Source organism: Mycobacterium conspicuum (assembly GCF_010730195.1).
Classification (GTDB): domain Bacteria; phylum Actinomycetota; class Actinomycetes; order Mycobacteriales; family Mycobacteriaceae; genus Mycobacterium; species Mycobacterium conspicuum.
Genome location: NZ_AP022613.1, coordinates 4,224,682 through 4,455,367, shown reverse-complemented (window position 1 = coordinate 4,455,367; position 230,686 = coordinate 4,224,682). Strand labels below are relative to the sequence as shown.

Genomic DNA, 230,686 nt, shown 5'->3' with positions numbered 1-230,686 from the left:
CGGTTCGCCATATCGGGTCTTGCGCTGCCACAATCACCGACGTGCCATTCCGTAATGTCGCCATCGTCGCGCACGTCGACCACGGCAAGACAACCCTGGTCGACGCGATGCTGCGGCAATCCGGCGCGCTGCATGAACGCGGTGACCTGCAGGAACGCGTGATGGACACCGGCGACCTGGAACGCGAAAAGGGCATCACCATCCTGGCCAAGAACACCGCCGTCCATCGCCACGACAGGGACGGGTCGGTGACTGTGATCAACGTCATCGACACCCCGGGCCACGCCGACTTCGGCGGCGAGGTGGAGCGCGGCCTGTCGATGGTGGACGGGGTGCTGCTGCTCGTCGACGCGTCGGAGGGCCCGCTGCCGCAGACCCGGTTCGTGCTGCGCAAGGCGCTGGCCGCGCACCTGCCGGTGATCCTCGTCGTCAACAAGACCGACCGGCCCGACGCCCGGATCGCCGAGGTCGTCGAGGCCAGCCACGACCTGCTGCTCGACGTCGCGTCCGACCTCGACGACGAGGCCGCCAAGGCCGCCGAGCACGCGCTGGGCCTGCCGACGCTGTACGCGTCCGGCCGCGCCGGCGTGGCCAGCACCACGGCGCCCGCCGACGGCGAGATCCCCGACGGCACCAACCTGGACCCGCTGTTCGAGGTCCTAGAGAAATACGTGCCGCCGCCGCAGGGCGACCCGGAGGCGCCGCTGCAGGCGCTGGTCACCAACCTGGATGCGTCGACGTTTTTGGGCCGGCTGGCGCTGATCCGGATCTACAACGGACGCATCCGCAAGGGCCAGCAGGTCGCGTGGATGCGCGAGGTCGACGGGCTGCCCGTGATCACCAACGCCAAGATCACCGAGCTGCTGGCGACCGAGGGCGTCGAGCGCAGCCCCACCGACGAGGCCATCGCCGGCGACATCGTCGCCGTGGCCGGGCTGCCCGAGATCATGATCGGCGACACGCTGGCCGACCCCGAGCATGCCCACGCGCTGCCGCGCATCACCGTCGACGAGCCGGCGATCTCGGTCACCATCGGCACCAACACCTCGCCGCTGGCGGGCAAGGTGCCCGGACACAAGCTGACCGCACGCATGGTCCGCAACCGGCTGGACGCCGAACTGGTCGGCAACGTGTCGATCCGGGTGGTCGACATCGGCCGCCCGGACGCCTGGGAGGTGCAGGGCCGCGGCGAGCTGGCGCTGGCCGTGCTGGTCGAACAGATGCGTCGGGAAGGGTTCGAGCTGACCGTCGGCAAGCCGCAGGTCGTCACCCGCACCATCGACGGCAAGCTGCACGAGCCGTTCGAGGCGATGACGATCGACTGTCCCGAGGAGTTCGTCGGCGCGATCACCCAACTGATGGCCGGGCGCAAGGGCCGCATGGAGGAGATGAAAAACCATGCGGCGGGATGGGTTCGGATGGATTTCATCGTGCCCAGCCGCGGCCTGATCGGCTTTCGCACCGACTTCCTCACGCTCACCCGCGGCACCGGGATCGCCAACGCCGTGTTCGACGGCTACCGCCCGTGGGCCGGCGAGATCCGGGCCCGGCACACCGGGTCGCTGGTGTCCGACCGGTCCGGCACCATCACGCCGTTCGCACTGCTCGGGCTCGCCGACCGGGGCCAGTTCTTCGTCGAGCCGGGCCAGGACACCTACGAGGGCATGGTCGTCGGGATCAATCCGCGCGCCGAGGACCTCGACGTTAACGTCACCCGGGAGAAGAAGCTGACCAACATGCGGTCCTCGACCGCGGACGTGATGGAGACGCTGGCCAAGGCGCTCGAACTCGACCTGGAGCAGGCCATGGAGTTCTGCGCGTCCGACGAGTGCGTCGAGGTGACCCCCGAGGTGGTGCGCGTCCGCAAGGTCGAGTTGGATGCCACGTCGCGGGCACGCAGCCGCGCGCGGGCGAAGGCCCGAGGCTAGCTTGATGCGCTGGGTGCGCCAGCGTAACCACACTGCGAAATGCGGACCACGTTTTCGCGGCCCCGTTACGCTCGCGGCGCATCCGGCTCCGGCGCACCCCCTCGTTACCCTGAGGGGCGTGCCGCAGCGAATCCGCCGCGTTGTCCTCACCGTCGGCGTGCTGACCTCGTTGGTCGGCCTGGCGTTGGCCGCGTGTACGGTCAACCCGCCGCCCGCCCCGCAAAGCACCGACACCCCGCACAACTCGCCCCCGCCGCCGCAGCGGGTCACCCAGATCATCATGGGCATCGACTCGATCGGTGCCGGGTTCAACCCGCATCTGCTGTCGGACCTGTCGCCGGTGAACGCGGCGATCAGCGCGCTGGTATTACCGAGCGCGTTCCGTCCGGTCCCCGATCCCGCCTCGCCGACGGGTTCGCGCTGGGAAATGGACCCCACCCTGTTGGTGTCGGCGGACGTGACCAACCAGAACCCGTTCACGGTCACCTACAAGATCCGGCCCGAGGCGCAGTGGACCGACAACGCGCCGATCGGCGCCGACGACTTCTGGTACCTGTGGCGACAGATGGCCAGTCAGCCCGGGGTGGTCGACCCGGCCGGCTACGACCTGATCACCGGGGTCCAGTCGCTCGAAGGCGGCAAGCAGGCCGTCGTCACCTTCGCGCAGCCGTATCCCGCGTGGAAGGAGCTGTTCAACAACCTGCTGCCGGCCCACATCGTCAAGGACGCGCCGGGCGGTTTCGCCGCCGGGCTGGCGCGGGCGATGCCGGTCACCGGCGGGCAGTTCCGGGTGGAGAACATCGACCCGCAGCGCGACGAGCTGCTGATCGCCCGCAACGACCGCTACTGGGGGCCGCCCGCGAAACCCGCCCTGATCCTGTTTCGTCGCGCCGGCGCACCGGCCGCGCTGGCCGATTCGGTGCGCAACGGCGACACCCAGGTGGCCCAGGTGCACGGCGGGTCGACGTCGTTCGCCCAGCTGTCGGCGATCCCGGACGTGCGGACCGCGCGGATCGTGACACCGCGGGTCATGCAGCTCACGCTGCGCGCCAACGAGCCCAAGTTGGAGGACCCGCAGGTGCGCAAGGCGATCCTGGGGCTGCTCGACGTCGACCTGCTGGCCGCCGTGGGGGCGGGCAGCGACAACACCGTCACGCTGGACCAGGCGCAGATCCGATCGCCGAGCGACCCCGGCTATGAGCCGACCGCGCCGCCCGCCATCACCACACCGGCGGCCCTGGCATTGTTCACGGCCGCCGGTTTCCAGGTCGAGACCAGCACGGGGGCATCTTCGACGCCACCGACGACCACGTCGACGACCGCGCCGGTGAACCCCGGACCGCCCGAGGTCATCCGCGGCCGGATCAGCAAGGACGGCAAGCAGCTGTCGCTGGTGATCGGGGTGGCGGCGAACGATCCGACCTCGGTGGCGGTGGCCAACACGGCGGCCGACCAGTTGCGCAACGTCGGCATCGCCGCGACCGTCTTGGCCCTGGACCCGGTGACGCTGTATCGCGACGCGCTGACCAACCATCAGGTGGACGCCATCGTGGGCTGGCATCAGGCCGGCGGGAATCTGGCCACGCTGCTGGCCTCGCGGTACGGCTGCCCCGCGCTGCAGACGACCCCACCCGGGGTGGTGCCCGGCGCGCCGACGCCCGTCGCGTCGTCGTCGACCGGGCCGCCCACCCCCACGCCGCAGAGCTCGACCCCGCCCAGCCGCCCGCCCGAGCCCGGCGCGCTGGTGCTGGCGCCGTCGAACCTCACCGGGATCTGCGACCGCAGCATCCAGCCGAACATCGACGCCGCCCTCAACGGGACCAAGAACATCAACGAGGTGATCACCGCGGTCGAGCCGCGACTGTGGAACATGTCGACGGTGCTGCCGATCCTGCAGGACACCACGATCGTGGCCGCGGGCCCGAGCGTGCAGAATGTCAGCCTCTCGGGCGCGGTGCCGGTCGGCATCGTCGGCGACGCCGGTCAATGGATCAAGACCGGGCCGTGACGGCGATCAGTGCCGTCTGGGCGGGATGACGGTATCGACGATGAGCGCGAGCTCGCGCCGGTTCGGTGGTTCGCCCTTGAGCATGAAGTGCTGATTGATCAACGCCGGTCCGACCCGTCCGGTCAGCGGGGTGATGGTGGCCGGGTCGATGTCGCCGTCGGCGACGGCGGTTTGCAGGATCGACTCGAGGATTTTCAGCCGCGGCGCCACCACCGCGTCGGCGAAGATGGTGCGCATCTCGGGTTCGTGCAGCAGCTGGTGGATGACCTCCATGGCGGGAAACGCCGTCTTGCCGGCCAGCATGTCGCGGTGCGAGATGAACATCGCCAACAGGTTGTCCCGCGCCGACCGGCCCGGGCGCGGCTCGGGGACCGGCGGCAGCGCGAACACCAAAGCCGCGTGCACCAGCTCGCATTTGCTGGCCCAGCGCCGGTACAGCGCCGCCTTGCCGGTGCGGGCGCGCGCCGCGATCCCTTCCATGGTCAGCCCGCCGTACCCGACCTCGGTCAGTTCGGCCAGCGTGGCCTCGTAGAGCGCATGTTCGAGCACCGCACCCCGCCGGCGACTGCGGACGGTGTGGGTGCGGACTTGGCTGGGCTGCGCCATGCGTCGATAGTAGCCGCTGGCGTTCCTATTGCGGGGCTGGATAGCGGGTAGGGTGCGGGTATGGCCGAGACGGCGCGGCTGCTCTTTGTGCACGCGCACCCTGACGACGAGAGTCTAAACAACGGTGCCACCATCGCGCATTACGTCGCCGCGGGGGCGCAGGTCCGGGTCGTCACGTGCACGCTCGGCGAGGAGGGCGAGGTCATCGGGGAGCGGTGGGCCGCGCTCGCCGTCGATCACGCGGACCAACTCGGTGGCTACCGGGTCGGCGAGCTCACCGCGGCGCTGCGCGCGCTGGGCGTCGACGAACCCATCTACCTCGGCGGCGCGGGCCGCTGGCGCGACTCCGGGATGGAGGGCACCGAGCCGCGGGATCGGCAGCGATTCACCCGATTCGTCGACGCCGACGAACGCGAGGCGGTTGGTGCGCTCGTCGCGATCATCCGGGAGCAGCGTCCGCATGTCGTGGTCACCTACGACCCCAACGGCGGCTACGGCCATCCCGACCACGTGCGCGCCCACGCCGTCACGACGGCCGCGGTGGCCGCCGCCGGTTCGGCGAACGGCGACTATCCCGGCGAGCCTTGGACGGTGCCGAAGTTCTACTGGACGGTCCTGGCCCGGAGCGCGTTCAAGACCGCGTACGACGGGCTGGACGGTAGCGATGTGCTGCCCGAGTGGACGGTCCCGAAATTGGAAGACGTCCCGTTCGGATACGCCGACGAGGACATTGACGCCGTCGTCGAGGCCGGCCCGGATGCGCACGCCGCCAAGGTGGCCGCGCTGACCGCGCACGCCACGCAGGTCGCCGTCGGCCCGACGGGCCGGGTGTGCGCCGTGTCGAACAACTTCGCGATGCCGATCCTGGCCGACGAGCACTATGTCCTCGTCGGCGGCGCCCCGGGAGAACGCGACGAGCGCGGCTGGGAAACGGATCTGCTCGCCGGGCTGGGTTTGGATGGGGCCGCTTCGCGGTAGGCTCCAAACCATGGACCCCGACCTGGACCCGAACCTGCAGCACTGGCAGGACCGACTCGACAGCCTGCAGTGGGTCATCGGGTCGATACTCTCCAACATCGACAGCGTCCCAACCTGACCGAAACCAGATCGCGCCCGGCGTTGGTCGACGATGGCGGCACGTCGGATCCGGCGGACCCAGCTATTCGCGTCGTCGTGTTGGCGCTGTTGGCTGTCGACGGGATCCTGTCCGCCTTGGCCGGGACGCTGCTGCTGCCTTCCTATATTGGCGCCATTCCGTTTCCCGTCAGCGGGCTGATTAGTGGACTGGTCAACGCCGCCCTGGTCTGGGCCGCCGGGTGGTGGACCCGCTCGACGCGGGTCGCGGCGCTGCCCCTGTGGACCTGGCTGCTGACGATCGGGGTACTGAGCACGGGTGGTCCCGCCGACGCCGTCATCTTGGGGGGCCGCTGGCCGATCGAATTCTCGGCGCTGTGGCTGTTCCTGTCCGGGTTTGTGCCGCCGGCGTGGCTGTTGTTGCGGCGTTCGCGGTTGGGCTAGAACGGCCACCACGGTGGCAGCGGCGGCAGCGGCGGGAAGAAGCTGAGGAACCAGTTGATCTCGGTGTTGATGAACGCGTTGATCGAGGCGTTCGTTGCCGCGACGAAATTGGCCACCCCTTGGCTGAAGGTGATCGCCCCGGACAGCCAGTCAAGGATGTTGAACAACCCGCTCTGCACCATGGGCTCGAAGAGGTTGTAGAAGTACAGGATCTGATTCGCCAACCCGAAGGGGATCACGTAGTTCGCGGCGTAGACGACAAGCTCGAAGCCGTAGTACACCCACGGTTCGATGGCCAGGTAGGCGTTCTCGATCGCGGTGGCGATGTTGTTGCCCGCCGCCGGGTGCGCCGCCGAGTTGGTCAGGCCCGACAACAATTTGGGCAGCTGGCTTGCGCCGAGGGCACCGCCGGTTGGCGACAGGTGCAGTGCGCTGCGGGCGGCCTGGCCGAGGGGCCCGCCGCCGCTCGCGGCCAGGGCAGAGCCGCCGCCGGGGCCCGGGGCGCCGGAGACCGCGTTGCCGGCGAGCGGATGCCCGAGCACCGCCGTGGCGGGCGCGCTCACCGTGTTCCGCAGGGTCTGCGCGATGTTGGCTTCCGCGGCCGCATAGGCCTTGGCGCTGGCGCTCAGGGACCCGACGAACTGCTCGTGAAACGCGGCGACCTGCGCGCTCAACCGCTGAAACCCGTGCCCGTGCGCCGAGAACAACGAGGCGATCTCCGTCGATATCTCGTCGGCGGCGGCGGGCAGCAGCCCGGTCGTGGGGGCGGCGGCCTCCGCGTTGGCCGTTTTGATCGTCGAGCCGAGGCCGGCCAGGTCCGATGCGGCGTCGGCCAGCAATTGCGGTGCCGCGAGCAACGAGGACACCATGCACCTCCCCCGGTGATCAATAGGCCTGGCTGGGATCGTAGCTCGATCCCCGACGGTTATCGGCAAACTCGGCGAAAGTGTTAGCCAGGCGGTTGCCTTGATGGTCGAACGCGGGCCGGCGCCGACCGACGGCTACTGTGGTGACGCGCGGATGAAATTCGACTGTCGGGAAGTTACACCAACGTGCCTTTAACAGACGGGCGGCCGCCGGGCCCCTCGGGCCGGGAGCCCACCGCTCTGCCCAGCCCTGTCGCTCCGCCCGCTGCCGTCCCGAAGGTCAGCGCGTCGGCGCTGCGGCGGGTGTTGCGGCGGGCCCGCGATGGCGTTTCGCTGAACATCGACGAGGCGGCGGTCGCGATGACCGCGCGCGGCGAGGACCTGGCCGACCTGTGCGCCAGCGCGGCGCGCGTCCGGGATGCCGGCTTGCAGGCGGCGGGGCGGCGCGGCCCGCGGGGCGGGTTGCCGATCACCTATTCGCGCAAGGTGTTCATCCCGGTCACGCACCTGTGCCGCGACAGTTGCCATTACTGCACCTTCGTCACCGTCCCCGGCAAGCTGCGGGCCCGGGGCGCCGGCATGTATCTGGAACCCGACGAAATCCTCGACATCGCCCGTCGCGGCGGCGAACTCGGTTGCAAGGAAGCGCTTTTCACCCTGGGCGACCGGCCCGAAGACCGCTGGACCGAGGCGCGCGACTGGCTCGCCCAGCGTGGCTACGACTCCACGCTGTCGTATGTGCGGGCGATGGCGATTCGCGTGCTGGAGGAAACCGGGCTGTTGCCGCATCTGAACCCCGGCGTGATGAGCTGGTCGGAGCTCTCCCGGCTCAAGCCGGTGGCGCCCTCGATGGGCATGATGCTGGAGACGACGTCGCGGCGGCTGTTCGAGACCAAGGGACTGGCGCACTACGGCAGCCCGGACAAGGACCCGGCGGTGCGGCTGCGCACGTTGACCGATGCGGGCCGGTTGTCGATTCCGTTCACCACCGGGCTGCTGGTCGGGATCGGCGAGACGCTGCTTGAGCGCGCCGAGACCTTGCAGGCGATTCGTAAGTCGCACAAGGAGTTTGGGCACGTTCAGGAAGTGATCGTGCAGAATTTCCGTGCCAAGGAACACACCGCAATGGCCGCGGTGCCCGACGCCGGCATCGAGGATTATCTGGCGACGGTGGCGGTGGCGCGGTTGGTGCTCGGCCCGGCGATGCGCATTCAGGCACCGCCGAACCTGGTGTCGCGCGAGGAGTGCCTGGCGCTGGTCGGCGCCGGGGTCGACGACTGGGGCGGCGTGTCACCGCTGACGCCCGACCATGTCAACCCGGAACGGCCCTGGCCCGCGTTGGAGGAGTTGGCCGCCGTGACCGCGCAAGCCGGATTCGAGTTGGTGCAGCGGTTGACGGCGCAGCCCAAGTACGTGCAGGCGGGCGCCGCGTGGATCGATCCGCGGGTGCGCGGACACGTTGTGGCGCTGGCCGATCCGGCGACGGGACTGGCCCGCGACGTCAACCCGGTGGGCCTGCCCTGGCAGGAGCCCGACGACGTGGAGTCGTCCGGTCGGGTGGATCTGCACGCGGCCATCGACACCGAGGGCCGGGTCACCGAGGCGCGCAGCGATCTGGACAGTGCGTTCGGCGATTGGGAATCGATCCGTGCGCACGTGCAGGAGCTGGCTGTTAGTGCTCCCCAGCGGATCGACACCGACGTGCTGGCCGCGCTGCGGTCGGCCGAACGCGATCCCGCGCGCTGCACCGACGGCGAGTACCTGGCGCTGGCGACCGCCGACGGGCCCGCGCTGGAAGCGGTTGCCGCACTGGCTGATTCGTTGCGCCGCGACGCGGTCGGCGACGACGTGACCTACGTGGTGAACCGCAACATCAACTTCACCAACATCTGCTACACCGGCTGCCGGTTCTGTGCGTTCGCGCAGCGCAAGGGCGACGCCGACGCCTACTCGCTGTCCGCCGAGGAGGTTGCCGACCGAGCGTGGGAGGCCCACGTCGAAGGCGCCACCGAGGTGTGCATGCAGGGCGGCATCGACCCCGAGCTGCCGGTCACCGGCTATGCAGACCTGGTCCGCGCCGTCAAGGCCCGGGTGCCGTCGATGCATGTGCACGCGTTCTCCCCGATGGAGATCGCCAACGGGGTTACCAAGAGCGGCTTGAGCATTCGCGAATGGCTGATCAGCCTGCGCGAGGCCGGGCTGGACACCATCCCGGGCACCGCGGCCGAGATCCTGGACGACGAGGTGCGCTGGGTGCTGACCAAGGGCAAGTTGCCGACGTCGCTGTGGATCGAGATCGTGACCACCGCGCACGAGGTGGGCCTGCGCTCGTCGTCGACGATGATGTACGGCCACGTGGACAGCCCGCGGCACTGGGTGGCCCACCTCAACGTGTTGCGCGACATCCAGGACCGCACCGGCGGGTTCACCGAGTTCGTGCCGCTGCCGTTCGTGCACCAGAATTCGCCGCTGTATCTGGCCGGCGCGGCGCGCCCCGGGCCCAGCCATCGGGACAATCGGGCGGTGCACGCGCTGGCGCGAATCATGTTGCACGACAGGATTTCTCATATCCAGACCAGCTGGGTGAAGCTCGGCGAGGCGCGCACGCAGGTGATGCTCAAGGGCGGCGCCAACGACCTGGGCGGCACGCTGATGGAGGAGACCATCTCGCGGATGGCCGGTTCGGAAAACGGGTCGGCGAAGACCGTCGCCGAACTGGTCGCGATCGCCGAGGGCATCGGCCGTCCGGCGCGCCAGCGCACCACCACCTACGCTTCGGCGGCGGCTTAGGGGCGGCTTCGGCGCGGCTTCGGCGTTGGCCTCACGGCAACTTCAGCGTTGAGTGTGAAACGTTGGCGGGATTTCGGGCGAATTTCCGCCCAGGCTGCACAATCAAAGCCGACGTTTCACAGTCAATGCCTTACGCGCGGGTATACCGCCAACCATGGGGCGACAAATAGATCACGACCGATTTCCCGAATGGCAGCCTTTCGCGGATGCGGTGCAACGGCGCCGGCCCGATGCCGGCACCTGGTGCGAGGCCTGGACGGTGCGCGACATCGTCGTCCATCAAGCCGGTAACGCCGAGGAACTGGCCCGGGTGCTGGGCGCGCACCTGGCGGGCGAACCCGTCGGCACGCGCAACTTCGAGGAGCGCGAAGGCCCGCTGCGCGCGCTGAACGACGCGGACCTGTGGACCGCGCTGCAGGAGCGGATGGCGGCCCTGAACGAGGTCGCGGAGGCGGCCGACGAAATCCCCGCCGACACCGACGTCGCGTGGACCGGCCGCACCATGAAGGCGCCGTGGTTCGCCGAGCACATGCGTGAGGAACTCGTCCTGCACGGCTGGGACATCACCGGTGATGGCGATGGTCGAGTGGCCGCACCGCTGAGCGAGCCCTGGATGACGACGCACAGCGTCGTCGCGGTGGGACGCCCGCTGCTCGCGAAGGGCGCCAAAAACCTTGCGCCGGGCCAGCGTATCGATGCCCGACTGCGCGTCGACGGCGCCTCGCAACTCAATCAAGACGTCGTCGTCAGCGCGGACGTCGATCACACCGCCATTGCCCTGGCCGACCCCGAGGGCGCGGCCACCCTGGAAACCGACGCGGCGGCCCGGGTGTTACTGCTGTGGGGTCGCCGACCGGCCGACCCGGCGCGCATCTGCAGCCGCGTCGGGCCCGAAACTTTGGGCCGGGTGCGCGGCCTGCTCAGCGGTTACTGATGTGGTCAGTAGTTGTTACAGACCGCGGCGACCTGCTGGACGAGCCCAACGTATTGCGCGGCCTGCGGGTAAGCCTGGATCTGTTGGGCCATCTGCGCGCGCTTCGGCGGCGGGGCGGCGAGGAATGAGCGCAGGTAGCCCTGCGCCATCGCCGACTGGTTGAACTGGGCGGCGGCCCCCGGGTCGGTGGCGTTGAGCGCGGCCATGACCTGTCCGTAGTTGCAGGTGGTGTTGATGATCGCATCCATGGGATCCGCGGACGCGACTCCCGTTCCCGCGGTCAACGCCAATGTCAGACCGCCGACCGCGGCGGCAATTCTCGTCAACGACAGCCTCACCATGTGTGGACCCTTCCCCAAAATCTGCACCGCCGACAAAGACGGCGACGACAATTTTCTCAGCGGTTGTCGTCTGGACTCGAGGTTACCAGGCCCCCCAGACTTCCTCCCGCTACAGCGCATATCGCCGACGCGGACGCAAACATAACGGTGTGCAGGTCAGCGCCCCTGTGGCGCTGGTCACGATCGATGAAATTGCGGACAGTGCGGCCACGGTTTCGGCACCCTGTAGGCGAGGGGCGTGGCAGATGGTTGACGTGTATGTGCAACGTCTAGTATCAGTAACCCAAACGCTTTTGCCTACTGGCGCCGCAGGGCGTAGACGGGTGAAGCAACAGCAGCCCACCGATTAGCACACGAAGGAACGTTGAGGAGACGTCTGTGACGTACACGATCGCGGAACCCTGCGTCGACATCAAGGACAAGGCATGCATAGAGGAGTGCCCGGTCGACTGCATTTACGAGGGCGCTCGGATGCTCTACATCCACCCCGACGAATGCGTCGACTGCGGTGCGTGTGAACCGGTCTGCCCCGTCGAGGCGATCTACTACGAAGACGACGTGCCCGAGCAGTGGAGCCAATACACCCAGATCAACGCCGACTTCTTCGCCGAGCTGGGTTCGCCGGGCGGCGCGGCCAAGGTCGGGATGACCGAGAACGACCCGCAAGTGGTCAAGGACCTGCCGCCGCAAGGCGAAGGTGACTGAGCGCGCTGGTGCCTGATCAGGCCCGGAGGGGCCGGTCCGCCGTCGTGGCGTCGCTGCCGGTGTTCCCCTGGGACACCTTGGCCGACGCCAAGGCGCTGGCCGAGGCTCATCCGGACGGCATCGTCGACCTGTCGGTCGGCACCCCGGTCGACCCGGTCGCGCCCCTGATTCAAGAGGCGCTGGCCGCCGCGGCCGCCGCGCCGGGATACCCGGCCACCGCCGGCACCGCGCGGCTGCGTGAGGCCGCGGCCGCCGCGCTGGCCCGCCGCTACGGCGTCACCGGGCTGACCGAGGCGGCGATCCTGCCGGTGATCGGCACCAAGGAGCTGATCGCCTGGCTGCCGACGCTGCTGGGACTGGGCGGCGACGACGTCGTGGTGGTGCCCGAACTGGCCTACCCGACGTACGACGTGGGCGCCCGGCTGGCCGGGGCGCAGGTGCTGCGGGCGGATTCGCTGACCCAGCTGGGTCCGCGGTCACCGGGGCTCTACTACCTGAACTCGCCGAGCAATCCGACCGGGCGGGTGCTGGGCGTCGACCACCTCCGCAAGGTCGTCGGCTGGGCTCGCGAGCGCGGTGTCGTGCTGGCCTCCGACGAGTGCTACCTGGGATTGAGTTGGGATCCAGAGCCGTCTGTGGCGCTGTCGGTGCTGCACCCGTCGGTCTGCGGGGGCGACCACACCGGGCTGCTGGCGGTGCACTCGCTGTCGAAGACCTCGTCGCTGGCCGGCTACCGCGCCGGCTTCGTCGCGGGGGATCCGGAATTGGTCGCCGAGCTGCTGGCGGTGCGCAAACACGCCGGCATGATGGTGCCCACGCCGATCCAGGCCGCCATGGTGGCCGCGCTGGACGACGACGCCCACGAGCAGCAGCAACGCGGGCGCTACGCACGCCGGCGCGCCGCCCTGTTGCCGGCCATGCGCTCGGCGGGCTTCACGGTCGACCACTCCGAGGGAGGCCTCTATCTATGGGCCACCCGCGGCGAGGCCTGCCAGGACAGCGTCGGTTGGTTGGCCGCGCGCGGCATCCTGGTGGCGCCGGGCAATTTCTACGGCCCGCGCGGTGCACAACATGTGCGCGTGGCGCTGACCGCCAGCGACGAGCGCGTCGCGGCCGCGGTGCACCGGCTCACGGCGTAGCCGCATCATGGCCCCTGCCGGGGTAAACGGGCACAATGCATCTGCAGACAAGCCACGCTCAACCGCGGGTAAGGAATGTGGTCGTGACTAATTCGACTGGTAATTCGACCGGTGCCGGGGGTGGCGGGCCTCAGATCCCGGCGTCCGTCGGGGACATTGCCAAGCGCGTCTTTTTGGGAAGACCGCTGATTACCGAGAGCCTCAAATCCGAAAAGCTATCGAATGCTGTTGCCCTGGGCGCACTTTCGCCCGACGCGATTTCGTCGACCGCATACGGCACCGAGCAGATCCTGATCGAGTTGCTGCCCGCCGCCGGGCTGGCGGCGTTCACGTTGCTGATTCCCATCACCGGCGTGATCCTGCTGATTCTGGTGCTGGTGGCCGCGTCGTACGCGCAGGTCGTGATGGCCTACTCACGCGCCGGAGGTTCCTACATCGTCGCGCGGGAGAACTTCGGCCCGAAGGTGGCGCAGGTCGCCGCCGCGGCACTGTTGATCGATTACGTGGTCACCGTGGCCGTGCAGTCCGCCGCCGGGACCGTCGCGGTGGTGTCGGCCATCCCGGTGCTGGGGCCCTACAGCCTAGTCATCACGGTCGGGGTGGTGCTGTTCATCTGCTATGCCAACCTGCGCGGCTTGCGCGAGGCCGGAATCCAATTCGCGGTGGCGACCTATGCCTTCGTCATCATGGTCGGCCTGATGATTGTGGTCGGTATCTTCCGCGTGCTCTTCGGCGAGTTGCCGGTTTACGACCCGAGCCAGATACCCGGAACGATTCCGGTGCACCAGGGCAACGGCCTCGTCATGGGCGCGACCATCCTGGTGCTGCTGCGTGCGTTCGCCAACGGCGGTTCGTCGCTGACGGGCGTCGAGGCGATCTCCAACACCGTCGACCTTTTCCGAAAGCCGCAGGGGCTCAACGCACGTCGGGTGCTGATCGCGATGGCCTGCATCCTCGGGTTCCTGTTGGCCGGGGTCTCCTACCTCGCCCACGTCACCCACGCCATGCCGTATCAGGCTGGATATCCGTCGATGCTGTCGGAGGTGGCCAGGGCGGTTTTCGGGCACGGGATGATCGGCAAGGTGCTCTACATTCTCGTCCAGACCGCGACCGCCGCGATCTTGTTCACCGGAGCCAATACCAGCTTCAACGGCTTCCCCGCGTTGGCCAGTTTCGTTGCCGAAGACCGCTTTCTGCCGCGGCAGCTGATGAAGCGCGGCTATCGGCTGGTGTTCTCCAACGGCATCATCGTGCTCACCGCGCTTTCGGTGGCGTTGCTGGTGCTGACCGGCGGCTCGGTCACCGCGCTGGTCCCGTTCTATGCGATCGGCGTGTTCACCGGGTTTTCGATGGCCGGCTACGGGATGACGAAACACCATCTGACGCAACGGGAATCCGGTTGGCGGCATCGCCTGGTGATCAACCTGTCCGCGGGGATCCTGTCGACGGTGGTGGTGGGTATCTTCGCGGTGGCGAAGTTCACCGAGGGCGCGTGGCTGGTGGTCGTCGTCTTCCCCGTCCTGGTGTGGGTGCTGATCCGGCTCAACAAGGAATATCGGGCCGAGGCCGCCATTTTGGAGATGTTCCGCACGGACCGTCCCGACTTGGTGAAGTACGCGCGGCACCGAGTGCTGGTCCTGGTGAACTCGGTCGACCTCGCGACGATCGAGGCGCTGCGGTACGGCAGGGGATTGCGGGCCGACGAATTGACCGCGGTGCACTTCGTGGTCGACGCGGCGCACGCCACGCAGCTGCGGAAGCGTTGGGAGCACTTCGGATTGGACACTCCGCTGCGGGTGGTGGATTGTCCGGATCGACGGATCAACCGGGCGGCACAGCTGCTGGTGGTCAAGACCCGCGACGAACAACCCGACACCAATGTCACCGTGCTGTTGCCGCGGCGGACCTACGCGCCGCTGCTGGGGAGATTGCTGCACGACCGCACCGCGGACAAGATCTCCCAAGCCGTCAGCCTGATCCCGGACGCCGCGGCGACGATCGTGCCCTACGACGTGGAGTCACGGATCAAGGAGGCCTATCCCGACGTCCTCGAACACCGCGTCGCGCGCGAACTCGACAAGGTCGAAGCGTGGGTATCAAAGGACGACGATCAGAAGATCGAGTCCTATGAGCATCCGGCGCATCCGGCGCAGTCGGCGCACCCGGGGCGCCCGCCGTCGGTGATCACGGTCGCCGGCATGATCCCCGGGCAGCGTGCCACCTTCGAAGGGCGGGTCAGCGAGGTCGAGGACATCAACAAGGGCCGGCGCACCCTGCGGCAGGTCGTCGTCGGCGACAACAGCGGCGACATCACCCTGACGTTCCGCTCCGGACGTGGCGGCGCCGACATCCAACCCGGCCAGCTGTTGCGGATCACGGGCAAGCCCCGTCAGAGCGGCACCCGGCCCATGTGGATGGCCGACCCGGCCTACCACGTGGTCGAGGAGCCGGCCGAGACGGGCCAGGAGAGCAGCTAGATGAAGCGACTGGCCGCCGTCCTGGTATCGGTGTTGGGGCTCGCGTTCACCGCCAACGGATATCGTCCGCTGACCAAGCACGGCTACGGCTCGCTGTACGCGTTCGGCTACGGCGTGTTCGCCTCGGAACTCCCCATGCAGGTGCTGGGGGCACAGTTGATCGCGCAGGCGGCGGTGTTGCGGCGATTGCCGACGCGGATCCGCCGATTCAGCCTGGCGGTGTCCGCGTTGTCGTGGCTGGGGCTGCTGGGTCTGCGCCACAGCGGGCGCACGGCCGACCAGCCGCTGACGGCGGCGCTGGACGCCGGCCTGGGCATCGATCGGTGTCGTGAGTCGCGCGAGCTGTGGCAGCGGCCCGCGGCCTCGGGCGCGACCGCGAAGAAGCCCGGTGTGGTGCGCATGCTGCGGATCTACCGCGATTACGCGCACGACGGCGACATCAGTTACGGGGACGCCGGCTCGCGGAACCATTTGGACATCTGGCGGCGGCCCGATCTCGATCGCAACGGCCGCGCGCCGGTGCTGCTGCAGGTTCCCGGCGGCGCCTGGGTGACGGGAAACAAACGCGGACAAGCACATCCGCTGATGAGTCATCTGGCCGAGCTCGGTTGGGTGTGCGTCGCGATCAACTACCGGCTCAGCCCCCGCTCCACCTGGCCCGACCAGATCGTCGACGTCAAGCGCGCGCTTGCGTGGACCAAGGAGCACATCGCCGACTATGGCGGCGATCCGGACTGGATCGCGATCACCGGGGGCTCGGCCGGCGGGCATCTGTCCTCGCTTGCCGCGCTGACCCCCAACGATCCGCGGTTCCAGCCGGGCTTCGAGGACGCCGACACCCGGGTGCAGGCGGCCGTTCCGTTCTATGGCGTCTACGACTTCACCCGCACCGACAGTTCGATGCACCCGCTGATGGTGCCGATGGTGGCCAAGCAGGTGTTCAAGCTGAGCCGCACCGAGATCGCGGAGCCGTTTCGCAACGCCTCGCCGATCGCCCACATTTCGGCGGACGCGCCGCCGTTTTTCGTCTTGCACGGGCGCAACGATTCGCTGATTCCCGTCGAACAGGCCCGCAGCTTCACCGCGCGGTTGCGCGAAGTCAGCCGCCAGCCCGTCGTCTATGCCGAGTTGCCTTGCGCGCAGCACGCTTTCGAGATCTTCGGCTCGGCCCGCGCGGCGCATGCCGCGGTCGCCGTCGAGCGGTTCCTCGCCGAAATGTACGCGCGGCGCTGTTAGCTGGTGCCGTAGGCCCACCAGTCGTACGCACCGGGCACGGGGCACAGGTCCTGGTAGGCGGCGATGACGAATCGCTTCGCCTGTTCAGCGGTCAGCGGCGGATGGTCCCGCTGTACAGCCGCAGCCACCTGTTTCGCTGGGCTGTGCTGCCGCCAAAGCCGCCAGCACACGTCGTAGCCGTCCGCCAACATCGCCGGGTCGGTTCCGACGATGCCTGCCGCCCGCACCGCGGCGAAGAAATCCTGGACCGTGCGTCGTTGCGGTGCGGGGCCGATTTGAGCGCCGGCCGGCGTCGCTGACCCTACGGCTAGCACCGCCACGGCGATTAGGACCTTGGCAACGGGGTGGGCGGTTGGCATGGCGTGACCCGGGTCTGGCGCGGCCGACTAAACCGGCGGGAGCGCGAAGCTCGTCGACGGGTGGGGATTGCGACCGCCGGCCACCATTGCAGGCCCTGATGCCGAGCCCTGACATAGCACTGGGCATTCACGGTGGCATAAGTGTACGACCCGAAGCTTGGACGGTAGCTTCCAAAAAGCTGTGAGTATGGTTAAGGCCCGGGTGCATCCCGTTTGCTCACCCTAAGCTGATGCAGCAGAACAGATTTGGCCCGCCCATCCCCGCCCATCCCCGATCTGGACAGTTAATCGATAGGTGAACAACGATGCACAGCGCCTCGACGCCCTGGAATCGGGGCAGCCGTGGGGCCTAAAGCCGAATCGCCGAGTGCTGGCGCCGATGTGCCTAAGCGCATTTCAACTTCAGGGAGACCCCGAATGGCCAGGCGCCTGATAGTAGCCTTCGCCCTCACGTTGAGCGGCCTTCTATCGTCAGTCGCGACCGCACATGCCGACCCCGCCGACGAGCAATTCCTGGCAACGCTGCGGTCCGAGGGCATCACCGACCACGTGTCTCCCGCCCACGCGATCGAAGCGGCACACTACGTTTGCGTGAAGCTGGACAACGGTGCGACGCCGACGAGTGTGGTCACCGACGTCTTGAACAGCAGTAGCATGCCCGCCTACCACTCTGGCTTTTTCGTCGGCGCGAGCATCGACGCGTATTGCCCGCGGCATAAGGCCGAGATTTCCACGGGCTAGGCCGGGTTAGTCGCTGGCGAATTCATAGGAATCGGATTGAAAGCCAACCGATTTGCCGCATCGCTGTGCGTCTGCTCTACCATCGCGCTCGTGCTGTCGGCGTGCGACGGTGGCACCGACGCGAGCGCGCCCGGCGCGTCGCGTGCACCGTCGAGCGGGAATGTGGCTTGCGGCGGGCGCAAAAAGTTGAAGGCCAGCGGGTCGACGGCCCAGGCTAACGCGATGGCACGGTTCGCCAACGCGTTTGAGCGCGCCTGCCCGGGTCAGACGCTGAACTACACGGCCAACGGATCGGGCGCCGGCATCAGCGAATTTACTGGAAAACAAACCGATTTCGGCGGCTCCGACTCGCCGTTGACGCCGAGCGAGTACACGGCTGCGCACCAACGATGCGGCTCACCGGCGTGGAACCTGCCAGTGGTGTTCGGCCCCATCGCCATCACCTACAACGTCAACGGTGTGACGTCGCTGAATCTCGACGGTCCGACCGCGGCCAAGATATTCAACGGTGGCATCACGGCATGGAACGATCCCGCAATCCAGAAGCTCAACACTGGTGTCGCCCTGCCGGCCGAGCCGATTCATGTCGTGTTCCGCAGCGACCTGTCCGGCACCTCGGACAACTTTCAGAAGTATCTCGATACGGCATCTCGCGACGCGTGGGGCAAGGGCGCCGGTAGAACATTCAACGGCGGTGTCGGCGAGGGCGCCGTCGGCAATGACGGCACGTCGGCGGCCGTCCAGCGCACCGAGGGGGCGATCAGCTACAACGAATGGTCATTCGCCCAGGCCCAGCACCTGGCCATGGCTAACATCATCACGTCGGCCGGCCCGGACCCCGTCGCGATCACCGCGGAGTCGGTCGCGAAAACGATTGCCACCGCCGGGATCATCAACCAGGGCAACGACCTGGTTCTCGACACGATCTCGTTCTACCTGCCGGAACAGCCCGGGGCCTATCCGATCGTGTTGGCCACCTATGAGATCGTCTGCTCGAAGTATGCCGATCCGCGGCTCGGTGCGGCCGTCAAGGCCTTCCTGCAGAGCACCATCGGTGCCGGTCAGAATGGGTTGGCGGACAACGGATATGTTCCCATCCCGGATGCGTTCAAGTCGCGGTTGTCGACCGCGGTCAACGCGATCTCGTAGCGCGCCGGTGGTGGTGCCCGGCTTACTGACCCGCCACGCCGGCGATCAGCAGCACACAGCCGACCACGGCCAGCAGGGTGATTACCTCGACGCGGCGACGCGACCGGATCCAATCGTTCAGCGCGGCCATCGACGTGCGCGTCGCCGTGGGCGCCAAAAGGTAGGCCAGGAGCGGGATCTCGACCAGCATGAAGGCGACGACGTTGAACATCAGAAGCGCGCCGACTTGTGTCGTCGCCGCGGCGCCGGAGGCGAGAATGAGGGCCAGCGCGGCCAGATAGTCCACCGACGGCAATGCGATCCCGAGACCCGCGATCCCCGCGACCCACAGCGAAGGCCCGTTTAGCAGTTGCCGTGCCCGCATCGTCAGCCTTCCCGCGGACCGGTCGTTGGGCGTCCCCAGACGCGCCCGCACGGCCAGTACGGCAGCAACCGCTAGTGCCAGCACGCCGATCAGAATCTGAACCGTCGGCAACGTGAAGTAGGCGGATCCCAGCAACCTGCGCCGCAACACGAACAGCACAACCAGCCCGACGGTGATCCCCATCGTGAAACCGCCGCACAAAAACGCCAGCAGCTGAAGCATCGGTCTGGGTCTGTTCAGCATGAGGACCGTCATCCCGATGCGAAACGGCTCGACGCTCACCGCGAGCGCCATCACCAACAGGCTGATCAACATGGCAAGGCTCGATACTGCCCGATTGAGGTCCAACCTATTCGACAAAACACGCCGGAAGCCGCATTCCGCCGCAGGGGCCACCCGGACGTTTAGATGCTTTCCTTAGGGCAACCCTCACCCGCATGACTACTGAAACCAAAGCAAGGTCCTGGCTTCGGCTGTGCACCGGCGCGCTGGTGGGCGGCGGCATGGCGTTGTCCGCGCTGGGCTTGACCTCCGTCCTGCAACCGGGCACTGCGCAGGCCGCGCCCGCCCCGATGTACCACCACCACTGGTGCCCCGGCGACCAGTGGGACAACGGTTGGGGTCCTAACCCGAACTGGAACAACTGCCGTGACTGGGACGACAACTACGGTGGTCCGGCCGGCTACGGTCCGGGTGGTCCCGGCGGGCCCGGCGGTCCCGGCGCACCCGGCTATGGCGGACCCGGCTATGGCGCTCCGCCGTGGGCACCGCCGCCTCCGCCGCCCCCGCCGTGGGCGCCGTGGGCCCAGGTCACGTGGAACCCCTCTACCAACGGCTGGGGTTACTGGAACGGACCCGTCTGGATGCCGATCTAACCGACCGGCAACATCCGGTGCCGGCGGCTGCTAGGTCCGCTCCAGGACCCTAAGCCCGAGCGAAAAGACCAGCCGCACATCGGGATCGGCAAGCGAAGTCGACAACAGCTTCTCGATCCGCCGCACCCGATAGCGCACCGTGTTGGGGTGGATCTGCAACCAGTGCGCGGCGACACCGACGTCGCCGAAGCTGTCCAGGTAGGCCCTCAGTGTCTCGGCCAGCACCGGTTCCCGAGCGCGCAAGTCACGCACCCGCGGGTCGACCAGCCGGCCACCGACTTGCGTGACGATCTCGTCGAGCAAGACGGTGGTGCGTGCCTCGGCCAGGGACGTCACCTGGTCGATCGAATCCGGGTGCCGCGCAGCGCTGTCCAGCACGCGGTCCACCTCGACACGTGCACCCGCGACCCCGGCCAAACCCACGACCGGAGCGGCAATAGCGGCACGCAGCTGCACGCCGAGCTCGGCGCGCAGCGCGCCGATCGTGCCGCGCACCCACGAGGTGATTGACCGGCTGGTGGTGGTCTGGGGCAACAGCACATAAATTCGCGAGCCCTTAGACGCGACCTGCGCGTCACGACGAAAAGCGCTGGCGCTCAACGCCAACACGTCGGTCAGCCGCGCGGGGCGGGCGCCGGTGTCGGTGGCGCTCAGGAAGTCCCAACCGATCAACACGGCCGTGCCGTCGGCGGCCAGGCCGAGTTCGTCTGCGATGGCGGCGATTTCGGTCGGCGTCGTGGCGGCGTCCTGGTCGGTCAAACCCAGCAGTTGCTGCACGCGCCGCGCGTGCGTCGACGGCCGCGCCGCCAGCCGCGACATGATGCGCGCCGCCAGGACCGCCGCGCCCCGCAAAATCTGCTCGGCATCCTCGGCGAGGGGCTGTGCACCCTGCTGTACCCAAATGGTGCCCGCGAACACCGGCGCGCACCGCGCACTGGCCGGCGGCTGGTAAATGCCGATCGCCAACCGCGGGCGCAGCCCCAATTCGGGGCGCTCGGCGACCCGAACCACATCGTCGCCGGCGCGCAGTGCATCGAAGACGCCCCATTGATCAAGCCATTTCAGATGCTCGGGCGGGCCGGCGCGGCCCAGGATGGACAGCCGTCGCAGCTCGTCGGCTTCATCGTTGGAGGCCGAATAGGCCAGCACATGCGACTGCGCGTTCTCGATGCTGACCATGCCATGGATGCGGTCGGCCAGCGACTGCGCCAGGCCGAACAGGTCGGTATCCGAGTACTCCGTTGAGTCGGCGCGGTCGCGGTGATGTTCCAACACGTGATTGACCAACTGATACAGCCGCTCCCAGCGCGCCCGCGGCTCCACGGCCACCACCGCCGACCCGGCCGCGACCGCGGTGCTCACCAGGGCGTCCGACGGCTCTTTGGCGAAGATCGCCACCGGCACCCGCTCGCTCGCCTGCTTGGCCATCCAACCCAGCGCCTCGCCGTCGATGACCCCGAGCAGGAAGAACACGTCAGCCGAGCCCGCCGCCGCCGCCAGCCCCAGCCGCACGTCGTCGGAATCGATCAGGGCCGCCGAGCTTACCGGCAGATCCAGGCCGCGCGGGGCCTCCACCAGGCTGACCAGGGTGGCGTCCAGCGCGAGGAGCAGCTGACCCAGCCCGACCGCGGCCGATTGCATGTTGTCCGATTCTACTAGAACTGATCGTCGAGGTTGTCTGATCGGCCAACAGTTTGCGTCGTTGCGCCGAGGATCCTGGCGACATGGACGCGATCACTGGGATTTCTGAGGTTCCGACGCCGGCCAACGAGCCGGTCCACGACTACGCCCCGCACTCCCCGGAACGAACCAGGCTGCGCGCCGAACTGGCCGCGCTGGCTGACCACCCGATCGACCTTCCGCACGTCATCGGCGGCCGGCACCGGATGGGCGACGGTGAACGCATCGACGTCGTGCAGCCACACCGGCACGCCGCGACGCTGGGCACCCTGACCAACGCGGTGCACGCCGACGCCAGCGCCGCCATTGAGGCCGCCACCGCCGCGCGGGACGCCTGGGCGGGGATGCCGTTCGACGAGCGCGCCGCGGTGTTCCTGCGGGCCGCCGACCTGCTCGCCGGGCCGTGGCGGGAAAAGATCGCCGCCGCAACGATGCTCGGGCAATCGAAGTCGGCGTACCAGGCCGAGATCGACGCGCCCTGTGAGCTGATCGACTTCTGGCGGTTCAATGTCGCGTTCGCGCGGCAGATCCTGGCGCAGCAGCCGATCAGCGGGCCGGGGGAGTGGAATCGGTCCGATTACCGACCACTGGACGGATTCGTTTATGCGATAACGCCGTTCAACTTCACCTCGATCGCCGGCAACCTGCCGACCGCGCCGGCGTTGATGGGCAACACCGTGGTGTGGAAGCCGTCGATCACCCAGACGTTGTCGGCCTACCTGCTCATGCAACTGCTCGAGGCCGCCGGGCTGCCGCCCGGTGTGATCAACATGGTCACCGGCGACGGCTTCGCGGTCTCCGAGGTGGCGCTGGCCGATCCGCGGCTGGCCGGCATCCACTTCACCGGGTCGACCGCGACCTTCCAGCACCTGTGGCGACAGGTGGGCGCCAATATCGGCCGCTACCAATGCTATCCGCGGCTGGTCGGCGAGACCGGCGGCAAGGACTTCGTGGTGGCCCACGCCTCGGCGCGCCCGGAGGTGTTGACCACGGCGCTGATTCGCGGCGCGTTCGACTACCAGGGGCAGAAATGCTCGGCCGCGTCGCGCGCGTTCGTCGCGCACTCGGTGTGGCAGCGGATGGGCGACGACTTCCTCGGTGTTGCGGCCGACCTGTCCTATGGCGATGTCACCGACCTGTCCAACTACGGCGGCGCGCTGATCGACCAACGCGCCTTCGTCAAGAACGTCGACGCCATCGAGCGGGCCAAGGGCGCGGCGGGCGTGACCATCGCGGTCGGCGGCGAATACGACGACAGCGTAGGCTATTTCGTGCGCCCGACCGTCCTGCTGTCGGATGACGCGGGCGACGAGTCCTTCGCAACCGAGTACTTCGGCCCGCTGCTGTCGGTGTACGTCTACCCCGACGGCGACTACGAGCGCGTCCTCGACATCGTCGACACCGGTTCCCGCTACGCGCTGACCGGTGCCGTCATCGCCGACGACCGGCAGGCCGTGCTGACCGCGCAGAACCGGTTGCGGTTCGCCGCCGGCAACTTCTACGTCAACGACAAGCCCACCGGCGCCGTGGTGGGCCGCCAGCCGTTCGGCGGTTCGCGCGGCTCGGGCACCAACGACAAGGCCGGGTCGGCGCAGAATTTGTTGCGCTGGACGTCGGCGCGCACCATCAAGGAGACGTTCGTCCCAGCGACCTCGCACACCTACCCGCACATGGCGGCGGACTGATGGCCGGGTTGTTCGCCAAGACCGTTCGCCCGGTGATCCTGGCCGCCGGACGGTCCGACGGGTTGCGTCGGGTCGCCGAACGGATGCCGGTCACCCGCGAGGTGGTGGGCCGGTTCGTGCCGGGGGAGACGGTCGATTCCGTGCTGGATAGTGTTGCGCTGCTGCGGGATTCGGGACGCTACGTCAGCGTCGACTACCTGGGCGAGGATGTCACCGACGCCGACGACGCGGACGCCGCCGTGCAGGTCTACCTGGACCTCATCGACTCGATGAGCCGCCTCGGTGACCGCGTCGGGCCGCTGGAGGTGTCGGTGAAGCTCTCCGCGCTGGGGCAAGCGGTGGAACGCGACGGCGAGAAGATCGCGCGGGAGAACGCGTGGTCAATCTGCGCGGCCGCCGAGCGGGCGGGCGTGTGGGTGACCGTGGACGCCGAAGACCACACCACGACCGACTCGACCCTGTCGATCGTGCGCGACCTGCGGGCCGAGTTCCCTTGGCTGGGACTGGTTTTGCAGGCGTATCTGCGCCGGACGCTGGGCGATTGCGAGGAGTTCGCCGGGGCGCGCGTCCGGCTGTGCAAGGGCGCCTACGACGAGCCGGCGTCGGTGGCCTATCGGGACCGCGCCGCGGTGAACGAGTCCTACCTGCGCTGTCTTCGGGTGCTGATGGCCGGATCGGGCTACCCGATGGTGGCCTCGCACGATCCGTCGGTCATCGCCGCGGTGCCGTCGTTGGCCCGCGAATTCGGCCGTGCCAGCGCGGATTTCGAGTACCAGATGTTGTACGGCATTCGCGACGCCGAACAGCGGCGGCTGGCCGACGCGGGCAATCAGGTGCGGGTGTACGTGCCGTTCGGCACCCAGTGGTATGAGTATTTCCTGCGCCGGCTGGCCGAACGCCCGGCCAATTTGGGGTTTTTCCTGCGGGCACTGGCGGAGCGTTCACGGCGCTGAAGCTCGGCATAATCAGACCTCTTACCATGACGCAATGACCGAAGAGCGGGCGGCGAGCCCGTCGCGACGCTATGACGGGTCGGGCCGTCGCGCCGCCGCCGAAGGAACGGCCCAGCGGATCCTGGAAGCCGCGGCCGACCTGGCGCGGGACCTGCCCGACTGGGACTGGAGCGAGCTGACCATGACGGCCGTGGCCGAACGCGCCGGAGTGGGACGGCGAACGGTGTACCGCCACTTCGAATCTCAGGGCGAGTTGCATGCGGCGCTGGTCGCACATCTGCTCCGCAAGGCCGACGTCGACTATGACCGGCTGCGACTCGATGACCTGCCGACCGTCGCGGCCAAGCTGTACCAGCAGCTGACCACGTTCGCGGCCAGGCCGTGGGGCCTGCATCCCGTGGTGTTTCCCGAAGTTGACGCCGCCCGTCGGGAGGGGCTGCGCCGTGCCGTCGCCGAGGCGATGGGTGCCGAAGCGCAGGACCGCGAGATGGTCGCCGCGCTGCTGGACGTCATCTGGCAGGTGACGTCCTACGAGCTGCTCATCCGCGACTGGGGCTTCGACGAGAAGCAAGCCACCCAGGCGCTGCGGTGGCTGCACGGCCTCGTCGCCGACGCGTTGACAAACCCCGATATTCGAGGCACGCTTGTGCCGCCAATACAGTCACTGTCCCAGGGCAAGGCGAGGCGACGATCATGAAGAAACTGCTCATCGACGGGCGTCTCGTCGACCCGGGCCGCACGTTCGTTTCGGTCAATCCGGCGACCGGCGAGCCGGTCGGTGAGGCCGCCGACGCCACGGTCGGCGACGCCCGCGCCGCCGTCGCCGCCGCCCGCCGGGCCTTCGACGAGACGTCCTGGTCGACCGACCTGGAGCTGCGGGTGCGCTGCCTGCGGCAGCTGCACCCCGCGCTGGTGCGCCACCGCGAGGAGTTCGCCGAGCTGACCATCGCGGAGTGCGGGCACACGCCCGCGTTCGTGGCCGGGCCCGCCTTCGATGCGCCGGTCGCGCTGCTGCCCTACTACGCGGACCTCGCCGAAGGGTTCCGGTTCACCGAGGACCTTGGCGAACACACGGCGATGGGCATCACCAGCAAGCGCTTCGTGGAGCGCGAGCCGGTCGGCGTGGTCTCGGCGATCGTCGCCTACAACTTCCCGACGCAGCTCGCGCTGGTGAAGCTGGCGCCGGCGCTGGCCGCCGGCTGCACGGTGGTGCTCAAGGCTGCCCCCCAGACGCCGTTGATCACGCTCGCGCTGGGTGAGCTGATCGCCGCGGAAACCGACATCCCGGCCGGCGTCGTCAACGTGCTGGCCTCCTCCGAGGTCGAGGTGGGCGAAGTGCTCACCACCGACCCCGGCGTGGACATGATCTCGTTCACCGGCTCGACGCCGGTGGGCAGGCGGATCATGGCCGCGGCCAGCGAGACGGTCAAGAAGGTGTTCCTCGAGCTCGGCGGCAAGTCGGCCATGATCATGCTCGACGACGCCGACCGCCAGATGCCCCCGGTGATGGCCGCGATGACGGCCTGCTCCCACGCCGGCCAGGGCTGTGCGATCACATCGCGAATGCTGGTGCCCCGCACCATTCACGACGAGATAGTGGAGTCGATTGCCACGCACATGGAGCAGGTCACGGCGGGCAATCCCGCGGACCCGGCAACCTACATGGGCCCGCTGATCAGCGAGGCCCAGCGCGAGAAGGTGCACGCGATCGTCGAGCGGGCGGTGGCGGCCGGCGCCAAACTGATCACCGGCGGCCATCCGCTCGACGGGCCGGGATTCTTCTATGCGCCAACGCTTTTAGCCAACGTCGACCCGGACAGCGAAGTCGCCCAGGACGAGCTGTTTGGACCCGTCCTGGTCGTCATCCCGTTCGAGGATGACGACGACGCCGTGCGCATCGCCAACAACTCGATGTACGGATTGTCCGGCGCGGTGCTCAGTGCCGACCCGCAGCGCGCCCTCGCCGTCGCGCGCAAGATGCGGACCGGAACCGTTGGTGTCAACGGCGGCATGTGGTTTGCGCCGGACGCGCCGTTCGGCGGCTACAAGCAGTCCGGCATCGGCCGCGAGATGGGTGAGCCGGGATTGTCGGAGTTCCTCGAAACGAAGACCATCGCCGTCCGGGTGTAGTGGTGCACGCCGGCGAGGTTGCGTACGACCCGTTCCGCAAGGACCTCGACAGGGATCCGTATCCGGTCTGGCGGCGGCTGCGCGACGAGGCGCCGGTCTACCGGAACGACGAGCACGACTTCTATGCGCTGTCGCGCTTCGACGATGTGCTGGCGGCACTGACCGACCCGGACACGTTCCGCTCGGGTTACGGCAATCTGCTCGAGCTGATGAGTGATGAGCCGCTCGGTCTGCCCTATCTGGTCATGCTCGATGACCCCGGCCACCGGGCGCACCGGGCGCTGACCTCACGCGCGTTTACCCCGCGGCGGGTCGCCGCGTTGGAGGAGCACGTGCGGCGCTTGTGCGCCGAGTTGCTCGACGCCCAAATCGGCAGCGGCGGTTTCGACTTCATTCAGGACTTCGCCGCCCTGGTTCCCTCGCAGGTGATTTCGGAATTGATCGGGGTCGAGAAGGCGGACCGCGAGCGGGTGCGCCGGCTCATCGACCAGAGCCTGCACGTGGAGTCCGGTGCTGGCATCGTCAACGACGTTGCGGTGCAGGCCCAGTCCGAGCTGCGCCAGTGCTACATCCGGTTGATCGAGGCCCGCCGTGACGACCCCCGCGACGACCTCGCCACCGCCCTCAGTCAGGTCGGACTCGGCACCGAAGAGGCGGCATGTTTCGTCGCGGAGCTTGTCGGCGCCGGCACGGAGACGACGGCGAAGTTGCTCGGATGGGCGTGCCTGTTGCTCGACGAGCATCCGGACCAACGCGCCCGGCTGGCGGGCGACCCGGCGGCCATAGGCAACGCGGTCGAGGAGACGCTGCGCTTCCAGGCGCCTTCCCCGGTGCAGGGCAGGCGGGTCGCTACCGATGTTCGGCTGCACGGCACCGTCATACCGGCGATGTCAAAGGTGTTGCTGCTCAACGGTTCAGCCAATCGCGACGAACGCGAGTTCGCCGACGCCGACTGCTACGACGTGACCCGGCACATCGATCGTCACCTGGCGTTCGGATACGGCATCCATCATTGTCTGGGCGCGGCGCTCGCCCGTCTCGAGGCCCGGATCGCGTTGCAGGAGATGCTCGCCCGGTTTCCCGAATGGGAGGTCGACCGGCGGCAGGTGGTTCCCTCGCACACGAGCACCGTGCGGGGCCACCACCGGATTCCGATCGCGGTCTAACCGGGCTGACGATCGGCAATCTGCCGCTGGTTGCGGCTGGTCACTTCGCGGCGCTTGTCGCCAAGAGCCTCGGTGGAGAAGGCGACGCTGGAAGCGATTTCAAGTTCGACGGCGAGCGCGGCCTCGATCACCGGCGCGCAGCCGTCGACGTACATCCTCTTCAAACCGGACATCACCGCGGGTGGCACCTCGGCGATCTGGGTGGCCAGCTCGACGGCGCGGTCCAGCAGCGCGTCGTGATGTACGACTTCCGTCACCAGGCCAACCCGTTGCGCCTCAGCGGCATTGACGACTTCGCCGGTCATGGACATTCTTCGGGCCATGGCGCTTCCGACGACTTGGGGTAGCCGGGCGGTCATGCCGCCGCCCGGCAGAATGCCGACCCGGGCGTGGGTATCACCGAACACCGCACGCTCCGATGCGATGAGAAAGTCGCATCCCAACGCGATTTCCAGGCCGCCGGTGAACGCGGCGCCGTTGATCGCCCCGATGATCGGGGTGCGCATCTGCCCGACGCGCGTCACGCAGTTCTCGTGTTCGAAGCGGGCGAAGTAGGCCATGCCGTCACGGCTTGCTTCCTTGAGATCGACCCCTGCGCAGAACGCGGGGTCGGCTCCGGTGAGGACCACGGCTCTGACGCTGTCGTCGCTGTCCGCGGCGTCCAGCCCGGCGAACAGCGCACTGACCAGCTCGCCGCTGAGGGCGTTTCGCGCCCCGGGACGATTCAGGGTCAGGACCCTGACCCCGTCGCGGTTATCGCAGAGCAGCACTTCGGATGCGTCGTCCATCAATCGACTCTAGCGGCGTAGCGTCTCGCCCATGAGCCTGGTTATCGACCACATGCCGGACCTCGGCATCACCCGGGTGTCGCGGTGGATCTTCAACTGCTACGTCCTGCACGGCGACGGGGGTTCGGTGGTCGTCGACGCCGGGTTGCCGCACGTCGCCCGTGATCTGGCGGCCGTGTTCGAGCGGCTCGGTGGCGCCCCGCGCGCCGTGGTGGCCACGCACGGACACAGCGACCACGTCGCCGGTGCGGTGGAACTGGCCGCCCGCCACGGCGCCCCGATCTGGTTGCCCCTCACCACACTGAGCTATCTCGACGGGGCAAAGCCGCGCACCCCGACCCTGGCCGCGGCGGCGCGGATCTGGCCCACCTATTTCGACCAGCCCCTCGACCGGGTCGGGCTGGCCGGATTCGTCGGCGGTGCCTGGGTGGCGGGATACGGCACCCCGGCCGGCATGCGCTGGAGGGGAACGGCCCCCGAAGGTGGACTCGCCGACGGCGAGCCGCTGCCCGGCGCGCCGGAGTGGACGGTGCTCACCGCGAGCGGGCACACCGACGACAGCATCGCGCTGTGGAACCCGCTCACCCGCACGCTGTTGTCCGGCGATGCGGTGCTCACGACCCGTGGCAAGGTGTGGCACACACCCGAAATCGTCGATGCCGCAACCGCTGCCGCCACTCGCCGGCGCCTGGAAGAGCTGCCGGTTGCCCATCTGCTGCCCGGCCACGGCCGGCCGGTGCACACCGACGACACCGTCTGGCCCGAACAGCGGTCGAATTAGCGGCCCTTGCGCCCCGGCCGTTGATCGTGGCCGAAGCCGCGCACCACGTGCTCGGTCACGAACCGGGCCACCACGGCGGGATCGTCCATGTCCAGACCCGACGACGGGGTGCTGAACAGCGAGAACAAGATTCGCGCGAACCACTCGCCGGCCGCCTCGACGTCGAGGTCCTTGCGAACCTCGCCGGTGAGCTTGGCGGCCGACAGATGGGGGGCGAAGAAGTCGACGCATTCGCGCAGCAGCACACCGGCGTCCTTGGTCAGCAGCAGGCTGATCGCGTCTTCGTCGAAGTACTCCTCGCTGGCGATGGCCCGCCGCGCCTGGGTCACGAAAACCGCTGCCCTGCCCAGCTTTTCTTCGAGCGATCCGCCGCGGTCCATCGCCTTGGACATCTCGCGGTAGAACTGCTCGGAAGCGTGTTCGGCGCACGCCTCCAGGATGGCGCCCTTGTCGCTGAAATACTCATAGATCGTGCTGCGCGAGACATTGGCCCGCCGGGCGATGTCGACGATGGTCGTCTTCTGCAGGCCGTGCTTGGCGAAGCAGGCGTACGCCGCCTCGATGATGAGCTCGCGGGTGTCGGTCGCCTGGATCGCTTGCGAACTCATCAGGGCACCAGCGCCCCTCGGGGGACCAAACCCGCGTCGGCCGAGGCGAATGCGTCGTTGACGTCGGCGAGACGGAACGGCTTGGGCATCAGCCGATCGAACGGGAAACGCGTGTGCTGCAGGAAGGATAAGCCGATGGCCAGCGTGACCGGATCGTACAGCATGACACCGCGGATGGACTTGTTGCCGTAGACCAGCGCGCTGGGATCCATCTCGAAGGTGCGGCCCATGCCGATGTTGCCGACCTCGAGCAGGGTCCCGCCGTTGTTGAGGAAATCGACACCCTCGGGAATGACGCCGGGCACGCCGACGACCTCGAGCACCCAGTCGGCCCCGATACCGTCGGTGCGCCGGTGCACCCGCTCGGTGACCTCGGCGGTCGAGAGTGCGCTGGCGTCGATGCAGTGCGTCGCACCGAAATCGGCTGCCACGTCGAGCCGCTCGGCGATCTTGTCGATCACGATCACCTCGGCGGCGCCCGCGGTGCGCGCGACGGCCGCGGCGTTGATGCCCAGGCCGCCGGCGCCCTGGATGACGACGGTGTCGCCCAGCCGCACATCACGCAGCGCGAACAACACTTGAGCCAGTGCGCAATTCAACGGCGCGACGGCCTCGTCGGGCAGGTTCTCGGGCACCCGGTACAGCGGTTGCCGGCGGCTGGTGTAGTAGTACTCGCCGTGCGCGGCGACGAAGTGCGGCGCCTGGTCGTGGGTGCGGTACTCGCCGGCCATCAGGTTCTGACAGGCGTGCGGGCGGCCGCGGGCGCACGCGTGGCATTGACCGCAGAGCCAGAAATAGGGTGTCACCACCCGATCGCCGACGGCCAGCGGCGCACCGGTGGCGTCGGCGGTCAGGCCGTCACCGAGTTCGGCTATCTCGCCGACCATTTCGTGGCCCATGGCGAAGGGACACGGCAGCGGCAGCTCGCCGCGGAAGATGTGCAAGTCCGAACCGCAGATGCCGGCCATCCGCAGCTTGAGCGCCGCGGTCCCCGGCGCCGGTGTGGACAGCGGATACTCGGCCAGCTCGATCGGCCCGTTGATCGCGGTCAGCAGTGCGAGCTTGGGCATTTCGGTCCTCCCTAGCCGGCCGGTTCCAGAATCAGGCCGCTGGTGGGGACGCCGGTTCCCGAGGTGACCAGTACGTGCTCGACGTTGTCGACCTGGTTGTAGGAGGTGCCGCGGATCTGGCGCACGCCCTCGGTGATGCCGTTCATGCCGTGGATGTAGGCCTCGCCGAGCAGACCGCCGTTGGTGTTGATCGGGAACTCGCCGCCCAACGAGAGGCGCTCGATGGTGGCGAAGTCCTTGGCCTCGCCGCGCCCGCAGAACCCGAGCTCTTCGAGCTGGGTGAACACGAACGGCGTGAAATGGTCGTAGATGAATGCGGTTTGGATGTCTTGGGGTTTCAGACCCGAATCGCGCCACAGCCGCTGGGCCACCACCCCCATCTCGGGCAGGCCGGTGATGTCGTCGCGGTAGTAGCTGGTCATCATCTCGCCGTTGTCGGCCGCGCCTTGCGCCGCCGCGGTGATGATCGCCGGTGGTTGGCGCAGGTCGCGAGCGCGCTCGGCGCTGGTGACGACCAGCGCGACGCCGCCGTCGCTCTCCTGGCAGCAGTCCAGCAGGCGTAGCACCGGTTCGATGATCCAGCGCGAATTCTGGTGGTCTTCCAGCGTGATTGGGCGTTCGTAGAACCACGCCTCGGGGTTTGTGGCGGCGTGCGCGCGGTCGACGACGGCGATGCGGCCGAAGTCCTCGTTGGTGACGCCGTAGGTGGACATGTAGCGCTGGGCGTGCATTGCCACCCACGCCGCGGGAGTCAGCAGTCCGAACGGCGCGTAATGCGCCATGAACGGCGGGGTTTCGGCGCTGGTGCGTCCGCTGCCGCCGAACCGGAACCCGGAGCGTTCGTTGAACGCGCGCCAGCACACCACGACGTCGGCGACGCCGGTGGCGACGGCCATCGCCGCGTGCACCACGGTGCCGGCCGCCGCGCCGCCGCCGTGATGCACGCGGGAAAAGAAGCTCAGGTCGCCGATGCCCACGTTGCGGGCGATGTCGATCTCGTCGCTGGAATCCATGGTGAACGTGACCATGCCGTCGACGTCGCTGGGCGCCAGGCCCGCGTCGTCGAGCGCGGCGCTGACCGCCTCGCACGCCAATTGCAGTTCGCTGCGGCCGGATTCCTTCGAGAACTCCGTCTGGCCGATGCCCGCGATGGCGGTGGCGCCCGGCAGCGTGCTGGTCATGCTTGCCTCCCGTCGAGCAGGCTGAGGATCGCGGTGCCCGAGACGTGATCGCCGAGACTGTTGGAGCCCTTGAACGTCACCTCTATAAAGTTTTCACCATCCGAGCCTTCGGTTTTGCCGGCCACGCTGCCGGTGAAGCGCAGCGGGTCGTCCGGAAAGCACGGCACGCCAAGGCGAATCGAAAGGTTCTTGACCATGGCTTCCGGTCCCGCCCAGTCGGTGAGGAAACGCACGCAATAGCCGTTGGTGGTCAGGATGTTCATGAACAGGTTGGGCGAGCCCTGCTTGTTGGCGTAGTCGCGGTCGTGGTGGACCGGCATGAAATCGCGGGAGGCGATCGCGCCGGCGACGATCATCGTCGTGGTGATGGGGATGTCGAGCGGGGTTACCTCGTCGCCGACGTTGATGTCGGCCCATTTGAGGGTGGTGGTCGTTGTCATGGCTGTCCTCTCACGTATTTTCGTCGTGGGTCCGGATGTGGCTTGCGGCCCCGTCGGTCGCTGCTGTGAAGGCAATGGTTGTCGGTAATTGGTGACGACAGATCCTTCGGTTCGCCCGCGCTGAGCTGTCTTGCATCGACACGCGCGACGCTTCTGGCGATTGCAGTGGCTGGCGGGACATCAACGCGATCACGACCCGTAGCTCCCACCCAGGCGGGCCAATTGCGCCGTAGCCGAGCCGAGGGCGAGTTCGTTGTGCTTGGCCCACAGGAAATAGCGATGCAGGGGATAGGTGGTGTCGATGCCGATGCCGCCGTGTACCTGTTGTGCCGACGCTCCGACGCGTGCGCCGGCTTCGCCGGCCCAGAACTTCGCGATCCGGGCGGCGCGCTCGGCCGGTCGGTCGTGCGCGATCAGCCAGGCCGCGTGCCACGTGGTCCAGCGGATCGCCTCGACGTCGATGAAGGCGTCGGCCAGCCGCTGCTGCACCGCCTGGAAGCTGCCGATCGGGCGCCCGAATTGCTCACGCTGCGTGGTGTAGGCGGCGGCCAGCTTCAACGCCCGCTCGGCCACGCCGAGCTGGATCGCACACAGCCCGACCAAGGCGCGGGTGTGCAGGTCCTCGATCGACGCGCCGGGCAGTCGATCCGCTTCGGAAACCGTTGCACCATCGAGGAATACGTCGGCATGCGGTTCGTGGTTGGTGGTAGCGACCCGGCGGATCTCGACGCCGGGGGCATCCGCGGCGAGCAGAAACAGACCGACCCCGTCATCGGTGCTGGCCGGGATAAGGATGGTGTCGGCGAGCTGGGCGGCGGGCACCAACTCCTTGGCGCCGTCGAGCCGCCAACCCGCGCCGTCACGGCGCGCGCTGGTGACCGGCACCGTCGGGTCGGATCGGCCGGGCTCGGCCAGCCCGGCAGTCAGGATGCGCTGACCGGAGACGACGCCGGGCAGGATGCGCTGTTGCTGTTCCGGATTGCCGTGCCGCGCAATCGGATCGGCGCCCAGCACCAGCGTCGCGTACGCCGGCACCGGCGCCACGCTCCACCCCACCTCGGCCAGCAGCACCCCGAGTTCGACGAAGCCGCCGCCGTTCCCGCCCACCGACTCCGGCAACGCGGCGCCCAGCAGGTCGAGCGCGGCGAGCTCCTGCCACAGCGCCTCGTCGTAGCGGTTGTCGCCGGATTCCAGTTCGGTCAGGTGTTCCGGGGTGGCGCGACGCTCCAACAGATCGCGCGCGACCTTGGCGATCGCCTCTTGTTCTTCGGTGAACGTGAAGTCCATCAGTGGTTGCTCGGCCGGAACTGGTGCAGCACCAGGTCGTTCTCGAAGGTCTGAAAGTAGACCTGCACCGGCATGCCGACCGTGACGTCGGCCGGGTCGATGTCGGTGAGGTTGGACACGATCCGCACGCCCTCCTCGAGCTCGATCAGCGCGACCACGTAGGGGTAGTCGAAGAACGGCATCCGCGGCTCAAGTGGCATGACGTAGCTGTAGACGGTGCCGCGGCCCGACGACTCGATCGGCTCCCAATCCAGGGAGCGGCAGTTCGGGCACATGGGGCGGGGCGGGTGCCGAAGCTTCCCGCAGCCGCCGCAGCGCTGAATTAGCAGCTTGTTGTCCCGCAACCCATTCCAGAAGAACTCGGTGTCCGGCGTGATCGCCGGCGCCATTCGGGTCGCCATCAGTTCGCCGGCTTGAATCGCAGCACCCGGAAGCGTTGCCGCCCGAGGACTTCGCCGTCCTGGTTGGTGTACGTGGTCAGCCAGGTCAGGAAGAACCCGGTGCCCAGCGCCGTCTTCTTCTCCTCGGAGGCCGATTCGTACACCGCCGTCGCGCTGATGACGTCGCCGAGTCGGGGGTAGCGTTCGATCTCGAACTCCGAGTTGGTCGCCACCGTGCTGGTGTAGCCGGCCTCGTCGAGGAATGCCGTTGGGTTGCTCTTGATCTCGACGGGAGCGCCGCCGCGGTCACCGATGCCTTCGAGTTTGGGCGACGGCATCGTCCAGGTCTGCAGCATCACCGGCGGGGACACGATGCCGCCGAACCGCGACGCGGCCGCGAACTCCGGGTCGAGGTAGACCGGGTTCATGTCGGCGAGCGCGTACGCCCAGTGCCGGATCATCGGCTGATTCACCGGATCGGGTGCCACGGTGGGCTTTCCGGTGCCGCCGGTGGGCTGGCCGACGAGGGCCTGCACCTTGGCGCTCACGTCTTCTGTCACTTCAGTCGTCCTCCTAATTTGCCGTGCTGCGAAGGTCGCGCGGTGCTCGAGGCATGAGCAATCCGGCCATCGCGATGATGTCACGCTGAATCTCGTTGGCGCCGCCGCCGAAGGTGTTGATGACGGCCTGCCGGTAGGCCGATTCCAGGGCGCCGCGCAGGGGGGCGTCGGCACCGCGGCGAACGCCGTTGCCGTCCAACACTTCCAGCAGCTCGCGCGCGACCTGCTGGGTCAATTCGGTGCCGAACACCTTCGCCGCCGAAGCTTCTCCCATGTTGAGTACGCCCTTGCTCATCGCCGCGTTGATCCGCAGGTTGACGAGTTTGTAGGCGGCGACCTGGGCTTCGACGCGGGCCAGCGCCAGCTGCACCCACGGCTGGTCGATGACGCGGCCGCCGTCGAGCTCGGTGCTGGTGGCCCAGTCCAGCGTGCGCTCGAACAGCGGCTCGAGCGCGGCCAGGTTGCCCAGCGCGGCGCGTTCGAAGTTCAGCTGCGTGGTGATCAGCTGCCAACCCTGGTTCTCCTCGCCGACCAGCGCACTGGCCGGCACGCGCACGTCGTCGTAGAAGGTGTAGAAGGTGGAGATGCCGGGCATGGTGTGCAGCGGCTGGTAGGAGAACCCCGGCGAGCCGGTGGGCACGATGAGGATGGAAATGCCCTTGTGCTTCTTGGCATTCGGATCGGTGCGCGCGGCCAGCCAGATGTAGTCGGCATAGGCGGCGCCGCTGGTGAACATCTTCTGCCCGCTAATGACGTAGTCGTCCCCGTCGCGGACCGCGGTGGTGCGCAGCGACGCCAGGTCGCTGCCGGCGCCGGGCTCGGAGTAGCCGATCGCGAATTCCACGGTGCCGTCCAGGATCGCCGGCAGGAACTTCTGCTTCTGTTCCTCGGTGCCGCACTGCATCAGCGTCGGCCCGACGGTATTGAGCGTCACCAGCGGGACGGGCGCATTGGCGCGGCGCGCCTCCTCGGCGAAGATGAACTGCTCGATCGCCGTAAAGCCGCGTCCGCCATACTCTTTGGGCCAGCCGACCCCGAGCAGGTCGGCGGCGGCCAGGGCGCGGACGCAGTCGCGCACCGCGGGGCCACCCTCGATGTGTTCGCTGACCGCGGCGACGCGCTCCGGCGTCATGACTTTTTCCAGTGTGGCGCGGATTTCGGCGCGCAGGCGCTGCTGCTGGGGGGTGTACTCGAGATCCATCAGGCCCCCAGCCGAACCGGCATCCGCTTCACCCCGGGCACCATGGTGGCCCGCATCCGATCCACGGCGCCGGCCAGTTCGAGGCGGGGGAAGCGCCGCAGCAACTCGTCGAACAGCACCGTCGCCTCCAGGCGCGCCAATTGCGCACCGACGCAGGAATGTTCGCCGCACCCGAACGCGATGTGCGGGTTGGGGTGGCGGGTCACCTTGAACTCCTCGGAGTCGGGGCCGAAAATCTCCTCGTCGCGGTTGGCCGACTGGTAGAGCATCACCACCACGTCGCCGGCGCGGATCAGCTGACCGCGGATCTCGATGTCGGCCGTCGCGGCGCGGGCCATGTGCACCACCGGGCTGTTCCACCGCAGCATCTCCTCCACGGCGCCGGGGATCAGCGACCGGTCCTCGACGAGGAGGCGGCGCTGCTCGGGGTGCTCGATGAGCGCCAGGGTGCCCAGCGCGATGAGGTTGCGGGTGGTCTCGTTGCCGGCGACCAGCAACAGAAACGCGAAGTTGAGCAGGTCCTCGTCGGTGAGCCGGTCGCCGTCGATCTCGGCCTCGGCCAGCACCGACAGCATGTCGCTGCGTGGCTCGGCGCGGCGGGACGCGATCAGCTTCTGGAAGTACTCGAACAGCTGGCCCATCGCCACCAACGGGTCCAATTCGATCTCGGGGTCGGCGTTCCCGGTGGCCGCGTCCGACCAAGCGCGGAACTGTTCCCAGTCGTCGGGCGGGGCGCCGATCAGCTCGGCGATCATCCGGGTCGGCAGCGGCGCGGCGATCTGCTCGGCGAACTCGTGCACCGACCCGGGCTCGATGCCGTCGAGAATCCCGCGGACGATCTCGCGAATCTTCGGCTCCAGCACGGCGACGCGACGACGGGTGAAGCCGGAGTTGATCAGCTTGCGCAGCTGCCGGTGCCGCGGCGGGTCGGTGAAGATCAGGCTGCCCTCCTGGACCGGGCTCGGCATCGCCGGATCCGGGATGGTGATGCCCTTGGTCGAGGAGAACAGCGCCGGGTTGCTGGACACGAAGCGGATGTCCTCGTACTTCAACAGCGCCCAAAAGTTGGTCACGTCGTTCCAGCACACCGGCGCGGTGGTGCGCAGCTCACGGTAGGCGGGGTAGGGGTCGCCGGCGTAGAAGTCGGGCGAGTGCAGCGGGAATGTGGTCTGCACGGCTGCCCTCCTGGGGAATCCGACAGATTCGAGCAATCTGTCTTGCGAGATGTGTCTACCCTGAGGCGCATCTTGCTGTCAACGCCCGGAATTCACGGAGACGATCATTGACGCCGCTGCGCGACGGGTGTACACCAGACCATTAGATGACCGATCACGGTGAGGAATCGCATGGCTGAGTCACGACCCGCCCTTGTTGACACGTATCAGCTCTACATCGACGGGCGGTGGGTCGAGCCCGAAGACGGTCGCTACGACGACGTCTCCCCGGCCAGCGAGGCCGTCATCGCGTCGGCGCCCGACGCCAGCGTCGGCCAGGTCGGCGAGGCGATCGCGGCCGCGCGGCGCGCCTTCGACGACGGGCCGTGGGGCGCGATGAGCGGCGCGGACCGCGCCGGCTGCCTCAACCAGCTCAGCGACGCGTTGCTGAAGCACGCCGACGATTTCTACGCGCTGTCGCAGGTCGAATGGGGCTGCACCGGCAACGAGCGGATGATGCAGATCGACGGTGCGGCCTACATGACCATGCACGCCGCCCAACTCGCCACCCAACTGGGCGAGGAGGCGGTGAGCGGAATGAGCGCCGGCACCACGCTGCTGAGTCACCAGCCGCTCGGCGTGGTCTCGGTCCTGACGCCGTGGAACTTCCCGCATTGCCTCAACGTGATGAAGCTGAATCACGCACTGGCCGCGGGCAATACGGTCGTGCTCAAGCCGTCGCCGCTGACCCCGCTGGCCGGGTTGGCGTTGGCGCGCCTCATCGACGAGCACACCGACATCCCGCCGGGTGTGGTCAACGTCGTCACGCCGTCGAGCGTCGAGGCCGCTCGGCTACTGACCACCGACCCGCGGATCGACATGGTCAGCTTCACCGGCAGCTCGCTGGTCGGGCGGCAGGTCATGTCGGCGGCGGGCGACACCATGAAGCGGATCCTGCTGGAGCTGGGCGGCAAGTCGGCCAGCATCGTGCTGGACGACACGCAGGTCACCGACGAGATGCTGCAGCAGATGCTGTTCGACTCCTGCTCGCTGCACGCCGGGCAGGCCTGCATCCTGCACAGCCGGCTGCTGCTGCCCGACTCGCTGCACGACGACGTGGTGGACCGGCTGGTGGCGCTGGCCCGTGATGTCAAGGTCGGCGATCCCACCGATCCCGGCGTGCAGATGGGCCCGCTGATCAGCGCCGCGCAGCGCGACCGGGTGCAGGCGCACGTCGACGGCGCCGTGCACGACGGGGCCAAGCTGGCCACCGGCGGTGGCCGCCCCGCCGGCCTGGACGTCGGATTCTATTTCGAGCCAACGGTTCTCACCGGCGTCGAGCCGGATTCGACGATCGCGCAGGAGGAAGTGTTCGGGCCGGTGCTATCCGTGCTGCGCTACCGCGACGACGACGACGCCGTCGCGATCGCGAACAACTCGCAGTACGGGCTTTCCGGCGCGGTGTGGGGCGGCGACGTGGATCGCGCCGTCGGCGTGGCCCGCCGGATCCGCACCGGCCAGGTCGCGGTCAACGGCTGCGGTCCCGGCGGCGCGCCGTTCGGCGGCTTCAAGCTGAGCGGGTTGGGGCGCGAGGGCGGCGGCCTCGGTGGGCTGCACCAGTACATGGAGGCGATGGCCATCGGGGTCCCCGCGTGACCGGACCCCTCGCGGGGCTGTCCGTCGTCGAAATCACCGAAGAGATCTCAGGTCCTTACGCCGCAAAACTTTTCGTCGACCTCGGGGCCGAGGTCACCAAAATAGAGCCGCCGAACGGCGACCGCCTGCGCGACTGGGGCAGCGGCGGCTTGTTCGAGTACCTCAACGCCGGCAAGCGAATTGCGGCGCTGGAGGATGCCCGCGCGCTGATCGAGCGGGCGGATGTGGTGGTGGAGAATTTGGGCCCGGGGGCGCTGGAAGCGTTGGGGTTCGATGTCGAGGATCTCGACAGGCAGGTGCTGCTGCGCATCTCGCCCTTCGGGCAGTCCGGGCCGTGGCGGGACCGGCCGGCGACGTCGCTGACCCTGCAGGCCGCGTCGGGCTGGGTCAGCGCGCGCGATCCGGACCGCCCGCCGGTGCAGGTCGGCGCGCGGATCGCCGAGTACGTGGCGGGCGCCTACGGCGCGTTGGGCGCGCTGACGGCGCTGCGTTGTGCGTCCGATCAGGTTGTCCAGGTTGATGTTTCGTCGCTGGAGGCGTTGCTCGCGACGCTGCCGTATCCCATGCTGCTGGCGGAAAAGATGCACAGCCTCGGCTTGCCCACCAACGCTCGGGGAGCCCCCATGCTGGGGGTTATGCGCGCCGCCGACGGCTGGGTGGGGATCAACTGCCTGACGGGTCAGCACTGGCTGGACGTGTGCGAAATGCTGGGGCTACCCGAGTTCGCCGAGCAGCAAATCCCGATCATGATGGGCGGCCCGGAGCGCGCCGAGTTCTACGCGCGCGCCGAGCCGGTGCTGGCGGAGCAGACCGTCACCGAGATCGTCGAACTGGCGCAGGCGATGCGCATCCCGGCCTCCCCGGTCAACGACGGCGCCACGATTCTGGACTGTCCGCAATACGCCAAGCGCGGCTTCTTCGTCGAGCAGGCCGGCTTCCGGCGCCCGGGCAAGGCGTTTCGGTTCAGCAGTGCCGCGAACCGAACCACACTGCGAAATCGGGGCCCGGAAATCGCAGTGCCGTTCGGTTCACGAACCGAACGGCCCTTCGCGGGACTGAAAGTCCTTGACCTGAGCACCTTTTGGGCCGGGGCCTATCTGACCTGCTACCTGGGCGCGTTCGGCGCCGACATCGTCAAGGTCGAGTCCATCCAGCGGCCGGACGGGTTTCGCTACTCGGGCGCTTTTCCGTTCGAGGGCGACGACTGGTATGAGCGCAGCGGGCTGTGGCAGGCCACCAACCTCAACAAGCGCGACCTCACCCTCGACCTCACCTCGCAGCGGGGCCGCGAGATCGCGCGCCGACTGGCCGCGCAGGCCGACGTCGTCGTGGAGAACTTCTCGCCGCGCGTGGTGGAGCAGTTCGGTTTGGACTACGAGTCGCTGGTCGCGTTGAAGCCCGACGTGATCATGGTCCGCATGCCGGGTTTCGGGTTGCACGGACCCTGGCGAGACTACGTCGGCTGGGCGTTGAATTTCGAGCAGACCGCCGGGATGTCGGCGGTCACCGGCTATCCGGACGGGCCGCCGTGCAACCCGCAAGGGCCCGCGGATCCGATCGTCGGCGTGCACGCGGGCGTGGCTCTGCTGGCCGCACTCGAACACCGCCGTCACACCGGGGAGGGCCAGCTCATCGAGGTGGCTCAGATCGAGGTCGCGGCGTGTGTGACGGCCGAGCCGGTGATCGAGTATTCGATCAACGGGGTTGTGCCGCAACGGGAAGGCAACCGCCAGCGCGGGTTCCTGCAGGGGGTGTATCCGACCAACGAAGACGGGGTGTGGGTCGCGCTGTCGGTGCCCGGCGACGATGCCGTCAATCACGACGTGTTCGACGAGCTCGTCGCCGGCTGGACTCGAACGCAGTCTTGCGACGTGATCGGGAAAACCCTTCGGGCCCAGGGAATTCCAGCGGAGCGGGTGATCACCGGTGAGCACATGTACGGCATCCCCCAGCTCGACGCGCGGGGCTTCTACGAGGAATTCGAGCGTCCGATCACCGGCGCCCACCGCTATCCGGGCTGGCCGTTTCGCATCACCCCTGGGCCGCCGACGCATCACCGCGCGGCCGCGCCGACGCTGGGGCAGCACAACGACGAGATCTTGCGTGCCCTAGGGCTTTCCAACGACGAGCTGGCCAGCCTGCGCGATGAACGGGTCATCGGCGAGCGGGTGCTGAACGCCTGAGCGTCTCAACCGGTATCAGCCGTGGTTGCCGGTTGACCCGTTGGCCCCGGTGCTCCCGGTGTGTCCATTCTGAACGGTTCCGGTCCCCGGAGCGCCGCCGGCGGTCCCGCTGCCGCCCGATCCACCCGCGCCACCGCCACCGTTGCGGCCGCCATCGCCGCCCGCTCCGCCGGTGCCGCCGGGCCCGCCGTCACCGCCGAAGTCACCACCGTCGCCGCCATTGCCCGCGGTGCCGGCGTTGGCGCCTTTGCCCCCGTTGCCGGGCGTTCCGGCGGCGCCCGCGCTGCCCGGTCCGACGGCTGAGCCGCCCAAACCCGCGCCCCCGCCCAAGCCGCCGTTGCCGCCGGAACCTCCGGCCCCGCCGTTGCCGCCGCTGCCGGTGGCGCCGGAGGCGTTACCGCCGTTGCCGGCGTTGCCGCCGTGACCGCCGTTGCCGGCGTTGGTGCCGTTGCCGCCGGCGCCGCCGTTGCCGGTGCCGATGGCGTTGCCGCCGCTGCCGCCATTGCCGCCGGCGCCGCCGGCTCCGCCGGTGCCGCCGGTGCCGCCGTTGATGCCGTTGAACGTGCCGCTGGTGCCGTCGGGGCCGTTGCCGCCGGTCCCGCCGTCACCCGCGGTGCCGCCGTTGCCGCCGGTGCCGCCCTTGCCCGAGCCCAGGGAGATGCCGCCGGTGCCGCCATTGCCGGCGCCGCCGCCGTCACCGCCGCGGCCGCCGGCGCCGTTGCTGACCGCGCCGGCGCTGGCCGCGCCACCGTCGCCGCCGTTGCCGCCGTCGGTGCCGTTGCCGCCGGCGCCGCCGTTGCCGCCGTCGCCGGTGCCATTACCGGTGCCACCCGCCCCGCCCGCGCCGCCAAAGCCGCCGGTGCCGCCGTTTCCGCCGGTGCCGCCGTTCACACCGGAGGTGGTCGAGAAGCCCGAGCCGCCGTTGCCGGGTGTGCCGCCGTTGCCGCCGTCGCCGCCGTCGCCGGCGTCGCCCTGCCCACCGGCGATGCCGATGCCGCGCGCGGCGCCGCCGGCCCCGCCCGCGCCTCCGGTGCCGCCGGTGCCGCCGCCGCCGGCGCTGCCGCCATTGCCGCCGGTGCTGGCGCCGTTGGAGGTGCCGGCGGCACCGTTGACACCGTTGCCGCCGTTGCCGCCGTTACCGGCGGTGCCGCCGGTCCCGCCGTCGCCTCCGTTGCCGCTGGTGGCGCCGCCCGCTCCGCCGGTTCCGCCGTCGCCGCCGTTGCCGCCGGTGCCGCCCGCCGCGCCGCCGTCGCTGGCGTTGACGCCGTTGCCGCCGTTGCCGCCGGTCCCGCCGTCGCCGCCCTTGCCGCCGCCACCGCCATCGCCGAATTGGCCGCCGTCGCCGCCGTTGCCGCCGGTGCCGCCGGTGCCTCCGGTGCCGCCCACTTCGGCGGGGCTGCCCGGGGTGGAGCCGTTGGCGCCGAGCTTGCCGGGCCCGCCGGCGCCACCGTCGCCGCCGTCGCCGCCGTCGCCGAACTTGCCGCCGGTGCCGCCGTTACCTCCGCTGCCGCCGGTGGTGCCGGCGGCGGTGGCGTCGACACCGTCGCCGCCCTTGCCGCCGTCGCCGCCGTCGGTGACCGGGGTGCCGCCGGCGCCGGTGGCGCCGGGGGTCCCGCCGCGGCCGGGGGTGCTGCGCCGGCCGGCGGCCCGGGTCGGCGCCGTTACCGCCGTCGCCGCCGGCCCCGAGGTTGCCGCCGGAACCGGCGACGCCGGCCACGCCGTCGGCGCCGTCGCCGCCGTCGCCGCCCTTACCGGGGTCGCCGCCCTTGCCGCCGGCTCCGCCGTTGCCGTTGGCGCCCGCGGTGCCGTGCGCGGCCGTTCCGCCGTTGCCGCCGATCCCGCCGTTGCCGCCGGCTCCGCCGTCGCCTCCGTCGGCGCCGTCGCCGCCCGCCCCGTTGTTCACCCCGGGCAGGCCCGGGGTGCCGGCGCCGCCGTCCCCGCCGTCGCCGGCGTCGCCGCCCTTGCCGCCGACGCCGCCGGCGCCGCCGTTACCGGACGTCGAACCGCCGGTGCCGCCGCTGCCGCCGGCACCGCCGGCACCGGCGTCACCGCCCTTGCCGCCGTCGAGGCCGCTGCCGTCGAGGCCGCCGCCGGCTTTACCGCCGTCGCCGCCGTCGCCGCCGGCGCCGCCGGCGCCGCCAGCACCGACGGTTCCCGCGTTGCCGCCGGCCCCGCCCTTCCCGCCGGCCGCGCCGGCGCCGCCGTCGCCGCCCGCGCCGTCGTGGGCGTCGCCGCCCTTGCCGCCGGTGCCGCCGGCGCCGCCGGCGCCGCCGTTGCCTGACCCCACCGCGTTGCCGCCCGCGCCGCCGTTGCCCCCGGCGGTGCCGTCGCCGCCGGCGCCGCCGTCGCTGCCGTTGCCCCCGGCGCCGCCGTCGCCGCCGTTACCAGTACTTAGCGCGGTGCCGCCGGCTCCGCCGTTCCCGCCGGCCGTGCCGGCGCCGCCGCTGCCGGCGTTGCCGCCGTCCCCGCCGGCACCGCCACTCGTGCCGTTGCCACCGTTGCCCCCATTGCCGCCACTGCCGGCGAAGCCGGTGGCCGAGCCGCCGGCCCCGCCGGTGCCGCCGCTGCCGGCGGCCCCGCCGTTGCCGCCGGCACCACCGTTTCCGGCGGTCTGGCCCGCGGCGGTGACGGCAAAGCCGTCGCCGCCATTGCCGCCGTTGCCGCCGCCGACGACGACGCCCGCCGCGCCGGTGGCGCCGGCGTTGCCGCCGCTGCCGGTGCCGGCGGCGCCGCCAGCGCCGCCGGACGCCGCGGTGCCAGGTCGCCGCCGTTGCCGCCGGCGCCGCCGTTGGGTTGGCGGCGGTGCCCGCGGCGCCGTTGCCGCCGTTGCCGGCCGCGCCGGCGTTGCCGCCGTGGCCCCCGGCGCCGCCATCGCCGGCGCTGCCCGCGGCGCCGTTGGCGGCCGTGCCGGCGGCCCCGCCGTGTCCGCCGGCGCCGCCGGCGGCCCCGTTGCCACCGTTCCCGCCGTTGCCGCCCGCGCCGTTATTCACTCCGGCCACGCCGGCCGCGCCGACGACGCCATCGCCGCCGTTGCCGCCGTTGCCGCCGGCCCCACCGTCCCCGCCGTTGCCGCCGTGACCGGAGGACGAGCCGCCGGCCCCGCCGTCGCCGCCGTCGCCGCCGGCGGCACCGGCCGTCCCGTTGGTGCCGTTGCCGTCGTTGCCGGTGACGCCGTCGACTCCGGGCGTGCCGGCGCCGCCGGTCCCGCCGTTGCCGCCGTTGCCGGCCAGCACGGCATTGCCGCCGTTCCCGCCGTTGCCGGCGGTTGCGCCGTTGCCGCCGGTGCCGCCGTTGCCGCCGTTGCCCGAGGTGGCGCCGCCCGAACCGCCGGCGCCGCCCGTCCCGCCGACCACACCGGTGCCGCCGGTCCCGCCGTTGCCGCCGTTGCCCGTCGCCCCGCCGTTTCCGCCGGTTCCGCCGGTGCCGCCGTTGCCCGCGATCGAACCGCCGTCGCCGCCCGCCCCGCCGGTGCCGCCGGTGCCGCCGCCCGCGCCGTCGCCGCCGGCCCCGCCGGTGCCGCCCTGGCCGTACTGGCCGCCGTGACCGCCGGCCCCACCGGTGCCGCCGTCGCCGCTGCCGGTGGGGCTGAAGCCGGCGCCGCCGGTGCCGCCGTCGCCGCCGCTGGTCGCCGCGGCGCCGGTCGCCCCGGTGGTACCGGCGCTGGCTCCGCTGCCGCCGCGCGCCCCACCGGCCCCGCCCCCGCCCGCGCTGCCGGGGTCGCCGCCCGCGCCGCCCATCCCCCCGGTGGGTGTGGCGGCGTCGCCGGCGCCGCCGGTGCCGCCCTGGCCGCCAATCCCGGCCGCACCACCCGCCCCGCCATTGCCGCCGTCGCCGTTGGCGCCGGCGTGACCTCCGATGCCGCCCTTGCCGCCGGCCCCGCCCACGCCGCCGGTGCCGCCGGCGCCGCCGTTGCCCCCATTGCCGGCGTTGCCGCCGGTCGCCCCCGCGGTCGTGGCGTCGACGCCGGCGCCTCCGGTGCCCCCGGTGCCGCCCTGACCGCCGACCCCGCCCGCACCGCCGGCGCCGCCTTGGCCGAACAGCCCGCCGGATCCGCCCGCGCCCCCGGCCCCACCGGTACCGCCGCTGCCGCCGTTGCCGCCGATCGCGCCGGTGAGGCCGGTGCTGCCCGGGGTGCCCGCGGTGCCGACGCCGCCGGCGCCGCCGTTGCCGCCGCGGCCGAACAGCCCGGCATTGCCGCCCCGGCCGCCCGCCTGCCCCGGCGCACCGGCCGCGCCGTTACCGCCGTTGCCGAACAGGATCCCGCCGTCGCCGCCGTTGCCGCCCGGCGTCGTCGCGTTGGCGCCGTTGCCGATCAGCGGGCGCCCCGCCAGCACCTCGGTGGGCGCGTTGACCGCCGCCAGCGCCGCCTGCAGCGGGGAGGCGTTGGCCGCCTCGGCGGCCGCGAACGCGCCCCCCGCCGCGTGCAGCGCCCGGGCGAACTCGGCATGAAACGCCGCCGCCTGCGCGCCGACCGCCTGGTACTGCCGCGCATGACCGGAAAACAGGGACGCGATCGCCGCCGACACCTCGTCTTCGGCGGCGGCCACCACCGCGGTGGTGCGGGTCGCGGCGCTCGCATGGGCCGCGGTCAGTGACGAGCCGATGCCCGCCACATCCGCCGCTGTCGCCGCCACCAGCTCGGGCACTGCAATGAGATAGGACATCGCTGACCTCCGACCCGGTCATCGACCATTCACGAATCGGGCGCCCATAGCGTATGCACATCCGACTCAGGCATTTCGGCGTTTCACCAAACATTTGCGACCGCTTCCAGCTGCGTTGTCACCGCCGGAGCCCGCATGAAAAGCTTCGGACATGGTGCCTGCGATCGCCCGTCCGAAGCTCGAGGGAAACATCGCCGTGGCCGCCGACCGGCAGATCAGCTTCGCCGAGTTCGGCGCCCCGTGGGGCCGCGCGGTGTTCTGGTTGCACGGGACCCCCGGCGCGCGCCGGCAGATCCCGGTCGAGGCGCGCGTCTACGCCGAAGACCACGGCATCCGGCTGATCGGCATCGACCGGCCCGGCATCGGCTCGTCGACGCCGCATCGGTACCCCAACATTCGCGCGTTCGCCGACGACCTGGGGATCGTTGCCGACACCCTCGGCGTCGACAAGATGGCCGTGGTCGGCCTCTCCGGCGGCGGCCCGTACGCCCTGGCCTGCGCCGCGGCGCTGCCCGATCGCGTGGTGGCCGTCGCCGTGCTCGGCGGGGTGGCGCCAACGCAGGGGCCCGACGCGATCCGCGGTGGCGCGATGGAGCTCGGCATCCGGGTGGCGCCGCTGCTGAAATACGGGGGCAACCCGCTGCGCATCGGCGCGAGCCTGCTGGTCCAGTCGATTCGGCCGATCGCCTCCCCGGCGCTGTACGCCTACGCCGCGGTATCCCCCCAGGCCGACCGGCACCTGCTGACCCGCCCCGAATTCAAGGCGATGTTCCTCGACGACCTGCTCAACGGCAGCCGCAAGCAGCTGGCCGCGCCGTTCAACGACGTCATCCTGTTCGCCCGCGACTGGGGATTCCGGCTGCACGAGGTAAAGGTCCCGGTCCGCTGGTGGCACGGCGACCACGACCACATCATCCCGTTCGCCCACGGTGAGCACGCGGTGTCGCGGCTGCCCGACGCGGAGCTGTTCCACCTGCCCGAGGAGAGCCACCTCGCCGGGCTGGGCCGCGGCGAGGAGATCCTGAGCACGCTGCTAAAGCTGTGGGACGAGCGGGACTGACGTGCTGCTGACCTCGCTGAATCCGTCGGCGGCGACCGCCACGGACATCGCCGACGCGGTGCGCATCGACGGTGCAGTGCTCAGCCGCGGCGACCTCGTCGGCGCCGCGACCTCGGTGGCCGAGCGCGTCGGCGGCGCGCACCGCGTCGCCGTGCTGGCCACCCCGTCGGCCTCGACCGTGCTGGCGATCATCGGCTGCCTGATCGCCGGCGTGCCTGTCGTGCCGGTGCCCGCCGACGTCGGCGCGGCCGAGCGCCGGCACATGCTCACCGACTCCGGGGCGCAGGCCTGGCTGGGTCCGGTGCCGCCGGAGGCCTCTGACTCTGGGGGGCTGCCGCACATCCCGGTGCGACTGCACGCCCGCTCCTGGCACCGCTATCCCGAGCCGGCCCCGGACGCGACCGCGATGGTGATCTACACCTCGGGCACCACCGGGCTGCCCAAGGGGGTACAGCTGAGCCGGCGGGCGATCGCCGCGGACCTGGATGCGCTGGCCGCCGCGTGGCAGTGGACGGCCGACGACGTTCTGGTGCACGGGCTGCCGCTGTTTCACGTGCACGGGCTGGTGCTGGGGCTGCTGGGGTCGTTGCGGGTGGGGAACCGCTTCGTGCACACCGGTCGGCCGACGCCTGAGGCGTACGGATCCGCTTCTGGCACACTGTATTTCGGTGTTCCGACGGTGTGGTCGCGGGTGGTGGCCGACGCGGAGGCGGCGGCGGCGCTGCGCTCGGCGCGGCTGCTGGTGTCGGGCAGCGCGCCGCTGCCGGTGCCGGTGTTCGACCGGCTGGCGCAACTCACCGGGCATCAGCCCGTGGAGCGGTATGGCGCCACCGAATCGCTGATCACGCTGTCGACGCGGGCCGACGGCGAGCGGCGCGCCGGCTGGGTGGGCCTGCCGCTGGCCGGCGTGCAGACTCGGCTGGTCGACGATGGCGGCGGCGAGGTGCCGCACGACGGCGAAACCGTGGGGAAGTTGCTGGTGCGCGGGCCCACGCTGTTCGACGGGTACCTGAACCGGCCCGACGCCACCGCCGAGGCATTCGACGCCGACGGCTATTACCGCACCGGCGACGTCGCGGTCATCGACGGCGACGGGATGCACCGCATCGTGGGCCGCGAGTCGGTCGATCTGATCAAGTCGGGCGGCTACCGCATCGGCGCGGGCGAGATCGAGACCGTGCTGCTCGGGCACGACGGGGTGGACGAGGTGGCCGTCGTCGGGCTGCCCGACGAGGACCTGGGCCAGCGGATCGTCGCCTTCGTCGTCGGCGCGGCTGCGCCCGACGACTTGATTCAGTATGTGGCGGAACAACTTTCGGTGCACAAACGGCCGCGCGAGGTGCGCATCGTGGATGCGCTGCCGCGCAACGCGATGGGCAAGGTGCTCAAGAAGCAGCTGCTGTCCGAGGGCTAAGCGCGGCGCGAGCGTCCTCATTTGTACGCCGCTCTCGGCGTGTCGCCGTACAGATGGGGACGCTCGCGGCAGATGGGGACACAGCATGTTGCCAGCGATTCCACCGGGCGGTGGCGCGAACCTTCGCCTACTTTCGTGGTGTGGAAGTGACGGCTGAAGCCAGCCCCCGCAGCACGCCGATGCGCCGGGTGGCGACGGCCTGCCTGGTCGGCTCGGCGATCGAGTTCTACGACTTCCTTATCTACGGCACGGCGGCCGCGCTGGTGTTTCCCGCCGTGTTCTTCCCGCAGCTGAGCCCGACCGTGGCCACCATCGCTTCGATGGGAACGTTCGGCGCGGCGTTCCTGTCGCGGCCGGTCGGTGCGGCCGTCTTCGGCTACTTCGGCGACCACCTCGGCCGGAAGAAGAGCCTGGTTGCCACCCTGTTGATCATGGCGCTGTCGACGGTGACGGTCGGCCTGGTGCCCAGCACGTCGTCGATCGGGGTGGCGGCCCCGTTGCTGCTGGTGGCCTTGCGGCTGCTGCAGGGATTGGCCGTCGGCGGGCATTGGGCCGGGTCGGCGCTGCTGAGCGCCGAATACGCGCCGGCCGGTCAACGCGGCCGGTACGGCATGTTCACCCACCTCGGCGGCGGCACCGCCCTGGTGCTCAACGGCCTGACCTTCCTGGTGGTGAACTTCACCATCGGCGAGCAGAGCTCCGCCTTCATGCGATGGGGATGGCGGCTGCCGTTCTTGATCAGCGCGGGGCTGATCGTCATCGCCCTGTACGTGTGGCTCCGGATCGACGAAACGCCGATCTTCGCCGAGGAAAAGGCCCGCGACCTGGTGCCCAAGGCGCCGCTGTCCGAGGTGCTGCGCCTGCAGCGTCGGGAGATCGCGCTGGCCGGGGGCAGTGTGCTGGGGTCGTTTGCCTTCGTCTACATGGCCGGCACCTATCTGACCACCTACGCCCACTCGCTTCTGGGCTACACCCGCAACTTCATCTTGTTGGTCGGCGTGCTGGGCGGGCTGGCCAGCATCGCGGCCGTCGCGGTATCGGCCACGTTGTGCGATCGCGTCGGGCGTCGCCGGATGATGTTGCTGGGCTGGGCGGGGTGTCTGGCGTGGTCGTTCGTGGTGTTCCCGATGGTGGAGTCCGGCAACCCGGTGTTGTATGCGGTGGCCATCGTGGGCATGTACGCCGCGGCGGCGACCGGCTCGGCGCCCACCGCCGCCTTCGTGCCCGAGCTGTTCTCCACCCGCTACCGCTACACCGGCTCGGCGTTGGCGGTGAACATCGCCGGCGTGCTCGGCGGCGCCCTGCCGCCCCTGGTCGCCGGAACGCTTCGGGCAACGTACGGCAGCTGGTCGATCGGCCTCATGCTGACCGCGCTGGTGTTGACCAGCCTGGTGTGTACGTACCTACTGCCGGAGACCAACGGGACCAAGCTGCGCACCACGCCGGGTGTGCACGTGGGTTAGTTGGCGGTTAGCTCAGGCGAGCGTTGGGTCAATCACATACAGCGTGTTGTCGTCGAAGTTAACGACGTAGATGTCGCCGGCCTCGGGGCCGGTGGGGCTGACCGCCAACGCGAAGACCGGCGATCCGTGCTCCCCCACGTTGCCCAGGGGGATGCTGGCGGTTACTGCGTTGGTGGCGGGGTCGACCACCCACACCGCGCCGTTGGCGCCGTAGCTGATGGTGTAGATGTCGCCGGTTTGGGGACCGATTGGACTGACCGAAATTCCGGCCGGACTTGCGGGGGCGTCCAACGCGCCTTCGGAGTTGCCAGCGACCGGGATGGTGGCGGTGACGGTGCCGGTGGCGGGGTTGATCACGGACACCGTGCTGTCGGCCACGTTGGTGACGTAGATGTCGCCGGCCTGGGGGCCGGTGGGGCTGACCGCCACTCCGATCGGGTTGCCGCCGACGGAGATGGTGGCGGTGACGGTGTTGGTGGCGGGGTCGATAACCGACACCCCGTCTGGGCCGATGAAGTTGGTGACGTAGATGTCGCCGGCCTGGGGGCCGGTGGGGCTGACCGCCACGCCGACCGGGGTATTGCCAACGGGGATGGTCGCTACCACGCTGTTGGTGGCCGGGTTGATCACCGACACCGTGTTGGCGGATTCGTTCGTGACATAGACGTAGCCCGCTTCGGGGCCGGTGGGGCTGACCGCTACCCCTTGTGGGAGCTGACCGACGGGGATGGTCGCGACGACGGTGTTCGTGCTGGGATTGATGACCGACACCGTATTGCTGCCTTCGCTGGTGACGTAGACGTAGCCTGCCTCCGGCCCGGTTGGGCTGACCGCTACCCCAACGGGGTTTCCGGCGACGGGGATGGTGGCGGTGACGGTGTTGGTGGTGGGGTTGATCACCGACACTGTGTTGCCACTGTTGTTGGCAACATAGATGTCACCAGCCTCAGGGCCGGTGGGACTGACCGCCACGCCCCATGGTTCGGCGCCGACATTGATGGTGGCGGTGACGGCCCCGCCGCCAGTGCCACCTGAGCCGCCGTTGCTGCCGCTGCCGCTCGGGCCGCCCGCGCCGCCGGTGCCGCCGACGCCCCCGGTCCCGCCGGGGCCGGCGGGGGTACCGCTGGTGCCGGCGGTGCCAAAGGTGCCGGGTTGGCCGACGCCGCCGCCGCCGCTGCCTCCGCCGCCGCCGGTGCCACCGGTGCCACCAGTGCCGCCGTCCCCCGGATTGTAAGCATTGGTGCCGCCGCCGTTGCCGCCGTTGCCGGCGGCGCCGCCGTTACCGCCGGCTCCCGTCGGGCTGGACCCGCCGAAGCCCCCGTTGCCGCCGGCGCCGCCATTGCCGCCGTTTTCGCCGACACCGCCGTTGCCACCATCGCCTCCAATACCGCCGTAACCGCCGTTGCCGCCGCCGGTAGCGGTGCCGCCGTCGCCGGCGTTGCCGCCGAAGCCGCCGTTGCCGCCGTTGGCGGCGTTGCTGCCGAAGCCGCCGGCGCCGCCTTCGCCGCCAAAACCGCCGGCGCCGGCGTTGCCGCCGCCGGTAGCGCCGCCGATGCCGCCGTCCCCGCCGTTGCCGCCAGCGCCCGCCGTGGTGCCGGTTCCGCTGGCGCCGCCGAAGCCGCCTGCGCCGCCGAAGCCGCCTGCGCCGCCGGTGCCGCCGTTGGTAACGGTGCCGCCGAAGCCGCCGTCCCCGCCGGCCCCGCCTGCTGCGCCGATGCCGCCTACGCCGCCTGCGCCGCCGTCCCCGCCGGCCCCGCCGATGCCGCCGTTGCTAGCGGCGCCGCCGATGCCGCCGGCGCCGCCGTTGCCGCCTGCCTCGCTGGCCCCGCCGTTGCCGCCGAAGCCGCCGGCGCCGCCGTTGCCGCCATTGAGCCCCGGGACGATGGCGTTGGCGCCGTTGCCGCCATCGCCGCCCGCGCCGGCGCGGCTCGTCGCCGCGGTGCCGTCGGTGCCGTTGGTGGGGTTGCCCGAGCCGGTGCCCGCGATGCCGCCGCGGCCCACGTTGCCGCCGTTGCCGCCGTTGCCACCGTTGCCGCCGTTGCCGCCGTTGGGGCTGGTGGCGGTGCCGTTCGCGCCGGTGCCGCCATTTCCGGGCGTTCCGGCGCTGCCGCCATTGCCGCCCGAACCGGCAAAACCTGTGGTGCCCGCGCTGCCGTTGGTGGCGGCGCCGCCCTGGCCGCCGGTGCCGCCGTCGCCGCCGTCGCCGCCGTTGCCGCCGGCGCCGCCGTTTTGACCACCGCCGACGCCGGTGCCGTACGTGTTGGAGCCGGCGACGCCGTTGCCGCCGGCGACGCCGTTGCCGCCGTTGCCGCCGTTGGCGCCACTGCCGGCGTTGCCGCCATTGCCGCCGTTGCCCGAGATGGCGCCGCCGGCCCCGCCGGTACCGCCATTGCCGCCGGCGCCGCCGGATTGACCGCTGCTGCCGCTGGTGCCGGCGCCGGTCCCATTGGTGCCGGCGACGCCCGTCACGCCGTTGCCGCCGTTGCCGCCGTTCCCGCCGTTTCCGTACGTGCCACCGTCGCCGCCGTCCCCGCCGTTGCCGCCGTTGCTGCCCGCGGTGGTGGGGTTGTAGCCGTTGCCGCCGTTGCCGCCGTTGCCGACCGGGCCGGTCACTGCGGCGCCGTTGATGCCGCTGGTGGGGTTGCCCGAACCGGTCCCGGCGGCGCCGCCGGTGCCTGCGGTCGCGGTCCCCCCGTTGCCGCCGTTGCCGCCGTTGGGGTTGGCGGCGGTGCCGTTCGCGCCGTTGCCGCCGTTGCCGGGTGTTCCGGCGTGGCCGCCGTTGCCGCCCGAGCCGGCGGTTCCGGTGCTGCCCGCGATGCCGTTGGTTGCCGCTCCGCCGATGCCGCCATTGCCGCCGTTGCCGCCGTTGCCGCCGTCGGCCGAGCCGCCGTTTTGGCCGCCACCAGACCCGGTGCCGTAGAGGTTGGAGCCGGCGACGCCGTTGCTGCCGGCTGCACCGACTCCGGCGTTGCCGCCGGCCGCGCCGTTACCGGCGTTGCCGCCGTTGCCGCCATTGCCGGAGATGGCGCCGCCGGCGCCACCCACGCCGCCGTTGCCGCCGTTGCCGCCGGCCACACCGTTGCTGCTGGCGCCGTGAATGGTCCCGTTGATGCCGTTCGTGCCCGCCTTGCCGTTGCCGCCGTTGCCGCCGGCCCCGCCGTTGCCGAAATCGCCGCCGTTGCCGCCGGCCCCGCCGTTGCCGCCGTTGCCGCCTGCGGTGGTGGGGTTGTAGCCGTTGCCGCCGGCTCCGCCGTTTCCGGTCGGGCCGGCAACGGCGGCGCCGTTGGTGCCGGCCGCGCCGGGGGTCGATCCGAGGCCGCCGAAGCCGCCGGCGCCGGCCGTGCCAGGGTTGCCGCCGTTGCCGCCGTTGCCGCCGTTGGGGTTGGCAACGGTGCCGGTCGCGCCCGCTCCGCCGTTGCCGGCTGTGGCGGCGTTGCCGCCATTGCCGCCGGCCCCGCCGGCCCCGGTGGCGCCCGCGGTGCCGTTGGGGGCGGCGCCGCCGAACCCGCCGTCGCCGCCGAACCCGCCGTGGCCGCCGTTGCCGCCGTTGCCGCCGTTGCCGCCGGCTCCGCCGTTGACGGTGGCGATCCCGGTCGCGCCGGTCGCGCCGATGCCGCCGTTGCCGCCGTTGGCACCGGTTCCGCCGGCCCCGCCGGCCCCGCCGTTGCCGGATATCAAGCCGCCTTGACCGCCGTCGCCGCCGACGCCGCCGTTGCCGCCGATGCCCCCGTTGCCGCCGTTGGCGCCTGCGGTAGTGGCGTTGATGCCGTTGGCGCCGGCCTTGCCGTTGCCGCCGGCGCCGCCGGCGCCGGCGTTGCCGTATGTGCCGCCGTCGCCGCCGTTACCGCCGTCGCCGCCGTTGCTGCCGGCGGTGGCGGGGCTGTAGCCGGCCCCGCCGTTGCCGCCGTTGCCGGTCGGGCCCGCCACCGCAGCACCGTTCGCGCCGGTCGCACCGGCCGTCGATCCGCTGCCGCCGGTGCCGCCGCTGCCTGCGATTCCGGCGTTGCCGCCGTTGCCGCCGTGGCCGCCGTTGGGGTTGGCCGCGGTGCCGGCCGCGCCGTTGCCGCCGTTGCCGGCGACCGCGGCGTTGCCGCCCGCCCGCGCCGTGGTTCCCGCGACGCCGTTGTTGCCGCCCGACCCGCCGTTGCCGGTCCCGGCCGTTGCCGCCGTTGCCGCCGTTGCCGTTGTAATGCCGTCCGACGGCGCCCACCGTTGCCGCCGTTGGCGCCGGTACCGCCCTTGCCGCCGGCTCCGCCGTTGCCGGAGATTGCGCCACCTGCGCCGCCGTCCCCGCCGTTGCCGCCGCTCCGCCGGCCCCGCCGTTGCCGCCGCTGGCGCCCAGGGTGGCGCCGTTGGCGCCGGCCGCGCCGGCCCTGCCGTTGCCGCCGGCCCCGCCGGCGCCGCCGTTGCCGTATTGGCCGCCGTCGCCACCGGTGCCGCCGTCGCCGCCGTTGCCGCCGACGGTGGTGGCGGTGTAGCCGGCCCCGCCGTTGCCGCCGTTGCCGCCGCTGGTGATCGCCGCGCCGGCGTTGCCGTTGGTGCCGGCGGTCGAACCGGTGCCGCCGGCGCCGCCGGCGCCGGCCGTGCCGGGGTTACCGCCGGCGCCGCCCGCCCCGCCGTCCGGGTTGGCCGCGGTGCCGGCCGCGCCGGCCCCGCCGTTACCCGGCGTCCCCGCTCTACCACCGGCTCCGCCCGCCCCGCCGTTGCCGGTGGTGCCGGCGACGCCGTTGGTGACGGTTCCGCCGACCCCGCCGTTACCGCCGGTGCCGCCGGCCCCGCCATTGCCGCCGTTGCCGCCGTTGCCTCCAGCCCCGCTGTTGGTGGTGCCCACCCCGGGTGCCCCGACCAGGCCCGCCCGCCGTTACCGCCGGCGGCGCCGGTGCCACCCTTGCCGCCGGCTCCGCCGTTGCCGGAGATTGTGCCACCTGCGCCGCCGTCCCCGCCGTTGCCGCCGCTGCCTTGCCGCCGGTGCCGTTGCGCGCCGCCCTGCCGTTGCCGCCGGCGCCGTTGTTGTATTGGCCGCCGTCCCCGCCGGCGCCGCCGTTTCCGCCGTTGCCCCCGGCGGTGGTGGCGCTGTAGCCGGCCCCACCCTTGCCGCCGTTGCCGCCGGTCGTGACCGCCGCGCCAGCGCTGCCGTTGGCGCCCGCCGTCGAGCCGGTGCCGCCGGCGCCGCCGGCACCGGGCGTGCCGGGGTTGCCGCCGTTGCCCCCGGCCCCACCGTTGGGGTTGGCAGCAGTTCCGGCCGCGCCGGCCCCACCGTTATTGGGCGTCCCGGCTCTGCCGCCGACACCGCCTGCACCGCCGGCGCCGCTGGCGCCGGCATTGCCATTGCTGGCCGCCCCGCCGAGCCCGCCGTTGCCACCGGCGCCGCCGGCTCCGCCGTTACCGCCATTACCGCCGCTGCCGCCGGCACCGCTGTTGGTGCCGGCGACCCCGGCCGCGCCCGGTGCCCCGGTCCCGCCGGTGCCGCCGGCCGCACCGGCGCCGCCGTTGCCGCCGGCCCCGCCGTTGCCCGAGAGCGCGCCGCCTTGGCCGCCGGCCCCGCCGTTGCCGCCGGCCCCGCCTGCCTGACCATCGGCGCCGTTCACGGCCGCAGCGGTGCCGGTGGCGCCCACCGCGCCCAACCTGCCGGCGCCGCCCGTGCCGCCGGCGCCGCCGTTGCCGTACTCGCCCCCGTTGCCGCCGGCCCCGCCGTTGCCGCCGCTCGTACCGCCGGTAAGCGGGCTGTAGCCGGCCCCGCCCTTGCCGCCGTTGCCGCCGCTGGTGATCGCGATGCCGTGAGCGCCGGCGGCGCCCGCGGTGCCGCCGCTGGCCCCGGTGCCGGCCGCACCGCCCGCTCCGCCGATGCCCGCGGTGCCGGGGTCGCCGCCGTTGCCGCCGGCCCCACCGTTGGGTTGGCCCCGGCCGGTGCCGCCCCGGCACCGCTGCCGCCGTTGCCTGCCGTTTCCGCACCCTGGCCGCTGGTCCTGCCACCCGCCGCCGTTCCGTGCCTCCGCCGTTTGCTGGCCACCCCGGCCGCCGCCCTTTGCCGCCGCCGGCTGCCCTGCCGATCCCACCGTCGCCGCCGGCGCCACCGACCGCGCCGGCGGCCCCGGCGCCGGTGGCCGTCCTCCACGCCGCCGGCCTGCCGCCACCGCCCTGCCGCCGTGGCGCTGCTCACCAACGTTCCGCTGGCCCCCTGTCACCGCCGAACCTCGGCCCTGCCGGCCTGCTATTGCAGCCCCATTTCGCCGGCCGCGCCCAGGCCGCCGTTGCCGCCCACACCGCCGGCCCCGCCGCTGCCCGATTGGGTTCCGCCGTTGCCGCCGGCCCCGCCGAACCCACCGAATCCGCCGGCGCCGCCATTGCCGCCGCCCCACCTGCTCCGCCGGCTCCGCCCGCTCCACCGTTGCCGCCGTTGATCCAGACCCCCCTCCGACCCCGGCCCGGCCCGCCGGCCCACCTGGCCGCCCGGGCCCGTTAAGCAGGGTGGTGCCGTTCGCGTTCGCGCCGATCCCGCCCGCCCCGCCGTTACCACCGTTGCCGCCCAGGGAACCGGCGCCGCCGGCGCCGCCGGCGCCACCCGCGCCCAGCACGCCTTTGTAGCCGGCCACCCCAGCCACTCCCGCCGCGCCAGCCCCGCCGTTACCGCCATTGCCGCCCAACGCCCCGGCCGCCCCGCCGGCCCCACCCGCGCCGTCGTTGACGCCCGACACCCCGGCGGCCCCGTCCCCGCCGTTGCCGTACAAAAGCCCGCCCGCGGCACCCGCGGCCCCCGGCGACCGCGCATTGGCGCCGTTACCGATCAGCGGGCGGCCGATCACGTCCTTCACCGGCGAAAAGACCGCCAGCTCCTGGGCGCCGGACACCAGCGCCGAGAGCGGCGAAGCACCGGCCGCTTCCGCCTCGGCATACGCGCTGCCCGCGTTATTCAGCGCTTTCACAAACCCTGCATGAAACGTCCCCACCCGCGCACTGAGCGACTGAAACGCCTGACCGTGACCAGAAAACAGCGCCGCGATCGCCGTCGACACCTCGTCCTCAGCCGCGGGCACCAGCGCCGTTGTCGGGGCCGCAGCCAGGCCCTGAGCCGCGCTCAGCGACGAGCCGATACCCGCCACATCCGACGCTGCCGCAGCCAACAATTCTGGTACCGCGATGACATAGGACACTTTGTCCTCCTAATTGCGCCGATACGCGAAACTGGACGAGCGGCAGAGTAGGCGCGCTATTTGGATCTGTGTTGAATTTGGCAAAAATGTTCTTGTTGGGACACAAACGTTTCCGATGAGCCGCGTTGGAACTCATCAGGTGCGACATAGTGCCTCCACGCGGCGATCATCGGACTAGCCCAGTGCGTTGGCACGAGTAGTGCACTACTTCATCTTTTTGCGCTGGCGCGCGGTTTAAGCATTGACGGCGGGGCAATTTTTGCTGCCGGCCCCGACACGCGGCGTAGAGCCCTCGATTCGCGGCGACGGGCGATTTTCGATGGCACCAATTTTGAGCTGGAAGCAGTTGTGTGCATCAAAACGCACGAGCGCCCGGCGCTGAACTCCGGCTAGTTGGCGTGCAGGTCCTCGTTGAGCGCGATGCCCTGACCGTCGCGGGGGACCACCTCGACGGCGCCGGTCACCGAATTGCGCCGGAACAGTAGATTGTTGGCGCCGGAGAGTTCGCGGGCCCTGATCGAATTGCCTTCGGGCGTAAGCACTTTCGTGCCCGCCGTGACGTAAAGGCCGGCCTCGACGATGCAGTCGTCGCCCAGCGGGATGCCCAGCCCGGAGTTGGCGCCGAGCAGGCAGCGCTTCCCGATCGAAATCACTTGGGTGCCACCGCCGGACAGCGTGCCCATGATCGAGGCTCCGCCGCCGATGTCGGAGCCGTCGCCCACCACGACGCCCGCCGAGATGCGGCCCTCCACCATCGACGCGCCCAGGGTGCCGGCGTTGAAGTTGACGAATCCCTCGTGCATCACGGTGGTGCCGGGCGCCAGGTGCGCGCCCAGACGCACCCGGTCGGCGTCGGCGATGCGCACCCCGCTGGGCACGACGTAGTCGACCATCCGCGGGAACTTGTCGACGCCGTAGACGGTCACCGGGCCCTTGCGTTTCAGGCGTGCCCGGACGGCTTCGAAACCGTCGATCGCGCAGGGCCCGTGATTGGTCCACACCACATTGGTCAACACCCCGAACAAGCCGCCGGCGTTCAGCCCGTGCGGCGCCACCAGCCGGTGCGACAGCAGATGCAGGCGCAGGTAGGCGTCGTAGGCGTCGGCGGCCGCCTCGTCCAGCGAGCCGATCACGGTGCGCACGGCGATGGTCTCGGTGTTGCGGTCGTCGTCGCGGCCGACCAGCGCCGCCAGCTCGGCGGGCACGTCGGACTGTGCGAGTCGGGTGGTGGCGCTTTGGCTCGATTCCGTCAGTTCCGGTGCGGGAAACCAGGTGTCGAGGATCGATCCGTCGGAGGCCAGCGTCGCCAGCCCAGTTCCCGCAGCTCCAGTCACGGCGGTCAGGTTACTTGGGTCGACCGACAAACTAGGCTTGGGGGCGTGCTGGACCTACGTGGAGACCCGATCGCGCTGACCGCGGCGCTGGTCGACATCCCCAGCGAATCGCGCGCCGAGGCGTTGATCGCCGACGAGGTCGAGGCAGCGCTGCGCGCGCAGACGTCCGGCTACGAGATCATCCGCAACGGCGACGCGGTGCTGGCGCGCACATCGCTGGGGCGACCATCGCGGGTACTGCTGGCCGGGCATCTGGACACCGTGCCGGTGGCCGGGAATGTGCCCAGCTGTTTGGTGGGCGGCCAACTCTTTGGCTGCGGAACCGCGGACATGAAATCCGGGGACGCGGTCTTTTTGCATTTGGCGGCCACCGTGGCCGAGCCCGCGCACGATCTGACTTTGGTGTTCTACGACTGTGAGGAAATCGAAGCCGCCGCAAACGGTTTGGGCCGCATCGAGCGTGAGCTGCCGGAGTGGTTGCGCGCCGACGTGGCGATCCTGGGCGAGCCGACCGCGGGCTTTATCGAGGCGGGTTGTCAGGGCACGCTGCGGGTCGTGGTGAGCGCTCGTGGTGTTCGAGCTCATTCGGCCCGATCATGGTTGGGGGACAACGCAATTCACAAACTGGGTGCCGTGCTGGACCGGCTGGGGGCGTATCAGCCCAGGCGCGTCGAGATCGACGGGTGCGAGTACCGCGAGGGCTTGTCCGCGGTGCGGGTCGAGGGCGGCGTGGCGGGCAACGTGATTCCCGATGCGGCGTCGGTGACGGTCAACTTCCGGTTCGCCCCGGATCGCTCGGTGGACGCCGCGTTGCGGCATGTGCACGAGGTGCTCGACGGGCTGGACGTATCGATCGAGCTGACCGACTCCGCAGCCGGCGCGCTGCCGGGCTTATCTCAGCCCGCGGCAAAGGCTTTGGTCGAGGCCGCCGGGGGACAGGTGCGGGCCAAGTACGGCTGGACGGACGTGGCCCGGTTCGCCGCCCTGGGAATTCCGGCCGTGAATTTCGGGCCGGGCGACCCGAATTTGGCGCACACCCGCGACGAGCGGGTGGCGGTTAGTGCGATCACGGCGGCTGTGGAGATGCTGCGGCGGTACTTGAGCGGGTAGCCGGTGTGGATCGGCGTGTGCGGATGCCCCAAAAGCTGCCGTCGTAGAGCACCTTCCTCCTCCGTAGCGTTATGTAGCACTATTTGCTACACTTGCCCGGATGGCCCGGACGATCCCGCAGCGCGAATTGCGCAATGAGAACGCCAAGGTGATCGAGGCGGTCGCGGAGGGCGAGACCTTCGTGGTCACCCGTAACGGGGAACCCGTCGCCGAGCTTCGCCCGATCCGAGCCGGCCGTCGCACGTTCGTGAGCCGCGATGACGTCGCGGCGCTGGCGACGGCCGCGGTGCGCATCGACCATCGTCAATTCCGCGCCGACCTGGACCGGCTGATCGACCAGGGGCTCTAATGGTGTCGTCGGGTCTTCTCGACACCTCCGTCGTCGTCGACTGGCACGATCCGAGCGTGATCGGCGGCCTGCCCGACGAGCTGGCGGTATCGGCGATCACCGTCGCTGAATTGGCGGCCGGGCCGCTACTGGCCGCCGACCCGGTGGAAGCCGCCAAGCGGCAGGCTCGGCTGCAAGAGGTCGAATCGCTCCTCGAACCGCTGCCCTTCGATGGCGCCGCCGCACGCAGCTACGGGCTCGTCGTCGCCGCCGTGGTCCGCGAGGGACGTAAGCCGAGAAGCCGATTCGCCGACCTGCTGATAGCCGCGACCGCACACGCCAACCGGCTCGACCTTTACACCCGAAACGCCGAAGACTTCACCGGACTCGACGGCCTCGTCAGGGTGGTCGCTATCTGACTACGGGTGCGATGCAGGTCAGCCGTTGGTGCGTCTGTCGGTTGTGCCGGGACGCAATAGGCGTCGTGACCTAGCACGGTGCCGGCCCGACCCGCGGGTGGTTTCCCCGCGTTCAGGAAGGGCGCACCGCTATGCTGACCAGATGACCAGAATTATGACCGCCACCGAGGTTAAGGCGAAAATCCTTGCCTTGCTCGACGAAGTCGCCGAGGGTGAGGAGATCGAAATCACCAAGCACGGCCGCACCGTGGCCCGGCTTGTCTCGGCGCCTGGCGCCCGCGCCCTCAAGGGCCGGCTGGGCGGGGTCGCGATCACCGCCGTGGAGGAGGACAAGCTCTTTACCACCGGAGTGTCCTGGAATGCTTCATGACAACGGTGCTGCTGGACTCCCACGTCGTCCACTGGTGGTCAGCCGAGCCCGAGCGGCTGAGCAAGGCCGCGTGCCGGGCCGTCGAAGCAGCCGACGAGCTTGCGGTTGCGGGCATCACCTGGTTCGAACTGGCATGGCTTGCCGAACATGACCGCATTCGACTCGCGATCCCGGTTCGGTCCTGGCTGCAGCAGCTGGCTGAGGACGTTCGCACCGTTGGGATCACGCCTTCGGTGGCCGCTGCCGCGGTGTCGCTGCCGTCTACGTTCCCTGGCGATCCGGCCGACCGGTTGATCTATGCCACCGCCGTCGAACACGGGTGGCGCCTGGTGACCAAGGACCGACGGATGCGTAACCATAAGCACCCGCGCCCGGTCACCGTTTGGTAGCGCGCAGGATCAGGGCGTCACGACGACGTCGACGCTCGACGCGCCCGGGGCCGCCACCACTGTCAGCACGGGAGCGTTGGGCATCGAAACCGCCTGTCCGCCAGTAATAGTCACGTGATACCCGTTCGGATACTCCACGGGCGGCACCGAGATTAACGTCTGCGCGTCGGGACCAAAGACCCCCTGACCGTCGGCCCGAAGCGGCGAGTAGGACAGCCGGAAGGTGCCCGACCGGAACGACCACGACGTCGGGGTGCCCGCCACCACCTGCGGATAGGGCGCGGCCAGCACGGCCAGCTTAGGCTGATTGACGTTGGCGCCGACCGGCGGCAGCGCGGGGTTGAAGACCAGCGCCTGCTCGGTGGGCGACGAGCTGGTCTTGTCGTTGCCGGTGTACGCCCATTCCAGCCAGCCGACGCGGTCGGCGTCGGCGCGCTGCAAGACCCCGGCGAGATTTTGCAGGTTGTTGGTGGCGCCGAATTCCGTCAACAGCATCGGGATGCCGCGGGCGTTGGTGTAGCGGCGCGCGTTGTTGAACACCGCCTGGTCCTGCTGGCTACAGGTGACGTCGGTGCCCAGCTCGGTGTTGGCGGCGCAGTAGTCGTGGAAGGAGAACGCGGTGTTGGGGTCGCCGACGGTGCCGACGTCGGTGCGAATCACCTGACTGAACAACGTGTTTGGCTCGTAGTACACCATCGTGGTGGTGTCGGCGGTGCGAATCGCCGGCAGCACCCGGTTATAGAGCGTGCGCAACTTGGCGTCGTTTTGGATGCAGCCCAGCACCGGGTTCACGCACGGCGGCCACACCGGGCCCGGCCACGGCTCGTTCAAGATCTCGTAGCCGAAAACCCCGGGGTTGCGGCGGAAGTAGGTGGCGACGTGCGCCCACATCGCCGCGTAGTGGTCCTCCAGCCCGACCCCGTCCGGCGCGGGGGCGTTGCGCCAAAAGGCGCTCCAGGCAGCGTTTTCCGCGGGATTGGCGAAGTAGTTGCCCGGAAAGCCCAGCTGCGGGTTGGGCAGTCCCGCGTCCTTGACCGCCCACGACGGCGCGCCCTCGCCCTGGAAGATCTCGTTGTACAGGTCTTGATGCGAGTCGAGCAGGCTGATGATGCCGTGTGACTGCAGGATCTGCACGGTCTGCGCGACCGAGGCGAGATAGTTGTCGTCAAACTGGCCGGGCTGCGGCTCCACCCCCGCCCAGATGATGCCCACCCGCATCCCGTTAAACCCATTGGCGGCAAGGAAAGCCGCGTCGTCGTCACCGAATCCGTCGGCGGACGGGGTGTACGGCGGGACCTTGTACACCTGGTTGAGCCCGTGCAGCACCACCACGCGACCGGCGGCGTCGATCAGCCACCGCCCGGCATGGCCGAGCGGTGAGACCGCGGGCCCGGTGATCGGCGCCGCGTTCGGGAACGGCGCGGCGCGCGACGGGGCGTCGACCGTCAGCGCGGCGAGCAGCAGGCTGGCCGCGAGCAGAGCACCCGCGCGGGCACGACGAATACGCATCGTGCTGCAAACAGTGAGGGGTCATCGTCACCGCAGCGACACGACGGGGTCACGGTTGTCTATCGGTCGCGTCGTGCCTGTGCCGCGGCATCGGCCGCGGCCGCGTGCATCCCGGTCGCCGCGAAGTCCTCCGCCACCGCCGCCAGCGCGTCACGATCGCCGCCGGCCAGTGCGCGCGCATGCCTGACGACGAGGTTGCCCACGGCGCAGTCGATTTCGGCGGCCAACCTTGTCACCGCGTCCACCGCGCGGACGTCACCCAGGCGCACCGAGTCGTGATAGACCCGCAGCGCCACCGCCGACTGGCCGGCGCGCTCGGCCATCCGGGCGGCCTCGCGCGCCGCGCTGATCGCGCCGGTGGCGTCGCGCGCGGCCGCCCGGCACCAGGCGCGCGCCACACCGAGCTCCGGGATGAACAACGCCGACTTGGTCCCATGTCGGGTTTCGGCGCGCCGCAAGGCTTTTGCCGACCCGGGTATGTCGTTCTGCTGCGCCAGCGCGGAAGCGAGCAGCATCAGCGACAGCGGCCCCCACGAGTAGCCGGTGCGTTCCAACGCGGTGGCCGCGGGACCGAGAAGTGCTGTCGCATGGGCGAATTCGCCGCTGGCGAGCAGCACGTGGGCCAACAGCACCTCGCCAATGGCACGGCCCGGCTGCTGCAGCTCGGCGAAGTCGGTGAATTGCTGGGCGAGTTCGCGCGCCTCATCCAACCGGCCCGCCATCAGCAACGCGGTGACCTGGCTCAGCCCGATGGTGAAGCGCAGCACCCCGGGATGTTCGGCGGCCAGCGCGCGCTGCGCCAGCGGCTCGACGTCGCCGAGACGACCCTGCCGGGCCGCGCACAGCGCCGCCGCGCTGCCCGCCCAGGCCACCGCCTGGTCATCGGCCGACGGCGACGCCAGCACCCCATTGGCGATGTCGACGGCGCGCCCGACGTTGCCGGCGTTCATCGCGAAGGTCGCGCTCAGCGCGTCGAGGGTGACGCGCGGGCCCGCATCGGTGATCCGACCGCGAACGGTCCGCAGGAACGCCGTGGCCCGCTCCGGTTCGCCGAGCATGAAGAATTGGTTGGCCGCCCGCAGCAGCGTCCAGGCGATCAGATCCGGCTCGGTTGACGGCTCGGCGGAAGCCAGCAGCGCGTCGGCCTCGCGGCCGCGGCCCTGGAACGCCACCGACTGCGCCAGCGCCAGTCGCGCCGCCAACGAGCCGGCGCGCGCCAAAGCCGAGCGGGCCAACCGTTCGCCCAGCGCGAGGTCGCCCAACCGCAGCGCCTGCTGCGCGGCCTCGATCACCTCGGCCACCGGCTGCGGCGCGTCGCTGTCCACCGCCAGCGACGCCAGCCGCAGCCGGTCGCTGAGGTGCTCGGGCGGATGCTGCGCGCGCAGCGCGACCACGTCGGTGCGGCGCCGCCGGGCGCCGTCGTCGCCGAGGAAGGCCCGCGCCCGCTCGGCGAACAGCGGGTGCGCGGTGTACACGACGGGCGGGTCCCCGATGCTGCGGACCCGGGTCTCCGCCGCGCCCCATTCCACCGCCTCGTCCACCGCGCCGTCGCCGGCGAGAGTGGTGAGGTCGGCCAGCGACAGCGGCTCCTCGACGCACAGATAGTCCAGCACCGCCCGCGCCGGCGCGGGCAGCTCGGCGATGAACTCGTCGATGTCGGCCGGCCCCGATGACTCGCCCGCGACGTCGATGCGCTCCAACACGCCGTCGGTCCACAGCGCGGCGATGGCGTCCGGCGCCACCTCGGCGCGGGCCGTGACGATCATCCGGGCCGAACGGGCCAACGCCAGTTGGTAGACGAGCGTGGCCGACAGGATGTCCAGGTCGTGCGCGTCATCGACGATGAGCAGCAGATCACCGCCCAGCGACGCGCGCGCCGCCCGCAGCAACGCGGCCGGCTTGCCGAGCTCCGCGATCCCGATCAGATGACTGAACGCGCCGAACGGGACCACACGCTCGGTCGGGGTGCCGGTGACCCAGTGCACCGGCGTCGACGGGTGGGCGTCGACGAAGTGTTCGGCGGCCAGCCGGGCCAACGTGGATTTGCCGACGCCGTCTGGACCGAGGACGACCGCACCGGGCCCGGTGTCCAACGCGGCATCCAACTGCTCCAGGGCGGCCGCGTGCTGAGGGACGTCCCATCGAATCGGCACCGACGGATTTTACGGTGCGTGCCCGACGCCCGATAGCCTTTGGGCGTGCAGCGAGCGACGGACTGGGCAGTCTGTGTGTACTGCGCGTCCGGGCCGACGCACCCCGAATTGCTGGCCCTGGCCGCCGAACTCGGCGCGGCGATCGCCGACCGCGGCTGGACGCTGGTGTCGGGCGGGGGCAAGGTCTCGGCGATGGGTGCCGTCGCGTCGGCGGCGCGCGCCCGGGGCGGTCGCACCGTCGGCGTGATCCCGAAAACCCTGGTGCGCCCGGAGGTCGCCGACACCGATTCCGACGAGCTGATCGTCACCGATACCCTGCGTGAGCGGAAGCAAATCATGGAAGACCGCGCCGACGCGTTCATCGCGCTGCCCGGTGGTGTGGGCACACTCGACGAACTGCTGGAGGCATGGACCGAGGGGTATCTGGGTATGCACGGCAAACCCATCGTGATGCTTGATCCGTGGGGGCATTACGACGGCCTGCGGGCGTGGCTCTGTCGCCTGGTTGACTCCGAATACATCTCGCAGGCAGCGCTGGACCGGCTGCTGGTGGTGGATAGCGTCGGCGATGCGCTTGCGGCGTGCGCACCCTGACACGAGCGAAACGAGGGATCTCATGTCCGAGCACGACGGCGGCGCGCGCAAAGCTGTCAGCCTCAGCGAAATCGCCACCCGGGTGCCGGCCGTGCTGGCCGACCTCCCGGTGATCGCGCGCGGGGTGGTGACCGGGATGCTGCCCCAGCCGAACTCCAAGAGGTCGATCGGCACCGTGTTCCAAGACCGGGCCGCGCGCTACGGCGACCGGGTCTTCCTGCGATTCGGCGACCAGGAGCTGACCTACCGCGAGGCCAACGCGACCGCCAACCGGTATGCCGCCGTGCTCGCGTCGCGCGGTGTCGGCCAGGGTGACGTCGTCGCCATCATGCTGCGCAACTCGCCCAACGCCGTGCTGGCCATGCTCGCCACCGTCAAATGCGGCGCCGTCGCCGGCATGCTCAACTACCACCAGCGCGGCGACGTGCTCGCGCACAGCCTGGGCCTGCTGGACCCCAAGCTGCTGATCGCGGAGACCGACCTGATCAGCGCGGTCGCCGAATCCGGCGCCGCGCACACCTCCGACAACACCCTGACCATCGAGGACTTGGAGCGCTTCGCGGTGAGCGCGCCGGCCACCAACCCGGCGTCGGCCTCGGAGGTGCGCGCCAAGGACACCGCGTTCTACATCTTCACGTCGGGCACCACGGGCTATCCCAAGGCCAGCATCATGACGCACTATCGCTGGCTGAAGGCGCTGGGTGCGTTCGGCGGCCTGGGGCTGCGGCTGCGGCCGTCCGACACCCTGTACAGCTGCCTGCCGCTGTATCACAACAACGCGCTGACGGTCGCCGTGTCGTCGGTGATCACGTCCGGCGCGACGCTTGCGCTGGGCAAGTCGTTCTCGGCGTCGCGGTTCTGGGACGAGGTGATCGCCAACCGCGCCACGGCGTTCATCTATATCGGCGAGATCTGCCGATACCTGCTCAACCAGCCCGCCAAGCCGACCGACCGGGCGCACCAGGTGCGCCTGATCGCCGGCAACGGGCTGCGCCCGGAGATCTGGGAGGAATTCACCACCCGGTTCAACGTCGCCCGGGTGTGCGAGTTCTACGCCGCCAGCGAGGGCAACACCGCCTTCATCAACATCTTCAACGTGCCCCGCAGCACCGGCATCGCGCCGATGCCGCTGGCCTACGTGGAATACGACCCCGACACCGGCGCGCCGCGGCGCGACGAGAACGGACGGGTGCGCCGGGTGCCCCCCGGACAGCCGGGTCTGCTGATCAGCCCGGTCAACAGGTTTTCCCCGTTCGACGGCTACACCGACAAAGAGGCTTCCGAAAAGAAGTTGGTGCGCAACGCTTTTCGCGACGGCGACTGCTGGTTTAACACCGGCGACGTGATGAGTCCGCAGGGCAAGTTGCACGCCGCGTTCGTCGACCGGCTGGGCGACACCTTCCGCTGGAAGGGCGAGAACGTGGCCACCACGCAGGTCGAGGCCGCGGTGTCGTCGGACCCTTGCGTCGAGGAATGCACGGTCTACGGCGTCGAGGTGCCCGACACCGGCGGCCGGGCCGGGATGGCCGCGGTCAAGCTGCGCGACGGCACCGACTTCGACGGCAAGTCGTTGGCCGGCGCGGTCTACGACCAGTTGCCCGGGTACGCGTTGCCGTTGTTCGTGCGGGTCGCGGAGTCGCTGGAGCACACCTCGACGTTCAAGAGCCGCAAGGTGGAGCTGCGCGAGCAGGGCTACGGGTCTGGCGTCAAGGACCCGCTGTACGTGCTTTCGGGCCGGGACGAGGGGTATGTGCCATTCTACGACTCTTACCCGGAGGAAGTCGCGGCGGGTAAGCGCCCGGCGGGCTGACGGCGTCCGCTCCGCGAGCCGAACCTCACTGCGAAAATTCGGGTTCAATGTCGCAGTGCGGTTCGGCTCGCGGGCGGCCTGGCACCATAGACGCGTGCAGTCGACGCTTTGCGGTCGCCCGGTCGCCAGTGATCGCCCGCTGATCATGGCGATCATCAACCGCACCCCGGACTCGTTCTACGACCGGGGCGCGACGTTCAGCGACGACGCGGCCCGCGCCGCCGTCCACCAGGCGATCGCCGAGGGCGCCGACGTCATCGACGTCGGGGGCGTCAAGGCCGGCCCGGGCGAGACCGTCGACGCCGACACCGAGATCGCGCGGCTGGTGCCGTTCATCGAATGGCTGCGCGACGCCTACCCGAACCAGCTGATCAGCGCCGACACCTGGCGCTCCGAGGTGGCCAAGCTGGCCTGCGCGGCGGGCGCGGACCTGATCAACGACACCTGGGGCGGGATCGACCCCGCCCTGCCCGAGGTCGCCGCCGAGTTTGGCGCGGGCCTGGTGTGTTCGCACACCGGCGGCGCGCTGCCGCGCACACGTCCGTTCCGGGTGAGCTACGGTACGACTACCCGCGGTGTGGTCGACGACGTGATTCGCCAGGTCACCGCCGCCGCCGAGCGGGCGGTCGCGGCCGGAGTGGCCCGCGATCGGGTGCTGATCGACCCGGCCCACGATTTCGGCAAGAACACCTTCCACGGGCTGGTGCTGCTGCGCCACGTGGCCGATCTGGTCGAGACCGGGTGGCCCGTGCTCATGGCGTTGAGTAACAAGGACTTCGTCGGGGAGACTCTGGGCGTGGAATTGACCGAACGGCTCGAGGGCACACTGGCCGCCACCGCGCTGGCGGCGGCCGCCGGTGTGCGCATGTTTCGGGTGCACGAGGTCGCCGCCACGAGGCGCGTCCTGGAAATGGTGGCCTCGATCCAGGGCACGCGCCCGCCGGCGCGCACCGTGAGGGGATTGGCATGACAGCGTCGGACCTGGTCGCCGGTGACCTCACCAACCACAGGCTGCTGTGGAACCGCCCCAGCTGGACCATCGCCGAACTGGTGGCGGCCAAGGCCGGGCGGACCATCTCGGTGGTGCTGCCCGCCCTCGACGAGGAAGAGACCATCGAATCGGTGGTCGACAGCATCTCGCCGCTGACCGGCAGCCTGGTCGACGAGCTGATCGTGCTGGACTCGGGCTCCACCGACGAGACCGAGATCCGGGCCATCGCCGCCGGCGCCCGCGTCGTCAGCCGCGAGCAGGCGCTGCCGGAAATCCCGACCCGGCCCGGCAAGGGCGAGGCGCTGTGGCGCTCGCTGGCGGCCACCAGCGGCGACATCGTGGTGTTCGTCGACTCCGACCTGATCAACCCGCATCCGATGTTCGTGCCGTGGCTGGTCGGCCCGCTGCTCACCGGGGACGGCATCCACCTGGTCAAAAGCTTCTATCGACGGCCGCTCGACGCGGGGGCGACCGGCGGTGGGCGGGTCACCGAGCTGGTGGCGCGGCCCCTGTTGGCGGCGCTGCGGCCCGAGCTGGGCGGCGTGCTGCAGCCGCTGGGCGGCGAGTACGCGGCCACCCGCGAACTGCTGACGTCGCTGCCGTTCGCGCCGGGCTACGGGGTGGAGATCGGCCTGTTGGTCGACACCTTCGACCGGTTGGGCCTGGACGCGATCGCGCAGGTCAACCTGGGTGTGCGGGCGCACCGCAACCGGCCGCTGGCCGAGCTGGGCGTGATGAGCCGCCAGGTGATGGCGACCCTGTTATCGCGATGCGGCATCCCCGACTCGGGGATCGGGCTGACGCAATTCTTCCCCGACGGCGACGAGTTCACCGCGCGCACGTCGCCGGTGTCGCTGGTGGACCGGCCGCCGATGAACGGGTTGCGGCCCCGCTAGGGCAATATCGTTCCCGTGGCGTTGGTATTGCTCTACCTGGTGGTTCTCGTCCTGGTGGCGATCGTGCTGTTCGGCGCCGGCAGCCTGCTGTTCGGGCGCGGCGAGCAGTTGCCGCCGCTGCCGAAGGGCACGACGGCGACGGTGTTGCCGGCGTTCGGCGTGACCGGCGCCGACGTCGACGCCGTCAAGTTCACCCAGGTGCTGCGCGGCTACAAGACCAGCGAGGTGGACTGGGTGCTGGACCGGCTGGGCCGGGAGCTCGAGGCGCTGCGCGGTCAGCTGGCGGCGCTGCAGCCATCCCCAGAAACCCAGCCCGACGTGATGGAGATGGAACCAAACGACGCCGAAAAACGTCCGGACAAGTAATGGAGGACGACGGCCGGATCCGGTGCGGCTGGGCGGGACTGAGCTCCGGTCCGCACGCCGAGATGTACCGCAACTATCACGATCAGGAGTGGGGCCGCCCGCTGCACGACGGGACCGCGCTGTTCGAGCGGATGAGCCTGGAGGCCTTTCAGAGCGGGCTGTCATGGCTGATCATCCTGCGCAAACGCGAGAATTTCCGGCGCGCGTTCCGCGGGTTCGACGTCAAGAAGATCGCCCGCTTCAAAGACGCCGACGTGCAGCGGTTGCTGGCCGATGACGGGATCGTGCGCAATCGGGCCAAGATCGAGGCGACCATCGCCAACGCCCGCGCCGCCCTCGACCTGGGGTCGCCCGCCGACCTGTCCGAGCTGCTGTGGTCGTTCGCGCCGCCGCCGCGGCCGCGACCGGCCGACGGATCCGAAATCCCCTCAGCGAGCGCCGAATCGAAGGCCATGGCGCGCGAACTGAAGCGCCTCGGGTTCCGCTTCGTCGGCCCTACCACCGCCTATGCGCTGATGCAGGCGACGGGGATGGTCGACGACCATATTCGTGCGTGTTGGGTGCCCCCGCTAAGTCGGTAGGGGCCGACATTGCGGGTCTTTGTGCACCTATCGACATCGATAAGGAACAATGGGGGGGTGATTGGGCAGTTCAATGTCGGGTGTCGCCGGGATCCCACCGGCGAGTCATGCTCGGTGCCGACCAGGTCCGCGACCGCGGGTCAGCTCAAATCTGGAGGGAGTACTCGATGGCGGCGATGAAGCCCCGGACCGGAGACGGTCCTCTGGAAGCGACGAAGGAGGGGCGCGGCATCGTGATGCGGGTACCACTGGAAGGCGGCGGCCGGCTCGTCGTCGAGCTCACCCCCGACGAAGCCGCCGCGCTCGGCGACGAACTCAAGGGCGTCACCAGCTAGCCCCGGCGGGGGAGTTACGCGCACACCTTGCGGTAGATGTCCAACGTCTGCTCGGCCACTTGCGCCCAGGAGAATTCCTCGATGCAGCGCTGGCGTCCGGCGCGGCCGTAGCGCTCCGCCCGTTCGGGGTCGGCAATCAACTCATTGACCGCCTCGGCCAACCTGGCCCGGTAACCGACCGGGTCGTCGCGGTCGTAGTGCACCAGTGATCCGGTGACGCCGTCGGCGACCACTTCGGGTATCCCACCGACGTCGGAGGCCACCACCGCGGTGGCGCAGGCCATCGCCTCGAGGTTCACGATCCCCAACGGCTCATACACCGACGGACAGACGAAAACTGTTGCTGCCGAAAGGATTTCGCGTAGCTCCCCGATGGGAAGCATGTCGCGGATCCAGTACACCCCGGTGCGGCTGCCGGCCAGCCCGGCCACCGCGGTCCGCACTTCCTCGGCGATCTCCGGGGTGTCGGGCGCGCCGGCGCACAGCACCAACTGCGCCTCGGGGCTGAATTGGTGCGCGGCCGCAACCAAATGGGCGACGCCCTTCTGCCGGGTGATCCGCCCGACGAACGCCACGATCGGCCGGCTCATGTCGACGCCGAGCTCGGCCAGTACGGAGCCGGTGCGCACGGGCCCGGCCGGCTGCCACACGTCGGTGTCGATCCCGTTGCGGATGACGTGCACCAGGCTGGGGTCCAGGGCGGGGTAGACGCGCAGCATGTCTTCGCGCATGCCGTTGCTGACCGCGATGATCGCGTCGGCGCCCCGCACGGCGGTGTGCTCCACCCACGTCGAGATCCGGTAGCCGCCGCCGAGCTGCTCGGCCTTCCACGGCCGCAGCGGCTCAAGGGAATGCGCGGTCAACACGTGGGGAATGTCGTAGAGCATCGCGGCCAGATGCCCGGCCATGCCGGTGTACCAGGTGTGGGAATGCACGACCGTGGCCGCCGACGCCGCGTTTGCCATCACCAGGTCCGACGACAACGTGGACAGGGCCGCGTTGGCGCCCCGCAGCCTCGCGTCGGGTTGATGGGCGAACGCGCCGGGGCGGGGCTCGCCCATGCAGTGCACGTCGACCGCGCACAGGCGGCGCAGCTGCGCAACGAGTTCGGTGACGTGTACCCCCGCCCCGCCGTAGACCTCCGGAGGGTACTCCCGAGTCATCATCGCCACCCGCATACTCCGCACGGTAACGGCCCGACGAGGCGACTCGCCAGCCGAGTCGGACAGAAGCCGGCGGGGCGGGCGCGCTTTCCCCTGGCAGCGGCAAGCGGCTGCCGATAGGTTTGAGCCATGAGGGAAGCGCCACACGTGCTGGGCATCGTCCTGGCCGGCGGTGAGGGCAAGCGGTTGTATCCGCTCACCGCCGATCGGGCCAAGCCCGCGGTTCCCTTCGGCGGCGCCTACCGACTGATCGACTTCGTGCTGTCCAATCTCGTCAACGCCCGCTATCTAAGGATTTGCGTTCTCACGCAATACAAGTCGCATTCACTCGACCGTCACATTTCGCAGAACTGGCGGTTGTCCGGATTGGCTGGCGAGTACATCACCCCGGTGCCGGCGCAGCAGCGCCTGGGCCCGCGCTGGTATACCGGATCGGCCGACGCGATCTATCAGTCGCTGAACCTGATCTATGACGAAGACCCGGACTACATAGTCGTTTTCGGCGCCGACCACGTGTACCGGATGGACCCCGAGCAGATGGTCGCCTTTCATGTCGACAGCGGAGCGGGAGCGACGGTGGCCGGCATCCGGGTGCCGCGCAGCGAGGCGCACGCGTTCGGGTGCATCGACGCCGACGACTCGGGCCGCATCCGCAATTTCCTCGAGAAGCCCCTGGAGCCGCCCGGCACTCCCGACGATCCCGACAGCACCTTCGTCTCGATGGGCAACTACATCTTCACCACCAAGGTGCTCATCGACGCGATTCGCGCCGACGCCGACGACGACCATTCCGATCACGACATGGGCGGCGACATCATCCCGCGGCTGGTCGAGGACGGGATGGCCGCCGTGTACGACTTCAACGACAACGAGGTCCCCGGTGCCACCGACCGCGACCGCGCCTACTGGCGGGACGTCGGAACGCTGGACGCGTTCTACGACGCGCACATGGACCTGGTGTCGGTGCATCCGGTGTTCAACCTGTACAACAAGCGCTGGCCGATCCTGGGCGCCTCGGAGAACCTGGCGCCGGCGAAGTTCGTCAACGGCGGCTCGGCGCAAGAGTCGGTGGTGGGTGCCGGCAGCATCATCTCGGCGGCCTCGGTGCGCAACTCGGTGCTGTCGTCCAACGTCGTCGTCGACGACGGCGCGATCGTGGAGGGCAGCGTGCTCATGCCGGGCGCGCGGGTCGGGCGCGGCGCCGTGGTGCGGCACGCCATCCTGGACAAGAACGTCGTCGTCGGGCCCGGCGAGATGGTCGGTGTCGATCTGGAGAAGGACCGCGAACGGTTCGCGATCAGCTCCGGCGGCGTGGTCGCGGTGGGCAAGGGCGTCTGGATTTAGCCGCCGAACCGACGCAAGATCGCGTGTTTCGTGCCGCGACCGTACTTCTCGTTCTGGCTTGGGCGGCTTGGCCGCGGGCAGACGCCGGGGGTTCATGCCCAAGCCTGGCCTGCGTGGGGGTCCAGCACGGGCCGGCGGGTTCACCACGATCGGCGACCCGGGCTCGGATTGAGGCCAGCGCGACTGATCCATTTCCTCGGGTTACAAATCTCACCCGGAGGAGCATCAACGCAACTGCACTACCCTATATTTTCGCAATAGACAAATACATATATATGTAGCCGTCGGCAATAAATACAGATAGGCATCAATTCGTCCAGCCATACGGACTTCCATCTTGATGCGCATATGTCCATACATAAACGCATTAGACCAGCTCAGACAGGATTTTGATAGATAGCTACGCTACGAAAAGCTCGATTCCGACAAATGGTATGAAAACGTCAGACACACCGGTGCCCAATTTTCCAAAAACCTCTTGATAAACAATCAGCGCGCGGTAGTCTCTCGAAATCGGTTGTTTCGGGCACAGCCACTTTTCGACCCACGCAAGTTCCGGCGACAAGTGTTGAGGTGCCCATGAACTCCCCTTTGTATGTCTCACCGGCCGTCATCCAGTGGATGAGTGCAAATCTCGACAGCATCGGCGCGAACTTGGCCAGCGAGCACGCGGCGGCGGCGGGTCCGACCACCGGGCTCGTGGCCGCGGCGGCCGACGAAGTGTCGACGGAGATCGCTTCGCTGTTCTCCCAGCATGCGGCGGGATACCAGTCGCTGGCCGCGCAGGCAGCGGCGTTCCATCTCGACTTCACGCGCAGGCTGAACAGCGCTGCCGGCGCGTACTCCGCCGCCGAGGCGGCAGGCGCCACGCCGCTGGCGGCGGCCATGGACGCCGCGCAGAAGCTTGCGGTGTTTTCGCCTGTCGCGGCGGCGACGGGGCGCCCGTTGTTCGGCAACGGCGCCAACGGCGCCAACGCCCCGGCCGGTAGCGGCCAGGCTGGCGGTAACGGCGCGGACGGCGGATGGCTGGCCGGCAACGGCGGTAACGGCGGTAACGGCGGGTCGGGCCCGGCCGGTGGCGGCAGTGGTGGCGCCGGTGGTAAGGGCGGCGCCGGCGGGTTCTTTTTCGGCCATGGCGGTAACGGTGGTAACGGCGGGGCGGGCACGGCCAATGGCGCCAATGGTGGCGCCGGTGGTGCCGGTGGTACCGGCGGGTGGTTCATGGGCCACGGCGGTAACGGTGGTGTCGGCGGGGCGGGCGCCCTGGGTGCTGCAGCCACTCTTCCTGGCACGAATGGTGGTGCAGGTGGTAACGGCGGTGCCGGTGGTGCCGGTGGTACCGGCGGGTGGTTCATGGGCCACGGCGGTGACGGTGGTGCCGGCGGGCAAGCGGGCAACGGTGGTGCGGCCGCCGTCAATGGTGTCGGCGGTCCTGGCGGCGTAGGCGGTCAAGGCGGTGCCGCAGGTCACGGCGGCGCATTCTTCGGCCAAGACGGACACGATGGCCAAAACGGTCAGTCCGGTGGCGGTGGCGGTGGCGGTCACGGCGACACCGGTCCCATTGGGCCGACTGGCCCGGTCGGCCCGACCGGACCCATCGGACCGACTGGCGCGACTGGCCCGGCTGGCCACACCGGGGCGACGGGCCCCGCTGGCCACACCGGGGCGACGGGCCCGACTGGCGCGACGGGCGGTACCGGGGCGACTGGGGCTACCGGTGGTACCGGTGCGACGGGCCCGACCGGGGCTACGGGTGGTACCGGTGCGACGGGTCCGACTGGCCCGGCCGGCCACTCCGGCGCGACGGGCCCGACTGGGGCTACGGGCGGCACGGGGGCGACCGGCCCGACCGGGGCGACGGGTGGCACGGGGGCGACCGGTCCGACCGGGGCGACGGGCGGCACGGGGGCGACCGGCCCGACCGGGGCGACGGGCGGCACGGGGGCGACCGGCCCGACCGGGGCGACCGGTGGTACCGGGGCGACCGGCCCGACGGGTCCGACCGGGGCGACCGGTGGTACCGGGGCGACCGGCCCGACCGGGGCGACGGGTGGCACGGGGGCGACCGGCCCGACGGGTCCGACCGGGGCGACCGGTGGTACCGGGGCGACCGGCCCGACGGGTCCGACCGGGGCCACGGGTGGTACCGGGGCGACCGGCCCGACGGGTCCGACCGGGGCCACGGGTGGTACCGGGGCGACCGGCCCGACGGGTCCGACCGGGGCCACGGGTGGCACGGGGGCGACCGGCCCGACGGGTCCGACCGGGGCGACCGGTGGTACCGGGGCGACCGGCCCGACCGGGGCGACCGGTGGTACCGGGGCGACCGGCCCGACCGGGGCGACCGGTGGTACCGGGGCGACCGGCCCGACCGGGGCCACGGGTGGTACCGGGGCGACCGGCCCGACCGGCCCGACCGGGGCGACCGGCGGCACGGGAGCGACCGGCCCGACCGGGGCCACGGGTGGTACCGGGGCGACCGGCCCGACCGGCCCGACCGGGGCGACCGGCGGTACCGGGGCGACCGGCCCGACCGGCCCGACCGGGGCGACCGGCGGTACCGGGGCGACCGGCCCGACCGGCCCGACCGGGGCGACCGGCGGTACCGGGGCGACCGGCCCGACCGGCCCGACCGGGGCGACCGGCGGTACCGGGGCGACCGGCCCGACCGGCCCGACCGGGGCGACCGGCGGTACCGGAGCGACCGGCCCGACCGGGGCCACGGGTGGTACCGGGGCGACCGGCCCGACCGGCCCGACCGGGGCGACCGGCGGTACCGGAGCGACCGGCCCGACCGGGGCCACGGGTGGTACCGGGGCGACCGGCCCGACCGGCCCGACCGGGGCGACCGGCGGTACCGGAGCGACCGGCCCGACCGGGGCGACCGGCGGTACCGGAGCGACCGGCCCGACCGGCCCGACCGGGGCGACCGGCGGTACCGGAGCGACCGGCCCGACCGGCCCGACCGGCGGTACCGGGGCGACCGGCCCGACCGGGGCGACCGGTGGTACCGGGGCGACCGGCCCGACCGGCCCGACCGGGGCGACCGGCGGCACCGGAGCGACCGGCCCGACCGGGGCGACCGGCGGTACCGGAGCGACCGGCCCGACCGGGGCCACGGGTGGTACCGGGGCGACCGGCCCGACCGGCCCGACCGGCCCGACTGGACCGACGGGACCGACGGGACCGACCGGCCCGACCGGGGCTACCGGACCGTAGGCGAGAGGAAGGGGTGGCCAGAGGCCACCCCTTCCATCGACCGGGCCAAAGATCGACTTTCGACAATTTGTTATCGATGTCGTGACCGGATGAGGTTGAATCCTCGAGCGGTTAGGACGGTGCTGATGTCAGCACCGTCCTAACCGCATTTTGAGGCGAGATCGATTAGCCGATGCGCCTGCCTTGGGCCGGTCTCCCATTGCGCTGCAAGCTAATTCGGGATCGTTGTCACAACGTAGGACAGCAGGATAGGTGCCGTCCTTCGGCGGCCGCGGGTGGAGTTCCTCGGTGAGGTGATCGTCGGTAATGCTGCGCTCGACCCCGCCGCCGAGGCATTTGCGGGCGTCTGATCGATGATCGGCTTGATCTCTATCGGTCGAACGCCGGTGGTGACGCCGAAATCCGCAGGCCTTCCTCACGCCAAAAGCATTGATTTTTTGTGTGATTCATTTCCCGCCCCTTCGCCGCGGTGGTCATGACGACCGGTCGGAAACCGCGGCGAGGATGCCTCTTGACGCAGGTGCGCGGCCACTTCTGCAGGACGGAGTTCGGATCGGCGAATGCCGCTGACGGGCTCGCCCTAAGCCCGCCGAACTGGTTTTCCCACAGTCGATTTGGTGACACAGAGGGACCAGCTTGCGGCACATCCGCCGCGGTATTCCTTGCCTTCAGTCAATCAGTCGATCACCAACCGTCAGCGTGCGCACCAATCTGCTCGGGGCACTCGGCGCGCAAACCCCATCCGCTACACGCGATTGCTCTGTACACTCTGAGTAGTGTCCAAGCCAGTGACAACACGCTCCGCGATCTGCCTGAACATGATCGTGAAAAACGAGGCACACATCGTCGCGGAGACGCTCGATTCGGTCGCGCCCTACATCAGCTCGTGGGTGATCGTCGATACCGGTTCCACCGACGGAACCCAGGATGTGATCCGCAATCACATGGCCCGCTTGGGCATTCCGGGTGAGCTTCACGAACGACCCTGGCGGGATTTCGGCCACAACCGCACCGAGGCGCTGACCCTCGCGCAGGGCCACGGCGATTACATCTGGGTCGTTGACGCCGACGACATTATTGTCGGCACACCTGAGTTCAACCAGCTCGACGCTGACGTCTACTACATGAAGATCTCAGATGCCTCCATCACCTACCGGCGTGCGCAGTTGTTCCGTGACGGGGCGCGCGTGCACTACCAGGGTGTCGTGCACGAGGGCCCGGTGTGGGACGACTCGTGCGTCGTTGGGAGCTTGGAGGGCGACTGGCACATCGAATCTCGCCGCCTCGGTGCCCGTAGCCAGGATCCACAGAAGTATGCGCGCGATCGCGATCTGTTGCTGGCCGAAGTGGAACGCAACCCGAAGGACGCGCGGTCGGTGTTCTATCTGGCCCAGAGCTACTTCGATCTCGGTGATTTCGTCAACGCGCGCAAGTGGTATGAGCGCCGGGTCGAGATGGGGGGCTGGGACGAGGAGGTCTACTACTCGATGGTCCGGCTCGCGGAGTCGATGGCGCAACTCGATTGGCCGTGGCTGGTTGTCCAGGACGCCTACCTCAAGGCTTGGGAGTTTCGGCCGACCCGCGCCGAGGCGCTGCACGCGATCGCCCGGCGGTACCGCGAGGATCAGCGCTACGCGTCGGGGCACATGTTTGCCCAGCGCGCCGCGCAAATACCTCTTCCCGAAAACGACGTTTTGTTTGTCGGCGCGGATGTCTATGCCTGGCGCGCGATGGACGAGCAGGCGATCTGCGCATTCTGGATCGGCAAGCCTATAGAGGCATTCAGGCTGTGCCGGCGCCTGTTGGCCCTCCCTGGGATCCCCGATGGTGATCGGCAACGGATTGCGAGCAACCGTGACTTCAGCGTGCCCGCCCTGCTGGAGGCGGCGTCGTCGTATCCCGACACGCTGGCGCCTCCCGTCGCCCGTCCAGGCGGGGCCACGATCATCGTTAGCCTGGTCGCCGGACCGGACCGCGAGACCACCGAGCACGCCATTAACTCGTTTCTGAACTGCTGCCTCGATCTGCCACTGTGGCTTGGGCGCTTCCTGGTGGTCGACGCCGGCCTGTCAGCCTCGGACCGCGCGCTGCTGGGCGAGCGCTACGGATTCCTCGAGTTTGTCGAGTGCAGTCCCGACGACGGGCCCGGGGCCCAGCTGGCGGCGCTCCGTGCTCAGATCCAGGGACGGTTCTGGCTGCACCTCGGCCGGGGATGGCAGTTCTTCGCGCCGGAAAATTTCATCACCCGCTTGATCGCAGTGCTCGAGGCCGAACCACAGGTATTCCAGGTGGGAATCAACCTTGCCGATGCGGCCGCGCTGACCGGCGTTTGCGCGGCCGAGGCGGAGGCGCGCCGGGCACCCAATGCCGGCCGCTATGTCCTGGCCGACGTGGTGGCGGCGGGTCCGGCGATGTTCGATACCGCACGCCTGGACCGAGCCGGCGGGGTTAAGGGTAGCGAGTCCGATCCCGTCGCCGAACTCGGGCGACGGGCGGTCGCCGTCGGACTGCAGACCGCCAGTCTCGACGAGGTGCTCTGCATCGCCGCAGCCCCGCCGGCGCAGCAACCCACGGCCCCCGCGCGGGCCGCGAAGAAACCTCCGGCGAAGAAGGCGCCGGCGAAGAAGGGACGTCGGCCGAAGACGCCTCCTCGGTGATTGGATCGCGGCGCCGTTGAGGACCGCTCGAATTCACCGGTGCACGAACACTGGCTGAATGGGAAGAACTTCGAATACTGTTGCCGGCAGTCAAGATTGGGGAGGCGTGATGGCGGGCGTTGAGCCGATCATTGTCGTGCTCGGCCCGTTTGGCGGCGGTACGTCGGCCGTCGCCAATGTGCTGGACCAGCTTGGCGTATTTATGGGCAGCACCTTCTACTGGGCCTATCGCGCACCACACGAAACCTGGGAGGATTTGGGCCTGGGCCGATTGTGCGGCGCGGCCTTTACCGTGCCCGGCGGTCAGCTGCAAATGGATGCCGATTCTGCCAAGGCGAAATTTCGCAGTTGGGCCGACGATCATCGCCGCGCTGCCGCCAGCGCGGGACGCCGGCCCGGCGCCAAGCACCCGCTTCTTTGCGCTGCGGTGGATCTCATCCGTGACGCCTGGGGCCCGGTGGTACCGGTTGTGGTGGACCGACCGTTCGAGAAAGTGGTGGGGTCGCTGAATCGACTCGGATGGTGGACGGACGAGCAAGAGCGGAGCGAGTCGACGGCACATTTGATCGCAGCGCGCGACCGCGCGCTTCGCGACGACACCGCGACGGTCCGGGTGGATTTCGAGCAGCTTCGCTCCGCGCCGGCCGTGGTGATCCGCCGCCTCGCAGACGAGCTGCACCTGAACGCAACCGACGCCCAGATTGAGGCGGCCGTGCAAAGTATCGTGCAGGCAGACGATGTCCGCGACGCGGACCCATACGGAATCGACTTGCTACTGGCCAAGATTGAACGCAACCCCGAGGATCTGTGGGCGGTCGGTACGGTGGCCCATATCTACTTCGATACAGGCGATTTCGCCAACGCGCGCAAGTGGTATGCGCGACACGTCGAGCTGGGCGGGCTGCCCGAGGAGATCTACATCGCGATGTGGCGACTCGCGCAGGCGATGGTGAACCTGGGTGAGCCGTGGCCGGACATTCAAGACGCGCTCTTGCGGGCGTGGGCGTTTCGACCGACCCGCGCCGAGCCGCTTCATCAGATCGCCGTCCATTACCGGGCCGAGGGGCAGCATCAGCTCGGCTACCTGTTCGCCGAGCGCGCGGCGCAAATCCCGCTGCCCGACGAGGACATCAAATGTGATCGAGAGATCTACACCTGGCGCGCCATCGATGAGCAGGCGGTGTGTGCCGCGTGGATCGGCAAGCATGCCGAGGCGTTCGCGCTGTGTCGGCGGCTGCTGGCCAACCCCGAGGTCCCCGAGGAGCGTCGGCGCGCGATCGCGCTCAATCGCGACTTCTCGGCGCCGACGATGATCGAAGCGGCGGCTGCGTACCCAGATGCGTTGGCGGGCAGCCTGATTGCGGGCTCACGCGAAGCCGAGGTGACCGTCAGCCTGGTCGCCGGGCCGGATCCAGCCGCCACCGAACTGACCCTGAACTCGCTTCTACACTGCTGCACCGATCTGTCACGGGTCGGGCGCTTCCTGGTGGTCGACGCCGGCCTGTCCGCGCAGGATCGCGCCACCCTGCAGCAGCGTTACGGGTTTCTCGAATTCGTCGATCTCGGTGCTGATGACGAAGCGGCTGGCCAGCTCGCGCGGCTCCGCAACCAGATCGGTGGCCGGTTTTGGCTGCATCTGGGCCAGGGCTGGCGGTTTTTCGCTCCCGAAAACTACATCACCCGACTGTGCGCCGTGCTCGAGGCCGAACCGCGGGTGTTTCAGGTCGGCATCAACTATGGCGACGCGGTCAAGCTCACCCACGCCTGCGCTGCCGAGCAGCAGGTGCGCCGAGCACCCGACGCCGGCCGCTACGTCCTCACCGACGAGATGGCCAGCGGCCCAGCAATGTTCGACACCACACGACTAGATCAAGCCCACACGGTCGATAGCACCGAATCGGATCGACAACACACCGCCAGCCTCGACGAAGTGCTCTGCATCGCGGCGGTCTAACCACCGCCGTCGCCCACATGCGACTACACCGGCCCCAAATACGCAGCACTGCAGAAACATTCACACCTTGGCACTTGACCACAAACTATGAGCATGCCGGCTGGGTGCCGCGCGGGTTGCCGCATCCGAGGCGCGTCATTGGATACCGCGCCGGCGATGTTATGTTCATGTGCCCCAACAGATCCCGCGCTGTGCCGAAGCGTGTGCACCGTACGGTTTGAAGCGAGGCCCGCCCCGCGCCCCGCTCGCCCGCGCGCGGCTGCTCTGCGCCCGCTCCTTAGCCAGCAATTGCTGTCGCCCGGCTTGAGGACTCTGCTTCCGGAAACCCTTTAAGTTCCCCATCTTCTAGTCAACGAATAGCAGACCGTTCTTCTGCAGCCAGAGAATAATAGATTGTATCTCTGACTCCGCCTCGACTTGGGATAGTTCGAATTGCGCCATGGCGTCGTCCACTATGTCCGGCACTGCGCAATTGCCTTGCAGCTCTTGCAGAACCAGAATCCACAAGGGGTTAAGTGGAACGCGCTGGTCCGGATCAAACTCAAGAACTCCGTCGGGTTGTAGGCGCAAATGCTGCGTAATGTTAATTGCCCCCGGCATGGTGCTCAGACGCGGCCGCTTGTCAAATTTCCACTCTGCGTAAGGTCCCGTTTGGTCAACATAATGCAAGAACAGTTGAGCAGCAAACTCGCCGTCGAACGATTCGCGCCAATGAGGACATTCTATCCCCCGGTAAACCACCGCATCCCCGGGTTCCAATGCTGCGCTTCTTGCGCCCATAGGGCCTTCGACCCACAGCGGCCAGACAGCAGGGGCGCGGTATCCCAAATTGATGCTCACACTAAACTCGCAGGCTGGCCGATCGGTGTGCCGTTCAAGGCTATTTCCAGCCGTATAGACACGGAAGTAAGAATAGGTAGGAAAAAGAGGGCGTTGAGCGATTTGTTCGATCTCCGGAAGAAGGCCCTCGAGAAGGCCTTCCATGTAGAAATCGCCACACCTCGAAAATGGGCTGAGTGTCGGGTCTGGCGGCACTGTCTTAAACGCTTGGGAAAGATCGAGCGCGCGTTGGCACAGCCTTGTCCGGTCCTCCGAAGGCACCAGTTGTTTGACGAAAGTAAAACTGTGGGCGGCAAATTCCTTAAGGTTCTCGTCGGTAATCGGTGCCGCAGAAGACGTTTCGTTTTCGACGGCCGTCGCGGGTTTCTCGTCAGCCATTTACGCATCGTATCAGCGGATGCGCTGCGCCACGCCGCAGCAAACGCTACAGACCCACCGCAGGCGGCGCTCCGCGCCTCAGAGCGTGCCGATCGCCGACTCCGGGTGCAGGGCGAAACCCCAATCCAGCAGGTGGGCGGCCTGTTCCCAGTACCTTTGTGCGCTCTCGTCGTCGTACAGCATCGCGACCACTAGCCGGCGGTCACCACGGGAAGCTGCGCCGACGAAGGTTGTATGCGCGAGCGGCGTGTAACCGGTCTTACCGCCGATTGTGCCCGGGTATCGCTGCAGCATCTCATCGACGTTGGCGATCTTGCGCTGGCCGCCGTCGCCGGGAAACATCGCCGACCGCTCGCCGGTGATCTCGGCGAACACCGGATTGGCCATCGCTGCCCGAAAGATCACCGCCAGGTCGCGTGCCGTCGTCGCCCCCGGGTCGCGCGGGTCGCCCACGGCCAAACCCGACGGGCTGGGCGCGCGGGTGTTGACCGCTCCCAGCGACGAAGCCTTGGCGTTCATCTTGGCTACCGCGACCTGCTGGCCGCCGAGCATGTGAGCCAGTGTGTTGGCGGCGTCGTTGCCCGAGACCACCAGCAGCCCGTCTAGGAGTTGACGCGCGGTATAGGTACGGCCGACTCTGACGCCCACACAGCTGCACCCCACGTCGACGTCGGCCTCGTTGACGACCACGGAGGAATCCAGGCTCAGCTCGTCGAGCGCCACCAGCGCCAACAGCACCTTGATCGTGCTCGCCGGTGGGTAGGCCGCATCCTGGTAGCGGCTGGCCAGCACCTGACCACTGTCGAGGTCGGCGACGATCCAGGCTGGTGCTGCCACGTTGGGAATTGGCGCCGAGCCTGGCGGCTGTAGCACGCCAGTGTCGCCACCTGCTGGCCCGGTGGCGCCTGGCGCGGCCGTGGCAAGGATGGCAGGAAGGGCGGCCAACGCGACCAGGAGCTTCCGCACAACGGCCAGCTTAACAACGGTCGGCAGCACAGCCGGGTGCGGCATGAATGGCCTTGTCTAGCCTTGTGACTCGGTGTGGTCATCTACATGCAACGAATTCATCGAGCGGGAAACGGAACAACGCCGTAGGCACCGAAGAGCATGACGGTATCCAAGCCCGGAGCACCGGCGTGCGGTCGGTCGTTGAGCCGCAGTAAAGGCTCCGCCCGCCGGACATTCCATTCCGCAGCGAGCAGTGCAGCATCTCTGTGACAATATCGAGGGTGGTGGTGTACGCAGCAACTGATGATTCCCTCGTGCTGAGCATCTGCGTGCCTACCTTCAACCGGGCACGGTACCTCGACTGTCTGCTGCAGGACCTTGCCGCCCATATCGGCGAACTCGGGTTTTCCTACGAGCTGCTGATCGGTGACAACGCCTCGGAGGACGACACTGCGGACGTGGTGCACAAATATGAGGACCAGCTGGCCATCCGCTACGTTCGGCGGGCGGAAAATGTGGGCGCATACCAAAATCTGTCGCGATTGTTTGAGGCCGCTCAGGGGCGATATGTCCTCTACGTTGCCGATGACGATCTGATCATTCCGGGCGTGCTTGGCCGTTACATCGCTTACCTGGAAGCCCATCCCGACGTTGGCGCGGTGTTCGCGCCCTGGCTATTTCACGACCGGGTTGCCGGACAGGATTCTGGCCAGTTCTATGCCGTAGCGCAAGAGACGCGGGTCGAGGCAAAGGACCATGCTGCCCTGTTTGACCTGCTGACTAATGGTCACATTTTTCCCGAGGTCTACCTGGCCAGAACGTTGCTCGCGCGCGAGGTGACGGGTGCTGCCAACCCGTTCGCATACATCTTCTTTGCAAGGATCGCTGCAATGCTGGATCGGGCCGCGGTGACATTCAGCCCGGAACCCTTCTACCGCCAAGTTATTCAATACTTTGAGGATGAACCACACACCCATCTCGGGCACGAAGAGGTCAAGGTGGGCTGGGACCGCTACCGCGGTGGGCTGGAGTACATCCTCGCCCGATTCGCGTCGCTCCTGTCGCCCGACGACCTTGACGCGTGTCATCGCGCCATCGATCGCTTTGTGCGCATCCGGATGCATGTTGGCTTGCGGTTGCGCACCCATGAGGGCAAGGACTGGATTGACAACTACTACATCGCCAACCGCCTCCGCTGCGCGGGCGACGATTCACTGCTGCCGGCCCCCTACGAGACATATCGCGTCAACGCGGCGCTCGAGTACCTGCTCGGTCTGCAGCCGTTCTACCCCGAACGCGCCACAATTGCCTACTATCAGGACGATGCTCCGCGGGTACTCGCGCAAGCACGCGGCTTTGCCGCAGCGGGTCTGGTGGCGTTGACGGATCGGTCGCTGCCGTTGCCCGAAAATTTGATCCTGCTGGCGAGCCACGAACGAGTTCCAGCCGATAGCGCGGCGTTCGTCATTACTGAGGCCGAGCTCCTGGCGAGATTTCCGGGCGCGGCGCACGACCGCGACCCATTGCTGCCCGAGATCGCCGCCAACGCCGGGGATACGCGGGCGGTGTCCGACAAGGCGCGGAGCTATTTCGACGCGGGGGATTTTGTCAACGCGCGCAAGTGGTATGCGCGGCGGGCCGAGATGGGCGGCTCGGCCGAGGAGGTCTACCACTCGCTGTATCGAGTCGCGCAGGCAATGGCGAATCTGGGGGAGCCGTGGCCGGACACTCAAGACGCCTTCCTGCAGGCGTGGGCGTTTCGACCGACCCGCGCCGAGCCGCTTTATCAGATTGCTGTCCACTACCGGACCGAGCAGCAGTACCAGCTCGGCTACCTGTTCGCCGAACGCGCGGCCCAAATCCCGCTGCCCGACAAGGATGTCTTGTTTGTCGACGCGGCCGTCTACGCCTGGTGCACCGTCGATGAGCAGGCGGTGTGCGCCGCCTGGATCGGCAGACATGCCGAGGCCTTTGCGCTGTGTCGGCGGCTATTGGCCAGCCCCGAGGTCCCCGAGGAGCGGCGGCGCGCGATTGCACTCAATCGCGACTTCTCGGTGCCGACGATGATCGAGACGGCGGCTGAGTACCCAGATGTGTTGGCGGGCGGCCTTATTGCGGGTTCACGTGAGGCCGAGGTGACCGTCAGCCTGGTCGCCGGCCCGGACCGAGCCGCCACTGAACTGACCCTGAATTCGTTTCTACACTGCTGCACCGATCTGTCACGGGTCGGGCGCTTTCTGGTGGTCGACGCCGGCCTGTCCGCGCAGGATCGCGCGAGGCTGCGCAAGCGTTACGGGTTTCTCGAGTTTGCCCGTCGTAGATCCGGCGACGTGCCCGGGGCTCAGCTCGCGCGGCTCCGCGCGCAGATCGGTGGACGGTTTTGGCTGCATCTGGGCCAGGGCTGGCGGTTTTTCGCGCCCGAAAATTACATCACCCGACTCAGTGCCGTGCTCGAGGCCGAACCGCAGGTGTTTCAGGTTGGCGTCAACTATGGCGACGCGGTCAAGCTCACCCACGCCTGCGCCGCCGAGCAGGAGGTGCGCCGGGCGCCCGATGCCGGCCGCTACGTCCTCACCGATGAGATAGCCGGCGGCCCAGCAATGTTCGACACCACACGACTGGATCCGACCGGCGGTGTGCAAGGCAACGAGGCCGACTCGACCGCCGAACTCGGGCGGCGGGCGGTCGCCGTCGGACTACAGACCGCCAGCCTCGATGAGGTGCTCTGCATCGCCGCAGTCTAGTGCGGTCCCCCTTATTGTGTTGGTGTGCAATAGCCGACGGTCGACGTTTGCCGCGCCACACGCGTCGGGCTGGGGACCCCACGGCAACCGACACCCGGCCAACCCTCTGAACCTATGCGCGAAGACGCTGGGCTGGTGTAGTTTCCAGCGAGTGGAGTTTTGCGCAACGTCTCAGGCCACGGACCTTTCGCGGTTCGTGCGGACCTACCCAGGCGCCATTGATGACGCGCTCGCCGCGGACTTGATCGCGCTACCGGGTGCCCAAAAAATGGACACGGAACATCGCCGCTGTTCCCTTACGCCCATCGTTGGTGACGTCTTGGAACGCTTCCGCAGTGTCGTGCGTGAATGCTTCGCGGACTACCGGGGGATCTCGACAACGCTCTACTTCTGCACACGGCTCGAGGCGCCGAATGTCCTGCGATACGAACCGTCGAGCCCCGATCGACCAGAGTGGTTCCACGAGCATGCCGATGCCTTCAATTGCCCATCCGCGACGCGACAAGTAAGCGTGGTCGCCTATTTGAACGACGTTGCAGTCGGCGGCGAAACGGTGTTTACGGCCTTTGATTACGCACAGCGTTGCGAGAAGGGAACCCTCCTATTCTTCCCGTCGAATTATCTCTTTCATCATCTCGCTCGACCGCCGGAATCTGGTCCGAAGATCGTGGTGGTGACGTGGATCCACTTCGGAAATGACGGCAAGCCCACGTACCTGACGGTGCCGCTGGGCATGAAGCGCGATCGCGATTTTTTGCTGGCCGAGGTCGAACGCAATCCCACGGACGCCAAGACGGTGTTCGACCTGGCCCACAGCTACTTTGACTCGGACGACTTCGCCAACGCACGCAAGTGGTATGCGCGGCGGGCCGAGCTGGGAGGTTCGGCCGAGGAGGTGTACTACTCGCTGTACCGGCTCGCGCAGGCGATGGCGAATCTGGGGGAGCCGTGGCCGGACACTCAAGACGCCTTCCTGCAGGCGTGGGCGTTTCGACCGACCCGCGCCGAGCCGCTTTATCAGATTGCTGTCCACTACCGGACCGAGCAGCAGTACCAGCTCGGCTACCTGTTCGCCGAGCGCGCGGCCCAACTCCCGCTCCCCGACGACGACATCCACTATGACCGCGACATCTACACCTGGCGCGCCATCGATGAGCAGGCGGTGTGTGCCGCGTGGATCGGCAAGCATGCCGAGGCGTTCGCGCTGTGTCGGCGGCTGCTGGCCAGCCCCGAGGTCCCCGAGGAGCGCCGGCGCGCGATTGCACTCAATCGCGACTTCTCGGCGCCGACGATGATCGAGGCGGCGGCTGAGTATCCAGATGCGTTGTCGGGCAGCCTGATTGCGGGCTCACGCGAAGCCGAGGTGACCGTCAGCCTGGTCGCCGGCCCGGACCGAGCCGCCGCTGAACTGACCCTGAATTCGTTTCTACACTGCTGCACCGATCTGTCACGGGTCGGGCGCTTCCTGGTGGTCGACGCCGGCCTGTCCGCGCAGGATCGCGCCACCCTGCAGCAGCGTTACGGGTTTCTCGAATTCGTCGATCCCGGTGCTGATGACGAAGCGGCTGCCCGGCTCGGGAGGCTCCGCAACCAGATCGGTGGACGGTTTTGGCTGCATCTGGGCCAGGGCTGGCGGTTTTTCGCCCCCGAAAACTACATCACCCGACTGTGCGCCGTGCTCGAGGCCGAACCGCGGGTGTTTCAGGTCGGCATCAATTACGGCGACGCGGTCAAGATCACCCACGCCTGCGCCGCCGAGCAGCAGGTGCGCCGCGCGCCCGACGCGGGCCGCTACGTCCTTGCCGACGAGATGGCCAGCGGCCCAGCAATGTTCGACGCCGCACGACTAGATCAAGCGCACAATGTCGATAGCACCGAATCGGATCGCCTACAGACCGCCAGCCTCGACGAAGTGCTCTGCGTTATCGCAACCTGACGCCGCCTAGCACCTGAAGACAATGTCGGCCCCTCAGCCCACCCGTTTCAGATAGCCGTCTGGGGCTACGGTGATCGCCAGCTTGTGCTGGATGCCCTTGTCAACCTCAAACTCGGTGTGCGCCTTGAGGTATTCGCGCACTGCGGTCTTCGGGTTGTCGCCCGGGCCCCATGGGCGGTTGAGAGACAGATCGGCGGGCACGTCTTCGACGATGGTGTCGAAAACCACGCAGTAGCTGCCTAGCGAGGTCAGCGGCGCGTAGGCCTGCAACTCGGCGAGTACATGGGCGTGGGTGTGGTTGCTGTCCAGACACACCAGCACGCGCTGGTAGCCGGCAGTGACCTCACGCACCTGCGCAACGGTTTCAGGCGCGATGCTGGAGCCTTGGATCATCTGGATGCGGCTGGCCATGGGATGTGCCTCGATGGCCGCACGATTGTGCTCGCGGATATCGATGTCGATGCCCAGCACTTTTCGGTTGGACTTGGCCGGGTCAAGTGTGCGACCGGATTCGATGGCATCAGCCATGTCCAGCAGCGCCAGCATGGATGCGCTGAAGATAAGCGATCCGCCGTGAGCGATGCCTGTCTCGATGATCAGGTCAGGACGGACGCGCCAGATCAGCTCCTGCATCGCAACGATGTCTTGTGGGTACTGAATGATCGGCCGCGACATCCAGGCGAAGTTGTACGAGTACTGGGCTAGCAGTGACGTGCGCATGAATTCGCCGGCATCGGCGTGGAGACGCTTGTTGTGTGACATCGCATCAATCCGGCTTATCGTTTCCACTTCGAAATCAGTCATGCTCCACTCCCGTCAGGTTGAAACGGTCTCCTGTCATCTTGCGAATTTCCTCCAGGTAATTGGAATTCATCACGCAGATCTCGGAACCTGGTGGGAGAGTGGCCATCCCGTCTTCCGGGGACATGACGCGCAGACCGGTGGCCGGCACAAACTTGCCGCATTTGGCCGGGTTGATGTCGATCAGGACATCCACCGGGTTGCCGCAGCGTTCCCGCAACAGCGAGTAGATGACGCCTTTCGACGCCGCACCCCATACGGCTCTCGCTCTTTCCGCCCGGTCGGAAGGAGCGACGGATACCGTCGCCAGAAAATCCTCCGGGAAGTCGACACGGGCCGCCGGACTGGACATGGGTGGCCGCAAGGTAGCGAGATCGGCAACGACATAGAGGTATTGGCCCCCAAACAGGTGTCCGCCGTCGACGACGTGGCCGAACATCGTTGAAAAGTCGCCGAGCCTAAAGTAATTGACGTGCTCGTAGAAGATGTCGAACCAGGCTCTCGCGCGCAGGATCCAGTCAAAGCACGGCACTTCGATATAGATGAGTCCGCCGCCGTTCGCGTCGCGCAAGCCGTCGAGAAAGCCGACGGGGTTCTGCACATGTTCCAGTACGTGACGCAGGATGAGTCCTCTGCCCGACACTGTCACACCATCCCCGAAGTAACGACGCTGCACGGCGAGATTTTCGCCCTCGTAGGTTGGATCGAAGCCAGCGATGGAGCAGCCGCGCGACTGCAGCAACTCGAGGAAATACGCTTTGCCGCAACCGACTTCGACCAACGCCTCAGTTCCCAAATAGCGCTCGACGATGGTGGCGACCTGTTCCAGGTGGCTCTTGAACATCGGGCTATGCGCCTGCTCGTTTTGATACGCGGCGTCGTAGTTCATCAGCTCCGGTTGAAAGTCCGCGTTGTAGACGAGACCGCTGATATCGTCCTGCACCAACCGAATGTCGCCGCGTGGGCACGAGCGTGCCTCGTCGGCCGAGTCGTACATCCGGTTCTGGAAGATCGGAAACGCCGACTGCTCATAGAGCGTTGTCGCACCAGTCATATTGCGTCCTCCCGCACGCCGACGACCCGCGGAGGGTCGAAAAGGTTCTCTGGCGCTGCCCCGAAACGCAGCAAGTCACGCCGCCCGTATTCGTCGGCAACGCGTTCGGCGAGTTGCCGAACGGTCACCCCTTCGCCTGAGCAGATATTCACCGCGCCTTGCCGCTGGCCCAGTGCGACGTCGGCGACCATCCGAGCGGCGTCTTTCACGTCGGAGAAATCACGTACCTGATTGCCGCGAGTGAGGAGCACTTCTTGCCCCGCCTCTAGTTGCCTGCGAATGTAGGGCACCAGGCGCCGCTCGTTTTCCCCCTCCCCATACAGGTAGAAGAGCCGGCACCAGGCAAAGCTCACGGCTTGCGTACCCAGAAAGTATTTCAGCACCTGGAAGGCCGATGCTTTGCACGCGGCGTACAACGTGTTCGGCGCGAGCGGAGTCTCGGTAGTCATCAGGCCTTGGGAGGAGTCGTACTCGGCGCAGGTTCCGACACCGACGAATCGCGTCCCGCCGACGACCGCAAACGCGCGCGCCAGATCAAGCGTTCCGGTAAGGCACGCGAGGTTCGCCGGTGAGGTGAGGTATTCACCCGGCTCGGCGTACCACGCTGCGTGCACCAAGGTTTGCGAATCCCTAACCAGCTCTTCTAATCGGGCCGGCGCCTCCGCGAACAAGTCAGGTGTCTGCACAACCTCTAATGCGCCAGGCTCCCGGCCATCAGGCAGGCGCGCGGGATCTCGAACGAGCACCCGCACCGAGCAGCCCCGCTCCAGCAGGGCGCGCAGAATCTGCCGTCCGACGAATCCGGTCGCTCCCGTCAAGGTAACCGTCATTTCAGGCTCGGGACCCAGAGCCGCGTCCACGCGGCAGGATGACACCTTGCCGGCCCGTCATTGCCTTCTCCCACGCACCCCCCTCGCCGACGCATCCCGCGGCCGCCAGTTCCTGGGCCGTCCCGCGTCGAATTTGTGCTCTATCGCAACGTAGCCAAAACCCGGGGTCGCTGTAGGGTTTTAGAACTGTGGAAGTCAAAAAGTACGTGCTGCGCGGGGGCGCGGAGCCGGGCCGCGAATACCTGGCCAAGGCTACGCGGTAGCCCGTGCACTACTTAATCACCGGGCACACCGGCTTCAAAGGCTCCTGGCTCACGCTGCTGCTGGTCAGCCGCGGACACCGGGTGTCCGGGCTAGCGCTCGACCCGCTCGACGGGGCGTTGTTCAACCGGGCGGCGATTGCGGACCAACTTGTCAACGATTTTCGGGTTGACGTTCGCGATGCCGACGCCACCGCGGCGGCGGTGTCGGCGGCGGCTCCGGATGTTGTCGTGCACATGGCCGCACAGCCGTTGGTTCGCGAGTCGTATCGCCGGCCGCGAGATACCTACGAGATCAATGCCATCGGGACCCTCAACGTGCTGGAGGCCGTCGCGGCCACCGCTTCAGTGCGTGCGCACGTCGTGGTGACCTCCGACAAGGTCTATCGGAACATCAACCAGGAGGCCGGTTATGTTGAAACCGACCCTCTCGGTGGCGACGATCCCTACAGCGCGTCCAAGGCGATGGCCGATCTGCTGGCCCAGTCCTGGATTCGCAGCTTCCCCGGCGTCCCCACTGCGATTGCCCGCGCCGGCAACGTCATTGGCGGCGGCGACGTCAGTCGTGACCGACTGCTGCCGGACCTGACGGCCGCCTTTGCCTTCGGCCAGACGCCCCGGCTCCGGTTCCCGAGCGCAGTGCGGCCATGGCAGCATGTGCTCGACTGCCTCAACGGCTATCTGACCCTTGCCGACGCCCTCCTGGCTGGCTCCGGCCAAGGCGAATGGAACTTCGGGCCGGGCCGCGACAGCTTCGTCGAAGTCGGCGAGGTCGCGACGCTGGCGGCCGAGCTCTGGGGCGGCGGCTCGCACTGGGAACTTGACCGGGGGGAGCATCCCCACGAGGCGAACCTACTGGCCCTCGACCCGGCCAAGGCCGAGCGCGAGCTGGGCTGGCGCAATCGGCTCGGCTTTCACGACGCCCTGTCATGGACCGTCAGCTGGGCCCGGCGCGTGCACGACGGCGCCGACCCGCTGACGGTGACCCGGGAGCAAATCGACGCGTTCGCACACGTCCTCGATCCAGACGGGGCGGGGCTTCACAGGTAGCGCAATTCGGGAACCGCCGTCACCAGACGCGTGTCGCCCGGCAGAACATCGGCCAGCTGGGTCTGCACTTCGCGGGCGATGTTCCAGGGCAACACGACCACGTCGTCGGGCGGGTTCTCCCGCAATGCCTCAGGCGAATAGATCGGAATATGGCTTCCCGGCAGGAATTTGCCCTGTTTGGACCCCGCGGCATCGCACACGTACGGGAGTAAGTCCGGTTTGACGCCTGCGTAATTGAGCAATGTGTTGCCCTTTGCCGCAGCCCCGTAGGCTGCCACGCGGCGGCCAAGGTGCTTTTCCTCGATGAGGAAGGCCACGAAGTTATCTTTCACGCGGTCGGCGCGCGCCTGGAACGCCGTGTAGGTCTCGAGCCGGGCCAATCCGAACGTCTCCTCACGGGCCAGCAACGATCCGACGCGGTCCGTGGTGGGAATCGCCGCCTCGGCAAGGCAGCCATACACGCGCAGGCTGCCGCCGTGGGTCGACAGTTCCTCCACGTCCCAGACGCGCAAGCCGGCCGCGGAGAAGATTTGCCTCAGCGCGGTAAGCGACAGGTAAGAGAAATGCTCGTGATAGATGGTGTCGAACTGGGTCTGTTCGATTAACGGCATCAGGTGGGGAAATTCCAGGGTGACGGTACCTTCGGGCTTCAGCACGGCGGCCAGTCCCCGGGTGAAGTCGTTGATGTCGGGCACATGGGCGTACACATTGTTGCCCACAACAAGATCCGCACTCCGTTCCTCAGCTGCGAGTTCACGCCCCAGGGCTTCGCCAAAGAATTCTCGCCTAACCGGGATGCCCCCGGCCTCGGCAGCCGCGGCCGTGCTCGCCGTCGGCTCAACACCCAAGCACGGAATGCCCGCTGCCACAAAGTTTTTCAGCAGGTAGCCGTCGTTGGAGGCCACCTCGATAACGAAGCTGGCGGGCCCAAGTTGCAGGCGTTCGGTGACCATCCGCGCGTAGCGCGCCGCGTGGTCGAGCCACGTGGTGGAGGTGCTGGAGAAATACGCGTAGTCAACGTCGAAAAGTTCGTCGGCGCGGGCGTAATCCTCGGTCTGGACCAACCAGCAGTGGTGGCACACGTTCACGCGCAGCGGGTAGTGCAGTTCCGGGTCAGACAGCTGCTCGGCCTGCAGGTACGCGTTGGACGGGGGTGCAAAGCCGAGGTCAATGAAGCGATGCTCGAGCGGCGCACCGCAGTGCCGGCACTTCATAATTCGATCCCGCAGAATTCAGGACCCACTAGCGGGTGGGCAAGGTCACGAGATGAAAGGTCCTGCGGCGGTAACGGCCAGGTGATGGCGAGCCGCGGATCGTCGTAACGTAGTCCGCCCTCGGAAGGTGGGTGGTAGAACGCCGTGTGCAGATAAAGCAATTCGCTGTCAGGCTCCAACGCTTGAAAGCCGTGCGCGAATCCTTCTGGGATGACCAGCATTTGCGCGTCGTCTGGTGCAAGTTCCACGGCGTGCCACCGCAAGAACGTCGGTGAGCCGGCCCGCAGGTCCACCGCAACGTCCCAGACCCGGCCGCGAACGCAGCGGACCATCTTCATCTCCGCATGCGGCGGAAACTGGAAATGCATACCGCGCACCGCCCCGACGCTGGTGGTCCTGGATTGATTGATTTGCACGATCTGGCGGTGACCTAAAACGGGCTGAAGTTCCTGGGCGCAGAAGAGGCGCATGAATGCGCCGCGGTCATCGCGATGGGGGAAGGACTGCACGATCTTCAGATCGGCCAGCGGCGCGTCGAGAATCTTCACCAGGCCCAATCCAGGTTCAAAGCCAGCATTTCCACGGGGCGTCGCCGCTACTCCATAAGTGTTCGAGCTGGTTCTTGTCCCGAAGTGTGTCCATCGGTTGCCAGAAACCGGAATGGACGAAGGCCATCAGTTGGCCGTCGGCGGCCAGCTTGGCCAAGGGCTCACCTTCAAACGAGGTTTGGTCGCCTTCGACGTAGTCGAGTACGGCGGGGGACAGGACAAAAAATCCGCCGTTGATGAGGCCGCCGTCGCCGGGGGGCTTTTCGACAAAGCGCGTGACCCGGTCGCCGTCGCGCTCGATGGCCCCGTACCGCCCTGGCGGAAATACCGTGGTGACGGTGGCGAGGCGTTCATGGCGACGATGGAAATCAATGCTGGCGCCGATGTTCACGTCGCTAAGGCCATCACCGTAGGTGAAGCAGAAAGCTTCATCGTCACGGATGTGCGCTGCCACACGCTTGAGGCGGCCGCCCGTTAGGGTGTCGTCGCCGGTGTCCACCAGCGTCACTCGCCACGGTTCCGCGTGGTGCTCATGCACTTGCATCGTGTTGGTGGACATGTCAAAGGTCACGTCCGACATATGCAAGAAGTAGTTGGCGAAGTATTCCTTGATTACATAGCCTTTGTAGCCGCAGCAGACAATGAAATCATTGATTCCGTGGTGCGAATAGATCTTCATAATGTGCCACAGGATCGGTCTACCGCCAATTTCCACCATCGGTTTGGGGCGGATAACCGTCTCCTCGCGGAGGCGAGTGCCGAGGCCGCCGGCCAACAGCACGGCCTTCATGAGGCGTGCTCGATTCGTGGCGATATCAAACTCAACAGTTGCATGCTCAATCCCCGATAGCTGCGGCCTGGTTCCCGTCTTCGCGGCCACGAGCTGATCTAGAGCGCGTTGCTTTACGCACGGTCATACTCAGGCAGATTCCCCCTCACCGGCGCGGTCTTGGCCGGACACGGTTTTCAATCGTATCCGGCGATGGCGCGTCGCGGGGAGGGTTTAGCCCAAGACGTGAATCCGCTCAGTTCCGCCAGATTGCTGGGTTTGACGCCGTATAGTGAAACGATCCAGTTTGGCAACAACTCTCGCTCTGCCACAAAGACCAGCACCGCGGGGCGCAGCTACCACACATACGGCAGTAACCGATAGCGCACCCGCTGGGTGTATTCGCGGTACCCGCTCAATTCCTGGCTGAGCATTTTCTCTTCGTCCAGGATGCGGGAGACCAGCACCAGCACGCCGGGGATGACGAAAAGCAGCCCCCAGTAGGAGCCGAGCGCGAGCGGGATGCCGACCATCATGATCACGTTTCCGACGTACATGGGGTGCCGGACGAACTTGTAGACACCCCCGGACGCCAGTGACTGGCCCGCTTCTATCCGCACGGTGGCGGCCGCGTAGCTGTTCTGGACGATCACCAGCATCGCGAAGCCGATTCCGGCCGCTATCAGCACATCACCCACCAGGCACAGCCACCCGGGCACCGACGACCAGCCCATCCGGTAATCGACCACGCTGAACACCACCATGGCGAACAGATCCAGAAACGCGAAGACGATGACGACTTTTTGGATCAGCCTGCCCTCCGCAAGGGGACCGCCGCGCATGCGTCGCTGCAGCGCCGCGGGGTTCGTCCGGGCCAAGTAGATGCTTGGGATGATCGTCGCGGCCGTGAAGACGCCGATGAAAACCCATGCCTGCCAATAGTTCAGCGTCCCGGCCGGGACGAACAGCAGCAAGCCCAGTATGGCCAGGCCGAAAATCGATGACGCGGTGAGGCGGATCGTGGTTTTCATGATCGGATGTCCCGACGACGAAACGCTATGATTCCCAACGCGATCAGCGCCGCGTCGACGGCCAGCAACCACAGCAACGGCACCGCGGTGAAGTCGCCACCGCCGACCCGCGGGGTATGCGCGAACGGTTCCAGGTCGAGCACCCACTGCGGGAACCCGGCCAGCGAGCCGATCAGATACACGGCGATGAACGCCACCAGCACCCCCCACGCGACCGGCGTGAACCGCGGTGTGAGGCCGAACAACGCCAGCGTCACCGCGGACAGCAGCCACACGGCGGGCAGCTGCACGGCCGCCGTGCCGACGACGACGGCCAGCTTGCCGGCCACATCGTCGGCCGCGACGCCGTAGACAAGCCCGGCCGTCGCGCCGGCGGCCAGCATCGCCGCCGTCGAACCGGCCAGGGCAGCGACCAAATGGCTTGCCAGCCAACGGGTTCGGGCAACAGCGCCGGCCAGCGTGGTCTCGGCTCGCTGGGCGGCCTCCTCTTGATGCAGGCGCAGCGTGAGCGAGACGGCGAACGCGGCGGCCACCATGCCCAGCATGGCGAACGCCACCGCGAGGAAGGCCTGCTCGAGCGCGCTGGTGCCACCCATCCGCGCCACGATGTCACGCGCGGCGGTGCTGTCGCCCAGCTCGTCGCCGATGCCGTGCGCGACACTGCCCATCAGGACGCCATACAGGCACAGCCCGACGGACCACACCAGCACCGCGCCGCGGTCCAGCCGCCACGTCAGCCCGGCGATGCCGCGCAGTCCCGGCCCGGCCGTCCCGGGCCCGGCGCGCTCGGCGATGAGTCCGGCGCCCACGTCGCGCCCGGCGAGCAGGCGGTAGGCGACCAGCGTCAGCACCGCGGTCGTGGCCAAATGCAAAAGCAGCACCCACCACCGATCACCCGCGTACGGCCGGACCTGCAGCGACCACCCCAGCGGGGAAAGCCACGAAAGCGTGCCGGAGCCGGCGTCGCCGACCGCGCGCAACGTGAACGCGGTCCCCAGGACGGCGAACGCGAAACCGCGGGCGACCCGGGCGCTCGGCGACAGTTGCGCGGCCACGGCGGCCACGGCGGTGAACACCAGGCCGGAGCCCGCCAGCGCCGCACCGAAGGCCAGCGAGCCGGTGGCGGGGATAGCGGTGGTGAGCAATCCCGCCGCGCCGATCGTGCCGGTGGCGATCGACGCCCCGAAGCACAGCATCAGCGCCGCGGTCAGACTGGCGTAGCGGCCGATCGCCGTCGAGTCGATCAGCTCGGTGCGGCCCGTTTCCTCGTCGGCGCGGGTGTGGCGGATCACGGTGAGGATGACCGCGACCGCGATGAGCAGGTGGAACATCCCCGCTTTCCAAACGCCGACCGCACCGATGCTGGTGTTGTAGACCTGGCCGTACAGCGCGCGCTGGGCCGGGCTTGCCATGATGGAGGCGGCGAACCCGGCGCGCGCGGCCTCGTTGGGGTAGACCTTCAGGACGCTTCCGACGTACACGGTGGCCAGTGGCACCGAGAGCAGAAGCACCCACAGCGGCAACGTGATTCGGTCCCGCCGCAGGTAGAGCCGCAGGATCGACAGCGTTCCGGAGAAGGGCGACCCGGCGGAACGCGCGGGGCGGGACGGCCGCTGCAGCGTCGCGGTGCTCATGACGCCGCCACCTTGGCCTCTGCGGTGTCGTAGTGACGCAGGAACAGCTCTTCCAGCGTCGGCGGCTGGCTGACCAGGCTGCGCACGCCGGCGTCGCCGAGCGCCCGGATGACTTCCCCGAGGCTTTCGCTATCCACCTGCGCGCGCAGGGTGCTGCCGTCGACGCTGACGTCTTCGACGCCCTTGAATCGGGTGAGATCGCCTGGGTCACCCGTCATTTCGGCTCGGATCGAGGTGCGGCTGAGATGCCGCATGGAGTCCAGCGTCCCGCTCTCGACGGTCCTTCCGGCCCGGATGATGGTGACCCGCTCGCACAGCGCTTCGGTTTCGGCCAGGATGTGGCTGGACAGCAGCACCGTCGCGCCGCGGTCACGCGCTTCGGCGACACACTGCTGAAACACGTTCTCCATCAACGGGTCCAGACCGCTGCTCGGCTCGTCGAGCAACAGCAGCTCGGCCCGTGAGGAAAACGCGGAGATCAGCGAGACCTTCTGCCGATTGCCCTTGGAATAGGTGCGTGCCTTCTTGTGCGGGTCGAGGTCGAAACGTTCGATCAGTTCCGCCCGGCGTTTCTCGTCGAGCCCGCCGCGCATGCGGGCCAGCAGGTCGATGGTCTCGCCGCCCGTCAGTGACGGCCACAACGTGACATCGCCTGGCACGTAGGCGATGTGGCGGTGCAATTCGACGGCATCGGTCCACGGGTCGCCGCCGAGCAGTCGCACGCTGCCGCTGTCGGCCTGGACCAGGCCGAGCAGGATGCGGATGGTGGTGGACTTGCCGGCGCCGTTGGGCCCGAGGAAGCCGTGGACTTCGCCGGCGCGCACCGTCAGGTCCAGGCCGTCCAGCGCCTGGACTGTGCCGAAACGCTTTGTCAGGCCGTGTATTTCGATCGGCAGGTTAACTGTCACGGGATGCTCCTTGCTCTTCGGCTGCCAGGAATGCGTCGTACATCGTGCGGTCCGCCAGCAGGCCCTCGGTGTAGATCTCCAGGGAGGGCAGGATCATGTCGCGGGCGTAGTCGCGCAGGACCGCCCGGATATCGGTTGGGTTTTCGTGCATTTGGATGTAGAGCAACAGACCGCCGCCGCCGGTGATGGCCAGAAACCTGGCCCTGGCGTGCGGATCGCGGCTGGGCTTGATGGTTCCGGCCCGAACGCCCTCGGCCATGTAGTCCTCGGCGTTCTCAATCATCGTGTGCCACAACATGTTTGCTAAGTCGCCGCCGGTTTGCAAGCTGCGCACCAGGTAGGCGGTCACGGCCGCGTAGGACTCGATCTCGGCCAACTTCGTCAACCAGGTGGCCGGATCGTTGGACTGAATCGTCTCGGACTTCTGGCTGCGGACCTCCTCGGCGACGTAGTCGTCGCAGGCCTTGCGCAGGCCCTCCTTGGAACCGAAGTGGTGGATGACCAGCGCGGCGCTCACCCCCGCGGCTTCGGCGATGGCCCGCAGCCCCACCCCGAAGCCGTGCTGCCCGAACTGCTCGATGGCCGCGTCGCGGATTCGAGCAGCCGCCGTCAGATCGGCTGAACGCATGTTCAGTATGCTAAACGAACGTTCAGTCGAACGTCAAGGCGGGGTGAAGGGCCGCGCAATCAGGAACCGCTGGCTTGCCCAGAGCGACCGGTGCGGAACGGATTCTCGACCCGCAACCCGGCGTAGTCGGCGCCGTCGCTTAGGTCTTCGGACAGGACGACGTCACAACCGAGCGCGCGGCCGGCCTCGAGAATTGCGGCGTCCCGGTACGACACCCGGAACCGCTGACTTGTCGCCAGGGCGGCGAGCACTACCTCGGCCGTGATTGGCGCAACGGGAAACCGCATGAACGACTCCACCAGCGCGACAGCCTGCTCGTGGGTGATCGGATCGGGCCTGCTTGCGCGTGTTGCCTGAACATAGAATTCCTGAAGAACTTGAACAGACACGGCAAGGTCGCGGGCGGCCAGAATGTCGTTGGCACGTTTCGCCTTGTCCCGCTCTTCCGGATCGTGTGAGATCGCGTAAAGCAGGACGTTGGTGTCAATGAACCGCACGGTCGTGGACGTCGTCCCGGCTCAGGCGATCGCGGGCGGAAAACCGGCGGATTTCGTTTTGGACTGCTTGTTGCTTCGCCTCGAGTCGAGAGAACTCGGCCTCTCGCTCGGATAGCGAATTCAGGTACTCGGCAACGAGCGCGCTCAGGGACTTACCGAGTTCTGCAGCCCGAATCCGCGCCGTGCGGTAGGTGTCGTCCGAAACAGAGACGGTAATGTTCTTCACAGTCTCACAGTAACGCAGTTATTGTGGTAGGCCGGCGTCGCGATCGACGACACTCCAGGCCAGCAGGTGAACGATGGCGCGGAACTAGTCGCGCACGGCGGCCAGCACGCCGTCGCCGAGCGGCACCAGCGCGGGCGTCAGGCGCTCGTCCTCGGCGATGAGCCGGGCCGCTTCGCGCACCGCGACCACCTCGGCGTCGCGCGCGGCGGGATCGCCGGCCCGCCCGCCCAGCGCCGCCGCGTGCACCACGATGACCCCGCCGGAGCGCAGCAGCCGCACGCCCTCGACGACGTAATCCGGCTGGTCGATCGGGTCGGCGTCGATGAACACCAGGTCATAGGACTCGTCGGCGAGCCGGGTCAACACCTCCTGGGCGCGGCCGCTGATCAACCGGGTGCGCGACGGCCCGACGCCGGCCTCGGCGAACGCCTGCTTGGCCAGCCGCTGGTACTCGGGCTCGTTGTCGATCGTGGTCAACACGCCGTCCTCGGCCATGCCGGAAAGCAGCCACAGCCCGCTGACTCCGACGCCGGTGCCCACTTCGGCGACGGCCTTGCCGCCGCTGAGCTTGGCCAGCAGGCTGAGCAGCGCCCCGACCGCGGGCGTCACCGCCCCGGCGCCGAGGTCGGTGGCGCGCTCGCGGGCACCCGCCAAGATCGCGTCTTCGGAAATCGAGCCCTCGGCGTGCGCGGAGAGGGATTCGGCGCGGCTAAGGACCGGCTGGTCGAGCGTGAGCGAGGAGTTACCGTCCATGACCCGCAGCGTATGCCGGATTCTTCGCGCGATCGGTCAGGCGCGCCTGAGTAGGACGCGTCCGACACGCCCGGGAGGCGGGACGCGACCGATGTCACTCGGGACCCGGTTTGCCCTGCATAGCGAAGGTAACGAAATGGTTTCTCAGGCAAACCTCAGGTATCTCCTACCTCGCTTATACGCGTGTAGACGACGGTAACGGGTATGGATCACGGGGGCGGGCGCGGCAGGAATAGAGAAATGCAACTTCGCGTTGCCGACAAAGACGATCTGCCAGGGATTGGCAGGGAAAATCCGGAGGATCCAACCATCACCGCTCTAGGCACCACTTTGAGCCCGTCCACCATGTCGCACCCGCAGGAGTTCCGCGACGACGAATGGGTGGAACTGCCCGACGAGTTGCAGGGCACCGCGGTTTTCGACGCGACCGGGGACAAGGCCACCATGCCGTCCTGGGACGAGCTGGTGCGCCAGCATGCCGACCGGGTGTACCGGCTGGCCTATCGGCTTTCGGGCAATCAGCAAGACGCCGAGGACCTGACGCAGGAGACCTTCATCCGAGTTTTCCGTTCGGTGCAGAACTACCAGCCGGGCACCTTCGAGGGCTGGCTGCACCGCATCACCACCAACCTGTTCCTCGACATGGTCCGCCGCCGGGCCCGCATCCGGATGGAGGCGTTGCCCGAGGACTACGACCGGGTGCCCGCCGACGAGCCGGACCCGCAGCAGATCTACCACGACGCACGCCTGGGGCCTGACCTGCAGGCCGCGTTGGATTCGTTGCCGCCGGAGTTTCGTGCCGCGGTGGTCCTGTGCGACGTCGAGGGTCTGTCGTACGAGGAAATCGGGGCCACCCTGGGCGTGAAGCTGGGCACCGTGCGCAGCCGCATCCACCGCGGCCGGCAGGCGCTGCGCGACTATCTGGCGGCGCACGCGGCCCAGTCCGGGCTCGCCGAGTCGGCTTAACCGACCCGCTGAAGCCTGCCGCCGCGCTACATTCGAAGAGTGGCAGGTAGCGAAAGGAAGCACGTGTTCCGCCGCGCTTTTTCCTGGCTCCCCGCGCAATTCGCCTCCCAGAGCGATGCGCCGGTCGGCGCGCCGCGGCAGTTCGGCTCGACCGAGCACCTATCGATCGAGGCCATCGCGGCCTTCGTCGACGGCGAGCTGCGGATGACCGCACACCTGCGCGCCGCGCACCATCTCTCGCTGTGCAGTGAGTGCGCGGCCGAGGTGGACGGCCAAAGCCGGGCCCGCTCCGCGCTGCGCGACGACGACTCGCACCCCATCCGCATCCCCACCAACCTGCTCGGGCTGCTCTCCGAGATTCCGCACAGCCCAATCGACGACACGCCTGAACCATTCGCCCGCGACGAGCGCGACCCGCGTAAACGCCGCTAGCGCCGCAGCTAAGCGGCACGTCGGGAAACATGGATACTAGGGTGAACAGGTACCCGGCATCCAGAGGAAAAATTGACCTCCGATCAACGCGATAACAACGGCCCCGACGGCGGGCAACGCTTGGCGCCACGCCCCGTCTCCCGGCCACCGGTCGATCCGGCGTCAACTCAGACGTTCGGCCGGCCGCGCGGGATGATCGGGTCGTTCGTGGCCGAGCGCGTGCGCCCGCAAAAGTACCGTGACCAAGCCGAATTCAAGCCACACGACCAACCGAAAGACCCGGTCCTGGCCGAGGCGTTCAGCCGACCCGAGGGGAGCCCGGACTCGCTGCAGCGCCATCCCGTCGACGCGGGCGCGCTGGCCGCCGAGAAGGACGGCTTCGGTCCCGACGAACCCGACGACCCCTGGCGCGACCCCGGCGCCGCCGCGGCGCTGGGCACCCCGGCGATGGCCCCGGCCCCGCCGCGCGCCGCCCCGGGTTACACCGGCAAACTCGGCGTGCGCGACGTGCTGTTCGGCGGCAAGGTGTCCTACCTCGCGCTGGCGGTGCTGCTGCTGATCGCCCTGGTGATCGGCATGCTCGGCGGTGTGATCGGCCGCAAGACGGCCGAGGTCGTCGAGGCGTTCACCACCTCCAAGGTCACCCTGGCCACCCCGCACAACGCCGAACAGCCGGCCGGCCGGTTCGCCAAGGTGGCGACCGCGACCGCCGACTCCGTGGTCACCATCGAGTCCAAGAGCGACCAGGAGGGCATGCAGGGATCCGGCGTCGTCATCGACGGCAAGGGCTACATCGTCACCAACAATCACGTGATCTCCGAGGCCGCCAACAACCCCAGCCAATTCAAGACGACGGTGGTGTTCAACGACGGCAAGGAAGTGCCCGCCAACCTCGTCGGCCGTGACCCCAAGACCGACCTGGCCGTCCTCAAGGTCGACAACGTGGACAACCTGTCGGTGGCCCGGCTCGGAGATTCCGACAAGGTCCGCGTCGGCGACGAGGTGCTGGCCGCGGGTGCACCGCTGGGTCTGCGCAGCACCGTGACTCACGGCATCATCAGCGCGCTGCACCGCCCCGTTCCGTTGTCGGGGGAGGGCTCGGACACCGACACCGTCATCGACGCCATCCAGACCGACGCCTCGATCAACCACGGCAACTCCGGCGGTCCGCTGATCGACATGGATTCCCAGGTGATCGGCATCAACACCGCCGGTAAGTCGTTGTCGGACAGCGCAAGTGGGCTGGGCTTCGCGATTCCGGTCAACGAAATGAAGCAGGTCGCTCAGACGCTGATCAAGAACGGCAAGATCGTGCACCCGACGATCGGGATCAGCACCCGTTCGGTGAGCAACGCGATCGCGGCCGGCGCACAGGTCGCCAACGTGAAGGCCGGAAGCCCGGCGCAAAAGGGCGGCATCCTGGAGAACGACGTGATCGTCAAGATCGGCAACCGCAAGGTCGCCGACTCCGACGAATTCGTTGTCGCCGTGCGGCAGTTGACAATTGGTCAGGACGCGCCCGTCGAGGTGGTCCGCGACGGCCGGCACGTCACGCTGACGGTCAAGCCCGATCCCGACGGCAGCTAGATGCTCGGCAACCTGAGCTGGGAGCACATCCTGGTGCTTGTGGTGGTCGGGCTGGTTGTCCTTGGGCCGGAACGACTTCCGGGCGCCATCCGCTGGACGTCGAACGCGCTGCGGCAGGCCCGCGACTACTTGTCCGGCGTGACCACCCAGCTGCGTGAGGACATGGGACCCGAATTCGATGATCTGCGTGGGCATTTGGGCGAGCTGCAGAAGCTGCGGGGGATGACGCCGCGCGCGGCACTGACCAAGCACCTGCTCGACGGCGACGACTCCTTTTTCACCGGGAACTTCGACAAGCCGGTCAATGGAGGGCCGCCGGCGCCGGCGCCACAACCCGGGCCAGCGCAACGGCTCGCCGAGGGCCCGGCTCCCTTCGACACCGACGCGACCTAATATTCCCCGCTCCCGAGGCCGGTGTGGGGGCGCGGCCGCTGGCTTCTGACGACCCAGGCAACACCCGGGATTATCTGCCGGGCGGTTGCGGCTCACGTATGCTGTCCCTGCGCCTTCTAGACGTCGGGAGACTGCATCAAGTGATGAATGCTGACCGTTCCACCTCTGGGCCAAAGTCCTCCGCGTCCCGCCTTATTCTCGCAGGTGAGTCCCATCTCGCCGCCCTCGTCGGGGGCCAGATTTTTTCCGGGCCACTGGAGCTCATTACCGGCCCGCGCGGGGACGGCACGCTTTTTTTGGCGGGTGGCGCGTGGCCGCGGGACATGGCCTACTGGGATACCCTCGGCGATCTCGGGATCGGCGCGGATGTCGGCATCATCTGGGGCGGTAACGAGCACAACATTTTGTATTTCTTCGAGGCGGAAACGCCGTTCGACTTCCTTTCGGCGCATGTGCGCATCATGAATCCATCGGCGGAGATCATGTCCAGGGCCGCCATCCGGCACAGTTTCCAGGAGCTCAGTTTCAACGGTCTCGGCTCGGCGTTGAAGCGGCTGATGAGTCGCGGGTTGAACCGCATTGCTCTCGTCGGCACGCCGCCACCCAAGGACGACAATGAGGCGCTTCGCGCCCTACTGAAGACCGAAGAGTTCTTCGTTAGCAAGGCGGCGCTGCTTGGGCAGTCGGTGGAGACGATTCCCATCACCGATCCCTATGTGCGGCTTAAGCTTTGGTATCTGCTGCAGGACATGCTGGCCGAAGAAGCCCGCACTCGGGGGGCGATGTTCATTCCTGTTCCCGAGGAAGTTCAGGATGCCGACGGCTTCCTGAAGCGCGAGTTTTGGGCCTCGGATGTCAGCCATGCGAACGAAGCCTATGGCAACGTGGTGTACGAGACCATTTTACGGGCCTTCGAATAGGACGAACACATGGCGCGGCACCCCTACAACGATCAGCCAGACCGGGCTTTTTGGTCGCGGTCCGTCGCACGCAACTGGTCGCCGGTGGACCTGGTAACAGCCGATGAACCGATCCTGAGGGCCGACAGCCGGGTCATGTCGGCGGGGAGTTGCTTTGCCGCGAACATCGTGCCGCATTTGGAAGCCGCCGGCTATCGCTACGTCCGGACCGAGACGGCCCAGGCCAATGAGCGTTTCGGCTACGAACTCTATTCGGCGGCCTACGGAAACATCTATACGGCAAGGCAATGGCTTCAGCTCATCGACCGGGCCGAGGGGCGGTTCCAACCGCGCGAAGATCGCTGGGCGACGTCGGACGCCGTCATCGATCCGTTCCGACCAGGGTTGCCCTATCCGGCCGAATCACAGGAGGAATTCGAACTCCTGACCCGCTCCCACCTGGATCGGGTGCTGGCCGCGATCCTTGAATGCAACCTTTTCATCTTCACCCTGGGGTTGACGGAAAGCTGGGTCTCGACCCTCGACGGCGCGGTCTTTCCCTCCTGCCCCGGAACCATCGCCGGCAACTTCGATTCCCAGCGACACCAGTTCGTCAACTTCACCGTCGGCGAGGTCGTCGCCGACATCCTCGGCTTCATCGACCGAATGCGGGCCATCCAGCCCGGCTTGAAGATCGTGCTGACGGTGTCGCCAGTGCCGCTGGTGGCGACCGCCACCGCCCAACACGTCTACACCGCGACGGCGTACAGCAAGTCGGTGTTGCGTGCCGCGGCCGGCGAGGCGGTCGCCGCACGGCCGGATGTCCTTTATTTCCCCGCCTATGAAATCGTCACCGGCCCGGGGAGCGAAACCCATTTCGCTGATGACCGCCGCACCGTGACGGTTGAGGCTGTCACGACGGTAGTGGATGCAATTCTGAGCCGCAGCGAACCTGCCGCGCCTGGCGGCGCCGACGATCGGGACCGCAGCCGTGCGTTGAAGCAATTGGCACGTCAACTGGCCGAGCGCGAATGCGAGGAGGCCATGAATGAAGCGAAATAGCTGCGTTGTGCCTGGTCTTCACTCCAGTCCGCGGCACGGCCAAAGTGTCAGGAAAACCTGTTACAAACGGCAAAAAATAAACGCCTGATTCTCGAAATGCTCATTCAGCCTGCCACACCACTTCTTATATAGCAGCCTAAACCCGAGCCGAGCGGCGGTTGATTCCAGATCATCGTCGGTGATGCCCCACTGCCAAATGGAACTCACGTCGCGCCACGGCCTATCGGCATAGGGATGCTTCTGGTCAAGTTTTGCAAAGAGATTCTTGTATGGCTCTTCCGCCGGGTCGGCCGGGACCTTGCGGAAATATTCCTCTTCGCCGAGATCCAGCAGCCTGACCGTAGTCTCTGAACCCGTCCATTGCCGGTTGTAGATCGCGATCAGGCGCACATTCTTTGCGTACATCTCGAGGAGGTCGTCCCAATCGGGTGACACTTGGTGCAGCAACACGTCAAACAGAAAGATTGCGTCGACGCGATCGACCTGGTCAACAACGGCGCGGCTGCCGTAATCTCCATTGATCGCGCGCAGTTGGGGGTACTTCTCTGTGCGGTCCATGACGGTCGGGGTGATGTCCGTATCGACCAATACGGCGCGCTGGATCGGATACTTGTCCAGCGCATAAAACGTATACCCGGCCTCCGGTGGCGAAACGGCGCCCAGATCCGCGAACGACTGGGCGCCAAAAGACGAGAAGGCCTGATCCACGATGTCTACTTTGTCTCGGTCGATGCTCACGGTCTGGACGTTCACCGCCGCCGACCCCCTCGCCGGGCAGGGCCGGTGGGGCGGGTTCGCAACCAGATCGAGCCGCCAGGGTTGTTGAGGAACAGCGGGTTGGTCTCCTGAATCAAAGCGCGCTGTCGGTGTGCGAACAAACCATTCCAGAAGAGCACCTCGAAAGCCGAGTTGAACATTAGGAAGGCGCGCAGAGCATAGGTTTCGTTCCACGATCTATTGTCCTCGAATAGCCATTGCCGCGGATACTCGAACGGGTATTGAATGTCGTGGAAATGTACTAGCACGCCCTTGTTGAGGCTGGGCAAGATGGAAAACAGCTCGTAGTGCACATCGCTTGCGGTCTTGAGGACGTGGGTGGAGTCGATGAACAGGATGTCGTTCTCCTTGAGTGTGGAGAACGTCGAAACCGGCACATCCTGAACCAGCCCCTCGATGATATCGACGCGGGAATGGTCTTCCTCGCGAAGTCTGCTGCGCAGGCGATCGGCGTCGGGGTCGATGCAAGTCATCGTGAAGTCACTCAGACCGAGTTGATCAACGGTGTCGAGCATGCAGGCCGAGGAGAATCCGGATCCGACCTCGATGACGTTCTTGGGTTTGAAATGGGCAATCATCGTGCTCAGCATGATGGCGTCGCCGTACGGATACATGTCGTTGTAGTAGTAGCGGTTTTTGCCGTCGTCATGCTCGCTGAACGGCGTGTTCTTGATGAATTCTGCGTTTTCTTTCCAGAACCGCACCATGGCGGCTTCGTCGAACTGGATGCCTTTGATGTCGTCGGGTTCCTGCAGATACTGCTGGTCCATGTATTTGGCGATTGTCGATGGATCCACGACGGGTGAATAGCAGTGACCCGGCGGGAACATGGTCGGCACCGCCCTTTCGTGATGCCGAAGCCGATATTCCTTCGAGTTGACGAAGGCGAAATAGACTTGCTCGGGTGGCATGACGGTGGCGGTGCTCGCCCAGTGCACGAGCTCAGCCGGTGTGGGATCGCGTTGCAGGATTGTGGCGTAGAGGCTGGCGACGTATTCCTTGGCGGCGGCGGGGCTCATGCGCGCTGGTGTTTCGGATGCCTTCGGTGCGGGTGTAGCCGCGGGTGTAGCGCCAGGCTTGCCGCCCGTGCCCTGGGCGAAAGCGGTGTTTTGGTCCGACGGCGGGATGGGCGGATGCTTGCTCGACCGGTTGGGCCGCTCGGTCTCAGTCATACGCACTCCTTGGGCCAGACGATGCGTGCTCGCGCCCTTGACCGCGATCACGACGTCCTGCCAGCTCATGCCGTTCGCTCGACCGCACCACTTGCCGTAACGCAACGGTTCCTGAAGCTCGAGGCCGCATTCCCGGTACAGATCCCGGACGAAGGCTTCCGGGTACCGGATCGCCGTTTCAGGGTTTTCGACGTCGACCGTTCGTGGACCGTGCATCTCGTGCTTGAGCTTGATGGCTCCCTTTTCCTCTTTGCTGAGGGCTGACGACTCCTCATTGAGCAGGAAGAAGGTGGCCAGACTTCGCCCGCCGGGCTTGAGCACACGGACGATCTCCTGCATATAGTGCTTCACGTCCGATGCCAGCATCCGCGTGAATACCGAGGCAAGCAATACGACATCGAAGAAGTCGTCGGGATACGGCAGACGGACGTCTGACGGCGTGTCGTTCCCGTTCGACTTTTCTTTTTTGCTCCGAAGATCTGCGACTCTGGAATTGACGTTGGGGTAGATGTTCTGGGTGCACCATGCGATTGCTTCCCGTGCGACATCGAAGCGGGCGTAACGGCCCTCGCGGTTCAGGTAGCCGGTGAACGGCAGAGCCATCCGCCCTGAGCCGCAACCGATGTCGAGCACTGCGTCGCCTGGCTGCAACCCACACAGGTCAACCAAGTACCCCAGGAATTCCTCGCCGGTCGCCTCGTTCACAGGGGGACCGCCGGACCCAACGAGTTCCTGAAATGCCGCGGGCGGCAGTAGCTCACCAAGCGAGCCGCAGTTCGCTTTCGAAGTGCGATTCGAGCCATGCGTGATGCTCCCGGTCATGATGGCCCCCCACCGTAGTCAGCCGAACCTGTGCGCCGTCCCAACCCCACCTCACTATAAGGGCTGGGCTACCCCGAATGGGAATAGGCGATTTGCAAATTGAGCTTCGGTGGTCGGTCGTCAACGCTGAATCGCTCGATCATCCGAGCGGGACCCCGATGGTCCTACGGGTGCTGCGCTCACTGGACTGTGGCGACATCGGGCAAACATGGTCCCGCACCCGCGGACATGGGCTGCTCAGGCCGTGAGGACGATAGCTAGGCCGGGCAGGATTCGGGCGAGATAGGTTGCGCCGCTGCAAGTTTCGCAGAACACGAGTACCCCTTTCCCGGTGTCCGCGAATGCGCGGGCGCTGTTCTCAGCGACGGGCGCGGGTTTTCACGATTCCGCGCGGCAACGACCGCTGGATTGCCTCGGCCGCTACGTCGCGGCCCCTGAAACAGTGCGCGCACTTTTGCCGCATACTTGGCAGCGTGACATGGCGGCGGGGTATTTCTGAAGCGGTTCGAGGCGGTCAGGTCGACGGCTTGCTGACCCGGCGCGAGGTGATGCGGCCATTGGCGCTCGTCGCGGCGATTGCGACCCCTACCACGCTCATGGCGGGCTGTTCCAGCGGGCCGGACCGGCGACGGCGGGAGATCAACGTGCTGGACTACGGGGCCGATCCGACCGGAGCGCGCGATTCGACCGCGGCCTTCAGAGATGCGATCGCCGCGTTGCCGCCGGTAGGCGGCTCGGCGGCGGTGCCGACCGGTGGAGGCTGGGTATACGCGCCGACCGGCCACTACAAGATCACCAGCACGCTGAATTTCACCCAGTTTCAAAACCTGCGAGGGGACGGCAAATCCCTCACCATCTTCAATTACTCCGGGAAAGGGCCGTGCATTTTGGCGGCGAACAGTGCCGGTACCACCACTAGCGGCTGGCCCGCCCCTTGCCAGTTCGAGGGTTTCACCATCGACGGCACGGGTGCCGGTCCGGGCGCCATCGGAATACAAATCGGCAACCTGTTTCATTCTCGCGGCCATGATCTCGAGATACAGAGTTTCCTCGCGGCCGGCGCTACTGGCGTGTTGTTCAAAAACCATGGCAAGGTTCCGGTGGCTGACAGGATGCAGTGGAGCATCGACCTGATCGAGAACGCCAACCACGTGGTCTTCGACGGCAACTGCGCGGTCGGTGTGGGCTCCTTCAGCTACGCGGAGTACGAGTTCTCCGTCGTGGCCAACCAAGATCAAAAGATCCTGACGCTGCAAAACAACGCGGTGGTCCGCAGCAGCAGAATGTCCATCGTCGGGGGCGTCGCCACGAACAGCAGCAGCAACACCGGCTGGGTGATCGGCATGGACGTCGGTGCCCCCTCGAACCAAAGCACACTGAGAGACTGCGAATTCCTCATCTCGGTCGAAGCGGATGCCGGCGTGGGCCTTCGTACCCACCAGTCGATACGCATGGAAAGCAACAATCTCGGCGAACTCTCCGGCACGGGCGTGCTGAATTTCATCCCCGGCTTCACTGCGGGGATTCCCTACCCTTTCCAGCCGGCGTCGATAGCTGCCGGATCCATATTTGCGGTGTCTGGTCGTGTCTCCGAATCAGCCTTGGGCACAATGAGTTTCGAAGATTGTGCTAATTTCCAGGGCGGCACTCAGCGGAAAGCCTATGTCGTGGAGGCTGCCAGCATTTCTTCGCCCTTCCGCATTGTCCCGCAAAAGGGCGATGTGCAGGAGTTCATGCTGCCGAATACCAATGTCACCATCGCCGGTTTTCACGGCGCGCCCTACGTGATGTCGCGCAGCTTGGAACTCCTCTTTCACCAGCCCGCCTCGGGTGCCCCCTGTTCGGTCACGTGGCCGCCAAATATCAAGTGGGCCAACGGAAAAAGCGCCCTGTCCACCGTCAACGGGGCCGTCGACAAGGTGCGAATGGACTACTTCCCCCACACCGACATCTGGTTCGCCGAACTGCTGACGAGCTAGGTCACGAGCCAAACATGTTGGCTGGATACGCCGGCGCTACGCGTTCACGCCGGGTCGGCCAAAGATCAACACATCCTGATGGTTGTCCCAACCTCGCTCGACGTAGCCAAGCAGCCTCAGGTCGGTGCGGGGTTCCAACAGTCGCACCACCCAGTGCGGCCTTACCAGGGCGATCCCGTACCCCTCCTCCTTGTTGAAGATCCCGCTCAACACATCGTGGGTGTAGTCAACGTATCCAAACCCGGTTCGTCGTACGCCCTCGGCGGCTACCTCGTAATTTTGGTCCGGCAGGTAAAAATTCGGCATGGTCGCCTGAACGTGATCGGAGAATCGTCCCTGGAGGGTGACCACGGCGATGCCGGAATCGGATAATGAACGACCAAGCAGGTTGATCGTGTCCAAGAACGAAGTTTCTGGCAGATGCGACAGCAGCGAGCCGCAGAATATCAAGTCGAACTCCTCGCCGAAGTCGACCTCACTTAGGTTGACCAGCGAAGGCACACAGTCTATTTGAAAAGCCTCGCGACAGAAATCCAAATGGTCATCGTAGAGGTCTGACGCGACGATCCTCGCCTCGGGGAAAAACGCGCAGAGGTGGCGAGTCACGCGGCCCGAGCCGCTCGGAAAGTCCAGAATAGATTGCGGCGGTTGGCGAGAGTTGGTCAGAAGCGCATTGATGACGACGCGCATCGCGTCGGCCCCGACGCTGTAGTAACGCCCGATCGACTCGTCCGAACGGTCAATGAGTTCTTTGTCGTTCGGGTTCAGACTCCGACTGACGCCACGCTCGCGGTATGCCGCGAACAAATTCTGATATGCGGTTATGAGCGAAAAATGGGCGTCGAGTATTCCGGCCGGTTCCATGTTGATTTCCCTCGAGGTCGACGCCACGGATGGTTCTGCCGCAACGGGCGCAGCGGCAACGCTCTGGGCTGGTGTGCTGCCGCTAAATTCGTCGAGTATTCCGTCAAACGCCTCGTCGCAGATCTTTTGCAGCCGTGGTTCAAGGTCCCGCTTCCAGCGGCCGATCGACGACGAGACGTCAGGCGAGGTCCGATGCGCATTCACATCGGCGGTGGCTTCATTCCCAGCTTTTACCATTGCGTCGACGATATCGCCGGACGAGTCCAGCTCCAGGCTGTCGAGCATCGCGCGTACTTGCTCGGCGGGCGAACGAATGAGGTCCTCGTAACGGACAAGCGCGCTGTATTGCGATCTGCGCTTCCACAGTTCGACAAATGACAGCATGCTGGTGCGGATGACTTCGACGTATTCTTCATCCGTTTCGACCGCCTCGCGTCCGAAGCCGTCGAAGCCGGTCAACGCCGCCCCTCCGACCCGTTCTCGGACGCGAGCATTGAACGCCAGCACGGAGGCCAGGTAGTCCCTGGGATCCCGGACGAGGAATATCTGCCGCGCGCGGGGGTAGAGCTGTTGCATTGTCCAGTAGTGGCCCGCCGGGGCGACCTTCTCCGCGAAGAACGCCGGTGTTGTGCGTTTGTTTTCCCGGGCGCACGCGCGGTAGAACGACTCGACGGTAGCCTGCGCCACACGGGCGAATTCCTCAACCTGACCCGAATACCAGCGGTCGAGGGTTGCTTGCGCTCCCGTGGGCTTGGACATGTGGCTCGAGTCGACAAAGAAATAGGGGAACGGAGCTATCCGTCTGGTATCCCTCCAGAAGTGCAACGATTCCACCTGCGAGTTGTCTCCGGGCGCGGCCAGCACCTGGATGAAATGCATCCAGTAGCTGCAGGCAAACGTCTCGTAGGGAAATTGCTCATGGACGACGACGTCGGGATGCTGGGCGAGCATCCTCATCAGCCAGGTGCTGCCCGACCGGCCGGCACTGGTCACCATGATCGGCTGCATGGAGGGGGTGAACGCCGAAGTTAGCCGCTGCGTACCGCGTATTTCCGCGAGCTGGCAGCGGCGCCCGTCCTCGAAGAGCACCCACACCTCAAGGGTGAATGCCGGTGCCAGGCCGACCGTTCCGATTGCCCTCCAGAACCCCTTTGTTGACGAATCGGCAAATTTGCGGGCCACATCGGGCCGTGGACGATTTAGCCCGCAGCGCTCGACCACGATTCCCTCGTGGTGGAACTCCACCTCGGCTGCAGGCACCTTGCTTGCGACCCAGCCGATCACCTCGAACGCGTATCGGTCGACCGGACCCGCCTGCGGGTAGTCCAGATGAGCAGCGGTGATCAGGTCATCGCCAGGGCACAGGGTGACCCCGGATACCTCCACCGCCATGCTGCGATCCTGTCCCTCCCCGCCGAGGGTGCCGCCACATCCACGGCGATCCGCTCGTCGACAACCCCTTCGCCGGCGTCCCCCCGCCGCCGCGGCGCAGTCTGCCAAACTTGCCAGTGCCCAGGAGCTCTGACATTACCGGTTTCACGAGTCATGGTGTCAACAACTGCGCTTCGAGACACTTGCGTGAGGCACAGCCAGGTTGGGTATTTTGCACCCATGCGTTTCGCCGTCGCGGTTGTGTTGCCGCCCGACCACCATGACATCAGCGGCGGAGCTTTTCACGAGGTCGCCGAGGCGCTGCACCATGGCCTGCTGGCGCTTGGCCATGATTCGGTGCTGACCAACCGTCTCGACATCGATGACCGCCGCACCATCGTGCTGGGCTCAAACCTGCTCGTCCAGTACGCCTTGGACCCGCCCAAAAACCCCATCTTCTACAACCTCGAGCAGTTGGGCGATGACTTGCCGTGGATGACGATGCCTGAATTCGTCGACCTTTTCCGGCGCTACCCGCATTGGGACTATAGCCAGGCCAACGTCGAGTACCTCGCGGCCCGGGGGCTGCCCCGGCCCACCTACGTTCCGATCGGATACGTGCCCGAGCTGACCCGGATCGCCCCGGCCCAAGAGGACATCGACGTGTTGTTCTACGGCGCGCTCAACGGGCGCCGCTACGCCGTGCTCAGGGAACTGCACGAGCGAGGTCTTCGGGTCAAATGGCTACCCGGCACCTACGGTGCGAGCCGCGATGCCTGGATCGCACGCTCGAAGGTCGTCCTCAACCTGCACTACTTCGAAGCGAAAATCTTTGCCATCGTGCGTGTTTCGTATCTGCTCGCCAACAAACGCGCGGTGGTCTCCGAACATAGTGCCAATCCGACATTGGAGCGCGACCTGGCGTCGGGCATCGCCTTCGCGGACTACGACGAACTGGTCGATCGCTGTGTGGAGCTCGTCGGCGACGAGCGCGCGCGACGCGAGCTCGCCGAACGGGGCTACCGGGCCTTCGCCGCTCGCGACCAGGCCGCCATCCTGCAGCGCGCGCTCGCAGAAGGCCTCGACGATGTCACCCCCGGGACCGCCGCGGCCGACGGCCCGCGCACCGTCGAGCGCCGCGACGGCAAAGACCGCACCGCAACACTTCGCGAGCGGCAAGAGTTCACCCGCAGACTGTTCAAGCACAAGTCCGCGCAGGAGCGAGATTGGTTGCTGGCCAAGGTCAAACGCAATCCCGAGGATGCGCGGTCGGTGTTTTTCCTCGCCGAGACCTACTTCCGCATGGACGATCTCGACAACGCGCGGAAGTGGTATGCGCGGCGGGTGGAGATGGGCGGCTGCGACGAGGAGGCCTACTGGGCGATGTACCGGCTCGCGCAGTCGACACAGCAACTCGGTACGCCGTGGCCAGAATGTGAAGATGCGTACCTGCGCGCCTGGCACATTCGACCCTCCCGCGCCGAGCCGCTGTTTGCCGTCGCCGCCGCGTACCACGCCATGCAGCGCTACCGGGTGGGCTACCTGATCGCCCAGCGCGCCGCCCAAATCCCATTTCCCGAAGAGGATCTCTTTGTCCCCGGAGAGGTCGCACACGTCTACGCCTGGCGCGCAGCCGATGAGCACGCGGTGTGCGCGTCTCAGATCGGCAAGCACACCGAGGCGTTCACGCTGTGCCGGGATCTGCTGACCCATTCCGAACTCCCCGACCCTGACCGGCAACGGATCGCGACCAATCGCGACTTTTCGGTGCCGACCATGCTCGAGGCCGCCGCACCCTACCCCGAAGCCGTGGTGCAGTCCCTGACCGCAGGTCGCGGTCGAGCCGGTGAAGACGTAGTCACCGTCAGCCTGATCGCCGGGCCCGACCCGCAGACCACCGAGCAGACCATCAACTCGTTTCTGAACTGCTGCCTCGATGCGTCCCGAGCCGGGCGCTTTGTGGTGCTGGATGCCGGCCTGTCCGCCGCCGACCGCGCCGAGCTGCGCAGACGCTACGGGTTTCTCGAGTTCGCCCGTCGCAAATCGGGCAACGGGTCAGCTTCCCCGCTGGCGCAGCTGCGCGCTCAGGTCGACGGACGGTTCTGGCTGCACCTAGGCGAGGGTTGGCGGTTTTTCGCCCCCGAGAATTTCATCACCCGCCTGACCGCCGTGCTCGACGCCGAACCGCAAGTGTGTCAGGTGGGCATCAATTTCGAAGATGCGGTCAAGCTGACCGGCGCCTGCGCGGCGGAGGACGTGGTGCGCCGAGCCCCCGACGCCGGCCGCTACCTGCTCACCAATGTAATGGCAAGCGGCCCAGCGATGTTCGACACCGAACGCCTGGATCGGGTTGGCGGTGTACAGCTCGGCACCGGCCCCGATGTGACCGCCCAACATCGACGACCGGCAGCGGGCGCCGGGCCGCGGACCGCGAGCCTCGACGAAGTGCTCTGCATCTCAGGTCTGGCCCCCTAATGACGCGAGATTCGAAAGGTTCGGCCCGCGACGTCCGCTCGCGGATCATCGCGGCCGACGACGACGTCACACCGATCCATGACAGCGCGGGGAAACGGGGCTCGCAGTGACACCGAAACGAGAAACGAAGCAACCTGAGTTGAGCCCCAAGTTAAGTATCGTGACGACCACACACAACCAGGAAGCCTTCGTCCGCGATGCTTTCGACAGTTTTCTCGCCCAACAGATCGACTTCCCGATGGAGATCATCGTCGCCGACGATGCATCAACCGATTCGACGCGGGCGATCATCCAGGAGTATGTCGATCAGTACCCGCACCTGTTCCGGCCGATCCTCAGGCCCAAAAACCTTGGCCTCAACAGGAATTTGGTCGACGCCCTATCCAAGGCTCGCGGCACGTACATCGCGCTGTGTGAGGGCGACGACTACTGGATCGATCCGCTGAAGCTGAGCCGACAGGTCGCGTACCTTGACCAGCATCCCGAAACAACGGTGTGCTTCCATCCCGTGCGAACGATCTGGGAAGACGGCCGGGTCGAGGAAGAGGACTTCCCGCCGCTGGTTTGGCGCGATGACTTGAGCCTGGACACGTTGATCAGGCGCAACTTCATCCAGACCAATTCGGTGATGTACCGCCGCCTCCCGCACTACCGAGGTATCCCGGCCGACGTCATGCCTCTGGACCACTACCTCATGGTGCGCCATGCGTTCAGCGGCAAAATTGCAATGCTGCCAAAGACGATGGCCGTCTATCGCCGCCACTCGCAAGGTATGTGGAACAACCGGGTCGTCGATCCGCCAAAGTTCTGGCTGTCGTTCGGTGGCGGGCATGCCGCGTTGTACGACGCGATGATCGACCTCGCCGCGGGCGACCCCGAGCGCGAGGATGTCATCGCCGGGATGGCTGACTGGGTTTTCAGCGAGATCGCGAATGTGCCGGGCCCAGAGGGTCGCGCCGCGCTGCTGGACTCCATCGCGCAGCATCCCCGCTGCGCGATGCTGGCCTTGCAGCACCGATGGGCCAACGATCCCGATCTCTTGTTGGCCAGGGTCGAGAGCGACCCCGAAGATGGGGCGTCGGTCTTCCGCCTTGCCCAGCGTTATTTCGATCTGGGCAATTTCTCCAGGGCGTGCCAGTGGTATGCGCGCCGGGTTGAGATGGGTGGCGACGACGAGCAGGTCTACTACGCGATGTACCGGCTCGCGGAGTCGATGTTGCATCTCGGTGAGCCGTGGCCAGCCGTTGAGGATGCCTTTTTGCGTGCCTGGCAATTTCGACCGACCCGCGCCGAGCCACTGTTCGCCATCGCCTTTCGGTGTCGCGTCGAGCAACGTTACGGTTTCGCGTACCTGTTTGCCGAGAGCGCCACTAAAATCCCGCTCCCCGAAGAGGACAAAATAGCTGTCAGCGCGGACATCTACGCTTGGCGCGCAACCGATGAGCAGGCGGTGTGCGCGTCCTGGATCGGCAGGCACGCCGAGGCGTTCACGCTGTATCGGCGTTTGCTGGCCCGCCCCGACCTGCCCGGGCCTGATCGGCAACGGATTGCGGCCAACCGGGACTTGTTGGTGCCGGCGATGCTCGATGCGGCGGCACCGTACCCCGAAGCCGTGGTGCAGTCCCTGGGCGCCGGTCCGGGTGAGGCCGGTGCAGCCGGTGTCACCGTCAGCCTGGTCGCCGGGCCGGATCGCGAGACCACCGAGCAGACCGTGAACTCGTTTTTAAACTGCTGCCTGGATGTGTCGCGGATCGGGCGCTTTGTGGTGCTCGACACCGGCCTGTCCGCTTCCGACCGCGCGAAACTGCGGAAGCGCTACGGGTTCCTCGAGTTCGCGCGTCGCCGATCCGGCGACAAGCCCGCCCCCGTGTTGGCGCAGCTGCGCGCTCAGATCGAGGGACGGTTCTGGCTGCACCTGGGTGCGGGCTGGCGGTTTTTCGCCCCCGAGAACTTCATCACCCGCCTGACCGCCGTGCTGGACGCCGAACCGCAAGTGTTTCAGGTGGGCATCAACTTCGAAGATGCGGTCAAGCTGAGCGGCGCCAGCGCGGCGGAGGACGCGGTGCGCCGAGCCGCCGACGCCGGCCGCTACCTGCTCACCGAGGTGATGGCGACCGGCCCGGCGATGTTCGACACCGCACGCCTGGATCGGGCCAACGGTGCGCGAAGCAGCGACCCCGATGCGTCCGCCCGACGTGGCCGATCGTCCGCCGGCGCCGGGCTGCGCACCGCCAGCCTCGACGAAGTGCTCTGCATCTCGGGTATGTACCTTTAGCCCCGCCGGGGGCTCAACAGGCTTAAGTCGGGCGACAGCTCACCTACACCGACAATATGCGCACGGCAACTTGCATGTCGGCGGGGACCAGTCCCAAATATTCATATTTAATCTGACGATGGGCGACGTATTCTTGGAAGGCGGCATATTCGTGCCGCTGCCAAGTTGGATAATTGAAGTATTCGTCAAATACAATTATTGTTCCCGGCACGATTCGTTTATGTAGGTAGCTGAAGATCGTTTGTGTGGAAGAGTAGATATCACAGTCCACATGCAATAGCGCTATCTTGTCGAATTCATGCGTATCTAAAAACGGTGCGAGAACATGGTCGAACCAACCCACGACCAGCTCGACATTGTCCCGAACCTGCGGCAATTGCCCATTGACTGAAAACTGGCCGAATCCGTCCCCTTTGCCAAACCACGCCTCAGGCAACCCTTCGAATGAGTCAAAACCATACACCTTTGACAACGGTAATAGCGAGGCTATTAAATTGATCGTGTGGCCTGCCATGACACCAAATTCGAGCGCCGGACCATCGACGGTAATGCTTTGGCAAGCAAATCCCAGTAGGTGGTTTCGGTCCTGGAAGCGAGGAACGCCGACCATCTTCTGGGACGCGTAGTGGTGACTTTCGATAGCCGCAGCCAGACGGCCTATGTTGTCGATATTATATGCTCGATCGGTACTCCCGTGCTTCTCGAGGAAGGCCGCGTAGACCGCCTCGATGAACATTTTCCGGTCGTCGTTGTCATCCGGCGAGGCGGTTAATGTCTGAATACCGGCGGGTCCGAGAGCTGATTGATTCATGTGCCAGTCTCTTTCGTGTGTATTTGGTTTGCATGGATGATGCCGCGACTCGAGGCAAAAGCCCCGCGGAACTGCTGTTGGTCGTTTATCGAACCCCCCGAACTGCCGGTCGAGCAAACGTCAGGCACTCTCCGCCGGCTTCGCCTTGCGGATGAGCGCCACGAGGTCACCGACGTTTTCCAGGTCGTCGAGCTCCTTCGACCTCACCTTCATTCCAAATTGTCCTTCGACCGCCATGATGATTTCTATCATCTTAAACGAATTCCATCCGTCGACTTCGTCCGCGGTGAGATCGGGTCGCAGCACCAGATCGAAATTCATGAGCACGTCACGGATGATCTCCGTCAGCTGCTCGTAAATCTCCGCGTCGGTCATGTTTCAAGTCTTTCGATTGTGATGTGGGTCTTGATCGGAACAAAATCGTCAAGCATTAGGGCATATTTGCCATGGTCCGCAACGTCGCCGGCGATGGAGGCGAAGCCCAATTTCGGATAGAGATCCTTAACCATGCTGTTCTTTGGGGTCGGGTGGTACTCACCGATGATGCGACGCACGCCGAGCCGCCGAGCCTCCTCGCTGACCACATTGAGGGTTGCCTGTTCGACTTGGCGCCCAAGAACGCGACAGCTCATCAGCCAGGTATCGAGCAGTACCGCATCGGCGACGCGCTTGCCGATCACGATGCTGATAATGCCGTTGTCGCCGAAGCGGTCGAACAAGCGCAGGTAGATTCCGAAGGCTTCCGGGTCGTCCATTACCGCGAGCACTTCGTCTTCGGAATAGCGTTTGGTGGTCAAGTTGAACTGGTTCGTCTTGTTGATCAACTGAACCGTGCGCTGCAGGTTAACTTTGTCAAAGTTCCGCCACTGTAGGCGCATCTGCAGGCTCCGCAAATAGCCCTCCATGTCGGTGGCGCCACTTTGCAGCTCAGATCGTTCGCGGTTATCGAAGTACTGTTGGGTCCGTTCCCGGTCTTCCGGGGTGATGGCAAGGGATTCGAAATACCCGGCATCCGCGATGCACCGTGGGACCAGCGCGGGATCCTCGGGGAGCTCCGGGACGGCGACCATCGGCAGTTCCTGCCGGACCAAACCGCGCTCGAAGGGGTTGTCGTCGACGAATACCAGGGATTCGAGACCGATGTTGAGTTCCGCTGCGACGCGGCGCAAGTTGGTGACCTTGTCGTCCCAATTGGCGACAAAACTCGCCACCTGCTTGCGGGTCAGAACCATCTCCGGGTGGCGCTCAAAAGCATGCATAGCAACGTGCTCGTCATTCTTGGAACACACTGCAAGGATCACTCCGCGTTCGGAGAGTTCCACTGCGTAGCTTTGCAGGCTGACAAAGGCTTCCCCCAAGGCGCTGCCTTGGCCCAAAACAATCCCCTCCAATCCGTCGTCACCGACGACGCCGCCCCAGATCGTGTTATCGAGATCGAGTACCAAGCACTTCGAGGAAAGGCCCAGCTGTGCGCCAAGGACGCGCGCGACCGCTTCGCCGTAGCACGGGACCGCGGACAGTTTGATTTCCTGTTTGCTTCGATGCCAAAGCGCCACGTCATGCCAGACATCGAGACCGTCCTGCCGGGCGCGGCGGTCGACTGCGACAAGGTGCGCACCGCCGGCGTCGGCAGCGGCCTGCAAATGAAGATTCAACTGATCGAGGAAGTGGGCTCGGGAACCGGGCAGCCTGTGTTCGTTGCTGCCCATCAGGTCATGCCAGATGGGGAGCGCTGTTTGCTGAAGAACGGTGCAGCTGAAGGCCTTTTTTGCCAGGGCCCAGCATTCTTGGATGGACGCGAGAACCTGTTCTAACGCGCCCGCAGCCCGCGGTTCGTCGAGCCCGGGCCGCAGGCCCTGGGTGAGGTGGTAAGCATCGAGCGCGAAGAGAACGACGTGAGGGCGGAAGCGATGCAGATCCGACTCGCTATTAAGCAATTCTTGCCGGTATTGACCGTATTGCGCCTCATAGGTGAGCACGTGCAAGCCCCGGCGCAGGGCGGCCACGCGAAGACCCGCGTGTAAATGGGTGACGGTCGATGAGCCGAGTATGGCCACTCGCAAACTTTTGACCGGGGGAGGTGCTGCGCCGGCACCGTAATGCTTTACCAGAACCTGATCGAGCGTGTTGGTCTGGACGAAATCCAGATCATGCTTGGCGATTGCTACCAACTCCGCCCAGGCGGGCGGCACTTCGGCAACCAGCAGTGACCGCGCCCGTGCTCGAAAGTCCGTGCATTCAGGCAGCCAGTACAGCGTTGTGTCTCTCATCCAATAGAAACTCCTGACGCGATCCGCGAACCTTATCGGCCATCAGCTTTGTCAATCGTTCCTCCTACGCCCTTTGCTCGCGCCATTTTCGCTCGGGAGGGTTAATCGTCCGCGGCCTGACGCTCAAAACGAAGACCGCACTCGGGCACGTCCGCCACCCCCCACGGGGAGCATAGCGCTCGCTCCTCGGGTCCGCCGACGATTGCGACGAGTGGGCGATTGTCCCTCAGTTCGTTGCCCGAACCAGGACGGATCGCAACCACACCCCGCCTGAAAAGCGGCATCGCTTTGGGCCGTTCGGGCTCGCCCCCGGCCCGAAATAAATGTGGCTCCGCAATCCTGAACGGACACTTGCGGTTTGAGTCTCGCGGGCGGGCACTCGCACTGCCGGCTTGGGTTGCCAGGTGCATGCGTGCGGGTGAAGCGCCGGCTGCGGGACGCGGCCGCGGCGGCGCGCCCGTTCGCGTGCAGGAACGAATTATCCTGCGGTGAAACAAGACCCGGCGGTTAGCGCCGGGAGGACTACTTGCCAACGCGGGTCATTTACCGAGTCAGTCGACCGCGCGCCGCACGCTCAATCCGGAGTGGGCTGCTGCGGGAGCGGGAACGCTTGTCGGACAAAGATTCACCACGATGGGGAACGCGATCGTGGTCACCAACAAAGAGTTAGGACCCTGGGCGCAGGTCGTCCGTTACGATTCCACTGCACCCGCAAACAGCGAAGAGCCGCAAGACGTCGACTTCTACTCCGGGGGGAACGAGCGCTGAATGGACGTTCTCTATATCGATCTCCTCAAGAGGGTCCTCACGAACACGCTATTCCAGGAGGAACCCGACGTAAACGAGGAAGAGCACAGGTTCGTTGTGGCCTTCCTCCAGCACTACATTCGGTCGCCGGCGATAACGATGCTGCCCATGGCCAGGCTGCACAACATCGACGATTGCGTCAGGCAGGTCGTCACAGACGGGATCCCCGGCGACCTTATCGAAACCGGTGTGTGGCGCGGCGGCGCGACGATCCTTATGCGTGCGCTGCTAAAGGTCCTCGACGAGACAACCCGAAAGGTGTGGGTCGCCGACTCATTCGAGGGGCTGCCGGAGCCGTCCGCCGACGAATTCCCGATCGAGGCGAAGTCCCACGGTGGCCCAGTCATGAAGGCGTACGACCACTTCGCAGCGCCGCTTGAACTGGTCAAACGCAATTTTGCGGCGTTTGGGCTCCTCGACGACCAGGTCGAGTTTCTGCCCGGCTGGTTCAACGACACGTTGAGCACCGCCCCGATTGACCGTCTGGCCGTGATGCGGTTGGACGGGGACTACTATTCGTCGACGATGGACGCGCTGACCGCGCTTTATGACAAGCTGTCGGTCGGCGGATTCGTCATCATCGATGACTACGGCGAGGACAGGTGGACCTACTGCCGCAAGGCGGTTGACGAGTTCCGCGATAGCCGGGGCATTGCGGATCCCTTGGTCCAGGTCGATCTCCGATGCTCATTTTGGCGTCGCACAGGCTAAGTCGGCGACCCGCTCGACACCAACCACGGCTTCCGTACGACACGGCCTTGTGCGTCAAGCGTTTTCGGCGACAGTCCCCTTAGTAGCTCGGGCGGTCTCTTCGTTGGTGTTGCCCGCCCCTGCGTGCGGCAGGCGATCCCAATTTTCTTAAGGCTCTGAATCCGAGCGCCCCAAAAGACGCCAGCGTTAGTATCTGGCTCGGGGGATGCGAACCCGCATCTAGAGCGCTTCCTAGTCAGCAGGTTTGAGGATATAGATGGCGGAACCGGTACGGCTGGTCGTTTGGGATCTCGACGACACGTTCTGGCGCGGGACGCTGGTCGAAGGGGGCATCCGCGAGTACGTGCAGGCGCACCACGACATCGTCGTTGAGCTCGCCCGGCGCGGCATCCTCAGTTCGATCTGCTCGAAGAACGACAAGCAGAGCGTTGTCAAAATCCTCGAGGAGCAAAAGATCCTCGACTACTTCGTGTTTCCCGACATTTCCTGGGATCCGAAGGGCCCGAGGTTGGCGGCGCTGATCGAGGCGGTCCAGCTCAGGCCCGCCACCGTGATGTTCATCGACGACAATCCGCGCAATCGCGCCGAAGCCAAGGCGTTGATCCCCGACCTGCAAGTCGAGAGTGAGGAATTCATTCCGCAGCTGCTCGCTGATCCTCGCTTCGTCGGCAAGGACGACAGCGACCTGTCGAGGCTGAAGCAATATAAGTTGCTCGAAGCGCGACACCAGGCCCAGCGCTCAGCGGGCGGCGGGGGGCACCAGTTCCTGCGGGATTCGGACGTCCGAGTGTGCTTCGATCACGATCTGGAGGACGTTGCCAATCTCGATCGTGCGATTGAACTGATCAATCGGACCAATCAGTTGAACTACACGAAGCGCCGTTTGCCCGAGGATCTTAAAACGGCGCGCGAGATTCTGCGCCGGGACACCGCCCCGATGGAGGTGCAGGCGGGCCTGATTCGGGTGGTCGACAGGTACGGCGATTACGGATACGTCGGCTTTTTCATGATGCAGGTCAACATGCAGGCGCGCGAGTCGCAACATCGGGAGCTCATTCATTTCTGCTTCTCGTGCCGCACCTTGGGAATGCTGGTCGAGCGGTGGGTCTACGACTATCTCGAGCGCCCGAAGCTGGCGGTGGTCGGCGAGGTCGTCACCGACCTGTCCGGGCCGGATGCGGTGGATTGGGTTCGCCTGGTGTCGTCGTCCGAACTGTATTCCGATCGGAAGGTTGAGGCCGCAGCGATCGCTCCAGAACTACGGTTGTGGGGCGGTTGCGAGATGTACCCGATCGGGCTCTACCTGAAGCAATATGCGCCGGAAGTGAAGGTGCGAGGAAGCTTCGTCGCCGACAACAAATTCGTTGTTCTCAATAGCTGTGCGCTCGCCGTGTCAGCCTTCGAGCGAACGGAATCGGATTTTTGCGAGGAAGCAAAGGCGCTGGGTGTCCCGGCGGATGTGCTTGCCGGTGACTACTTCGCCGACGCGCCCGCGGGAACCGCGATCGTCTTCAGCGGCGCGCTGGATGCCGGCCGCTTTTGGCCGCACCTTTCCTACTATCAGCATGCGCACCGCGGGTGGGAATTGGCGTTCCAGATGGCGGGCCGCGCTGATGTGACGACTTTGCCGGAGGGGGAGTTCGAGCGCCTCGTCGAAGAGCAGGACGGGGCCGATGAGAGAACACGTCGGCATCTCATCGAGGTCGCTCGGCACGTCCGGAAAAACTATCGCAAGGCACGGCCGATGTCCGACGCGAGGAGGGCGGCGACGCTGTGGGCGTTGCTGGAACACGTTCCGGTCGGTGCCAAGCTCATCTTGCTGCTGGATCATGATCGCCATCGCGTGCAGGGTGTCGTTCAGTCCGAGCCGCGAACCGCGCGTTACAACGAATTGGTCAAAAGCATCGCGCGCGCGTACCCATACGTAGCGGTCGCCTGTTTCAGCGACTTCGTGGACGACGACGAGCAAATACAAGAACTCGGTAACCACTATCACCGCGTGGTGTACCTGAAATTGGCGGAACGATTGGCCGAGTTGATCGAGCGCCTGCCGCCGAAGCGCGCGTCAGACGTGCGGGGCACAGAGATTGTCGACGCCGAAGCAACCGTTCGCGGCGTTTACCGAGACCTGTTGGGTCTCGCGCCCCAGGAAAACGAACTGAAGGTCTGGTCTGCCTATGCGCGCGAAGGCGCGCGCGAGGGAATGACGGTGCCGGACCTGGTGGAACAGTTCGTGTCGTCGGAGGACTACAAAAGCCGGTCGCGAGTCGCTCCAGATGCGCAGACGACACCGCGCATGGGCCCCGCGGCCGCCGAGGAATATATCGCCAGCCTCTACGCCACCATCCTGAAGCGAGAACCGACACCGGCTGAGCTCGCGCACTGGGTGACCGCCGCCACCACCTTGCCGGCCGAGCAAATCTATTTCGCCTTCGTCAACTCGAAAGAGTACACGCAGTGGCAGAGGTATTCACCCATCGTGGATCCATCGACCATTGCCGGATACGTCGAGAAGCAGTACCTGCAGGAACCTAGCGACATCAAAGGCATTCATTTCGATGAATTCGCCATGGCGCGGTTCTGGATAGAAAATTCGGAACTCATCAAGAACACGCCTTTCGGCGAGCATGACGACGGCAAGAATCGCTTCTATTACGACGACGGCAGGTACCCGTACGGCGACGCCATGACGCTGCGCGCGATGATTGCCCACTTTAAACCGAAGAACGTCATCGAGGTCGGATCAGGATTCTCTTCGGCCTGCATCCTTGACGCCGTTGACCATGTCGGTCTCAGCGACTTCACGTTGACCTGCATCGACCCGAACGCCGATCGCCTTCGCAGCAGGCTTCGCGAAGAAGACCATTCCCGCGTTGATATCGTCGAGGCGCTGGTTCAGGATGTGCCGGTTTCGACGTTCTCCAAGCTCGACGAAAACGACATCCTGTTGATTGACTCGACCCACGTCCTCAAGACCGCCAGCGATGTGCACTTCGCGCTGTTTTCCATCCTGCCCAGCCTCAAAAAGGGCGTGCTGGTACATTTTCAGGCCATTTCCTACCCGTTCGAATATCCGCGGCACTGGCTGTTCGGGAACAGCAGGTCATGGAACGAAATCTACGCCCTGCGCGCGTTTTTGATGTATAACCCGGCGTTCGAGGTGGTGTTTTGGAATGGCTTGTTCGCCCACCGACAGCGGGTGTTGGTTCATGAGACCAACCCGCTGTTCCTGAAGAATCCCGGCGGCTCGATCTGGCTGCGGGCCCGGTCTTTAGACATGGTGCAAACGCAGCTGGCTCAGCTCGCTGCCACGGCCGGCCCGCAGGCGCGGACGCAATTTGGAGATTGGATTTCTCTTGGCGCAAGCGGCCACAGCAACGATGTAGTTGGCTCGGGCTGGTCCTTCCAAGAAAATTCTTGTCGCTGGCTGACCGGCACATATAGCGTGCTCGCCGTGCCGATGCCGCCGGAACGCGACGCCGCCGATTACATCCTGATGTTGCGGGTCACGCCGTACCTGGCAAATGGTCAGAATGACTGTCAGCGCTGCACCGTCGTTTGCGGGACTGAGACGGTTGCCGAAGTGACGCTCGTATTGTCTGGCTGGATCGGCTTTCGGGTCCCGGCGGAGGCGGTGGACTCGGAAAAGCTGGCGATCTCACTCGTGCATCCGGATGCGGGCAGCCAACAGAGGGTCGCGTCAGCTTCTCGCGAGCTGGCCATCGCGGTGCACGAGGCCGTTGTGCTGCCGGCGACGGAGGCCGATGAATCGGTGGGCTGGCGCGGTAAGACGGGCCACTTTGTGTCGAGCGATTGGCGCGCACAAGCCTTAGCTCCCGACTGGAAACGGGTCGCTGCCAAATTCCAAAGCCTGGGACAGGACTGTGAGTTTGGATTAGTCCAACGGCAGTGCGAAGCCGAGCCTCTGGGATTGTTCAGATGGTCTAATATCAGGCTGCATGGCGTGATTCAATGCCTGCGCAGCGAATTTTCGGAAATCGCCGGCGAAGAGAAACTGCACATTTACCCCTGCGCGACCGGAGAATATCACAGCGAGTACAAAAGCCTCGACATGATCACGCACACGCTTTTGCGGGCTGACCAGAATCCGGATGTCGATGCGGTGCGCCACAAGGAATCGGCGCGATTGAAAATGTTGGCGCGACTCCTCAGGGAAGATCTCGAGGACGGCGAAAAGGTGTTCGTTCTCCTCAGAAAGTACGCCCCGCTGGACGACTCCGAGGTTTTGCCGGTCATCAGCTTGATGCGCCGCTACAACCCGAATGCCGCGTTGCTCTGGGTCACCGTCGCCGGACCGGACGAGAGGCACTTAGTCGGGCAGTGCGAGATCGTCGGAAATAATCTGGTGAAGGGCTACCTCGACAAATTTTCGGGGTGGAACGACGACTGGAGCACCCTTTCGATCGGATGCTGGAAAGACATTCTGATTTCCGCGCTGCAGGCGCTCGGCCGACCCATTCCAACTCACGCGGAGGGCTTGCCGCCGGAGCAAAAGCAGCTTGAGTTGAGTTGAGAACTCAGGATCGGCATCGGTACAGCACAAGAATCGACATCTGACGATAAGGGGACGACGAAATGAATTTCAGCGTGTACGTCAAAGGGCTGACCGACGGGATGGCGTCCTACTGCCACCTTGGCGCCGTGGCGCCCACGAGGGAGCGCGAGCCCAACCCTCTCGAGACCTACTTCGAGGGTCACGTCGAGGGGGATGGCATCTGGAAGTGGCGCCACTACATGGACGCCTACCACCGGCACTTCGCCAAGTTCGTCGGCACGGAGGTGCACATCCTCGAGATCGGTGTCTTCAGCGGCGGCAGCCTGCAGATGTGGAAGGACTACTTCGGCCCCGACTGTCACGTGTATGGCGTCGACATCCGCGAGGACTGCAAGGCGTACGAGCAGGAGTCAATCCAAATCCTGGTCGGCGACCAGGGAGATGTGTGGTTCTGGAACGCGGTGCGCGAGCTGGTTCCCCAGCTCGACATCGTCATAGACGATGGGAGCCACATCCTCGCCCACCAGATCATCAGTCTCAAAGCCCTGTTGCCGCACCTGCGCCCGGGGGGCGTGTACATGGTCGAAGACAACTATTCGGTGCACAACGAGTTCCACGACTACGCGGCTGGCCTCTCCCGCAACATCCACGCGTGGGGCCAGCCCAAACCCGGCGTGCTGGACCCCCACGACGGACAGATCCCGGAGGCGTTCCAGCGATCGGTGGGATCGATGCACGTCTACCCCTACCTGACCGTCTTCGAGAAGGACGACGACCCTTCGCGCGAGTTCTCGGCACCTCGGATGGGAAACCGCTGGCTGCCCCTTCCCGGTGGGGAACACCTCTTCGGGACGTGAGGGACCACCGGGCAGGCTAGCTTTGGCCTGAGCGAAAGGTGCACTGCCCCAACGAGGAGGGACGGGTCGCGTATGGGAGTGGAGATCTCCGAGGTCACCCTGTGCCCCGGCGGTGACCTGATCAAAGCTGCATGGCTCGACGACCCGCGGACGGGTCCGGTCGACGGATTCGCGTTGGAGGTCACCGGGTGGGTGGTAACCACGGCGCCCGTAGCCTGGTTGGAGTTGGTCCACGAGCACAACGTGGTTGCGAGCTGCGAGCTAACTCTTGCGCGTCCCGATGTGGCCAAGATGTATGGCAGTTCGCCACAGGTGGGGTTCTCGAAGGCGATCGAAACGGCCGGACTCGCCAAGGCCTTCGCCCTTGCTGTGAGGGTTGTCTTCGAGGATGGACGCCGCGAGGTGATCGCCGAAATAAGCGGCCAGCAAACCTCGGCAGTTACGCCCTCCACGCAGTTTCAAGAGTCGGCGCACCAAGACTTGGGCCGAAGCAGATTGGTTCAGCGATATCTCAATCTTCTCGAGGCGTCGCTGACCGGCATGCTCTTCGAAGATGCGCCCTGCGACGATTGGTCGGACGGCAAGTTCGATCCCAACACCCGTCTTTTAGGGCGGGACTGGCCTTCGCTCTCGTTCTCGATGATCGGGGGTGTTCGCATGCGAAATCTGCGCTTCGCCTGCGAAACGGTGCTACTCGATGGCGTCGAGGGCGACTTTGCCGAGACCGGCGTGTGGCGCGGCGGCGCCTGCATTCTGATGAAAGGAATTTTAGAGGCATACGGCGATCGCAGCCGCCGTGTCTTCGTGGCAGACAGCTTCGCCGGACTTCCACCGCCAGACCCAGAAAATTTCCCCGCCGATGCGGGCGATCAGCACCATACCCGCACCCAACTCGAGGTCTCGCGGGCCGATGTCGAAAATAATTTCCGGCGTTTCGGGTTGCTGGACGAACGGGTCGTTTTCCTCGAGGGTTGGTTCAAGGACACGTTGCCGGACGCCCCCATCGATCGATTAGCTGTATTGCGGCTTGATGGCGACATGTATGAATCGACGATCGAAGCATTGGACGCGCTCTATCACAAGGTGCCGTATGGCGGCTTCGTAATAGTCGACGACTACATGCTGCCCGCCTGCGCGAAGGCTGTTGACGATTTCCGTGAACGCTACGAGATCACATCGCCCATACTGCCGATTGACGGATGGGGCACGTACTGGCGTGTCGATCACGCGCCGATCCGATAGCTGATGCAAAGCACTTCGTCGAGGCTGGCGGTGCGCAGCGCGGCGCCGCTGCTCGGCGCACCGCGGGATCGATCCAGGCGTGCGGTGTCGAACATCGCCGGGCCGCTCGCCAGCCTGTCGGTGAGCAGATAGCGGCCGGCGTCGGCGGCTCGGCGCACCGCGTCCTCCGCTGCGCAGGCGCCGGTCAGCGTGACCGCATCTTCGAAATTGATGCCCACCTGGAACACTTGCGGTTCGGCGTCCAGCACGGCGGTCAGGCGGGTGATGAAATTCTCGGGGGCGAAAAACCGCCAGCCCGCACCCAGGTGCAGCCAGAACCGTCCGTCGATCTGAGCGCGCAGCTGCGCCAACACGGGGGCGGGCTTGTCGCCGGATCGGCGACGTGCGAACTCGAGGAACCCGTAGCGCTTGCGCAGTTTCGCGCGGTCGGAAGCGGACAGGCCGGTGTCGAGCACCACAAAGCGCCCGATCCGCGACACATCGAGGCAGCAGTTCAGAAACGAGTTCACGGTCTGCTCGGTGGTCTCGCGGTCCGGCCCGGCGACCAGGCTGACGGTCACTCCGGCCTCACCCGGACCGGCGCCCAGGGACTGCGCCACGGCTTCGGGGTAGGGCGCGGCCGCCTCCAACATGGTCGGCACCGAAAAGTCGCGGTTGGTCGCAATCCGTTGCCGGTCAGGATCGGGGAGGTCGGGGCGGGCCAGCAAGCGCCGGCACAGCCCGAACGCCTCCACATGCTGGCCAAGCTGGGATGCGCATACCGCCTGCTCATCGATTGCGCGCCACGCGTAGATCTCCGCGTATCGGGGGACAAAGAGATCCTCGTCGGGAAAGGGGATTTCGGCGGCGCGCTGGGCAAACAAATAACCGGGCCAATAGCGCTGCTCGGCGCGACACCGATACGCGAGGGCATGCAACGCCTCGGCGCGGGTCGGTCGAAATTTCCACGCCTTGAGGTAGGCGTCCTGAACATCCGGCCACGGTTCACCGAGGTTCGACATCGAATCCGCGAGCCGGTACATCGCCCAGTAGACCTCCTCGTCGCAGCCGCCCATCTCGATCCGCCGCTCACACCACCGGCGCGCGTTGTCGAAATCCTCCATGCGGCAGTAGGTCTCGGCGAGGAAAAACACCGACCGGGCATCCTCGGGGTTGCGTTTGACCTTGGCCAGCAACCAATCTCGCTCCTGCGCGGACTTGTGTTTGAACAGGCCGAAGGTGAACTGTAGGCGGTCGCTTAACTGATCATCGGCACTGCGGCCGTTGCCGTCGAGGCGCACATCGACGCAAGGGACGTCCCGCGCAACGGGGCCCTCCGACAGGGCGCGGTCCAGGATCGCGGCCTGGTCGCGAGCGGCGAAAGCCTGGTAGCCCCGTTCGGCGAGCTCGCGGCGCGCGCGCTCGTCGCCGACGAGTTCCACACAGCGATCGACGAGTTCGTCGTAGTCGGCGAGCGCGATGCCTCCCTGAAATTCGCGCTCCAATGTCGGATCGGCGCCACGCTCGGACACCACGGCCCGCCGATTGGCGAGCAGATAGGAAACACGCGTGATTTCGAAGATCTTCGCTTCCCAGTAGTGGATGTTAAGGACGATCTTCGAGCGTGCGATCCAGGCATCGCGGCTCGCCCCGTAGGCGCCCGTCAGCCATTTGACCCGAAGGCCCCGGTCGTGCAGCTCCCGGAGCACGGCGTAGCGGCGCCCGTTGAGCGCGCCGTAGAACAACACGTCGATGTCCTCGGTGACGGGGGGGATCCGGGTCAGCTCGGGCACGTATCCGATCGGAACGTGGGTGGGCCGGGGCAGTCCCCGGGCCGCGAGGTACTCGATGTTGGCCTGGCTGTAGTCCCAGTGCGGGTAGCGCCGGAAAAGGTCGACGAACTCAGGCATCGTCATCCACGGCAGGTCGTTACCCAATTGCTCGAGGTTGTAGAAGATCGGGTTTTTGGGCGGCGCCATGGCGTACTGGACGAGCAAATTTCCGCCGAGCACGATGGTGCGGCGGTCGTCGAGGTCGAGGCGGTTGGTCAGCACCGAGTCGTGGCCAAGTGCCAGCAGGCCATGGTGCAATGCCTCGGCGACCTCGTTGAATGCTCCGCCGCTGATGTCATGGTGGTTGGGCGGTACCACAACCGCGACGGCGAAGCTCATAGGTGCAAATTACCGCAAGAGGTGCTGGGCCTGACCCCGTTTGGGGCGCGGCCGGCCCGGAGACGGCGCCGCCACCGGCCCACGGTGGCAGGTCGTGCCCGCAGGACCGGAAAGCCCTGCAGCACAGCCGATCCGCAACAGCCCGTCGCACGCCGCCCCCAGCCGTCACAGCAGGCTCAACCGCACGACGGTTCCCACGTACCCCACGAGATCTGTTAGACACCAGCCAAATATGACCTTCACGTCGACGCACCCCCGAGCCGTCCGAAGTCGGCGCATCCAGCCGCGGCGGTGGCGTCTCGTCGTCGTTTCGCCATCGGCCGCAACCAGTTTCAAGACGGGCCGAATTCACCGGGCGAGTCTCAGCCCTTGCAAGACAGGTGCTTTCGTGAACCAGGGTTGTGCGAGCGGGCAGGCGGTGCTGTCGTCGCGGCGGTTGCTTGCCGGACGGAACGCCCAATGATCCACAGCCGCCGTGACTTCTCGCGGGCAACCCGATCCGCGACGCGCGATTGCTCTGTAAACTCTGAGCAGTGTCCATGCCAGTGACCGCACGCTTCGCGATCTGTCTGAACATGATCGTGAAAGACGAGGCCGACGTCGTCGCGGAGACGCTCGATTCGGTCGCGCCCTACATCAGCTCGTGGGTGATCGTCGACACCGGTTCCACCGACGGGACCCAGGATCTGATCCGCAATCACATGGCCCGGCTGGGCATCCCCGGCGAGCTTCACGAACGACCCTGGCGGGATTTCGGACACAACCGCACCGAGGCGCTGAACCTCGCCCAAGGCCACGGCGACTACATCTGGGTCATCGACGCCGACGACATCGTCGTGGGCACACCCGACTTCACCGAACTCAGCGCCGACATCTACCGCATGCGCCTCGGCGATGCCTCCTTCATGTACTGGCGCCCGCAATTGTTTCGCGACGGGGTCCCCGTGCGCTACGAAGGCGTCGTCCACGAGACGGCCGTCTGGGAGCCTGACTGCATCGTTAAGCGCCTCGAGAGCGACTACTACGTCGAATCCCGTCGCCTCGGTGCCCGCAACCGAGATGCGCAGAAGTATGCGCATGACCGCGATCTGTTGCTGGCCGAGGTCGAACGCAACCCCGAGCATGCGCGATCGGTGTTCTATTTGGCCCAGAGCTACTTCGATCTGGAGGATTTCGCCAACGCGCGCAAGTGGTATGAGCGCCGCGTCGAGATGGAGGGCTCGGACGAGGAGGTCTATTACTCGATCGTCCGGCTCGCGGAGTCGATGGCGCACCTCGGGTGGCCATGGCAGGTTGTCCAGGATGTCTACATACAGGCCTGGGAGTTTCGACCGACCCGCGCCGAGGCGCTGTATGCCATCGCGCGGCGGTACCGCGAAGACGAGCGCTACCTGCCCGGCCACTTGTTCGCCCAGCGCGCGGCCCAAATCCCGTTTCCCGAAAACGACCTCTTGTTTATCGGCGCAGACGTCTATGCCTGGCGCGCGATGGACGAGCAGGCGGTGTGCGCCTCCCAGCTTGGCAAGCACGCGGAGGCGTTTGGGCTGTGCCGGCGCCTGCTGGCCAGCTCCGGCATCCCTGACGGTGATCGCCAACGCATTGCGGCCAACCGCGATTTCAGTGTGCCAGTCATGTTCGCGGCGGCGTCGGTTTATCCCGAGGCACTGGCGCATCGTCTGGTCGCCGGTCCGGGCGAGGCCAAGGTGGTCGTCAGCCTGGTCGCCGGACCCGACCGCGAGACCACTGAACAGGCCATTAACTCGTTTCTGAACTGCTGCCTCGATCTGTCACTGTGGTTCGGGCGGTTCCTCGTGGTCGATGCCGTCTTGTCGGCCTCCGACCGCGCGCTGCTGCGTGAGCGTTACGGGTTCCTCGAGTTTGTCGATTGCACCAGCGACGCGCCCGCCATACAGCTCGCGCAGCTTCGCGCTCAGATCCAGGGACGCTTCTGGCTACACCTGGCCCAAGGCTGGCAGTTCTTTGCGCCCGACAATTACATCACCCGCATGATCGCGGTGCTTGCCTCCGAACCACAGGTAGTCCAGGTGGGGATCAACTTCGCCGACGCGGACAAGCTGACCGGCGTCTGCGCGGCCGAACACGAGGTGCGCCGCTCACCCGACGCCGGCCGCTACGTCCTGGCCGAGGCGGTGGCCAGCGGCCCGGCGATGTTCGACATCGCACGCCTGGATCGGGCCGGCGGCATTGTGGCCAGCGACCCAGATCCCATCGCCGAACTAGGTTGGCGGGCGGCCGCTGTCGGCCTGCAGACCGCCAGCCTCGACGAGGTGCTCTGCGTCGCCGCGGTCCGACCCGTGCAACAACCCAAAGCCCCGGCACGGGCCGCGAAGAAGGCGCCGGCCAAGAAGGCACGTCGGCCGAAAACACCCCACTGACCGGATCGAGGCCCGGCGGTGGTCGTCGGACACCCTATATGAGATGGCCAGCGGCCCAACAATATTCGACACCGCACGTCCGAAGTTTCCTCGCGGCTATCGGCCGCAACGCTTTTGGGCCGATGTCAGCCCGCCGATCATCGGTGCCTCGCAAACGCAGTGCTACTCAAGCGATTTCGGTGAGCGAGCCCTAGGCGGTTGGCTCAGCGGTGGCTTTCGGAGTTGCCTTTGGTTTCTTGGTCATCGCGACGAAGTCCAGACGCCAGAGCGATTCGAATAGCTTGCGACCGAATTCCTCCAGCTCCGCCGCTCCGGCTCGTGGCAGCTCTTTGCTCTGCGCCAGGCGCCGAGCGATCTGTCGAATCGTTTGACGGCCATCGACCTGCTGCACAAAGCGCAACTGGGCCGGGGTCAGACCCGTACGCCAATTCGGCCGGTAAATCTCTTCGCTGTCCAGGCCGCAACGCATGCGCATCCGCGGGACGTAATCAAGGGCGTCGGCTGTCGAAAAATCGATCGTGTAGCTCTTTTTCGGTCGGTCCGGCCGGCAGGCGATGAAAAAATGACATGCGTTCAAGACGTGCAGGTCCTCGATCACGGACCACAGCTTGGCCTCCGGCAGGGCGCTCATGGCTTGATCGAGCGAGCCCCCCGGGCTGAACCAATCGTGTGGGTAATACGGCGCGTTAATGAGCCAGCCCTGGAACGCCAGTCCGGCTGAGTCGACGAGCTCCAGGGATTCATCGACGGTAAAACTGCGCTCGGGGCCCCGCAGAAACACACTGGCCAGGGCGGCGTCATACTGTGCCGAAACCGGAGCCATCTTGAAGTAGTTGTGGACGGGGTGCTCGGGCGGTAACGCCAAGAGAATTTCTTTGACCTTTTCGACCGACTCGGCGTCGGGACGCAAACCCATGTTGCTAAAGGCCAATTGCAGCATCTCGATCCCGATTCGGCCGTACTTCGCGTAGAGCATCACGCCGAGGGCGCCGTCGCGCCGCAAACAGGCGCCAAGCGCCTTCATGCCCGCCGCGGGGTCTGGCAGATGATGCAGGGCGCCGGTCGACACTATGAGGTCGAAGTCGCGTCCCAACGTCTGCACGTCTTGGAGCGGAAGCCGGCGCAACTCCAGGTTCCTCAGCCCGTATTTGTCTTTCAGGAATTGCTGATGGTCCAGTGAAGGTTGACAGGTGTCGACCGCTACTACGTTCGCGGCGCGATTCGTGTACGCAAAGATCGCGGCCTGGTTGGCACCGCAACCCGCAATCAAGATGTCGAGGTTGTCCCTGTATTCGCGGTCAGGCCACAAAATAGGGTGTGCGTGAACCGGATCGAACCATTCCCAATTGTTTTCGGTCCATGCCCTGAGGTCCTGTATCGGTTCCGGATACGTCCACGACTCGTATCGCGGGGATAAAATTTCGTCACGTTCGTCGCGCAGCGCCTCACTCATGTCGGCAGTGGCCCCTCCCGGTCGAATGGTGATCAAGGATCGCGGGTCGCGGATCGCGTGCCCCCCAAGAGCATCACAGTTTCGGCATCCTCCCAGGGGGATTATCGGTTACCCCCGTTTCTGCCGCAAGTAAACACAGCGATTGGCCGGAATCACTCGACACGATGCCGTCATACCGCAAACGATTGCGCGCCAGCAACTTTCATTCGCGTGGCATCCGCGATTTGCTGGATTGCCGGCGACCGGTTTCGTTCCACCTCGCCAACCAACCAAATGTACTTTCGAATGTCCGTTCTGCCGGGCGAAGGTTCCGGCCGCTTGGGTCCCTCTGGAGGCGTGCGGCGGATCGGCGGTCCTCGTCGCCTACCCTCGAACCGACATCGATTCACGCGGTGATGTTGACACCGCATCCGACCGCACGAACCCGGGACTTGGTCGGCGACCACACGCCGGTCGTGCGTCCGGATGCGCTGCTCGACGGCCCGGGGTGGTTGGTTGGTTGGGCGGGTGCGACGGGTTCGGTCGGTTGACTGCCCGCGCGCCGGGCCGAATCATCGATGCCGTTGCGAATCGGCTGTGCTGCAGGGCTTTTCGGTCATGCGGGCGCGCATTGCCACTCTTCGGCCGGGGCGGCGAGCATGGCAAAGGCTGCGGTGATCTTGGTGGTGCCGCGTCCTCGACGCCCCGCCATGCCGGCGCAGCATCAGCTGCCGATCTTGGTTCCCCTTTCGGGCGGGACGCCCGACGGTCGAGGCGGCAGCTGGGCAGCCTTACAGGTCGACGCTGACCTCGGTTGCCCCGCTGCATCGATGTGCGCAGGCGCCTTGTGGTGGTTCCACACCGCAACGAAATCCGGAAACCGCGATCACTCACTCGGCATGGTGGAGACAGTCCACGTCAGCCACTCAAGTCAGAGTTGCACCCAGATGATTGATTAGCTACCCGGTCGCGCCGTGGGCACCCGGCATACCCGATGCGCCCTGAGCGCCGTGGGCACCAATGATGGCGCCGGGACCACCGGTTCCGCCCGGTCCGCCCAAGCCGCCGGGGCCGCCGGGCGCGCCGGGACCGCCGTCACCGCCGTTACCGCCGTTACCGCCGGGACCGCCGTTACCGCCGTTGCCCACGAAGGCCGGGCCGTGGCCTCCGGCTCCGCCCTGACCGCCGTCGCCGCCGGCGCCGCCCGCAGAGAGCGCCCCACCGCCGTTGCCGCCGGCGCCGCCAACCCCGCCGGCGCCGCCGTCGCCGCCGCCGCCCACGAAGAACCCGGACCGGCCGCCGGCACCGCCGGCACCACCGGCACCACCGTCTTGACCGGGAATGACTGGGACAGTGCTTGAAGCACCCGGGGCGCCCGCGCCGCCAGCACCACCGTGACCGCCAAAGCCCCCGAAGAACCCGGCGTCGCCGCCGGCCCCGCCGGCACCACCGACACCACCTGGAGTGATGGCTGCGCCGCCGGCACCGCCGGCCCCGCCGCTGCCGTTGAGGAACCCACCGTCGCCACCGGCACCGCCGGCAGCGCCGGCACCGCCCATGCCGCCGGCTCCGCCCCTACCGATCAATCCCGCCGACCCACCGGCACCGCCCATCGCGCCGGACGCCGTGCTGTTGCCACCGGCGCCGCCGTTGCCGAACAACCAGCCGCCGTCCCCGCCGGCCGTCCCTTGCCCGTCGACGCCGGTGGTCCCATTGGCACCGTTGCCGATCAGCGGACGCCCGGTGGCCGCCGCGACTGCGCCGTTGATCGCCGCACCCGGCGCGCGGGCCACGCTCTGCAGCTCGTGCACCGCGGCCGCCTCGGCGGACTTGTACGAAGCCCCACTGGCCGCCAGGTTGCGGGTGAACTGGTCATGGAAGGCGGCTGCCTTCGCGGCCAGCGACTGATACCCCTCCGCGTGCCGGCCGAACAGCGATGCGATCGCCGTCGACACCTCGTCGGCCGCCGCCGGCACCACCCCGGTGGTCGGGCCCGCCGCGGCCGCGTGGCTGCTGGCCAGGTTCTCGCCAATGTTGTCGAGATTTTCGGTCACCCATTGGACGACGGACGGGTCAATGAAGAAAGGAGAGCTCATTGCAATTCCACCCCATGTTCAGCGCCAGCCCCCGCAAGGGCTTGATCCGAAAACTGCATTCGATCAACCAAGTCGGAACGCTACCGCAGGTCAGGGGGTCATTGATAGGGATTTCATGACACTGGAAAGGGTCGGATTTATAAACTGGAAATGGTCGGATTTATAAACTCAAACTGGATATGTTCGGCTTCTAATCTGGAATCGTTCGGGTTTATAAACTGGAATCTTTCGGGTTTGGCGCTCCGCGGCTTTGGCTCGCCCCGGCGCCGTCGTTGATGCAGTCGGTACCCGTATGTCAGGTCGTCCGGATGGCCGTCAGGTTGAACCGGTGTGGCCACCGGTCTTGGTAGCCGCCACCCTCCACGCGGTGCTAGAGGCGACCGCTGGCGCCAGCGCAGCCTCCGCGACATAGCTCGGTGCTGGCTGCCGCGATGGGTGGGTGTTCCCCGGGTATGGCAGCACGGCCTCGCGCGCTATTGCCGGCTCGAGATCGCCGGTGTGAACGCGATGCGTCGGGGCGGCAGCGGCCGGCGTGGCGACTTCGGCGCCACCCGAGCAGGCCTGGCAGAAGCCCCAATAGATGACCTCGGTCTCGTCGAGCAGGAACCCGCACTCTTCGGAGGGAAGCAGACAGGGCGTCTCGTCGCAGGTGCAGTCGACGTCGGCGATGGCGCCGCAGCCGCGGCAGACGAAATGATGGTGATTGTCGCCGACTCGGGTCTCGTAGCGCGCGGCCGATCCCGACGGCTGGAACCGTCGCACCAGCCCAGCCTCGGTCAGCGCATGCAGTACGTCGTACACGGTCTGCCGCGACACTTCGGGCAGGGCGGCGCGGACGATGCCGAAGATCGATTCCGTGTCGGCGTGCGGGTTTGCGTGCACGGCCCCCAAGATGCCGATCCGTGGGCGGGTCACCCGCAGGTCCGCCGAGCGCAATCGCTGCGCAAGGACGCCCATCGACGGCATACCACTAATAGGACACCCTTTTTCGGAATCGTTCAAGAGTTGCCGCGTCCTTTCCCCCTGAAAGCGCTGTCAACCGGTACCGACCGCCCCCGTCGCGGCAGTACGTGGAAACTAACGATTCACTTGCTTACGTTAGTTGCTGGTCGCCTCGGGTGAGTAGTTTTTCGCCGACGAAAATTTTTCGGCCGATGGCGAGGGGGCTCCTCGGCCACGCCATGGGCCGAAACCGCGGCGCCACAACAACATCCGATGCCGCGGACCGTAGCCCAGCGGGCGCGAGCGTCACGCTGGCGCGACGGTGGACGACCATCGCCACTCTGGCGTGACGCTCGGTGCTCTCCGGCACGTCGGGAGTGCTGCTGACTGCGCCTCGAGGCTCAACAAACATTTATTCAGAACTGTGCAGATCTGCTTTCGACTCCGATCCCAGGTAGGGTCGGCATATGACGACGTTGCCGTTGACCGAGGCGAAGACCAGGTTGAACGAGTTGATCGATAGCGCGATAAGCACTCACGAACGGGTGACGATCACTCGGCATGGCAAGCCGGCGGCGGTCCTGATCTCGGTGGATGACCTGGAGGCACTGGAAGAAACGCTGTACTGGCAGGCGCAGCCGGGCGTGCGCGACGATATCGCGCAGGCGCGAGGCGAAGCTGATGCCGGGACGCTGATGGCGGAGGCCGACGTGCGCCGCCGCTACGGCGTTGGGCGCGTGTGAGCTGGACGGTGGGCCTGGCCAGTACCGCCCGCCGCGACATCGACAAACTACCGCCACGGTTGGTATCCGCGGTGGTGGAGTTCATCTTTGGTGCGCTTGCGCGTGACCCGCGCCGGGTGGGCACGCCGTTGCGAGGGGATTTCGAGGGGCAGTGGTCTGCACGCCGCGGCGACTACCGCGTGCTGTACATGCTTGACGACCATCGGGGCCAGATCGTTGTCACCCGGGTGGGGCATCGCTCCCAGGTCTACCGGCCTCGGTAATCCCTTCGGCCGCACGGGCACTAGCGTCGGGTCGGGTCCAGCCCCAGCGACACACCGGCCAGCCCGCGCCGCCGCGACGACAACCCGTCGGCGATGCGTAGCAGTTCCTTGCCCACCGGGGAGTCCGGGCCGCTGAGCACGATCGGCACGCCCGCATCGCCGGCGGCCACCACGGCCGGGTCCAGCGGGATCTGGCCCAGCAGCGGCACGTCGGCGCCGACCGCGCGGGTCAGCCGCTCGGCGACCTGCGCGCCGCCGCCCTCGCCGAACACCTGCAGCGTCGATCCGTCCGGCAGCACGAGGCCGGACATGTTCTCCACCACGCCGACGATGCGCTGGCGGGTTTGGATCGCGATGCTGCCGGCCCGTTCGGCGACCTCGGCGGCGGCCAGCTGCGGCGTGGTCACCACCAGGATCTCGGCGTTGGGGATCAGCTGGGCCACCGAGATGGCGACGTCGCCGGTGCCCGGTGGCAGGTCCAGCAGCAGCACGTCCAGGTCGCCCCAGTAGACGTCGGCCAAGAACTGCTGCAGCGCCCGGTGCAGCATCGGGCCGCGCCACACTACCGGGGTGTTGCCCTGGGTGAACTGGGCGATCGAGATGACCTTCACGTCGTGCGCGATCGGCGGCAGGATCATCGACTCGACCTGAGTGGGCCGGTCGGTGGTGCCCATCATCCGGGGCACCGAATGGCCGTGGATGTCGGCGTCGAGCACGCCGACCGACAGGCCGCGCGCGGCCATCGCCGCGGCCAAATTGACTGTGACAGAAGACTTTCCGACGCCGCCCTTGCCGGACGCGACGGCGTACACCCGGGTCAGCGAGTTGGGCTGGGCGAACGGGATGACGGGCTCGGCCGCATCACCGCGCAGCTGCTTGCGCAACTCGGTGCGCTGCTCGTCGTTCATCACGTCCAGGCTGACCCGCACCGCGCCGGTGCCGGGCACGTCCGCGACGGCCTGGGTGACGCGCTCGCTGATTTCGGTCTTCTTCGGGCAGGCGGCGGTGGTCAGGTAGATGCCGACGTGCACGGCGCCGTCGGGCTCGACGTCGACGCTCTTGACCATCCCGAGTTCGGTGATGGGCCGGCGCAGTTCCGGGTCGATCACCTTGGCCAGCGCGGCGCGGACAGCTTCGGTCAGATCCGGGGTCACATCAGCAGACATCACCACCGAGTCTAGGCGGGCGCCGGTGGTGCCAGCTCAGCCGGGCGGGGGCGGTGGTGGCACGTTGAACGGCTGGCCCGCGCCGGGCTGCTGCGGCCCGGGCCCGCCGCTCGGCGCGCCGATGCAGATCAGCGTGCAGCCGGGCATCCGTGTCACCGGCGCCGGGCCCTGCGGGGCTTGCGGTTGCATCCAGGGGAACATCGGCGGGGTGTTGGCCAGCGTCGGTGGGCTCAGGTCGATGATCGGCTCCTGCGGGCCGAAGGCGTAGGTGGGCAGGCCGTTGATGTTCATCGGCAGGCTGGGGCCCAGGCCCTCGGGGTGCTCGTCGTGCGCGCTGCCCAGCGGGGGCGGCGGCCCGACGATCGGGGGCAGGTCGACCGGGACCACGCCGGTGGCGTACGCCGCGGCCCAGCCCAGCACGTTCTGCGCGTAGGGCATCGAGTTGTTGTAGCGCAGGATCGCGGCCATGACCCCGTTCGGGTCGCGCAGGTTCATCCCGCCGCTGCACAGGTAGCGGGCGGCCGCCAGGGTGGCGTCGAACAGGTTCTGCGGGTTGGGCGCGCCGTCGCCCTTGCCGTCGGCGGCGTAGCGCGCCCAGGTGCCGGGCAGGAACTGCATGGGCCCCATCGCGCGCGCATAGGTGACGGTGTTGCCGGTCGAACTCTGGACGATGACCTCGTTGCCGGGCAGCGTGCCGTCCAGTGCCGGGCCGTAGATCGGGTAGACGGCGGTGCCGTTCGCGTCGACGGCGCCGTTGTTCGCGTGGCCCGACTCGATGCGGCCGATGCCGGCCAGCAGGTTCCAGCTGACGCCGCAGCCGGGTGCCTCGACGGCCATCTTCATTTCGGCATTGCGGTAAGCCGACAGCGCGACCGACGGAATGCCAAGGGCGCCAGGCGTATTCACGATCATCGGGGGTGGCGGCGCCGAGATGGCGCCCTCGGCGACGTGGAAGGCGGTCGGCGCGTGCAGGGCCGCGATGACACTGGGGCCGGACGCACTGGGGCTGGACGGCGACACCGCGGCGACCGGCGCGATCGCGGCGCGCACGGCCGCGGGTGTCTCGGGGAACAGCGCGGGGGCTCCGCCGACCGCGCCGGCGAACACCAGGGGAGTGATCACCGCCATGCCAAACAAGGGCGAACGCGTCGTCCGACGCGCCCGCTGCTGCACTGTCTCCGCCCGCTGTCGCCGGCGTCCGCCAATGCGCACTCGACCGTCCTAGAGTTCGTGAGCCTTCGGAAAACCCTTGCGAAACCTGTTCGTGTTTGTTTCGAGTCTGTTTCGTTGCTTGGTGAACTAGATCACCATACATAACTCTTGTGACGGGAGTGGCGCAATGGTGGATCTGCGCCTCAGTCGCTCTTCTCCGGCTGCAGATCGGTCAACAGGGCACGCAGATCTTCCAGTTCGTCCCGCAGGTGCTCGCGCGTCGGGACCTCGCGCAGAACGAGCCGCAGCGCGGCCAACTCGCGCGCCAGGTACTCGGTGTCGGCCTTCGTCTGGGCGGCGCGACGCCGATCCTCCTCGAGGGCGACCCGGTCGCGGTTTTCCTGACGGTTCTGGGCCAGCAGGATCAGCGGCGCCGCGTAGGCCGCCTGGGTGGAGAACGCCAGGTTGAGCAGGATGAACGGGTACGGGTCCCAGCGCCATTCGATCGCGCTGACGTTGAGCGCGATCCACAGCAGCACCACGATCGTCTGGATCAGCAGGTAGCGCCCGGTCCCGAAGAAACGGGCGATGGACTCGGTGACCTTCCCGACGGCCTCGGGGTCCGGGCGCAGCGACGGCCGGCGCGAGGTCTTCGGGGTGTACAGGCGCGACAATCCGGGGTTGCTCACTGGCCGTCTCCGGCCGCGGACGTGGTGGCCGCGGTGATCGCCGCGGTGTTCACGGTGTCGAGCTCCTGGGCATCGGCGCGCCAGTCGTGCGGCAGCAGGTGATCCAGCAGGTCGTCGACGGTCACCGCGCCCAGCAGGTGGTGCTGGTCGTCGACCACCGGACCGCAGACGAGGTTGTAGGCGGCGAAGTAGCGGGTCACCGCGCCCAGGGCGGTCTGCGGGGTCAGGGTGAGCAGGTCGCTGTCGACGATCTCGCCGACCAGCGCGGCGGGCTCCTCGCGGAGCAGCCGCTGCAGCGGCACGTGGCCCAGGTAGCGCCCGGTCGGGGTGGCCGTCGGCGGCTCCGCCACGAACACCATCGACGACAGCGCCGGCGTGAGGTCGGGATCGCGGACCCGGGCCAGCGCCTCGGCGACCGCGGTGTCCGGGGTCAGCACCACCGGATCCGAGGTCATCAACCCGCCGGCGGTGTCGGGGGAGTACTTCAGCAGTCGGCGCACCGGATCGGAGTCGTCGGGATGCATTCGGGTGAGCAGCATTTCGGCATCGGTCGGGTTGAGCACGCCGAGCAGGTCGGCGGCGTCGTCGGGATCCATCTCCTCGAGCACGTCGGCCGAGCGTTCGGTGCCCAGCTGCGTCAGCACCTCGGCCTGTTCCGGCTCGGGCAGCTCCTGCAGGATGTCGGCCAGCCGGTCGTCGTCGAGGGCCTTGAACACCTCGGAGCGCCGCTTGGGCGGAAGCCCGCGGATCGCCTCGGCCACGTCGACCGCGCGTTGGCCGTCGAACTGCTCCAGCAGCTGCGCCACCCCCTGGCCCGGCATCGCCAACGTCGACGGCGTCAGGCCCTGGACCCGGTGCCAGTCCACCACGTGCACCGGGCCGCGCCGCCCCAGCCGACGCTGAGCGCGGACGGCGACCCGGGTCACCATCCAGTCCCGGGTCCGGGTCTGCTCGATGCCCAGGTCGGTGACCACGACGTCGGCGCCGGCCAGTCCGGGCGCGTTGACCTGGACCGGGGTGTCGAGCACTTGCCCCAGCGCAAGCACCTCGCCGGGCCGCTGCTCGAAGTGGCGCAACGAGACGGTACCGGTGCTCAGCGTCACCGCCTCGGGCGCGATCGCGGCGACCCGCAGGATCGGGATGAAGATTTTCCGCCGGGTCGCCAGGTCGACGACCAGGCCCAGGACGCGGGGTTGCTGGCGCACGATGCTGATGCTGATCACCACATCGCGTACGCGCCCGAAGGATTCGCCCATGGGGCCGAGCACCAACATCCGGTGCAGGCGCGCCACGTACACCTGGTTGACCGAGTCCATGATTAGGAAGCCTAGGCAGGGTCGCTGTGGACGGCAGCCCGCAGTGCGACTTGGCGGTGAATTAGCGGTACTGCGTGGCGAAGATCGCCACGACCAAGGCGACAACCAGGCCCGCCACCCCGAGCGCGATGCCGGCGACGGCCAGGCCGAAGCCCTCCTGGCGGGTCCGCTTGATCTGGTCGAGCGCGATGATGCCCAGCACGATGGCCGCGATCGAGCCGAGGCAGCACAACAGGCCGGTGAACGCCGTGATCAGCGAGGCGATCGCGAGCCCGTTGGTTCCCGTGTGCGGCATCGGTGGCGGGTAGTAGGGACCCGCGGGCAGGGGCGGGCCGAATTGCGGCCTTTGAAATGGCGGGTAGGGCGGGTAGGGCGGGTAGGGCGGGTAGGGCGGGTAGGGCGGATAGTCCGCCGGATAGTCCGCCGGGTAGTCGGCCGGCGGCGGTTCCCAGGGCGGCTGCCAGGGCGGCTGGTGCGGGCTGCGCCCGTCGTCGCCGGGGACTGTCATGCGGTCAACCGTAAATCAAGCCAGTGCGGTTGACGCCCAACCCTGGAATGATGGAGCCGCAATGACTAGCCCATTCCAGCCCGGACAGGTGCCCGGGGGCCCGACCGGTGGTGCCGCCGGTCGCCGCGGCGCGCCCGGGCTGCCGACTCCGCCCAAAGGCTGGCCCGTCGGGTCCTATCCCACCTACGCCGAGGCGCAGCGCGCCGTCGACTACCTGTCCGACCAGGAGTTCCCGGTGCAGCAGGTGACCATCGTCGGGGTGGACCTGATGCAGGTGGAGCGGGTCACCGGCCGGCTGACCTGGCCCAAGGTGCTCGGCGGCGGCGTGCTCAGCGGCGCCTGGCTCGGACTGTTCATCGGGCTGGTGCTCAGCATCTTCAGCAACACCTGGGCCGTGCTGCCCACCGGCGTGATCGCCGGGGTGTTCTTCGGGTTGATCACGTCGGCGGTGCCGTACTCGATGGCGCGCGGAACCAGGGACTTCAGCTCGACGATGCAGCTGGTCGCCGGCCGCTACGACGTGCTGTGCGATCCGCAAAACGCCGAAAAGGCACGGGATCTGCTGGCGCGCCTGGCGATCTGACGTGCGGCGCTTGGTTGCGGCGGCGCTGTTGGTCGCCTCGATGGTGTCGGCCTGCGGGTCGGGACCGTCGGGCCTGGTGCTCAAGTTCTACACGCCGGCCACCGACGCCGCGACGTTCACCGAGGTGGCCCGGCGCTGCAACGAGCGGTTCGCCGGCCGGTTCACCGTGGCGCACGTCAGCCTGCCCCGGTCCCCGGACGGGCAGCGCGTGCAATACGCGCGCCGGCTCACCGGCAACGACCACACGCTGGACGTGATGGCCGTCGACGTGATCTGGACCGCGGAGTTCGCCGAGGCCGGGTGGGTGCTGCCGCTGTCCGACGACCCGTCCGGCCGGGCAGCGGCCGACGCGGCCGTCGACACCCTGCCCGGCCCGCTCGCGACGGCGCGCTGGCGGGGCAAGCTGTATGCCGCACCCGTCACCACCAACACCCAATTGCTTTGGTACAGAACGGATTTGGTGGACCAGCCGCCGTCGACGTGGGACGCGATGGTGGCCGAGGCCGCGCGGCTGCACGCCGCCGGCGGGCCCAGCTGGATCGCCGTGCAGGCCAACGCGGGCGAGGGGCTGATGGTGTGGTTCAACACGCTGCTGGTCAGCGCCGGCGGTCAGGTGCTGAGCGAGGACGGGCGCCGCGTCACCCTCACCGACACCCCCGCGCACCGCGCGGCCACCGTGGCCGCGCTGCGGATCCTCAAGGCGGTGGCCACCGCGCCGGGCGCCGACCCGTCGCTCACCCGCTCCGACGCCGGCACCGCGCGGCTCGCGGTGGAACAGGGCAACGCCGCGCTGGAGGTGAACTGGCCGTACGTGTTGGCCTCGATGCTGGAGAACGCGGTCAAGGGCGGCGTGCCGTTCCTGACGCTCAACCGGATTCCTGAGTTGGCCGGCAGCGTCAACAACCTCGGCACGTTCGCGCCCGACGAGGAGCAGTTCCGGGTTGCCTATCAGGCCAGCCGGCGGGTGTTCGGCTTCGCGCCGTATCCCGCCGTGCTGCCCGGGCGGCCGGCCAAGGCCACCATCGGCGGGCTGAACCTGGCCGTGGCGCGGACCACCCGGCACCGCGCCGAGGCGTTCGAAGCCATCCGGTGCCTGCGCAGCGAGGAGAACCAGAAATACATCTCGGTCCAGGGCGGCCTGCCCCCGGTGCGGGCGTCGCTGTATGCCGACCCGCAATTCCAGGCCAAGTACCCGATGTGGGACATCATCCGCCGGCAGCTCACCGACGCCGCCGTGCGCCCGGCGACGCCGAACTATCAGGCGGTGTCGCTGCGGTTGTCGACGGCGCTGCAGCCGATCGCCGGCATCGACCCGGAGCGCACGGCAGACGAGCTGACCCGGCAGGTGCAGAAGGCGATCGACGGCAAGGGCCTGCTGCCGTGAGTTCCGAGCGGCGGCTGGCGTTCGCGCTCGTCGCGCCCGCGGCGACGCTGATGCTGGCGGTGACGGGCTATCCGATCGGCTACGCCGTGTGGCTGAGCTTGCAGCGCAACAACTTTGCCACCCCCAACGACACCGCGTTCGTCGGCTTGAGCAACTACGTCACCATCCTGACCGACCGGTATTGGTGGACGGCGCTTTTGGTGACGCTGGCGATCACGGTGGTGTCGGTGTCGATCGAGTTCGTGCTGGGCCTGACGCTGGCGCTGGTGATGCACCGCACGCTGGTCGGCAAGGGGCTGGTGCGCACGGCGGTGCTCATCCCGTACGGCATCGTGACCGCGGTCGCGGCCTACAGCTGGTTCTACGCCTGGACGCCGGGCACGGGCTACCTGGCCAACCTGCTGCCGCACGGGTCGGCGCCGCTGACCTCGCAGGTGCCGTCGCTGTTGATCGTGGTGCTGGCCGAGGTGTGGAAGACGACGCCGTTCATGTCGCTGCTGCTGCTGGCCGGGTTGGCGCTGGTGCCCGAGGATCTGCTGCTGGCCGCGCAGGTCGACGGCGCGGGCTTTTGGCGGCGGCTGACGCGGGTGATCCTGCCGATCATCAAGCCGGCGGTGGTGGTGGCGCTGCTGTTCCGCACGCTGGACGCGTTCCGCATCTTCGACAACATCTACGTGCTCACCGAGGGCGCCAACGACACCGACTCGGTGTCAATCCTGGGCTACGACAACCTGTTTAAGGGTTTCAACGTGGGGCTGGGCTCGGCGATCAGCGTGCTGGTGTTTTTGTGTGTGGGTTTTATCGCTTTGGTTTTCATCAAGGTGTTCGGGGCGGCGGCGCCCGGGAGTGCCGATGGCCGGTAGGCGCTTGTTCTGGGTGGTGGTGGATGTTTTGGTGGTGGCCTACGCGCTGGTGCCGGTGTTGTGGATTCTGTCGCTGTCCCTCAAGCCGACGTCAATGGTCAAGGACGGCAGGCTGATTCCGTCGTCGGTCAGTTTGGAGAACTACCGCGGCATCTTCCGCGGCGAGTTCTTCAGCTCGGCGCTGATCAACTCCGTCGGAATCGGGTTGACCACCACCGTGATCGCGGTGGTGCTGGGGGCGATGGCGGCCTACGCGATCGCGCGGCTGGACTTCCCCGGCAAGCGGCTGCTGATCGGCGCGACCCTGCTGGTCACCATGTTTCCGGCGATCTCGTTGGTGACGCCGCTGTTCAACATCGAACGGTTTCTGGGGTTGTTCGACACCTGGCCGGGGCTGATCCTGCCCTACATCACGTTCGCGTTGCCGCTGGCCATCTACACGCTGTCGGCGTTCTTCCGCGAGATTCCCTGGGATTTGGAGAAGGCGGCCAAGATGGACGGCGCCACGCCGTATCAGGCCTTCCGCAAGGTGATCGTGCCGCTGGCGGCGCCGGGGCTGGTGACCGCGGCGATCCTGGTGTTCATCTTCGCCTGGAACGACCTGCTGCTGGCGCTGTCGCTGACCGCCACCAAGGCGGCGATCACCGCGCCGGTGGCGATCGTGAACTTCAGCGGCAGTTCGCAGTTCGAGGAGCCGACGGGATCGATCGCGGCCGGGGCGGTCGTGATCACGGTGCCGATCGTGGTGTTTGTTTTAATCTTCCAACGACGAATTGTTGCCGGGCTGACCTCTGGGGCGGTGAAGGGCTAGATGGCGGAGATTGTCCTCGAGCACGTCCACAAGAGTTATCCGGGCGGCGGTGTGGCGGTACACGACCTGAACCTGACCATCGCCGACGGCGAGTTCTTGATCCTGGTCGGGCCGTCGGGGTGTGGCAAGACCACCACGCTGAATATGATTGCCGGACTTGAGGATATCTCGTCGGGGGAGCTGCGCATCGGCGGCCAGCGGATGAACGAGAAGGCGCCCAAGGACCGCGACATTGCGATGGTGTTCCAGTCCTACGCGCTGTACCCGCACATGACGGTGCGGCAGAACATCGCTTTTCCGTTGACCTTGGCGAAGATGAAGAAGGCCGAGATCGCGGCCAAGGTCGCCGACACGGCGCGCATCCTCGACCTCACCGACCTTTTGGACCGCAAGCCCGCGCAGTTGTCCGGCGGGCAGCGCCAGCGCGTGGCGATGGGCCGGGCGATCGTGCGCCATCCCAAGGCCTTCCTGATGGACGAGCCGCTGTCCAACCTGGACGCCAAGCTGCGGGTGCAGATGCGCGGCGAGATCGCCCGGCTGCAGCGCCGGCTGGGCACCACCACCGTCTACGTCACCCACGACCAGACCGAGGCGATGACGCTCGGCGACCGGGTGGTGGTGATGCACGCCGGGGTGGCCCAGCAGGTCGGCACGCCCGAGGAGCTCTACGAGCGGCCCGCAAACCTGTTCGTGGCCGGGTTCATCGGCTCGCCGGCGATGAACTTCTTCCCCGCCACCCCGACCTCCTTGGGCCTGCGGCTGCCGTTCGGCGAGGTGACGCTGCCCGCGCCGGTCCCGTCGGACACCAACGTGATCGTCGGGCTGCGACCCGAGCATCTGACCGATGCCGCGCTCGTCGACGGGCCTCGACGCCTGGCGTTCGAGGTGGACGTGGACATGGTGGAGTCGCTGGGGGCCGACAAATTCGTGTACTTCACCACCGCCGGGCCGGTTGTGCACGCGGCCCAGCTGGACCAGCTGGAGGCAGAGGGGGAGGTGCGCGAAAACCAGTTCGTGGCAAGGGTTCCCGCAGCGTCTCGGGCGGCGATCGGGCAGTCGGTTGAGTTGGCCTTCGACACTTCCAACATCGCCGTGTTCGACGCCGACTCCGGGGTCAACCTGACACGTGTCGCTGGATAGCGTGCGCGCGCATCTGCGCGACTACTTCGGGGTGGAGCCGGCTTCGGCGAGTGTGACGTTCCTGGGTGTCGAGCCGATCGAGGTGCTGCGATTCGGTGTCGGCGAGTTGGTGAATTATGTGTCGCTGGGCTGTTCGCGGGAGCCGCCGCACGTCGAAGTCGTTCTGCGGCTTCGTGATCCCGGGCCGGCGACCGGGCTGGCGCGCAGCATGGCGGTGCTGGCCGCGACACCGGCCGTCGAGGGCGTGGAGCTGGTCGGCGACGCGCTGATCGACCTCGGCGCCCCGCTGTGGACGGGCGCGCCGTTCACCGCGATGCTGTTGGGCCCCAGCGAGATTCCCGATCACGACGCGGTGGGGTTTCTTTCCGCCACGCCGATCACCGCGACCGAGGCGGCGTGGGTGCGGCTGAAGGGCGCCGACGCGATGCGACAGGCGTGGGAGCACGACGGCGTCGACGTGCTGGACCCGTATCGCCCTGCCGCGCAACCACATTGAGTGTGCGCCGACGGCGTCGAGCGTGAAGCCGGTGCGAAAAAATAGCGAAATTTTCGCCCTGGCTTCACGCTCGGCGAGAAAAGGGGGCCGGGGGCCGGAACGCTAGAGCCAGTTGACGCGGCGGAAGGTGAAGTACAGCACCAGGCAGACGGTGACCATGCCGGCGACCACCGTCGGGTAGCCCCAGTGCCATTTCAGCTCGGGCATGAACTGGAAGTTCATGCCGTAGATGCCGGCCAACGCGGTCGGCACCGCCGCGATGGCCGCCCACGCCGAGATCTTGCGCATGTCGCTGTTCTGCTGCATGCCGACCCGCGCCAGCGCGGCCTGCACCAGCGAGTTGAGCATGTCGTCGTAGCCGGTGATCTGGTCGGCGGTCTCCGAGTGGTGGTCGGCGACGTCGCGCAGGTAGCGGCGCACCTCCTTGCAGATCAGGTCCTTGTTGTCGGTCTGGATCCGCTGGAATGCATGCCCCAGCGGGGCCACGCACCGGCGCAGCTCGACGACCTCGCGTTTGAGCAGGTAGATCGGCTCCACGTCGAGGGTGCGGCCGGGCGCGAACGCCAGGGCCTCGATGCTGTCGATGTCGGTTTCCATCAGGCTGGTCACCTCGACGTAGTGGTCCACCACGTGGTCGGCGATCGCGTGCATCACGGCATACGGACCCCACCGCAAATGCTGCGGGCTGGCGTCCATCTTCCCGCGCACCTCGGTCAGGCCGCCGTGTTCGCCGTGGCGCACCGTCACCACGAAGTTGCTCCCGACAAACACCATGATCTCGCCGGTTTCGACGATCTCGCGGGCCAGCACCACCGATTCGTGCGGCACGTAGTTGACGGTCTTGAGCACCAGAAACAGCGTGTCGTCGTAGCGCTCCAGCTTGGGCCGTTGATGGGCCTGCACGGCGTCCTCGACCGCCAACGGGTGCAACCCGAACACGTCCGCGACCTCCTGCATGCGCGCCTGGTCGGGCTCGTGCAAGCCGACCCAGACGAACGCCTCCTGCGGCGTCTCCTCGGGCAGCTGCGGCCGCGACAGTTCGATCTCGCGAACCTTGTCCAGCGCCGCGGCGCAGGAATCGTATTTGCCCGGCAGCCGGTGGCCGTCGACGTAGACGCCGCAGTCCACCAGGGGCTCGGGCGGCGGCGGGGCGGGGTGGACGTGCTGCTGGTACGCCCTGGGCTTCGCCACCGCTCGAAGCGGTTCAGGCAATGCATCAAACCCCGTGGCCATGGCAGTCGATGCTACGCGTCAAGCCCTAACGCCGCGTGACGGCGCGATGGCATCGTGCGCTAGTTTCGACGCCGAGACGAAACCAATGAATGGAGTCACGGACGTGAGCGCAAGTCCTCTGAAGGTCGCCGTCACCGGCGCCGCCGGCCAAATCGGCTACAGCCTGTTGTTCCGCCTGGGCAGCGGCTCCCTGCTGGGGCCGGACCGACCGATCGAGTTGCGGCTGCTCGAGATCGAGCCCGCGCTCAAGGCGCTCGAGGGCGTGGTGATGGAGCTCGACGACTGCGCGTTCCCGCTTTTGGCCGGAGTCGAGATCGGCGCGGACCCGAACAAGATCTTCGACGGGGTGAACCTGGCGCTGCTGGTGGGTGCGCGCCCGCGCGGCCCGGGCATGGAGCGCGGCGACCTGCTGGAGGCCAACGGCGCGATCTTCACCGCGCAGGGCAAGGCGCTGAACTCCGTCGCCGCCGATGACATCCGCATCGGCGTGACCGGCAACCCGGCCAACACCAACGCGCTGATCGCGATGAGCAACGCCCTCGACATTCCCAAGGAGCGGTTCTCCGCGCTGACCCGGCTGGACCACAACCGGGCCATCAGCCAGCTGGCCGCCAAGACCGGCGCCAAGGTCACCGACATCAAGAAGATGACGATCTGGGGCAACCACTCGGCCACCCAGTACCCCGACATCTTCCACGCCGAGGTCGGCGGCCGGAACGCCGCCGAGGTGGTCAACGACCAGGCCTGGATCGAGAACGACTTCATCCCGACCGTCGCCAAGCGCGGCGCGGCGATCATCGACGCGCGCGGCGCCTCGTCGGCCGCCTCGGCCGCGTCGGCGACCGTCGACGCCGCCCGGTCCTGGCTGACCGGCACCCCCGAGGGCGACTGGGTGTCGATGGCCGTCGTCTCCGACGGCTCCTACGGCGTGCCGGAGGGCCTGATCTCGTCGTTCCCGGTGACCACCCGCGACGGCGACTGGTCGATCGTGCAGGGCCTGGACATCGACGATTTCTCGCGCGCACGCATCGACAAGTCCACCGCCGAACTGGCCGATGAGCGCAACGCCGTTACCGAGCTGAAGCTGATCTGAGACCGGCGCCACACATTATCGATTAGGGCTACTAAAGAGTAGTCAGTACCCTGGGTTGGTGTCCGAATTGCAGCACGGCGAGATCACTGACGCCGAGATTTTCGAGGCACACGTCGGCGGCAAGCTGTCCATCGGGCTGACCGCCCCGCTGGACACCCAGCGCGCCCTCTCGATCGCCTACACCCCGGGGGTGGCGCAGGTCAGCCGCGCGATCGCCGCCGATCACGCGCTGGCCGCCCGCTACACCTGGTCGAACCGGCTGGTGGCCGTCGTGAGCGACGGCAGCGCCGTGCTCGGGCTCGGCGACATCGGACCGGCGGCGTCGTTGCCGGTGATGGAGGGCAAGTGCGGGCTGTTCAAGCAGTTCGCCGGGCTGGACGCCATCCCGATCGTGCTGGACACCAAGGATCCCGACGAGATCGTCGAAACCCTGGTTCGCCTGCGTCCGACGTTCGGCGCGGTGAACCTGGAGGACATCTCCGCGCCGCGCTGCTTCGAGATCGAACGCCGGGTCGTCGAGGCGCTGGACTGCCCGGTGATGCACGACGACCAGCACGGCACGGCGATCGTGGTGCTGGCGGCGATGATGGGGGCCGCCAAGGTGTTGGGCCGCGACATGGCCACGCTCAAGGTGGTGGTCTCCGGCGCCGGTGCGGCCGGCGTGGCGTGCTCGAATCTGCTTCTGGCGAGCGGGATTTCGGACGTCACGGTGCTCGACTCGCGCGGCATCCTGCACGTCGACCGCGGCGACATGAACAACGTCAAGGCCGACCTGGCGCGGCGCAGCAACCCGCGCGGCCTGGTTGGGGGCATGGTGAAGGCGCTCGTCGGCGCCGACGTGTTCCTCGGCCTGTCGGCGGGGGTGGTCCCCGAAGAGCTGATCGCCTCGATGGCGCCGGGCGGGATCGTGTTCGCGCTGTCCAACCCCGACCCGGAGATCAGCCCCGAGATCGCGGCCAAGTACGCCGCGGTGGTGGCCACCGGTCGCAGCGACTTCCCCAACCAGATCAACAACGTGCTGGCGTTCCCGGGGGTGTTCCGCGGCGCTTTGGACGCCGGGGCGCGCCGGATCACCCAGCAGATGAAGGTGGCGGCGGCCGAGGCGATCTTCTCCGTCGTCAGCGACGACCTCGCGCCCGACCGGATCGTCCCGAGCCCGCTGGATCTGCGCGTCGGGGAAGCGGTGGCCTCGGCGGTCGCGCACGCCGCCGATATCTCCGTGTGAGACGGCGCGCGGCGCTGCTGGCCGCATTGCTGCTGGTGACGGGTTGCGCGACCGAACAGCGCGCCGCGCCGGAGTTGGTCGTCGGATCCGCGCCCGACCCGGCATCCGTCCTGCTCGCCGACATCTATGTGGCGGCCCTGCGGTCCTACGGCTTCCCCGCGCGCCGCGAAGCGGCCCCGGACGCGATGGCCGCGCTGGCCAAGCTGGATGCCGGGGAGTTCACCGTGGTGCCGGCGTTCACCGGCGACGTGCTGCGCCGGCTGCAGCCCAACGCCGCGGCGCTGTCCGACGCGCAGGTCTACAAGGCGATGATCGCCGCGCTGCCCGAAGGCGTGCTGGCCGGCGACTACACCACCGCCGCCGAGGACAAGCCCGCGCTGGTGGTGACCCCGGCCACCGCCAAGGCGTGGGGCGGTGGCGAACTGAGCGAACTGCCCAACCACTGCGAGGGCCTGGTGCTGGGGAAGGTTTCCGGCGCCCGGGTGCCCGCGTCGGTGGGCTCGTGCCCGCTGCCCGTCCCGCGTGAATTCCCTGACCGCACAACGCTTTTGGCGGCGCTGCGGTCGGGCGAGCTGACCGCGGCGTGGACCACCACCGCGACGCCGGACACCCCCGCCGATCTGGTGGTGCTGGCCGACGGCAAGCCGGCGCTGATCCAGGCCGAGAACGTGGTGCCGCTGTATCGGCGCAACGCGCTACGCGATCGGCAACTGCTGGCCGTCAACGAGGTGGCCGGCGTGCTGGACACCGGGGCCCTGGCCGACATGCGCCGTCAGGTGGCCGGCGGCCCGGGACGGCAAGACCCGGCCGCCGTGGCCGGCGCGTTTCTAGCGGATCACCCGCTTGGGCGCTGAGGTCACTTGGGGCGCGGCATCAGCCGGCGCGTCACCGTGGCAAACAGCCGCTGATATGCCGAGCCGGTCAGCCGCACCAGCACGTCCATGGCCTTCGCGTCCGGGCCGACCAGCACCCGGGCCCGCTTTTTGCGCACCGCGCTCAAGATGATGTGGGCGGCCCGGGGCGCGCTGGTGCGGGCCAGGTGGGTGTCGAACATCTTGGCCAGCGCCGCGTTGTCGAAGCCCTCCACGGCGGTGGCGTTGCGCACGATCGCGGTCTTGATGCCGCCGGGGTGCACCGTGGTCACCGCCACCGGGTGGCGCGCCAGCAGCATCTCCTGCCGCAGCGCCTCGGTGAACCCGCGGACGGCGAATTTGGCCGAGTTGTACGCCGCCTGCCCGGGCACCGAGAAGATGCCGAACAGGCTGGAGACGTTGATGACGTGCCCGTCGCCGGAGGCGATGAGGTGCGGCAGGAAGGCCTTGGTGCCGTTGACGACGCCCCAGTAGTCGACGTCCATCACCCGTTCGATGTCCTTGAACGGGGTGACCTCGACGTCGCCGGTGAACGCGATGCCGGCGTTGTTGTAGATCTGGTTCACCTTGCCAAAGTGGTCCTGCACGGCGTCGGCGTAGAGCAGGAACGCCTCGCGTTCGGTCACGTCGAGCCGGTCCGTCTTGAACTCGGCGCCGATCTCCTTCAGCTGCTGCTCGGTCTCCGCCAGGCCCTCCAGGTTCACGTCGCTGATCGCGACCTTGGCGCCCGAGCGGGCCAGCTCGAGGGCCAGCGCCTGCCCGATGCCCGAACCCGCCCCGGTCACCACCGCGACCTTGCCGGCAAACCCGTCCATGACCACCCTCCCTCGTGTCGGCCTAGGTCGAGGGTATCCCGGCGTCGGATGGCTCCGATGATCGCGCCGGATCCTTGCGTGCGCGAGCGCGGTGCCTCGATAATCCTGCGGTGGCAGTCAAGCTCGATCCGCGTGCCGATGTGGTCTCCCGCCAATACGAGCGGTGGCGCTACCCGCGGCCCATCCTCGACCTCGACGCGCTCGACCCCAACGTCTGGCATTGGTATGACCCGTCGCGGTTTTCCGACGTGTTATGGCCGGGCCGGGAGTACCGGCCCGATCTCGACATCCTCATCGCCGGTTGCGGCACCAACCAGGCCGCGGTTTTCGCCCATCGCAATCGGGGCGCGAGGGTGGTGGCGGTCGATATCAGCCAGCCGTCGCTGGACCATCAGCACTACCTGAAAGACAAGCACGGCCTGGACAACCTGGAATTGCATTTGCTGCCGATCGAGGAATTGCCGACGCTGGAACGCGACTTCGACCTGATCGTGTCGACCGGCGTGCTGCATCACCTGGCGGATCCGCTGGTGGGCATGAAATCACTGGCCGGATGTTTGCGGCGCGATGGCGCGATCGGTTTGACGCTGTACGCCAAGTATGGCCGGGTCGGGGTGGAAATACTGCAGTCGGTGTTTCGCGACCTGGGGCTGGATCAGGGTGAGGCGTCGGTGCATGCGGTCAAGGAGACGGTCGCCCTGTTGGCGGCCGACCACCCGGTGCAGAACTATCTGCGCATCGAGGGCGGCGAGCTGAAATACGATGGCGCCGTTGTGGATACGTTCCTGCACGGTCGCGACCGCAGCTACAGCGTGGACGACTGCATCGACCTGGTCACCTCGGCCGGACTGGCGTTTCAGGGCTGGCTGCTCAACGCGCCGTACTATCCGCATGACTCGTTCACACCGGGGACCGCGGCCCATCAGGCGATAGGCGCGTTGCCCGAGCGCACGCTGTGGTCGGTGATGGAGCGGCTGCACATCTTCAGCGGTTGCCATTTCTTTATGGCGTGCCGCGAGGACCGGCCGAAAGAGAGCTACGCCGTTGATTTTTCGACGGACGACGCCCTGAATTACGTGCCGAAGTTTCGCTTCCGCTGTGGCCTGTCCGGCAGCGAAATCTTCCGCAGCGACTGGCGGATGAATCTCACCGCGGCGCAGCTGCCGTTCGTGCGGGCCGTCGACGGCCAGCGCACGATCCGCGACATCGCCGTGGCCGTGGGGCCCCAGCGGGGCGGCGCGGACCTCGAGAAGTTCGCGCGCAACCTGTTTCAGTCGCTGTGGCGCCTGGATTTCGTTGCGATGGGCCGCCACCCGAACCCTGTCGGTTAGGGCCGGATATTCTTGCGGGGCGAGGGCGCGGTATCCCACAATCCTGCGGTGGAACGGGGGGAGATGGGCTATCCTCGCCACCCAGTGACCCGTGATGCGCGAAGGAGCCACCACCATGAGCGACGATCCACGTAGTGACGTTGTCGTCCGCCAGTACGAGCGGTGGAGGTACCCCCGTCCGATCCAGGACCTGGAGGGCTGGGTCGAGGGCAACTGGGAATGGTTCGACCCGTCCCACGCGCACCGGGTGCTCTGGCCCGACCGGGACTACAAGCCCGATATGGACATCCTCATCGCGGGCTGTGGCACCAACCAGGCCTCGGTCTTCGCCTACAACAACCCCAAAGCCCGAGTGGTCGCGGTCGACATCAGCCAGCCGTCACTGGACCACCAGCAGTTCCTCAAGGACAAGCACGGCCTGTGGAACATGGAGCTGCACCGGCTCCCCATCGAGGAATTGCCCACGCTTAAGCAGGACTTCGACCTCGTCATCTCGACCGGCGTGCTGCACCACCTGGCCAGCCCGCCGACGGGCATCGCGGCGCTGAAGGAATGCCTGCGGCCCGACGGCGTGATGGGCATCATGCTCTACGCGACGTACGGTCGCATCGGCGTCGAGGTGCTCGAATCGGTCTTCCGCGACATGGGGCTCACGCAGGACGACACGTCGGTGCAGGTGGTCAAGGAGATCATCGCCGTGCTGTCGCCGGATCACCCGGTGCAGCGCTACCTGCGGATCGCCCGGGACCTGCAGGCGTCCGACGCCGCGATGGTGGACACGTTCCTGCACGGTCGCCAGCGCAGCTACACGATCGAGGAGTGTCAGCAACTCGTCAGCGACGCCGGCCTGGCCTTCCAGGGCCTGCTGCTCAAGGCGCCCTACTATCCGCATGATTTGTTCTCGCCGGGCACCGAGGCGTTTCAGGCCATCGACAAACTGCCGGAGAACAAGCTGTGGTCGGTGATGGAACGCATCCAGACCTCGAACGCGTGCCACTTCTTCCTCGCGTGCCGCGAGGAACGTCCGAAAAAGAGCTACACGATTGACTTTTCGGCGGACGACGCGGTCGATTACGTCCCGATGTACCGGATGCGGTGCGGCCTGAGTGGCTCGGAGGTCTTCCGCAGCGATTGGCGGTTGAACCTCAACTCGGCGCAGCTGCCGTTTATCCGCGGCGTCGACGGCCAGCGCACGATCGGCGAGATCGTGGCCGACGTGGCCGCCAACGGCGCGCGCCGCGGCGACCCCGCCGACCTGGAGAAGTTCGCGCGCAAGCTGTTTCAGTATCTGTGGCGGTTGGACTTCCTGGCGATGGGTATCAAGCCGGGCGCCAAGAAGTAGGCGGCTGTCACGCGGCTGTCACAGTAGCCACATGCGTACCGTCGGGAAAGTCATAGGTACTTTTCAAACTTGATGTCGCCGGCGGTATCGCGCGGTCAGGCGAACGCGGTGTCGAGGATCTCCTGCTGCTCGACGGCGTGCACCTTCGACGAGCCCGACGACGGCGCCGACATGGCGCGACGGGAAATGCGTTTGAGGCCAGTTAGCTTGTCCGGCAACAACTCCGGCAGCTCCAGCCCGAACCGCGGCCACGCGCCCTGGTTGGCCGGCTCCTCCTGCACCCAGAAGAACTGCGTGGCGTTGGGGTAGCGGTCCAGCGTCTCGTTCAGGCGCCGCTTGGGCAGCGGGGCGAGCTGTTCGATGCGCACGATCGCCACGTCGTCGCGATTGTCCTTGGCCTTGCGGGCGGCCAGCTCGTAATAGATCTTGCCGCTGGTCAGCAGGATCTTGGTGACCTTGGCGCGGTCGCCGATGCCGTCCTCGTAGGTGGGTTCCTCGAGCACCGAGCGGAACTTGAGCTCGGTGAAGTCCCGGATGTCGCTGACCGCGGCCTTGTTGCGCAGCATCGACTTCGGCGTGAACACGATCAGCGGGCGCTGCACCCCGTCGAGCGCGTGCCGGCGCAACAGGTGGAAGTAGTTCGACGGTGTCGAGGGGACCGCGATCGTCATCGAGCCCTCGGCCCACAGCTGCAGGAAGCGCTCGATGCGGCCCGAGGTGTGGTCGGGGCCCTGCCCCTCGTGTCCGTGCGGCAGCAACAGCACCACGTTGGACAGCTGACCCCACTTGGCCTCACCGGAGCTGATGAACTCGTCGATGATCGACTGCGCTCCGTTGACGAAGTCGCCAAACTGCCCCTCCCACAACACAAGTGCGTCGGGGTTGCCCACGGTGTAGCCGTACTCGAAGCCGACGGCGGCGTACTCCGACAGCGGCGAGTCGTAGACCAGGAACTTGCCCCCGGTCGGGGTGCCGTCCTTATTGGTGGCCAGCAGCTGCAGCGGGGTGAACTCGGCGCAGGTGTTGCGGTCGATGATGACCGAGTGCCGTTGGGAGAAGGTGCCGCGGCGGGTGTCTTGGCCGGACAGCCGGATAAGCTTGCCCTCGGCCACCAGGCTGCCCAGCGCCAGCAGTTCGCCGAAGGCCCAGTCGATCTTGCCCTCGTAGGCCATCTCGCGGCGCTTCTCCAGCACCGGCTGCACGCGGGGGTGCACGGTGAAACCCTCCGGGATGGCCAGGAACGCGTCGCCGATGCGGGCCAGCAGCGACTTGTCCACCGCGGTCGCCAGGCCGGCGGGGACCACCTGGTCGGCCTCCACCGACTCGCTGGGCCCCACGCCGTGCTTTTCCACCTCGCGGACCTCGTTGAACACCTGCTCCAGTTGGCCCTGGTAGTCGCGCAGCGCGTCCTCGGCCTCCTTCATCGAGATGTCGCCGCGGCCGATCAGGGCCTCGGTGTAGCTCTTGCGGGCGCCGCGCTTGGTGTCGACGACGTCGTACATGTAGGGGTTGGTCATCGACGGGTCGTCGCCCTCGTTGTGCCCGCGCCGGCGGTAGCACAGCATGTCGATGACGACGTCCTTGTGGAACTTCTGCCGGAAGTCCACCGCCAGGCGGGCCACCCACACGCACGCCTCCGGGTCGTCGCCGTTGACGTGAAAGATCGGTGCGCCAATCATTTTCGCGACGTCGGTGCAGTACTCGCTGGAGCGGGAGAACTCCGGTGCGGTGGTGAACCCGATCTGGTTGTTGACGATGACGTGGATGGTGCCGCCGACGCGATAGCCGGGCAGCAGCGCCAGGTTCAGCGTCTCGGCGACCACGCCCTGGCCGGCGAACGCGGCGTCCCCGTGCAGCATCAGCGGGACCACCGAGAAGCTCTTGCCGCCGTCGTCGTCGGCGCCGCGGTCCAGCAGGTCCTGCTTGGCCCGCACCAGACCCTCCAGCACCGGGTCGACGGCCTCCAGGTGCGACGGGTTGGCGGTCAGCGACACCTGAATGTCGTTGTCGCCGAACATCTGTAGGTACACGCCGGTGGCGCCGAGGTGGTACTTGACGTCGCCGGACCCGTGCGCCTGCGCCGGGTTGAGGTTGCCCTCGAACTCGGAGAAGATCTGCGAGTAGGGCTTGCCGACGATGTTGGCCAGCACGTTGAGCCGGCCGCGGTGCGGCATCGCGATGACGACCTCGTCGAGGCCGTGCTCGGCGCACTGGTCGATCACCGCGTCCATCAGCGGGATCTGGCTTTCCGCGCCTTCCAGCGAAAAGCGTTTCTGCCCAACGTATTTGGTCTGTAGGAAGGTTTCGAACGCCTCGGCGGCGTTGAGCTTGGAGAGGATGTATTTCTGTTCGCCCACCGTGGGTTTGACGTGCTTGGTCTCGACCCGCTCCTCGAGCCAGCGCTGTTGTTCGGGCTCGAGGATGTGGGTGTACTCCACCCCGATGTGGCGGCAGTAGGCGTCGCGCAGCAGGCCGAGCACGTCGCGCAGCTTCGAATATTCGCGACCACCAAAGCCGTTGACCTTGAACACCCGATCGAGGTCCCACAGCGTCAGGCCGTGGTTGAGGATTTCCAGGTCGGGGTGGCTGCGGAACCGGGTGGTGTCCAGGCGCAGCGGGTCGATGTCGGCCATCAGGTGACCGCGGTTGCGGTAGGCCGCGATCAGCTCCATCACCCGGGCGTTCTTGTCGACGATCGAGTCCGGGTTGTCGGTGCTCCACCGCACCGGCAGGTACGGGTTGCCCAGCTCGCGGAAGATCTCGTCCCAGAAACCGTCCGACAGCAGCATCTGGTGGATGGTGCGCAGGAAATCCCCGGATTCCGCGCCCTGGATGATGCGGTGGTCATAGGTCGAGGTCAGGGTGATCAGCTTGCCGATGCCCAGCTCGGCGATGCGCTCCTCGCTGGCGCCCTGGAACTCGGCGGGGTATTCCATCGCGCCCACGCCGATGATGGCGCCCTGGCCCGCCATCAGCCGCGGCACCGAGTGCACGGTGCCGATGGTGCCCGGGTTGGTCAGCGAAATCGTCACTCCGGCAAAGTCTTCCGCGGTCAGCTTGCCGTCGCGGGCGCGCCGGACGATGTCCTCGTAGGCCGAAACGAACTCGGCGAACCGCAGCTCCTCGCAGCGCTTGATGCCGGCCACCACCAGGGAGCGCTTGCCGTCCTTGCCCTGCAGGTCGATGGCCAGGCCCAGGTTGGTGTGCGCGGGCGTGACCGCGGTGGGCTTGCCGTCGATTTCGGCGTAGTGCCGGTTCATGTTCGGGAACTGCTTGACGGCCTGCACCAGCGCGTAACCCAGCAGGTGGGTGAACGAGATCTTGCCGCCGCGGGTGCGCTTGAGCTGGTTGTTGATCACGATCCGGTTGTCGATCAGCAGCTTGGCCGGGATCGCGCGCACGCTGGTGGCCGTCGGGACGTCCAGCGATGCGGACATGTTCTTGACGACGGCCGCCGCGGCGCCGCGCAGCACCTGCATCTCGTCGCCCTCGGCGGTCGGAACGGCGGCGGCCTTCGGGGCGGGAGCCGGCGCCGGGGCCGGCGGTTGGGACGGCTGGGCGGGCGCAGCGGGTGCCGCAGCTGCACCATTGCCGGCGGGCTTGGCGGGGGACGGTTCCGGGGTGGGTTCGGGCGGCGATTCGGGGTTGTAGTCGACGAGGAACTCATGCCAGCTCGGATCGACCGAGGAGGGGTCGTCGCGGAATTTGCGGTACATCTCCTCGACCAGCCATTCGTTTTGCCCGAACGGTGAACTTGTGTTGCTCACGGCCGCTGCTCGCCTCGATTCTCTTGTCGACTGACGCCCCATAAAGGCTAGCGCTTTCCGGCAATGCGTGAACGGGCGCCGGATTTGCGCGCGCGGCTACGTCGGCGACGCTCGTCAGGCGCCGCAGTAACGGCTGGGGCCATACTTGCCGCACCAGATGTCACCTGCGTCCGCATTGGTGAGTTCGGCGTCACTGTGCGCCAAATGGAGGACGGTCACACCGTCTGGGGACACCACGAGCCTGGCCATCCAGGCGGTCTGCTCGTTGATGTCGCCCTCTAATCCGTCGCCCCAGGAGCCGATGCGCTGTGCCAACCGGATCGCGAGACCCGCGCCGTCGTCCTGCGTCCAGCGCAGGGTCCACTTCTCGCCGTCGCGGGCGCTGGACCCCAGCAGGATCGTCCCGGTGCCGTCGGGCGCGATCGTCAGCATGCTGAGGTGCCGCTGCCAGTCTCCGACGTAGTCGCCGCGCGCCGGCTGCATCGGCGGGTCCCCCGGATCGGCGTTGGCGACCGCGGCCCCCGCGAGGAACGCCGCCGCGGTGAGCGCCATGATCGAACGGGCAGCAATTTTCGGCATGGCGAAGGTCCCTTCTGGGGTGTTTGACCGCACCCCGCACGCTACGACAGTTCGACCTGCACTGGACCGGAAACCGGCCCGAACCGCTGTTTGAGCCGCGAGTGCGCGGCTACCCCGTCGTGCATGTCGGAGTCATCGCGCGAACGCGCAGCAGCAGGCGATCGGGCCGCGGAGCTGAACGAGCAGATCGCCGAGGGTCATGAGTGGGCCGCCGAGGAAGAACTCGGCGACGGCGACGACCTCCACAACGCGGCCGCGGGAAGGCATCGGCGGGTCGCCGGAAAAGACCGCGCCGAAGCCGAGGCCGCTCGGGGCGGCTCGGAGTCCTAGCCGGTGTCGTCGTCAGGAGCGGGATCGGAGGCGTCGGGTTCTGCCGTGCCGTCCTCGGTGGCTTGTGGGGGCTGTTCGTCGCCCTCGGGCGGCGGCTGTTCGCTGGTAGTCACCGGTGCTGCCTACCCCGGTCTGTGGCGGATCAACCCGCCGAGCGCATCGGGGGCAGCACATGCAAGGTAACCGGCCAGCGGGTCGGCGGCGGACCGAAGCCCCTGCGCGCGTTGCGGACGATCTTCTTGCCCACCAACCGGTTTCCGACCGCCCCGATGATGGCGCCGATGCCGACCGGCAGCAGCTTGCCCACCAGCAGCGCGCCGCGTTTGAGGGCGAATCGCCGGACGAAGTATTTGAGCATCCGCGAGTTCAATTTGGACATCGTGGGCAGCGGCAGCGACGCGACGCTCTCCGACACCCACGCCCCGCTGGTGCGGCCCGGGCCGATCAGCTCGGCGACGGCGGACTTGCTGTTGTCCCCGACCAGCACGGCCAGCACCAGGGCCCGGCGGCGCTCCCGGTGGTCCAGGGGGATGCCGTAGACCGAGGCCAGCGCCAGCACGAACAGCGCGGTGGCCTCCAGGAACACCGCGGTTTCGCCGGCGGCCGCCGACAACGCGGCCAGCGTGCCGATGCCGGGCAGCGTCGCGGCGCCACCCACCGCCGCCCCGCCGGCCGTCACGACGGCCAAAAAGCGCCTCTCCAGCTTGGTGACGATCTCGGCCGGGCCGGCGCCCGGGTGCGCGCGGCGCAGGCGGGCGACATACGCCTCGGCGGCCGGACCCTGGATCCGCGAACTACGTTCGATGACCTGCGCCAACGCCCGGGTGGACGCCTTGGGGCGCCCGCCCGGCGTGGCCGGCTCGTCGGCTGCGGACACTTTTCGTCGAGCGTTCATGCTGCCTCTCCTGCGAATGGCGGTCCCCCCAGGCTAATACGCACTTCGTGCCCGATCGTCCGACCCGGAATAATGGTCTCGTTTGGGGGGGATTGCTGAATGACCTATGCATTGACGCTGGCGAGGCTGCGGCTCGTCTGGAACCGGGAGAGCCCCTGGAACGCGCTGTGGGCGATGATCATCGGCTTCTTCATGATCATGGTCGACGCGACCATCGTCGCGGTCGCCAACCCGACCATCATGACCGACCTGCGGATCGGCTACGACGCGGTGATCTGGGTGACCAGCGCCTATTTGCTGGGCTATGCGGTGGTGTTGCTGGTGGCGGGGCGGCTCGGTGACCGGTTCGGCACCAAGAACCTCTACCTGATCGGGCTGGTGACGTTCACGCTGGCGTCGCTGTGGTGCGGGTTGTCGGGCAGCGCGGCCATGCTGATCGCGGCCCGCGTCGTGCAGGGGGTGGGCGCCGGGCTGCTCACGCCGCAGACCCTGTCGACGATCACCCGGATCTTCCCGCCCGAGCGCCGTGGCGCCGCGATGAGCGTGTGGGGCGCGACGGCCGGCGTCGCCAGCCTGGTCGGCCCGCTGGCCGGTGGCGTGCTCGTCGACAGCTTGGGTTGGGAGTGGATCTTCTTCGTCAACCTTCCGCTCGGCGTGATCGGCCTGGCGCTGGCGGTGTGGCTGATTCCGGCGCTACCCATCCGCGCACACCGGTTCGACCTGCCCGGCGTCGCGTTGTCCGGGGCCGGGGTGTTCGCCATCGTGTACGGGCTGCAGCAGGGCCAGGCCGCGGGGTGGGCGCCGTGGATCTGGGCCGTCCTGGTCGCCGGCATCGGGCTGATGGCGGCGTTCGTCTACTGGCAGTCGCTCAACCCGGGCGAGCCGCTGATCCCGTTGGAGATCTTCGCCGACCGCAACTTCAGCCTGTGCAACGTCGGCGCCGCGATCATCGCGTTCGCGACGACGGCGATGATGCTGCCGGTGATGTTCTATGCCCAAGCGGTGTGCGGGCTTTCGCCGACGCGGTCGGCGTTGCTGATCGCTCCCATGGCGATCGTCAGCGGCGTGCTGGCGCCGGGCGTCGGCGTGATCGTTGATCGTATTCCGCCACTGCCCGTGCTAGGCTTCGGCTTCTCGATGCTGGCGATCGGACTGACGTGGCTGTCCTTCGAGATGGCGCCGGACACGCCAATCTGGCTGCTGGCGTTGCCTTTTGGCGCGCTGGGCGTGGGGATGGCGTTCGTGTGGGCGCCGTTGGCGGCCACCGCGACCCGCAACCTGCCGCCGCAGCTGGCCGGCGCGAGCTCCGGGGTGTACAACACCACACGGCAACTCGGCGCGGTGCTCGGCAGCGCGGCAATGGCGGCGTTCATGACGTCGCGCATCGGCGTCGAGCTGCCGAACGCCGGGCACGCACCCACGGGGGCCGATACCGCGACGCTGCCGGCATTCCTGCGCGAGCCGTTTGCGGCCGCGATGTCCCAGTCGGTGCTGCTGCCGGCGTTTGTCGCCTTGTTCGGTGTCGTGGCCGCCCTGTTTTTGGTCAGCGAACGGGCCACGACGCAGCCAAGGCCCGAGCCGGCCGCGAGTGATGGATACGACGAAGAAGACGATTACGTCGAGTACATCCTGCGTCGTGCACCGGACGTCGCAGCATCGTCGCTCGATGATCGCGTCTGGACCGATTAGCTACGCGCACAACGGTTTCCATCCGGTCGCTAGGCTTTTGCAATCGGGGCCCGAAGGGGCGCGGTGGCGCCGTGCGTCGTAAACATTTCTGTTGCTTGTGAATTGGTCAAACTGCGCACATCGGCCTGTACCTTGCGGTATGGTGCTCTCGGGTTTCGGCAACCGGAAGGGTCGGCGCATTCATCGGGATGTTGCCGTCGGCTCGGCTTTGGGAATCGATGGTCCCGAAGGGGGAGAATGCTTGGCATTACCCGCGCACCCACGCACATTGATGTGCGCCGGAAAGAATCTGGCGCCCAATGATTTGGTCACTCGTCGACACCAAGCGCGGCGCCGAAAAGACGCCGGTGATGTGTTTGGCGGCGACGGCGTGGCGCGAGATCCCGTGGCCGACGTCGGTGCCGACCCGCAGGGGACGGCGGCGCCCAAATATCGCACGGCACTGTCCCACAACGAATCTGCTCACCTTGATCGAAACGCAAACGGCGAGAGTTCGCGCCGATTGGCCGAGACGAACGCGGCGATGCTGTGCGGCCCCGTGCGAGAATTCGCAATATTCGACGGTGCGTTTGCCCGCGCCAAGCTGCGCTTTCTGGAAAACTACGCAAGAGTATTCCATGAGCGCGGGGCGATGGCTGGAATCGACAGGGAGGCCGTAAAGGTATGACGGAAGAGCATTCTCCGGCCGAAGCGGCGCGAGCCGCGGTGATCCGCCCGCTCAACGGGGCAGCGGCGACAACGCGAGCGGCGGGCACGTTCCAAGGCCAGGATGCCGTTCCGGCGGCCCCGCCCGACCTGACACCGTCGCCGACGGTCTACGAGGCGATGCGCACCACGCTGCACCTGCCGCCGGCGACGCGGACCGGGCTCAAGCGCCGGGCACTGGATCTTGATACGACGATGGGCGACCTGATTCGCGCCGCCATCAACACAGCGCTGGAGATGCCCGCGGTGCTGGCCGCGGCGTCGATGGCGCGGCGCGGGCTCAGCGGTGGGGTTCGGACCACGCTCGACCTGCCACGCCCTGTGCACCGGACGCTCAAGCGTCTGGCGGCGGACGAGGACACCAGCCTGCAGGCGCTCGTGATGGCGGCAATCCTGCAGGCCCACCCGGACCTGGCTTAGCCGCCGTCAACTGTGCGCCGCAACAGCGTCGCCGGGCGCCCATCGGGGTTCGGACCACGCTGACCTGAACTGTCCATATCCTCGGGGCAATCGAACGCGTGTTCCCCGAGGACATCGGCCCGTCACCGGTGGTGTCGGCGGCCCTCGGCGGACCCCTTCTGACCTGGGCTTATAGGGCTTATGGATGGACGTGTGCGCATCAATATGTATGTGCATATGGCTAGGCACGTTTATAGCTACATATGTAGAGGTATAGGCGCGCACACACGCAGAGGTACGGACGCGCGCACATGCGCACATATATGAGGTATAAAAACCACCTCGGATGACCGGGTGACGAGCCCCGCAGGCGCCGGGTGGTCGGCCGCCGACACGCTCGACGGGCTTCCCGATGAGGGCTGTGCGCCTGTAGCTTCTCCGGAGTGATCACCGGGGCCTTCCTCGCCGAAGCGGCTACCGTGGCAGACAACAAGCTCACCGTGACCGGTGGAGTGCTCTCCGGGTTCGCGGTCGGCCCCGACCGGCATGTCCGGTTCGTGCTGGTGGTGCTCACGCAGTCGGAAACCGACGGCGCGGCCCAGCGGGTCGAGGTGGAGATCAGACCACCGACCGACGACGACCCGCTCGTCGTGGCGTACGAGCTGCCCGAGGCGGCGGCCAGTGGTGAAATCGGGTTTGCGTTCTTCAACGTCGACGTGCGACTGCCGGTGAACGGACGATGGGTGTTCGTGGTGACCGGCGGCACCGGAACGTTCTCCCTGCCCCTCGAGGTGCGGGGACCGCTGGCGGCCTAGGGATGTTCGCCCGGGCAACCGCGTAGTTCGGCCGGCCCGACACGCCACGTCGCCGTCACCCGATTTGCCAGGGGCCCTGTCCCACCTGCGGTTTCGTGTGGCGTTCGAGGCTGCTGGGACACAATTGAAAGATTTTTTTGGGAAACTTCGGCCAAAACCGCCGCGACGGCGTACCGTTCTCGAACTGTCTGGAGTTTCCTGAGTTTCTGCCCACCCACGAGTCAGATTGGGACCACGATGTCGTCTTTCTTGAATTTTGCACCTGACGCTTTCTCCGCAGCATCCGAGCAGCTCAGTGGCATTGGATCGTCGATCCACTCGGCCACCGCGGCGGCCGCGCCCTCGACCACGTCGGTGGCTGCCGCGGCCGAGGATGAGATCTCGGCGGCGATCGCCCAGCTGTTCGGCAACTACGGTGCGGAGTTTCAGGCGCTGAGTTCGGCGGCGAGCAAGTTCCACAGCTCGTTCCTGTCGGCATTGAGCGGAGGCGGGAAGCTCTACGCGGCCGCGGAGGCGAGCAACGCCTCCATCGTGGCGGCTGCGCAGTCGATCACAGACGTGGGTGCGGCGCCGTTCTCGCCGTTCCTGACCTTCTTCGGGCGCGCGGCCTTCGGCAATGGCGCCAACGGGGTGAACGCTGGAGTCGCCGGCGGCAACGGCGGCAACGGGCAGGCCGGCGGGTTCATCTGGGGCAACGGCGGTAACGGCGGCAACGGCGCGGACGGCGCGGCGGGTACGGCGGGCACCTTCGCCAACGGCGGCACCGGCAACGGCGGCGCCGGCGGCAACGGCGGCAACGGCGGCAACGGTGGTGCCGGTGGGCTGATCGGGCACGCCGGTAACGGCGGCCACGGCGGCAACGGTGGTGCCGGTGGTAACGGCGCCACGGGCACCGACGGCGCGGCGGGCACGTTCGCCAACGGCGGGACCGGTAACGGCGGCAACGGCCTCAACGGCGGCAACGGTGGTGTCGGCGGTAACGGTGGCCACGGCGGTAACGCGGGCGGCAGCTCGGGCACCAACGGCAGTGGCGGTAACGGCGGCGTTGGCGGCAACGCGGCCGCCGGCGGCAACGGCGGCAACGGCGCCGATGGCGACGCGGCCCACCCCAACGGCGGGGTCGGCGGTAACGGCGGCAACCCGGGCACGGCAGGTGCTGGCGGTGACGGCGGCGCGGCGGGCACCGGTGGTAGCGGCGGGACCGCTGGCAACGACGGCGCGGCGGGTGCCGCTGTCACGGGCGCCTCGGGCAACGGCGGCCACGGCGGCGCGGGCTACAACGCGGCCGCAGACCCCACCGCGCTTCCGGGCGCGGTTGGCGGTAACGGCGGCGCCGGCGGCAACGGCGGCGCGCTCGGCAACGGCGGCGACGGCGGCGCGGGCGGCGACGGCGCGGACGGCGAGGACGGCGCCACCGGCATCGCCGACGGCACCGACGGCGGCGACGGCACTGTCGGCGGCGCCGGCGGCATCGGCGGTAACGGCGGTGCGGGCGGTTCGATTTCGGGCAACGGCGGGGCCGGCGGCCAGGGCGGTAACGGCGGCGACGGCGGTGACGGCGGCGCCGGCGCTGACGGCGCGGCGGGCACCTTCGCCAACGGCGGCACCGGTAACGGCGGCAACGCCGGTAACGGCGGCAACGGCGCCAACGGCGGCGCTGGCGGCGCCGGCGGTAACGGTGGCACGGCCACCAACGGCGCGACGGGCGCCAACGGCAACGGCGGCAACGGTGGCGACGGCGGCAACAACGGCGTCGGCGGCAACGGTGGTAACGGCGCAAACGGCAGCTTCACCGAGGGCGGCGGCACCGGTAACGGCGGCAACGGCGGCAACGGCGGCAACCCCGGCGCCCTCGCGGGTATCGGCGGCGCCGGTGGCGCGGCCGGGACCACCACGGGCGGCGGCGGAACCGCGGGCAACGACGGCGCCGACGGCATCATCATCCACGGCACCGGCAACGGCGGTAACGGCGGCAACGGCGCGCAAGGCACCTTCGACCAGTTCGGCGGCGGCAGCGGCGTCGGCGGCAACGGCGGTAACGGCGGCGCCGGCGGGGAGTGGGGCAATGGCGGTAACGGTGGCACCGGCGGTGCCGGCGCGGCCGGCCTGACCGGAAGCGGATTCTTCGCCGGCAGCAACGGCGGTAACGGCGGCCTCGGCGGCAACGGCGGCGCCGGCGGGGCGCATGGCGACGGCGGCAACGGCGGCACCGGTGGTGCCGGTGGTGCCGGCGCCGTGGGCAACCAATCCGGCAACACCTTCAACGCCAATGGCACGAACGGCGGCAACGGCGGCACCGGCGGCACCGGTGGTGCCGGCGGCGCGATCGAGGGCGACGGCGGGGCCGGCGGTAACGGCGGCGCGGCCGGCGCGGGCGGCAACGGCGCTGACGGTGTCATCGGCGGTGCGAGCATCGACGGCGGCAACGGCGGCACGGCCGGCAACGGCGGTAACGGCGGCAACGGCGGCGCGGCCGGCGGCGGCGTCGGAAGTGTCGGCGGCAACGGCGGTAACGGCGGCGCCAGCGCGATAGCGGGCAACGGCGGCAATGGCGCGGACGGCCAAGGTGACGGCATCCTCGGCATCAACGGCGGCGTCGGCGGCAACGGCGGCAGCGGCGGCAACGCCGGCGTGGCCAGCCTGGGCGGCGCGGGCGGCGGCAACGGCGCCAGCGCCGGCCAGAGCGGAAGCATCAGCACCGGCGGCAACGGCGGCAGCGGCGGCGACGGAGCCAGCGCCTTGACTCCCGGCAACATCGGCGCCGCCGGCGGCAACGGCGGCAACGGCGGTACGGGTGGGGTCGGCGTCGGCAACGGCGGCAACGCCGGCGTCGGCGGCAACGGCGGCAACGGCACCGACGGCAGCTTCGCCATCCCCGGCAGTGACGGCTACGGCGGACACGGCGGCAACGGCGGCAACGGCGGCGTCGGCGGCAACGGCGGTCTGCTGGGCGGCAACGGCGGCAACGGCGCTGACGGCGGCAATGCCGGCGCCGGCGGCAATGGCGCCGACAACACCGACCCGAACAACTTCTCCGGCCGCGGTGGTGACGGTGGCGGCGCTGGCGCCGCCGGCAACGGCGGTAACGGCGGCCACGTGGTCACCGGCGCCGGCACAGGCGGCAACGGCGGTGACGGCGGCGCGAGCGCGACGGCCGGTAACGGTGGTGACGGCGCCGACGGCAGCTTCGCCAACGGCGGCTTCGGCACCGGTGGCGACGGCGGTGACGGCGGCAATGCCGGTGGCGGCGGCTTCGGCGGCCTGAGCGGCGGCAACGGCGGTACCGCCGGCAACACCAGCGCCTTCGGTACCGGCGGCCACGGCGGTGACGGCGGTGACGGCGCCGCCAACACCGACCCCGGCTTCAACGGCGGCCAGGGCGGCGCGGGCGGCTGGGGCGGCTCCGGCGGCAACGGCGAGGGCTTCCAGATCGGCGGCGGCAACGGCGGTGACGCCGGCGCGGGCGGCAATGGCGGCGCGGGCGCCGACGGTAGCTTCGTGACCGGCAACGGCGACGGCGGCACCGGCGGCACCGGCGGCAACGGCGGCACCGGCGGCGACAGCGGCTCGGTGGGCGGTAACGCCGGCAACGGCGGCCTGGGCGGCAATGCCGGCGCCGGCGGCAACGGCGCCGACAACACCGACATCACCCTTAACGCTGGCCAAGGCGGGCGGGGCGGCGACGCAGGCGACGCCGGCGATGGCGGCAACGGCGGCGTGGTCCTGTCCGGCGGCGGCACCGGCGGCAACGGCGGTGACGGCGGCGCAAGCGCGACGGCCGGCAACGGAGGCCACGGCGCTGACAACCCCGACTTCACCAACAACGGCGGCCAGGGCGGCCGAGGCGGTGACGGTGGCAACGCCGGTAGCGGCGGCTTCGGCGGCGCCGGCAACAGCGGCGGCGCCAACGGCATCACCAACACCTTCGGTACCGGTGGTAACGGCGGCGACGGCGGCCACGGCGCTGACAACCCCGACTTCACCAACATCGGTGGCCAGGGCGGCACCGGCGGCGACGGCGGCACCGGCGGCCAGGGCGGCGCAGGCGCCGGCAACGGCGGCCACGGCGGCAACGGCGGCACCGGCGGCACCGGCGCTGACGGCGCGAGCGGCAACGTCACCGGCGACACCGGCGGCTTTGGCGGCGACGGTGGCCGCGGCGGTGACGGCGGCAACGGCGGCGGGCTCGGCGGTAACGCCGGTGACGGCGGTGACGGCGGCGACGCCGGCGCCGCTGGCAACGCCGGAACCGGCACCACCAACGGCGGCCAGGGCGGCCACGGCGGCGAGGGCGGAGCCGGCGGCGACGGCGGTAACGCTCAGGCAGGCGACGGTAACGGCGGTAACGGCGGTCACGGCGGTAACGGCAGTGCCGGCGCAGACGGCACGGCCGGTGTGAGCGGGGTTGCCGGCGGCTACGGCGGCACCGGCGGCTTCGGCGGCGACGGCGGTGGCGGCGGCGTGGGCGGCGACGGTGTGGGTGCCGGCAACGGCGGCCACGGCGGTACCGGTGGGGCGGCCGGCGACGGCGGCAGCGGCGCCAACGGCGGCAACAGCACGACCGGCGACGGCGGCCTGGGTGGTAGCGCCGGCGGCGGCGGTGACGGCGGCACCGGCGGTACCGGCGGCGACGCTTTGGGCACCGGCAACGGCGGCGACGGCGGTACCGGTGGGGCGGCCGGAAACGGCGGTGCCACCGCTGGCAGTGGCGGCACGGGCGGTACCGGCGGCAACGGCGGCGGCGGCGGCGACGGCGGTGCCGGCGGCGTCGGCGGTGGTGGCGGCACCGGCGGTAGCGCTTTCGGCAACGGCAACGCCGGTAACGGCGGGGCGGCTGCCGCTGGCGGCGACGCCAGCGACGGCGGTACCGGCGGCAACGGCGTGGCGGCGGTGGGCGCGACCGCCGGCGGTAACGGCGGCCAGGGCGGCCTCGGCGGTAGCGCGGGTGACGGCGGTGGCGGCGGTGCCGGTGGCACCGCCTTCGGGACCGGTGCCGGCGGCAACGGCGCCGACGGCGCGGCTGCCGGTACCAGCGGCGACGGCGGCCACGGCGGTGACGGTGGGGCGTCGTCTAGCCTCGCAGTTGGCGGCCAGGGCGGCCGGGGCGGCGACGGCGGCTCCCTCGGCGACGGCGGCGCCGGCGGCGACGGCGGCGCCTCCGCTGCCGGCAACGGCGGGTCCGGCGGTGACGGCGGGGCCTCCGCTGACGGCGGCAACGGCGGCGCTGGCGGCAACGGTGCGGCGGGCAACGGGGCCTTCGCTGGCCAAAACGGCGGCCGCGGCGGCGACGGCGGCACCGGCGGTCACAGCCTGTTCGGCGGCCGCGGCGGCGACGCCGGCGGAACCGGTAACGGCGGGACCAGCGGCAACGCCGGCCCGGCCGGGGACGGCGGCCACGGTGGCCAGGGCGGCCAGGGCGGCGCGTCCGGGAATGCCTCCGCGGGCGGCGACGGCGGCCGTGGCGGTGACGGCGGCACCGGCGGCTTTGGCCAGGACGGTGCCGACGGCGGTAACGCCTCTGGGACCGGTAACGGCGGCAACGCCGGCAACGGCAGCGCCGCTGGAACCGGCGGCACGGGTGGCACGGGCGGCCTAGGCGGTTCGGGCACCGGCGGCGGTACGGCCGGCGTCAGCGGCGACGGTGGCGACGGCGGCGGATCCCAGATCGGCGGCGACGGCGGCCAGGGCGGCGGCGCGGCCAGCGGCACCGCTGGCAACGGCGGTAACGGCGGGGCCGGCGGCACCGGCGGCAGCGGCGGCACCGGCGGCGCCGTCCCGAACCCCGGCGGCACCCCCGGCGTCAACGACGGTAACGGCGGCAACGGCTCCAACGGCTCCAACGGCGGTGACGGCGGCGACGGCGGCGACTCCGGGACCGGCACGGGCGGCCGCGGCGGCAACGGCGCCAGCGCCGGTGACGGCGGTGACGGCGGGGCCAACGGCCTCGGCACTCCCGGCACCGCTGGCACCGCTGGATCGCCCGGCACCAACGGCAACTTGCCGGCCGGCAACCTCGGCGGCAACGGCGGTCCCGGCGGTGGCACCGGCGGCAACGGCGGGGCTGGGGCGCCCCGGTAACGGGCGGTCAGCAGCGTCCGCTGCAGGAGGTAGCAAACAGGGAGAGGCCCGCTTCGGCGGGCCTCTCTTTGTTGATGGCGGAGGCGGCAGCGGGCTGGTAGCCGATGATGCTGGCCGGCCTGCTGCGCGCAGGCTCTGCGCGGACCTGCGGTGACCGTCGCGTGTGGCGGCCCACCAGGATTGGCGACGACAGGGCAATGCGGTGCCACGCGCGGGCTTGACGGCTTGATCGATCGGCGCCAGGTGCCGGGGACCGCAGCCCGATCGCGGGATCCTGCCTGAACGGGTTGGCGGCGGCGCTCTATCCGCAGACCGAGAACGCACCAACGGCCAAGAGCCCGTGCCGGACCCCCGCATCAGCGTCGGGTGAGGTCGCCGTCCGCATTTGGTGACCGGCCAGCCACGCTTGAAGAACCTCGCGAATCTCGACCACATGATCGTCGCGAAACATCGGCGAACCCCGGCGGCGACGGCGGGGACGGCGGGGCCGGCGCGGCGCCCGGTGAGGTCAACGGCCTAACCGGCAACAACGACTCCGACCCGACGCGGCCCCGTCGTAGTCACGTCCAGAACGGAAATGGCCACCGCTCCCGCAGCGGTGGCCATTTCCGTTCCAGCATTGCGCACATCGGTATCTGGCGGTCTATTCAATGGGCCCGCGAACTCCGGCGACGGCGTCGGCGGCGGCAATGGCACTAATGCGGGCGGCGGGACGGGCGGCGCCGGCGGCGACGGCGATGGGATCCGCAACAACGGCGGCGCCGGCGGCAACACTCCTGGCGGTGGCGGGGTAGGCGGTAATCAGGTCGCGGGTCTGGGCGCGGGTAGCGCCGGCCAGACCGCCTGATACCGACCCACCGGCGGGTATCGACGCGTCGGGTCCTGGTGCGGTCAAATACCGTTGAACGTGAACCAATTTGGCGTGCGGTGGTTGGCCGCTGCAAGCCGGCGAGCCCGAGACCGTCGCGCACCATGCACACCCGCCGTCATCGGTGCGCGCCGCGAAAAGCCAAAAAGCCTTGTGCCGCATGGCATTAAGCAGCTGCGACGGCGCCGGCGGCAACGGCGGCCAAGGCGGCAATGACGGTCGCGGCGGCGGCGGCGGCGGTGATGGCGGCAGGGGCGGCCTCGACTCCGGCCCCTCCCCGCAGGCCGGCACCGGCGGGACCGGCGGCGTCGGCGGCGCCGGCGGCGACGGCGGTGACGTCACTGGCGGCGACTCCGGCGGCGGCGGGAACGCCAGCGACGGCGGCGTGGGCGGCAACGGCGGTCGCGGCGGCACCGCCAGCATCGGCGGCCACAGCGGCGACGGCGGCACCGGCGGCACCGGCTGCGACGGCGGGGCCGGCGGCAATGCCGGCAGCACCACCGAGGTCGGCGGGACACCCGGCACGGCGGGCAACGGCGGTGCCGGCGGTCAGGGCGGCGCCGGCGGTGATATCTCCGTCGGAACCGCTGGCAGCGGCGGCACCGGCGGCAACGGCGGGCACGGCGGCGCGGGCGCCGACGGCGGCGCGGGCAACGCGGCCATCGGTACCGGCGGCGACGGTACCGCCGGCGGCAGCGGCGGCGACGGCGGCGCTGGCGGGGCGGTCGGCTCCGGAGGCGGCGGCAGCAACGGCAACGGCGGCACCGGCGGCACGGGCGGCACCGGCGGCGACGGCGGCGACGGCCTCGACGGCCTGGGCTTCAACGGCGGCAACGCCGGGTCCGGCGGCGTCGGCGGTAACGGCGGCGACGCCCTGGCCGGGGGCACCAACGGCAACGGCGGCAACGGCGGCGCCGGTGGCGCCAACGGCGTCGGCGCGGCCGGCGACACCGGCGGTAACGGCGGCAACGGCGGGGCCGGCAACACCGGCGGCAACGCCGGCAGCGGAGCGGGCGCCGCAGGCAGCTCCGGCCAAGGCGGCCAGGGTGGTCTGGCCGGCAACGGCGGCGCGGGCGGCACGGGTGACACCGGCTTCGACGGCGGCACCGGCGGCCAGGGCGGCGTCGGCGGTGACGGTGGCGATGCCAGCAACACCGGGCTGGGTGCTGACGGCGGCAACGCCGGCGGCGGCGGCAACGGCGGGCGGGCGGCACCGCGGGTGCCGGCGGCGATGGCGGGGACGGTGGTAACGGCGGCGACGGCGGCACCGGCGGCGACGGCCAGGGTGCGGGTCATGTCGGCGGCTTCGGCGGCACCGGCGGCGTCGCGGGCACCGGCACCCCGCCCGGCGGGGTCGACGGCGTCAACGGCAACAACGGCTCCGACGGGACGCCCACCCCGTAACCACCCACCGACGGGACCGGCCACCACCCCTCACGGTGGCCGTTTCCGGCCCCGCGCGGGGCCGGCGGTCGTCGGACCGCCGACGTTGCTGACGGGGTGCAACCGGCTCGGTTTGGTGTCGAATGTCGCCCGTTTGGTGGCGCCGCGATACCGGGCACAGCTCCCCGAAAGCGGGTGCCACCCGGATGACTGCTCAATCGGCTGCGCCAACGCAATCAATGCGCAGGGGACAGGTCCGCGGCATATTACAGGGTCGACGTCAGAAAAACCGGCGTCGGACCGTCACTTGGTATGAACTTCGTCAAATATCGCCTAGTGGCCCGGCCTATCGGCGTACTGTTCTGGGCGTCTTTGCGCCTGTCTTGACGTCGTTTGCTCGGTTTGTCTCACTCCTCGGTGATTGGAGGCTTGATGTCGTCATCCCTGTTCGCAGCTCCTGCGGCCCTCGCCAGTGCGTCGTCGGACTTGAGTGGGATCGGGGAGGCGATCAGGGAGGCGACGGCGGGCGCGGGTGCGTCGACGACGGCGATCGCGGCGCCGGCCGCCGATGAGGTGTCGGCCGCGATCACGGAGTTGTTCGGCGGGTACGGGCGGGAGTTTCAGGCGCTCAGTGCGGCGTCGGCGCGGTTTCATGCGGAGTTTGCGCGGTTGTTGGGTTCGGGTGGGGCGGCGTATGCGGCGGCCGAGGCGGCCAGTGCGGATCCGCTGACCAGCCTGGTGGGTTTTTTCCAGCAGTTCGGGGTGTTTTCGCCGGTCGAGCTGGCCACGGGTCGACCGTTGTTCGGCAACGGCGCCAACGGCGCGGCGGGCACCGGGCAGGCCGGTGCTGATGGCGGTTGGATCATCGGCAACGGCGGCAACGGCGGCTCGGGCGGTATCAGCGCCGACGGCGTCAATGGTCAGGCCGGTGGGGCCGGGGGCAGCGCGGGGTTGTGGGGCGCGGGCGGTAACGGGGGTGCCGGGGGCAACGCCGCCGGTGCGGGTGGTGTCGGCGGCAACGGCGGCGCCGGAGGGGCCAACGGGTGGATCGGTGGCGGTAACGGTGGGGCCGGCGGGCTGGGCGGCAACGGGTCTGGCGGCGGCACCGGCGGCAACGGCGGTAACGGCGGCGCGGGTGGGGCTAACCGGCAGATCTTCTCGCTGAGCGGTGTCGGCGGTGCCGGTGGCGTGGGCGGCGACGGGGGCGCGGGGGCCCAGGGGGCCGGGACCATCGTGGCCGGGCAGGCCGGGGCGGCTGGCGGTGACGGCGGCAACGGCGGCAACGGCGGGGTTGGTGGGGCGAACGCGGCGCTGTTCGGTGGGGCCGGGGGTGCGGGCGGGTGGGGCGGCAACGGCGCGGCCGGCGGTGACGGCGGGGCCGGCGGTTCGGGTGTGCTCGCCGGCACGGTCGGCGGTGATGGCGGGGTGGGCGGCAACGGCGGCAACGGCGGCGCCTTCGGCGGCGGCGGCACGTCGAGTGGGTTCAACGTCGGCGGCAGCGACGGCGTGGCCGGCGGGTGGGGCGATGCCGGTGACGGCGGTGCCGGCGGCAATGGTGCGGCCGGTGGTTCCGCGACGGGCAGCGGCCAGGCCGGTTTTGCCGGCGGGGCCGGTGGTGCGGGGGGTAACGGCGGCTCTTCGGGGTCGGGGCGCGCCAACGGCGATGGCGGTGCTGGCGGTAACGGCGGCGCCGGCGGTGCGGGTGCCGATGGCGCTGCGGGCGTCGATGGTGCGGGGCAGGCCGGTGGTAACGGCGGGGCCGGTGGGAACGCGGGTGCCGGCGGCAGCGCGGGCAGCGGTGCCGGCACGGCCGGTGCGAACGGCAACGCCGGGGTGGGCGGTGATGGTGGTGCCGGCGGCAACGGCGGGGCCGGTGACAGCGCCGCAAATGGCAACGGGGACAACGGGTTTGACGGCGGCGTCGGCGGCACCGGCGGGCAGGGCGGCAGCGCGGGCGCCGGCGGCACCAACGGCAACGGCGGCAACGCCGGCAGCGGCGGGGCCGGCGGCAACGGCGGCGGCGGGGAGGGCCAGGACGGCGGCGCCGGCGGCAACGGTGGCAACGCGGGTGCGGTCGGGTCGGCCGGTGCGGGTGCGGGTGCGGCCGGTGTGGCCGGCGGCGCCGGCGATGGCGGCGACGGCGGCGCCGGCGGCAACGGGGGCGACGGGTTTAGCGGTGGGGCCGGTAGCGGTGAGGCCGGTGTGGCCGGCGGCAACGGCGGCGCGGGAGGCGCGGGCGGTAACAGCGGCCCGGGCGGCACGAATGGCAGCGGCGGTGCCGGCGGTGTCGGCGGACATGGTGGTGATGGCGGTTCGGGCGTCCCGGTTTCGGGGGGCAGCGGCGCGGGCGGTGACGGCGGCGCCGGGGGTAACGGCGGTGTCGGCGGGGCGGCCGGTAGCGGCGGTGTCGGCGGGGCGGTGGGCAACGGCGGGGATGCCGGCGATGGCGGCGCCGGTGGCGCGGGTGCGGACCGCGGCGCGTTCAGCGGCGATGACGGTGGGGCCGGCGGTAACGGCGGCGCCGGCGGCGTGGGCGGCAGCGCCGGGGGCGCGGGCGGGGCCAGCGGTAGCGGCGGTGATGGCGGAGCCGGCGGCGCGGGCGGCGATGGTGCGGCGGGTGACACCACCGCCGGTGCCGGGGGCGCCGGCGGCAACGGCGGCAACGGTGGGAGCGCGGGCGCGGTCGGTACCGGTGGTACTGCGGGCAACGGCGGTGATGCCGGTGACGGCGGTGCGGGCGGCGACGGGCTGACCGGTACGGCCGCACACCCCGATGGCGGCAACGCCGGTAATGGGGGCGCCGGTGGGCGCGGCGGCGACGCCGGTGGCGCCGGCGCGAGCAACGGCAACGGCGGCAACGGCGGTCAGGCCGGCACCGGCGGTGCGGGCTATGACGCGGCCGGTGACCCGGGCGCGGCGTCGGGGGCGGCCGGCGGTAACGGCGGCGCCGGTGGGGATGGCGGCGCCGGGGGCGCGGCCGGCTCGGGTGGCAGCGGCGGCGTGGTGGGCAACGGCGGTAACGGCGGGGCCGGCGGCGCCGGTGGTAGCGGCGCGGCGGGCGCGGCCGGCAGTGGGGATGCCGGTGGTCAGGGCGGCAACGGCGGCGCCGGTGGTCAGGGCGGCAGCGCTGGCGGTGCCTCCGGGACCGCGGGCGCCAGCGGCCACGGTGGCAACGCCGGCAACGGCGGTGATGGTAACAGCAGGACCGCCAGAGACCAGGGACAGCGACGCCGGCAGCGATAACAACAGTGGCCAGGGCGGCACCGGCGGCAACCAGCAGAACCCAACGATAACGGCAATGGCGGCAGCGGCGGCGCCGGCGGCACCAGACCGACGGCGGCGCAGAGCAACAACAGGGGCGGCGGTGACGGCGGCAACGGCGGCGCGGCCGGAACCGGCGGCATCGGCGGCACCGACGGCAACGGCGGCAACGCGGGCGGCGGCGGCAACGGCGGCAGCTCGGCCAACTCCGGCGGTGACGGCGGCACCGGCGGTGTGGGTGGCAATGCCGGTGGCGCCACCGCCACCAACGGCAACGGCGGCAACGGCGGCGCCGGCGGTGACGGCGGCAACCCCGGCACCGGCGCCGACGGCTCCAATGGCGGTCAAGGCGGCAACGGCGGGGACGGCGGCAACGCCGGCACCGGCGGGGTGGGCGGCAACGGCGGCAACGCCGGCGACGGCGGCAAGGGCGGCGACGGCGCCGATGCCCCGGTCGGCAGCTTCGCCGACGGCAGCGACGGCGGCAAGGGCGGCGCCGGTGGTAACGGCGGTGTCGGCGGCAACGCGGGCAGCCCCGGCGGCAGCAACGGCAACGGGGGCAACGGCGGGGACGGCGGCCACGGCGGCACCGGCGGCGGCAACGACACGCAGGCCGGCGACGGTGGCTCGGGCGGTAACGGCGGCTCGGGCGGCGCGGCCGGCACCGGCGGCCTGAGCGGCACCGGCACCGTCGGCAACGGCGGCAACGCCGGCGACGGCGGCAACGGCGGCGACGGCAACCCCGGCCTGGCGGGTCACGACGGCGCAACCGCCGGCAACGGCGGCGCGGGCGGCACCGGCGGCAACGCTGGAGGCTCGAGCGGCACCGCCGGCAACGGCGGCAACGGCGGCCGGGGCGGGCACGGCGGCGACGGTGCATTCGGCGCCTCCGACACCGCCGATGGCGGCACCGGCCAGGCCGGCGGCAACGGCGGCAACGGCGGTAACGGGGGCGCCGGCGGCGCGGCGGGCACCGTTGGCTCCAATATCGGAGGCGGCAACGCGGGCAACGGCGGCGATGGCGGCGCGGCGGGCGCCGGTGCGGCCGGCGGGGATGGCGGTGACCAGGGAATAGGCGGCAACGGCGGCAACGGCGGTCGCGGCGGCCTGGGCGGCGCAGGTGGCTCCGCGGGCGCCGGGGCGGCCGGTGCCGGCGGTAACGGCGGCGCGGGCGGTGACGCCGGGGTGGGCGGTGTCGCCACCGGCTCCGGCGGCTCCAGCGGCTTCGGGGGCACCGGCGGCAACGGCGGCGCCGGCGGCGCCGGCGGCGCCGGGCCGGTCGGCGGTCAGGGCGGCGCGGGCGGTAACGGCGGCACCGCGGGCGCCGGCGGCGATGGCGGCGACACCGCCGTCGGCAGCGACGGCGCCGCCGGCTACGCCGGCCTGGGCGGCGATGGCGGCACCGGCGGCGCCGGCGGCAACGGCGGGGCGGCCGGCGTCGGCGGCACCGGTGGTACCGGCGGCCGAGGCGGCGACGGCGCCCAGGGCGGCGCGGGCGGCGACGCTCCCGGGTATGGCGGCGCCGGCGGCAACGCCGGGTCCGGTGGTGGCGGCGGTCACGGCGGCGACGGCGGCGTCACCGTCGATGCTGGTGGAACCAACGGTGCCGCCGGGGCGGGCGGCGCGGGCGCCGACGGCGGCCAGGGCGGTGCGAGCGGCAGTCACGGCACCGCCGGCCAGGGCGGCGGCGGCGGCGACGGCGGCAACGGCGGAGTCGCGAACACCAGCCCCGGCACTGCGGGCGCCGCCGGCGCCGGCGGCAACGCCGGCAATGGCGGCAATGGCGGGGCGGGCGCCGATGGTGACGCGACCGACCCGACGGGCGGCTCTGGCGGTCAGGGCGGCGACGGCGGGGTGGGCGGCCACGCCGGTGATGCCAACGCCACCGACGGCAATGGTGGCAATGGCGGCCAGGGCGGGGCCGGCGGCAATGGCATTACCGACAACGCCGGTGGGCGCGGTGACGGCGGGCACGGCGGCAGCGGTGGCTTCGGCGGTGACGCCGGCAACGCCGGTGACGGCGGCAGCGGCGGCAACGGTGCCGACGCCGGGGCCGGCACCGGCAACGACGGCGGCAGCGCCGGCTACGGCGGCAACGGCGGCCAGGGCGGCAACGCCGGCAGCCCGGCAGGCACCAACGGCGACGGCGGCAGCGGCGGCGCGGGCGGCCACGGCGGCAACGGCGCCTCGGGCACCGCCGACACCGCGGGTGAGGCCGGCGACGGCGGTCACGGCGGCGACGGCGGTGACGGCGGCCAGGGCGGCCCGGCCGGCAGCGGCGGTACCGGCGGCGCGGCGGGCAACGGCGGCAACGCCGGGGCCGGTGGCAATGGCGGGCAGGGCGCGGACGGCGCCGCCGGCACCGGCGACGCCGGAGGCGACGGCGGCGACGCCGGGGCGGGCGGAACCGGCGGCGACGCCGGGGGCGCCGGGGGCACCAACGGCAACGGCGGCCAGGGCGGTCAGGGCGGGCAGGGCGGCGCCGGCGGCTCGGGCGCCGGCAACGGCGCCGCCGGTGGCGACGCCGGCGACGGTGGTCAGGGCGGGCAGGGCGGCGATGCCGGCAACGGCGGCGCCGGCACCACCGGCGGTGACGGCGGCCAGGGCGGGGTCGGCGGCCAGGGCGGCACCGGCGGCAGCGCCGCCGGCGACGGGTTCGGCGGCACCGGCGGCACCGGCGGTGACGGCGGCCAGGGCGGCCAGGGCGGTGCCGCGGGCGACCCGACCACCGGCGCGGCGGGCAGCGGCGGTGCCGGCGGCGACGCCGGTGACGGCGGCGACGGCGGCGGGAGCTTCAACGCGACCAGCAACGGTGGCGATGGCGGCAGCGGCGGCACCGGCGGCGCCGGCGGGGTCGGCGGATCGAACACGGGTGTCGGCACGAACGGCAGCGGCGGGCAGGGCGGTACCGGCGGTGCCGGCGGCGACGGCGGTGAAAGCGGCGGAATAAGCCTGGGCCTGGTCGGCGGCCAGGGCGGCGACGGCGGCCAGGGCGGCAACGGCGGCGACACCGGCACCGGCGGCACCGGCGGGACCGCGGGCAACGCCGGCGACGGCGGCCAGGGTGGCACCGGCGGCGACGGCAACATCGGCGGGGCGGTCGGCGGTAGCCCCCCGGTGAACTTCCAAGGCGAGAGCGGCGGCTCCGGCGGCCAGGGCGGCACGGGCGGCACCGGCGGAACCGACGGCAACGGCGGCAACGCGGCCGACGGCGGCGCCGGCGGGGACGGCGCCGACGCCCCGGCCCTCAGCGGTGCGGACGGCGGCGCCGGCGGCAACGGCGGCGACGGCGGCTTCGGTGGCGACGGCGCCGGCAACACCGGCACCAGCGGCAACGGCGGCAACGGCGGTGCCGGCGGCCAGGGCGGCGCCGGCGGTAGCCAGGACAACGGCGGCACCGCGGGCAAGGGCGGCGTCGGTGGCGACGGGGGTGACGGCGCCTCGGCCGGGGTCTCCAACGTGGGCCCGGCCGGCACCGGAAACGCCGGCCACGGCGGTGACGGCGGCGCCGGTGGCGCCGGCGGCGCGGGCGTCGACGGCACCGGTTCCACCGGCGGCAACGGCGGCGCCGGTGGCGGTGGCGGCAAGGGCTACGGCGGCCAGTACGGCATCACCACCAACGGCGACGGCGGCAACGGCGGCGCGGGCGGCGCCGGCGGCGCGGGTGGCGCCGGCGCCGGCAGCTCCGGCAACATCGGCAACGCCGGCGGCGACGGCGGCGCGGGCGGCGCCGGCGGCGACGGCGGCCAGGTCGGAACCGGCGGGCTCGGCGGCGCCTCGGGCAACGGCGGCGACGGCGGCGACGCCGGCGCCGGTGGCAGCGGCGGCGACGCCGTCAACGTCGGCAACGGCGGCCATGGCGGCAACGGCGGCCAAGGCGGCCAAGGCGGCCAGGGCGCCTCCGCGGTGGGCTCAGGCGGCACCGCAGGCAACGGCGGCGCCGGCGGCGACGGCGGCGCGGCCGGGGACGGTGGCGACGAAAACGGCCCGGCCGATATCGCCGCCAGCGCGGGCACGGCCGGCGCCGGTGGTGCCGGCGGCGACGGCGGCGCCGGGTCGGGCACCGGGCCCGCCGGCAACGGCGGCGCCGGCGGTGACGGCGGCCATGGCGGCAACGGCGGCAACGCCACCCCCGGGAGCGACGGCACCGGCGGCGGCGCCGCCGCCAGCGGCAGCGACGGCGGCCTGGGCGGCAACGGTGGCGCCGGCGGCGCGGCCGGCTTCGGCGGCACCGGCGGGCACGGCGGGGCCGCCGGCAATGGCGGCGACGGCGGTAACGGCGGCGCCTCCGGCGGGCCCGCCTCCACGCCCGGCCCCGCCGGAAATGGCGGCAAGGGCGGCACCGGCGGCCAGGGCGGCGCGGCCATCGACGCCACCGGGACCAACGGCACCGTCGGCAATGGCGGCAACGGCGGGGACGGCGGCGACGGCGGCGACGGCGCCCCCGGCGACCCGAACGGCGTCATCTACAACGGCGACGGCACCGACGGCAGAGCCGGCGGCAACGGCGGCGACGGCGGCACCGGCGGGGCGGCCGGCGCCGGCGCCGGCAACGCGGGCACCGACGGCAACGGCGGCAACGCCGGCGACGGCGGGCGCGGCGGCAACGGCGGCGCCGGTGTCGACGGCCTGGGCACCCAAGGCGGTGCCGCCGGCGACGGCGGCGCCGGCGGCACCGGAGGTAACTCCGGCGGCGCCACCGGCACCGCAGGCAATGGCGGCGCGGGTGGCCTGGGCGGCAACGGCGGCAATGGCGGCGCCAGGACCAGCGGCGCCGACCTAAGCATCGGCGGCCAGGGCGGCGACGGCGGTCGGGGCGGTACCGGTGGCGCCGGCGGAGACACCGGCGGTGCGGGCACCAATGGCAACGGCGGCGCCGGCGGCGACGGCGGCACCGGCGGCGACGGTGGCGACAACACCACCACCTCGGCCTCCAATAACGAGGTCTGGGGCGGCGGGGGCGGTGGCGGCGGCGCCGGTGGCAACGGCGGCAATGCCGGCAGCGGTGGCAGCGGCGGCACCGCCGCCGTCGGCGGCAACGGCGGAGGCGGCGGCCTTGGCGGCACCGCGGCCACCACGGGCACCGATGCCGCCACGGGCAGCGGCGGCGACGGCGGCGGCGGCGGCGCCGGCGCGGGCGGCCTTTTCGGCACCGGCGGTCACGGCGGCGGCGGGGGCGGCGGAGGTGCCGGCGGCCTCGCCAAGTTCAACATCGCTGCCGGCGGCGGTGGTGGTGCCGGCGGTGCCGGCGGCGACGGCAGCGCTGCCGCCGGTGCCGGTGGCGACGGCGGCCGCGCAACGACCACCGGTTCGGGTCAGCCCGCGTCGTTTGGTGGCGGCGCCGGCGGATCGGGCGGCGCCGGTAACGGCGGCGGTGGCGGCGGCGGCGGGACCTACAACGGGCCCGGGATCTTCGGCGACGGCGTCGCAGGCGGCGATGGCACCATCTCGGGCGGCGGGGCGGGCGGCGCCGGCGGCGCCGGCAATGCGCTCTTCAACAACGGCGGCCTCGGCGGCAGCACTCCGGGCGGTGGCGGGAAGGGCGGTCATCAGCTCACGGGTATGGGCGCGGGTAACCCCGGCCAGACCGCCTGACGCGCACCGGCGGCCCGAGCTGCGGCGCGTCGAAAACGCCGAAAAGCGTTGTCGGGCACGGCATTAAGCCGCCGCGGGAGCGTTGAGCAGCGAACCCGGATTGCTCACCCGACGCCGGGCGTCGGCGACGGCAGCGACGGCCAGTGCGCCCAACGCCCAGCCGTCGTCGTCGACCCGGCGAAATAGTGCATGACGATTGCGGGATTCGGCTGCGAAGTCACGTCGCTAGGAGCAGGCTGTGCCTGGCATGGCTACGAATTCGCGCGCTGATTTCCCCTAATGAGGCCACATGTCGTCGTATCTGCTCGCTGCCCCCGAAATCTTTGCCGCCGCGTCAGCGGACTTGAGTGGGATCGGGGAGACGATCAAGGAGGCGACAACGGCGGCGGGGCCGTCGACGTCGGGCATCGCGGCGCCGGCCCTCGACGAGGTGTCCGCCGCCATCACGAAGCTCTTCGGCGCGTATGGCCAGGAGTTTCAGGCGCTCAGCGCGCAGGGCGCGCAGTTCCATTCGGCGTTCGCGCAACTGCTGTCCTCGAGCGGCGCGGCCTATGCGGCCGCCGAGGCGGCCAGCGCGGACCCGCTGACCAGCCTGGTCGGTTTCTTCTAGCAGTTCGGGGTGTTCTCGCCGGTCGAGCTGGCCACCGGCCGGCCGTTGTTCGGCAACGGCGCCGACGGCGCGGCGGGCAGCGGCGACGCGGGCGGCGCCGGCGGTTGGATCATCGGCAACGGCGGCAACGGCGGATCGGGCGGCACCGGCGCTAACGGAGGCAACGGCGGCGCCGGCGGCAGCGCGGGCTTGTGGGGCGCGGGCGGTAACGGCGGTGCCGGCGGGACCGCGACCGGTGTCAACGGCGCCGGCGGCGCCGGCGGCGCGGGCGGCAACAACGGGTGGATCGGCGGCGGCAGCGGCGGGGCCGGCGGCGTCGGCGGCAACGGCGGCCACGGCTTCGACGGCCCCGCCGGCAGCGGCCTCGCCGGCAGCGTCGGCGGCGACGGCGGGCAGGGCGGCCGGGGCGGCAGCGCCGGCGGCGCGGACGCCACCAACGGCAACGGCGGCAATGGTGGCAACGGCGGCGGCGGTGGCGGCGGCGGCGCGGGCACCCCCAACACCGGCATCAACGGCGGCAGCGGCGGCAACGGCGGCAACGGCGGCGACGGCGGGATGGCCGGCGCCGTCGGCACCGGCGGGAACGCCGGCGACGGCGGTGACGGCGGCAACGCCGGCGGCGGCGGCACCGGCGGCAGCGCCCATCCCTTCGGCAGCGACGGCAGCGGCGGTCAGGGGGGCCAGGGCGGGGTCGGCGGTAACGGGGCCGCCGGCCGCGACGACACCGGGACCGACGACGCCGCCGCCGGCGGCAACGGCGGCGACGGCGGCAGCGGCGGCGCCGGCGGGGAGGCCGGCGGCGCCAGCGGGACGGGCGGCGGCAGCGGCGACGGCGGCGCCGGCGGCACCGGCGGCCAGGGCGGCGGCACCACGTTCGCCGGCGACAGCGCCGGCCAGGGCGGCATCGGCGGTCAGGGCGGCCAGGGCGGCGAGTCGGACAACGGCGCGACCGCGGGCACGGGCGGCCAGGGCGGCATGGGCGGCCTGGGCGGCTCCAACGCGACCGGCCTCGGCGGCCTCGGCGGCAGCGGCGGCACCGGCGGCACCGGCGGCGACGTCGGCGCCGGCGCCGGCACCGCGGGCACCGGCGGCACCGGCGGCACGGGCGGCACCGGCGGCACCGGCAGCTCCGGACTGTCCGGCAACACCGGAGAGGCCGGCAACACCGGCAACGCGGGCAGCGGCACGACGGGAGGCGACGGCGGCAGCGGCGGCGCCGGCGGTAACGGCTCCCCGTAGCGGTCGGCCCAGCGCATATCGCGTCAAGCTTCTTCAGCTGGCCGCTCTCGATGAGCGTCCGCGTCGCGTCCAGCCAGCGCCGCAGCTGCGTCGGGGTGGTCAACGGGCCGAGCGCCGTCGGCGATCTCGAGCAGGCGTCGAATCATCAGGGGAGCGCCCAGCAGCTCGCCAAGCTGGCCAACCCACCGTCACAGTCAGGCCTATCGCGCGCTCACCAGGGTGATATCACCGGCGGCATCGCATTTCAAAAGCAGTCATCCCCCGCCTCCAGGGGCACGCGGGACTGGTGTGACTCGAGACTCCCCTAGTGCCCCGGCGCGTTGCCGATCAGCTCGACCGCGTTGCCGTTCCAGTGGAACCGCACATCGGTGTTCAACCCGTTGATCCCGCTGGGATACGTCAGCGCCACCGTGTCGCCGTTGGTCTGCGCCGCGTCGATCCCGTTGAACCCGTAGGTGTCCGGCACCCCCTGCGGGATGAACTGGCCGAGGTGAAACAGCACCGCACGGGTGGTGGCGTGATCGGCGTTGCTGCTGGCCTTGATGATCACCGCCGACAGCTGAGCGCACTCGTTGTAGTTGCCGGCCAGCGGCTCGGGGTTCCAGGGCTGCTGACTGCGCGGGTCGCGCGGCAACTCGGAGACCACCTTCGCGATGGTCGGCGACGTCAGGTTGACCGCGCACGGGTCGGGCGGCGCAGGCGTCGGGGCGACGGCCTGCGGCGCTGGGCTGGCCGCCGGCGGGGCGGTGATCGACGGGCTCACACTCGTCACCGTCGGCAACGGCGTCTTGGCGACGGTGGAGTCTCCCGATCCGCAGCCGGCCAACGCGGCGGCGCCCACGGCCACCAGGGCCGGGCCGGTCAATCGCCCGAAACCATAAGGTAGACAACGCACAACGGGCAACTTACCGCCATCGCGCCCGCCGCCGCGGCAGGCGCGGCCGCACGAACCCGTCGCGAGCGCGCGCGGCACCACTAAACTCCAACCGTGACGTCGCCTTCCACCTTCGCCGATCTGGACATCCATCCGGCCGTCCGCAAGGCGATCGCCGACGTCGGCTACGAATCACCCACCCCCATTCAGGCGGCGACCATCCCGCCGCTGATGGCCGGCTCCGACGTGGTCGGACTGGCGCAGACCGGCACCGGCAAGACGGCCGCCTTCGCCATCCCGATCCTGTCCAAGATCGACCTCACCAACAAGGCGACCCAGGCGCTCATCCTGGCCCCCACCCGCGAGCTGGCGCTGCAGGTGGCCGAGGCGTTCAGCCGCTACGGCGCGCACCTCAAGCAGCTCACCGTGCTGCCCATCTACGGCGGCTCGTCCTACGGCGTGCAACTGGCCGGACTCAAACGCGGCGCGCAGGTCGTCGTCGGCACCCCCGGCCGGGTCATCGACCACCTCGAACGCGGCACCCTGGACCTGTCCCACGTCGACTACCTGGTGCTCGACGAGGCCGACGAGATGCTCACCATGGGCTTCGCCGACGAGGTGGACCGCATCTTGAGCGAAACCCCGGAATACAAGCAGGTGGCCCTGTTCTCGGCGACCATGCCGCCGGCGATCAAAAAGATCACCACCAAATACCTGCACGATCCGGTCGAGGTCACCTTCAAGGCGAAAACCACCACCGCGGAGAAGATTTCGCAGCGCTACATCCAGGTGGCGGGCCCGCGCAAGATGGACGCGCTGACCCGCGTGCTGGAGGTTGAGCCGTTCGAGGCGATGATCGTCTTCGTCAGAACCAAGCAAGCCACCGAGGAGGTCGCCGAAAAGCTCAGGGCCCGAGGCTTTTCCGCGGCCGCCATCAACGGCGACATCCCGCAGGCGCAACGGGAGCGCACCATCGCCGCGCTCAAGGCGGGCGGCGCCAAGGGCATCGACATCCTGGTCGCCACCGACGTGGCCGCGCGCGGACTCGACGTGGAGCGCATCTCGCACGTGCTCAACTACGACATCCCGCACGACACCGAGTCCTACGTGCACCGGATCGGGCGCACCGGCCGCGCCGGGCGCAAGGGCAACGCGCTGCTGTTCGTCTCGCCGCGCGAGCGCCACCTGCTCAAGGCGATCGAGAAGGCCACCCGCCAGCCGATCACCGAGGCCGAACTGCCCACCGTCGAGGACGTCAACGCCCAACGGGTGGCCAAGTTCGCCGACTCCATCACCGCGGCCCTCAACGCCGAAGGGCTGGACCTGTTCCGCCGCCTCGTCGAGGACTACGAACGCGAGCACGACGTCCCGATGGCCGACATCGCCGCCGCGCTGGCGGTGCAGTCCCGCGACGGCGAGGCGTTCCTGATGGCCCCCGAGCCGCCGCCGGAACGCCGCACGCAACGCCCCGAACGCAAGGAACGCCCCGAAAGGCCAAGGAGCACAAGGCCGTTGACCACCTACCGGATCGCGGTGGGCAAGCGGCACAAGATCGGCCCGGGCGCGATCGTCGGCGCCATCGCCAACGAGGGCGGCCTGCATCGCAGCGACTTCGGCCACATCGCCATCGGCCCGGACTTCTCCCACGTCGAGCTGCCCGCCAAGCTGCCCAAGGCCACCCTGAAGAAGCTGGAGAACACCCGCATCTCCGGCGTGCTGATCAACCTGCAACCGGAGCGCTCCCCAAGCAAGCCCAAGGCGCGCAGAAAATACGCCGGATGACGCTGTCCGAGGAACAGGACGCCCAGGGCGGCCTCGAACAGACCGCCGGGCCGGACCGGGTCGCGTCCCTCACCGGCATCCGCGCGGTGGCCGCGCTGCTGGTCGTCGGCACCCACGCGGCCTACACCACCGGCAAGTACACCCACGGCTACTGGGGGCTGATGGGCGCGCGGCTGGAGATCGGCGTGCCGATCTTTTTCGTGCTGTCCGGCTTCCTGCTGTTCCGCCCGTGGGTGAAGTCCGCCGCGACGGGCCGACCGGCGCCGTCGGTGAGTCGCTATGCGCGCCACCGGGTTCGGCGCATCATGCCCGCCTACGTCGTCACCGTGCTGCTCGCCTACGTGCTCTATCACTTCCGGCAGGCCGGACCGAACCCCGGGCACAGCTGGTACGGCCTGGTGCGCAACCTCACCCTGACCCAGATCTACTGCAACGGCTATCTGGGCAAGTACCTGCACCAGGGCCTGACCCAGATGTGGAGCCTGGCGGTCGAGGCGTCCTTCTACCTGGTGCTGCCGCTGCTGGCCTACCTGCTGCTGGTGACGCTCAGCCGGCGGCGCTGGCAGCCGAGGCTGGTGCTGGCCGCCCTGGCGGCGATGACGTTGATCAGCCCGGCCTGGTTGGCGCTGGTGCACCTCGACCATTCCTTTCCCGACGGCGCCCGGCTGTGGTTGCCCACCTACCTGGCCTGGTTTCTCGGCGGCATGATGCTGGCGGTGTGGCAGCAGATGGGCGTGCGCTGCTACGCGTTCGCGGCCCTACCGCTGGCCGTCGTCTGCTACTTCATCGTCTCCACGCCGATCGCGGGCGCCCCCACCACGTCGCCGGCGTCGCTGCCCGAGGCGATATGGAAGACCGTGTTCTACGCCGTGATCGCGACGCTGGCGGTGGCCCCGCTGGCGCTGGGCGATTCCACCGGCTGGTACTACCGGCTGCTGGCCACCCGCCCGATGGTGTGGCTGGGCGAGATCTCCTACGAGATCTTCCTGATCCACCTGGTGACGATGGAGTTCGCCATGGTCTACATCGTGCGGGCCCACGTCTACACCGGCTCGATGGCCGGCCTGTTCGTCGCGACGGTGGTGGTGACGATCCCGCTGGCCTGGCTGCTGCACCGCTTCACCCGGGTGCCAACCAACTGAGGTTACCCTGCCCTAAGTACACTGCTGGCATGACCGAACTCAAACCGTCGCGCGGTTGGCAGGGCGCGGTGCTCAAACTGATGCGGGCCGGCGACTACCGGCTCACCGTGACCGGCCGGCGCGAGATCGGCCCCAACTACCTGCGGTTGAGCTTCGACGCCGGCGGCATGCTGGACCAGCACGCCGTGCACCCGACGATGTGGATCCGGATCTGGTTCGCCGACGGCCACCAGCGCGGCTACACCCTCGTCGACCCGAACCCGCAGGCCGGCACCTTCGACATCGAGTTCGCCCTGCACGAGGGCTGCGCGTCGGACTGGGCGCGCGCCGCGCAGCCCGGCGACACCGTCGAGGCGACGGTGCTGGGCAGCAAGTTCGCCATCCCCGAGCCGGCGCCGCGCGGCTACGTCATCGTCGGCGACACCGCCTCGCTGCCGGCGATCAACTCCCTGCTGGACGCGATCGGCGACGCCCCGGCCCGCGTCTTTTTGCAGGCCTGCTGCGACGACGACAAGTGCCTGCCGGTGGCGCGCCGTGACCCGCACATCCAAGTCACCTGGGTGGACCACAAGGACGACTGCGACGCGCTGCTCGAGGCGGTGCGCTCGGCCGCCTTCGACGCGGGGGATCACTTCGGCTGGGTCGCCTGCAACACCAAGACCACCCGCGCGGTCGCCAAGGTGTTGCGCGAGGACTTCGGGATTCCGAAGAAATCCCTTAAGGCGCAAGCCTATTGGGTCGCCTGAATTAGCCGACGTCTTCGAGTCGCAGCGGCTCCGGGGCGAGCATGCGCTCGCCTTCCATCCGCTCGCCTTCGGCCTCGGCCGCCTTCGGCGTCGGCTTGGGGGCCTGCACCGCCGCCGAGGGCGCGGCCGCGGCCTGCGCCGTGGTGATCGGCTTGGCCGCCGGCGGCTGCACCGGCTCGGCGGGCGCGGCGACAACCTCTTCCGCCACGGTCTCGACCGGCGGCGCCGGGGGTGCGGGGGGTGCCGCCGGCGCGCCCGGTGCGACGGATCCGCCGCTGGAGCTCTGCATGGCCTGCGAGGCCATCATCCCGCCCATCATCACGCCGCCGAGCATCATCCCGGTGGGTGGCGTGCCTCCAGGGGGAGCCACTCCCGGCGGCATTCCGCCGGTCGCCGGACCCGCTGCCATCGCCCCGGGTCCCGCGGCGCCACCAGCGGCGGTCGCGACCCCCGGGTCGGCCGCGGGTGCCGCGCCACCGGGTGCTCCGGCGTATCCGCCCGCCCCGGCGGGTGGCGCATCGCCGCCACCGCCGCCGCCCGCCGCGGCCGCGCCGGTTGCCGCGCCGCCGACCGGCGGTGCGACCGCCCCCGCCGCCCCCGACGTCATGGGACCAGCGCCGCCACCGGCCATTGGGGCGCCGCCGCCCATGCCCCGCATGCCGCCGAGCATCCCGGGCAGGGTCTGCATCAGCTGTGACAGGGGCGCCAGCGTCGCCGCGGCCGTCGAGGCGCCGGCGTGGTAGCCGGCGATCGCCGACACGTCCTGGGCCCACATCTCCTCGTAGAAGCCCTCCATGGCCATGATCGCCGGGGTGAGTTGGCCGAAGATGTTCGCCCTGATCATCGAGACGAAGGCGTTCCGGTTTTGCGAGATCGCCTGCAGCGGCACCGTCATCGACTTCGCCGCCTCGAACGCGGCGGCGACGATCTGGGATTGCAGGGCCGCGGTTTCGGAATGGGCCGCCGCGGCGGTCAGCCAGGCCACGTACGGCGCGGCGGCCTGCGCCATCGCCTGCGACGCGGCGCCCTGCCATGCCCCGTTGGTGAGGTTAGAGGTCACGTTGCCGAACGAGCTCGCCGCCTGGCGCAGCGAATTGCCCAGCGACTCCCAGGCCTGGGAGGCCTGCAGCATCGGCCCCGAGCCCGCGCCCAGCATCATCTTCAGCGAGTTGAGTTCTGGGGGCAAAGTGGGATATTGCATCGCAACCCTTCCTCAGTCGGTCCTGTCCGCTCGAGCGCAACGGTTGGTGGGAATCCGCTGGTTCCCCCGAACAGCCGACCATCACCTGATGACCGATGGTCCTAACATAGTCCAATTTCGCGCCGGTTCCGGCAAATTCGACGGAAAAACACCGCTGTTGGCATCCGCTTCCCTAGCGGCGGGCGGCGACCTGCGTCACGACCGGCACCACGAACTCCTCGATCATGGCCCGCTCGTCGGCGTCGTCGCGGCCCGGGAACATCAACAGCGAGGTGATCACCCGCACCACCCAGCGGGCGCGGCGCTGCGTGGTCGCCGGATCCCCGACCTGATCGGCGCCCAGCGAATTCACGAACGCCGCGGCCAGGGCCGCGATCACGTCGGAATGCCTGGCGATCTCGCCGCCGATCGGCGGACGGGTGACGGCGAACCACGACGACAGCGCCGGGCTCGCGCGCACCATCCGCAACGTGACGGCGATGCTGGCGACCAGCCGCTCGCGCGGGTGCTCGATTCCGGAGATCTGATGTTTGATCTCGCGGCTGAGCCGGTAGGCCTCGCGGTGCACGTACGCGGTCCGCAGCGCCTCGCGGTTTTCGAAGTACCGGTACAGCGTCGCGCGCGAACAGCCTGCGGCCGCGGCAATTTCGTTCATCCCAATCGACACCGGGTCGCGCTGGGTGTAGAGCTGTTCGGCGGCATCCAGGATCCGGTCGGCGGCCGCCTCGGTGCGCCGCTCGGCCAGCCAGTCTCGCGGCATCAGGACCGCACCGCGATCGGCACCGACAGCGGACGGCGCACGTAGCCGCCGCCGGCCCACACGATGCCCGACTCGTCCACCTCGAAATCCGGGCACCGGGCCAGCAGCTCGGTCAGCGCGACGCGGGACTGCATCCGCGCGGCGGCCGCGCCCAGGCAGTGGTGCGCGCCGTGGCTGAACGTCAGGATGTTGCGCGGGCAGCGGGTCACGTTGAGCTCGTCGGCGTCCGGCCCGTACACCCGCTCGTCGTGGTTGGCCGACCCGTACAGCAACAACACCCGCCGGCCCGCCGGGATCTCGGTGTCGCCGATCGTGGTGTCCCGGGTGACCGTGCGGGCCAGCCCCTGCACCGGCGAGGTCATCCGCAGCAGCTCCTCGACGGCGTCGACGATCAGTCCCGGGTCGTCCGCCAGCAGCCGGCGCTGGTCGGGGCGGGCGTGCAGCAGCGGCATCGACCCGCCGAGCATGCCGGTGACGGTGTCGTTGCCGCCGGTGACCATCGTGAACGTGAACGCCAGGATCGACAGCGTGCCGGCAATGTCACCATCGGCGCCGACTCCCGCGGCGACCAGATGCGAGATGGTGTCGTCCCCGGGGTCGGTCCGGCGCCGCTCGATCAGCCCGGCGAAGTAGCCGGCCATCGACGCGACCGCCTCGCCGGCGGTTTGCAGCGCGCCCCCGAGGCCGCTGTCGGACGACGTGTTGGCCGCGACGATGGCCTGCGTCCAGCCGTCGAACTGCGCCCAATCCTCTTCGGGCACACCGAGATAATGCGCGACGACCATCGACGGCAGCGGCTTGAACAGCTCGGTGACGATGTCGCCGCCGCCGTCGGCGCGCAGCCGTTCGATGCGCTCAATGACGAACTCGCGCACCTTGGGCTCGACCGCCTCGACCTGCCGCGGCGTGAAACCGCGCGACACCAGCTTGCGAAATTCGGTGTGCACCGGCGGATCCTGCATGACGAACGGCGGATTATCTTGTAGCCCAATCAGTTTCAAATCGTCGTAGTTGACCGTCAGGCCCTGCGCCGAGGAGAAGGTCTCATGGTCGCGCGCGGCCGCCCACACATCGGCGTGCCGGGACAGCACGTAGTAGTCCTGCTCCGGGTGCTTGGCCGGGACGACGTGGTGCACCGGATCGTGGTCGCGCAGCGCGCGATACATCGGCCAGGGGTTGGGCCAGGTGTCGGCGGTGGCGAGCTCGAATCGCGCCGGCGCTTCGTGAGACACAGCTGATGACATGTCTCATTCGTACGACAGATCCAGCCCACTGTCAACCCCGCCAAAATTGGCTCCGAAAGTTTTGCCAAATCGACCCAACCTTCCCGCAACCGGCCCATACTGTGCCCGTTCTGATAGCTCCGGTCTTCGGGCGACCGGGTTGGAGGTCCGTCATGTCCTACGTAATCACGACAACACACACGCTGACGGCAGCAGCAACGGACGTGGCGGGCATCGGCTCGTCGCTGCGCGCGGCCCACAGCGCGGCAGCACCCTCGACCACCGCGGTGATCGCCGCGGCCGAAGACGAGGTGTCGGCGGCGATCGCGTCGCTGTTTTCCGGCCACGGCAAGGCGTTTCAGGCGCTCAGCGCCCAGGCGTCGGCGTTTCACAGCGCGTTCGTGCAGACCCTGAACAGTGCCGGCGGCGCGTATGCCGCCGCCGAGGCGGCCAACGCGTCACCCCTGTCCGCCGCGGTGTCGGCGGCGCAGAAGCTGGCGGTGTTCTCCCCGGTGGAGGCGCTGGCGGGGCGCCCGCTGGTGGGCAACGGCGCCAACGGCACGGCGGCCCACCCCGACGGCGGCGACGGCGGCTTCTTATACGGCAACGGCGGCAACGGCTTCTCGCAGGCGGACGGGTCCGGGCTCAACGGTGGCAGCGGCGGGTCGGCCGGGCTGTTCGGCCACGGCGGCAACGGCGGCAACGGCGGGTCGGCCTCCACTCCCGGCGCGGTCGGCGGCAACGGCGGCAATGGCGGCGCCGGGGGCTTGACCGGCGGCGGTGGGGGCGGCAACGGCGGCAACGGCGGGGCCGGCGCGAACGGCGGGGTCGGGCAGGCCGGCGGCGGCGGCGGACGCGGCGGGGCCGGAGGCGCCAACCACCAGTTGTTCATGGGCCGCGGCGGGATCGGCGGCGACGGCGGGACCGGCGGCAACGGCGGCCTCGGCACCGACGCCGCGACGGGCGCAGTGGGCAACACGGGCGGCGCGGGCGGAGTCGGCGGGGCCGGCGGCGCCGGCGGCGCCAACACCGGGCTCGCCGGTTCCGGCGGTGCGGGTGGTCATGGGGGCATGGGTGGGTCCGGCGGCACCGGCGGCGACGGTGGTGACGGCGCCCAGGGTGTCTTCCCGGGTAGCGGCGATGGCGGCAACGCCGGCGATGGCGGCGCCGGCGGGGCGGGTGGCAACGGCGGCGCCGGCGGCGGCGGCGGCGCCGGCGGCCTGGGCAGCAAGGGGGCCAACGGCGACGGCGGGAGCGGCGGCGCGGGCGGTGACTCCGGTGAGGGCGGCACCGGTGGGGCCGGCGCGGACGGCACCGCGCTGCATCCCGACGGCTTCGCGGGCGGCCTTGGCGGTGACCCCGGCGCGGCCGGGGCCGGCGGCACCGGCGGCAACCAGGGCAGCGGTGGCACCGGCGGCCAGAGTGGCGCCCACGGCGCCGCAGGTAACACGGCCACCAGCGGCGGCGACGGTGGTGACGGCGGTGACGGCTTCAGCCCCACCGCCGCCGACGGCGGTAACGGTGGTGCCGGCGGCAATGGCGGCAGCTACGGCAACGGCGGCAACGGCGGCAACGGCGGCACCGGTGGGCACGGCGTCAACGGCACCAACGGCGGCAACGGTGGCACCGGCTTCACCGGCGGTGTCGGCGGCAACGGCGGCACCGGCGGAGCCCTGGGCGGCGACGGCGGCAACGGAGGGACCGGCGGCAACGGCGGTACCGGCGGCGACGGCGGCGCCGGCAGCACCGGCGCGACCGGTGTGTCCGGGGTGAACCAGGGCGCCGGAGGTGACGGCGGTACCGGCGGAAACGGCGGTCAAGGCGGCCAGGGCGGGACCGGCGGCAACGGCGGCACCGCCGCGAACGGCGACGTCGGCAGCAACGGCGACGGCGGCACCGGCGGCGACGGCGGCAACGCCGGCGCCGGTGGCAACGGCGGGGACGGCGCGGCCGGGGTCAGCGGCGTGGCCGGTTCCGGCGGCAGCCTGGGGGCCGGCGGCGACGGCGGCGACGGCGGCAACCTCGGCAGCGTCGGCGCCGGCGGCGCCGGCGGTCAACCGGGCATCGCCCCCGGCGGCGGCAACCACGGCGCCACCGGCAACAGCGGCAGCCTGCCCGCCAGCTCGGGCGGCAACGGCGGTAACGGCGGGGCCGGCGCCACCGCGGCCGCCGGCTCGAACGCCAACGGCGGCAACGGCGGCAACGGCGGCGACGGCAGCTCGGTGGGCAACGGCGGCGCCGGTGGCGCCGGCGGGGCCGGCGACGGCACCGGCAACGGCGGCAGTGGCGGCAACGGCGGCCAGGCCGACAACTTCGGCACCTCCGACGCCACCGGCGGCAACGGCGGCGACGGCGGCGACGGCGGCACCACCGGCAACGGCGGCCACGGCGGCAATGGCGGCAGAGCCCGCATCTTCCAAGGCACCTCCACCGCGACGGCGACCTCGGGCACCGGAGGCAATGGCGGCGACGGCGGCAGCGGCGGCGGTGACGGCGGCAGCGGCGGCAGCGGCGGCTTCGCGCTCAACGATGGGACCGGCAACATCGTCGCCGGCAACGGCGGGAACGGTGGCGCGGGCAACGGCGGTGGCATCGGCGGGAGCGGCGGCTCGGGCGGCAGCGTGGAGATCAACAACGACACCTCGACGGTGACCGCGGTCGGCGGCAACGGCGGCAACGGCGGCAGCGGCGACAACGACGGCTTCTTCTTCCAGCCCGGGCACGGCGGGGACGGCGGCAACGCGCAAATCGACAGCAGCTTCTCGTCCAACAGCGCCATCGGCGGCAATGGCGGCGCCGGCGGCGACGTCACCGGCGCCATGGCCACGGCCGGCATCGGCGGTTCCGGCGGCGACGCGACCGTCAACGGCTCCGGCGACGCGACCGGCGGGTCGGGCGGGGCCGGCGGTCACGGCTTCAACGGTGGTTCCAGCGGCAACGGCGGCGACGCGGTCAACAACGGGACCGGAAACGCCACCGGCGCCGACGGGACGGCCGGCACCGACGGCACCGGCGCCGGCAACGGCGGCAACGGCGGCGCCGGCGGCCAGGCCCACATCACCAACTCCGCGTCCACGGCCACCGCGACCGGAGGCCACGGCGGCGTGGGCGGCGACGGCTTCAACGGCGGCGCCGGCGGCTCCGGCGGTCTTGCGTTGACCAACGGCACCGGAACACTGGCTCCCGGCACCGGCGGCGATGGCGGCATCGGCACCGGATTCGGCGGCGGAAGCGGTGGCCAGGGCGGCGGAGCGGTAGCGAACAACGCCGCCTATGCGCATGACGTCGTCGGCGGTACCGGCGGAGCCGGCGGGCAGGGCGTCGACGACGCGGCCTTCTTCCAACCCGGGCATGGCGGCAGCGGCGGCGACGCGACCGTCAACAACGCCGCGTCCACGGTCGATGCCATCGGCGGCACCGGTGGTGCGGGCGGCGACAGCGCAGGCACCGGCGGCATCGGCGGGTCCGGCGGCAATGCCTTCAACAGCGGCAAGGGAGACGCCATCGGCGGCACCCCCGGGGCGGGGGGCAGCGGCCCGGTGGCCAACGGGACCGGCGGGGCCGGCGGTTCGGCGTTCATCGAGGCATCCGGCACTGGAAACGCCATCGGACACGACGGCGCGGCCGGCGCCAGCAGCGCCACCGGCACGGGCGGGGGCGGCGGCGTCGGCGGTGCCGCGCGTGTCTTCAACCCCGCTGGGCTGGGCACCGCCACCGCCGGCAACGGGGGGGCGGGTGGCAATGGCCTCACCGGCGGGACCGGCGGCGGCGGCGGCTTTGCGTACACCGACGGAACCGGCCTGATCACCCCCGGCACCGGCGGCGATGGCGGCACCGGCAGCACCTCTAGCGGTGGGTCCGGCGGCAGCGGCGGCGGCGCGGAGATCACCAACAGCGCCTATGCGCAGGATGTCGTCGGCGGTACCGGGGGCGACGGCGGCACCGGCTTCAACAACGGCGGCGCCTTGCAACCGGGCCACGGCGGCAGCGGCGGCGACGCGACGGTGAACAGCGCCGGCTCGACGCGCAACGCCATCGGCGGCGCGGCCGGCAAGGGCGGCGATGCCACCGGCGGCGGCAACCCGATGACCGGCAGCGGCGTCACCGGCGGCTTCGGCGGCACCGGCGGCAACGCCTTCAACAACGGCGGCGGAAACGCCACGGGCGGCGCCGCCGGCGCCGGCGGCACCGGCTTTGCCGGCGGGCACGGCGGTGGCGGCGGTTCGGCGTACATCAACGGAAGCGGAACCGGAAGCGCCACCGGCGCCAGCGGCCTGGACGGCGTCGCCGGCGCGGGCGGCGACGGCGGCGGTGGCGGGGCGGGCGGCGAAGCCCGCATCTTCAGCACCGCCTCCGCGGGCACCGCCACCGCCGGCAACGGGGGGAACGGCGCCAACGGCTTCGACGGCGGCGGCGGCGGGTCGGCCGGGTACGCGTTGACCAACGGAACCGGAGCGGTCGTCGCGGGCACCGGTGGCAACGGCGGTGTTGGCGCCAGCCTCCTCGGCGGCAGCGGCGGCAACGGTAGCGGCGTGGAGATCAACAATGCCGCCAACACCCATGACGCGATCGCCGGCAACGGCGGCGTGGGCGGCGACGGCTTCAACGACGAGGTCGTCATCGGCGGCATCGGCGGTGGCGGCGGCAACGCCCTCATCGACGCCGGCTCCGGTAACGCCATCGCCGGCGACGGCGGTGACGGCGGCGATGCCACCATCTTCGCCGGGGGCGGCGGGTCCGGCGGGGCGGCGACCACTCACGGAAACGGGAACGCCACCGGCGGCGACGCCGGGGATGGCGGCAACGCCAACCACGGTGCGAACGGCGGCCAAGGCGGCGACGCGACCGTCTTCGGGACCGGACTAGCCCACGGCGGCAACGGCGGTGACGGCGGCGACAGCTCGGAACCGATGGTCAACGGCGGCCACGGCGGCGACGGTGGCGACGCGTTCGTGCCCATGCCGCCGGCCAACGGCACCGGCGGCGACGCCGGCACCGGCGGCAGCCCCGGAGGCGTCAACGGCAACCCCGGCACCGTCGGCCAGTCCTAACCCCCCGTCACCGGCGTACTGTCTAGATCGCCGACCCCGGGTTCAAGATGCCCAGCGGGTCCAGCGCGCGCTTGATCCGCTGGTTCAGCTCCATCACGTCGGGGCCCAGATAGCCTTCCAGCCACGGCCGCTTGAGCCGGCCGACGCCGTGCTCGCCGGTGATCGTGCCGTCCAAACCCACTGCCAGGTCCATGATTTCGCCGAACGCGAGATGCGCGCGTTCCGTCATCGCCGCGTCCGAGGGGTCGTACACGATCAGCGGGTGGGTGTTGCCGTCGCCGGCGTGCGCGATCACCGAGATCATCAGGTCCCGCTCGGCGGCGATCGCCGCGATCCCGCTCACCAGCGCCCCCAGCGCCGGCAGCGGCACCCCGACGTCCTCCAGCAGCAGCGAGCCCTTGGCCTCCACCGCCGGGATGCAGAACCGGCGCGCCGCCACGAACGCCTCGCCCTCGTCCGGGTCGTCGGTCGAAAACACTTCCGTCGCGGCGTTTTCCGCGAACACCGACGCCATCAGCTCGGCGTCCTCGCCGGCCGCGCGCCCGCGCTCGTCGGAACCGGCCAGCAGCATGGCGCCCGCCGAACGGTCCAGGCCCATCCGCAGCGTGTCCTCGACGGCGTTGATCGCCGCCGCATCCATGAACTCCAGCATCGAGGGCCGCAGCCGCGCGGCGACCCCCAGCACCGCGTCGACGGCCGCCTGCACCGACGCGAAGGAGGCCACCACCACGCTCGACGTCCGCTGCGCGGGCAACAGCCGCAGCGTCACCTCGGTGACGACGCCCAGCGTCCCCTCGCTGCCGACGAACAGCTTCGTAAGGCTAAGGCCCGCAACGTCTTTCAACCGCGGGCCACCCAGCCGCACCGCGGTGCCGTCGGCCAGCACCACCTGCATGCCCAGCACGTAGTCGGTGGTGACGCCGTACTTCACACAGCACAGCCCGCCGGCGTTGGTGGCGATGTTGCCGCCGATGCTGCAGATCTCGAACGACGACGGGTCCGGCGGATACCACAGCCCGTGTTCGGCGGCCGCCTTTTTCACCTCGGCGTTGAACAGCCCGGGCTGACACACCGCGGTGCGGGTGACGGGGTCGACGGTGATGTCGCGCATCTTCTCGGTCGACAGCACGATCCCGTCGTCCAGCGCGGTCGCCCCGCCGGACAGGCCGGAACCGGCGCCGCGGGTCACCACCGGCACCCGGTGCGCGGACGCCCAGCGCAGCACGGTCTGCACCTCGTCGGTGCGCCGTGGCCGGACCACCGCCAGCGGCTTGCCGGCCGACGGGTCGAAGGCGCGGTCTTGCCGGTACCCCTCGGTGACCGCGGGATCGGTGACGACCATCCCGTCGGGCAATTCGGCGATCAGCGCGGCCAGCACGTCCACGCTCAGATCCTACGCGGACACCGAGTCACATCAGTCTCACCTGCCACTGAGGATCAGGCATAACATCTTTTAAAAGTTGACCTCGCTGGCGATATCACACCGCCCGACACCAGCCGGGCGGTATCACCGGCGCCATCAAGTTTCAAAGCGCATTGTGTCCTCCGGCGCGCGGTCCAGCTCACGCAGCGACGGCAGCGCGCAGGCGACGCACCCGACCACCAGGATCGGCACCGCCAGCGCCAGGAACGTGACGGTCAGCCCGGCCGCGTCGGTCAGGGGACCGGCCACCAGAAGGCCCAGCGGTCCCGCGGCGTAGGGCAGCCCCGTCATCACCCCGACCACCCGGCCGCGCAGCCGATGCGGCGCCCGGGTCTGCATCACGTAGTTGTAGATCGGCTGGATCGGCCCGTACACCAGGCCGGTGACGCCGCACAGCACCAGGATCACCGGCAGCGGCGGGAGAAACGCGATGCCGGCCGTCGCCGCGCCGAAGGTCAGCGTGGCAACCAGCACGGCGGTGCGCCGCCGCGTGTATTTCGACAGCACCGCGTAGCCCAGCGCGCCCGTGACGCCGCCGGCCCCGAGCGCCATCAACGCCCAGCCCAACTCGGCGGGCTGGTGCCGGTCGGTGAAGTACTTCGGAAACAGCACGCTTTCCATCGGCAGGTACAGGGCCGTCACGACCAGGTCGATCAGCCCGAGGGTGCGCAGCACCCGCACGTTCCAGACGAACCGGAAACCTTCGACGACCCAGGAGACCAGCCCCGCGGGCCGGGTCGCGTGGTGCGGCTTGCCGGTGCCGTCGAGCCGCATCGCCGCGATCGCCAAAAAAGACAGCCCGAAGAGCCCCGCCGTGACCCACATCGTGTTGATCCCGCCCACCGCGGCGATCATCAGACCGCCGACGCCCGGGCCCACGATGTACGCCAGGTTTTGAATCGCCTCGTAGATGCTGTTGGTGCGGTCCAGCGACCAGCCGGCCCGGGCCGCGGCCTCGGGCAGCATCGACTGGCGCGCCGTCGTGCCGGCCGGGTCGAAACCGGCGGCCAGGAAGGCCAGCACCGCGAGCTCCACCAGCGTGATCGCGTCCGCACCGAACACCAGGGCGGTCAGCGGGATGACGGCCACCGCCGTGCCGGACAGCGAATCGGAGACCAGCGAGATCCGGCGGCGCCCGAAGAAGTCGACCGCGGTCCCGGCGATCAGGGTGGACAACACCAGCGGCAGCGTCATGGCCGCGGCCACCACCGACGCGTCGCGCGCGCTGTCGTGGTGCTGCAGCGCCAGCCACGGGAACGCGACGATCGAGATGCCGGTACCCGCCGTCGCCACCAGCGTGGCGAACAGGATCAAAAGCGCCGGGCCGCGGCTGGTGCTGGTCATCGGATATCGGGGGTGAATTTAGCGCCAACGCCGGGTCGGCGGCGACCGAATTTCGCCCGAGACACGCTGCGCATGCAGGATGTTCATGTGCTCGCCCACCCCAACACCGGCCTGCCCTTCGACTCCCCGGTGCGACCCGGCAGCGGATGGCCGGGCGACCCGGCCACCCCGCGGACCCCGGTGGCCGGCGACGCCGCGACGGTGGCAACGCTGGCGGCCCAAGTCGAATCGATCGGCGAACTCGACGCGCTGTCCAGCGTGTGCCGGGCGTGCCCGCGGCTGGTCACCTGGCGCGAAGACGTGGCCCGCGTCAAGCGCCGCGCCTTCGCCGACCAGCCGTACTGGGGACGGCCGGTGCCGGGCTGGGGCGCGGAGCGGCCGCGGCTGCTGATCGTAGGGCTGGCGCCCGCCGCGCACGGCGCCAACCGGACCGGACGGATGTTCACCGGCGACCGGTCCGGCGACCAGCTGTACGCCGCGCTGCATCGGGCCGGGCTGGTGAACCAGCCGACCAGCGTCGACGCCGCGGATGGCTTGCGGGCCAACCAGATTCGCATTGTCGCGCCGGTGCGCTGCGCCCCGCCGGCCAACGCCCCGACACCGGCCGAGCGCGACACCTGCTGGCCGTGGCTCGAGGCCGAATGGCGGCTGGTGCGCCAGCAGGTGCGGGTGGTGGTCGCCCTGGGCGGGTTCGGCTGGCAGATCGCGCTGCGGATGGCGGGGGCCTCGGGCGCCCCGGCGCAGCGCAAGCCGCGGTTCGGCCACGGCGCGGTGGCCGAGCTGGGATCCGGTGTGCGTTTGCTCGGCTGCTACCACCCGAGCCAGCAAAATATGTTCACCGGTAGGTTGACTCCGACGATGCTCGACGACATTTTTACGGACGCGAGAAAGCAGGCGGGGATTCGGTGACGGAAGTTTTGATTTCCGGCGCCAGCGTGGCCGGCACCACGTTGGCGTATTGGCTTGCGCGGCATGGCTTTTCGGTCACCGTGGTGGAGCGCCATCCCGGCCTGCGGCCCGGCGGTCAGGCCATCGACGTGCGGGGTCCCGCGCTGCAGGTGCTGGACCGCATGGGGCTGCTGGCCGCCGCGGCCGAGCGCAAGACAAACATTCGCGGCTCTTCGATGGTCGACGCCGACGGCAACGAGTTGTCCCGCGACACCGAGTCGACACCGACCGGCGGCATCATCGACAACCCCGACATCGAGCTGCTGCGCGACGACCTGGTCGAATTGCTTTACGGCGCAACCCAAGACGGCACCCAGTACCTGTTCGACGACACCATCGTCGCTCTTGACAACCGCGGGCCCGCGGTCGACGTGACGTTCGAAAACGCGCCCGCCCGCAGCTTCGATCTGGTGATCGGCGCCGACGGCCTGCACTCCAACGTGCGGGGGCTGATCTTCGGCCCCGAGGAGATGTTCGTCAAAAGGCTGGGGACATTCGCCGCGATCTTCACCGTGCCCAACTTCTTAGACCTCGACTACTGGCAGCAGTGGCACTACGGCGAGACCAGCATGGCCGGGGTGTACAGCGCGCGCAACAACACTGAGGCCCGGGCCATGTTGGGGTTCATGGACTCCGACCTGCGGGTCGACTACCGCGACGTCGAGGCCCAGTTCGCCGAGGTGGAACGGCGGATGGCCGACGACGGCTGGGTACGCCCGCAGCTGCTGAAGCTCATGCGCGAGGCGCCGGACTTCTACTTCGACGAGATGTCGCAGATCGTGATGGACCACTGGTCGATCGGCCGGGTGGCGCTGGTGGGCGACGCCGCGTACTGCTGCTCGCCGCTGTCGGGGCAGGGGACCAGCGTCGCCCTGCTGGGCGCCTACATTCTGGCCGGCGAGCTGAAAACCAGCACCCATGACGGCTGGGTCGACCACGGCGCCGCCTTCAGCAACTACTTCCGCACCTTTCACGGCTACACCGTGCGCACCCAGTTCCTGGCCACCGACAACATTCCCGGCGGTGCGCCCATCTCGCAGGAGCAGTTCGAGGCCATCGTCAACTCGCTATCGCTGCGCACGTACTAGCGGCGAGCCGTCGAGTGTGAATCGTGGGCGTTGATTGTGAAGCCTTGGCGGAAAAATCGCCGATTCGCCGCCCTACGTTCACACTCAAAGCCCCTGTGTTCACACTGATCGCGCCCCAGCTCGTGCTTCCCCCTCCGAGCCTGCAGCGCTGTTGAGTGTGAATCGTGGGTGTTGAGTGTGAAGCCTTGGCGGGAAAAATCGCCGATTTACCGCCCTACGCTCACACTGAACGCCCCCCAACCCGCCGAAAGCCCGGGAACGTTCAAGCACCCCACGGCGTTAGCCCCGTCGTGCGCCTTTCCGTCCTCGACCTCGTCCCGGTCCGCACCGACCAGTCGACCGCGGACGCCCTGGCGGCCACCGTGAAGCTGGCGCAGGCCGCCGACCGGCTGGGCTTCACCCGCTACTGGGTCGCCGAACACCACAACATGCCGTCCGTCGCCGCCACCAGCCCGCCGGTGCTGATCGCCTACCTGGCAGCGCAGACCACCCACCTGAGACTCGGATCGGGCGGGGTGATGCTGCCCAACCACGCGCCGCTCGCGGTGGCCGAGCAGTTCGCGCTGCTGGAGGCCGCCGCCCCGGGCCGCATCGACCTGGGCATCGGCCGCGCCCCCGGCTCCGACCCGGTGACCTCCTACGCCTTACGCGGCACCAATGACGATCGCGACATCGAGAACTTCCCCAGCTACCTCGACGACGTGGCCGCGCTGATGAGCGCGCGCGGCGTCATCGTCCCGCTGCGCTCCGGGGACTACCGGCTCAAGGCCACCCCGGCCGCGGCCAGCGAACCGCGGCTGTGGCTGCTCGGCTCGTCGATGTACTCGGCGCATCTGGCCGCCGCCAAGGGGCTGCCCTACGTCTTCGCCCACCACTTCTCCGGTCAGGGCACCGAAGAAGCGCTCGAGCTCTATCGCGCAAAATTCAAGCCCAGGGCCATAACATCCGAGCCGCTGACGTTCCTGACCGTCAACGCCGCCGTGGCCGAAACCAAAAGCGAGGCAACGGCTTTGATACTGCCCAACCTGCAGACGATGGCACGGCTGCGCACCGGGGAGCCGCTCACGCCGGTGCCGCTCGTCGAGGAAGCCGAAAAAGCCACCCTCACCGAACAACAGCAGCGCATCGTCGACGCCGGCCTCAAGCGCGCCGTCGTCGGCTCACCCGCCGAGGCCGCCGAACAACTCCAGGCGCTGGCCCGGCGCTTCGACGTCGACGAGGTGATGGTGCACCCGGTCGCCTCGGCGCACCGCGGCACCGATCCCACCGCCGCGCCCGCGCGGGTCGCGACGCTGGAGCTGCTGGCCAAGGAGCTGTTCTAGCTACCCCTCCACCGGCGCGCGCTGGCTCGCCACCCACTGCCGAAAATCGTTGGCCGACATCGGCGGGCCGTGCACGAACCCCTGCGTGATCGCGCAGCCGTAACGCCGCAGCGCGCTCAACGTGATCTCGTCTTCGACGCCCTCGGCGACCAGCTCGGCGCCCAGGCTTTGGGCCAGCGCGACGGTGGAGCGCACGATGGCGACCGATCGCGGGTCCTGGGCCAGTCGCGCCACGAATATCTTGTCGAGTTTGAGCTCGTCCACCGAGACGTCCTGCAGCCGGGCCAGCGACGACCATCCGGTGCCGTAGTCGTCCAAGGAGATGCGGACGCCGAGGCGCTGCAGCGCGGCGACGGTATTGCGCGAGCGCACCGAGTCGACCAGGGCGCTCTCGGTGATCTCGGCGATCAGCGCCTCGCCGGGCAGATCGTGGATCCGCAGCAGTCCCTCGACCGTGCCCACCAGGTCGAGGTCGAGCAGATTCGTCGTCGACAGGTTCACCGCGACGGCCGCGGCGATGCCGTCCGCACGCCAGCACCGGATCTGTTCCAGGGCCACGCCCAGCGTGTAGTTGGTCACATTGCGCATCAACCCGGCGCGTTCGGCGGCGGGCAGGAATTCCTCGGGTAGCAACAGACCGCGGCTGGGATGCTGCCAGCGCAGCAGCGCCTCGACGCTGTGCACGCTTTCGTCGGCGGCATTGATCTTGGGCTGGTAATGCACCGTCAGCTGGTCGCCGTCGAACAGGGTGGCGCGCAGGTCCTCGACGAGCAGCGGGTCGTTTTCGCGGTACAGCTCGAACGCGGGCTCGTAGACCGCGATGTTGCTTGCGGCCGTTTTCGCGTGCGGCAGCGCGGTTTCGGCGCGATTGAGCAGCTCCTGCGGATGCTCGCAGTGATCGGGACACAGCGCGATGGCGATACGGGCATCGACCTGAACGGTGATCGGGTCCAGCGCGAACGGTTCGCTCAGCGCCTCGAGCACACGGCCGGCCTGCGCGCGTGCGGCGACCAGATCGGTCCCCTCGGCCATCAGAATCGCGAACAGATGATCCCCGGCGCGCGCCAGCAGATCCTCATCACCCAGGGTGCTCGACAGCCGTTTGGCGATGTGCCGCAACAGATCATCGCCGAAGCGCCGGCCGACCGAGTCGTTGATCTCGTCGAACTCGTAGAGATCCACCAACAGCAACGCCCGCCGCGGCGGCGCCCTGGGCGCCGGCGCGGGTTCCGCGGGCGTGGGGGTGGGCGTCGCGGGCGCCCCGGTCAACACCGTCGCCAGCGAGCGTCGATTGGGCAGCGCGGTCAACTCGTCGGTCATGGCCTGCTGGTAGTTCTCGGCCAACATGCTGACGTCGCGGAAGGTCACCGAGAATCGCGCGGCGATCGCGATCAGGCTCAGCGCGGCCAGGGTCGACGCCAGCCGCGAATCGTGCGCCGCGACGGTGATCACGAGGGCCACGACGGTGCACGTCACCGACGTGACGTAGGGGCTGAGCCCGCGCCTGGGGGCCGGGATGTCCGACGACGACGGCGTCCAGCTGGCCATCGCCAGCAGCAGCGACGAGGCGGGCCAGCAGGCGTCGAGCAGGCTGCCCACCCGGTAGGAACCGGCCGAGGTCTCGAACAGGTACCCCGTGTCGGCCAGGGCGAATAAGACAAATCCGGCGAGCAACAGGATCAAGCGAAACTCGTTGCGCCAAGCGCGGATTGGCAGCATGCCGGCGGCCAGCGCCAGCAGGATCAGATCGCCCCACGGATAGATCAGCCCCACCAGCACGGTCTCCGGGGTGTGCATGGCCGCCGCGTGGATGGGGCCCGCCGTCAGCGCCGCGGCCACCGCGGCCATGGTCAGCGCGCACACCAGGGAGTCGAGCTGAACCGGAATCGATGCCCGCTTCAGGCGGGCCCGCACGAGCAGCAGCAGTCCGGCATAGACCAGCGGGTAGTACAACAGGTACGCCGGATCGGCCCACGACGGCGACTGGCCGTCGGGCACCCACAGATAGATGACGTCGCCCAGCGCCGAGCACGCCATGCCCGCGGCGATCAGCGCCCACACCGCCCGCTCGGCCGCCACCCGGTGGGCCCGAACCGCGATCAACAACGCCGCCACAGAGTTCAGCGCCGTGTACAACACGATGCCGAAAGTCCCGCTGTGCGTGGAACTTCGGTCTAGCACGCTCATCGCGGCGTAGGCGACCACGCCGATCGCCAACACCGCCAACACACCCCGGATCGCCGGCGGCGGCCACTGGATCGCAAGCGCATCGCTCGACCCGTCCCCCGCCGCCGAGTCGCGGGAAAGCACAGCTACGTCGTTGTCAGAAGCGTTGGCGTGCAACGACTTAACGGTCTCCGTCGCCGACTCGCTGAATGGCGGAAAGGTATACGGGAACGGCAGATCGGGAATGAAGCTGCGGATGCATTGCCCGCCTTCGCGTTTCGCGGCGTACATCGCCAGGTCAGCGTGCCGCAGCAGCTGGTCGACGGTCCAACTCGCCGCCGAGGCGGCCACGGTGAACCCGATGCTCGGGCGCACCATGATGGGAACGCCGTCGATCACCATGGCTGTATTGAATGCATCGAGGACGCGCCGGGCCGCCACTTGTGATTCTTCGACGGAGCCCACGATGAGTATCGCGAACTCGTCGCCACCGAGCCGTGCGACGGTGCCGTCGTTCCCAATGGCCGCACTGAGCCGTCCGGCGACCCGGACGAGCAACTCGTCGCCAGCCGGATGGCCCAGGGCGTCGTTGACCGACTTGAAATTGTCCAGGTCGAGGCACAACACCGTGACCGGCTCCGCGTCGCCGTCGGAGCGCGCGACGGCCTGGCTCAACCGCTGCAGGAAGTGAGCCCGATTGGGCAGACCGGTCAGGCTGTCACTGAAAGCCTCCTGCGCCACCTCGGACAACAAGCGCTGGTTTTCCATCAGGACGACGAGTTGTCGAACGAGTACGGCGCTCACCAGAATCGCCAGGCCGACGAGCAGCGGTCCGTGATGCATGCGGCCTAGCGCGTAGCCGAATGCGACCGCGGCGGCAAACACCAACGGCAGGTACGGCAGCCACAGCCGGGCGCGGGAGGCGATCTCATTGCGGGTGGCCGTCGAGGGGGCTTCGTTGACGTTGGCCAACGCGGCCAACGCGATCATTCCCAATCCGATGATCCGGCCCACGCCGGCCAGATCGCCGGTGTGAAAGCTCCCGACACCGGTCATGAACATCAACACCAGGTCGGCGACGGAGATAATCGCGACTCCGCCCGCCAACAGGCCCCGGCTCGGCGGGTCGCCGGGACGAACCCGGGAGAACATCACGATGGCCGTGGTGATGAGGACGATATCGGCGAAGACGTGGGTCACGGTCGAGGGCCGGGCGGGGCTGTTCTCGCGCCAAAGTTGGTCGAGGACAAACACCCACGACACCACGAACAGCGAGGTCCACACGATGAGGCCGTCCAGCACCAGCTTCCCCCGGGGACTGTGCCGGGACAGCTTGGACAAAAACGCCAGCGCGGCCATGGTGCCAATTGGATACAGCAGGAGCACCACGTCGGCCGCCGCCGGATGGGCGGCGTGATCGACCACCGGGCGCACGTCATAGACCGCCCAGATGAACTCGCCGATCGCCCAGCCCGAGAGGGCCACCATCTGCGCGAGCCACCCGTATCTGCGGCGCCCGCTGCCGAAGCGAACGGCTCTACCCGCGCAGGCCGCCGCGAACGCGGCGCACGCCACCGTCACCAGTTCGTCGACCGAATACCGGACGATCAACACATCCGCGACGCCGTACACGGCCACCACGAGCCAGCCGGCGCGCGCGGACAACCCGAGTCGCCGCCACGGATTGCCCGTCCCCCGTTTCATAGCCGCTCCCGACACGCATTTGCCGGTGAGCGGATGACGAACTCACCGCTAGAGCAGAATAGACCGCTGGGGCCCGTTTGGGGCGGCTACCTGTTGTTTTCTCACCGTTTGCTTGTCAATCGATCGCGGCCAGCGCGTCGCGCAGCAGCCGGGCGGTGGCTTCGCGGTCCGGGTCGCGGCGCAGCAGCAGCCCCTTGGCGACCGACAGCTTGTCACCGTTGCGCCGCGGCAACACATGCAAATGGATGTGGAACACCGACTGGAAGGCGGCGGAGCCGTCGTTGATGCCGATGTTGGTCGCGTCGGCCAACTCCGTGGCCCGCGCCGCCCGCGCGATGCGCTGACCGATGGTGACCATGTCGGCCAGCGTCTTCGGCGGGGTGTCGGTCAGGTCCACGGTGTGCTGTTTGGGGATCACCAGTGTGTGGCCGCGGGTGAACGGGCGGATGTCGAGGATCGCCAGGTACTTGTGGTCTTCGTAGATCCGGATGGCCGGACCTTTCCCGGCCACGATCGCACAGAACACGCAAGGCATGGCGCTAGGCTAGCGGGCGGTGGACGCTGATGATCTCGCCTTTGCCGGCGCCGCCGTGCAGGCCCGAATGCTGGCCGACGGCGAACTGACCGCGCCGGAGCTGCTCGAAATCTATCTGGAACGCATCGCGCGCCTGGACAGCCAGCTGCGCAGCTTCCGCGTGGTGCTGGCCGACAAGGCGCGCGACGAGGCCTGTGCGGCGCAGGATCGGCTGGACGCCGGTGAGCGGCTGCCGCTGCTGGGCGTGCCGATCGCGATCAAGGACGACGTCGACGTCGCCGGCGAGGTGACGACCTGCGGCAGCGGCGGCCACCGGCCCGCGGCCACCGTCGACGCCGTGGTGGTGCGCCGGCTGCGGGCCGCCGGCGCGATCATCATCGGCAAAACCGCGACGCCCGAGCTGATGATGTTTCCCTTCACCGAGTCGCTGACGTTCGGGGCCACCCGAAACCCGTGGAACCCCGGGCGCACGCCGGGGGGCAGCAGCGGCGGCAGCGCCGCCGCGGTGGCGGCCGGGTTGGCGTCGTTGGCGCTGGGTTCCGACGGCGGCGGCTCGATCCGCATCCCGTCGACCTGGTGTGGCCTGTTCGGCATCAAGCCGCAGCGCGCCCGGGTCTCGCTGGAGCCGCGCGACGAGGTCTGGTACGGGCTGAGCGCCAACGGCCCGATCGCGCGCAGTGTGCTGGACGCGGCGCTGTTCCTGGACGCCACGAACACGGTGCCCGGACCCGAGGGCGAGTTCGCGGCGGCCGCCACCCGCGAGCCGGGCAAGCTGCGAATTGCGTTGAGCACCAAGGTCCCAACGCTGCCCGTCAAGGTGGGGGCGGCGCAGCTGGCCGCGGTCGAGGAGGCGGGCGGGCTGCTGCGCGAGCTGGGCCACGACGTCGTCGTGCGCGACCCCGCCTATCCGCTGGCCCCGATCTTCGCGAACTTCCTGCCGCGCTACCTGCGCGGCATCAGCGACGACGCCGACGCGCAGGCCCACCCCGAACGCCTGGAACGGCGCACCCGCAGCATGGCCCGCATGGGGTCGTTCTTCTCCGACCGGCGGATGGCAGCGGTGCGCGCCGCCGAGGCCAGGGTGAGCGGCCGGGTCGGATCGATCTTCGACGACGTCGACGTCGTCCTCACGCCGGGCACGGCGCGCGGGCCGTCGCGCATCGGCGCCTACCAGCACCGGGGTGGGCTGTCCACGCTGCTGTTGGTGGGGCAGCGGGTGCCGTATTTCCCGGTCTGGAACGTGACCGGTCAGCCCGCCGCGGTGGTGCCGTGGGGCTTCGACGACGACGGCCTGCCGCTGTCCGTGCAGCTGGTCGGCCGGCCGTTCGACGAAGCGACGCTGTTGTCGCTGTCCGCCCAGATCGAGGCCGCCCGGCCCTGGGCGCACCACCGCCCGCCCCTGTCCTAACCCGCGCTAACCCGCCGAGGGGCTTTTGCGTCTGCCCGGCGTAGGCCAACATTGGCCAGGTGGACGATCTGCTCGGCGACCTCGAGGGAGACGCCCGCGCCGAGCGCGCCGAGCTCGTCGAGTGGCTGCTCGATCAGGGCATCACCGCCGACGAAATCCGGGCGACCAACCCGCCGCTGCTGCTGGCCACCCGGCACCTCGTCGGCGACGACGGCACCTACGTCTCGACGCGCGAGGTGAGCGAGCGGTACGGAATCGACCTGGAGTTGCTGCAGCGCGTGCAGCGGGCCATCGGCCTGGTCGGGGTGGACGATCCCGACGCCGTCGTGCACATGCGCGCCGACGGCGAGGCCGCCGCACAGATCCAACGCTTCGTCGAACTCGGGCTGAATCCCGAGCAGCTGGTGCTGGTGGTGCGGGTGCTCGCCGAGGGCCTGTCCCGCGTCGCCGAGGTGATGCGCTACACCGCGCTGTCGACGATCATGCGCCCGGGAGCCACCGAGCTGGAGATCGCCCAGGCGTCCAAGGCGCTGGTCGGTCAGATCGTGCCGCTGCTCGGCCCGATGATCCAGGACATGCTGTTCATGCAGCTGCGGCACATGATGGAGACCGAAGCGGTCAACGCCGGCGAGCGGGCCGCCGGCAAGCCGCTGCCGGGGGCGCGTCAGGTCGCCGTCGCCTTCGCCGACCTGGTCGGCTTCACCCGGCTCGGCGAGGCGGTGTCGGCCGAGGAGCTGGGGCAGCTGGCCGGTCAGCTGGCCGGCCTGGCCCGTGACCTGACCACACCGCCGGTGCGGTTCATCAAGACGATCGGCGACGCGGTGATGTTCGTCTGCCCCGAGCCGGCCCCGCTGCTGGACACCGTGCTCAAGCTGGTCGAGGTCATCGACACCGACAACGACTTTCCCCGGCTGCGCGCCGGGGTCGCCGCCGGGATGGCGGTCAGCCGCGCCGGCGACTGGTTCGGCAGCCCGGTGAACGTGGCGAGCCGGGTCACGGCGGCGGCCCGGCCGGGCACGGTGCTGGTCGCGGATTCGGTGCGCGACGCCGTCGGGGAGGACGCGGGCTTTCAGTGGACGTTCGCCGGCCCGCGCCACCTCAAGGGCATCAAGGGCGTCACCAAGCTGTTTCGGGTGCGACGCGGGAGTTGACTCAGATGCGCAGGCCCGGAGCGATTTCCGGGGGCGTCGACTGCGTGCTTCGCAAGTCGTCCGCGGCCGGGCCCACCCCTTCGTCCGGCGCTTGAGAATGATCGCTTCCGGGCCTGCTTCGTCCTCAAAAATACGCCTCCGGAGACCCCGTGATCAACGGGTATGTTCACTTCCGGCGAACCCAATTCCATTACACGTGAAACAGTGTAATCATGTAATCATGAAGCAACGTCACACCCAACGTCCCGGTGGCTGGCAGCAAGCGCACCAGCCCGATGCCAGCGGCGCGCCGGAATGGTTCGCCGGCCGCCTGCCCGAGGGCTGGTTCGACGGCGATCCCACCGTCACCGTCGACCGCGAGGAGATCACAGTCGTCGGCAAGCTGCCCGAATCCCAAGACCAAAGCGAGGCCCGCACCGAGGGCCGCGTCTCCCGATTCCGCGAAGAGACCCGCTCCGAGCGGATGCGGATCGCCGACGAGGCGCAGGACCGCTACGGGCGCAAGGTGTCCTGGGGTGTAGAGGTCGGTTCCGAACGAATCCTGTTCACGCACATCGCCGTACCGGTGATGACCCGGCTGAAGCAGCCCGAACGTCAGGTGCTCGACACCCTGGTCGACGCGGGCGTCGCCCGCTCCCGCGCCGACGCGCTGGCCTGGTCGGTCAAGCTGGTCGGCGAGCACACCGAGGAATGGCTGGCCAAGCTGCGCGCCGCCATGTCGGCCGTCGACGATCTGCGCGCTCAGGGCCCGGGCTAGTTGCTGTTGATGCGTTCGACGATCTTGTCGACTAGCTGGCCGGCCTGATCCTTGTCGACGTGGTAGGCGCACGCGTTGACGTCGGCGACCACGTTGTTGGCCACGCCCAGCGCGCGCTGGCAGCCCCAGCCGTCGGCGGCCTCCTGCATTTCCACCACGCTGATTTTCGGTGGCGCGCCGGTGATTTCGGCGAACGACCACCGATACGTCTTGCCCTTGGTGGTGTTGGTGACGGTCACCGTCTTGTTGGCGCACATCTTCCATTTGTCGGCCGACGTCTGCACGAACGCCTTGGCCTTGTCGGCGGATGGGAACAGCACGACGGCCTGGTTGACCCAGTGGTCGTAGTTGTCGCCGGGTTCGGAGGCGACCAGGCCGCTCATCTTGGTGTAGCCGGAGCCGGCATACACCGGGTCCTGGGTGGTGTACAGGGCTCCCAGGCATCCCGACGGGGACACCGTCACCGGCGAGCTGTCCATCTCGGTCAACGGCTTGCCGGGTTCCATGCCCGACGCGCCCATGATCCCGTTGACCTCCTGGGCGCTGGCCAGCAGCGCGCCGAGCCGCTCGGCCGGGATCGGGTCGGGGGTCTTCACGGGTTTGGGTTTGACCAGTAGCCAGATGCCGACGCCGCCCACGACGACGACCAGCACGACGGCGACGGCGGCGACGACGGGCCATGGATTGCGCTTCTTCGGGGCCGGGCCCCAGGAGGTGGGGCCGGCGTGCGGCACCGGCCCCGGGCCGCCCCAGTACTGCGGCGGGGGTGTGCCGGCGGCCGGCATGGGTCCGCTCTGCGGCGCCCACTGCGGCGCGGGCGCCGGGGGCGGCGCGGCCCGCACGGTGGGTTCCAGCGGGCGCGTTTCCGGGGTGAGCGCGGTGGCTTCCTGGCTGCGCCGCAGGATGTCGGCGGCGGCGTCCTGATCCGGGTTGCTGAGCGCGTCGTGGGCGGCCATGGCCAGGTCGCCGGCGCTGGCGTAGCGATCGTCGGGCTTTTTGGCCATGCCGCGCGCGACCACCGCGTCGAACGCCTTGGGGATGCCCGGCCGCGCGGTGCTGGGTCGCGGGACGGGCTCCATCAGGTGGGAGGTGACCAGCGTGGTGGCGCTGTCGGCCTTGTACGGCGGGGAGCCGGTGAGGCACTCGTGCAGCACGCAGGCCAGCGCGTAGATGTCGGCGCGGTAGGTGACCTCGTCGTTGGAAAAGCGTTCTGGCGCCATGTATTTCCAGGTGCCCACCGCAGTGCCGAGTTGGGTGAGTTTCTCGTCGGTGGTGGCGCTGGCGATGCCGAAGTCGACCAGATAGGCGAAGTCGTCGCGGGTCACCAGGATGTTGGGCGGTTTGATGTCGCGATGCATCACGCCGGCGGCGTGCGCGGCGTCCAGCGCCGAGGCGACCTGGGTGATGATGGCCACCGCGCGCGCCGGGGTCAGCGGGCCGAACCGCTTGAGCAGCGTGTCCAGGTCGACGCCCTCGATGAGGCGCATCTCCAAGAACATCTGCCCGTCGATTTCGCCGTAGTCGTGGATGGGCACCACGTGGGGTTCCTGCAGTCGACCCGTGATGCGGGCTTCGCGCTTCATCCGCTCCCGGTTCACCGGGTCCTTGCTGAAGCTCTCCGACATCAGCTTGACCGCGACGGTCCATTCCTTGACGGTGTGCTCGGCCTCGTAGACCTCACCCATCCCGCCGCGCCCCAGCAAGCGTTTCAGGCGATACGGGCCGAACGTCGTCCCCACCCGCGAGTCCTGCGCGTCGCTCATCGCCGATCCTCCAAATCAACCCTGCGCCCCGTGCGTAGGGCCCACCCGCGGTGCCGCGAATTCGCTTGGCGCCCTTGGGCGATGGCCATCCGGTCAGCCCGAATACTTCGCCCACCAGTTGTGCAGATCCTCGATGCTGCCGTCGCTGAACACATCGCTGAGCGTGAGCTTGGCCGTGTTGCTCCACACCACGTTGGCCTGGTTCTTGTAGGTGGCGCACGCGATCTGGCCGGCGGTGTCGTTCGGCGTCTTGTCGTAGTGCCAGCCTTCCGGAGACGGTCCCTCTCCGGGACAGTTCATCAGCTGCGAGCCGTTCGCGCCGATGTCGTCGGTGAAGGCCTTGTCGAGCGTGTCGACGTCGGCGAACAACCCGTAGACCGCGCGGGCCGGCCCGCCCTGGTTGGTGTTCTGCCCGCAGTCGAGCATGGCCAGGGCGTTCACCCAGATGCTGGACGGCTTCGGGGTGGTCGGTTTGCAGACGCCGGTGCCGTAGCCGGCCGGGATCGCGTTGCGCAGCCGGCTTTGCGCCTCGGCGACCGAACTCGTCGTCGTGGTGGGGGTGCTGCTGGTGGTCGTGGTCGTGGTGGTGCTGGCGATGGTGTGCTTGTTGCTGTCGTTGCCGCTGGTCGCCATCACGATGCCGATCCCGGCTGCGATCAGGACGACGACCAACACCGCGACGCCCGCGATGATCGGCCACGGATTGCTCTTCTTCGCGGGCTGGTTCCAGGCCGCTGGGCCGGTGAACTGCTGCGGCGGCGGTGTCGGCGGATTGCCGGCCCAGCTGCCCTGCTGGTAATACTGCGGCGCCGCCGGGATCGGCTGGCTGGCCGGCATCGAGCCGCTTTCCGGCGCCCACGCCGGGGTCGGCGGCGGCGCGACGGGCGCCGCCGGCGGCGTGGTGTATCGCGGCGGCGGCGGGGGCGGCGCGAACTCCTCGGTGGCCGGCAGCGTGGCCTCCCGGCTGCGCCGCAGGATGTCGGCGGCGTGATCCTGATCGGGGTCGCTGAGCGCGTCGTGCGCGGCCATGGCCAGATCGCCGGCGCTGGCGTAGCGATCCTCGGCCTTCTTGGCCATGCCGCGCGCGATCACGGCGTCGAACCCGCGCGGGATGCCCGGGCGCGCCGCGCTGGGCTGCGGGATGGGGCCGTGGAGATGGGCGGTGACCAGGGTGCTCGCGCTGTCGGCCTTATACGGCGGGGAGCCGGTGAGGCACTCGTGCAGCACGCAGGCCAGCGCGTAGATGTCGGCGCGGTAGGTGACCTCGTCGTTCGAGAAGCGTTCGGGCGCCATGTATTTCCAGGTGCCCACCGCGGTGCCGAGCTGGGTGAGTTTCTCGTCGGTGGTGGCGCTGGCGATGCCGAAGTCGACCAGGTAGGCGAAGTCGTCGCGGGTCACCAGGATGTTGGGCGGTTTGACGTCACGGTGCATCACGCCGGCGGCGTGCGCGGCGTCCAGCGCCGAGGCCACCTGGGTGATGATGGCCACCGCGCGCGCCGGGGTCAGCGGGCCGAACCGCTTGAGCACACTGTCCAAGTCGGTGCCCTCGATGAGGCGCATCTCCATGAACATCTGTCCGTCGATTTCGCCGTAGTCGTGGATGGGCACCACGTGGGGTTCCTGCAAACTGCCGGCGATGCGCGCCTCGCGCTTCATCCGCTCGCGAAACACCGGGTCGCTGCTGAAGGTGTCCGACATCAGCTTGAGCGCGACGGTCCATTCCTTGACGGTGTGCTCGGCCTCGTAGACCTCACCCATCCCGCCTCGGCCCAGCAGCCGTTTCAGGTGATACGGGCCAAACATCGACCCCACCCGCGAGCCCTGCGCGTCGCTCATCACTGACCTCCAAACCGACCCACCGCCCCGCCGACGATATCAACACTTCCGCCGGCATCTGGCAATCATGACGCTAGGGCCCCACCAGCGCACCCGCACGGTATTCGCAAATTTTCAGATCAGCTGCGCAACACCTGTATTCAGCCGCTGCGCTCGACCTCGGCATTGATCTGGAAGGTGAATTCGTGGTCGCAGATGCGGATGTGGTCGCCGTCGTTGAGGGTCGCGGCGGCGCGGATCCGCTGATGCTGCACGTGCACGCCGTTCGACGATCGCAAGTCGTTGATGACGTAGTTGGTCCCGGTGTCGACGATGACGGCGTGATGGCGGCTGACGTTGGCGCTGTCGAGGACGATGTCGTTGTCGCTCAGCCGCCCGATCCGGGTCGCCGCCGACTGCAGCGGGTAGCTGCGGCCGGCGGCATCGTGCAGGTAGGCGAGGACTTTCTGGCCGGAGACCCTGGTGCGCTGATCGAGCACCGTGACGGTGCCGACGGCGGTGGTCTTGGCGCTCTTTTTGACGTCCAGTCGATCCTGGCGCAGGATGCGCTCGTTCAAATCGCGCAGCGTCTGGCCGGGATCGATCCCGAGGTCGTCGGCGAGGGTCGTCTTCACGCGTCGGTAGGCGGCCAGCGCGTCGGACTGGCGGTCGGTGAGGTAGTACGCCGTGATCAGCTGGGCCCACAACGGCTCACGGTAAGGATGCTCGGTGGTCAGGGCCTCGAGTTCGGCGATGACGAACGGGGCACGCCCGCAAGCGATTTCGGCTTCCGCCTTGGCGGTGTGGACGACGATCTTGTCCTCGACAAGTGACGTCGCATAGGTGTTGACGAACTCGAAGTCGCGCAGGTCCTCGAGCACCGGCCCGCGCCACTGCGCCAACGCGGCGGACAGATGCCGGCTCGCCTGTTCGAATTTGCCTGCCGCGGCGGCGTGCACGCCCGCGGCCTTCTCGGCGACGAACCTGCCGATGTCGCAACGGTCATCGGTGATGCTGAGCCGGTATCCGGGCGGTGCGGCGGCCAACACCGCGCGCGGGTCGATCCCGGCGCCGGTGAGCAGCTTGCGCAGATTGGACACGTAGGAGTGGATGCTGGCCCGCCCGCCCGACGGCGGCCAGCCTTCCCACAGGGCCGTGATGAGCCGATCGACGCCCACCGGGCTGTTCCGGTTCATCAGCAGCATGGCCAGCACCGCACGCTGTTTGGGGGTGCCCAATGGCACCAGGACGCCGTCCACGCTCATCTCCAAGGGCCCCAATAGGCCCAATTCGAGACGTTTGTCCACCATGGCTCCCATTGTGATACCAAGGGCGGGCCGAGTGAAATACCCGGCCCGCCAAGGTGATCAATTTTGTAAATGTGAATCAGGTTGGGGCCCATCAGGACCGGACCCCGGTGCCGGTGGTGAACACCATGAAGTTGTGGCTGGTCGCCCACGATTTGACGAAGAGCGCCATGGGAATCTGCTCGTCGCGGCCGTCGGGGTTGCCGCTGTCGTTGAGGTGCACGACGCCCTTGGCGGTGTCCACACCGGTCACCACCACACCATGGTCGGAGCGCGGGTTGCCCTGCTCATCCTTGGTCTCGATCGGGATGCGCCAGATCATTTCGCCGTTCAGGCTGACGATGATCTTGTGGCCGCCGCCCAGGAGCTGTTCGAGTGTCTCCATGGTGGCGGGGTAGGCCTTGGGCGCGTCGTCGGTCGCGTCGGTCCACTGGGCGGCGATGCCGTAGTGCGCCAGCATCTGCCCGATGTCCATGAAGCTGGTGCCCATGCCGGAGTACGGGTTCTCCTTGTTGGCGGACGGCATGTAGATCGAGCCGGGGTGGACCATGCTGGGCGTCGTTTCGGCCAGTTTGATGATGGCGGCCTCGGACGGCTGGTGGCCCGTCATTTCGCCCACCACGTCGGCGGTCGACATCAGGACGCAGTCGTCGTACTGCTGGTGGTGCCAGAACTTGGCGGCCGCCGCGGGGTTGCCGTACATGGTGCCCGAAGCCGCTTGGGCATTCGTGGCCAGTCCCAGCGCCATTGCGCCGGCGACGGCGGCGAGCGTGGCCGCTTTGGCTATGGTGGTGAACTTCATGGTTCTGTCCCTTTCTCGTGGTTGAGAAAAGGGTCGAACGGTGTCCTTTTCGTTATCTCAACGAATCCTTGGAGTGATCTGCCCGCCGAGACTGCGGTGAGATCGCATTTCCGACCAAAAAGACGCGCTGAGCGCAGTTTCGGCGTCAGGCCTGCGTCATCGCGTAGTACGCGCCGCGGCGGGCCAGCAGCTCGGCGTGATTGCCCTGCTCGACGACCTTGCCGGCCTGCACCACGACGATGCGGTCGGCGTCCCGGATCGTCGAAAGACGGTGCGCGATAATGAAACTCGTCCTGTCTTTGCGCAGCTCGCGGGTGGCGTGCGCGATCAGGGCCTCGGTGCGGGTGTCGACGGAACTGGTCGCCTCGTCCAGGATCAACAACTGGGGCCGCGCCAGAAACGCGCGCGCGATGGTGATGAGCTGCTTCTCGCCAGCACTCAGATTGGCGCCGTCGCTGCTGACGCCGGTGTCATAGCCCGCCGGCAGCGTCCGCACGAAGCGGTCGACATAGGCGGCCTTGGCGGCCGCGACCACCTCGTCTGCGCTGGCTTCGGGCCGTCCGTAGGCGATGTTTTCCGCGATCGTGCCGTCGAAAAGCCAGGTGTCCTGCAAAACCATGCCGATCCGGGAGCGCAGCGCGCGCCTGCTCAGCGAGGTGATGTCGACGCCGTCGATGAGGATTCGACCCGAATCGACCTCGTAGAACCGCATCAGCAGGTTGACCAGGGTGGTCTTGCCCGCCCCGGTCGGCCCGACGATCGCCACCGTGCTGCCGGGTTCGGCGACCAGCGACAGGTCTTCGATCACCGGGACCCCGGGCCGATAGGCGAAGCTGACGTGCTCAAACTCGACCCGCCCGCGCAGCTGACCATTGGAGCTGACAACAGCCCGGTCCGGGGCCTCTTCGGGCTCGTCGAGCAGCTCGAACACCCGCTCGGCGCTGGCCATCCCGGATTGCAGTGCGTTGTACATGCCGGCCACCTGGTTCACCGGGGTGCTGAACTGCCGCAGGTACTGGACGAACGCCTGGATGTTGCCGAGCGTGATGTGCCCGGTGGCGATCTGCACCCCGCCCACCACGGCCACCGCCACATAGCCCAGGTTGCCGACGAACGCCGTCGCCGGCGACACCAGGCCGGAGACGAACTGGGCCCCGAAGCCGGCCCGGTAGAGGTCGTCGTTGAGCGCGCGGAACCGTTCCTGTGCCGCCTGCTGGTGGCCGAACGTCTTGACCACCGTGAACCCGCTGTACGTCTCCTCGATGTGGGCGTTGAGGCGCCCGGTGCTGGTCCACTGGGCCGCGAACAGCCGCTGGGACCGCCGCGCGATCGCCCGCGTCGCCAGCACCGACACCGGCACCGTGGCCAGCGCGATCAGCGCCAGCAGCGGCGAGATCGACACCATCATCGCCAGCACCGCCACCACCGTCAGCAGCAGGGTGAGCACCTGGCTGACCGTCATGGTCAGCGACGACTGCAGGTTGTCGACGTCGTTGGTGACCCGGCTGAGCAGCTCGCCGCGCTGCCGCGCATCGAAATAGGCCAGCGGCAGCCGGTGCACCTTGTCCTCGACGTCGGCGCGCAGCGCGACCATGGTCCGCTGCACGGTGACGTTCAGCAGCCGCGCCTGCACCCAAAGCAGCAGCGCGGCAACCAGATACAGCGCCAGCGCGAGGCACAGCGTGCGGCCCACCGCGACGAAATCCACACCCCGGCCCGGCACCACGTTCATCCCGGACAGCAGGTCGGCGAACGCATTGTCGCCGTGGCGGCGGGCCGCGGCGACGGCCTGCGCCTTGCTGATGCCCGCGGGCAACCGGCGCCCGATCACGCCGTTGAAAAGTAGATCGGTGGCGTGGCCCAAGATCCGCGGAACGACGACTCCGATTGCGGTCCCGGTGATTCCGAGCGTCATCACCGCCGCGACCAGGCGGCGCTGCGGTCCCAGCCGCCTGATCAAGCGAAGCGCGATCGCGGTGTTCACTGTCCGGGCACCCCGGCACTCACCGTTTGCGAGTCGGCGAACTCGGCATAGGTGGGACAGTCGGCGAGCAGCGATTCGTGGGTGCCCGCACCGACCACGCGTCCGGCGTCGATCACGATCACCTGATCGGCCGCCGATGCCGTCGAAAGACGCTGTGTGACAACGATAGTCGTGGAGTCTCCGGCAATTTCCCGCAGCGCCGCGCGCACCTGCGCCTCGGTGTGCACATCGAGCGCGGAGAACGCGTCGTCGAACAGGTAGAGCGCCGGGCGGCGGATGACGGCGCGCGCGATTGCCAGGCGTTGGCGCTGCCCGCCGGAGAAATTGCTGCCGCCCTGCGCGACCGGCATGGCCAGCCCGTGATCCCGCACGAAGCCGTCGGCCCCGGCCACCCGCAACGCCTCCCACATCTCGGCCTCGCTGGCATCGGCGGCGCCGTAGCGGAGGTTGTCGGCGACGGTGCCGGAGAACAGATAGCCGCGCTGAGGCACCAATCCGATGCCCGTCCACAGCCGCTTGGTCTCGTAGTCGCGCACGTCGACGCCGTCGACGAGCACGGCGCCCCCGGTCACGTCGTAGAACCGGCAGATCAGCGAAATCAGTGTGGATTTGCCCGAACCGGTGCTGCCCACGATCGCGGTGGTGGTGCCCGGCAGCGCGGTCAGCGAGATGTCCTGCAGCACGGGGCGGTCGGCGCCGGGGTAGCAGAACGTCGCGCCGTCGAGGCGCACCACGCCGGCGGGGGACCGCGGGTGCTGCGGGCTGACCGGATTGGTGATGGCGGGTCGGGTGGCCAACACCTCGGTGATCCGTTGGGCGCACACCGCGGCGCGTGGCAGCACCGCCAGCGTCATCGTCGCCATCGTGACGGCCAGCAGGATCTGGGTGAAATAGGCGAGAAACGCGATCAGCGAACCGACCTGCATCTGCCCGCTGTTGATGCGCAACCCGCCGAACCAGATCAGGGCGACGCTGGACACGTTGATGGTCAGCGTGGTGACCGGCAGCGTCAGCGCCTGCCAATTGCCCGCGCGCAGCGCGGTGTCCGACAGCGCGGCGTTGGCCCGGGCAAACCTCTCCCGCTCGAACCCTTCGCGGGCGAACGCCCGGACCACCCGGACACCGGAAAGTTGGTCACGCAGAACCCGGTTGACGCCGTCGATCAGGCTTTGCATGCTGCGGAACATCGGCAGCACGTGCGAGAAGATCCAGTAATTCGCCAGGGCCAGGATCGGCACGCTGACCAGCAGCAGCCACGACAACCCGGCGTTCTGGTGGATGGCCATCACGATGCCGCCGATTGACATGATCGGCGCGGTGACCAACACCAGGCAGCCGATCTGCACCAGGTACTGGATCTGCCGCACGTCGTTGGTGGTGCGGGTCAGCAACGTCGGCGCCCCGAAGCGGGCGGTCTCGTGCTCGGAGAAGGTCGTGACGTGATGAAACATCGCCGAGCGCAGGTCGCGCCCGAAACCCATGCCGGTCCGCGAACCGAAGTAGACCGCCGCGATCGAGCACAGCGCCTGCACACCGGTGACGCCGAGCATCACCAGGCCGAGCCTGACGATGGTGGCCGTGTCGCCCTTGGCCACGCCGTCGTCGATGATCGCGGCATTGAGCGTGGGCAGATACAGCGTCGCCAACGTGCTGATCGTCTGCAGCACCATGAGCACCGCGACCAGCCGACGGTACGGCCGGATGTACTGGCGCAGCAGGGCCAGGAGCATTGGGTAACTGTCGCACACGCCGCGCGCCGGTTGAAATGCCTGTTCAAGCGGTGTGTCGATGCTCGACCCCGCGGGCTGCCGCTACAGTGCATCGTGTGACCAGCACTAGGCTTGCCCTAGCCCGCTTGTCGGTGGCGGCCCTATCGCTGTTGATTCCGGCAGTTGCGGCCTGCTCCAGTTCCGGCGACAACAAGCCGGGGGCGACGACGTCGGCGCCGGCGGGTTCCGAGGGCCACCACGGGCCGATGTTCCCGCAATGCGGCGGCATCAACGACTCCACGGTGACCGAGCTGACCAAGGTGACCGGCCTGAAGAACACCGCGCGCAATTCGGTGGGCTGTCAATGGTTGGCCGGCGGCGGCATCCTGGGCCCGCACTTCTCGTTCTCGTGGTATCGCGGCAGCCCGATCGGGCGCGAGCGCAAGACCGAGGAGCTCTCCCGCGCCAGCGTCGAGGACATCAACATCGACGGCCACGGCGGCTTCATCGCCGTCGGCAACGAGCCGAACCTGGGTGACTCGCTGTGCGAGGTCGGGATCCAATTCCAGGACGACTTCATCGAATGGTCGGTGAGCTTCAGCCAGAAGCCGTTCCCGCCGCCGTGCGACATCGCCAAAGAGCTGGCGCGCCAGTCGATTGCGAACTCCAAATGAGGGCTTGTATGAGGGCCTGCGTGGTTTTGCTCAGCGTGGTCCTGGTGTTGACCAGCTGTTCCAGGTCGATCGGCGGCAACGCCGTGAAGGCGGGCTCGGGCAGCACCCCGCGCAACAACAATTCCGAGCAGCAGTACCCCAACCTGCTCAAGGAATGCGAGGTGTTGACCACCGACATCCTGGCCAAGACGGTGGGCGCCGACCCGCTCGACATCCAGAGCACGTTCGTCGGCGCGATCTGCCGGTGGCAGGCCGCCAACCCGGCGGGCCTGATCGACATCACCCGGTTCTGGTTCGAGCAGGGCAGCCTCAGCAACGAGCGCAAGGTCGCCGACTTCCTGAAATACAAGGTCGAGACGCGCGCGATCAACGGCATCGATTCGATCATCATGCATCCCGACGACGCGAACGGCGCCTGCGGAGTCGCGAGCGACGCGGCCGGTGTGGTGGGTTGGTGGGTCAACCCTCAGGCGCCCGGCATCGACGCGTGCGGGCAGGCCCTCAAGCTCATGGAGCTGACCCTCGCCACCAACTCCTAACCGCTGTATCCGCGAGCGTGCGTGTTTGTGCGACGACACGCCGCCTGAGCCGTACAACTGCGCACGCTCGCAACGGCTCTCACCGCGGCACGTGGAAGTCGACGAGGGCCGCGCTGCCCGGTTCGACGCTCGCCCATCCGCCGTCGATCCGGAGCACCGCGATCGACGACGTCGGGTACTTCTCCGAGATGCGTTCCAGCGCAACAGTGTCCGTACCGTCGTCGCCGGCGAGGATGAGGGCAACTTCCGACGTCGTCGGCTCGTGCCCGACGACGAGCAAGGTGTTGACGTCATCGGACACCTGGTTGATCTGTTCAATCACCATGCCGGCCGTGGCGCCGTAAAGCCTCTCGACATAGCGCACCGGCGCGTCGATGGCACTGCGCTTCAGCGTTTCTCGAGCCCGGGTCGCGGTCGAGCACAGCACCGCATCGATCGCCGGTTGGTTGGCGCGCAACCAGTCGCCGGCCAGCGCGGCCTCCCGGATGCCCCGTTCCGCCAGCGGTCGGTCGTGGTCGGGGACGCCGGTCGGGTACGCCGATTTCGCGTGCCGCAGCAGCATCAGGGTGTGGTGTCGTGCCGTCATTCGAATGAGGTTAGTGAATGCGGGGCCCGCGCATGCGGCTATTTACCACTCATCGTCGTCGTCCCATGCGCGCAGGAGCTTTTCGGGATGATGGAAGGTGTTGACGCGTGGTTGGCCGCGTTCGAATTGTGGCGGTGGGATCCATTCGGTATCGCCGGTGGAGTTCTTCCGGGTGATCCAGCCCTTTTCGAGTGTCTTGTGGTTGGTCGGGCAGGCGAAGGTCAGATCGTTGACGTCGGTCGTGCGGCACTTGCAGTAGGCCGTGACGTGATGGACCTCGCTGTAGTAGCCCTTCACGTCGCAGCCGGGCGCCGAACAGCCACGGTCCTTGCCGTACAACACGATTCGCTGCGCGGGTGAAGCCAGCCGCTTGGTGTGGTACAGCGCAAGGGCCTTGCCCTTGTCGAAGATCGCCAAATAGTGGTGCGCATGACGGGCCAGGCGGATGACGTCGCTCATGGGCAGGATGGTGCCTCCGCCGGTGAGTCCCTTACCCGCAGCGGCTTCCAGTTCGGCCAGCGTTGTGGTGATGATGATCGACGCCGGCAGCCCGTTGTGCTGTCCCAGTTTTCCCGACGCCAGCACCGCGCGCAGCGCGGCCAACATCGCATCGTGCTGGCGCTGCGCGGCGCTGCGGCTGTCGCTGTCGATGGCTTCCTGGCTGGGGGTTCCGTCCACACACGCAGTTTCGTCGAGTGGGTTGCACATGCCGGGGGCGGCCAACTTCGCCAACACGGCTTCCAACGTCGCGCGCAGTTCGGGGGTGATCCAGCCGCGCAGCTCGGACATTTTGTCTGCCTGCTCCTTGCCCAGGGTCAGACCGCGGCGGCGGGCGCGGTCCTCGTCGGTGTAGTTGCCGTCGGGGTTGAGGCAGTCGGCTACGGTATCGGCCAGTCCGTCCAACTGTTCCGGCCGGAATTGCGTGCCGAGCTTGGCCAAATGCGCTTCGGCCTGTTGGCGAGTCGCGTCGTCGATCCAGCCCGGTAGCCGGTGGTAGAACCGCCGGATGACCGCGACTTGGCCGGGCCCCAGCTTTCCGGCGCGCTGCGCTGCGGCGGTGCCCGCTAACACCGGCGCCAGCGGCTCGCCCGTGAGGCCGCACCGCTGGCCCAGATCGGCCGCCTCCCGGATGCGCCGGCCCGCCTCGGCGCGAGTGCTCAGCGTCCATTCGGCCACGGCATGGGAAAGCTTGCCGCCCAGTTCCTCCGGGGTGGCTTGGCGGGCAAGCTGATTGAGCAGCGGATGCTCTACCGTTGGTAGCCGCCGGCGCACTCGCTCACAACGCTCCAACAATCCCAGCCGCTCCGGGGTGGTCAACGCGTCGAACTTCAACTCGGCGACGGCGTCGAGCGCGGCATCGAGCGCGTCAAACGCGCCCGTGATCGCGTCGCGATCCATGATGCTGCCGGAAGTCATAACCCGAAACTAGACCGGGCCACCGACAAAAAACTTCAGCATGTGACTGTTGAAGCCACAGTGGCGCAAGTTGTTTCGCTCGGCCAGCCCGGCGTGAAAATCCAACGGACCGCACCGAGATCTCGAAGCACCCGGCGGACACGGCGCCAAGCCCGTTGAGCCGCCTTGTCCTCAACGACGGCGGCCCCGAACGGCGGTTGCCGATCAACGATCGGGGCCCGGCGACGAAATCCGGATCGGCAACGTCGCGCGGGATCGAGCTGGTCGGCTGATCATCCCGCCGAACCGCCGAGGCAGGTCCCGCGACTTGTCGGCACGCGAATTTAGACTCTCGTTGCCTCGACAGCCACGCCATCTCAGGAAGGGGTCAAAAGGATGCGGTTCCTGCACACCGCCGACTGGCAGCTCGGCATGACCCGGCACTTCCTGGCCGGGGACGCCCAGCCGCGGTACTCGGCCGCCCGCCGCGACGCGGTGGCCGGGCTCGGCGCGTTGGCCGCCGAGGTGGGCGCCGAGTTCGTCGTGGTCGCGGGCGATGTCTTCGAACACAACCAGCTCGCCCCGCAGGTCGTCAGCCAGTCGCTGGAAGCCATGCGCGCCATCGGTGTTCCGGTTTTCCTGCTGCCGGGCAACCACGACCCGCTGGACGCGTCGTCGGTCTACACCAGCGCGCTGTTCACCGCCGAACGCCCGGACAACGTCGTCGTGCTCGACCGCGCCGGGGTGCACCAGGTGCGGCCGGGACTCGAGATCGTCGCGGCGCCATGGCGATCCAAGGCCCCCACCACCGACCTCGTCGCCGCAGCCCTCGAGGGCCTCGAGCCGGGGCCGGCAACCCGCGTCCTCGTCGCGCACGGCGGCGTCGACGTGCTCGACCCCGACCGCGACAAGCCCTCCTTGATCCGCCTCGCCGTCCTCGACGACGCATTGGCAAGCGGTGCGCTGCATTACGTGGCGCTGGGCGACAAACATTCGCTCACCCAGGTCGGCGACAGCGGCCGGGTGTGGTACTCCGGTTCGCCGGAGGTCACCAACTTCGACGACGTCGAATCCGACCCGGGCCACGTCCTGGTCGTCGACATCGACGACGACGGCGCGGTCACCGTCACGCCAAAAGATGTCGGGTACTGGCGGTTCGTCACGCTGCGCCGGCCGGTCGATAACAACCGCGACATCGCCGACCTGGACATGAATCTCGACCAGATGGCCGACAAGGAACGCACCGTGGTGCGGCTGGCGCTGACCGGCTCGTTGACGGTCACCGACCGCGCCGCGTTGGACACCTGCCTGGACCGATACGGGCGCCTGTTCGCCTGGCTGGGCCTGTGGGATCGGCACACCGAGCTCGCGGTCGTGCCCGCCGACGGCGAATTCACCGACCTCGGCATCGGGGGTTTCGCGGCCGCCGCCGTCGAGGAATTGGTGGCCGCCGCGCGCGCGGACGACTCCACCGCCGCTGACGCCCAGGCCGCGCTGGCGCTCTTGCTGCGCCTCGCCGATCGGGGCGCCGCATGAAGCTGCACCGGCTGGTCCTGACCAATTACCGCGGCATCGCGCACCGCGAGATCGAGTTTCCCGACCACGGCGTGGTGGTGGTGTGTGGCGCCAACGAGGTCGGCAAGTCCTCCATGATCGAGGCGCTGGATTTGCTGCTGGAGTCCAGGGACCGCTCGACGAAGAAGGAAGTCAAGCAGGTCAAGCCGACGCACGCCGACGTCGGCTCCGAGGTCAGCGCCGAAATCAGCAGCGGCCCTTATCGTTTCGTCTATCGCAAGCGCTTCCACAAGAAGCCAGAGACGGAGTTGACGGTGCTGGCGCCGCGTCGCGAGCAGCTGACCGGGGACGAAGCCCACGAACGGGTGCGCGCGATGCTGGGCGAGACGGTGGACAACGACCTCTGGCACGCGCAGCGGGTGCTGCAGGCCGCATCGATTGTCCCGGTGGACCTGTCCGGGTGCGACGCGCTGTCGCGCGCGCTCGATGTCGCCGCCGCGCAATCCGACAGCGCGCTTTCGGGCACCGAGCCCATGCTCATCGAACGGATCGACGCCGAGTACGCGCGCTACTTCACCGCGACCGGGCGTGCGACGGGGGAGTGGGCGGCCGCGATCTCCCGACTGGCCGATGCCGAGGCCCAGGTGACGCAGTGCACGGCCGCGGTCGCCGAGGTCGACGATCGCGTGCGGCGCCACGCGGTGCTCACCGAGCAGGTGGCCGAGCTGTCGCAGCTCCGCCTCGCCGCGGGCCCCCGGCTGGAAGCCGCCAAGGCGGCCGCCGAGAAGGTCGCCGAACTCACCCGGCAGGCGCGGGAAGCCAAGCTGGTCGCCGACGCCGCGGCCGCGACCAACGTCGCCGCTGCCGCCGCCCACGCCGGACGGCTGCGGCTGGTCTCCGAAATCGACACTCGCGCAGCGGCTATCGCCGAGGTCGAGGCGCAGGCGCAACAGGCCGCAGACGCGCAGGCGGCGGCGCGCGCCGAATCCGAGGCGGCCGACGAGGCACTCAAGGAAGCCGCCGAGGTCCTCGCGGCCGCCCGGCAGGGCGTCGAGTACGCCCGCCTGTCGGCGCGGCTGGACAGGATCGACACCGCCCAACGCGACCGCGACCGCATCGGCGCCGAGCTGTCCGCGATCACCCTCACCGACGCGCTACTGCAGCGCATAGAAAGGGCTGCGGCCGCCGTCGACCGCACCAGCGACCAGTTGGCGTTGATCTCGGCGGCGGTGGAGTTGACCGCCGCCACCGACATCGAGCTCGCGGTCGGTGACCAGCGGGTGTCGGTGCCCGCCGGTCGAAGCTGGTCGACCACCGTCACCGGTGCCACCGAGGTCGAGGTGGTCGGTGTGGTGACCGCGCGCATCACCCCCGGTGCCACCGTGCGCGACGTGGAGGCCAAACACGTTGCGGCACAGGAAGAACTGGCCGCCGCCCTGGCGGCAGCCGAGGTCGCCGACCTTGCGGAGGCGCGGCACGTCGACCAGCGGCGCCGCGAACTGCAAAGCGGCCGCGACCAATTGAGCGCCACGCTGGAAGGCCTGTGCGGCGACGATCAGGTGGACCAACTGCGGACAAGACTTGCGCAGCTGCGCGGCGATCAACCCGGCGATACCGATCTGGACGCGGCGGAAGCCCGGAGCGCAGCATGTCGCCAGGCCGCGACGGCCGCAGCGGCCAACCTCACCGAGATATCCACTCGGGCAACGGTTTTGCTGAACAACGCCGCAACCCAGCGCGCCGAGCTGGACAGGGCCACCGAGCAGCTGGCCCAGGAGCGCGCGACCGTCAGCGACGCGGACCTGGCGGCGGCGGCAGAGGCCGCGCTGAGCGAAGCCCAAACCGCCGAGCGGCGCGCCGCCGAGCTGGCCGCCGAGTTGGCCGCCGCGGCGCCGGACGCGGTGGATGCCGAATTGGCCGAGGCCACCATGGCGGCCGAGTCGCTGCGCGAGCGCTACGAAGAGGCCTCCCGGTCGCTGCGCGAAATCAGCATCGAACTCTCGGTGATGGGCACCGAGGGCCGCCAGGGCAAGCTCGACGCCGCCGAGACCGAGCGTGAGCACGCGGCCGACCAGCACGCCCGGGTGGGCGGCCGCGCCCGCGCCGCACAGCTGCTGCGATCGGTGATGACGCGCCACCGCGACACCACCCGCTTGCGTTACGTCGAGCCCTACCGCTCCGAACTGCAGCGGCTGGGGCGCCCGGTGTTCGGCCCCAGCTTCGAGGTCGACGTTGACAGTGACCTGTGTATCCGCTCCCGCACGCTGGACGGCATCACGGTGCCCTACGAGTCCCTGTCGGGTGGGGCCAAAGAGCAGCTCGGCATCCTGGCCAGGCTGGCCGGCGCCGCGTTGGTCGCCAAGGAGGACACCGTGCCGGTGGTGGTCGACGACGCGCTCGGGTTCACCGATCCCGACCGGCTGGCCAAGATGGGCGAGGTGTTCGACACCGTGGGCGAGCACGGTCAGGTCATCGTGCTGACCTGCAGTCCCGACCGGTACGACGGCGTCAAGGGCGCGCACCGCATCGATCTGAGCGTTTAGGCTGCAGCAGCGGGCGCGTTGGGGCGATGTTGTGACCGACGGCTTCGCACGCATCTGATGCGCATTCTCGAAGCACCCGCAACATGGACATCCCGCGATTTACACTCACCCCGACATGAATCTTGAGTGCGACTACGTAGTCGTCGGCACCGGCTCGGCGGGGGCGGTCGTGGCCAGCCGGCTCAGCGCCGATCCGGCCACCACCGTCGTGGCCCTCGAGGCGGGCCCGCCGGACAAGAATAAATTCATTCGTATCCCGGCGGGCTTCAGCAGGTTGTTCCGCAGTGCGTGGGATTGGGATTACCTCACCGAACCGCAAAAGGAGCTCGACGGCCGCGAGATTTATTGGCCGCGCGGCAAGACGCTCGGTGGCTCGTCGTCGATGAACGCCATGATGTGGGTGCGCGGCTTCGCCGCCGACTACGACGAGTGGGCGGCGCATGCCGGCGGTCAGTGGTCCGCCGCCGAGGCGCTCGGGTACTTCCGCCGCATCGAGAACGTCACCGAGGCCTGGCATTTCGTCAGCGGCGACGACAGCGGAGTCACCGGCCCGATGCACCTGTCCCGCCAGCGCAGCCCGCGGCCGTTGACCGCGGCCTGGCTGGCCGCCGCCCGTCAATGCGGCTTTCCCGCGGCGCAGCCGAATTCCCCTGCGCCGGAAGGATTCTGCGAGGCACTCGTCACGCAGCGCAAAGGCGCCAGATGCAGCACCGCCGACGCCTACTTAAAGCCGGCGATGGGTCGCGAAAACCTCACCGTGCTCACCGACTCCACCGCAACCCGAGTCGTCTTCGACGGCACCCGCGCCGTCGGCGTGGAATACCAGCGTGGCGGCGAGACTTTCGTGGTCACCGCGCGCCGCGAGGTCGTGCTCTGCGGAGGTGCGGTCAACAGTCCGCAGCTGTTGATGCTCTCCGGGATCGGCAATCGCGAACACCTCGCCGATCACGGCATCGACACCGTCTACGAGTCGCGCGAGGTGGGCCAGAATCTGATCGACCATCTCGTCGCGGGTTTGGGCTTTGCCCTCGACGGCGGCAGCTTGTTTGCCGCCGAAAAGCCCAAGGAGCTCTTCAATTACTTCGTGCGGCGCCGCGGCATGCTCACCTCCAACGTCGGTGAGGCGTATGGATTCCTGCGCAGCCGGCCCGAATTGGAGCTGCCCGACATTGAGCTGATCTTCGCGCCGGCGCCGTTCTGGGACGAGGCGCTTGTCGAGCCGGAGGGGCATGGGGTGATGATGGCGTCCATTCTCGTCGCGCCGGAAAGCCGTGGCCAGATCAGGCTGCGGTCCGCCGACCCGCTCGCCAAGCCGATCATTGACCCGCGCTATCTGTCTGATCCCGGCGGCGTGGACCGCGCGGCGATGATGGCCGGGCTGCGGATCTGCGCCCGCATGGCCGAGGCTCCCGCGCTGAAGGAACTGCTCGGTCCGATCGCGCGTCCGCGCGACTGCGCCGCGGTCGACGAGGCCGCCCTGGAGCGGGCCCTGGCCACCTGCTCGCACACGCTGTACCACCCGCTGGGCACCTGCCGGATGGGCAGCGACGAGGCCAGCGTGGTCGACCCGCAGCTGCGGGTCCGCGGGGTCGAGGGTCTGCGGGTAGCCGACGCCTCGGTGATGCCCAGCACGGTGCGCGGGCACACGCATGCCCCGTCGGTGTTGATCGGGGAGAAAGCGGCAGACTTGATCCGTGGCTGATGTGGTGGGGCGATAGCGATGACGATGGACGCCAAACGCCGCCGGGTCCACGACAAGCTGGCCGGACTGCCGGGGGTGCGGCCGATACGTCGCCCGGTGTCGCCGGGCAGCGCTGACGAGTTCGATCTGTACTACGTGCGCACCGGCCGCAAGTCCGCGCACCCGCTGGTGATCCTCACCGGAGGTCCCGGCGTGGGGGCGATGCGCGTGTACCGCGGACTGCGGCGGCGTTTTGCCGCAGCCGGTCTGGACGTCATCATGATCGAGCACCGCGGGGTGGGGATGTCGCGCCACGACGACTCCGGCGCCGACCTGCCGCCCGAAGCGTTCACCGTCGATCAGGTCGTCGACGACGTCGCCGCGGTGCTCGACGACGCCCACGTCGAGTCGGCCGTCATCTACGGGACCTCCTACGGCACGTATATCGCGGCCGGAGTGGGGGTGCGCCATCCCTCGCGGGTGTGGGCGATGATCCTCGACTCACCGCTGCTGTCGCGCGACGACATCGCCGACGTGCGCGAAGCCATTCGACGGCTGCTGCTCAAGGGTGACGACGTGGAGTCCGCCGCGCTGGCGCGAAAGATGCGCCGGCTTGTCGACGACGGCGTGATGACGGACGCGGGCGGGCAGGTCGCCGCGCGGTTGTACGGATATGGCGGCGTCGCCCTGCTCGACCGCGAACTCGACCTGTTGCTCGGCGGCCGAATGCTGTTGTGGCAGGGGCTGCTTCGGATCGGCAACCTGCTGACCCGCACCGCCCCTTACCGTTTCGAGAGCGACCTGGTGGGCCGCATCGCCTTCCGCGAGCTCGACTACGCCGCCGAACCCGACGGCCTGCCGCTCGACCCCGCCGCCGCATTGCGCGAAATCATGCCCGACACAACACCTTTCGAGGCCGAGCCGTACGATCTGGCGGCGGAGATGCCGAACTTCAACTGGCCCACGGTGGTGATCTCGGGTGGCCGCGATCTGGTCACACCTCGCGCGGTGGCTGAGCGGATCGCTTCGTTGGTGCCCAACCCGGTGCTGGTGAAGCTGCCGACCCTGGCGCACGGCGCACTGGACACTCGCGAGCCCGCTGCCCTGGCCGTCGCCGGCGCGGTGTGCCGCGGCGAGCTCGACGGGCTTGCCGAGCGGGGGGAGGAGCTCGATGCGCTCCCGCCGCGCCCGGCCATACGTTTGCTCGTCAAGGCACTCGACGTCGCGGTGGCAGCGGAGGGGGCATTGCCGTCGCCCCCGCGACGCTTGGTGCGCCGGCTGGCCACCACCTGACGACACTCAAATTTGTACGCGCACAATCAACTCGACGGAGAAGCCGCCACCTGACGACGCTCATTGAGTGTGCACCTATGGCGGCGACACGCCGATGACCACCGCCATACGCTCACACTCAAAGCCCTGTGTTCACACTGAGCGCCCGCGTCGAGCCTCGCGCTGCGCCGCGCTGCCCCGCCGAGCCGGCCCCGCCGAGCCGGCCCCACCGAGCCGGCCGCACCGTTGAGTGTGAATCGTGGGCGTTCGTTGTGAAGCCTGGGCGGAAAATTCGCGCGATTTACCGCCATAAGCTCACACTCAAAGCCCTGTGTTCACACTGAGCGCCCGCGTCGAGCCTCGCGCTGCCCGCGCTGCCCCGCCGAGCCGGCCGCCCCGTTGAGTGTGAATCGTGGGCGTTGGTTGTGAAGCCTGGGCGGAAAAATCGCGGATTTACCGCCATAAGCTCACACTCAAAGCCCTGTGTTCACACTGAGCGCCCGCGTCGAGCCTCGCGCTGCCCGCGCTGCCCCACCGAGCCGGCCGCACCGTTGAGTGTGAATCGTGGGCGTTGGTTGTGAAGCCTGGGCGGAAAATTCGCGCGATTTACCGCCATACGCTCACACTCAAAGCCACAAGCGCACACTCAAATCCCAACCCCCACACGCGGAA

At 68.9% G+C, this 230,686-nt stretch carries 166 protein-coding genes and 8 pseudogenes; 97 read left to right on the top strand and 77 right to left on the bottom strand.

The annotated features are described in order from the left end of the window. Positions 1 to 41 precede the first annotated feature (41 nt). Together typA and G6N66_RS20270 are read left to right on the top strand one after the other, a co-directional pair. Positions 42 to 1,928, top strand: coding sequence for a translational GTPase TypA (typA, locus tag G6N66_RS20275; protein WP_085232079.1), 1,887 nt, complete (start codon positions 42 to 44; stop codon positions 1,926 to 1,928). A 109-nt stretch (positions 1,929 to 2,037) separates the two neighbouring features. Beyond that, positions 2,038 to 3,936, top strand: a complete 1,899-nt coding sequence (locus G6N66_RS20270) for an ABC transporter family substrate-binding protein (protein ID WP_232079539.1) — start codon at positions 2,038 to 2,040, stop codon at positions 3,934 to 3,936. Positions 3,937 to 3,942: 6 nt separating this feature from the next. Here G6N66_RS20270 and G6N66_RS20265 read toward each other — a convergent pair whose 3' ends face one another. Next, entirely contained in the window at positions 3,943 to 4,542 is a 600-nt protein-coding gene (locus G6N66_RS20265) for a TetR/AcrR family transcriptional regulator (protein WP_085232080.1), read from the bottom strand. A gap of 60 nt (positions 4,543 to 4,602) precedes the next feature. Between G6N66_RS20265 and mshB the strand changes: the two genes are divergently transcribed. After that, a complete protein-coding gene (mshB, locus tag G6N66_RS20260; protein ID WP_085232081.1) occupies positions 4,603 to 5,520 on the top strand; it encodes an N-acetyl-1-D-myo-inositol-2-amino-2-deoxy-alpha-D-glucopyranoside deacetylase in 918 nt (305 codons plus the stop codon). A gap of 69 nt (positions 5,521 to 5,589) precedes the next feature. Next, complete coding sequence (locus tag G6N66_RS20255; RefSeq protein WP_085232082.1) at positions 5,590 to 6,060, top strand: hypothetical protein; 471 nt, start codon at positions 5,590 to 5,592, stop codon at positions 6,058 to 6,060. On the opposite strand, the gene G6N66_RS30145 is transcribed toward G6N66_RS20255, so the two are convergent. Then, positions 6,057 to 6,929 (bottom strand): PE family protein, encoded by an 873-nt coding sequence (locus G6N66_RS30145; RefSeq protein WP_139825117.1) that lies wholly within the window; start codon positions 6,927 to 6,929, stop codon positions 6,057 to 6,059. The two genes, G6N66_RS20255 and G6N66_RS30145, sit on opposite strands and share 4 nt — an antisense overlap. A 162-nt stretch (positions 6,930 to 7,091) precedes the next feature. Here G6N66_RS30145 and G6N66_RS20245 point away from each other — a divergent pair, with 162 nt between their 5' ends. Then, on the top strand, positions 7,092 to 9,716 hold the full coding sequence (locus G6N66_RS20245; RefSeq protein WP_085232083.1) for a bifunctional FO biosynthesis protein CofGH: 2,625 nt from the start codon (positions 7,092 to 7,094) through the stop codon (positions 9,714 to 9,716). A 154-nt stretch (positions 9,717 to 9,870) separates the two neighbouring features. Next, a complete protein-coding gene (locus G6N66_RS20240) occupies positions 9,871 to 10,650 on the top strand; it encodes a maleylpyruvate isomerase N-terminal domain-containing protein (RefSeq protein ID WP_085232084.1) in 780 nt (259 codons plus the stop codon). Positions 10,651 to 10,655: 5 nt separating this feature from the next. Here G6N66_RS20240 and G6N66_RS20235 read toward each other — a convergent pair whose 3' ends face one another. Next, entirely contained in the window at positions 10,656 to 10,988 is a 333-nt protein-coding gene (locus G6N66_RS20235; protein WP_085232119.1) for a hemophore-related protein, read from the bottom strand. A 381-nt stretch (positions 10,989 to 11,369) separates the two neighbouring features. Here G6N66_RS20235 and fdxA point away from each other — a divergent pair, with 381 nt between their 5' ends. The 4 genes from fdxA to G6N66_RS20215 all read left to right on the top strand — a co-directional run bounded on the left by fdxA (position 11,370) and on the right by G6N66_RS20215 (position 16,548). Further along, positions 11,370 to 11,696 (top strand): ferredoxin, encoded by a 327-nt coding sequence (gene fdxA / locus G6N66_RS20230; RefSeq protein WP_067151133.1) that lies wholly within the window; start codon positions 11,370 to 11,372, stop codon positions 11,694 to 11,696. 44 nt (positions 11,697 to 11,740) lie between these two features. Then, complete coding sequence (gene dapC, locus G6N66_RS20225; RefSeq protein ID WP_232079538.1) at positions 11,741 to 12,835, top strand: succinyldiaminopimelate transaminase; 1,095 nt, start codon at positions 11,741 to 11,743, stop codon at positions 12,833 to 12,835. Between the two features lie 83 nt (positions 12,836 to 12,918). Beyond that, a complete protein-coding gene (locus G6N66_RS20220; RefSeq protein ID WP_372515579.1) occupies positions 12,919 to 15,312 on the top strand; it encodes an APC family permease in 2,394 nt (797 codons plus the stop codon). Next, the gene (locus G6N66_RS20215; protein ID WP_085232087.1) at positions 15,313 to 16,548 is read left to right on the top strand and encodes an alpha/beta hydrolase; all 1,236 of its coding nucleotides are present in this window, start codon (positions 15,313 to 15,315) and stop codon (positions 16,546 to 16,548) included. On the opposite strand, the gene G6N66_RS20210 is transcribed toward G6N66_RS20215, so the two are convergent. Continuing rightward, positions 16,545 to 16,907, bottom strand: a complete 363-nt coding sequence (locus tag G6N66_RS20210) for a DUF732 domain-containing protein (RefSeq protein WP_085232088.1) — start codon at positions 16,905 to 16,907, stop codon at positions 16,545 to 16,547. The two genes, G6N66_RS20215 and G6N66_RS20210, sit on opposite strands and share 4 nt — an antisense overlap. A 417-nt stretch (positions 16,908 to 17,324) precedes the next feature. Here G6N66_RS20210 and G6N66_RS20205 point away from each other — a divergent pair, with 417 nt between their 5' ends. Together G6N66_RS20205 and pstS are read left to right on the top strand one after the other, a co-directional pair. After that, positions 17,325 to 17,648: a DUF732 domain-containing protein gene (locus G6N66_RS20205; protein WP_085232089.1), complete on the top strand. Its 324-nt coding sequence runs from the start codon at positions 17,325 to 17,327 to the stop codon at positions 17,646 to 17,648. A gap of 36 nt (positions 17,649 to 17,684) precedes the next feature. Further along, complete coding sequence (gene pstS / locus G6N66_RS20200) at positions 17,685 to 18,797, top strand: phosphate ABC transporter substrate-binding protein PstS (protein ID WP_085232090.1); 1,113 nt, start codon at positions 17,685 to 17,687, stop codon at positions 18,795 to 18,797. A gap of 22 nt (positions 18,798 to 18,819) precedes the next feature. On the opposite strand, the gene G6N66_RS20195 is transcribed toward pstS, so the two are convergent. Continuing rightward, complete coding sequence (locus G6N66_RS20195) at positions 18,820 to 19,476, bottom strand: GAP family protein (protein WP_085232091.1); 657 nt, start codon at positions 19,474 to 19,476, stop codon at positions 18,820 to 18,822. A gap of 122 nt (positions 19,477 to 19,598) precedes the next feature. Between G6N66_RS20195 and G6N66_RS20190 the strand changes: the two genes are divergently transcribed. Then, positions 19,599 to 20,036: a hypothetical protein gene (locus G6N66_RS20190; RefSeq protein WP_085232092.1), complete on the top strand. Its 438-nt coding sequence runs from the start codon at positions 19,599 to 19,601 to the stop codon at positions 20,034 to 20,036. A gap of 30 nt (positions 20,037 to 20,066) precedes the next feature. On the opposite strand, the gene G6N66_RS20185 is transcribed toward G6N66_RS20190, so the two are convergent. Beyond that, entirely contained in the window at positions 20,067 to 21,677 is a 1,611-nt protein-coding gene (locus tag G6N66_RS20185) for a PucR family transcriptional regulator (RefSeq protein WP_085232093.1), read from the bottom strand. Positions 21,678 to 21,760: 83 nt separating this feature from the next. Between G6N66_RS20185 and pruA the strand changes: the two genes are divergently transcribed. From pruA to G6N66_RS20160, 5 genes are read left to right on the top strand one after another with little or no spacing between them, the layout of a single operon-like run. Then, positions 21,761 to 23,401, top strand: coding sequence for an L-glutamate gamma-semialdehyde dehydrogenase (gene pruA, locus G6N66_RS20180; protein WP_085232094.1), 1,641 nt, complete (start codon positions 21,761 to 21,763; stop codon positions 23,399 to 23,401). Further along, entirely contained in the window at positions 23,401 to 24,354 is a 954-nt protein-coding gene (locus tag G6N66_RS20175; protein WP_085232095.1) for a proline dehydrogenase family protein, read from the top strand. The genes pruA and G6N66_RS20175 overlap by 1 nt, the downstream gene beginning before the upstream one ends. A gap of 34 nt (positions 24,355 to 24,388) precedes the next feature. After that, a complete protein-coding gene (locus G6N66_RS20170) occupies positions 24,389 to 25,051 on the top strand; it encodes a TetR/AcrR family transcriptional regulator (protein ID WP_163645890.1) in 663 nt (220 codons plus the stop codon). Continuing rightward, positions 25,048 to 26,484, top strand: a complete 1,437-nt coding sequence (locus tag G6N66_RS20165; protein ID WP_085232097.1) for an aldehyde dehydrogenase family protein — start codon at positions 25,048 to 25,050, stop codon at positions 26,482 to 26,484. The genes G6N66_RS20170 and G6N66_RS20165 overlap by 4 nt, the downstream gene beginning before the upstream one ends. Positions 26,485 to 26,486: 2 nt before the next feature. Continuing rightward, positions 26,487 to 27,650, top strand: coding sequence for a cytochrome P450 (locus G6N66_RS20160; protein ID WP_085232120.1), 1,164 nt, complete (start codon positions 26,487 to 26,489; stop codon positions 27,648 to 27,650). Here G6N66_RS20160 and G6N66_RS20155 read toward each other — a convergent pair. Continuing rightward, complete coding sequence (locus tag G6N66_RS20155) at positions 27,647 to 28,438, bottom strand: enoyl-CoA hydratase (protein ID WP_085232098.1); 792 nt, start codon at positions 28,436 to 28,438, stop codon at positions 27,647 to 27,649. The genes G6N66_RS20160 and G6N66_RS20155 overlap by 4 nt on opposite strands. 31 nt (positions 28,439 to 28,469) lie before the next feature. On the opposite strand from G6N66_RS20155, the gene G6N66_RS20150 reads away from it, so the two are divergent. Beyond that, entirely contained in the window at positions 28,470 to 29,219 is a 750-nt protein-coding gene (locus tag G6N66_RS20150) for an MBL fold metallo-hydrolase (RefSeq protein WP_085232099.1), read from the top strand. Here the strand turns inward: G6N66_RS20150 and G6N66_RS20145 are convergent. The 9 genes from G6N66_RS20145 to G6N66_RS20105 form a co-directional block, all read right to left on the bottom strand. Beyond that, positions 29,216 to 29,827 (bottom strand): TetR/AcrR family transcriptional regulator, encoded by a 612-nt coding sequence (locus tag G6N66_RS20145; protein WP_085232100.1) that lies wholly within the window; start codon positions 29,825 to 29,827, stop codon positions 29,216 to 29,218. The genes G6N66_RS20150 and G6N66_RS20145 overlap by 4 nt on opposite strands. Continuing rightward, positions 29,827 to 30,897 carry a zinc-binding dehydrogenase gene (locus tag G6N66_RS20140; RefSeq protein WP_085232101.1) on the bottom strand — a complete coding sequence of 357 codons (1,071 nt, stop codon included), beginning with the start codon at positions 30,895 to 30,897 and terminating at the stop codon, positions 29,827 to 29,829. The genes G6N66_RS20145 and G6N66_RS20140 overlap by 1 nt, the downstream gene beginning before the upstream one ends. A gap of 11 nt (positions 30,898 to 30,908) precedes the next feature. Beyond that, the gene (locus G6N66_RS20135; protein WP_085232102.1) at positions 30,909 to 32,078 is read right to left on the bottom strand and encodes a lipid-transfer protein; all 1,170 of its coding nucleotides are present in this window, start codon (positions 32,076 to 32,078) and stop codon (positions 30,909 to 30,911) included. Next, positions 32,075 to 32,518, bottom strand: a complete 444-nt coding sequence (locus G6N66_RS20130; RefSeq protein ID WP_085232103.1) for a MaoC family dehydratase — start codon at positions 32,516 to 32,518, stop codon at positions 32,075 to 32,077. Before G6N66_RS20130 ends, G6N66_RS20135 begins: the two co-directional genes overlap by 4 nt. 189 nt (positions 32,519 to 32,707) lie before the next feature. Further along, on the bottom strand, positions 32,708 to 33,805 hold the full coding sequence (locus G6N66_RS20125; protein ID WP_085232104.1) for an acyl-CoA dehydrogenase family protein: 1,098 nt from the start codon (positions 33,803 to 33,805) through the stop codon (positions 32,708 to 32,710). Then, the gene (locus tag G6N66_RS20120) at positions 33,805 to 34,206 is read right to left on the bottom strand and encodes a Zn-ribbon domain-containing OB-fold protein (RefSeq protein WP_085232105.1); all 402 of its coding nucleotides are present in this window, start codon (positions 34,204 to 34,206) and stop codon (positions 33,805 to 33,807) included. Before G6N66_RS20120 ends, G6N66_RS20125 begins: the two co-directional genes overlap by 1 nt. Continuing rightward, on the bottom strand, positions 34,206 to 34,745 hold the full coding sequence (locus G6N66_RS20115) for an FAS1-like dehydratase domain-containing protein (RefSeq protein WP_085232106.1): 540 nt from the start codon (positions 34,743 to 34,745) through the stop codon (positions 34,206 to 34,208). Before G6N66_RS20115 ends, G6N66_RS20120 begins: the two co-directional genes overlap by 1 nt. 13 nt (positions 34,746 to 34,758) lie before the next feature. Beyond that, positions 34,759 to 35,946, bottom strand: a complete 1,188-nt coding sequence (locus G6N66_RS20110) for an acyl-CoA dehydrogenase family protein (RefSeq protein ID WP_085232107.1) — start codon at positions 35,944 to 35,946, stop codon at positions 34,759 to 34,761. Next, positions 35,946 to 37,121: a cytochrome P450 gene (locus tag G6N66_RS20105; RefSeq protein ID WP_085232108.1), complete on the bottom strand. Its 1,176-nt coding sequence runs from the start codon at positions 37,119 to 37,121 to the stop codon at positions 35,946 to 35,948. The genes G6N66_RS20110 and G6N66_RS20105 overlap by 1 nt, the downstream gene beginning before the upstream one ends. A 171-nt stretch (positions 37,122 to 37,292) precedes the next feature. Here G6N66_RS20105 and G6N66_RS20100 point away from each other — a divergent pair, with 171 nt between their 5' ends. Both G6N66_RS20100 and G6N66_RS20095 read left to right on the top strand, forming a co-directional pair. Further along, a complete protein-coding gene (locus G6N66_RS20100; RefSeq protein ID WP_085232109.1) occupies positions 37,293 to 38,756 on the top strand; it encodes an aldehyde dehydrogenase family protein in 1,464 nt (487 codons plus the stop codon). Continuing rightward, positions 38,753 to 40,939, top strand: a complete 2,187-nt coding sequence (locus G6N66_RS20095) for a CaiB/BaiF CoA transferase family protein (protein WP_085232110.1) — start codon at positions 38,753 to 38,755, stop codon at positions 40,937 to 40,939. The genes G6N66_RS20100 and G6N66_RS20095 overlap by 4 nt, the downstream gene beginning before the upstream one ends. Before the next feature lie 15 nt (positions 40,940 to 40,954). Here G6N66_RS20095 and G6N66_RS30295 read toward each other — a convergent pair whose 3' ends face one another. The 3 genes from G6N66_RS30295 to G6N66_RS30140 all read right to left on the bottom strand — a co-directional run bounded on the left by G6N66_RS30295 (position 40,955) and on the right by G6N66_RS30140 (position 45,603). Continuing rightward, positions 40,955 to 42,325 (bottom strand): hypothetical protein, encoded by a 1,371-nt coding sequence (locus G6N66_RS30295; protein ID WP_163645889.1) that lies wholly within the window; start codon positions 42,323 to 42,325, stop codon positions 40,955 to 40,957. A gap of 109 nt (positions 42,326 to 42,434) precedes the next feature. After that, entirely contained in the window at positions 42,435 to 43,226 is a 792-nt protein-coding gene (locus G6N66_RS30480) for a hypothetical protein (RefSeq protein WP_179968294.1), read from the bottom strand. A 94-nt stretch (positions 43,227 to 43,320) separates the two neighbouring features. Continuing rightward, positions 43,321 to 45,603: a PE family protein gene (locus G6N66_RS30140; protein WP_179968293.1), complete on the bottom strand. Its 2,283-nt coding sequence runs from the start codon at positions 45,601 to 45,603 to the stop codon at positions 43,321 to 43,323. Positions 45,604 to 45,754: 151 nt separating this feature from the next. On the opposite strand from G6N66_RS30140, the gene G6N66_RS20080 reads away from it, so the two are divergent. The 3 genes from G6N66_RS20080 (at position 45,755) to G6N66_RS20070 (ending at position 49,540) form a co-directional block, all read left to right on the top strand. Beyond that, entirely contained in the window at positions 45,755 to 46,663 is a 909-nt protein-coding gene (locus G6N66_RS20080; protein ID WP_085232112.1) for an alpha/beta fold hydrolase, read from the top strand. A gap of 1 nt (position 46,664) precedes the next feature. After that, complete coding sequence (locus G6N66_RS20075; protein ID WP_085232113.1) at positions 46,665 to 48,077, top strand: acyl-CoA synthetase; 1,413 nt, start codon at positions 46,665 to 46,667, stop codon at positions 48,075 to 48,077. Between the two features lie 179 nt (positions 48,078 to 48,256). Continuing rightward, complete coding sequence (locus G6N66_RS20070; RefSeq protein ID WP_085232121.1) at positions 48,257 to 49,540, top strand: MFS transporter; 1,284 nt, start codon at positions 48,257 to 48,259, stop codon at positions 49,538 to 49,540. A gap of 12 nt (positions 49,541 to 49,552) precedes the next feature. Here the strand turns inward: G6N66_RS20070 and G6N66_RS20065 are convergent, their stop codons facing one another. The 3 genes and pseudogenes from G6N66_RS20065 to dapD all read right to left on the bottom strand — a co-directional run bounded on the left by G6N66_RS20065 (position 49,553) and on the right by dapD (position 58,034). Then, a complete protein-coding gene (locus G6N66_RS20065) occupies positions 49,553 to 53,467 on the bottom strand; it encodes a beta-propeller fold lactonase family protein (RefSeq protein WP_163645888.1) in 3,915 nt (1,304 codons plus the stop codon). Between the two features lie 625 nt (positions 53,468 to 54,092). Beyond that, positions 54,093 to 56,691 (bottom strand): annotated as a pseudogene (locus G6N66_RS28855) (PE family protein); the annotation flags it as partial. A gap of 389 nt (positions 56,692 to 57,080) precedes the next feature. Continuing rightward, positions 57,081 to 58,034 carry a 2,3,4,5-tetrahydropyridine-2,6-dicarboxylate N-succinyltransferase gene (gene dapD, locus G6N66_RS20045; RefSeq protein WP_139825442.1) on the bottom strand — a complete coding sequence of 318 codons (954 nt, stop codon included), beginning with the start codon at positions 58,032 to 58,034 and terminating at the stop codon, positions 57,081 to 57,083. Positions 58,035 to 58,070: 36 nt separating this feature from the next. Here dapD and dapE point away from each other — a divergent pair, with 36 nt between their 5' ends. The 5 genes from dapE (at position 58,071) to G6N66_RS20020 (ending at position 60,641) form a co-directional block, all read left to right on the top strand. Further along, complete coding sequence (gene dapE, locus G6N66_RS20040; RefSeq protein ID WP_085235347.1) at positions 58,071 to 59,135, top strand: succinyl-diaminopimelate desuccinylase; 1,065 nt, start codon at positions 58,071 to 58,073, stop codon at positions 59,133 to 59,135. A 100-nt stretch (positions 59,136 to 59,235) separates the two neighbouring features. Then, positions 59,236 to 59,484 (top strand): type II toxin-antitoxin system Phd/YefM family antitoxin, encoded by a 249-nt coding sequence (locus tag G6N66_RS20035; protein WP_085235348.1) that lies wholly within the window; start codon positions 59,236 to 59,238, stop codon positions 59,482 to 59,484. Continuing rightward, positions 59,484 to 59,882, top strand: a complete 399-nt coding sequence (locus G6N66_RS20030; RefSeq protein WP_169721542.1) for a type II toxin-antitoxin system VapC family toxin — start codon at positions 59,484 to 59,486, stop codon at positions 59,880 to 59,882. Before G6N66_RS20035 ends, G6N66_RS20030 begins: the two co-directional genes overlap by 1 nt. 154 nt (positions 59,883 to 60,036) lie before the next feature. After that, entirely contained in the window at positions 60,037 to 60,252 is a 216-nt protein-coding gene (locus G6N66_RS20025; RefSeq protein ID WP_085235360.1) for a type II toxin-antitoxin system Phd/YefM family antitoxin, read from the top strand. Further along, the gene (locus G6N66_RS20020) at positions 60,249 to 60,641 is read left to right on the top strand and encodes a type II toxin-antitoxin system VapC family toxin (RefSeq protein WP_085235349.1); all 393 of its coding nucleotides are present in this window, start codon (positions 60,249 to 60,251) and stop codon (positions 60,639 to 60,641) included. Before G6N66_RS20025 ends, G6N66_RS20020 begins: the two co-directional genes overlap by 4 nt. A 9-nt stretch (positions 60,642 to 60,650) precedes the next feature. Here the strand turns inward: G6N66_RS20020 and G6N66_RS20015 are convergent, their stop codons facing one another. Both G6N66_RS20015 and G6N66_RS20010 read right to left on the bottom strand, forming a co-directional pair. Next, positions 60,651 to 62,150: a cellulase family glycosylhydrolase gene (locus G6N66_RS20015; protein ID WP_085235350.1), complete on the bottom strand. Its 1,500-nt coding sequence runs from the start codon at positions 62,148 to 62,150 to the stop codon at positions 60,651 to 60,653. Positions 62,151 to 62,209: 59 nt separating this feature from the next. Continuing rightward, the gene (locus tag G6N66_RS20010) at positions 62,210 to 64,303 is read right to left on the bottom strand and encodes an AAA family ATPase (RefSeq protein ID WP_085235351.1); all 2,094 of its coding nucleotides are present in this window, start codon (positions 64,301 to 64,303) and stop codon (positions 62,210 to 62,212) included. A gap of 45 nt (positions 64,304 to 64,348) precedes the next feature. Here G6N66_RS20010 and G6N66_RS20005 point away from each other — a divergent pair, with 45 nt between their 5' ends. The 7 genes from G6N66_RS20005 (at position 64,349) to G6N66_RS19975 (ending at position 69,876) form a co-directional block, all read left to right on the top strand. Continuing rightward, positions 64,349 to 64,897, top strand: coding sequence for a TIGR00730 family Rossman fold protein (locus tag G6N66_RS20005; protein ID WP_232079366.1), 549 nt, complete (start codon positions 64,349 to 64,351; stop codon positions 64,895 to 64,897). Between the two features lie 22 nt (positions 64,898 to 64,919). Continuing rightward, positions 64,920 to 66,707, top strand: coding sequence for a long-chain-acyl-CoA synthetase FadD6 (fadD6, locus tag G6N66_RS20000; protein ID WP_085235361.1), 1,788 nt, complete (start codon positions 64,920 to 64,922; stop codon positions 66,705 to 66,707). Positions 66,708 to 66,852: 145 nt separating this feature from the next. Next, positions 66,853 to 67,677 carry a dihydropteroate synthase gene (gene folP / locus G6N66_RS19995; protein ID WP_232079537.1) on the top strand — a complete coding sequence of 275 codons (825 nt, stop codon included), beginning with the start codon at positions 66,853 to 66,855 and terminating at the stop codon, positions 67,675 to 67,677. Further along, positions 67,674 to 68,594, top strand: a complete 921-nt coding sequence (locus G6N66_RS19990) for a glucosyl-3-phosphoglycerate synthase (RefSeq protein ID WP_085235354.1) — start codon at positions 67,674 to 67,676, stop codon at positions 68,592 to 68,594. Before folP ends, G6N66_RS19990 begins: the two co-directional genes overlap by 4 nt. A gap of 15 nt (positions 68,595 to 68,609) precedes the next feature. Next, positions 68,610 to 68,960, top strand: coding sequence for a DivIVA domain-containing protein (locus G6N66_RS19985; RefSeq protein ID WP_085235355.1), 351 nt, complete (start codon positions 68,610 to 68,612; stop codon positions 68,958 to 68,960). Further along, entirely contained in the window at positions 68,960 to 69,541 is a 582-nt protein-coding gene (locus tag G6N66_RS19980; RefSeq protein ID WP_085235356.1) for a DNA-3-methyladenine glycosylase I, read from the top strand. The genes G6N66_RS19985 and G6N66_RS19980 overlap by 1 nt, the downstream gene beginning before the upstream one ends. A 167-nt stretch (positions 69,542 to 69,708) precedes the next feature. After that, entirely contained in the window at positions 69,709 to 69,876 is a 168-nt protein-coding gene (locus tag G6N66_RS19975) for a DUF3117 domain-containing protein (protein WP_003406247.1), read from the top strand. A gap of 14 nt (positions 69,877 to 69,890) precedes the next feature. On the opposite strand, the gene glgA is transcribed toward G6N66_RS19975, so the two are convergent. Next, on the bottom strand, positions 69,891 to 71,054 hold the full coding sequence (gene glgA / locus G6N66_RS19970; RefSeq protein WP_085235357.1) for a glycogen synthase: 1,164 nt from the start codon (positions 71,052 to 71,054) through the stop codon (positions 69,891 to 69,893). A gap of 114 nt (positions 71,055 to 71,168) precedes the next feature. Between glgA and glgC the strand changes: the two genes are divergently transcribed. Together glgC and G6N66_RS30135 are read left to right on the top strand one after the other, a co-directional pair. Further along, positions 71,169 to 72,383 carry a glucose-1-phosphate adenylyltransferase gene (glgC, locus tag G6N66_RS19965; protein WP_085235358.1) on the top strand — a complete coding sequence of 405 codons (1,215 nt, stop codon included), beginning with the start codon at positions 71,169 to 71,171 and terminating at the stop codon, positions 72,381 to 72,383. A 579-nt stretch (positions 72,384 to 72,962) separates the two neighbouring features. After that, the gene (locus G6N66_RS30135; protein ID WP_269474933.1) at positions 72,963 to 75,602 is read left to right on the top strand and encodes a PE family protein; all 2,640 of its coding nucleotides are present in this window, start codon (positions 72,963 to 72,965) and stop codon (positions 75,600 to 75,602) included. A 191-nt stretch (positions 75,603 to 75,793) separates the two neighbouring features. Here G6N66_RS30135 and G6N66_RS29715 read toward each other — a convergent pair. Then, positions 75,794 to 76,160, bottom strand: a pseudogene (locus G6N66_RS29715) (IS3 family transposase); the annotation flags it as partial. A 218-nt stretch (positions 76,161 to 76,378) separates the two neighbouring features. Here G6N66_RS29715 and G6N66_RS19950 point away from each other — a divergent pair. Continuing rightward, positions 76,379 to 78,259, top strand: a complete 1,881-nt coding sequence (locus G6N66_RS19950) for a tetratricopeptide repeat-containing glycosyltransferase (RefSeq protein ID WP_232079365.1) — start codon at positions 76,379 to 76,381, stop codon at positions 78,257 to 78,259. A 109-nt stretch (positions 78,260 to 78,368) separates the two neighbouring features. Continuing rightward, positions 78,369 to 80,213, top strand: a complete 1,845-nt coding sequence (locus G6N66_RS19945) for a tetratricopeptide repeat protein (RefSeq protein WP_085234316.1) — start codon at positions 78,369 to 78,371, stop codon at positions 80,211 to 80,213. A 345-nt stretch (positions 80,214 to 80,558) separates the two neighbouring features. On the opposite strand, the gene G6N66_RS19940 is transcribed toward G6N66_RS19945, so the two are convergent. Next, positions 80,559 to 81,431 (bottom strand): PqqD family protein, encoded by an 873-nt coding sequence (locus tag G6N66_RS19940; RefSeq protein WP_139825335.1) that lies wholly within the window; start codon positions 81,429 to 81,431, stop codon positions 80,559 to 80,561. A gap of 78 nt (positions 81,432 to 81,509) precedes the next feature. Continuing rightward, entirely contained in the window at positions 81,510 to 82,397 is an 888-nt protein-coding gene (locus G6N66_RS19935; protein WP_085234357.1) for a D-alanyl-D-alanine carboxypeptidase family protein, read from the bottom strand. Positions 82,398 to 82,693: 296 nt separating this feature from the next. Between G6N66_RS19935 and G6N66_RS19930 the strand changes: the two genes are divergently transcribed. Further along, positions 82,694 to 85,123: a glycosyltransferase family A protein gene (locus G6N66_RS19930; protein ID WP_163645885.1), complete on the top strand. Its 2,430-nt coding sequence runs from the start codon at positions 82,694 to 82,696 to the stop codon at positions 85,121 to 85,123. Beyond that, on the top strand, positions 85,095 to 87,059 hold the full coding sequence (locus G6N66_RS19925) for a 2OG-Fe(II) oxygenase (RefSeq protein WP_085234319.1): 1,965 nt from the start codon (positions 85,095 to 85,097) through the stop codon (positions 87,057 to 87,059). Before G6N66_RS19930 ends, G6N66_RS19925 begins: the two co-directional genes overlap by 29 nt. A gap of 33 nt (positions 87,060 to 87,092) precedes the next feature. Here the strand turns inward: G6N66_RS19925 and G6N66_RS19920 are convergent, their stop codons facing one another. Genes G6N66_RS19920 through G6N66_RS19910 form a run of 3 tightly spaced genes read right to left on the bottom strand, consistent with a single transcriptional unit; the run spans position 87,093 to position 89,774 of the window. Continuing rightward, positions 87,093 to 87,863, bottom strand: coding sequence for a cephalosporin hydroxylase family protein (locus G6N66_RS19920; protein ID WP_085234320.1), 771 nt, complete (start codon positions 87,861 to 87,863; stop codon positions 87,093 to 87,095). Next, positions 87,856 to 88,914: a class I SAM-dependent methyltransferase gene (locus G6N66_RS19915; RefSeq protein WP_197747046.1), complete on the bottom strand. Its 1,059-nt coding sequence runs from the start codon at positions 88,912 to 88,914 to the stop codon at positions 87,856 to 87,858. Before G6N66_RS19915 ends, G6N66_RS19920 begins: the two co-directional genes overlap by 8 nt. Continuing rightward, positions 88,911 to 89,774 carry an NAD-dependent epimerase/dehydratase family protein gene (locus G6N66_RS19910; RefSeq protein ID WP_232079363.1) on the bottom strand — a complete coding sequence of 288 codons (864 nt, stop codon included), beginning with the start codon at positions 89,772 to 89,774 and terminating at the stop codon, positions 88,911 to 88,913. Before G6N66_RS19910 ends, G6N66_RS19915 begins: the two co-directional genes overlap by 4 nt. A 236-nt stretch (positions 89,775 to 90,010) precedes the next feature. On the opposite strand from G6N66_RS19910, the gene rfbG reads away from it, so the two are divergent. Further along, the gene (gene rfbG / locus G6N66_RS19905; protein WP_085234321.1) at positions 90,011 to 91,054 is read left to right on the top strand and encodes a CDP-glucose 4,6-dehydratase; all 1,044 of its coding nucleotides are present in this window, start codon (positions 90,011 to 90,013) and stop codon (positions 91,052 to 91,054) included. Here the strand turns inward: rfbG and G6N66_RS19900 are convergent. The 10 genes from G6N66_RS19900 to G6N66_RS19855 form a co-directional block, all read right to left on the bottom strand. Next, complete coding sequence (locus G6N66_RS19900; protein ID WP_085234322.1) at positions 91,045 to 92,268, bottom strand: class I SAM-dependent methyltransferase; 1,224 nt, start codon at positions 92,266 to 92,268, stop codon at positions 91,045 to 91,047. The genes rfbG and G6N66_RS19900 overlap by 10 nt on opposite strands. Next, complete coding sequence (locus G6N66_RS19895; protein ID WP_085234323.1) at positions 92,265 to 92,816, bottom strand: dTDP-4-dehydrorhamnose 3,5-epimerase family protein; 552 nt, start codon at positions 92,814 to 92,816, stop codon at positions 92,265 to 92,267. Before G6N66_RS19895 ends, G6N66_RS19900 begins: the two co-directional genes overlap by 4 nt. A gap of 16 nt (positions 92,817 to 92,832) precedes the next feature. Continuing rightward, entirely contained in the window at positions 92,833 to 93,606 is a 774-nt protein-coding gene (rfbF, locus tag G6N66_RS19890; RefSeq protein ID WP_085234324.1) for a glucose-1-phosphate cytidylyltransferase, read from the bottom strand. A 335-nt stretch (positions 93,607 to 93,941) separates the two neighbouring features. Next, entirely contained in the window at positions 93,942 to 94,616 is a 675-nt protein-coding gene (locus G6N66_RS19885; RefSeq protein WP_085234325.1) for a methyltransferase family protein, read from the bottom strand. Further along, entirely contained in the window at positions 94,613 to 96,250 is a 1,638-nt protein-coding gene (locus G6N66_RS19880) for an ABC transporter permease (RefSeq protein WP_139825337.1), read from the bottom strand. The genes G6N66_RS19885 and G6N66_RS19880 overlap by 4 nt, the downstream gene beginning before the upstream one ends. Further along, the gene (locus G6N66_RS19875; RefSeq protein ID WP_085234326.1) at positions 96,247 to 97,158 is read right to left on the bottom strand and encodes an ABC transporter ATP-binding protein; all 912 of its coding nucleotides are present in this window, start codon (positions 97,156 to 97,158) and stop codon (positions 96,247 to 96,249) included. Before G6N66_RS19875 ends, G6N66_RS19880 begins: the two co-directional genes overlap by 4 nt. Continuing rightward, positions 97,148 to 97,786 carry a TetR/AcrR family transcriptional regulator gene (locus G6N66_RS19870; RefSeq protein WP_085234327.1) on the bottom strand — a complete coding sequence of 213 codons (639 nt, stop codon included), beginning with the start codon at positions 97,784 to 97,786 and terminating at the stop codon, positions 97,148 to 97,150. Before G6N66_RS19870 ends, G6N66_RS19875 begins: the two co-directional genes overlap by 11 nt. A gap of 59 nt (positions 97,787 to 97,845) precedes the next feature. Further along, complete coding sequence (locus G6N66_RS19865; RefSeq protein ID WP_085234328.1) at positions 97,846 to 98,283, bottom strand: PIN domain-containing protein; 438 nt, start codon at positions 98,281 to 98,283, stop codon at positions 97,846 to 97,848. Beyond that, positions 98,270 to 98,509, bottom strand: a complete 240-nt coding sequence (locus G6N66_RS19860) for a hypothetical protein (protein ID WP_139825338.1) — start codon at positions 98,507 to 98,509, stop codon at positions 98,270 to 98,272. The genes G6N66_RS19865 and G6N66_RS19860 overlap by 14 nt, the downstream gene beginning before the upstream one ends. A gap of 84 nt (positions 98,510 to 98,593) precedes the next feature. Next, positions 98,594 to 99,262 carry an O-methyltransferase gene (locus G6N66_RS19855; protein ID WP_085234329.1) on the bottom strand — a complete coding sequence of 223 codons (669 nt, stop codon included), beginning with the start codon at positions 99,260 to 99,262 and terminating at the stop codon, positions 98,594 to 98,596. Between the two features lie 204 nt (positions 99,263 to 99,466). On the opposite strand from G6N66_RS19855, the gene sigE reads away from it, so the two are divergent. From sigE to G6N66_RS19825, 6 genes are all read left to right on the top strand, one after another. Further along, a complete protein-coding gene (sigE, locus tag G6N66_RS19850; RefSeq protein ID WP_085234330.1) occupies positions 99,467 to 100,228 on the top strand; it encodes an RNA polymerase sigma factor SigE in 762 nt (253 codons plus the stop codon). A 39-nt stretch (positions 100,229 to 100,267) separates the two neighbouring features. Continuing rightward, positions 100,268 to 100,660: an anti-sigma E factor RseA gene (gene rseA / locus G6N66_RS19845; protein ID WP_139825339.1), complete on the top strand. Its 393-nt coding sequence runs from the start codon at positions 100,268 to 100,270 to the stop codon at positions 100,658 to 100,660. A gap of 72 nt (positions 100,661 to 100,732) precedes the next feature. Next, positions 100,733 to 102,247, top strand: a complete 1,515-nt coding sequence (gene htrA / locus G6N66_RS19840; RefSeq protein ID WP_085234332.1) for a serine protease HtrA — start codon at positions 100,733 to 100,735, stop codon at positions 102,245 to 102,247. Next, complete coding sequence (tatB, locus tag G6N66_RS19835) at positions 102,248 to 102,640, top strand: Sec-independent protein translocase protein TatB (RefSeq protein WP_085234333.1); 393 nt, start codon at positions 102,248 to 102,250, stop codon at positions 102,638 to 102,640. A 140-nt stretch (positions 102,641 to 102,780) separates the two neighbouring features. Then, positions 102,781 to 103,560 (top strand): hypothetical protein, encoded by a 780-nt coding sequence (locus G6N66_RS19830; RefSeq protein WP_139825340.1) that lies wholly within the window; start codon positions 102,781 to 102,783, stop codon positions 103,558 to 103,560. A gap of 9 nt (positions 103,561 to 103,569) precedes the next feature. Continuing rightward, positions 103,570 to 104,601, top strand: coding sequence for a GSCFA domain-containing protein (locus G6N66_RS19825; RefSeq protein ID WP_085234335.1), 1,032 nt, complete (start codon positions 103,570 to 103,572; stop codon positions 104,599 to 104,601). Positions 104,602 to 104,661: 60 nt separating this feature from the next. On the opposite strand, the gene G6N66_RS19820 is transcribed toward G6N66_RS19825, so the two are convergent. Continuing rightward, positions 104,662 to 105,339, bottom strand: a complete 678-nt coding sequence (locus G6N66_RS19820) for a hypothetical protein (RefSeq protein WP_232079362.1) — start codon at positions 105,337 to 105,339, stop codon at positions 104,662 to 104,664. A gap of 11 nt (positions 105,340 to 105,350) precedes the next feature. Further along, positions 105,351 to 107,372 carry a methyltransferase domain-containing protein gene (locus G6N66_RS19815; protein ID WP_085234337.1) on the bottom strand — a complete coding sequence of 674 codons (2,022 nt, stop codon included), beginning with the start codon at positions 107,370 to 107,372 and terminating at the stop codon, positions 105,351 to 105,353. Between the two features lie 473 nt (positions 107,373 to 107,845). Between G6N66_RS19815 and G6N66_RS19810 the strand changes: the two genes are divergently transcribed. After that, positions 107,846 to 109,351, top strand: a complete 1,506-nt coding sequence (locus tag G6N66_RS19810) for a glycosyl hydrolase family 28-related protein (protein WP_163645883.1) — start codon at positions 107,846 to 107,848, stop codon at positions 109,349 to 109,351. 36 nt (positions 109,352 to 109,387) lie between these two features. Here the strand turns inward: G6N66_RS19810 and G6N66_RS19805 are convergent, their stop codons facing one another. After that, positions 109,388 to 111,607 (bottom strand): sulfotransferase, encoded by a 2,220-nt coding sequence (locus G6N66_RS19805; protein WP_085234339.1) that lies wholly within the window; start codon positions 111,605 to 111,607, stop codon positions 109,388 to 109,390. Positions 111,608 to 111,826: 219 nt separating this feature from the next. On the opposite strand from G6N66_RS19805, the gene G6N66_RS19800 reads away from it, so the two are divergent. Continuing rightward, a complete protein-coding gene (locus tag G6N66_RS19800; RefSeq protein WP_139825341.1) occupies positions 111,827 to 114,061 on the top strand; it encodes a glycosyltransferase family protein in 2,235 nt (744 codons plus the stop codon). 106 nt (positions 114,062 to 114,167) lie between these two features. Then, a pseudogene (locus tag G6N66_RS29710) lies at positions 114,168 to 115,085 on the top strand (glycosyltransferase); the annotation flags it as partial. A gap of 1,294 nt (positions 115,086 to 116,379) precedes the next feature. Here the strand turns inward: G6N66_RS29710 and G6N66_RS19790 are convergent. From G6N66_RS19790 to G6N66_RS19780, 3 genes are all read right to left on the bottom strand, one after another. After that, positions 116,380 to 117,147 (bottom strand): TylF/MycF/NovP-related O-methyltransferase, encoded by a 768-nt coding sequence (locus G6N66_RS19790; RefSeq protein ID WP_085234340.1) that lies wholly within the window; start codon positions 117,145 to 117,147, stop codon positions 116,380 to 116,382. A gap of 120 nt (positions 117,148 to 117,267) precedes the next feature. Next, complete coding sequence (locus G6N66_RS19785) at positions 117,268 to 117,522, bottom strand: acyl carrier protein (protein ID WP_085234341.1); 255 nt, start codon at positions 117,520 to 117,522, stop codon at positions 117,268 to 117,270. After that, entirely contained in the window at positions 117,519 to 119,417 is a 1,899-nt protein-coding gene (locus tag G6N66_RS19780) for an HAD-IIIC family phosphatase (protein WP_085234342.1), read from the bottom strand. The genes G6N66_RS19785 and G6N66_RS19780 overlap by 4 nt, the downstream gene beginning before the upstream one ends. Before the next feature lie 768 nt (positions 119,418 to 120,185). Here G6N66_RS19780 and G6N66_RS19775 point away from each other — a divergent pair. The 4 genes from G6N66_RS19775 (at position 120,186) to G6N66_RS19760 (ending at position 127,550) form a co-directional block, all read left to right on the top strand. Next, on the top strand, positions 120,186 to 120,935 hold the full coding sequence (locus tag G6N66_RS19775) for a TylF/MycF/NovP-related O-methyltransferase (protein ID WP_085234343.1): 750 nt from the start codon (positions 120,186 to 120,188) through the stop codon (positions 120,933 to 120,935). A 256-nt stretch (positions 120,936 to 121,191) separates the two neighbouring features. Then, entirely contained in the window at positions 121,192 to 125,469 is a 4,278-nt protein-coding gene (locus G6N66_RS19770) for an HAD-IIIC family phosphatase (RefSeq protein WP_085234344.1), read from the top strand. A 62-nt stretch (positions 125,470 to 125,531) separates the two neighbouring features. After that, positions 125,532 to 126,308: a class I SAM-dependent methyltransferase gene (locus G6N66_RS19765; RefSeq protein ID WP_085234345.1), complete on the top strand. Its 777-nt coding sequence runs from the start codon at positions 125,532 to 125,534 to the stop codon at positions 126,306 to 126,308. A 78-nt stretch (positions 126,309 to 126,386) separates the two neighbouring features. Further along, the gene (locus tag G6N66_RS19760) at positions 126,387 to 127,550 is read left to right on the top strand and encodes a TylF/MycF/NovP-related O-methyltransferase (protein ID WP_197747045.1); all 1,164 of its coding nucleotides are present in this window, start codon (positions 126,387 to 126,389) and stop codon (positions 127,548 to 127,550) included. On the opposite strand, the gene G6N66_RS19755 is transcribed toward G6N66_RS19760, so the two are convergent. After that, positions 127,532 to 129,700 carry a glycosyltransferase family 1 protein gene (locus G6N66_RS19755; RefSeq protein WP_139825343.1) on the bottom strand — a complete coding sequence of 723 codons (2,169 nt, stop codon included), beginning with the start codon at positions 129,698 to 129,700 and terminating at the stop codon, positions 127,532 to 127,534. The genes G6N66_RS19760 and G6N66_RS19755 overlap by 19 nt on opposite strands. A 539-nt stretch (positions 129,701 to 130,239) precedes the next feature. Between G6N66_RS19755 and G6N66_RS19750 the strand changes: the two genes are divergently transcribed. Next, a complete protein-coding gene (locus G6N66_RS19750) occupies positions 130,240 to 132,096 on the top strand; it encodes a tetratricopeptide repeat-containing glycosyltransferase (RefSeq protein WP_085234347.1) in 1,857 nt (618 codons plus the stop codon). Between the two features lie 190 nt (positions 132,097 to 132,286). On the opposite strand, the gene G6N66_RS19745 is transcribed toward G6N66_RS19750, so the two are convergent. The 3 genes and pseudogenes from G6N66_RS19745 to G6N66_RS29705 all read right to left on the bottom strand — a co-directional run. Beyond that, positions 132,287 to 133,549 carry a class I SAM-dependent methyltransferase gene (locus G6N66_RS19745; protein ID WP_085234348.1) on the bottom strand — a complete coding sequence of 421 codons (1,263 nt, stop codon included), beginning with the start codon at positions 133,547 to 133,549 and terminating at the stop codon, positions 132,287 to 132,289. A gap of 941 nt (positions 133,550 to 134,490) precedes the next feature. Further along, a pseudogene (locus G6N66_RS19740) lies at positions 134,491 to 135,624 on the bottom strand (PE family protein); the annotation flags it as partial. Positions 135,625 to 136,134: 510 nt separating this feature from the next. Continuing rightward, positions 136,135 to 136,590, bottom strand: a pseudogene (locus G6N66_RS29705) (Fur family transcriptional regulator); the annotation flags it as partial. Between the two features lie 443 nt (positions 136,591 to 137,033). Here G6N66_RS29705 and G6N66_RS19730 point away from each other — a divergent pair. Further along, on the top strand, positions 137,034 to 137,309 hold the full coding sequence (locus G6N66_RS19730; RefSeq protein WP_085234351.1) for a type II toxin-antitoxin system Phd/YefM family antitoxin: 276 nt from the start codon (positions 137,034 to 137,036) through the stop codon (positions 137,307 to 137,309). Then, the gene (locus G6N66_RS19725) at positions 137,306 to 137,572 is read left to right on the top strand and encodes a type II toxin-antitoxin system RelE family toxin (RefSeq protein WP_085234352.1); all 267 of its coding nucleotides are present in this window, start codon (positions 137,306 to 137,308) and stop codon (positions 137,570 to 137,572) included. The genes G6N66_RS19730 and G6N66_RS19725 overlap by 4 nt, the downstream gene beginning before the upstream one ends. Positions 137,573 to 137,592: 20 nt before the next feature. Here G6N66_RS19725 and G6N66_RS19720 read toward each other — a convergent pair whose 3' ends face one another. The 5 genes from G6N66_RS19720 to G6N66_RS19700 form a co-directional block, all read right to left on the bottom strand. Continuing rightward, positions 137,593 to 138,738 (bottom strand): Mrp/NBP35 family ATP-binding protein, encoded by a 1,146-nt coding sequence (locus G6N66_RS19720; protein ID WP_085234363.1) that lies wholly within the window; start codon positions 138,736 to 138,738, stop codon positions 137,593 to 137,595. 36 nt (positions 138,739 to 138,774) lie between these two features. Continuing rightward, a complete protein-coding gene (locus G6N66_RS19715) occupies positions 138,775 to 139,860 on the bottom strand; it encodes a lytic transglycosylase domain-containing protein (protein ID WP_372515661.1) in 1,086 nt (361 codons plus the stop codon). 233 nt (positions 139,861 to 140,093) lie between these two features. Continuing rightward, positions 140,094 to 140,579, bottom strand: coding sequence for a DUF1003 domain-containing protein (locus tag G6N66_RS19710; protein WP_085234354.1), 486 nt, complete (start codon positions 140,577 to 140,579; stop codon positions 140,094 to 140,096). Next, complete coding sequence (locus G6N66_RS19705; RefSeq protein WP_085234355.1) at positions 140,576 to 141,895, bottom strand: magnesium transporter MgtE N-terminal domain-containing protein; 1,320 nt, start codon at positions 141,893 to 141,895, stop codon at positions 140,576 to 140,578. Before G6N66_RS19705 ends, G6N66_RS19710 begins: the two co-directional genes overlap by 4 nt. Positions 141,896 to 141,956: 61 nt before the next feature. Continuing rightward, positions 141,957 to 142,403, bottom strand: a complete 447-nt coding sequence (locus tag G6N66_RS19700; protein ID WP_163645882.1) for a DUF4190 domain-containing protein — start codon at positions 142,401 to 142,403, stop codon at positions 141,957 to 141,959. Positions 142,404 to 142,464: 61 nt separating this feature from the next. On the opposite strand from G6N66_RS19700, the gene G6N66_RS19695 reads away from it, so the two are divergent. From G6N66_RS19695 to G6N66_RS19670, 6 genes are read left to right on the top strand one after another with little or no spacing between them, the layout of a single operon-like run. Beyond that, positions 142,465 to 142,986: a general stress protein gene (locus tag G6N66_RS19695; RefSeq protein WP_085236671.1), complete on the top strand. Its 522-nt coding sequence runs from the start codon at positions 142,465 to 142,467 to the stop codon at positions 142,984 to 142,986. A 40-nt stretch (positions 142,987 to 143,026) separates the two neighbouring features. Further along, complete coding sequence (locus G6N66_RS19690; protein WP_085236701.1) at positions 143,027 to 144,370, top strand: ABC transporter substrate-binding protein; 1,344 nt, start codon at positions 143,027 to 143,029, stop codon at positions 144,368 to 144,370. Then, on the top strand, positions 144,367 to 145,233 hold the full coding sequence (locus G6N66_RS19685) for a carbohydrate ABC transporter permease (RefSeq protein WP_232079361.1): 867 nt from the start codon (positions 144,367 to 144,369) through the stop codon (positions 145,231 to 145,233). Before G6N66_RS19690 ends, G6N66_RS19685 begins: the two co-directional genes overlap by 4 nt. Beyond that, the gene (locus G6N66_RS19680; protein ID WP_085236703.1) at positions 145,223 to 146,044 is read left to right on the top strand and encodes a carbohydrate ABC transporter permease; all 822 of its coding nucleotides are present in this window, start codon (positions 145,223 to 145,225) and stop codon (positions 146,042 to 146,044) included. Before G6N66_RS19685 ends, G6N66_RS19680 begins: the two co-directional genes overlap by 11 nt. Further along, positions 146,045 to 147,184 (top strand): ABC transporter ATP-binding protein, encoded by a 1,140-nt coding sequence (locus G6N66_RS19675; RefSeq protein ID WP_085236673.1) that lies wholly within the window; start codon positions 146,045 to 146,047, stop codon positions 147,182 to 147,184. It begins immediately after the preceding gene. Continuing rightward, on the top strand, positions 147,171 to 147,680 hold the full coding sequence (locus G6N66_RS19670; protein ID WP_232079360.1) for a suppressor of fused domain protein: 510 nt from the start codon (positions 147,171 to 147,173) through the stop codon (positions 147,678 to 147,680). Before G6N66_RS19675 ends, G6N66_RS19670 begins: the two co-directional genes overlap by 14 nt. Positions 147,681 to 147,782: 102 nt before the next feature. Here G6N66_RS19670 and corA read toward each other — a convergent pair whose 3' ends face one another. Next, on the bottom strand, positions 147,783 to 148,913 hold the full coding sequence (gene corA / locus G6N66_RS19665) for a magnesium/cobalt transporter CorA (protein ID WP_085236675.1): 1,131 nt from the start codon (positions 148,911 to 148,913) through the stop codon (positions 147,783 to 147,785). A 103-nt stretch (positions 148,914 to 149,016) separates the two neighbouring features. Here corA and G6N66_RS19660 point away from each other — a divergent pair, with 103 nt between their 5' ends. The 3 genes from G6N66_RS19660 to G6N66_RS19650 are packed head-to-tail and all read left to right on the top strand — an operon-like array spanning position 149,017 to position 152,085. After that, complete coding sequence (locus G6N66_RS19660; RefSeq protein ID WP_085236709.1) at positions 149,017 to 150,006, top strand: malate dehydrogenase; 990 nt, start codon at positions 149,017 to 149,019, stop codon at positions 150,004 to 150,006. A gap of 58 nt (positions 150,007 to 150,064) precedes the next feature. Further along, positions 150,065 to 151,231, top strand: a complete 1,167-nt coding sequence (locus tag G6N66_RS19655; protein ID WP_085236710.1) for an NAD(P)-dependent malic enzyme — start codon at positions 150,065 to 150,067, stop codon at positions 151,229 to 151,231. After that, positions 151,228 to 152,085 carry a glycine betaine ABC transporter substrate-binding protein gene (locus G6N66_RS19650; protein WP_085236677.1) on the top strand — a complete coding sequence of 286 codons (858 nt, stop codon included), beginning with the start codon at positions 151,228 to 151,230 and terminating at the stop codon, positions 152,083 to 152,085. Before G6N66_RS19655 ends, G6N66_RS19650 begins: the two co-directional genes overlap by 4 nt. Positions 152,086 to 152,087: 2 nt before the next feature. Here G6N66_RS19650 and G6N66_RS19645 read toward each other — a convergent pair whose 3' ends face one another. Continuing rightward, positions 152,088 to 152,918 (bottom strand): SDR family NAD(P)-dependent oxidoreductase, encoded by an 831-nt coding sequence (locus G6N66_RS19645; RefSeq protein WP_085236679.1) that lies wholly within the window; start codon positions 152,916 to 152,918, stop codon positions 152,088 to 152,090. Positions 152,919 to 153,028: 110 nt separating this feature from the next. On the opposite strand from G6N66_RS19645, the gene G6N66_RS19640 reads away from it, so the two are divergent. Continuing rightward, positions 153,029 to 154,249 (top strand): class I SAM-dependent methyltransferase, encoded by a 1,221-nt coding sequence (locus G6N66_RS19640; RefSeq protein ID WP_085236681.1) that lies wholly within the window; start codon positions 153,029 to 153,031, stop codon positions 154,247 to 154,249. Positions 154,250 to 154,364: 115 nt separating this feature from the next. After that, on the top strand, positions 154,365 to 155,591 hold the full coding sequence (locus G6N66_RS19635) for a class I SAM-dependent methyltransferase (RefSeq protein ID WP_085236712.1): 1,227 nt from the start codon (positions 154,365 to 154,367) through the stop codon (positions 155,589 to 155,591). A gap of 95 nt (positions 155,592 to 155,686) precedes the next feature. Here G6N66_RS19635 and G6N66_RS19630 read toward each other — a convergent pair whose 3' ends face one another. Beyond that, positions 155,687 to 159,358, bottom strand: a complete 3,672-nt coding sequence (locus G6N66_RS19630; protein ID WP_085236682.1) for a multifunctional oxoglutarate decarboxylase/oxoglutarate dehydrogenase thiamine pyrophosphate-binding subunit/dihydrolipoyllysine-residue succinyltransferase subunit — start codon at positions 159,356 to 159,358, stop codon at positions 155,687 to 155,689. Between the two features lie 114 nt (positions 159,359 to 159,472). Continuing rightward, positions 159,473 to 159,937, bottom strand: coding sequence for a hypothetical protein (locus G6N66_RS19625; RefSeq protein WP_139825557.1), 465 nt, complete (start codon positions 159,935 to 159,937; stop codon positions 159,473 to 159,475). Positions 159,938 to 160,060: 123 nt separating this feature from the next. On the opposite strand from G6N66_RS19625, the gene G6N66_RS19620 reads away from it, so the two are divergent. Continuing rightward, positions 160,061 to 160,267, top strand: a complete 207-nt coding sequence (locus tag G6N66_RS19620; RefSeq protein WP_085236686.1) for a hypothetical protein — start codon at positions 160,061 to 160,063, stop codon at positions 160,265 to 160,267. 142 nt (positions 160,268 to 160,409) lie between these two features. On the opposite strand, the gene G6N66_RS19615 is transcribed toward G6N66_RS19620, so the two are convergent. Then, a complete protein-coding gene (locus tag G6N66_RS19615) occupies positions 160,410 to 161,162 on the bottom strand; it encodes a hypothetical protein (protein ID WP_085236687.1) in 753 nt (250 codons plus the stop codon). A 99-nt stretch (positions 161,163 to 161,261) separates the two neighbouring features. On the opposite strand from G6N66_RS19615, the pseudogene G6N66_RS19610 reads away from it, so the two are divergent. From G6N66_RS19610 to G6N66_RS19560, 10 genes and pseudogenes are all read left to right on the top strand, one after another. Next, positions 161,262 to 162,809, top strand: a pseudogene (locus G6N66_RS19610) (DHA2 family efflux MFS transporter permease subunit); the annotation flags it as partial. A gap of 181 nt (positions 162,810 to 162,990) precedes the next feature. Next, on the top strand, positions 162,991 to 163,518 hold the full coding sequence (locus G6N66_RS19605; RefSeq protein WP_163645881.1) for a hypothetical protein: 528 nt from the start codon (positions 162,991 to 162,993) through the stop codon (positions 163,516 to 163,518). After that, complete coding sequence (locus G6N66_RS19600; protein WP_085236691.1) at positions 163,515 to 163,976, top strand: hypothetical protein; 462 nt, start codon at positions 163,515 to 163,517, stop codon at positions 163,974 to 163,976. Before G6N66_RS19605 ends, G6N66_RS19600 begins: the two co-directional genes overlap by 4 nt. 422 nt (positions 163,977 to 164,398) lie before the next feature. Next, complete coding sequence (locus tag G6N66_RS19595; RefSeq protein WP_085236693.1) at positions 164,399 to 164,770, top strand: hypothetical protein; 372 nt, start codon at positions 164,399 to 164,401, stop codon at positions 164,768 to 164,770. Positions 164,771 to 165,019: 249 nt separating this feature from the next. Beyond that, the gene (locus G6N66_RS19590; RefSeq protein WP_456320202.1) at positions 165,020 to 170,848 is read left to right on the top strand and encodes a PE family protein; all 5,829 of its coding nucleotides are present in this window, start codon (positions 165,020 to 165,022) and stop codon (positions 170,846 to 170,848) included. A gap of 619 nt (positions 170,849 to 171,467) precedes the next feature. Continuing rightward, complete coding sequence (locus G6N66_RS19585) at positions 171,468 to 171,695, top strand: hypothetical protein (protein ID WP_163645880.1); 228 nt, start codon at positions 171,468 to 171,470, stop codon at positions 171,693 to 171,695. Between the two features lie 202 nt (positions 171,696 to 171,897). Then, positions 171,898 to 173,120 (top strand): annotated as a pseudogene (locus G6N66_RS30130) (PE family protein); the annotation flags it as partial. A 411-nt stretch (positions 173,121 to 173,531) separates the two neighbouring features. Further along, positions 173,532 to 176,342 (top strand): PE family protein, encoded by a 2,811-nt coding sequence (locus G6N66_RS30290; RefSeq protein ID WP_163645878.1) that lies wholly within the window; start codon positions 173,532 to 173,534, stop codon positions 176,340 to 176,342. 252 nt (positions 176,343 to 176,594) lie between these two features. Continuing rightward, entirely contained in the window at positions 176,595 to 181,955 is a 5,361-nt protein-coding gene (locus G6N66_RS30285) for a PE family protein (RefSeq protein ID WP_163645877.1), read from the top strand. A gap of 289 nt (positions 181,956 to 182,244) precedes the next feature. Further along, positions 182,245 to 183,804: pseudogene (locus G6N66_RS19560) on the top strand (PE family protein). Between the two features lie 304 nt (positions 183,805 to 184,108). Here G6N66_RS19560 and G6N66_RS19555 read toward each other — a convergent pair. Next, positions 184,109 to 184,699 (bottom strand): LppP/LprE family lipoprotein, encoded by a 591-nt coding sequence (locus G6N66_RS19555; protein WP_372515787.1) that lies wholly within the window; start codon positions 184,697 to 184,699, stop codon positions 184,109 to 184,111. A 93-nt stretch (positions 184,700 to 184,792) separates the two neighbouring features. Here G6N66_RS19555 and G6N66_RS19550 point away from each other — a divergent pair, with 93 nt between their 5' ends. From G6N66_RS19550 to G6N66_RS19540, 3 genes are read left to right on the top strand one after another with little or no spacing between them, the layout of a single operon-like run. Beyond that, complete coding sequence (locus tag G6N66_RS19550; protein ID WP_085235463.1) at positions 184,793 to 186,460, top strand: DEAD/DEAH box helicase; 1,668 nt, start codon at positions 184,793 to 184,795, stop codon at positions 186,458 to 186,460. Next, on the top strand, positions 186,457 to 187,602 hold the full coding sequence (locus tag G6N66_RS19545) for an acyltransferase family protein (protein WP_085235464.1): 1,146 nt from the start codon (positions 186,457 to 186,459) through the stop codon (positions 187,600 to 187,602). Before G6N66_RS19550 ends, G6N66_RS19545 begins: the two co-directional genes overlap by 4 nt. Positions 187,603 to 187,631: 29 nt before the next feature. After that, positions 187,632 to 188,348 (top strand): siderophore-interacting protein, encoded by a 717-nt coding sequence (locus tag G6N66_RS19540; protein ID WP_085235465.1) that lies wholly within the window; start codon positions 187,632 to 187,634, stop codon positions 188,346 to 188,348. Position 188,349: 1 nt separating this feature from the next. On the opposite strand, the gene G6N66_RS19535 is transcribed toward G6N66_RS19540, so the two are convergent. The 3 genes from G6N66_RS19535 to G6N66_RS19525 form a co-directional block, all read right to left on the bottom strand. Then, positions 188,350 to 189,549: a PPE family protein gene (locus G6N66_RS19535; protein ID WP_085235466.1), complete on the bottom strand. Its 1,200-nt coding sequence runs from the start codon at positions 189,547 to 189,549 to the stop codon at positions 188,350 to 188,352. 172 nt (positions 189,550 to 189,721) lie between these two features. After that, positions 189,722 to 190,309 carry a TetR/AcrR family transcriptional regulator gene (locus G6N66_RS19530; protein WP_085235468.1) on the bottom strand — a complete coding sequence of 196 codons (588 nt, stop codon included), beginning with the start codon at positions 190,307 to 190,309 and terminating at the stop codon, positions 189,722 to 189,724. After that, positions 190,309 to 191,553, bottom strand: coding sequence for a cytochrome P450 (locus tag G6N66_RS19525; RefSeq protein WP_085235467.1), 1,245 nt, complete (start codon positions 191,551 to 191,553; stop codon positions 190,309 to 190,311). Before G6N66_RS19525 ends, G6N66_RS19530 begins: the two co-directional genes overlap by 1 nt. A gap of 152 nt (positions 191,554 to 191,705) precedes the next feature. Between G6N66_RS19525 and G6N66_RS19520 the strand changes: the two genes are divergently transcribed. After that, positions 191,706 to 196,583: a PE family protein gene (locus G6N66_RS19520; protein WP_163645876.1), complete on the top strand. Its 4,878-nt coding sequence runs from the start codon at positions 191,706 to 191,708 to the stop codon at positions 196,581 to 196,583. Between the two features lie 22 nt (positions 196,584 to 196,605). Here the strand turns inward: G6N66_RS19520 and G6N66_RS19515 are convergent, their stop codons facing one another. Both G6N66_RS19515 and G6N66_RS19510 read right to left on the bottom strand, forming a co-directional pair. Beyond that, complete coding sequence (locus tag G6N66_RS19515) at positions 196,606 to 197,973, bottom strand: FAD-binding oxidoreductase (protein ID WP_085233324.1); 1,368 nt, start codon at positions 197,971 to 197,973, stop codon at positions 196,606 to 196,608. A gap of 129 nt (positions 197,974 to 198,102) precedes the next feature. Beyond that, entirely contained in the window at positions 198,103 to 199,350 is a 1,248-nt protein-coding gene (locus G6N66_RS19510; RefSeq protein WP_085233323.1) for an MFS transporter, read from the bottom strand. A 72-nt stretch (positions 199,351 to 199,422) separates the two neighbouring features. Between G6N66_RS19510 and G6N66_RS19505 the strand changes: the two genes are divergently transcribed. From G6N66_RS19505 to G6N66_RS19495, 3 genes are all read left to right on the top strand, one after another. Then, positions 199,423 to 200,259, top strand: coding sequence for a uracil-DNA glycosylase (locus G6N66_RS19505; RefSeq protein ID WP_085233322.1), 837 nt, complete (start codon positions 199,423 to 199,425; stop codon positions 200,257 to 200,259). Beyond that, positions 200,256 to 201,386, top strand: a complete 1,131-nt coding sequence (locus tag G6N66_RS19500) for an FAD-binding protein (RefSeq protein WP_085233320.1) — start codon at positions 200,256 to 200,258, stop codon at positions 201,384 to 201,386. Before G6N66_RS19505 ends, G6N66_RS19500 begins: the two co-directional genes overlap by 4 nt. Positions 201,387 to 201,676: 290 nt before the next feature. After that, positions 201,677 to 202,708, top strand: coding sequence for an LLM class flavin-dependent oxidoreductase (locus G6N66_RS19495; RefSeq protein WP_085233319.1), 1,032 nt, complete (start codon positions 201,677 to 201,679; stop codon positions 202,706 to 202,708). On the opposite strand, the gene G6N66_RS19490 is transcribed toward G6N66_RS19495, so the two are convergent. Both G6N66_RS19490 and G6N66_RS19485 read right to left on the bottom strand, forming a co-directional pair. Continuing rightward, positions 202,709 to 206,578 (bottom strand): bifunctional diguanylate cyclase/phosphodiesterase, encoded by a 3,870-nt coding sequence (locus G6N66_RS19490; protein WP_085233318.1) that lies wholly within the window; start codon positions 206,576 to 206,578, stop codon positions 202,709 to 202,711. A gap of 115 nt (positions 206,579 to 206,693) precedes the next feature. Continuing rightward, positions 206,694 to 207,113, bottom strand: a complete 420-nt coding sequence (locus G6N66_RS19485) for an HIT family protein (protein WP_085233316.1) — start codon at positions 207,111 to 207,113, stop codon at positions 206,694 to 206,696. Between the two features lie 19 nt (positions 207,114 to 207,132). On the opposite strand from G6N66_RS19485, the gene G6N66_RS19480 reads away from it, so the two are divergent. The 3 genes from G6N66_RS19480 to G6N66_RS19470 all read left to right on the top strand — a co-directional run bounded on the left by G6N66_RS19480 (position 207,133) and on the right by G6N66_RS19470 (position 210,429). Further along, entirely contained in the window at positions 207,133 to 208,521 is a 1,389-nt protein-coding gene (locus tag G6N66_RS19480) for an amidase (protein ID WP_085233314.1), read from the top strand. Between the two features lie 50 nt (positions 208,522 to 208,571). Next, positions 208,572 to 209,672 (top strand): adenylate/guanylate cyclase domain-containing protein, encoded by a 1,101-nt coding sequence (locus tag G6N66_RS19475; RefSeq protein ID WP_085233313.1) that lies wholly within the window; start codon positions 208,572 to 208,574, stop codon positions 209,670 to 209,672. Between the two features lie 220 nt (positions 209,673 to 209,892). Next, on the top strand, positions 209,893 to 210,429 hold the full coding sequence (locus G6N66_RS19470; RefSeq protein WP_085233312.1) for a hypothetical protein: 537 nt from the start codon (positions 209,893 to 209,895) through the stop codon (positions 210,427 to 210,429). On the opposite strand, the gene G6N66_RS19465 is transcribed toward G6N66_RS19470, so the two are convergent. The 6 genes from G6N66_RS19465 to G6N66_RS19440 form a co-directional block, all read right to left on the bottom strand. Beyond that, a complete protein-coding gene (locus G6N66_RS19465) occupies positions 210,426 to 212,192 on the bottom strand; it encodes a serine/threonine-protein kinase PknH/PknJ (protein WP_085233310.1) in 1,767 nt (588 codons plus the stop codon). The two genes, G6N66_RS19470 and G6N66_RS19465, sit on opposite strands and share 4 nt — an antisense overlap. Before the next feature lie 93 nt (positions 212,193 to 212,285). Further along, on the bottom strand, positions 212,286 to 214,028 hold the full coding sequence (locus G6N66_RS19460) for a serine/threonine-protein kinase (RefSeq protein WP_085233309.1): 1,743 nt from the start codon (positions 214,026 to 214,028) through the stop codon (positions 212,286 to 212,288). A 140-nt stretch (positions 214,029 to 214,168) separates the two neighbouring features. Further along, on the bottom strand, positions 214,169 to 215,326 hold the full coding sequence (gene embR, locus G6N66_RS19455) for an ATPase/transcriptional regulator EmbR (protein WP_372515662.1): 1,158 nt from the start codon (positions 215,324 to 215,326) through the stop codon (positions 214,169 to 214,171). 82 nt (positions 215,327 to 215,408) lie between these two features. Then, the gene (locus G6N66_RS19450) at positions 215,409 to 216,116 is read right to left on the bottom strand and encodes a hypothetical protein (RefSeq protein WP_085233305.1); all 708 of its coding nucleotides are present in this window, start codon (positions 216,114 to 216,116) and stop codon (positions 215,409 to 215,411) included. Between the two features lie 145 nt (positions 216,117 to 216,261). Beyond that, complete coding sequence (locus tag G6N66_RS19445; protein WP_232079357.1) at positions 216,262 to 218,100, bottom strand: ABC transporter ATP-binding protein; 1,839 nt, start codon at positions 218,098 to 218,100, stop codon at positions 216,262 to 216,264. Next, positions 218,097 to 219,830, bottom strand: a complete 1,734-nt coding sequence (locus tag G6N66_RS19440; RefSeq protein WP_085233304.1) for an ABC transporter ATP-binding protein — start codon at positions 219,828 to 219,830, stop codon at positions 218,097 to 218,099. The genes G6N66_RS19445 and G6N66_RS19440 overlap by 4 nt, the downstream gene beginning before the upstream one ends. Before the next feature lie 86 nt (positions 219,831 to 219,916). Here G6N66_RS19440 and G6N66_RS19435 point away from each other — a divergent pair, with 86 nt between their 5' ends. Beyond that, positions 219,917 to 220,483, top strand: coding sequence for a DUF3558 domain-containing protein (locus G6N66_RS19435; RefSeq protein WP_372515663.1), 567 nt, complete (start codon positions 219,917 to 219,919; stop codon positions 220,481 to 220,483). Further along, positions 220,480 to 221,022, top strand: coding sequence for a DUF3558 domain-containing protein (locus G6N66_RS19430; RefSeq protein ID WP_085233301.1), 543 nt, complete (start codon positions 220,480 to 220,482; stop codon positions 221,020 to 221,022). The genes G6N66_RS19435 and G6N66_RS19430 overlap by 4 nt, the downstream gene beginning before the upstream one ends. Positions 221,023 to 221,101: 79 nt before the next feature. Here the strand turns inward: G6N66_RS19430 and G6N66_RS19425 are convergent, their stop codons facing one another. Both G6N66_RS19425 and G6N66_RS19420 read right to left on the bottom strand, forming a co-directional pair. Then, on the bottom strand, positions 221,102 to 221,608 hold the full coding sequence (locus G6N66_RS19425; RefSeq protein ID WP_085233299.1) for a SixA phosphatase family protein: 507 nt from the start codon (positions 221,606 to 221,608) through the stop codon (positions 221,102 to 221,104). Between the two features lie 42 nt (positions 221,609 to 221,650). Beyond that, a complete protein-coding gene (locus G6N66_RS19420; RefSeq protein ID WP_085233296.1) occupies positions 221,651 to 223,024 on the bottom strand; it encodes an HNH endonuclease signature motif containing protein in 1,374 nt (457 codons plus the stop codon). A 375-nt stretch (positions 223,025 to 223,399) separates the two neighbouring features. Here G6N66_RS19420 and G6N66_RS19415 point away from each other — a divergent pair, with 375 nt between their 5' ends. From G6N66_RS19415 to G6N66_RS19400, 4 genes are all read left to right on the top strand, one after another. Next, on the top strand, positions 223,400 to 224,539 hold the full coding sequence (locus tag G6N66_RS19415) for a metallophosphoesterase family protein (protein WP_085233295.1): 1,140 nt from the start codon (positions 223,400 to 223,402) through the stop codon (positions 224,537 to 224,539). Next, positions 224,536 to 227,061, top strand: a complete 2,526-nt coding sequence (locus G6N66_RS19410) for an AAA family ATPase (RefSeq protein ID WP_085233293.1) — start codon at positions 224,536 to 224,538, stop codon at positions 227,059 to 227,061. The genes G6N66_RS19415 and G6N66_RS19410 overlap by 4 nt, the downstream gene beginning before the upstream one ends. Positions 227,062 to 227,176: 115 nt before the next feature. Then, a complete protein-coding gene (locus tag G6N66_RS19405; protein ID WP_085233291.1) occupies positions 227,177 to 228,763 on the top strand; it encodes a GMC family oxidoreductase in 1,587 nt (528 codons plus the stop codon). An 18-nt stretch (positions 228,764 to 228,781) separates the two neighbouring features. Then, positions 228,782 to 230,035, top strand: coding sequence for an alpha/beta fold hydrolase (locus G6N66_RS19400; RefSeq protein WP_085233289.1), 1,254 nt, complete (start codon positions 228,782 to 228,784; stop codon positions 230,033 to 230,035). The last annotated feature ends 651 nt before the right edge of the window (positions 230,036 to 230,686 follow it).

What these genes read in the sequence shown, in the direction of transcription:
- G6N66_RS19920 (WP_085234320.1), bottom strand. Translation starts at nt 87,863, where the DNA reads ATGACTGATTTCGAAGTGGAAACGATAAGCCGGATTGATGCGATGTCA.
- G6N66_RS19855 (WP_085234329.1), bottom strand. Translation starts at nt 99,262, where the DNA reads ATGGACGGTAACTCCTCGCTCACGCTCGACCAGCCGGTCCTTAGCCGC.
- folP (WP_232079537.1), top strand. Translation starts at nt 66,853, where the DNA reads ATGGCGATCATCAACCGCACCCCGGACTCGTTCTACGACCGGGGCGCG.
- G6N66_RS19885 (WP_085234325.1), bottom strand. Translation starts at nt 94,616, where the DNA reads ATGAAAACCACGATCCGCCTCACCGCGTCATCGATTTTCGGCCTGGCC.
- embR (WP_372515662.1), bottom strand. Translation starts at nt 215,326, where the DNA reads ATGGGAGCCATGGTGGACAAACGTCTCGAATTGGGCCTATTGGGGCCC.
- G6N66_RS19540 (WP_085235465.1), top strand. Translation starts at nt 187,632, where the DNA reads ATGACCGAACTCAAACCGTCGCGCGGTTGGCAGGGCGCGGTGCTCAAA.
- G6N66_RS20020 (WP_085235349.1), top strand. Translation starts at nt 60,249, where the DNA reads ATGACAACGGTGCTGCTGGACTCCCACGTCGTCCACTGGTGGTCAGCC.
- G6N66_RS20110 (WP_085232107.1), bottom strand. Translation starts at nt 35,946, where the DNA reads ATGGATCTCGAGTACACCCCCCAGCAGCAGCGCCTGCGCGCCGAAATC.
- G6N66_RS19880 (WP_139825337.1), bottom strand. Translation starts at nt 96,250, where the DNA reads ATGAGCACCGCGACGCTGCAGCGGCCGTCCCGCCCCGCGCGTTCCGCC.
- G6N66_RS19730 (WP_085234351.1), top strand. Translation starts at nt 137,034, where the DNA reads ATGACGACGTTGCCGTTGACCGAGGCGAAGACCAGGTTGAACGAGTTG.
- fadD6 (WP_085235361.1), top strand. Translation starts at nt 64,920, where the DNA reads ATGTCCGAGCACGACGGCGGCGCGCGCAAAGCTGTCAGCCTCAGCGAA.
- G6N66_RS20140 (WP_085232101.1), bottom strand. Translation starts at nt 30,897, where the DNA reads ATGCCCAAGCTCGCACTGCTGACCGCGATCAACGGGCCGATCGAGCTG.
- G6N66_RS20165 (WP_085232097.1), top strand. Translation starts at nt 25,048, where the DNA reads ATGAAGAAACTGCTCATCGACGGGCGTCTCGTCGACCCGGGCCGCACG.
- rfbF (WP_085234324.1), bottom strand. Translation starts at nt 93,606, where the DNA reads ATGAAGGCCGTGCTGTTGGCCGGCGGCCTCGGCACTCGCCTCCGCGAG.
- G6N66_RS30135 (WP_269474933.1), top strand. Translation starts at nt 72,963, where the DNA reads ATGAACTCCCCTTTGTATGTCTCACCGGCCGTCATCCAGTGGATGAGT.
- G6N66_RS20195 (WP_085232091.1), bottom strand. Translation starts at nt 19,476, where the DNA reads ATGTTGATCAGCCTGTTGGTGATGGCGCTCGCGGTGAGCGTCGAGCCG.
- G6N66_RS20150 (WP_085232099.1), top strand. Translation starts at nt 28,470, where the DNA reads ATGAGCCTGGTTATCGACCACATGCCGGACCTCGGCATCACCCGGGTG.
- G6N66_RS19625 (WP_139825557.1), bottom strand. Translation starts at nt 159,937, where the DNA reads ATGCCGAAAATTGCTGCCCGTTCGATCATGGCGCTCACCGCGGCGGCG.
- G6N66_RS19980 (WP_085235356.1), top strand. Translation starts at nt 68,960, where the DNA reads ATGGAGGACGACGGCCGGATCCGGTGCGGCTGGGCGGGACTGAGCTCC.
- G6N66_RS19535 (WP_085235466.1), bottom strand. Translation starts at nt 189,549, where the DNA reads ATGCAATATCCCACTTTGCCCCCAGAACTCAACTCGCTGAAGATGATG.
- G6N66_RS19600 (WP_085236691.1), top strand. Translation starts at nt 163,515, where the DNA reads ATGACGGAAGAGCATTCTCCGGCCGAAGCGGCGCGAGCCGCGGTGATC.
- G6N66_RS19780 (WP_085234342.1), bottom strand. Translation starts at nt 119,417, where the DNA reads ATGAGAGACACAACGCTGTACTGGCTGCCTGAATGCACGGACTTTCGA.
- G6N66_RS19900 (WP_085234322.1), bottom strand. Translation starts at nt 92,268, where the DNA reads ATGAAGTGCCGGCACTGCGGTGCGCCGCTCGAGCATCGCTTCATTGAC.
- G6N66_RS19460 (WP_085233309.1), bottom strand. Translation starts at nt 214,028, where the DNA reads ATGAGCGACGCGCAGGGCTCGCGGGTGGGGTCGATGTTTGGCCCGTAT.
- G6N66_RS19425 (WP_085233299.1), bottom strand. Translation starts at nt 221,608, where the DNA reads ATGACGGCACGACACCACACCCTGATGCTGCTGCGGCACGCGAAATCG.
- G6N66_RS19805 (WP_085234339.1), bottom strand. Translation starts at nt 111,607, where the DNA reads ATGGCGGTGGAGGTATCCGGGGTCACCCTGTGCCCTGGCGATGACCTG.
- G6N66_RS19645 (WP_085236679.1), bottom strand. Translation starts at nt 152,918, where the DNA reads ATGGACGGGTTTGCCGGCAAGGTCGCGGTGGTGACCGGGGCGGGTTCG.
- G6N66_RS19690 (WP_085236701.1), top strand. Translation starts at nt 143,027, where the DNA reads ATGGTGTCGGCCTGCGGGTCGGGACCGTCGGGCCTGGTGCTCAAGTTC.
- G6N66_RS19440 (WP_085233304.1), bottom strand. Translation starts at nt 219,830, where the DNA reads ATGCTCCTGGCCCTGCTGCGCCAGTACATCCGGCCGTACCGTCGGCTG.
- G6N66_RS19775 (WP_085234343.1), top strand. Translation starts at nt 120,186, where the DNA reads ATGGACGTTCTCTATATCGATCTCCTCAAGAGGGTCCTCACGAACACG.
- G6N66_RS19925 (WP_085234319.1), top strand. Translation starts at nt 85,095, where the DNA reads ATGAGGTGCTCTGCATCGCCGCAGTCTAGTGCGGTCCCCCTTATTGTG.
- G6N66_RS20190 (WP_085232092.1), top strand. Translation starts at nt 19,599, where the DNA reads ATGACTACTGAAACCAAAGCAAGGTCCTGGCTTCGGCTGTGCACCGGC.
- G6N66_RS20130 (WP_085232103.1), bottom strand. Translation starts at nt 32,518, where the DNA reads ATGACAACGACCACCACCCTCAAATGGGCCGACATCAACGTCGGCGAC.
- G6N66_RS19635 (WP_085236712.1), top strand. Translation starts at nt 154,365, where the DNA reads ATGAGCGACGATCCACGTAGTGACGTTGTCGTCCGCCAGTACGAGCGG.
- G6N66_RS30145 (WP_139825117.1), bottom strand. Translation starts at nt 6,929, where the DNA reads ATGGTGTCCTCGTTGCTCGCGGCACCGCAATTGCTGGCCGACGCCGCA.
- G6N66_RS19720 (WP_085234363.1), bottom strand. Translation starts at nt 138,738, where the DNA reads ATGTCTGCTGATGTGACCCCGGATCTGACCGAAGCTGTCCGCGCCGCG.
- G6N66_RS20080 (WP_085232112.1), top strand. Translation starts at nt 45,755, where the DNA reads ATGGTGCCTGCGATCGCCCGTCCGAAGCTCGAGGGAAACATCGCCGTG.
- G6N66_RS20155 (WP_085232098.1), bottom strand. Translation starts at nt 28,438, where the DNA reads ATGGACGACGCATCCGAAGTGCTGCTCTGCGATAACCGCGACGGGGTC.
- G6N66_RS19465 (WP_085233310.1), bottom strand. Translation starts at nt 212,192, where the DNA reads ATGAGCGACGCGCAGGACTCGCGGGTGGGGACGACGTTCGGCCCGTAT.
- pruA (WP_085232094.1), top strand. Translation starts at nt 21,761, where the DNA reads ATGGACGCGATCACTGGGATTTCTGAGGTTCCGACGCCGGCCAACGAG.
- G6N66_RS19915 (WP_197747046.1), bottom strand. Translation starts at nt 88,914, where the DNA reads ATGACTGGTGCGACAACGCTCTATGAGCAGTCGGCGTTTCCGATCTTC.
- G6N66_RS20265 (WP_085232080.1), bottom strand. Translation starts at nt 4,542, where the DNA reads ATGGCGCAGCCCAGCCAAGTCCGCACCCACACCGTCCGCAGTCGCCGG.
- G6N66_RS19620 (WP_085236686.1), top strand. Translation starts at nt 160,061, where the DNA reads ATGTCGGAGTCATCGCGCGAACGCGCAGCAGCAGGCGATCGGGCCGCG.
- G6N66_RS20035 (WP_085235348.1), top strand. Translation starts at nt 59,236, where the DNA reads ATGGCCCGGACGATCCCGCAGCGCGAATTGCGCAATGAGAACGCCAAG.
- G6N66_RS19420 (WP_085233296.1), bottom strand. Translation starts at nt 223,024, where the DNA reads ATGACTTCCGGCAGCATCATGGATCGCGACGCGATCACGGGCGCGTTT.
- G6N66_RS20185 (WP_085232093.1), bottom strand. Translation starts at nt 21,677, where the DNA reads ATGCAATCGGCCGCGGTCGGGCTGGGTCAGCTGCTCCTCGCGCTGGAC.
- mshB (WP_085232081.1), top strand. Translation starts at nt 4,603, where the DNA reads ATGGCCGAGACGGCGCGGCTGCTCTTTGTGCACGCGCACCCTGACGAC.
- G6N66_RS20205 (WP_085232089.1), top strand. Translation starts at nt 17,325, where the DNA reads ATGGCCAGGCGCCTGATAGTAGCCTTCGCCCTCACGTTGAGCGGCCTT.
- G6N66_RS20015 (WP_085235350.1), bottom strand. Translation starts at nt 62,150, where the DNA reads ATGCGTATTCGTCGTGCCCGCGCGGGTGCTCTGCTCGCGGCCAGCCTG.
- glgA (WP_085235357.1), bottom strand. Translation starts at nt 71,054, where the DNA reads ATGCGGGTGGCGATGATGACTCGGGAGTACCCTCCGGAGGTCTACGGC.
- G6N66_RS20025 (WP_085235360.1), top strand. Translation starts at nt 60,037, where the DNA reads ATGACCGCCACCGAGGTTAAGGCGAAAATCCTTGCCTTGCTCGACGAA.
- G6N66_RS20135 (WP_085232102.1), bottom strand. Translation starts at nt 32,078, where the DNA reads ATGACCAGCACGCTGCCGGGCGCCACCGCCATCGCGGGCATCGGCCAG.
- G6N66_RS19790 (WP_085234340.1), bottom strand. Translation starts at nt 117,147, where the DNA reads ATGAATCAATCAGCTCTCGGACCCGCCGGTATTCAGACATTAACCGCC.
- G6N66_RS19940 (WP_139825335.1), bottom strand. Translation starts at nt 81,431, where the DNA reads ATGGCTGACGAGAAACCCGCGACGGCCGTCGAAAACGAAACGTCTTCT.
- G6N66_RS30290 (WP_163645878.1), top strand. Translation starts at nt 173,532, where the DNA reads ATGTCGTCATCCCTGTTCGCAGCTCCTGCGGCCCTCGCCAGTGCGTCG.
- G6N66_RS20145 (WP_085232100.1), bottom strand. Translation starts at nt 29,827, where the DNA reads ATGAGTTCGCAAGCGATCCAGGCGACCGACACCCGCGAGCTCATCATC.
- G6N66_RS19530 (WP_085235468.1), bottom strand. Translation starts at nt 190,309, where the DNA reads ATGCCGCGAGACTGGCTGGCCGAGCGGCGCACCGAGGCGGCCGCCGAC.
- glgC (WP_085235358.1), top strand. Translation starts at nt 71,169, where the DNA reads ATGAGGGAAGCGCCACACGTGCTGGGCATCGTCCTGGCCGGCGGTGAG.
- G6N66_RS19545 (WP_085235464.1), top strand. Translation starts at nt 186,457, where the DNA reads ATGACGCTGTCCGAGGAACAGGACGCCCAGGGCGGCCTCGAACAGACC.
- G6N66_RS19470 (WP_085233312.1), top strand. Translation starts at nt 209,893, where the DNA reads ATGAAGCAACGTCACACCCAACGTCCCGGTGGCTGGCAGCAAGCGCAC.
- G6N66_RS19755 (WP_139825343.1), bottom strand. Translation starts at nt 129,700, where the DNA reads ATGAGCTTCGCCGTCGCGGTTGTGGTACCGCCCAACCACCATGACATC.
- G6N66_RS19990 (WP_085235354.1), top strand. Translation starts at nt 67,674, where the DNA reads ATGACAGCGTCGGACCTGGTCGCCGGTGACCTCACCAACCACAGGCTG.
- G6N66_RS19605 (WP_163645881.1), top strand. Translation starts at nt 162,991, where the DNA reads ATGGTGCTCTCGGGTTTCGGCAACCGGAAGGGTCGGCGCATTCATCGG.
- corA (WP_085236675.1), bottom strand. Translation starts at nt 148,913, where the DNA reads ATGGCCACGGGGTTTGATGCATTGCCTGAACCGCTTCGAGCGGTGGCG.
- G6N66_RS19745 (WP_085234348.1), bottom strand. Translation starts at nt 133,549, where the DNA reads ATGAGTGAGGCGCTGCGCGACGAACGTGACGAAATTTTATCCCCGCGA.
- G6N66_RS20240 (WP_085232084.1), top strand. Translation starts at nt 9,871, where the DNA reads ATGGGGCGACAAATAGATCACGACCGATTTCCCGAATGGCAGCCTTTC.
- G6N66_RS19750 (WP_085234347.1), top strand. Translation starts at nt 130,240, where the DNA reads ATGCCAGTGACCGCACGCTTCGCGATCTGTCTGAACATGATCGTGAAA.
- G6N66_RS20125 (WP_085232104.1), bottom strand. Translation starts at nt 33,805, where the DNA reads ATGGACTTCACGTTCACCGAAGAACAAGAGGCGATCGCCAAGGTCGCG.
- G6N66_RS19450 (WP_085233305.1), bottom strand. Translation starts at nt 216,116, where the DNA reads ATGAAGTTCACCACCATAGCCAAAGCGGCCACGCTCGCCGCCGTCGCC.
- G6N66_RS19700 (WP_163645882.1), bottom strand. Translation starts at nt 142,403, where the DNA reads ATGACAGTCCCCGGCGACGACGGGCGCAGCCCGCACCAGCCGCCCTGG.
- G6N66_RS19825 (WP_085234335.1), top strand. Translation starts at nt 103,570, where the DNA reads ATGGCGCGGCACCCCTACAACGATCAGCCAGACCGGGCTTTTTGGTCG.
- G6N66_RS19680 (WP_085236703.1), top strand. Translation starts at nt 145,223, where the DNA reads ATGGCCGGTAGGCGCTTGTTCTGGGTGGTGGTGGATGTTTTGGTGGTG.
- G6N66_RS19975 (WP_003406247.1), top strand. Translation starts at nt 69,709, where the DNA reads ATGGCGGCGATGAAGCCCCGGACCGGAGACGGTCCTCTGGAAGCGACG.
- G6N66_RS19675 (WP_085236673.1), top strand. Translation starts at nt 146,045, where the DNA reads ATGGCGGAGATTGTCCTCGAGCACGTCCACAAGAGTTATCCGGGCGGC.
- sigE (WP_085234330.1), top strand. Translation starts at nt 99,467, where the DNA reads ATGGATCACGGGGGCGGGCGCGGCAGGAATAGAGAAATGCAACTTCGC.
- G6N66_RS20030 (WP_169721542.1), top strand. Translation starts at nt 59,484, where the DNA reads ATGGTGTCGTCGGGTCTTCTCGACACCTCCGTCGTCGTCGACTGGCAC.
- G6N66_RS19520 (WP_163645876.1), top strand. Translation starts at nt 191,706, where the DNA reads ATGTCCTACGTAATCACGACAACACACACGCTGACGGCAGCAGCAACG.
- G6N66_RS19770 (WP_085234344.1), top strand. Translation starts at nt 121,192, where the DNA reads ATGGCGGAACCGGTACGGCTGGTCGTTTGGGATCTCGACGACACGTTC.
- G6N66_RS20070 (WP_085232121.1), top strand. Translation starts at nt 48,257, where the DNA reads ATGCGCCGGGTGGCGACGGCCTGCCTGGTCGGCTCGGCGATCGAGTTC.
- G6N66_RS19695 (WP_085236671.1), top strand. Translation starts at nt 142,465, where the DNA reads ATGACTAGCCCATTCCAGCCCGGACAGGTGCCCGGGGGCCCGACCGGT.
- G6N66_RS19505 (WP_085233322.1), top strand. Translation starts at nt 199,423, where the DNA reads ATGCAGGATGTTCATGTGCTCGCCCACCCCAACACCGGCCTGCCCTTC.
- G6N66_RS19415 (WP_085233295.1), top strand. Translation starts at nt 223,400, where the DNA reads ATGCGGTTCCTGCACACCGCCGACTGGCAGCTCGGCATGACCCGGCAC.
- G6N66_RS19430 (WP_085233301.1), top strand. Translation starts at nt 220,480, where the DNA reads ATGAGGGCTTGTATGAGGGCCTGCGTGGTTTTGCTCAGCGTGGTCCTG.
- G6N66_RS19405 (WP_085233291.1), top strand. Translation starts at nt 227,177, where the DNA reads ATGAATCTTGAGTGCGACTACGTAGTCGTCGGCACCGGCTCGGCGGGG.
- G6N66_RS30140 (WP_179968293.1), bottom strand. Translation starts at nt 45,603, where the DNA reads ATGTCCTATCTCATTGCAGTGCCCGAGCTGGTGGCGGCGACAGCGGCG.
- tatB (WP_085234333.1), top strand. Translation starts at nt 102,248, where the DNA reads ATGCTCGGCAACCTGAGCTGGGAGCACATCCTGGTGCTTGTGGTGGTC.
- G6N66_RS20120 (WP_085232105.1), bottom strand. Translation starts at nt 34,206, where the DNA reads ATGGCGACCCGAATGGCGCCGGCGATCACGCCGGACACCGAGTTCTTC.
- G6N66_RS19400 (WP_085233289.1), top strand. Translation starts at nt 228,782, where the DNA reads ATGACGATGGACGCCAAACGCCGCCGGGTCCACGACAAGCTGGCCGGA.
- G6N66_RS19525 (WP_085235467.1), bottom strand. Translation starts at nt 191,553, where the DNA reads ATGTCATCAGCTGTGTCTCACGAAGCGCCGGCGCGATTCGAGCTCGCC.
- G6N66_RS20100 (WP_085232109.1), top strand. Translation starts at nt 37,293, where the DNA reads ATGGCTGAGTCACGACCCGCCCTTGTTGACACGTATCAGCTCTACATC.
- G6N66_RS19945 (WP_085234316.1), top strand. Translation starts at nt 78,369, where the DNA reads ATGGCGGGCGTTGAGCCGATCATTGTCGTGCTCGGCCCGTTTGGCGGC.
- G6N66_RS19870 (WP_085234327.1), bottom strand. Translation starts at nt 97,786, where the DNA reads ATGCGTTCAGCCGATCTGACGGCGGCTGCTCGAATCCGCGACGCGGCC.
- G6N66_RS19800 (WP_139825341.1), top strand. Translation starts at nt 111,827, where the DNA reads ATGCGTTTCGCCGTCGCGGTTGTGTTGCCGCCCGACCACCATGACATC.
- G6N66_RS20170 (WP_163645890.1), top strand. Translation starts at nt 24,389, where the DNA reads ATGACCGAAGAGCGGGCGGCGAGCCCGTCGCGACGCTATGACGGGTCG.
- G6N66_RS19785 (WP_085234341.1), bottom strand. Translation starts at nt 117,522, where the DNA reads ATGACCGACGCGGAGATTTACGAGCAGCTGACGGAGATCATCCGTGAC.
- G6N66_RS19765 (WP_085234345.1), top strand. Translation starts at nt 125,532, where the DNA reads ATGAATTTCAGCGTGTACGTCAAAGGGCTGACCGACGGGATGGCGTCC.
- G6N66_RS19815 (WP_085234337.1), bottom strand. Translation starts at nt 107,372, where the DNA reads ATGACCGGGAGCATCACGCATGGCTCGAATCGCACTTCGAAAGCGAAC.
- G6N66_RS19485 (WP_085233316.1), bottom strand. Translation starts at nt 207,113, where the DNA reads ATGCCTTGCGTGTTCTGTGCGATCGTGGCCGGGAAAGGTCCGGCCATC.
- G6N66_RS20210 (WP_085232088.1), bottom strand. Translation starts at nt 16,907, where the DNA reads ATGCCAACCGCCCACCCCGTTGCCAAGGTCCTAATCGCCGTGGCGGTG.
- G6N66_RS20175 (WP_085232095.1), top strand. Translation starts at nt 23,401, where the DNA reads ATGGCCGGGTTGTTCGCCAAGACCGTTCGCCCGGTGATCCTGGCCGCC.
- G6N66_RS19615 (WP_085236687.1), bottom strand. Translation starts at nt 161,162, where the DNA reads ATGAACGCTCGACGAAAAGTGTCCGCAGCCGACGAGCCGGCCACGCCG.
- G6N66_RS19490 (WP_085233318.1), bottom strand. Translation starts at nt 206,578, where the DNA reads ATGAAACGGGGGACGGGCAATCCGTGGCGGCGACTCGGGTTGTCCGCG.
- G6N66_RS19410 (WP_085233293.1), top strand. Translation starts at nt 224,536, where the DNA reads ATGAAGCTGCACCGGCTGGTCCTGACCAATTACCGCGGCATCGCGCAC.
- G6N66_RS19510 (WP_085233323.1), bottom strand. Translation starts at nt 199,350, where the DNA reads ATGACCAGCACCAGCCGCGGCCCGGCGCTTTTGATCCTGTTCGCCACG.
- G6N66_RS20215 (WP_085232087.1), top strand. Translation starts at nt 15,313, where the DNA reads ATGAAGCGACTGGCCGCCGTCCTGGTATCGGTGTTGGGGCTCGCGTTC.
- G6N66_RS19705 (WP_085234355.1), bottom strand. Translation starts at nt 141,895, where the DNA reads ATGGACTCGGTCAACCAGGTGTACGTGGCGCGCCTGCACCGGATGTTG.